The following is a 185702-nucleotide window of genomic DNA, read 5'->3' on the forward strand; positions in this document are numbered from 1 at the left end:
TGACACTCGATACACAAGGTGAACTACTGACTAACCTCAACAGCGGCAAGACCGGAGGCATAATCAGTACAGGCAATGTCAAGCTGACTACTCAAGGCATCAATAACGAAGCTGGCTGGATCCATGCGGATCAAAACCTGACTCTAGATGGGAAACAAGGCAAAATAATCAACCGCAACAGCCAACCTGAACAGGGGATAACAAGCCAGGGAGAGTTGACAATAACCGCAGACACCATCGATAACCAACAGGGAAGAGTTATCGCCGATAAGCAGCTCAAAGTGACATCAACGGGAGCCGTTGATAATACCAGCGGCAAAATAGTCAGCCAGAATCAACAACTCACCATGAATACCGGAGAACTGAATAACACGAGTGGTTTGCTGCAATCCAAAACAGCCCTTTCTCTTAACACCCACGGCCAAAAGCTGACTAATACGCAAAGCGGGGATGACCTCGGCATACGCAGCGACAGTGACCTAACCCTAGAAGCCGGTGAAATTGATAACACTGACGGTAAAATCCTCTCGAAAGGAAAAGCCGATCTGACAACACAAGCAGTCAACAACCAACGCGGACTGATACAATCCTCAGCCAGTCTGAAATTAGATACACAACAGCATGAACTCACTAACACCGATAGCGGTAAAAACGGAATCGTCGCAGAAGATGCCCTGGAACTGACTACCGGCAAACTGATCAATGACCGCGGCGATATTCGTGGTAACGAAACCCGCATTAACACTCATCAGCAAGCACTAAACAACTTGGCTGGCACCATATTCAGTAAGAAAAACCTACAGCTCGACAGTGGAGAACTTAACAGTACTGGCGGACGAATAGAGTCTACCGGCGATATGACGCTGGACACGCACGGAGAAAAACTGACCACCGCCAAAAGTGGTGATACCGGTGGCGTTATTAGCAATGGAACATTGACGCTGACCACTGGTGAAATTGACAACCAAGATGGCGTGATTACCGGTACAGGAGCAACCGCCGTTACTGGTGGTGAACTGAAAAACCAAGGCGGGACCCTCGCCAGTAAAACCAGCTCTCTCACATTGACCGTGAAAAAAACCGATAACAGCGACGGCCTGTTACAATCCGAGGGTGATCTGACACTCGATACACAAGGTGAGCTACTGACTAACCTCAACAGTGGCAAAACCGGGGGCATAATCGGTACAGGCAATGTCAAACTAACCGCTCAAGGCATCAATAATGAAGCGGGCTGGATCCATGCGGATAAAAACCTGACTCTGGATGCACAACAAAGCAAAATAACCAACCGCAACAGCCAACCTAAACAAGGGATCTCAAGCAAGGGAGAGTTGACAATAACCGCGGATACCATCGATAACCAACAGGGAAGAGTTATCGCCGATAAGCAGCTCAAAGTGACATCAACAGGTACCGTTGATAATACCAGCGGTAAAATGGTCAGCCAGCATCAACAACTGGAACTCAATACCGGCGAACTGAATAACGCCGGTGGTCTGTTGCAATCCAACACCACCCTTTCACTCAACACTCACGGCCAGAAGCTGATTAACACTCAAAGCGGAGATAAACACGGCATACTCAGCGGCAGTGACCTGACACTGGAAGCCGGTGAAATTGATAACACCGCCGGCAAGATAGATTCACAAGGCGAAACCACGCTAACCAGCCAAAACCTCAACAACACCGACGGTAAAATCATCTCGCGGAAAAAAACCGAGCTGACAACACAGGCGGTCAACAACCAAAGCGGACTAATACAATCCTCAGCCAGTCTGAAACTGGATACTCAACAGCAGAAACTAACGAATACCAATAGTGGAAAATTTAACGGAATCCTCGCACTGGATGGCTTAAAACTGATTACAGGTGAACTCACCAATGATCTCGGATATATCCGTAGCGATGAAACACATATTGATACGCATAAACAGACATTAAGCAATCTGGCTGGCACTATAGTCAGTAGGAAAAACCTACAACTCGACAGCGGCGCGTTAGACAGTACCGGTGGACTAATAAAGTCTGACGGCAACATGACGATAGATACTCACGGAAAAAAACTGACCAACACCAAAAGCGGTAAGACCAACGGCGTTATCAGTAAAGGAACTATGACCCTTACTACCGGTGAAATCGACAATCAGGATGGTGCAATCATCGGTACAGGAGCAACAACAGTTACCGGCGGTGAATTGAAAAACCAAGGCGGAACACTCATCAGCGAAAAAGATGCGCTGACATTATCGGTGAACCAAACTGACAATAGCGGCGGCTTGTTGCAATCCGCAAGTAAGCTGACTCTTAATACGCACGGCCATTCCCTGACCAATAAAAACAGTGTTGATAAAGGCGGCATTCGCAGCCAAGACGACATATCCATTACCAGCGGTGATTTACATAATCAGGTCGGCATGATTACTAGTCGTAAAATCACAACCCTGAACACTGCTGCCGTGAATAATACTCAGGGCACTATTGCTGGTGCTCAACAGATAAAACTCACTACCCAAGCATTCAATAACCAACAAGGCACCGTTGATTCTGATGGCAACCTGAACCTCAACACCCAAGGCCAACGCCTGAATAACCAAGGTGATAAAGATAAATCAGGCAAATTCTCTGCCCAAGGAGATTTGACACTGGATATCGGTGAGTTAAACAACGACGCCGGTTTTATCGCCGCTGATGGCAAAACTAAGATTACCGGTACAACTCTCACCAATAAAAAAGGACGAATTGCGGGCAACAGTGGACTGGACATTCATAGCCAAACACTTACCAACCACAGTGGCTCATTAAAGTCAGCAAAAACCGTCAATATTGACACGAACGGGCAGCTACTGAACAACCAGCATGGCCAGATTATGGGCGATGGCAACACCACGGTAACCAGCGGCAAACTGGATAACCAGCACGGACACATTCAGGGTAAAAAACTCACCATCGACACCGGGCAAACCGATACGGATAACCAGGACGGTAAGCTATTGTCAACAGACACCATGAGCCTGAAGGCCCTACAGCTCGACAACCGCCGCGGGCAGGTCAACGCCATAGGTGACGCGACGATTGACGCGCAAGAACAAACGAACAACACTGGCGGCTTTATCCACAGTGACCACCAACTGACACTCAAAACAGCAGAACTCATTAACCGAGAGGCTAATCACCCTGACCAGGGTATCGAAGCCCAAGACCTGATAATTGAAGCTCAACAGGTGGATAACACCCAAGGCGCATTACGGGGAACCAACCGCCTACAAGCTATCATTAGCCAGTCACTGAAAAACGAACAAGGACTCGTCTCCGGTGGAAAACAACTCACCATCAAAGATGAAACCCAGGAACTGACAGTGAATAACCAGCAAGGCACACTGATTGGGAGTGAAATGGTCAATATTAAAGCCAACTCCTTGAGCGGTGACGGCCAGACCTTATCACAGGGCGATATGGAGGTAAAATTAAAACAGGACTTCCACAACACTGGCAACATCGCCGCCGACGGTAAGCTGTCTCTGGAAACCGACGGCAACATTATCAATGACAGCACAATTAAAGCCTGGCAAACATTGCATCTGGGAGCCCAAAACCTCACCAATACCCAGACTGCGAAAATCAGTGCCAAACAAACCGAAGTCAATGTCCGCAACACGCTGACCAACACCGGACTCATTGACGGCGAATTGACCCATGTCACCACCAAAATACTGGACAACACCGGAACTGGACGTATTTACGGTGACCAAATAGCCCTCAAGACTGGCACTCTCAATAACACAGCGAAAGATGGCAAAGCCGCTGTCATTGCCGCCCGGGACCAATTAGATATCGGCACCGGGACTCTCAACAACAGTGACCATGCCCTGATTTACAGCGTGAGTGACATGCGCATTGGTGGACAACTGGATGAGAATCTGACTGCTACTAGTCAAGCTGGCCGACTCAGCAACCACGCGGCAACCATTGAGGCCGGAGGTAACCTAAAGATTGATGCCGCTATTATCAAAAATACCAACAACGGTTTGGTCACCCAGATCGTCGAAACAGAAAAATCTCAGCGTCATGAAGCAGTATTGAGCGGCCACACTACTCGCTATGACTGGTCACAGGTGAATACTTCCCGTCGCAACAAATACGGCGTACACACCGCTGTTATGCCGGATGGTAGCAGTGATGATGAGTTTTACGAGTACCGATATACCCGTACCATCAATGAAACCCAGATAAAAGAGAGTGATCCGGGTAAAATCTTGTCCGGAGGTAATATGACCATCAATAGCGCGATGCTGACTAATGACGACAGTCAGATCGTAGCAGGTGGAATACTAGGGGGTGATATTGACGAGCTGCACAATAACGCCACCAAAGGCGAACGTATCATCACGGATGAAGGTAGCGAAATCCGTTGGTATGCCAAAAAGAAAAAACGTCGATTCAGAGGAACCAAAACCTCCCAAGGAAAAGACTGGGACGACTATAACCCAGCACCGATAATCGAAACCATTGACCTGAAAGCCCTGGCCTGGAAGGGCAATACCCGCCCTGACACCACCGGCATAACGATAGGTGACAGGCAGCAAAGCCATGTTCAAAGTGCGCCGGCTGGAATTAACCAGACCTCAAGAATGGCTGAAGCCGGTGAAGTTACGTTCACAAACGCCACTATCAACGCCATCACACTACCGAACAGGGACATACCGATCGATCGTCCATTTCTTTCTCCTACAGGCCAACAAACCGAGCAGATATTATCGTCCAGCACAGTGGCACTACCAAACCGAGACGCACTGCCTGAACACCCCACACTTCCGCCTACCAGTCAACAGACTGAGCAGATATTATCATCCAGCACAGTGGCACTACCAAACCGAGACGCACTGCCTGAACACCCCACACTTCCGCCTACCAGTCAACAGACTGAGCAAATATTATCATCCAGTACAGTGGCACTACCAAACAGAGATGCACTCACTGAGCACCCAACACTTTCGCCTACCAGTCAACAGACTGAGCAGATATTATCGTCCGGCACAGTGGCACTACCAAACCGGGACACACTGCCTGAACACCCCACACTTCCGTCTACCAGTCAACAGACTGAGCAGATATTATCGTCCGGCACAGTGGCACTACCAAACAGAGATGAACTCACTGAACACCCGGTACTTCCACCAGTTCAACAAACTGAACGGGTACTCCCCCCTGCCACTGTCACCCTACCAAACAGTGTTACATTAGATGAGCGCCCGCTGGTGTTACCAACCGGCCAACAATTTGAACTGGCGCTACCGCCTGATACCGTTCAAGGCCAAAGCATCGAACCGCTTATCCGCATCGTTGCCCCAGACACCCGCTTGCCGGACAACAGCCTGTTTGTCGTACAGCCGGGCAGTGACAGCCATTACCTGGTGGAAACCGACCCTAAATTCACCCAGTATAAAAAATGGCTGGGTACGGATTATATGCAACAACAATTAACCCTTGACCCAACACTGGCACATAAACGCCTGGGCGATGGGTTCTACGAACAGCGTCTAGTGCGTGAGCAAATCACCCAACTGACTGGGCAGCGTTATCTGGCCGGACACAACAACGATGAAACCCAGTTCAAAGCGCTAATGGAAGCTGGCGTTGCCTTCAGCAAACGGCAACAACTTACCCCCGGTATTGCACTGAGCCCGTCACAGATGGCACTGCTCACCTCAGACATTATCTGGTTGACCAACCGGACCGTGACTCTGGCAGATGGCACAAAACAGACCGTGACCGTGCCACAAGTCTACGCTCGCGTGAATAAAGGCGACTTGACCGGTGACGGCGCCCTGCTCTCCGGCAAAAACGTGACAATAAATAGCCGAGGAGATATCACCAACAGCGGCGCCATCAGCGGACGTGAAATCACCAAACTGACAGCAAACAATCTGACCAACAGCGGCTTTATCCAAAGCGGCAAAGTGGATTTAACCGCCCGGCAGGACATCACTAACCTCGGCGGACAAATTCGGGGCCGCGACCACGTTTCCGCACGGGCAAACCGGGATATCATCAGTACCTCTACCCTGCGCGGAGAAGGTGCTGACCGCTGGCTGGACCGACAGGCGGGTATTTATGTCCAAAATGATAACGGCGCCGTATCGCTGAAAGCTCTCAACAACATCCGTCTCACGGCCAGTGAAATCGATAACGCCGGCAAAGGCAGCCAGACAGAGATAACCGCGGGACTCGACCTGACTCTAGACACCCTGCGTACTCATCGCACGGAAAACAGTGACTGGGGGAGCGACAACTATCGCCATCTGACACAGCAACATGACGTTGGCAGCCAGATAAGCACTGCCGGCAACCTAGCCCTGCGAGCGGGCAATAACCTCAATGCCACCGCAGCTAACATGAACGCCGGTCAGCGACTGACGGCACGGGCCGGAAACAACCTCACTCTAGGTGCCGGTACCGCTTCATCCGACCTGATAGAACACAGCAAACAGACCAGTAAGGGCTTACTCTCCAAATCCTCCGTCGAAACCCACGACGAAGTGCATGAGCGCCGGGCGCAGAGCACCACGCTCAGCGGCGACAGCGTGACTGTACAGGCCGGGAATGACCTAAACATCATCGGCAGTAACGTGGCAGGCACTCAGGATGTTAATCTGGCCGCCGGCAATCAGCTCACCGTCACTACCGCTGATGAAGCCCGTCATGAAACGCACTTCAAGCAAGAGAAAAAATCGGGACTGATGGGGACCGGCGGTATCGGCTTCACCGTCGGCAAAGCCAGCCAAAAATCCACTACCGACATCGACAGCAACCTCAACAAAGGCAGTACAGTAGGCAGCAGTCAGGGCAGTGTGACATTCAGCGCCGGAAAACAGCTCAACCTTCACGGCAGTGATGTGGTGGCGGGCCGCGATATGCAACTTTCCGGTCAAAACATTAACATCACCAGCGCGGAAAACAGCCACACCGCTGTCACCAAAACCGAACAGAAACAAAGCGGCCTGACCGTGGCTCTGTCCGGCACCGCAGGCGGGGCCCTGAATTCCGCTGTTCAAACAGTTCAAGCGGCCAGAAGTGAAAGTGACAGCCGAATCAAAGCCTTACAAGGCACCAAAGCCGCCCTTAGCGGAGTACAGGCAGTCCAGGCAGCCCGTCTGGCCGACGCTAAAGGCGGTGGCGACAAAGCCAACAACAACCTGGTGGGTGTCAACCTCTCCTACGGCAGCCAGTCCTCCCGGTCAGAACTGAAACAGCACCAGACCACTCAACAGGGCAGCAGCCTGATGACCGGGGATAATCTCACCCTCACCGCTTCCGGCACGCCAGACCAGAACGGCGATATTCGTATTCAGGGCGGCCAGTTGCAGGCGGGCAAAGACCTGCAACTCAATGCCAGCCGGGATATCCAGCTCTCATCCAGCCAGAACACCGAACAGACCACCGGCAAAAACAGTAGTCGCGGCAGCTCACTGGGCGTCGGTTTAACTGCCGGACCGGGGGGCACGGGTATCAATCTCTCCGTCAGTACCAACCGCGGTAAAGGCAGCGAAAGCGGCAACGGCGTCAGCCATAATGAAACTACGCTGGATGCGGGACAAACCGTCACCCTCAACGCCGGTCGGGACGCGACGCTCAAAGGCGCTCAGGTCAGTGGCGAACAAATTGCCGCCGACGTCAAACGCCACCTGACACTCAGCAGCGAGCAGGACAGTAACCGCTACGATATGAAGCAGCAGAATGTCAGTGCCAGCGACAGTACCACTTTCGGCCCACAACCGGGCGGCTCATTCAACCTCAGCGCCAGCCGCGACAAAATCCACAGCAACTTTGACTCCGTACAAGAGCAAACCGGACTATTCGCCGGTAAAGGCGGCTATCAAGTGAAAGTAGGTGAACACACCCAGCTTGACGGCGCAGTCATTGCCAGTACCGCAAACAAAGACAAAAACACCCTCGATACCGGCACTCTCGGCTTTGGCGATATCAAAAACAAAGCGGATTTTAAAACCGAACACCATAGCGTGAGTATCAGCACTGGCGGCTCAGTAGGCGGCATGTTACTCAGTAATATGGCGGCCAATACCCTGGGCGGCGCTAACCGGGAAGGCCATGCCCAAAGCACCACCCATGCCGCCGTCAGCGACGGCGCCCTGATTATCCGGGATAAAGACAGCCAGCAACAGGATGTCACCACCCTGAGCCGGGATACCGACCATGCCAACAATGCTCTCAGTCCTATCTTTGACAAAGAGAAAGAGCAGCAACGGCTGAAACAGGCCCAACTGATTGGCGAAATCAGTGCGCAGGTGATTGACATCGCCAGTACTGAAGGAGCAATTATCGCCACCAAAGCGGCCCACGCCAAACTGGAGAATATCAGTGACCCGGATAGAGAAGCGGCCCGAAAGAAACTGGAAAACGCAGGCAAAACCAACATTACGCCTGAGCAAATTAAAGATCAGATTTACAAAACCGCCTATAACCAGGCATTGAATGAGTCCGGTCTTGGCACCGGAGGGAAATACCACACCGCTTTACAGGCGGCTACCGCAGCTATTCAGGGACTCGCAGGCGGAAATATTGGTCAGGCACTGGCGGGCGGCGCTTCCCCTTACCTGGCCGGGGTGATTAAAGACCTGACTACCGACCCGAAAACCCATCAAGTCGATGTCGTCACCAATACTCTGGCCCATGCCATTCTGGGGGCAGTGGCCGCCGAAGTCAGTGGTAACAATGCACTGGCGGGCGCGGCAGGAGCAGCGGGCGGTGAACTGGCCGCGCGAGAACTGATGAAGCATATTCACGGCGAAAATGCTAAAGTCAGCGACTTAAGTGAAGAGGAAAAACAGACCATCAGCACTCTTTCTAGCCTGGCGGCAGGGCTGGCAGGCGGCATTGCCGGTGACTCGACCGGCAGCGCCGTCACTGGCGCCCAAGCCGGGAAGAATGCGATTGAGAATAACTATCTGAGTGTGAATGAGCTGGACAGTTTTGCGCACCAAGCCCGCACCTGTGAAGGCGAAAGCTGTAAGCAGGTGATCAAGGAGATGGTGGAGACCAATATCCGTAATCAGCAGGAAATGATGGACTTCTGCAACAGCAATCCGAACCAGTGTGCGCAGAAGTATGGTTATCTGGTTGATCAATGGCCTGTGTTTGAGCGTACCCTCAAAAATATGGACCGGGATGGTACATTGCCGGTTGAGTTCAGAAATTACCTGTCTGCGGTGAATACGCTAGGTCAGGCGGCTACAGGCAAGGTGGGCGAACTCGGCTGGACAAAACGCTTTGAGGCGATGGGTATGAGTCAGGAAACTGCCGCTGCGATGGCGATGACATTGCCTATTGTGATAGAGGGAGCCAAAGGGCCGAAGTCGTCACCAAAATCATCGCAAGATAATGCTGGCAAAGGTGCCCAATCTGAGGTAACTGGAAAGACAAATTACCCAGAAGGTATAAACTTTAGTCTGGAACAAAAACATCACTTAGCTAACTTTGATGGATTAACGCAAAAAACGGGGGTTAAAGGAGCACACAATGCTGATGCTTTTTATGCCGCAGTGAAAGAGAAGGGAATAAAAATAGTTAGTGAAACACCGACGGGAATAAATGGTATCACTCAGGTAGTATATCAAATACCATCATATGATCGCACGGGTAAGGTTTCTGGATATAAAGCGACTGAATTCCCTAAAACAATTTATGACCCTAAAGTGCATTCGGACCAAAAAATGCTTGAATTAGGTCAAAAAGCAGCCACAATAGGTTATAAAGATGCAATGTCCAATCCCAAAGGTGTCGCTGATGTTACTGTGGATGGTATAGCTTTTAGAATCTATGTTGAAACATCAACTGGACGAGTACGTAATTTTCACCCTAAGTGAGATTAAGATGAAAGTATTATTTGGTAAGCTAAGCGACAGTTCCACTTTGGAAGAAAACGTCACAGCTTATTTTGACATAATGTATAACGATAATCTTTTTTTAAAGGCAATAGAGAATATCGTACAAAAAAATAGCTTTGTCATTGATGGTGCTTATTGTAATTTTCCTGATATGGATAGTTATTATGGAGAAGAACACTTTGAAGGTGTTGAGTTTGCATGTGGTTATCCACCGGAAGATGATGATATAAGCATAGTTAGTGAAGAAATTTGCAACAAATATGTCCGTTTAGCTTGTGAAAAGTATCTTTATCGACATCCTGAAGATAAAGATAAAATTAACGCCTTGCTTGCAAAAATGCCTTGTTAATACCAAGATCCCAGCCTGAGTGAACTACCCCGAAAGTTGGACACCCAACAAGTAGGGGGAAGTTCTCCATGAAGAAGTACAGGAAGCATTTGTCACATTTAAGTAGACACCGCTTCATCCGACCTGATAGAACACAGCAAACAGACTAGTAAGGGCTTACTCTCCAAATCCTCCGTCGAAACCCACGACGAAGTGCATGAACGCCGGGCGCAGAGCACCACGCTCAGCGGCGACAGCGTGACCGTACAGGCCGGGAATGACCTAAACATCATCGGCAGTAACGTGGCAGGCACTCAGGATGTTAATCTGGCCGCCGGCAATCAGCTCACCGTCACTACCGCTGATGAAGCCCGTCATGAAACGCACTTCAAGCAAGAGAAAAAATCGGGACTGATGGGGACCGGTGGTATCGGCTTCACCATCGGTAAAGCCAAACAAAAATCCACCACCGACATTGACAGCAACCTCAGCAAAGGCAGTACTGTAGGCAGCAGCCAAGGCAGTGTAACACTCAACGCCGGGCAACAGCTCAACATTCACGGCAGTGATGCGGTGGCTGGCCGCGATATGCAACTTTCCGGTCAAAACATTAACATCACCAGCGCAGAAAACAGTCACACCGCCATCACCAAAACCGAACAGAAACAAAGCGGCCTAACCGTGGCCCTGTCCGGCACCGCAGGCGGAGCCCTGAATTCCGCTGTTCAAACGGTTCAAGCGGCCAGAAGTGAAAGTGACAGCCGTATCAAGGCGTTACAAGGCACCAAAGCCGCTCTTAGCGGAGTACAGGCTGTCCAGGCAGCCCGGCTGGCCGACGCTAAAGGCGGTGGCGACAAAGCCAACAACAACTTGGTGGGTGTCAACCTCTCCTACGGCAGCCAGTCCTCCCGGTCAGAACTGAAACAGCACCAGACCACTCAACAGGGCAGCAGCCTGATGACCGGGGATAATCTCACCCTCACCGCTTCCGGCACGCCAGACCAGAACGGCGATATCCGTATTCAGGGCGGCCAGTTGCAGGCAGGTAAAGACCTGCAACTCAATGCCAGCCGGGATATCCAGCTCTCATCCAGCCAGAACACCGAACAGACCACTGGCAAAAACAGCAGTCGCGGCAGCTCACTAGGAGTCGGTTTCACCGCCGGACCGGGGGGCACGGGTATCAATCTCTCCGTCAGTACCAACCGCGGTAAAGGCAGCGAAAGCGGCAACGGCGTCAGCCATAATGAAACTACGCTGGATGCGGGACAAACCGTCACCCTCAACGCCGGTCGGGACGCGACGCTCAAAGGCGCTCAGGTCAGTGGCGAACAGATTGCCGCCGACGTCAAACGCCACCTGACGCTCAGCAGCGAACAGGACAGCAACCGCTACGATATGAAGCAACAAAACGTCAGTGCCGGCATCAGTGCCAGTGTCGGTCCGGGTTCAGGCGGCTCATTGAACCTGAGCGCCAGCCGCGACAAAATCCACAGCAACTTTGACTCCGTACAGGAACAAACCGGACTGTTTGCCGGTAAAGGCGGCTATGAAGTCAAAGTAGGTGAACACACCCAGCTTGACGGCGCAGTCATCGCCAGTACCGCAGACAAAGACAAAAACACCCTCGATACCGGCACTCTGGGCTTTGACGACATCAAAAACAAAGCGGATTTTAAAACCGAACACCATAGCGTGAGTATCAGCACTGGCGGCTCAGTAGGCGGCATGTTACTCAGTAATATGGCGGCCAATACCCTGGGCGGCGCTAACCGGGAAGGCCACGCCCAAAGCACCACCCATGCCTCCGTCAGCGACGGCACCCTGATTATCCGGGATAAAGACAACCAGCAACAGGATATCACCACCCTGAGCCGGGATACCGACCATGCCAACAATGCTCTCAGTCCTATCTTTGACAAAGAGAAAGAGCAGCAACGGCTGAAACAGGCCCAACTGATTGGCGAAATCAGTGCGCAGGTGATTGACATCGCCAGTACTGAAGGAGCAATTATCGCCACCAAAGCGGCCCATGCTAAACTGGAGAATATCAGTGACCCGGATAGAGAAGCGGCCCGAAAGAAACTGGAAAACGCCGGCAAAACTAACATTACGCCTGAGCAAATTAAAGACCAGATTTACAAAACCGCCTATAACCAGGCATTGAATGAGTCTGGCCTTGGCACCGGGGGGAAATACCACACCGCTTTACAGGCAGCTACCGCAGCCATTCAGGGACTCGCGGGCGGAAATATTGGTCAGGCACTGGCAGGCGGCGCTTCCCCTTACCTGGCCGGGGTGATTAAAGACCTGACTACCGACCCGAAAACCCATCAAGTCGATGTCGTCACCAATACTCTGGCCCATGCAATTCTGGGGGCAGTGGCCGCCGAAGTCAGCGGTAACAATGCGCTGGCGGGCGCGGCCGGAGCAGCTTCCGGTGAACTGGCCGCGCGAGAACTGATGAAGCATATTCATGGTGAAAATGTTAAAGTCAGTGACTTAAGTGAAGAGGAAAAACAGACCATCAGCACCCTCTCCACTCTCTCTGCCGGGCTGGCCGGCGGCATTGCCGGTGACTCGACCGGAAGCGCCGTCACCGGGGCCCAGGCTGGGAAAAATGCGATTGAGAATAATGCGCTGGCCTCGCGAAATCTGGGCGATTGCAGAACGATGTCACCGGAAGCCTGTGGTAAGGCCAAAGAATTGAGCCAGCGCATTCTGGATAAAGGTCTGCCGTCGGTTGAAGACATGCGCGGTAAACTGGCATCGTGTCAGGATGACAGCTGCCGTAAAGGGGTCTGGGCAGAATACCGGCAGGCCAGTGATGCGACCATCAACAGCCTGAAACAGATGGCGTTGAGTGGTGAGTTGAGCCGCGAAGAACTGGCATTCATCAACCATGAGTTGGGTAAAGAACTGGCGGTATCGGGATACCGTGCCAATGATAAGATAGGCCGCTCAGAGCAGAGCAGCTGGTTAAATGGCGGTAGTGGACCACTCTCCGGGTTCTTTAATACTGAATTGCGTCAGAAGGAGCTGGAGAACACAGGTTTATCCAAAGCAGATGCGGCGCAATATGTGCAAGAAGAACAGCGCAACATGATGTTGCTGGAGACTGCAACTGGGATTATTGGAGGCGCAGCCAATAATAAGATTCAGGCAAAACCATCACCTGTATCATCAAAAAATAATGTTAATAAGAGTGCCCCAGCGGAAGCAACACCAGTACAGCCTAACCAAACTGCTAATGTGGGAGCAAAAGGAAATAACCCATCTGCAAGTCAGCCAAATAATGCAGCAAAAAGTACAAAACAGCCGTCTGAGACTTATTTCCGAGTTGAGGGCGGAGGCAGTGGTACACAAACGAGTCAGAACAGAATTAGCGTAAATACTGACGGAAGTGTAACTATTAATTCAGGTTGTAGTGGGCAGTTATGTGTTAGTACTAAGGGGGCAAATCATGCCGCTTATTACCTTACAAATAGAAGACAAGATGGAACTGTAGTTGTTTTTGAAGTGGACGCAGCTCTTCACAAAAAAATAATGGATGCCGCTATTCCTCAAAGGCCAATTCCTGGGGTACCAAGAGACAAAAATGCGCCTAAAATAGTGGACCCGACAAAAGGTCAGCCAAGTGTAGCTCTCGAATTACCGAAGGTATGGGATAGGTTAATAGAGCAAAATTCATCAAAAGGTCGCGTGCTAACAAAAGAGGAATTTTTACGTGAATTTGGAAAATGATTATCAGAATCTCCTTGATGCCATTTTTAACGGTGAAAAGGATATAGCTATTTTTGTTTTAGATGGCAATCATTATTATGTTATTGATAGTAAAGATAATTACTGTATTGACATTAGACCTGAATACAAATCTTACATAGATAAAGGATGGATGAAAGAGGCTCTTTATGATGAAGCTGTCAGGTCGTTTAGAAATGGTATTCCCATATTGACTAAGGAGAGTTTTAAAGACTACATAAACAGAAATAACGTTGCTGTTTACTCTGTTGATTGGATGAGATCATTCTTTATATCGGGCAAAGATAGTGTATTGCTTGTTAATTTTTATGATTATGTTGAGCAATATTTATCCACTCTAACAGACGTAGTATCATCTGAATGGGATAGTTGGCGAATGCGGCTACCTAGCTTTTATATTAATTTCGATAAAAAAATATATCGTCATACTGACTGGGATAGAAGCCATGAGTCAACAGTACCATCTGATTGGAATGCTCAAGCTAATAGCGATTTTGGTCTATTAGTACCAGATAAGGAACAGTATTGGCTTGTTGATGGTATGAATTTTTGGAAGTTACAAATGTAGTTCAGAAATACCGCTCGCATAGTAGCGAGCGGTATTAAACGTTTAGCAGGAATTTTCTTTTTAGTTGTTCTCAACGAGCTGGATAATCAGCTGCTCCTGCTCAACGGTGATGTTAACCGCCTGCACAGTGGTAAATCCGGCTTCCTCCAGCCAGCCGCCCTTGAGGTGCAAACTGGGATGTTGGCTGTAATAGCAGATCACGCCCGTGCTGCGATTTTCCTAGCGGGCGCTGGTATACCCCACCTGAATAGCTGCGCCGGACTTTTGAAATCCGCAGACAAAGACAAAAACACCCTCGATACCGGCACTCTGGGCTTTGGCGATATCAAAAACAAAGCGGATTTTAAAACCGAACACCATAGCGTGAGTATCAGCACAGGCGGTTCAGCAGGCGGCATGTTACTCAGTAATATGGCGGCCAATACCCTGGGCGGCGCTAACCGGGAAGGCCACGCCCAAAGCACCACCCATGCCGCGGTCAGTGACGGCGCCCTGATTATCCGGGATAAAGACAGCCAGCAACAGGATATCACCACCCTGAGCCGGGATACCGACCATGCCAATAATGCTCTCAGTCCTATCTTCGACAAAGAGAAAGAGCAGCAACGGCTGAGACAGGCCCAACTGATTGGCGAAATCAGTGCGCAGGTGATTGATATCGCCAGCACCGAAGGAGCAATTATCGCCACCAAAGCGGCCCACGCCAAACTGGAGAATATCAGTGACCCGGATAGAGAAGCGGCCCGAAAGAAACTGGAAAACGCAGGCAAAACTAACATTACGCCTGAGCAAATTAAAGACCAGATTTACAAAACCGCCTATAACCAGGCATTGAATGAGTCCGGTCTTGGCACCGGAGGGAAATACCACACCGCTTTACAGGCGGCTACCGCAGCTATTCAGAGACTCGCAGGCGGAAATATTGGTCAGGCACTGGCCGGCGGCGCTTCCCCTTACCTGGCTGGAGTGATTAAAGACCTGACTACCGACCCGAAAACCCATCAAGTCGATGTCGTCACCAATACTCTGGCCCATGCCATTCTGGGGGCAGTGGCCGCCGAAGTCAGCGGTAACAACGCGCTGGCGGGCGCGGCAGGAGCGGCTTCCGGTGAACTGGCCGCACGAGAACTGATGAAGCATATTCATGGTGAAAATGTTAAAGTCAGTGACTTAAGTGAAGAGGAAAAACAGACCATCAGCACCCTCTCCACCCTGGCGGCAGGGCTGGCAGGCGGCATTGCCGGTGACTCCACCGGCAGCGCCGTCACTGGCGCCCAAGCCGGGAAGAATGCTATTGAGAATAACTATCTGAGTGTGAATGAGCTGGACAGTTTTGCACATAAAGCCCGAAGCTGTGAAGGCGAGAGCTGCAAACAAGTGATCAAGGATATGGTGGAGACCAATATCCACAATCAGCAGGAAATGATGGACTTCTGTAACAGCAACCCGAACCAGTGTGCGCAGAAGTATGGTTATCTGGTTGATCAGTGGCCGGTGTTTGAGCGTACCCTCAAAAATATGGACCGGGATGGCACATTGCCGGTTGAGTTCAGAAATTACCTGTCGGCGGTGAATACGTTAGGTCAGGCGACTACAGGCAAGGTAGGCGAACTCGGCTGGACAAAACGCTTTGAAGCAATGGGAATGAGTCAGGAGACTGCCGCTGCAATGGCGATGACACTGCCTATTGTGATAGAGGGAGCCAAAGGGCCGAAGTCGTCACCAAAATCATCGCAAAATAATACTAGGTTGTGTCCCTCAATTAAATAATGACCTTAAGAAATAAGCGGATACAACCTAATTTCACCATAGTGATATAATTTCTTGCTGTCTTTTCATAACGGGTGGCGATGCGACGATGCTCTTTGAGTCGACCAAAACATCTTTCTACAACATTTCTTCTTCGGTACGTTTTATGGTCGAATTTAACCCGTCCATCTGACCGCGCTTTTTCGTTTGATTTATAGGGAATTATCACTTTTATTCCCTGACTTTTTAACCGGTTACGTAATACGTGGCTGGAGTAACCTTTATCAGCAATCACCGCTTTTGAACGACGTTTCATAAAACCCTTTTTACGCTGAATACCCAGACCATCCAGCAGGCGTACTGCATATTGACTTTCGTGATATTGACCTGCACTGAGTACCACATTCAGTGGATGACCTTTTCCATCGACAGCCAGATGGATTTTGGAACCATAACCACCCTGAGAGCGACCCAGGCCATGGTCTGCGGTGACATCGGGATGTTTTTTTGGGCACCAGCCGCACAATGTGCCGCACGAATGTTACTGCCATCCAGTGATATGGCTGACCAATCAACCAAATCTTGTTCATCCAGTATTGACAATAACTTATTGAAAATGAGATTAATGATCCCCGATTTTGACCACCGATTAAAGCGGTTATAGACGGTTTTCCAGGAACCATAACGTTCGGGTAAATCCCGCCAGGGGGCACCGGAACATAGTACCCAAAACATGCCGTTGATAACCCGGCGGTGTTCAACATAAGGATGTCCCGGCCGTTGAGAATGTTCAGGGGGCAATAAGGGGAGCAGTAACTCCCATGCTTCATCAGGAAGGTCGTAACGAGCCATAACAGGTTTTTTCCGAAAGTCAGAACCAGGGGATTATTCTATCTCAGCCTATTGCGGGACACAGCCTAGCAAAGGTACTCAGTCTGAGGTAGCCGGAAAAACAAATTACCCAGAGGGTATAAACTTTAATCCTGAGCAGAAGATCCATTTAGCTAAGCTTGATGGCTTTACTCAAAAGAAAGGAATGAAAGGTGCACATAATGCTGATGAATTTTATGCAGCTGGCATAGAAAAGCAGATCAAAATTGTGAAAGAAGAATCGACAGGAGTGAAAGGAATCATCCAAGTCAGTTATCTAATTCCAACTAAAGATCGCGAAGGTAATATTACGGGCCTTAAAGGAATGGGACCAGATCTGCAACCATTTGTGAAAACAATATATGATCCTAAGATTCATTCAGATAAAAAAATGTTGGAGTTGGGTCAGCAAGCTGCTGCGAGTGGGTATAAGGAAGCAATATCTAGCGGAAAACAGGCATACGATGCTAAAGCGGGCGGTATTGAATTTAGAGTTTATTTAGATCCGGCAACCGGGCGAGTAAATAACTTCCATCCAAAGTAAGGGAACTTATTATGAATCAAGAACTATTCGGACAGCCATATGATCATTCAGACCCTCACTGGATAGTGAAAAGTTATTTTGATCGAATGTACAATGATGGACATTTTTTAGAGGCTATCGAATTATTATCTAAAAAAGGGGCTTTAAGTACAGATGGTTCTTACTGCCATTTTCCCAATATGAATAGCTATTATGAAGAGGATAGGTTTGAAGGCGTGATGTTTATATATGGTTATTCTCCAGATGATGATGATGATGAAGTGATCGTCAGCGAAGAGATATGCTACAAATATGTTCGTTTAGCCTGTAAAAAGTATCTTTATCGACATCCAGAAGATAAAGATAAAATTAACGCCTTGCTAGCCAAAATGCCTTGTTAACATCAAGATCCCAGCTCAAGTGAACTGCACCCCGAAAGTTGGACACCCAACAAGTAGGGGGAAGTTCTGCATGAAGAAGAAGTACAGGAAGAATTCGCTCAAGTTTAAGAATAAAGCCACCCCGTATTACTACCGGCCTCAATCTCTCCATCAGTACCAACCGCGGCAAAGGCCGAGAAAGCGGCAACGGCGTCAGCCATAATGAAACTACGCTGGATGCGGGGCAAACCGTCACCCTCAACGCCGGTCGGGATGCGACGCTCAAAGGCGCTCAGGTCAGTGGCGAACAGATTACCGCCGACGTCAAACGACACCTGACACTCAGCAGCGAGCAGGACAGCAACCGCTACGATATGAAGCAACAAAACGTCAGTGCCGGCATCAGTGCCAATGTCGGCCCGGGTTCAGGCGGTTCATTGAACCTGAGCGCCAGCCGCGACAAAATCCACAGCAACTTTGACTCCGTACAAGAGCAAACTGGACTGTTTGCCGGTAAAGGCGGCTATGAAGTCAAAGTAGGTGAACACACCCAGCTTGACGGCGCAGTCATTGCCAGTACCGCAGACAAAGACAAAAACACCCTCGACACCGGCACTCTGGGCTTTGGCGATATCAAAAACAAAGCGGATTTTAAAACCGAACACCATAGCGTGAGTATCAGCACTGGCGGCTCAGTAGGCGGCATGTTACTCAGTAATATGGCGGCCAATACCCTGGGCGGCGCTAACCGGGAAGGCCATGCCCAAAGCACCACCCATGCCGCAGTCAGTAACGGTGCCCTGATTATCCGGGATAAAGACAACCAGCAACAGGATATCACCACCCTCAGCCGGGATACCGACCAGGCTAATAACGCTCTCAGTCCTATCTTTGATAAAGAGAAAGAGCAACAACGACTGAGACAGGCCCAGCTGATTGGCGAAATCAGCGCACAGGTAATTGATATCGCCAGTACCGAAGGGGCCATTATCGCCACCAAAGCGGCCAACGCTAAACTGGAGAATATCAGTGACCCGGATAGAGAAGCGGCCCGAAAGAAACTGGAAAACGCAGGCAAAACCAACATTACGCCTGAGCAAATTAAAGACCAGATTTACAAGACCGCCTATAACCAGGCATTGAATGAGTCCGGTCTTGGCACCGGAGGGAAATACCACACCGCTTTACAGGCGGCTACCGCAGCTATTCAGGGACTCGCGGGCGGAAATATTGGTCAGGCGCTGGCAGGCGGCGCTTCCCCTTACCTGGCCGGGGTGATTAAAGACCTGACTACCGACCCGAAAACCCATCAAGTCGATGTCGTCACCAATACTCTGGCCCATGCCATTCTGGGGGCAGTGGCCGCCGAAGTCAGTGGTAACAATGCGCTGGCGGGCGCGGCAGGAGCGGCTTCCGGTGAACTGGCCGCACGAGAACTGATGAAGCATATTCATGGTGAAAATGTTAAAGTCAGTGACTTAAGTGAAGAGGAAAAACAGACCATCAGCACCCTCTCCACCCTGGCGGCAGGGCTAGCGGGTGGAATTGCCGGTGACTCCACCGGCAGCGCCGTTACCGGTGCCCAGGCCGGGAAGAATGCGGTGGAGAATAATTTCCTGACAGCCAAAGATGTCCACGAACTGAAAGAAGAACTGCTGGAAGCGGAGAAGACTGGCGCAAACAAGCAGGTGATTTACGACAAGTTTAAGGAGCGTAGCGAGAAAAACCGTCAGGAAGGTGTCTCGGATGACTGCTCCCATAACCCGGGCTGTGTGGTGTCCGTCTGGGAAATGATGAACTCGGGAACAGACGCCGCCAGTGGCCTGAACCGGACTTCGTTCTTCTCCAGCCTTAGCAATGAGGAGATGACACAGTTAAACCGCTTTGTGCAGGCGGAAAATGCGGAAAGCGCCCAGGCGATTTACCAGTCGCTGCCAGATGTGGTAAAGAAGGTTGTTGAAGGCAAGGAGTTCGCAGAACAGTTTGGTATAATACCAAAAGTGGGCAGCAGCGGGATGATTGGGCTGGGGATAGCCGGGAAAAAGCCTCAGTCACAAGGTACCCCAGAATCTGCTACTAAACCGGTGAATCATTCGGGCACTGAAACCGCGCAAACACCGCATAACCAGATTGGAAATGCAGAGGCAAAAAGGACTAACTCATCTGCAAATCAGCAAGGTAATGCAGGAAATAGCGAGTCAAAAACACCTAATACCCAAAATGTAAAACATGCGAATAAGACTTTTGAAATTAAGTCACTTCCTGATATGCACGGTAAAGAGCATATTACTGCCGTAAAAGGTGACGCCAGCATCCCTGTTAGCAAAATTGAATCATGGCTGCGAGGTAAAGCTGCTGGAGATTTAGAAGCTCTGAAAGCTCGTGAAATGGTCTTGATAAATGAGAAAAGAGATAACCAAAGAGCTTTTGCTAAAGACCCCACTAAGGCAGACGAATTGAAGAAAATTCAAAAGCATATAGAAGGCATTGGTCGTTCTCGTACGATGGCTAAAGATTTAGAGATAATAGGTATTCATGACACGAAAGAAAATAATACATTGATAATGAATAAATTGCTCGATTCAGCGAAAACGGCCACACCAGAAAATCGTTGGACTTCTATCGTATTGAAAAGCAGAAATGGCAATGATGAATCTGTTCGCATAAAAGCAGTATGGACAATTCTACCTGATGGATCAAAACGTCTTTCTACAGTGACAACCGGAAGATTTAAGGAACCAAAGTGATGAAAAAAGATGCAAATAAATTAAAAAAACAATTAGATAGCTATATAGAGAATGGTTATCTTGATATTCATTCTTTTGATAATCCTGAAGATGAGGCGTCTGAGGCACTTATCAATTTATTCGCTGTTGATGAGGCATTATGTGAACAATATTGTAAGCTTATTTTAGAATCTCCAGGGGTAGGTGATGCTTTCCTTGATTCGGGATGTCTTTTACATTTATTTGATTTAAACAAAGAATATAGCCTTAATTATGTTCGAAAAAATGTCTTAATTATGGCTGCCCCTGTATTAGGAGCAGCCATGATTGGACTATTTGAATATAGCAATACACCATTCAGAGATCATTTTTCAGCGGAACTTATTACTAATGTTAAGAAACGCTATGATGAATTGGTATCTGAAGATGATTTTACTAAGGAATTATTGGATAGTCGTTATTCATTGTTTGAAAAGGAATTTTTAATATCGAAAGAACCGATTTGAAATTAATTCTAGTTCAAATATAAATGTTAATTACAGATCCCAGCCTGAATGAACTACCCCCGAAAGTTGGACACCCAACAAGTAGGGGGAAGTTATCCATGAAGAAGTACAGGAAGCATTCGCTCACATTTTAAGTGGGTACTGCTTCATTAAACTTGGTAGAACACAGCAGACAGACCAGTAAAGGCTTACTCTCCAAATCCTCCGTCAAAACCCACGATGAGGTGCATAAACGTCAGGCTCAGAGCACTACGCTCAGTGGCGACACTCAGGATGTTAATCTGGCCGTAGGCAATCAGCTCACCATTACCACTGCTGATAAAGCTCGTCATGAAACACACTTTAACACCCCAGCCAACGGCAATCACGCACAAGGAGGGTTGTCAGGTTAACACCGAGATAATACGGTTAAAAATCAGGGGAATATCATTATGAAGTGACGCACTCCCCAACAGACGATATACACGTTTTACTTTGTTTTTAACCTGAGTCCGCCCCGGCAAAAATCGCCCGATCCTAGCCAATGTCAGTGATGTCCCTCTGGTCAACACGACAGTGGCTTGACGAACAGGCATAGCGGTTATCTCGCTGAAATTATTGGCACTATCAGTAGATCACATCACGTTATGCCTGCCCCATTTTTTTCTGGGTATTCCTCAACGCACGGCGGCGGGGAGATTAAGTTTTATTTGTTTATTCTATGGAATGTATCCGTTCCTGAGTTTATTGATGCCCATTGGTCTTTAATATCATCAGGTCTACTGGTCATCATCCATAAGGTAGTAATTTTTTCTGGAAAACTATTTTTAGCCGTTGTTGGCTGCGTTGTTACAATGAAAGGTGAATTTATATCAATTTGACCTACCCATGAAGTTATCGCAGCATATTCATCCCAATTCACAAGAAAGACAATGAGGTTTCCACATATGTTCCCTGTGATACTTCCTGTCGTTGAACCTCCTCCGGCGCTTACAGCGCTAATATATTTACCTGTAAAAAATACGCTTTTATTTGGTTGTATAATTTCTATTGTAGAACCAAGTTCGTTAGCCCATTTTCCTGATATGTCCACATTGTTATTATCTATGTTATCTAAGCCGATCATTCCCTTTGTCGCGACAGATTTTCTAATTATTTCTTCAAGTAACATAGGTCCTCTCCACTAAGTATGATTGAACTTTTTTTGGTGTCTTAATGACAATGATAAGTATAATTCATATCTTTTATCTTTCGTGTTGTTTTGTTGAAGAAAATTAATTTGCTGATATATATGGTTTTATAATCTAATGACACACTGATAAATATATATTATGTAGAGTAATTTATTATATAAATAATGGCGGAATGGTTTTATTTAATTAGAAAATTATTTTTTCCACAGTCGGAATGAAACATTGATTTTTTTAGCGATTAAATATGTTTCACCACATAAAAAATAATAAAAAATCACTCTTTTTAATCTGAAAATAGTTTTATGAATTTATTACCTTAGTTTATTTTTTTAATATTTTTGAATATAATGTGCGTTAATTGATTTTAATCCTAGATCACATTAAAGACATAAAAAGCAGCATAGTTTAAATCAAATCGTAGGCTAGACTGATTAAAACAATGTAAAGCCGTTTAATCCAGAGTATTTTACAGCTTTACATAATAAATTAAAAATAATAACACCGCAATTAACCAGACTTGTATTCTGTTAAATCATTCATTTGAACTTTTTTATTACCGATTATTTAACTGGTTTATGGCAAAGTTTATACCATTTAAAAACGTTATTAAAATCCATTCCTTTGGGAAAATAGATTGTCTGATTAAATTATTCATATGATTACCTTCCTTTTTTCCATGAATATGAATATTAACAAAACCATTTTTTTCTTGTTTTTCACTGAAAGATTTATGATGGGAAGGTTTTAATACTATTAAAAGTCATTTTTTAATCTCCAGTTTTAATCGATATAAGATTTCAACAGTTTTTTTACCTTTTCCGCATTTTATTTTCACTGACTCTATTTTACTGGTAATCCTGAGTAGTTTTTATAAATCAGCCAGTAAATAGCCTGACGACATTAAAGATACCTCTTGATGTTTTCTCGGATAAACCCTCTTTTTTAAAAAAGCTTAAATCCTGCCAATTTAACCGTTTTATCTCTTTTTTATTGCATTATTTTTATAGCTTAAGTCTTAAAATGACGGTGGAGAAAACATCTAATTTTCAGTTCATTAAAAACTTTCCCTATCGTGCTGATTTCTTTTTAACTTTCCGTTAATGGTTAATGGATTTCGATTAAATGTCATTAACCATTCTGCCAAAAAGTGGAATTTATCACTTTAAATCAATATGTTATATAATACCTCTAATCTATCCGCATTCGTATTTTCAAATGGTTATGGCCGTAATCACTCTATGCCTTTTAAAAATCTGGCATTAATAGAGTACCTGTTTTTTTACCCCTTAGCTGATTAATCACCGATAAAAAGGATTTTACGATCGCTAGAAAAGATTTAATGAATGGTATTTACGTTTTATAGCCCCCATTTACCCTCCCCGTTTTCATTAAATTGTCATTCAGTTTTCTCGTTTTTCCTTTTCCTGTATTTTATTTTTCAGGTTTAAAACCATAGAAGGTAACAGATCAACTGATGGTATTAAGATCAAAACCCATTTTTTAAATCATTTTTAAAATCCGGTTAATCCTGTTAAATGTTTTGAATCAGTTCAGGGATATGTAAACACTAAGGTTTTTCAAAGATTAGCTGATGATGTTAAAAATCCTTTTGAGAATAGTTCATTATGTTTTTTCCTTAATTAAATGAAAATCACAGAAAACAGGAAAAACTTCATAAACTATGTGAATAAAACACGTTTCCGTTTAACTAGAAGGCCCTCTCCCGTTTATCTATGAGGTTGCTTGCCAATCTGTATTCATTTTATTATATTGAATGCATTGTATGCAAATATAGGAGATGAATTATGGCAATGATGACTGTCAGGAACATCCCTGATGAAGTACACCGTGCTTTACGAGTACGTGCTGCTATTCATGGCCGCAGTGCTGAAGCCGAAGTACGCGCCATTCTGGAAGAATCCGTAAAAGCCGAAGGTCGGATCAAGTTAGGATCGATGCTAGCTGAGATTGGCCGCCAATCCAAGTTAACCGATGAGGAGTTTACAGCCATTGAGCAAATACGTGACAAAATTCCTGCTAACCCGATGAATTTTGAATGATTATACTGGATACTAACGTGATTTCGGAACCACTGCGTCAGGCTCCTGAATCACGTGTCATTAAGTGGCTAGACGCACAACCGATTGAAACCCTATATCTGTCGGCAATAACCGTAGCCGAACTGCGCTTTGGTTTGGCTTCACTGCCCATAGGGAAACGCCGCGATAAATTGCAGGAGAACCTGGAAAAGCAGGTATTACCCTTGTTCACCGGACGTGTATTATCATTCGACATGTCAGCGTCACAATCTTATAGTGAACTTATGGCAAAAGCCCGGATCGCCGGTTTGGCAATCAGCGTGGCAGATGGATATATCGCTGCAACTGCCGCCGCAAATGGCATGATAGTTGCCACACGAGATGTTAGCCCGTTCGAGGCAGCTGGTGTGAACGTGATCAATCCCTGGGAGAATTAGCAGGCAACTTTATTTGGCACCGTGACTTTTAGCATAGCCTCGGTGCCGCCGGTGTAATCCTTCCGCTTTTTCGGAGAAAATCTTTTAATTTCCACTTAGTTTTCAATGTATATCTTAGCTATTTTCTCAAATAAAGAGCTTTTACTGACTTCCCTTAACCTTAATATATCATTGGTAAAAGAACGTAGGAAAATAGATGTGATATTTTGTTCCATAGCATTTATCTGTTTACCCTCTTTATCCATAGTCAAAATATTATAAATTAAGTTCTCTTTTGCAATCGTTTGACGAGGTGAATTACAAGGTGATACAAAATATAATAAATCATCTCCCCTCGGTTGAAGATAAATATGTTCATACTGACTATTCTGTTTAGGCGCTAAGTAATAGGGCAAAACTGTTTCAATCGGATTACATCCTCTATTTACTAAATTTTCATCTTCCAAAGCATATTCAATATTATCTATTTTCTGATTACCGATGATCCTGGGAATTCTATCCGAGTGATATCGGCTAAGAATAATTTCTTCAACATTATCAAATAAATAAAAAGAATCATTATAAAGACTTGATATTTTCTTCATAAATTCACATTTTTCCTCAAGGGCCGTCTTACTCTTTACAAGTGAATGTTCATTGATGAAAAGCGTTTTATTATGAATATTAACATCAACTATTGAAGCAAGTATTCCCTTATTTTTCTTATATTCTTCTGGAATCCTAATATATACAAGAGTTATCTTTAAATCTGGAAGGTCAATATTTTCAATTTTTTTCTCTTTGAAAACTCTTTCTTTTAGCCAAAGTTCAATCTTGATTTTTTGGATTTTTGTACGTATTTTATTGCTTAGTTTTTCCAGGCCGGTCTCCCTATCGTTTTCCACAATATTATCATCTAAATTTATGCCCTGAATAACTGTTTCACCTTGCGCTTCAAACCTATGGTGTTTTAATTCCGAATAGTAATCCAATTCAGCATCTTCTATTCCCTTTTCTCCAACATGCTTAAATGCATCCCATGTCGTGTTTTTAATTTCACCTTTGACCAATATACTGGTTTTAGCTCCACCATCCAATGAATTAAGAACCAAATAGTTTTTATTTTTATCCAATGCATTAAAATCTTTAGCAGAGGAATAAGTTAATTTTTTTAGTTCAAATACTTCCTTAATATCTTTTTCCAAAAACATTTTGGATTTACTATCAGCAGAATGCTTTGTAATTCTGGCATCTATTAATACCAGAGGATGTAATAAATTTTTATTAACCGTGATAAAGTCATGAAGGATATAATCAGCCTTAAAGTATCTTTCACTAAAAGAGATCTCAGCATGATTTAGTAGTTCTTTTATTTTTTGTATAATCAAATTTTGAACATAATTTTTACTATTTCGATATCCTTTCATGAATCGCATGAATTTTTTCTCAGAGTGTTCATTGGTATTGATATTATCTGTTACCTGAAAATTATTTTCTTTAGTTCTAAATAATAATTGAATTTCTTCTGTGTTGTATGAATCCACATTGTATGAGTCCATTTTTTTTTCAATTCTAAAAGCCTTTCTATGTAAATTTACAACTAACTCTTTTTGATAAGTGAAATAAAAACGCGGATAAAAAGAATCAATTATATTACCACGTTTTTCTGCTGATAAATAAATTCGTGAATTATAAAATTCAGGCTTTATTTTATAATTCTCTTCAAGCTCTTTTAGAAAAATTCTTTTAATATGCAATCCCACAATCGCAGAAAAAACATTGCATAAAAATTTGCTATTTTCTTCAAATTTATCAATAAACCCTTTTCTGTCATATTCCTGGTCGGAAAGATAAAAAAAGTGAACTGCTTTACTACTCCAAAAACTATCGTAAAACACTTTTTCTGATGGATTTAAATTTAATTTTTTCCTTATGATTTTTTGTATTTCCTTATCTACTTTAGCATAGAAGTCTTTGTCTCTTTCTCCCTTTTCTTTAACAAAGCTCTTTTGACCATGAGTAATATATAATCCACTCCCATCATCTACTTCAAATAGCTTCTCTATATTACCAGAAATACTCCCGTCAATGTCTAAAATATTAGTTTTAGCAACAGGAGAAACGCCAGAGCAATCCTTAGCAATATCAGCTAACTTTATCATTATCAATCACCTTGCAATAAATTTAAAATTTGTTTATTAATACGAACTTCTTTAACTAACTTACTTCCTGGACCTATACGAAAATCTTGGTCATAATCTTGCTTTTTATTTTCATACCCAAAGTACTCTTTAAATAAGTTAAGATAATAAATTTTACTATCCGGAGATATTTCTTGCTCAAGATTTAATGGATTATTTTCCATGCGAGTATTTAAATATACGAACTTAACTGATTCATATTTATTATCAATATAACTTAAAATAGTTTCAGCTTTTCCTTGAGCATTATTATGCGTTTTCAACGATTGATATCTTTTATCTAAAGTAGATGACCAATTCTTTGTATCAACACAAATTAAATGTTTATCCGCCTCAATATAAAAATCAAACAATTCATAAGCTTTTTTTCCTATTTTTTCACTCAATAATTTAGGATCTATTGGCTGACAATTATGTTGCCTATCTAAAAGTAGGGTAAATAAATACTCACCAATATTCCCTTTGAGCAATGGAATGAAAAAAGGATGTGGAATACAATCTTTAAACACATTCTTGCTTATAATTGCAATTTCTTTTAAAAGATGTGTGACATGTTCATCTTTTCTACCATCAATTCGATTACCAATACCTGAAAATATCCACTCTTTAGGATGATATATTGAATAACCATGTTCAATATCAGTTAACGTTACTATCCCATCTTCAAGATTTTTAATACTTAACTTCAACTGTGGAGTAGTAGATATATCAATATATAATGCATCAACCGCCTCCATCATTGCCTGGTATTTTTTGACATGGGGATTTGATTTCAGTCTTTTTACATAACTTGATGGCGATATCAAACTTTCAATAGATCTAAGATGTTCATTGAATATAATCGCTTCGGCATTATCTTTCCTTGCAACGGAGAGCACCTCTGGAACAAAATCTTCAAAAAACTCTTTAAGTAAAGCCGAATTTCTCGCTATTTTTTCCTCAAATAATTCTCTCTCTTCACATGATTTAAAACTACACATCATTCTTTCTTTTTCGCATAGCCGCATAAAATGATGATTTAATAAAGACATACTCTCTAATATCGGACGATTTTTTTTAACTCGAGTAAATTGATTAAACAGAACTATTCCATCCTCTACAGCACTATTTGGAATAAATATCTCTGTATTTATCTTCGTATCTTTACGCTCCACACGTCCAATAGCTTGCATTAAATCTTTTAGTTTAGAAATCATATGCTCACGCATTAAGAACCGGTAATCTTCACCACTTGATAAATTGATATCAAAATCCTTTAGAAATTTTTCCTCATCTGAATCAGAACATCGTTTCATTAACAACAGATAGTTTTGTAATGAGTGGAGTGTCCTATCATTTGTTTTTTCATCCTTAATGATTGCACTCCAGAATGGCGCACTCGTTAATACTAAACGCTCAAAATCTTCTTCAAATAAATCCCCACCTTCTTCTGGATAAGTAAGAAAATAATTTAACCCTGTACCGGCACTTTTATAAGAGGAGAGTAATACAACTTTCGTATTTTTATCCTTTACATGGATGAAGTCTCTAATATTACACTCTTTACGTAATTCCGCATCAAATAAAATCACACAGATCTTAGGTTTATTTGCAAAAGGTAAATACTCAAATATTTTCCATGAATTATGTACTTTTTTGATATTCTTGATTTTTACTTCTGATCTGGAAAAATATTTTTTCAATTTGCGCTGAAAACGATTACTCAATGCTAAACTCATCGTATGCTTACCTTGATAAGCAGCAAGGAGCATAGAACAAAGCTGGCGTTCGAACTCTATTTTTTGGTAGTTATTTAAACTCTTTTTAAAATTTTTATCCAAACCGTAAAGCTCGTTCCTAAGGAAATTAAATTTTATTTTAAAACTCTCATCAAAATCCTGGCAAAAATCAAATAAAGGAAGATCTGAATTAAATATACCAAAGTCGATAGTTCTCAGTTCCGCTCGTTTATCCCGCAGAGAAGCCAATAACGCAATATCAGTACCATTTCGCTCAATGATTTGAATAGCTAAGTTATTTGGTTTACCAGAGCAAAATCGTCGTAAGAAATTACGATTATATTGCCCTGAATAGGTTTCAGCAAAACCTGTCGTCGCACTGAGGCAAATTACGCTATTTCTTGTGTTATAGAGACTACGGAGCAAAGCCACTTCGGGCTGCTCTTTAATAAGATCAAGAGTAAAATTTATATACGTGAGATGACTTAATGTCTCGTCTTGAAACTCTAACTCTTTCATCCGTTCTATGGTAAATACAGTTTTAGACTGAAAATATGTATAAAAGTGAGAAATCAACATTTCTTCCGAAGCAGGATGATCAAACATTTGTTCCAGCTCATTCCTGATTTTTCCTGCTTTCTGTATAAATTTATACATCAAAAAGTTTTGACTACTATCCCCCGCCTGTTTAAGTGATTTCGCAAATTGTGAACGGCTGGAAATCTTCGCGGCAGCAGCCAATACTACCATCGCAAGTTGATAAGTATCGTGAAGAGAAGGATTTTTATCTCGATTATCCGTAGAATAATATAGTTGACAACCACTTCCTCTATGCACAAATTCAATTTTCACTTTCTTTAGTGATTCTTCATTAAAAAAACGTTTAGGAGAAAAACTAAATACATTTCTGGTAATATTAATGACTTGTTCAATATCATCACCCTTAATTTGAACAAAATCGATATTGCCAGAAAAAAGTTTAAGTAAAGACTCCAAGTTTTGTTCAATAGTACCTTCTAAAGATAGCTCGCAATTCTTTTCTAAATACGCCTTGATATCATGAATAAATTCATTTTTCTCAGAGAAAAAAGGTAAATATGACATCTTAGCAACATCAATATCTTTCACTTGTTGTAATAGACGGTAAGTTACCGCAAAAACATGAACAAGTTGTACTTTATTATCAATTAAATTCACACTACGCGAATTTGAAAAAATTCGGTAAGCCTCATGTTCTTCATCAATCACTAATGTAAAACTGATATTGTGTTTTCTAAAATAGTTTTCGTCGTCGATCTTAAAAAAATCTGTCTTTAAATGTTCAATTTGTTCTGCAACAGGGGATTCTAAAAAAGCACTTAATGTATTGTTTGTAAGTTTCTTTTTTCCACCAATTAAGTAATCAAAAGGTATCGATTTTACAATATATTTACCTCCCCTATTTATCCGTGGCATTTTAATCGGCTTGTCAAATTTGCTAGTCGTTGCTAGCAGAATACAGGGCGAAACCATCGCTGCCGCCATTGGTATACAATGAAAGATAATTTCTTTACGCAACAGTTCAATCTTGTTCTCTGCTCCCATAATAGCAGGTAGATTAACGGCCGACTCTTGTCGGTTTAAAGCAGCCTCAGATAACTCATCAATCACCCTCGTTAAGTTAGATTTATACTTTTTAAGCTGATCTTCATAATCCTGAATAAGATCAAAGTCATCACCTTGCTGTTTTTGTATTAGAATTTGCTTTTCAATACTCTCTATCGCTCTAACAATAATAGCTAAATTATTGGCTTTCGATGCTAGCGGTGAGCTTTTCGCTCTTTTTTCCCATGTTAAATAACGTTCTCTATTCTCAATAATCTTTCCATTGCAATCTTCAACCCAGTTTACAAAGTTCAAGTCTCTCAGATCTTCCTGGCTGTAAAGACCAAGAAATTCAATGCCTTTTTTCTTCGCCTTTTTAATCAGTTTCTTGTCAAAATCAATCTGTGCTTTCTGGGGAGTAACAAATAGAAAATTAGTAAAATCACTGTTTTTCGCATTAACAGCAACCGATTCAATGTAACGATTAAGTACTCCATAGCTCTTACCAAAACCCGTTCCGTCATTTGAAAACACCAGTTTCGGACTATTATTTTGATATACGTTATAAAGTTCAGATAATCTAGCTCTTAATGTATTAATGTCATCTTTCAAATGCTGTGGCGCTCTCTTATTTGCTAAGTAATTAGCAAGGCTAGATTGTTGTGACTTATGAACCATGCCATATGGCTGATATTCCCCATCTAAGAGAATAATCAATTTTTGGCGATACAATTCTTGTATAATGTTTCTTTTCGATCGATTTAATTGCTGAGAAAAGTGAGCAACAACGTCATTTACCAACCATCCCGCTCCAAAAAGTTGATTAGCTTCTAAAAACGCCTCTTTATCTCTCTTTGTTAACGTTTTATAAGATACACATAATGTAAAATCGTCTTTAGAAGCTGTTTTGTCCTTCATCGGCAAAGCGACTTTGCGTGCCTTATCTCTACTTCTTTGATATAGGAATCCCATCTTTGCAAGTTCAAACATAATAGCAATAGCTGTCGCTTCATCATGTTTAAGATCTTGTCTGATATCCTCCAAGATCTCAGCATGTTCATCAATAACACCGTCTAATCTCTTAAATAACTCCAATTTCCCATACGCAATATCAAAAAGTTTTTCTTTTAAGGTTTCAGACCACCTCATTCATGAAATCTCTTCTGTTTTATTTTTGCACGATCAAACTCTACACAAAATGCATATAACTTTCCAGAGTAAATACAGAGGACAGAAGAAAACAGGAGGATGTTATTTTAAAATCATAACAGAGTCTAAAAGTAAATAAGATGAAAATAGCTATCATCTTATTCATGGAATATCTTAAAAACCAGAATGCTTCTTAGATTAATAACTAAGTTATCGAAGTATAATTTGCTGATAAAAATCATCGTTTTTATTCTGATTAGCTCCTGATTGTAAATTAAATGGTTTCATTTACCTCACTCTTTAATAAGTCGGGAAATCTAAACGTCTATACTTCTTAACATCTAAAATAAAACTAATATATTACTTTTGGCTATATATGGTTGCTATTCATTCTTTCAAACAAATACATATACAGAGTTATCCTCCATAACTATCTGAATACAACGGATTATCTGGATATGATATGACCACATCACGCTCTGTTCTCGATATGATTGGCAATACCCCATTGCTGGAGTTAACGCATCTGAATACCGGTCCGTGTCAATTATTTATTAAGCTGGAGAATCAAAATCCCGGTGGCTCTATTAAAGATCGCGTCGCTCTTTCCATGATCGAGCAGGCGGAAAGACAAGGGTTACTTCAACCCGGTGGTACGATTATCGAAGCTACTGCCGGCAATACCGGCATTGGATTAGCGCTAGTCGCCGCTCTGAAAGGCTATAAATTGATTCTGGTCGTTCCAGATAAGATGAGCCGGGAGAAGGTGTTTCATCTGCGTGCACTGGGTACCGATGTACGTCTTACCCGTTCTGATGTCAGCAAAGGTCATCCAGAGTATTATCAAGATTACGCCCTACGTCTGGCGCGAGAGATCCCCGGTGCTTTTTATATCGATCAGTTCAACAACCCAGCTAACTCAGCAGCACACACGACCACTACCGGACCGGAAATCTGGCAGCAAATGGACCACAATGTCGATGCAGTGGTGATCGGTGTCGGGTCCGGCGGTACGCTTGGCGGCTTGAGTCACTATTTCGCTCAAGTTTCGCCGGAAACTGAGTTTGTTCTGGCAGACCCAAATGGTTCTATTCTGGTGGACTATATCGAACACGGTAAATATGGTGAAGCCGGAAGCTGGCAGGTAGAAGGCATCGGTGAAGATTTTGTCCCTCCTCTGGGCGATTTTAGTCGCGTGCGCCACGCATACCGTGTCAGCGATGCAGAAGCTTTTTCCAGCGCCCGTGATCTGTTATTAAAGGAAGGTGTGCTGGCAGGCTCTTCCAGCGGTACCTTGCTTGCCGCCGCGCTGCGCTACTGCCGTGCGCAGAGCACTCCCAAACGTGTGGTTACGCTAGCATGTGACAGTGGAAATAAGTATCTGTCAAAAATGTTTAACGATTATTGGATGCTAGAGCAGGGATTCCAATCTCGTGTGCCGCAGCACGATCTCAGCGACTATATTACTTATCGCTATCAGGATGGCGCTACGGTTTTTATATCGCCAGAAGATACGTTAAGAACCGCTCATACCCGCATGCGCTTATATGAAATTTCACAATTGCCGGTGCTGAAAGGAGAGCAAGTGGTCGGTATTATCGACGAGTGGGATTTGATGCATACCGTTCAGGCTGATCCACTCAATTTCAGCCTGCCCGTTAGTCACGCTATGACCCATCAGGTGAAAACTCTAGATAAGAACGCTTCTCTGCAACAATTGATGACAACTTTCGACGCCGGACATGTAGCGTTAATTGTCGATAATGGCCGTTTCCTTGGGCTGGTAACGCGCACAGATGTGCTGAATGCATGGCGTCAGCAACTTAATTGATTTTTAGGAATGATTCTATGACCAAGTTTGATACTAAAACTGTTCACGCTGGCTATACACCGGATCACACTGGCGCAGTAATGCCGGCAATTTATGCCACTTCGACTTACGCCCAATTCGCCCCCGGCCAACACACGGGTTATGAATATTCCCGCAGCGGCAATCCAACACGTGACGCACTAGAAAGCGCGATAGCCGAACTGGAAAACGGTAGCCGAGGCTACGCTTTTAGTTCAGGGCTGGCTGCCAGTTCCACGGTGCTAGAATTGTTGGATAAGGATAGCCATGTGGTGGCCGTCGATGATCTGTACGGCGGCACCTATCGGCTACTCGAAAGAGTACGTAGCCGCACCGCCGGTTTGCGTGTCACTTACGTGGAAGCCCATGATATTACCGGCCTTGAAGCAGCTATTCGTCCCGACACAAAAATGATTTGGGTAGAAACCCCCACCAATCCGTTGCTGAAACTGGCTGATCTGGCGGCTATCGCACAGATAGCGCAACGCCACGGTATTATTAGTGTGGCGGATAACACTTTCGCCTCGCCGTATCTCCAGCGCCCACTTGATCTGGGATTTGATATCGTTGTGCACTCCGCAACTAAATATTTGAACGGTCACTCTGATGTGATCGCAGGGCTGGCTGTCGTCGGAGAAAATGCAGAGCTAGCAGAAAAACTTGGTTTCCTGCAAAACTCTGTCGGCGGCGTGCTCGATCCATTTAGTAGTTTCCTGGTACTGCGCGGCATGCGGACACTCGCGCTGCGTATGCAGCGTCACATCGACAGTGCATCAAAGATCGCACACTGGCTGGAACAGCAGCCTCAGATTGAAACCGTCTTCTATCCCGGCCTAGTTTCCCATCCACAGCATGAACTGGCGAAACGTCAAATGAAGGGTTTTGGCGGTATGATTTCTGTTCACTTAAAAGGTGATGATGATTATGCCCGCCGGTTAATTCAAGAGCTAAAGCTATTTACATTGGCAGAAAGTCTGGGCGGAGTGGAGAGTCTGATCGGCCAACCATTTAGTATGACTCATGCGTCTATTCCATTAGAAAAACGCCTTGCTTCCGGGATTACACCACAGTTGATACGTATTTCTGTAGGTATAGAGGACGCAGAGGATCTCATCGCCGATTTAGCTCAGGCGTTGGAAAAAGCCTCTCAATAAGAGCAATGCCAGCCAATTTTTTTAACTGGCTGGCATTTAAATAAAAAGCGGCTCTTTTTATGCAATCAAAAGCAAATGTAGAACCAGAATTATTTATCACCCAACAGAACAGACTCCAGGGCAATTTCAATCATTTCATTGAAAGTTGTCTGGCGTTCCTCGGCGGTCAGTTTTTCATGAGTACGGATGTGGTCAGAAACGGTACAGATAGTCAGCGCTTTTGCGCCATATTCAGCCGCAACACCGTAAAAACCCGCGGCTTCCATTTCTACGCCCAGAATGCCATATTGTTCCATTACATCAAACAGTTGTGGATCAGGTGTATAGAACAGCTCTACCGAGAAGATGTTACCTACACGCACATTGATGTTTTTTGCTTTAGCAGCATCAACCGCGTTACGGACCAGATCGAAATCAGCAATTGCCGCAAAATCGTGATCTTTAAAACGTATACGGTTAACTTTGGAATCAGTACATGCCCCCATACCAATAATTACGTCACGCAATTGAACATCTTGACGTACTGAACCACAGGAACCGACACGGATGAGGACTTTAGCGCCGAAATCGGTGATCAGTTCTTTCGCATAGATAGAGCAGGATGGGATACCCATACCATGCCCCATCACAGAAATCGGGCGGCCTTTATAAGTACCGGTAAACCCCAACATGCCGCGTACGTCGTTTACCTGCCGTACATTTTCCAGAAAAGTTTCAGCAATATATTTCGCACGTAATGGATCGCCAGGCATCAGAACAACGTCTGCAAAATCACCCATCTCAGCATTAATATGAGGCGTGGCCATAATTAAATTCCTTATTTTTTTATTTAATGGTTATTTTAGTAATATATGGCTGCCCAAAAGCAGCCAGTAAGTAGGTTCAGAGCATTGATTTGCCATATTCCATTGGCGACAGTTCAAAGTATTCAGCGACTGTCTGTCCAATATCAGCAAAAGTTTCACGATGCCCTAATGAACCAGGTTGTACTTTTGGTCCATAAATCAGCACCGGAATGTGCTCACGAGTATGGTCAGTACCAGACCACGTTGGATCACAACCGTGGTCGGCAGTCAGGATTAAAATGTCATCATCTTTCACCAGTTTCAGCATTTCAGGCAGACGACGGTCAAACAGTTCCAATGCCGCCGCATAACCCGGAACATCACGACGATGACCATAAGAAGAGTCGAAATCGACAAAGTTAGTAAATACGATGGTGTTGTCACCCGCTTTTTCCATTTCCACCAGCGTCGCGTCAAATAGTGCATCGATGCCGGTCGCTTTTACTTTTTGCGTAATGCCGACATTCGCATAGATGTCGGCAATTTTACCGATAGAAACAACCTCGCCATTTTTCTCATCGACCAATTTTTTCAGTATGGTAGGAGCAGGCGGCTCTACAGCTAAGTCATGACGATTACCGGTACGCTGGAAGTTGCCCGCCTTGTCTCCAATAAATGGACGCGCAATAACCCGACCAATATTGTAATCACCATCAGTCAACTCTTCACGGGCGATTTCACACAGTTCATACAGGCGATCTAAACCGAAAGTCTCTTCGTGACAAGCAATCTGGAATACCGAGTCAGCAGAGGTATAGAAAATCGGTTTACCCGTTTTCATATGCTCTTCACCCAGTTTATCCAGAATAACCGTACCAGAAGAGTGGCAGTTACCGAGATAACCGGGCAGATTTGCGCGTTCTACCAGTTTATCCAACAATGCCTGCGGAAAGCTGTTCTCTTCATCTTTGAAGTAACCCCAGTCAAACAGCACCGGGACACCGGCAATTTCCCAGTGACCTGACGGTGTATCTTTACCGGAAGAGAGTTCACTGGCGTAAGCGTAAGCGCCAATAATGTCCGCGTCTTTATCCAAACCTACAGGGAAAGTTCCACAGGACTCCTCTGTCGCTTTGCCTAAACCTAAACGGCTTAAGTTCGGCAAATACAGAGGCCCCTTGCGACCGACATCAGCATCACCACGGGCGCACGCTTCCGCGATGTGCCCCAAAGTGTTAGATCCTTTATCACCAAATTTTTCGGCATCTTCACTGGCGCCAATGCCAAAAGAATCCAATACCATGATGAATGTTCGTTTCATAAATTTTCTCCTGCGTCAAATCACGCTAACAATGCGAAAATGCCACCATTTTCTAATAATAAGTATGGTTATTATTCGCCGATTTGGCGATAAACCATCGGTGTGGCTGGTTTGGCTTCTGTACCCAGAATGATAGCTTTACGTACTGCCTCTGCCGCTTCCTGCCATTCACTCTCATTGTTGGCATGAATAATAGCTAAGGGTGTACCTACATTAACTTCTGAACCCAGAGCAACAATATTACTCAGCCCCACGCTGTAATTAATGGGATCTGCGGCTTTACGGCGCCCTCCGCCAAGGGAAACTACTGACATCCCTAAAGCACGAGTATCCATAGACGTAATAAATCCATGCTGTTCAGCCAATACGGGTTTAGTGAAAACAGCGGTTGGCAAGTAGCTGTCGTAACGCGCGACGAAATCGGTCGGGCCTTGTTGTGCCGCGACCATGCGGCCAAAGATTTCGGCTGCTTTACCGTTATCTAAGACAGACTGGAGTTTATTGCGAGCGTCTTCACGGCCTGTTGCCAAATGACCGGATACCAACATTTCAACACCTAGCGCCATTGTCACTTCGAGTAAACGTGGATTGCGATTTTCCCCCGTTAGAAATCGAACAGCTTCACGAACTTCAAGCGCATTACCCGCGCTGGATGCCAGAACCTGATTCATATCCGTCAACAGCGCGGTAGTTTTACAACCCGCGCCGTTAGCCACGCTAACAATTGATTCCGCCAGTTGCTGTGACGCTTCATACGTTGACATAAACGCACCAGAGCCAACTTTGACATCCATTACCAGTGCGTCCAGACCCTCAGCCAGTTTTTTGCCAAGGATAGAGGCGGTGATCAAGGGAATAGAATCCACCGTCGCGGTAATATCGCGAGTTGCATAGAAGCGTTTATCTGCCGGCGCCAATGAATTAGTCTGGCCGATAATCGCCACGCCAATATCCTGAACAATGTTACGAAAACGCCGCTCATCAGGAAAAATATCAAACCCCGGAATCGCTTCCAGCTTGTCCAGCGTTCCCCCGGTATGGCCTAAACCACGGCCGGAAATCATCGGAACATAACCGCCGCAGGCCGCCACCATCGGGCCAAGCATCAGAGAGGTCACATCACCAACACCGCCGGTCGAATGTTTATCTACAATCGGGCCGTTCAGATTCAGACTTTGCCAGTTCAACACGGTACCGGAGTCACGCATAGCCAGCGTCAGGGCGATACGTTCTTCCTTCACCATATCCTGAAAGTGGATAACCATCGCCAACGCGGCAATTTGTCCTTCGGAAACGGTATTGTCACGCACGCCATTGATGAAGAAGCGGATCTCTTCTTCACTCAGTGGATACCCATCACGTTTTTTACGGATAATTTCCTGTGCCAGAAACAAAGCATTCTCCTAATCATTGTCAAAATCGGGAAAAATTCAGCGGTTACACACCAACCGACGCAGTACACGATTCTCAGTAATTACTGCTTTGCTCTTGATTCTGATGCCCCAGAGTGGTTAGCAAACTGCCCAACAAGCTGGAAGCCCCAAACCGGAAATGACGGGCATCAGCCCATTTTTCACCCATAATATGATCAGCTAATGCCAGATATTGTGCAGCCTCTTCCGCAGTACGCACGCCACCAGCCGGTTTGAAACCAACTGTTTCACCCACGCCCATCTCATGAATCACCTTCATCATGATTTCAGCGCTTGCCAGAGTGGCGTTAACCGGCACTTTACCCGTAGACGTTTTGATAAAATCAGCACCCGCGTTGATTGAAATTTCAGACGCCTTACGGATCAGGGATGCTTCTTTCAGCTCACCGGTTTCAATAATAACTTTTAGCAACACACCCGCTTTTGCGCAGGCGGCTTTACACGCTTTTACCATGTCAAAACCGACTTGTTCATTACCGGCCATCAATGCACGGTATGGGAAAACCACATCGACTTCATCAGCGCCATAAGCGATAGCCGCTTGGGTTTCGGCTAAAGCGATATCAATATCGTCATTACCGTGTGGGAAGTTTGTCACTGTTGCAATGCGGATTTCAGGTGTGCCCTGTTCACGTAATACCTTACGCGCCAAAGGAATAAAACGAGGATAAATACAGATAGCCGCGGTATTACCCACCGGGCTTTTCGCCTGATGGCAAAGCGCCGTCACTTTTTCATCGGTATCATTATCATTGAGTGTCGTTAAATCCATCAAACTCAGCGCACGCTGCGCTGCTGCGGTTAAATCGGTCATAAAACTCTCCAACGTTATTATCGCGGCTAGCTTTTGCTAGAGCCACACATGCTGTTAAACGATTGTTTGTTGGCGAGCGGACTTGGTTCCATAAAGATGTCGCGATGGTATGCCTACAGCGACGATTGAACTCCTTTTCACCGCACTATGCTCTCTTCGGCTTATGGTCCTTAATGCGAGCCTCGCCTTGACTCCTTGAAATTTGGCATATCTTATATTTGAACATTTCAACGTTCAAAAAATTGTGCCAAAAATCACACTAATTACATGTAATTTGCAAGATAATAATTTCAAATGTGATTTTTATCACATTAAACTATGTTTATCATGGGATTTACCGGCAAATCCAACTTGCTTATCATCAAATAATACACGACAAAAAATATAACTCACGAATTAAGGATAAACCGGTAGGAAAATAGATTGCAGGCGGGATTATCCCACCTGCCTATTTCAACAACGTTACAGAGCCAGGAAGAAACCTGCAATCGTTGCACTCATTAAGTTGGAGAGTGTACCCGCTATAATGGCTTTCATCCCCAAACGAGCGACATCACCGCGACGGTTCGGCGCCATACCGCCCAGACCACCAAGCAGGATAGCAACGGAAGAAAGGTTAGCGAAACCACACAATGCGAAGGAGATAATCGCTTTGGTGTGATCTGACAGCACCTGCAAGCCAGCAGCCGCAACCACATCATCCGGTTTCAAATATTCACCGAAATTCATAAAGGCAACAAATTCGTTCACAACCAGTTTTTGACCGATGAAAGAACCCGCAACGGTTGCTTCATTCCACGGAACACCAATCAGGTAAGCAATCGGCGCACAAATCCAACCCAACATCAGTTCAAGAGAAAGTTGTGGATATTTAAACAAACCACCGATACCACCGAGAATACCATTTAACAATGCAATCAGGGCCACAAACGCCAACAACATTGCACCGACGTTCAATGCCAATTGCATACCAGAAGCGGCGCCAGAGGCGGCAGCATCGATGATGTTAGCAGGACGTTCCTCTTCCGAAACCAGAGACATTGCATCAACGGTATCAGATGTTTTTTCAGTTTCAGGCACCATCAATTTAGCGAACAACAGGCCGCCTGGCGCCGCCATAAAGGAAGCCGCAATCAGATATTCCAAAGGAACACCCATTGATGCATAACCCGCCAATACCGAGCCTGCAACGGATGCCAGACCACCACACATTACCGCAAACAGTTCAGATTGAGTCATGGTAGCAATATAAGGGCGAACAACCAGCGGCGCCTCAGTTTGGCCCACGAAAATATTGGCTGTCGCAGACAAAGATTCTGTACGTGAAGTGCCGAGAATTTTTTGCAGACCACCGCCCAATATTTTGATAACTAGCTGCATAACGCCAATGTAGTACAACACAGCGATCAATGAAGAGAAGAAAACAATAATAGGCAGTACACGCAGGGCGAAAACAAATCCCCCGCCACCAAACAGTTCAAACATTTTGGGGGAAACTAATCCACCAAAAATAAAATCCATTCCTTTCTGACCATACTGGATAACACTGGAAACTCCCTCAGACATCCCTATTAATATCTTCTTACCTGCGGGAACATAAAGTACGAAAGCACCGATAGCGACCTGAATCAAAAAGGCGCCAAGGACAGTACGAAGTTTAATAGCACGATAATTACTGGAAAAGAGTACTGCGATCAAGATCAGCACTGCCATCCCGACCAGGCTCATAAGGAGTTGCATTGGAAGAATCCCTGTTCACTTAATAATAAATTAAATATGCCAGTTGAACGTAAATCATTCACTGACGATGAGTCGGCGCTGATTATACTCAGTCATCGGAATGAACAAGCTATTGACATCACAAATATCTACTGGAAAAAGCAATAAAAAAATTATAAATGTGATACAAGTCACATAAATTACAAAAATAATCTGCAATAGATAATCTAATCTCGGAATGGCAAAATAATCGACAATTAAGAAATAATTATCAGGTAAGCGCAATTAAAGTATAGTCGTTATGAGCCGCAGACAACAACTCTGCCATATATATTCACATCCATAGATAAGCAGACACAGCAATGTTTCAAGATAAATCTAAGAAAAGAAGCCCATATTTAAATTACGAGTGATTCTTCTATAGAGATAACAATTTATTTTTTTGAATAACAATCAAACGGTTGTATAAAAACAATTAATTCAATATCTTTAGGTAAGTGAAAATAATGAAAGTTACTATTTTAGAAGAGCGCTTGAGAGCGTTTTTAAAACAGCGACTCGCAAACTCTAATGATAATGCTCATGATATTGGGCATCTGATCCGTGTCGCAAATAATGCGAAAAGAATCATGGAGAAAGAGGGCGGTGAGCCTTTAATTATCATTGCCTCAAGTTACTTACATGACATCGTGTCATTACCAAAGAATCATCCAGAGAAAAAACAATCTTCAAAACTGGCAGCACAGGAAGCCGCCAGAATTCTGTCTACTGAATTTCCAGAGTTCCCAAAAGAACTTTATGATGCGGTAAAACATGCCATTCTAACCCATAGCTATAGCGCAGCCTTAACTCCAGAAACAATAGAAGCGAAGATACTCCAAGATGCAGACCGATTAGATGCGCTAGGAGCCATCGGACTCGCCAGAGTATTTTATGTAGCAGGTATGCTCGGCCACGGGCTTTTTCACCATGATGATCCTTTTGCATTTAATCGCCCGTTGGATGATAAATCCTATGCAATCGATCATTTTCAGACAAAACTATTGAAGCTCCCTGAAAAGATGAACACCACCGAAGGCAAGAAGATCGCACAATCGAATGCCCAATATCTGGTTGATTTTTTGAGCAAACTCTCAAGCGAAATTAAAGGCGATTTGATTTAATGGATTAATTTTTTAATCAATATTTCTATCGCCCTTGTGTGAATAAGTTATCTGCCATGAAATCGACAAAAGCTTTGACTTTGGGGAGTACCCAGCGGTTAGATGGCCATAGGACACGGAAAGTACTCGAAGTATCAGACCATTTATCCAACACGGCCAACAATGTACCGTTGGCTAATGCTTGTTTAACGGTAAAATCAGGCAAACAGGCGATGCCGTGACCTTGAAGTGTCATGTAAAGTAGTGTTTCGACATGATTGCAGGTCATCTTTGCTTGAAGATGTATATCTACCCCGGATGCTCCTAAGCATAGCGGCCATTTTTCCAAAAGATTGGTTGTTGGAAACCGGTGCATCAAGCATGCATGATGGAGTAAATCTTTAGGTTGTGATGGCTTACCATATTGTGCAAAGTAACTGGGAGCGCCAACGTATAAAAAACGGCTAGATCCGATACGTTTGTTCATCAGTCGTGAATCATTGAGTTCTCCTGTTCGCACCACGGCATCAAACCCTTCATCAATGACATCCACAAGTCGATCACTAAAGTCCAAATCTAATTCTATTTGTGGATAACGCATAGTAAAGGCTGACAATACAGGTAGCATCAAGCTGCTGACTAGCGGCAGACTCACCCGCAAACGGCCTTGAGGCGCAGAGATAGAACTCAATAATTCGTTTTCCGCCGAGGTGATTTCGTCCAAGATGCGTTTGCAACGTTCAAGGAATAGAGTGCCTTCTGTCGTTAAACTGACGCTACGAGTGCTGCGTTGGAGCAAGCGTACACCTAACTTCTCTTCTAACCGGGAGATGCTTTTACTGATGGACGAAGGGGATAGCCCAAGTTGATTGGCTACGGCGGTGAAGCTACGAGCTTCGGCTACACGAATGAAAATCATGAATCTACTCAAACTATTCATCTGGGTTTCCTGGGCTTTTTTACATCACGATTAATGACAAAATAGTCACTTCAGAAATGATTATAGGCCTATTTATCTGCCATTAGTGAATCTGTAGTATGAAATAAAATACATCTTGCTCTAGCTGCTATACAGCGACAAGCCATACGTACTCAGGGCAGAAAATCGAAATGGTGATGAAATCTCAAATAAATATTGGATCAAGCGCAAATAAAGCGCCGCTGGTCTTGACTGCCTGTCTTACCGCCGCTGTGATTCCTTTGAGCATCGCAGGACCTGCCGTCGTGGTGCCTTCGATCAACAAAGCCCTTGGTGGAAGCGCGGTGGAACTCAGTTGGGTAATTAACGCTTACATTCTTACTTACGGCAGTGCGACAATGGCTGCGGGTAGTTTAGCCGATACTCATGGACGCAAGAAACTCTGGCTATTCGGTTTATTTCTCTTTGCTGTTGTTACTGCGGCGATACCTTATATGCCATCCGTTTTTTGGGTTGATATTTTACGGCTCATACAGGGATTGGGAGCGGCGGCGGCCTTTGCCGGTTCAATGGCAGCGTTGACTCAGGAATTTGAGGGCCATCAACGTACACGCATTTTCAGCCTGATTGGCACAACATTTGGGGCTGGAGCGGCTTTTGGTCCTTTTTTGGCCGGGCTGCTTATTGATTCGTTAGGATGGCCTTGGGTTTTTTGGCTGCCTGCTTTAGTGGCATTAGTCGCCAGTATATTAGTGAGTATTTATGCACGAGAAACACGCGATCCCGACGCAGAAGGGTTAGATTGGCCCGGCGCGATAACATTTACCTCATCTTTAGCGGCCTTCACTTATGGGATCATTCTGGCTCCCGAAAAAGGATGGGGAGACAGTACGGTGCTTGCGACACTGATCTGTTCCGTTATTATTTTCATCATATTTATTATTATTGAACGACAACGTTCAAGGCCCATGTTAGATCTCTCGTTATTTGCCAATGCCCGCTTTGTCGGTGTGCAGCTTCTCGCCATCGCGCCAGCGTATGCTTATGTTGTCTTGCTCGTTATATTGCCGGCACGTTTTATTGGTGTCGAAGGGTACAGCGCATTCGAAGCGGGCCAAATGATGATTACCTTGTCCGCACCCTTGCTAATAGTCCCCTTTATCGCCGGTCAATTAGCTCGCTGGATTAATGTCGGCATCATTTCAGGTATGGGACTTATCATCGCTGCTGGCGGCTTATTCTGGTTAGGTTATGGGATTTCTGGCGATACGACGGCTGAAAGATTATGGCCAATGTTGGTTATCGGCATCGGGATTGGCCTGCCTTGGGGATTGATGGACGGTTTGGCGGTGAGTGTCGTACCTAAAGAACGAGCGGGTATGGCGACTGGGATTTTCAATGCTGTCCGTTTAGCCGGAGATGGTATCGCCTTAGCGGTGGTAGGGGCTGTTCTCTCTGCTCGTATATCTTCGGGGTTAAGTACATTAAGCAATATTCCGGCTGATATTTTATCTGAAATATCCACACGGCTTGCAATGAGCGATTTAAGTAATGCTGTCGCCATTTTCCCTTCATTAGATAAATCATTGCTCCATAAGGTATACGAAGAAGCATTTCGATATCAATTCATTGCACTTGCCGTAGCGGCGGCAATTACCGCAATGTTAGTGTTTATTTTATTGGGTAAAGTAAAATCCCACAGTGAAAGTAAATAGAAAAAAGAGTTGATTCACCGTAAATGGTTTTTCTATTCGCTGAGTATATTAATGAATGATCGCTTTTTTACAGAATGAAAGCGAATAGTGATAAAACCAAAATAATTGATAATAATAAAATTGCTGAATATTCATTATTCTATAACTTGAGAAACTTTCTTTTATCATCAGGAGAAATGCCGACATTATCTATTACCCTTGAAAACAGAGTGAATTTTTCCCACACACTTTCCCACATTGGAAAAATAACAAACAACACATTCAGGAGAATATAATTACACACCTTTATGACATTATTAAATAAAAATTTAAAATTTGGGTGTTTATCGACATGAAAAAAACCGAAGATATGATAACAATTTATTACCATTTATTAAAAAAATTACCAATTGAAGAAATTATATTATATTTTACGAGGGATTTTTAATATGAGCAAAAATATCGTTAGCGTACCAAAGGAGGCAGTGAGTATCGCGTCTGGAAATTTTGAAACGCCTGAAATGATTGCCAAAAGAGCGTCTATAAGATTAAGCAGTCCAGGCAAAGAGTACAATTCTAAGCGTGAAGATTTAAATGGACCGGTCATTTGGTTTGATACTGCAAAATTGTCAGCCCAGAGGCCAGACGATACTATTTTCATCAGGGTCATAAATTCTCTTTATAGTGGTATAGTTTTATATCCAAATAATATTTCAACTTTCATTAATGCAATACCCAAAAGAATGCAAATAGTTCTGAAAGTGAAAACCCATGAAGAGCTAAATAAATTTAAAGAGAGCGAGCATTTCGCTTTATTTAAATCTTCTGATACCAACTCAAATAAATGTATTTGCTCCAATGATATAGCTACTTTGAAGAAACTTAAAGCAGAGTCTATTGCGACTTGCTATGAAAGTTATGTTGATGATCAAGATAGTCTGCTTAAAACAATCAATGAAGGAATGGAATTCAATTTTCTTTGGATTCTTTTCCGTGATCCAACAAATATTCCTCTTGAGCTGGTCATTGCATCATTACAATCTACCGGGACTATTTTATTAAAAGAAATTAGTCATCCTGATGATGTCGATGATGCAATAGTCTCTTATGGTGTTATGGAATATGGCGCTGAAGGCGTTATTTTCTCACCCAATAAACATGATGTTATGAGCGACTTTATCGATCGTTTATCATATAACAAAAAAGAATCACTGCAACTACAAGTCGGAATCATTACAGAAAGTCGCCCTGTCGGTATGGGATATCGAGCTTGTATCGATACATCCACATTATTCAGCGAGAACGAAGGCATGCTGGTAGGCAGTACCTCCCAAGGCGCCCTATTGTGCTGCCCGGAAGTATTCTTTCTGCCCTATATGGAACTGAGACCATTCCGTATTAATGCCGGAGCGATACACTCCTATGTATATAACTTCAATAACCGAACCGATTATATGAGCGAGTTAAAAGCCGGCTCATCGGTAATGGCAGTCAACTCAAAGGGGGAAGTACGGCATATAACGGTTGGCCGCGTAAAAATAGAGCAACGCCCTCTTCGGTTAATTGAAGCAGAGTTTCCAGGGAAAAAACGGGTGAATGTTTTGATGCAAGATGATTGGCATGTGAGAATTTTCTCTAGCGAAGCAAAACCTTTAAACATCTCTGAACTTAAACCTGGAGACAAGGTGCTTGGTTATATTACAGAGCCTGGTCGTCATGTTGGCATTAAAATTAACGAATCTATTATTGAAAAGTAGGTGATGATTATGGGATACGTCGGAAGAAAATTACGAGAAAGCAGATTGTTATTTCCCAAATCAAACCGAGGATTAATAGTGCCGATTGATCATGGGTTAACTATGGGGCCTATCTCTGGTTTACAAAGTGTCTATGCGGTTGAGTCGTGGATCAATAGCAACTATGTGAGCGCTGTTTTGGCCCATAAAGGGATATTGGAAAAGCTCATTCTGCGTGGAATGTTACGCCCTTCAACAGGTATTATTCTTCATATGAGCGGCATGCCAACAATATCAGAATCACCGGACACGAAAATATTAGTGGCGAGTATAGAGGCTGCTCTCCAACTTGGTGTCGATGCCGTTTCTATACAGGTAAATTTCACTGAAACAAATTTCGAACACAATTTATCTGTATTAGGATCTGTCACAGACATCGCGCATGAAGCCGGGCTGCCTGTACTCACAATGCTATATGATAAAGTTGTTTCCGAATCGTCAGAAATAAAGATGGAAAGGCTTCACCATCTGATAAGAATTGTCACAGAACTGGGATCTGACGCAATAAAAATAGGTTTCCCTGACTCGGAGTCCGCTATTACAGAAATCGTGGACCTTCATGGTTCTGATATTAAAATTTTCTTCGCCGGGGGAGAAAAAACGTCTGACGAAATACTGATTAATAGTACCAAAGCGGCTATTTCGGCCGGAGCTTGCGGATTATGTGTTGGCAGAAATATTTTTCAAAATCTCAACCCACAATCCCTGCTTCACCATTTATATGAATGTATATACCCAATGGATTTCAAGATGGATCGCGACGGCAAGGGAGCGAATCCCCGGGAGCATAGATAACTATGTGACCGGGGTGAGCGAGTGCAGCCAACAAAGAGGCAACTTGAAAGATGACGGGTATAAATTCAGAGTCAATATCTTTGGCTTAATAAAAGCCTATATATCATAGATTTCATGCAGTTGAATATGACTAAAAGGGTTTATCATGGAACTCGCTATCAATACTCAAAACGAACCTAAAAAAGAAACAGGTTATTCTTTATCACCATTATGGGAAGACATTTTTTCTAAAGAGCTATTGGAAGAAATTAATACCAATGTATTTTTGGTGACTTGCCGCTCCGGGAAAGCCAGCCAGAATTTACTCAGAAAATTCATGATCCAGCACCAGTACTATTCACAATATTTCACCCGATATCTGTGCTCGCTGATGGGAAACTTAGTTGATCAAAATGATTTTACGCTCCTTTCTCATAATTTGCTGGAAGAGCTAACAGGAACCGATGCTGCAAAGATATCTCACGTAGAGTTATATAAAAAGGCGATGGCGGCGATTAATGCGGTTCCTAAAAGTTATCCAATTCTTAAAAGTACTCAGCAATTGATTAATATTATGTTTGAGCACTGCCGAAGTGATAATTCTTTAAGGGGACTCGCTGCTCTGTGCTTAGGCGCTGAGGCAATCGTACCTTTAATTTATGGTCCAGTTTTAGATGCATTACGAGCAATGAAAGCGCCTGATGACGCATTGCATTTCTTCAAAATCCATGTTGAGGAGGATGAAGAGCATGCCATAGTAATGAGGAAAATTATTGATCGCATGATTGCAGGAAATCCTCACGGCAAGGCAGAAGTTATGGCTTTTGGTGAAGCAGTAATACATTCTCGGATGGCGATGCTAAATGAGATATATCAAAGTAGCGTCGGGGTAAATTCGAACGTAACGACCCTTTTATCTGAACGTGATTTAGTCTGTTTGCGTAATGATAACATGTTAGGTAGCGGTAATTTTCTTGACCGCTGTTTATCGCTAAGTAGTACCCCGACTGTGGATTTTATTTTTACAGATAAACCTATAACCATTGCCAGTCAACGTAATATCCAACAATTCAGCCTGGATACCTTGGCAAGTATTAGACGTGAGCTTGCGGGTTGGTATTTGGCTAATGGGATTAAAACCGGGGATGTCGTTGCTGTTTGTGTGCAAGATGGAATTGGTCCATTTCTGCATTACATTGCAATCACGAGTATCGGCGCTACAATCGCGTTAATTAATCCGGCGATGCCGTCAGATATTGGCATCTCTTATATCAAAGAGAACGGTTTTAATAAACTCGTCACCGATGAATCTTCTCTTAATCATAATTCACTGATAAAGAGTTTACGGAATGCCGGTGATATATGTGAAATTCTCAATGTTTCAAATTTCAATACCGAGGTGGAATATAATTTGCCTTCTTGGTGGCCGTATATTCCCGTGGATACAACATTACTGATGTTGAGCCATACTTCTGGTACGACAGGCGTTCCTAAAGCGGTAAAATTTGAACATCGTCAATTTTTTATGGGAAAACGCGCAAGACTTGGGCGTTTTGTCGAATCACCAGATGAGCGTTTGCTGACCGTTTTGCCGCAGTCGCACTCCTCTGCTATCAGCCATCTTGAAACGGCTATATTGCATGGTCTCCCAACTTATGTCCTCAGTAGCCAGGAAGGGGAATCGGTAAGAAAAGCGATAAAAGATTTTTCGCCTACGACGGTTGTTGCATTTCCCAAAAGCTACGTTTCTTTGCTGGAACGCGAGGTATCGTATGCTGAATTCCCGTCAATACGGCGCTGGTTTAGCATGGGGGATGCCGCCCATCAGAGTCACATTAGCCGTTTACTGGCGGGTTCGCCGGGTGCGCGTTTTATCGATGCGTTTGGCAGTTCGGAGCTTGGTATGGCTCTGTTTCAAAGTGTATCCACGGCTGATCGAATTGCACCGTCTCGTTCAATTGGGCGTCCTGTTGATATCGTTACGGCCAAAATAGTGGACATGGCTTCCGGTGATGAAATGCCGCAGGGAAGTGTCGGAGCGCTCGCGGTGTGTTCACCAACAATTACTTCTGGCTATTGGAAACAGAACCAAAAAACCGCTGATACATGGCGAAATGGATATTTCTTGACCGGAGATATCGGATATTGCAAAGACAATGTTTTTTATCAAATTGATCGTGTGGTTGATGTTGTTCATACCCCTGACGGCTCGCTGTATACCCTTCAACTGGAAGAGACGATACAGACAATCGAAAGTGTATATGATGCAACAATTATAGGATTAAATTTACCTTATGCTGAAAATGGAAAAATAACATTACTTGCCTTGATTCTATTGAGTAAGAAATTAACTGAGGATGTCGATATTGTTGCAGAAAAAATTCTTCAACTCATGCAGGAAAAGAATGGAATAGAGAACTCTATTGGAGAATATATTGTTATTGTTGTTAACAGTTTCGATCAGATTCCCCTTGGCGTAACCGGTAAAGTTTTGAAACGCAGATTAAGGGATCTTCTGCCCAATATTCTTGAGAAATATAAAACAAGTAGAGAAATTCCAAAAGGAATTCTAGCAATCACTCGCTATATACCCACTAATTAACATTAATAATAAAGAAGGTAAATTACAGTGAATGAAGATCTTTATGAAAAACCGGTTATCGCCGCTATAAAACAAAAACTGACTCTTGCTGAATCCTCCGGTATTTCTGAGTTTGAATGTATGGGAAGGCTATTTAATATTCATAAAAATGTGTTTCCACCCACTCATTTTCAGTCCACCGGTATTTTTACCCGGCATATTCCTTATGTGCGAAATAGCTCTTTTTTAGAATTAGGCTGTGGTGCGGGAGTAACCGCTATTACAGCAGCGCTAGAAGGATGTTATCCCGTTGTTGCTTCTGATATTAGTGAGGAAGCAGTGAAAAACACCTTATTTAATGTGACCCGGCATCGGGTAAATAATTTAATTTCTGTCAGGCATGGAGATTTATTTGACATATTAAAAGACGGTGAAAGTTTTGATATTATTTTCTGGAACTCTAATTTTTTGTTTGTTCCTGAAAATTACACTTTTAAAGAAGAAATTTATCACGCATTTTACGATCCGGGATATATAACTCATAAACGTTTCCTTCAGGATGCAAGAAAATATCTTAATCCTCAGGGAAAGATACTCATCGGGTTTAGCAGCCTGGGCAATGAAGCCGCATTTAGTGAGTTACTCTCGGAGCATGGCTACAACTATGTTGTTTTATATGAGGAAAAAGGAAAAGGTGAAAATGCCCAGATATATAAAATCTTCCAGCTAACATCTTTAATCTAAACAGTTTATTACCACGGGTCATGGTTAAGGAGGGTTAATTTTGACTTTAGAAAATGAATCACCAGTAGCCATCGTCGGCGGCGGACCCGTTGGCTTAATGCTGGCTTTATTTCTGGATTTATACGGTATTCGTTCCGTTATTTTTAATTTAGATGAGGAAACTCGATGGCGCCCTAAGGGTAATACCCATAATGCTCGCACGATGGAACATTATCGTCGCTTAGGGATATCTCAGTCTATTCGGGCATTAGGATTGCCAAAAGAGTTTCCTCTGGATATATCATATTTTACCCGGCTTAATCGATGGGAACTCGCCCGTATCAATATGCCGTCGGGAATGCAGAAAATATCCAGACTCAAACATGCTATTTCGACCGATCCGGTTCCAGAACCATTGATGCGAGTCAATCAAATGTATGTCGAAAAGTTTTTACTACAGCATGCCCGTAGTCGTCCAAATATCACCATGAGATATGGCTGGCGCGTTAAAGATTTTATTCAGTTTAAAGATCAAGTAAAACTTTATGCGGAGTGTATTAAGGGAAAACATTCCGATGAAATCTGGCACACCAGTTATATGATTGGCTGTGATGGTGGGCAAAGTTTTGTTCGTTCCAAGCTTGGTATCGCCTATGAAGGAACGGTTGAAGCCAAAATAGGTTTTCTGACTGGCGGCATGATATCCAGCTATATCCGTATCCCTGAGCTTCACCAAGGGATATTAAAAGGCAAAGAATCTTGGATGTATAATATTATCTCCCCCATGTTGAGAATGTTATTTATCAGTCTGGATGGCAAAGATGATTTTTTACTGATGACTCAGAGTGAACATGGAAAGGCTATCAATGAGTCGGAATTAATTCGCATAGCTCAGGCAGGAATAGGCTCAGATATTGAAGTATCCGTTCTGAGTAATTCGGTATGGAAAGGTGGCGTTGCCCTTGTCGCTGAAAGATTTTCTGACGGCAAAATATATTTGGCGGGCGACTCCGCTCATCTATTTTCTCCTACCGGCGGTTTTGGCATGAATACTGGAATCGATGATACGAGTAATTTAGCCTGGAAAATTGCTGCGTCTCTCAAAGGTTGGTCAGGTAATGCGTTAATGGATTCTTATGAAAGCGAGCGCCGTCCAATTGCGCTGAGAAATACCGCTGCCGCACGTTTTTTAACGCAGCGGGTTTCATCATTATCCATACCGGCAAATCTAGAAAATGCAGATTCCGCTGGGAATTTGGCCCGTAAAAAAATGGGGATTGAGCTGAATACATTCCGCAGTCAATTTTCTTCTATCGGTGTTGAACTTGGCGCCCGATATGACCATTCTCCTCATATTATTAATAGCGCGCCAATACCGGATGATGACTTTATTCATTATCAGCCAAGTCATGTGCCAGGAGGCCGATTGCCGCACCTGTGGCTCACACCTGTTCCTGGAACAAGAATATCGCTATTCGATATTTTAGGCACTGGCTTTAGCTTACTTCGGGTAGGGACTTATTTTCCAGCGATATCCGAACTATTAGATCAGGCATATCAACGTAAAATTCCGATCAAAATTATTGATCTTTCCGGTAATGATGCCTGGCAATTATATCAAGCAAGGCTCCTTTTGGTACGTCCTGACCAATATATCGCCTGGAAAGGCGATAAGGTGCCGAACAATATAGGTTCAATACTGGATAAGATTATAGGTAAGTAAGAGATAATTTTCCGGGGATATGGGTATTAACATGAATTAAATACGGAACACAATATTATGATTGAGACAGATGTTCTTATCGTAGGTAGCGGTCCTTCTGGCTCCGCAGCAGCTTTATTTTTGAGTACTTATGGGATTAATACAATGGTCATCACTAAACATCGGTGGTTGGCTAATACACCTCGTGCGCATATAACAAATCAGAGAACAATAGAAATATTATCGGAGTTTGGCGTTGGTGATGAATTAATGGCGAGTTCGGTACTAAATGAGGTGATGGGCAATAGTATATTCTGCGAGACGTTAGCAGGAAACGAAATTGCCAGAATAAAATCATGGGGAGCGCATCCAGAACGTTTGAGTGACTATAAAATAGCAAGCCCATTTAGTATCTGTGATATACCGCAAACTTACCTTGAGCCGATATTGATTGGCCGTGCTATTAAAAATGGAGCACACGTTAAATTTTCATCAGAATATATACAAGCCACACAAGATAAACAGGGGATTACGGTAACGGCTTTTGATCGTTTAGAAAAGCGGGAGTATCAAATACGGGCTAAATATCTTATTGGAGCTGACGGCGCCAGAAGTAAAGTTTGTTCCGATGCACAATTACCGATGAAAGGCGAATTGAACCTCGCTGGCTGTATAAATATTTTCTTTGACGCTGATCTATCTGCTTTAGTTTCTCATCGGCCCGGAGCATTATTTCTCATTTTCAATAACGAGGCTATTTCTGGTGGCATTGGCTTGGGTGCGTTAAGGATGGTGCGTCCGTGGAAAGAGTGGTTAGGGGTGTGGAATTACGACATCGCTAAACCACCGCCCATAATTACAAAGAACGATGCGGTCAATATTCTTAAAAAACTTATCGGTAATTATGATGTGGATATAGATATTAAGTCAATATCGACCTGGACAGTAAATAGTATGTATGCGGAGGAATATGCTAATCAGCGAATATTTTGTGTTGGCGATGCTGTTCACCGGCATCCACCGAATAATGGATTAGGATCGAATACCTCTATTCAAGATTCTTATAATTTATGTTGGAAACTTGCCTATGTTCTCAAACACTATGCAGGACAGGAATTGTTAGAAACTTATAGTCAAGAGAGAGTTCCAGTAGGAAAAGCGGTCGTTGCCCGAGCAATGCAGAGTATAAGTGAAAGCCAAGAACTGAGTCTTTCATTGGGGTTGGATAAACCTACCATTTCTACCGCAGAATTTCTTTCCACTGATGATGATATTGGTATAGCGAGAAGGAATAGATTTTATAAAGCATTAAGGTTAAAGAACTATGAGCTTAATGGACACGGAGCTGAGCTAAACCATTGCTATAGATCGGCAGCTATTTTGAGAGAAAAAGTTTCTAACGAAGAAGAAAAAAGTGACGATCTATTTTTCATGTATCACTCTACATTTACACCTGGGGCACGAATTCCACATGTTTGGTTAAGCCAAAAGGGAAAAATTATATCCTCAATTAATTTGGTTGGTCATGGGAAATTTTCATTGTTCACCGGAATAGCGGGGAAGAAATGGATTTCAGCAGTAGAAAAATATAACCAAGAGCATGCTTGCCAAATAAATGCATATATTATTGGCCCTGGCGAGGAAATTGACGATATTTATGGTGATTTTTATGGTCGCTGTCATTTTGATGAAAACTCCTGTGTTCTTGTCAGACCTGATGGACATATCGCATGGTATTGCCGGGATAATAGAGAGCATGATAAACGCTTGGCGGAAAATATGACTAAGTTACTTTTAAAATAAAGTGATTTTAACGTTATTTCAAAATAGTAAAAAAAATAAAAATTTTGGGATAAGAGATGATATCAGAGGTAATTATGGTGAAAAAGAGTTATTTCTCCTCTGGAGACTTTAATAAAGTTCCCGGTGAATTAGTTGAAGATAAACCAACGCAATTAATTCATGAAAATGTATTGAATTCCGACGTTAGCCAAGATTTGAATTTCTCAAATGAAAGACGTCATAAAGTGGCGATGGTTAATTTGCCCAGTAAAGTTTTGAGTATGACATTAGGAGGATTACAACCTGGAGAATCCACACGTAAACACCGACATAGCTATGAAACGATAATCTATATCGTGAATGGCGAGGGATATTCATTAATTGGCGAACAACGTATTTCATGGAAAGCCGGTGACGCAATATATGTGCCTGTGTGGGCATGGCATCAACATACAAATAGCAGTGTCACTGACGAGGCTCTCTATATTGCATGTGAAAATGCCCCCATGTTGCAAAACTTGGGTCTTGCAGTTCGTGAAGAACTTTGAATTTAGCCGGATATACATTAAGAGCCTATTACAGTAGGCGTTTTCTAAGAGGAATAAAACAATCATGTTTAGATTATCAGGGAAATATACATTAATTACCGGAGGAACAACCGGTATTGGTTTCGAAACGGCAAAAAAATTTCATGCTGAAGGAGCTTACGTTGCAATTACTGGAAACAATCCAGAGACATTAGATTTTGCCCAGAGATTCTTTGGTAAGGATGTTTGGGTTATACCCAGTGACGCCGGGTCTTTGGCATCACAAGTAATCTTAAGGGATACAATTAGAGAGCGTTGGCCGCAGATTGATGCTCTGTTCCTGAATGCCGGAATTGTGACGAGTCATAAATTAGAAGAAGAAAGTGAAGAGGGTTTTGATCGCCTGATGTCGATTAATTTAAAAGGGCCGTTTTTCCTCTTACAATCTATGCTCCCTCTTCTTGCCAGACCATCTTCCGTCATTTTGTCCGGTTCAGTCAGTGGTCATATTGGTAAAAGCGGCACAAGTGCAACTTATTCAGCAAGTAAGGGGGCTTTATTAGCTATGGGACGTGCCTTGGCTGCGGAATTTGTCGATCGTCAGATTCGGGTTAATAGTATTAGCCCCGGACCAATCATGACTCCGGCATTCGACAAACTAGGGATAAACAATACTCAACGTGTATATCAGGAAGTGAGCGCTATGATTCCAACTGGACATCTAGGAACCCCGGCTGATGTCGCAGATGTAGCCGTATTCCTCGCGTCAGATGAATCTAAGTTTTTATTGGGAACTGACATTATTATCGATGGCGGTATGATTAATATTTAAGTAAAAGCAGATTTTACCAATAACTGTATCGTTGATTTGTGCAATACCAAGATAAAATTTCTTAAGATGACTTAGAAAATGAACGGTGCCTCAAATGTTGGGAACTAAATCTCACGGTTGAGGTACCGTTTTTTAATCTCTCAATCATATAACCAACCCAAATAGTTCAACACTGTTATGATAAAGTTGGTTAGCAATTTCATCAGGAGATTCGCGACGAAGCTCACATAACGAAGCAAAAACTCCGGCAACTCTTTCCGGCCGGTTAGGTTCTCCCTGAAAGCCGAAAAGTGGCATATCCGGGGCATCGGTTTCCAACACAAGAGACGCTAACGGGAGTTCAGCCATTACGCGGCGTGTTTTCCGCGCTCTTTCATAAGTAATGGTTCCCCCTACCCCAATGTAATATCCCAAACGGATAAAAGCCTCCGCCTGCGATAAGCTACCAGCAAATCCATGTACTACACCGGTGCGGGGAAGGTTGACTTTTCTTAAGATCGCTGCCAGTTGATCATGGCTTTTTCGGGAATGAAGGATAACCGGTAATTCATACTGTTTTGCTAACCGCAATTGAGCGCATAACAACGCTTTCTGCTTTTCAAATTGGGGTTCAGCCATATAGAGATCAAGCCCTATCTCCCCAACCGCGACCAACTTTTCGTGTTTCTGTTTCAGACATTGTTCCAGATCCGCAAGATGCGCTTCCTGATGTTGATCGATATAAAGAGGATGAAAACCCAATGCGGCATAAATCGCTGGATAAGAATGAGACAGTTCAGATACCCGTTGCAAATTTGCCCTACTTATAGAAGGGACAATAATTTTATCCACACCAACCTGTGCCGCCAATCGCAGGCTTCGCAGCTCATCACCACAAAACGGAGGGAAATCAAAATGGCAGTGGGTATCAATAAACATCAAACTATCCGTTATCAATCTGTTCTGACAATACAGATAAATCAGTCGGCAACGCCAACGGGCTATTTTCTTCGTTCTGGCACAAGATATTATCGCTTAAGCGGTCGTTGTTATCCTTAGCAAGGCTAAACTTATTACCAATAAATAAGTGACCAACTGTCTCCAGGAAATAGCGCCCACAACGACGTCCAAGGTGATAATCCCTATTCAGCGCCGGCAAACGGCTACCTAATGCGCTGGTCGTTAAGGATGCTGGCGGATAGATCTCAAAAATCTGCACATCATCAGGTGGATTTTCAATAAATTTCTGGGTGCGGTAGTAGCTTTTCGCATGTTGTTGCAGCATCCGTACCATCTTTTGCAGACCACTGTCTCCCAACCAACGTTCCATTCGTTGCACCCAATCAGGCGTGTAATAGAGCTGTGAAGGGACTGTGCGGATCACCACTATGGTATCAGCACCTCGCCGATACGCCTCTTCTACCGGAATCGCGTCACTGATGCCGCCATCATAATAAACAACACCATTGATCGTCACACCATTGCGATAAAACCCAGGAATGGCGCTTGATGCCTTAATCACTTCCAGCCAGTTGTGCTCATCAGGCTGGAAATAGGCAGGTTCAAAATTATCCGCACGACATGCACAAGTATAAAACTCACATCCAGCTGCGAATTTACGTAAAGCTGTCGGGATATCCAATGGCAGGTCCTGAAAAGCGGTCTGCACAAACCAATCTAAATCAACTAAATGGCCACCACGTACAAAACGCAAAGGGTTAAAGAAGGCTGGATTAGTTGTATAACGACTGATGGCCCGCCGGGCATATCCACGCTGTCCACAAATATAAGCTGAAAGGTTCTGAGCGCCTGCCGAAGTGCCAAGCAGGAGATCAAACGGGTTAAACTCAACGCGCATAAATTCATCCAGCACACCCGCAGTAAAAATGCCGCGTTGCCCTCCACCTTCACAAACCAGTGCAACCTTTCCAGTTTTAATATGCGACTTATATTTATAGGATAATAGATCGATATTCCCCAAAGTTATCGGTATACGTTTCCCCACACAGCCCCCAAGAAAATAAATGACGGATAGAGAGCATAACTTGGGAAGTTATTATCCGTCATTATATTATGGTGCTACATAGTCAATATTTTGATAAAAGTCCCCTGGTGAGGGCGCATATCCAGTTACTACAAATCCAGTTACTACAAATCTGGTTACTACAAAGCAAAATCATTTGAATGGAAAACAACCACTCAATTAATAAAATATATTATTTTTTTATGGTCAAACCGTTTTGAATAGATTTGACCCCTTCCACTTGAGAGATAATCTCTATAATTTTTCTAGATTGTTCCTCACTGTTCACGAAACCAGAAATATAAACGACCCTCTTCTCTGTTTTGATAGAGATATCACTACTGTTGATACCTTTTGCCGCCAACAGCTCACTTTTAATCTTTGCTGTGGTAGCACTATCACCCATATAACCATCAATGCTTTTCATTGAGCTATCGATTTTCTGACCAGCACTGTCGAGTGCTTGTGTCGCTTTATTTTTAAAAGACTCTTCCGCCAATACACTACTGCTAATCAAGGTGGTCCCCAAGGCAATAGCCATCAACAAGTGAGCCAATTTAACATTCTTCATCCTATACCTTCCTTAATTGCCGGTTAGATTTCTGAATCTATAAAGCCATTCAAACCGTCTTTACACTAATGCTTCTTTACACAAAGAGTCGCAATCCACATTAGAATTAAAAACAGGTTATCGCTCCCAATAGCTGAGAGGCTAAATCGGGAAATAAGCACATCAACACAGTAAAGACCGAGGAAATAGTAACAGGAAAATAAAGCAAAGCGCTATAAAATAAGACCGATCTTACCCGACTAAATTATAAATTATTCTTGTGTTACATATATTTTTGTAAAGAAAAAGGCTAACTTATTGTTAGCCTTAAAAATATTAATGTTCCCGCGTCTTACGGAAATTGACGTCAGGATAACGTTCACCCGTCAGATTTAGGTTAACCATCGTTGGGGCAATATAGGTCAGGTTATCACCGCCATCGAGCGCCAGATTTTGCTCATTCTTACGCTTAAACTCTTCCAGCTTCTTAGCGTCATGACACTCAACCCAACGCGCCGTTGAGACGTTTACCGGTTCATATAAAGCTTCAACGTTGTATTCGCTTTTTAAACGGGCCACAACGACATCAAACTGGAGAATACCAACGGCTCCCACAATCAAATCGTTATTTGTCAGTGGACGGAATACCTGTACAGCGCCTTCCTCAGATAATTGAACCAATCCTTTCAAGAGCTGTTTCTGTTTCAGAGGATCACGCAAGCGAATACGACGGAACAATTCTGGAGCAAAGTTAGGAATACCGGTAAATTTCAGATCTTCCCCTTGTGTAAAGGTGTCACCAATCTGAATTGTCCCGTGGTTATGCAAACCGATAATATCTCCCGGATAGGCATGATCCACATGAGAACGATCACCCGCCATAAATGTCAGCGCATCAGAAATCACCACATCTTTCTTAATTCTTACCTGATGCAGCTTCATGCCTTTTTCATATTTACCCGATACAACACGCAAGAAAGCCACGCGGTCACGATGTTTAGGGTCCATATTGGCCTGGATCTTAAAAATAAACCCGGTGAATTTATCTTCCTGAGCGGAAACTTCACGGACATCTGTCTGACGCGGCATCGGCGCAGGCGCCCATTTCACCAAGCCGTCCAGCATGTGATTAACACCGAAGTTACCTAGCGCAGTACCAAAAAATACCGGTGTCAGTTCACCTTGCAAAAATGCATCATGATCAAACTCATGAGAAGCCCCCTGCACCAGTTCCAATTCCTGACGCAGTTGTTCAGCCAAATCTTCACCAATCGCGGCATCCAGTTCAGGATTATTCAGCCCCTTAATTGCGCGGACTTCCTGAATCGTATGCCCCTTTCCGGTCTGATACAGGTAAGTTTCATCAAGATAAAGGTGATAAACCCCTTTAAAAGACTTACCGCACCCAATCGGCCAGGTAATCGGAGAACAAGCGATCTTCAACTCATTTTCCACTTCATCCATCAGTTCCATTGGATCACGGATATCGCGGTCAAGCTTGTTCATGAATGTTAGAATCGGGGTATCGCGCAGACGGGTCACTTCCATCAATTTACGTGTCCGATCCTCAACCCCTTTAGCGGCGTCAATGACCATCAAGCAACAGTCAACCGCCGTCAATGTACGATAAGTATCTTCGGAGAAATCTTCATGCCCTGGCGTATCCAACAAGTTAACCAGACAATCTTGATAAGGAAACTGCATCACAGAAGTGGTAATGGAAATACCACGCTGTTTCTCCATTTCCATCCAGTCAGATTTCGCATGCTGGTTTGAGCCACGACCTTTCACTGTACCGGCTTTCTGAATCGCCTGTCCAAACAGCAACACTTTTTCAGTAATCGTCGTTTTCCCTGCGTCAGGGTGAGAAATGATAGCAAAAGTTCGCCGTTTAGCGACTTCCTGCTGAAAAGGGGAATTTGACATCAATAACAATCTTCTGCTTTATATACGGGCTTGTATTCAACATCAGACGCTTCCCCGCAAGGAAAACAGTTGCCAAACCCGTGGGTGAATGAAAAATTGGCGCTCATTTTCGCTGAAATTGGTGTTATAAACAATCAATCAATTTTATAGCGCTTACTTAAGCAAACAGCGGCAACGCCATGATGATGGCATCTTCTTTACCTGTCGCGGTAGGATAGTAACGCTTACGAACAGAGACTTGGTTAAACCCTGATTGTTCATACAATCCAATAGCGGAATGATTCGATTGCCTGACTTCAAGCCATAAGGTATTCACCCCTTTACCCGGCAGAATTGATATTAAATACGCTAATAACCCTTTACCATAACCCTTACCTTGGTAGTCAGGATGAATAGCGATATTAAACAGGGTTGCTTCATCCAATACCACTTGGGTTATCGCAAAGCCAATAAGTTGTTCATTAATCACTATTTTATAATTCAAATACCGCTCACCCTGATTACTGAAAAATGTTTTCTCACTCCACGGAAACGCGTGACTGGCTTTCTCAACCAGAAAAGCGGACGGGAGATCAGCGGGAGTTAATAGAGAAATGTTGTTCATGTTGAAAAATTTGTTGCCAGAGAGAACGTTTTGCCTGTCCATCACAATATAAATCATTTAATGCCGGGCTTCTCAAAGAAATTCCCGGCCATGATAGTGTAATATCCACACCTAACAACCAATATGGGCACTTAACCTGTTCCGGTAACATTGCAACATTATTTGCTGTAATGCAGTAAACAGAGGATTTATCCAACCCCATAGCGGTGAAAATATCTATTAATAATGAATTAGTTAAATCAATGTGGTCATTGGTAATAATCAGCAGACGGGTGGTATCAGGTAAGTGAACAGCTAATTCACCTTGTAAAACCGTCGGGTTACGTAAGGTCCATTGGGTAATTCCCAGTTGAGCTAATAACCTATCGCGCCGGGTTACCATATCTATCCACCTGCTGTAAAAAATAATCGGTAATATGTTATCAGAGGCCACGATCTGCGCCAATATTGGGTGTTAGATTTATTATTTCCTGATATTTGGACACAGAACATAAAGGAGCTTATAGACAAATGTCTGCGTTAACCCCCGCCAGTGAAGTTATTTTGCGTCACCGTGAGCAACTTAGCTCTCATCACCTGCTCTTCGCCGGTGATATTCAGGACACACTGGCAACCCAAATTGATGCTGCCAGTGTGCGAGTGCACACTAACCAATATCATCACTGGCAATCACTGATCCACACTCTCGGTGATCATGCCTGGTTTGGACTGGTAGCCGAAAAAGCATTTACCCAGGGTTGTGACACCCTGATCTACTACTGGCCTAAAAGTAAGCAGGAAGCTCGCTTTCAATTACGCAGCCTGTTCTCTATTTTGCCAAAAGGTATCAATATTTTTATTGTCGGAGAGAACCGTAGCGGAGTACGTAGTGTAGACAAACTGATGGAAGGCATGGCAACGTTTCGAAAAATCGACAGCGCCCGTCGTTGCAGCCTGTTCTACGGCCAGTTAGAACATGAAGTACAGTTCGAACAGGATAACTGGTGGAACAGTTATCAGGTGGAAAATGTCATAGTGAATACGTTACCGGGTGTATTTAGCCAGGATGAACTGGATGTCGGCAGCCGTTTATTGCTTTCAACCTTTGACAAACCTCTCTCTGGCAATTTACTGGATATCGCCTGTGGTGCGGGTGTTCTGGCAGCCGTATTGGGTAAGAAAAATCCTGAGTTAGCGCTTACTCTCAGTGATGTTAATGCAGCAGCCATTGCCTCCAGTAAAGCGACCTTAAAAGCTAATAAACTGGAAGGCCACGTTGTTGTCAGTAACGTTTATTCCAATATTGAAGGTAAATTCGACTGGATTATCTCTAATCCTCCTTTCCATGATGGATTAAAAACCAGTTTACTGGCCACTGATGATCTGATCCGCCAAGCTCCCAACCACCTAAAACCCGGAGGAAAATTGCGGATTGTCGCCAATGCCTTCCTGCCTTATCCCGATTTACTGGATAAAACTTTCGGCACTCATGAAGTCATTGCCCAGACCGGGAAATTCAAGGTTTATCAGGCAACAAAAAAATTCTAATTGATTCAGCCTGTCCTTAATTTAAGGGCAGGTTATTTTTGATAACAACATAATAGAAGGGTGACGATTTTTACGGCAACCATGCAACGCTTATAAATAATGATTGACGCCAGCTAAAAAACCTCTAGAATTCGCCTCCGTGCTATCAGTCAACAGATTGATAGTGTCTGAATTTGCGAGGGTGGCGGAATTGGTAGACGCGCTAGCTTCAGGTGTTAGTGTTCTTACGGACGTGGGGGTTCAAGTCCCCCCCTTCGCACCAAATCAGACAACCGCTGATTAAATTCGGCATAAAAAACAAAATGACAGTACCTGCGAGGGTGGCGGAATTGGTAGACGCGCTAGCTTCAGGTGTTAGTGTCCTTACGGACGTGAGGGTTCAAGTCCCTCCTTTCGCACCAATCTGTTCATTTTCTTTATTTCTATAATCGCGCTTCTCATTCATTCTTTCTTCAATAAAACGTCAAAAACAGCCAAATCGGTGCATTCCAGCCAATAAAGCACACAACACAGCAAACCCTGACGGTATCAACAAAAAATGGCGTGACTTCTGGTTTAACAACATAAATAGCGTCAACAACATCGCTAGTACCATCCCAATTTTGAACTGCTCAATTCCAGGATTGACGATGACGAATAGCATGCCAGCCAAGCTAGATAAACCGATTCCCCACAAGCTGGTGATACCCTGCCAGAAAAGCGATCTCTCTCTGTCTTTAATTCTGATCATAACTTTCACCCAGTCAAATGATAATGATTACCAATATCATATACAAAAAAGTGTGAAGTACAAGCCAGTTGCAATTGCTAATCTGGCAGATCAAATCAATATCCTGTGACACCAGTTCAAACTATTCCGATTCAACATACTACAGAGTTGAAAAATCGTGGTTCGAAAATATTACAAAGCACTAACTCAAGCACTTAATAGGAGAGCGTAAAAAAGTGTGGGGCATTTATGTAGCAAAGCAGCTAAAGAAGCCACTTTAACGTATAAGTATTCATGGGCCGATAATGGGTAATAGTCCGGTTGAGTTGCCCACTTTACCGCTAAATAACTCAAGTGCCCCAGACTTTTTTATGCTCTCCTAGTTCGTCATTGCTGAGTTTTTTACTGGTCGGCTGGGTTTTTACCCGCCTGACTGCGTTCTTCATCAAATAAGGCTTCATAGCGGGCAATTTCTGTATTGAGCGTATCGGATTGGCTGCGCAATTCGTCGAACTGTTTGGCTTCCTCGGCAGTCAGTGAGCGCTTTTCGTCTTCGGCTTTGGTAAGCAACGAGCGCATTTGTTGGGTTAAATCGGTTTTATGTTGGTGTAATTCGAGTAGTTTTTTCATGGTGTTTTTGAAATAGTTATTTTCTTTAAAACACTATTTAACACCGTGAAAAATAATAAAAAAGCCTCTGTGATTTAGAGGCTAAACAAGGGGAAACATGAAGACAAAATATTTACAAAATTTTTCATTTACAAAGTAATAAATTTTTTACGTAGGTTGTTGGTGACATCCACGATATTTTATCACATGTCAAATAACCATCATTTTTTAACTTATAATCAACATAAAAAGAGATAGGTAAGCTAATGACAAATGATGCAATCATCAATCTACTCAGGTACTTAACAAGTATCTTGTTGTATTTAGGTAATCTATCAAATATAAAGAAAAAAATAGAACCTGATAAAGAGTAAAATATTATAGGGAAAGATAGAATACTTATAATAACTGCGCTGGAGAATGTTATTTCATCTTTCATTAATACTAATGAAACAGCAGATTTAATAATGAAGCACATCAGAAATGTAAGGAATAATAACAATATTACTCCACCCAAGGCTTTTAAATATTTGCTATTCACCTAATTCTTCCCATCGTATTAAAAAAATATTGTAAGTCTGCTTCCGGTGTTCTTGGCTTTCTCTTCATTTCTTCTTTCAAAAGTGCTATTAATTTTTCGCTTATTCCATATTGCTTATCAACAAGATCTAAACCGATAGCCGCTAGAATTCCAACAGCTAAAACTATTCCCGCAACAACAATAATACTTCCACCTACCAAAGCAGTGGCAGTTAAAAGTGATCCTACAATCCAAGAGGAAGCAGCAATAATAGCAGTTTTAGCCATATCCATTGTTATGTTGCCGATAAAATCGGCTAAAGTATATTCATCCTTAAAAATACTTTCTATCAATCTATAGCCAATCGAAAAGACAATACAGAATCTAACACCTTTGATAATACTAGCATTAAGACCCTGCTGTCCTATCCCCATGGCTAACATTTGAGGGTGGCTAGCACCGTATCGGGTTCCCCTGACAAGGCGCCTAAGACCAGCATGACCTGACAGATGAATATATTTTTTCCCATTTTCTCCCACATAGGTTTTTGCAGTAATACTTAACCTCTTAAATTCCCGGCAAACATCAGAAAACCCATGTGAATCATAAATATTTCCCGCATAGGTGGAAATAGGATCTGTGACAGAAAATACATACGCCATAGGATTTTTTTTCTTGTTATCTACTTCCGTGCCTCTTGCAAATTCGTCTCCGTAACTTAGATTTTCTGCTTCCGTACCTCTTGCAAATGCTTCTCCATGACTTGGGGTTTGTGGATGGGAGGGACTGATATCCTCAATAATGCTTTTGGCTTGCGCTAATGTAAGAACAAAGTGATATTGGGTATTATCATTCAATACTTTTTCTAACCCAATGGCATCAAAAAATTCATGCTGAGGTTTTAGCTGATTAATCCCTACATTGCCCCTTAAAAAATCGCCCATATAACCATCCCAAGTGGGATTATATTTTTTATGTGTCATTCCTCAATTCTCCGTAGCACTCAATATCAAATTAATAATTGATTGACTTGTGTCAAGATTTCCGACGTAGCATCAATTAAGCAGGATATAACAACAATGCTTACCCATTCCAGCATGGAAAAGATCCACCTTTAAATTTGTGATGAATCTCTATTCTTAAGCAAAATCAGACAATTACTTAATTTTAATTTCAGTCTTACCATAATAAAAAAATTATGCACTAAATTTATTATCCCAGACTCATCCGGCTTTTATTTGCCTGCCAGAAATACCCCCTAAAAATCTTTTTCGCCTCCTTCGCTGCGCACCCTCTGCATAATTCACTGAACGCCTTGCTACATCTGGGTTTGCCGCAATTAATATGATATTCATTGACTGTAGGAGAGCATAAAAAAGTCTGGGGCACTTGAGTTATTTAGCGGTAAAGTGGGCAACTCAACCGGACTATTACCCATTATCGGCCCATGAATACTTATACGTTAAAGTGGCTTCTTTAGCTGCTTTGCTACATAAATGCCCCACACTTTTTTACGCTCTCCCTATTATCTTTTGGATTGAAGATAAACTGGAAAAAATTACAAAAAACAATAATTATTGTAATGTTAGGATATTTAATTTCCGTTAGTATCTTAGGTTTCACATTAACATTTATTTATTCATATTTCCCTTGGATTAATGTTTTGCTAAAAATTTTATCTGCAATTTACATTGCCTTTTTATCAATAAAAATTTGGAAATCCTCATTAACCACTGATTGCTCAGATGAAATAACTCTCAAAGACATATTTATAACAACATTACTTAGCCCAAAAGCATTCGTACTGGCTTCTTATATTATTCCCTCTTATGCTTTCGAATTACCAACTATATACTTACCCTCAATGGTAATTTTACTTTTAACTCTATATCCAGTTTCCTGCTTATGGGCACTATTAGGCAAGGCTTTACATTTTGCACACATGCAAAGTAGCTATATACAACCTAATTATTTCTTTAAAATTGCATCGCTGATTTTAATGGCTTTTTCCATATCACTACTTTATTCATCAAATCTAGACTATATCTCTAAATAACGTTGTTGAGTTCGCAGTCGTATTTTTCCACTGGTAGAATGAGAGAAAAATATATATTAAAAATAAAAAAATCAAGGCCGGATAATATCCGGCCTAACTCTTTATTCCTCAACTACTCAAAACATCATCTGACCGAATTACTTTAACTGCATCGCATCACGTATCGTGAAGAATAGATCTGTCTGGTCAGTCAGACCCACAACATTGGTTGCCTGAGGGCCATAAGCGGCCACTCGGAGTTGAGTGCCAGTATGTTCCTGTTCCTTACCCTCGGAAGTACCGTAATTTACCGCCATCACCCCACCATCTTTAGTGATTAGTGCCTGAGTCAACCCCGGAGATTTTATATGCGCTTCAATAATCTGGCTGGAGTGAGCATGATCAGCGGTGACAATCACTAATGTATCACCGTGTTTACGCGCATATTTCAAGCCAACTTGTACCGCCTCATCCAATGCGACAGTTTCACCAATCTGCCCACAAGGATTAGCTTTGTGATCCTGCTTATCAATAGAAGCGCTCTCCACTTGTAAGAAGAAACCTTTCTTATGCTCTTTTAACAGATCAATGGCTTTCTCCGTCATCTGTGCCAACGTCGGCGCATCAGGATTACGTTTCGAATTAACTTTACACGTCACTGGGGGGTTATCAATATTACCGTGATAAACTGCTTTAGGTCCTTCCCAAGAAATGTCCATATTGTCTTCATGGAACAGACCCAACAGCGGTTTTTTCTGATTCGCTCCAGTAACGGACGCCAATGACTTAGCATCCCTAACCAACTGATAACCCTGTTCCTGCGCCTGCTGCTCCAGCGTTTTATCCTTACCAGCGCCGGCAACTGATTTCTGGGCGAAAAATTTGGCGCCTCCACCTAATGTGACATCAGCACGAGCCACTAATAATTGCTCTGTAATGGAACCACGCCCGCCATTTTCTAGCGCATTCGTTGGGCATTTTTCTATCGCCTCTTGCGGGCCATAGCAATCACGGTCAGTGATATGCGCATAAAGTGCCGCCGGCGTCGCATCCTGTATCCTAGCCGTCGTTACGTTACCCGTTGCTTTACCATTCGCTTTTGCCAGCTCAAGCAAAGTTTGATGATCTTTACCAAATACATCGATCCCCAACGCGCCATTATAGGTTTTTACACCAGTAGCCCAAGCTGTGGCAGAAGCAGCTGAATCAGTCGCATAGTTGGGTTTACGACTCTTTTTATCCAGAGAATAGTGAGTGTATTGGCCGGTAAATGGCAAGGCATCAATTCCTTTGAAAAATCCACCCGCGCCTTCCGCATAGTTACGGGCAATAGTGATCTCAGAATCCCCCATACCATCGCCAATAAACAGAATAACGTTCTTAGCTTTATGGTTATTTATCGCTGCTTTTAATGCCTCAGTTTGATTTTGAGTCATACGGCGAGCACCACCAAATTCCGTAATATTACCTTTTACTGCCCGACCTTCCGCCATAATTTGATCGACATTCTGATCACCAGCCGCCAACACCGGTAAGCTGACACCTGAAATTAAAGCTGAGACCATAACCGCAACCAAACTTTTCGTATACTTGTTCGACATTAAGGTTTCCTTATTAAAACGTAATCGGAATAAAAATCATCGTTATCTGATAAAGGGATACTAAATAAGCTATGTGACAATTATGTGAAGAAAATAAATTAATTCACCATTTTGCTACCAACGACCGGGTTCCGCGGTACAAGGTTTCACACCACGAAATATAGTTATGACCACTAGAAACTTCACTGGATTCAACTGGATAACCTTTCTGTAATAACGTCTCTTTCAGGCGACGGTTATTATATAAAATGCCCTCCAATTCCCCCACACGGGTTTCAAACAATCCCGCTTGTAAATAGAAACGCAGTGGTTTTCTCTCCGCTTTGGCAAATTCACGGATCAACCATTCAGGCTTTTCTCCCTGCGGCGCCCACCAATATGACCCAGACATACTGAGAACATTGCCAAACAACTCAGGATGATTAAACGCTACCCATGAAGATGCCAATCCACCATAGCTGGAACCTGAAATAATGGTACGTTCTGCCGGAGCTTTAATACCCTGACCGGCCAGCCACGGCATCAATTCACTCGCCATAAATTCAGCAAAATTAGGATTGGGCGGCAGTTCCTGACCCCGACGTACACTATCTAGGCTATCAATAAACACCACATACATAGGTGGGATCTTGCCCTGTTCAATCAGGGAATCGAAAAATCTATCAATATAGTACTGCTTACGGTAAATCTTCCCATCAAACAGCACCAACATAGCAGGCTGTTTCATCGGAGTAACCGGTTGATAAATCGCAATTTCTCGACTATTACCCAGAATCTTACTCGCAAGCTGATGAAGTTTAGTCGCTCCCTGAAAAGGCGATTGTTTGAATTGTGCGATATCACATAAGGTTGGCCTTAATGCCAGCAATGAATCATGATTAAACACATCTTCTGATAAAGTCGGCACCACATTTTTATTTAATGGATCGGCCTGCGCCGTTACCAAAATCGACCTACGCTGTTCGTCAGCCGTGCCTTCAACCCGCGGCAAATCCGGCGCCAATTTATATTGCATCAAGGTATCTGACGGAACGATATAGCTACGAAACCAAACATCAGTACCCGCCAAATGTGACATTGGATCATGATCACCACTCGGCGCACCAAAAATAAAGACATTCGCTTTTGCTCCACGCCACAAAAAAGTGACTCGCTTATGCTTATCATCATAATCTTCAATCAACGGCGCGCCCTTGCGGGTTATTTCCCGCCAGAAGGCATGGGTGCCTTTTCCTTGTGCGATATCAGCCTGAAGTTGTTTCAGACGCTGGCTCTCTGGTAGCTGTCCATAATCATTATCCTTGGGAATATAAGGTGGAAATGACAACGTAAGCTGCCACGGCTCTCCCGCCTTACCCTTAGCTGCCAACCGATATTTTCCTGCCTGAGGAACAGTAAAGCCAATTGACTGACGAGCATCCACCGGACTATCAGTGAAAAGCGTGCGAATATGTTGTTGATTACCCTTCTGCACCACCAATTTTTGCATACCCAATGCCGATCCCTTTACATAATGTTCAGCCTGAATTTTAAATTCAATACACGATCTCCCCTGAGAATTAAAACTCCCGGTTATTGCTTGCTGATCTTGCTGAAATTTTATTTGGTGACACTGAGAAGCAAAGACATTAAAAGAAGCCATAAGAGCACATATCATTATGTTTATTTTCATTTTTTTCTCTTTTTAGATGGTTGATTACTGATATTCAATTTTTTTGACACGGCAAATCATGCACTAAGTTCTTATTTAAGCATAAGAACAATTACTATTATTAATAGCATAAATTGTGTGTTAACTTTCATTAAAATAATTCTTTAACAAGACGAAATAATTTATGGATGGATACATAAATAATTCAATATCTTGATATGATATTAGTCGAACCATTCTATCTTTCAAAAGATTAAGTAACAAATAATACGGGATATAATCTATCCCGCATCGTCAAATTTGATAAAAATAAAACGAGTTAGCTGCATCTGAATTAAATACAGAATTTAACTCACATCCATAGAATCTAAAATCCCTTGGCTCATACTTTTAGCAAAATCCCAATCATATTTTTCATAAACACGAGACAGAGCAATAAAAGGCGCGCCTGAATAGAACATTTCATATTGAGTATGACGTGATGCAAATTCAGAACCGATCGCATCCCACACTAACTTCAATAATTTCACTCGTTCAATGGGGGCCAGTAAAGTTGAATATTGTGTTTTTTCTATTAAATCACGAATTTCTGGATTTGCTAAATCAATATAATTTGACGGTAACATAATCACACCACCACCTGAGAGTTTTCTGATGCTTTCTATCACCTTTGGATAAGTTGACTGCAATAAAACCTGGCAAGCATACAGTTGTGATCGATTGGGAATATAATATTCATTATGCCGATCAGGATTGTGGATCAAACCACGAAACAGCCCTTCAATATTAGTAGCATAACAAGCAAGCTCGGCTAACGATTCACGAACAGCCGGAAATTCATTAACGCCGGTAGCTTCGGTAAGTTGATGAGCCAAACCCGTTAAGAAATGTAATTTAACGGCATACCGAGCCATACCCTGAACATCCATTAAAACGTCAGCGCCAGTTGCCAGAAATTGCTGGCGACACATCTCCGTATTTTTATAAACAAATACTCTTTCCCACGGAACAAAAACATCGTCGAAATAAATTACCGCATCATTTTCGTCAAATTGATGTGCTAAAGGGGAGTCAAATTTATTACTGCCTATTTCATAGGATTTTCTGGAAAGAATTTTTATTCCTTTAGTATTCAATGGTAATGCAAAAGACACCGCATATTTATCATCAACGCCCTCTTTGAGTGGATTAAACACGCCAACAACCACTTCCTCTGCAAGGATGGCCGCTGTTCCTAACATCTTTGCCCCGCGAACAATGATTCCTTGCGGTTTTTCTTCCAATACTCCAAGAGTATGAAATTCGTTTTTTATATGCTCACTAGGCGTTTTGGAACGATCACCTTGTGGATTGATTAATGTGAAAGCTAAATAAATATCTTTATCACGGGCATATGAATAGTAATTTTTCAATGCCTCAGCCCTATCCTTGGAATATTCCTCAAATACTTCCAGATGAGTCATTATTCCGGTAAAAGCGGCAGAAACATGATCTGGACTTCTACCTAGCCAACCACAACTCTGCATTGCCCAAGCATACGCAGCCTCACCTCTGGCAATTAATTTCTCTCGGGTAGTAGGAAGTTCCCAACATAAACCAACACGCTTACCACCAGGAGTTTCGAACGTCATCCGATCAGCGTGTGCTGCCTGATAATCATAAAGTGAAGCTACAGTTCTAATTGCATTCCGAAAAGCAGGGTGATCCACGTGATTAGTAATCTTTTCTCCATTCAGAAAAATGGTTCTTCCATCACGCAAGCCTTCAATATATTCCTCACCGGTCTTAGACATTAGCAACTTCCTCCGAAATAGAATTAATTTTAGGTAAATCGATCTTCAAAGGCATAGCAATTCCCTACCCTATTGTCGGGCATTGCCATTTAAATTTTTCTATCTAATTATTTTCTACGTATCCAGTATAGATTGAATCACAATGATTCGATAAAATATTTCAGTAAATTTTCTTGAGTATCTGTGATCTCTCTCTTAATTTGATACATAAATACGATTTATCTTCCTACTCTATTTATCTTAACCATCAACTCATTTAAGGATCGGTTGCCAGTTCAGGTATCATAATCCCACGCTGCACTGCGCTGAGGTACCCCCACAAATTTAGCGCTAATAAATCAAAACCCTATTTCGATAGATTTTGGCATGGTGGTTTAATACGCAGCTACTTCGTGGACTTTCCTTACCTGTTCGCTGTGCTTTGATGTGAGTAAGTTTAATAAATATATTAAACAATCAATCACTAAACCAATGTTTAGTATTGCACACAAAACATCTTTATTTTTCATGGCAACTAGTGGCATTGAAAAACGAGTCAATTCACCTCCAACAGTTTCTTTTTTAAAAATATTTTTCAATTCCTGATGAGACTGAAATCGCTCCCTTAGTTCTCTGGCTAATATTTTTCACGTTTTTCTTTTGTATGCTCAGTATGTTTCACGAACTTATTAAACAGCCTGCTTAGTTCCTCTTTGCAATCGCAAGCTAGTAAGACTCTGGGCGGGCTATAGTAAAAAATTGATTCTTTTGGTGACGTGAATGTGTAAAAGAAATCACGTATCTTTTCTGGACTATGCAACTCAGAAATTATGCTAGCGGCTATTTGTAACTCTCTGTCTATAGATGGTTTTACTACATGAAAGATGGTGTCATCTTTAAAGAAATTTTTTACACGAGCATCGTTTGTCTTGGTTAATTTGTAAACCATACAACCAAGTTTTGGCGCACAAATGACCACACCCACATTGGCAAATTCTTCTGTCTCCGCATATGGCGCATATCTAACTATGCTATAGAGTAACGGTGTGTTCATACTATGGTGCTCCGAAAGTTTTGATCTGATCCCCTGTTAAGCAAAGAAGTAACACTATTTAGTACAGCGTCCTTTTCTGGCAAATCATCAAGCAAATCATAGACCCAATCTCTATGTCTTGGCGAGAAGACATGAAGATCAAATTCCGATATATCGCATTGTGGGTCGAAAGCCAGATTATGATCAATAAGATAACAGACCGCTGGGCTTTTAGCCTGATATCCCGCCCGCACTGGGCAAGGGTTTACGGCGGTTTTTGCTAAGTTGAAGCAGCTTATTGAAGGAGCGGCAAAAATGCAGGGGGTTGAATATGAAATACAGTTAATAGGAGCCGCTCAAAGTAACCAACCGAGTCCTGTGTAGGTCGATTTCATTTATCAACAGGCTCAACAATATATCCCAAAACTTTCATCTGTTGCCAAAAGACCAGCAAGCGGCTGGCTAAGAGGACGCAACCTACTTTATGGAGCGCGTCAAATCGAATGGTGGTCGAGCCACCTACCTCAATTTTCGGTACAGAACTCAGTGTGGGTCATCATTATAATGAACTGTTTGACTTTTATGAAAATGTGATGACAACCGCAGTGGAAACATTCGCCACTGTCACCCTAACTTACTGATTTCGGAGTTCATACTATGAATAATTCATTGACTGAATTCATACATGAATATATTAACCAACGCCAAAGTGATTTTACTTACCTTAGCGATAAGATTTGGGAACACCCTGAGACCAATTTTAAAGAAAACTTTTCTGCTGAACTGCTCGCAAATGCGTTAGAGAATGAAGGGTTTGTAGTTCAAAGAGGGGTAGGCAATATTGAGACCGCGTTTATCGCCAGTTATGGTAGTGGGCACCCTGTGATTGCTTTACTTGGTGAGTATGATGCACTGTCTGGTTTAAGCCAAAAAGCAGGCTGTTATGAACCTAGTCCTGTAATTGAAAACGGTAACGGCCACGGGTGTGGACATAATTTACTGGGGACGGCCGCCCTCGCTGCGGCATTTGCAGTGAAAGCCTGGCTGCAAAAAAATCAACTCCTTGGAACTGTGCGGTTTTACGGCTGCCCAGCCGAAGAAGGGGGTTCCGGTAAAACATTTATGGTCCGGGATGGTCTTTTTGATGATGTTGATGCAGCAATTACATGGCATCCTGAATCATTCAGTAGTGTATTTAATGTTCAGTCTCTGGCAAATATCCAAACAGCATTTCATTTCAAAGGGATTGCTTCGCACGCCGCCAATTCTCCCCACCTAGGCAGAAGTGCTTTAGATGCTGCCAGTCTGATGAATGTGGGTGTTCAATTTCTTCGTGAACATATCATTCAGGAAGCACGAATTCATTATGCAGTGATTAATACGGGCGGTATGTCACCTAACGTTGTACAAGCTGATGCCGAAGTTTTATACCTTGTTCGCGCTCCGCAACGGGATCAGGCTCAAGATATTTATCAACGAGTTATTGATATCGCTAAAGGTGCCGCCTTAATGACCGGTACGCAATTGAATATTCGCTTTGACACAGCGTGTTCAAATTATGTTCCTAACCGCACGATGGAAAGAGCGATGTATCAATATGTTCAAGCTTTTGGTATTCCTGAATACACTGATGAAGAACGCCAATTTGCCGAAAAAATCCATCAAACACTGACAAAAGATGATTTACGCAATGTCAAATTCAATGCAACTCAGATAGCGGGTGAAGAGGGTAAACGCTGGAGTGAGCGACAAGGGGAAAAAGCACTGACAGATGAAGTCTTGCCTTATATAGAATCGCAAGAGTTAATATACGCCTCTACCGATGTTGGAGATGTTAGCTGGGTAACACCAACCGCCCAATGTTTAAGCCCCTGCTTTGCCTTTGGCACACCACTGCATACTTGGCAACTAGTCGCACAAGGACGTTCATCCATTGCTCACAAAGGGATGTGCCTTGCAGGGAAAATTATGGCCGCTACCGCGCTTGAATTATTAACAGACCCGGTTCTGCTATCAGAGGCTCAATCAGAGTTCAAACACCAGAGGGATAAAAATCCCTATCAGAGCCCCATTCCACCCGATGTTAAACCATCACCTTTGAAGTAACTTTGCTCCGATAAATACTGGCTTGCCTATAGCAGGCAAACCAGTATTCAGTCATTTACATAATTAAAAAATAATAACGACAGCAAACACAAAGGAAAAAACATGAGTGAAACAACTCCCCCTGTAAATAAGAACCCGGGACGCATTTTCGGTTTGATCGAAAGAGTTGGAAATAAAATTCCAAACCCTTTTATTTTGGTAGAGTTTGCAATATAGCAGGCGAAAATATTAGATCTTTCCCATAAATTGGCTAAACATCAGCAAAGTACTGAGCAACAAATGGCGCTGTTCAACAGTCAAACGTAAATAACGACGACTAGCCGGCAATCGACTGACAACCTCAGAAGCAGCAAAATGTTCCACCTCAAATTGCCATCGTCCCTGATGAATATTCAATATCAGATCCCGGAAATCCAACTCTGCCAACGTTTCACCAATTAATGGATGTTGATTGAGTAAATCAATAATCGGCTGTCCATATTCCGTACCATGACAACAGTAATAAATCACACTCTTTCGCCGAAATATTCCCTTTACCTTAGCTCTAATAATGATTTTTTCCTTAAGTGAAGTATTCCCCTGCAAACGAAAACAACAACTGACAATATAGGCCAAAAACAACGCTTTCGGCTTTTCACAAACTTCAATCCGCAATCCATCAGGCAACGTCACTTGCAAACTTTCTGCTGATAAACGCTCACAACAGTAAGGCGATAAATTCTGTTCCAACCGGTTTAGCGTTATACCTGCCTGATAACCAGTAGGATAGCGGGGTTTATTCAACCGCCGCCAAATACTGTCAATCAAGGGAACGAAGCGGCTCAAGTTGCACCTCCGGCAATTCACCCTTAGTGAAAGTATGCGAAAGTACCTGCTCAACGGGTACGGGCTTAAACGGATTCACCCGTTGTACACATAGCGTCCAAAACAGGGCATAGCTGGCGGTCAGACCCAACATGATGGCGAATGGAATATATACATCACCGGGATTCATTCCCGGAGGCGTGATGTTAATGATCGCCAAAATAATGCCTACACTAGAGACAATTTGAGGCAATGGGAAAAAGGGTGATTTATAAGCACGATGTAAATCAGGTCTGCGGATACGCAGCAATATCACAGAACATGTCACCAGCAAATAAGCAACGCACCAGGCACATACAGCCGCTAATACCAAAGGCATAATCCGGTTCAAATCACCTTGAATAATAAAGGTATGTAAACAGGGGATCATTACCGCAACCAAAATCCCAAAGATTGGCGTTTTAAAACGTGGATGTAGATAAGCAAAAATACGCGGTAATGCGCCATCCAATGCCATACCATAGAGAATACGCGGCACCGCCGCCATCAGGGTATTAATCGTTGCCGCTCCCGCCAGTAATAGCCCAATACCAATCCAATATTTACCAAAATCCCCCATCACCTGACCGGCAAAAGCGGGAATTGCCATTGGCGTTTCTAGCAAGCGAACGTTATTTTCTACATCCACCAGCACATTTTCTACCTGATGGCTGATTGACGCGCCATATAACCCCATGCAAAAAGCCACCCCACACAGGCCGGTTATCATTGCGCGTGGAAGAACTCTGGCGGAATTTTTAATTTCAGGCGCCATTGGCGTCACCAGTTCACAGCCGACAAACATAAACATCGCCATTCCCACCAGACTCAGTACCGCCAAAGGATCGCTCAGATTAAGCCCTTCACCAAACCAACTCTCCAGCGGCACAGAAAACGGCATTAATAATCCACAAATACTGAAAATAACCAAAGTACTCCACATGCAGAATGTCAGCACAATTTCGACTTTACCAAACGCTTCAATACCCAACGCATTAAGTAACCCGAACGTAATCACTAACCCAACACCAACCATCCATGAAGCGTTATAACTTTCCACCATCGTATTAAGGCTGTCAAAATTCACTAATGCCATAACACCGGAGAGAATCGTTTCTGCTGTACCCGCAAAAATATGAACAATCAAATAAGCCGAAAGCGCACCGGTAATCGCCCAGAATCGCCCCATTCCACAAGAGATATAGTCATAGACAGAGCCAGAAGTAGGCAAAATAGCCGCCGCCTCAGCAAACGTCGTCACTTGGGCCTGCATCATGATAAAACTGATCAGCATTGCCAGTACAAAAGTATCACCACCAATCCCAAAACCACTGGTCACAGTCAGAATAACCGGGCTTGCCATAATCACCCCGACAGAACTTGCCAGTGCGGTAGGAAACCCCACCACTCCCTTTTCAATATGCGAAGTCAGTCGTGTTGACATATTCATTTATCTTCCCTCTTAACTTCTAGTCGTAAAAATAATGCTCACGGCGATTCATTTGTGAATTTTTTGTAAACTTTATTGAGGATAAATACACTATAGAAAGTGAAGAGGAATACCGACCATCGTCCTAAAGAACGATACCTAAAGAGGGATTAATAACTGAAAAGATGTAACGAAAAATACCAGAAAACAGAAAAAATCAAAAATAATTACTTAAATATCAATCAATAAAAATAAAATCGCTTAATTAATGCATTAAGAAATTATTTCAGATATATACCAAAAAACCTGTTCTTAGCTGGTGATCATCACGTTAAGAAATTTCATTTATTGCAATCCATATCACGTTATTAATATGTTTGTTTTGTGTTAATTCTGAATTTTAATTAGCATTTGATTAATTTTCAGTATCGATTTATCCAATTAGGTATTATTCTAAAGGGAGAATGTCCTTGTCTACTGTACTACCGAATAGCTGTGAAAATACTTTAATCTACAGTTGTTTAAATACCATTGCACATCTGGTTCCTATCTCGGCCGCAGCATTCTATCTGGTGAATAATGAATTACGCCCCGAAAATTACATCCTGTACGGCATTTCAGACGAAACTCACCAAAATTATCTAGCCCATTTTCAGCATTTAGATCCATTAAAACCGGCTAATTATCAACAAAATAATATTAATATGGTTGGCATGGATCAGAAAACACTTACTAAACATAATAAGTATTACCATGAATTTATGCAGCCAAATAATATACAGGACATCGCCGAAATATTTATCCGTCAACACAGCCGAATTATTGCCGGTGTCTCTTTATTACGAGATATTCCATTTACACCAAAAGACTTTAATCGCCTCAGCGCTATTCTGCCATTAATTGAATTAGCTGTCAGAGACTTGCTTCCTGAAACCCCCACTATTTTAACAACTAAAGAGCAAGAAATTATTAATTTGATAAGAGAAGGATCAAGTAACAAACGTATTGCACAGATACTTAATATTTCCCTATCTACCGTCAAAACCCACCTGCGCAATATCTTTGCCAAAACCAAAGTGACTAACCGCACTGAATTAGTTTCTAACGGGTTTATTACTCGGCATTTGTGATTGGTAGGATTTGATAAATTATACCCGTCATCTTTCAAGTTGCCTCTTTGTTGGCTGCACTCGCTTATCCCAGTCACATAGCTTGTTCCTTGCCGTCGCGATGCATCTTGAAATCCATAGGGTATAAAACAAACTAAATAGTTATATCGTCATTAACCATTAACGGTCATCTTTAATTAAGCAATTCTCACGCTTGACGCTTATTCTGATCGCTAAAGAACAAGCACACAGAGACTTAATTATTTCCCGATATTGGTGATTTCACCCCACGCTAACAAAATACAAGGCGAAAAACCCAGAATGAGTCAAATAAAATCACTATTCGCCTCATTTTGTGAGTAGAATAGACAGTTATTTGACTCACGGGTGACGCAAATGTGGATATGGGAACAACCGAACTGGCCTGCATTTCATTGGAACGCCGATACTATTGCATCATTACTGCGAGATGTGCATTTCAATCAGGGACTGTTATTAGGCAAATCTGATTATGAAGACACCAAGCAGGCAACACTTGATAGCCTTCTATCTAGCATACTCTATTCAAGTGAAATTGAAGGAGAAAGACTGAATGCAGCTTCAATACGTTCATCATTGGCAAACAGATTAGGTATTACGGAAGAAAAACCTTATCCAATCGTAGAGAAGAGTGACGGCATTACAGAGGTCGCCCTTGATGTGATAGAAAATAGCCACTCCGATTTAACCCTTGAACGCATACTCAAGTGGCATCAGTTGATATTCCCCGAAGGCTATACCATGTTCAATCCGATACAAGGAGGAAAATTACGCGAAGGGATGATAGAAGTGGTATCCGGTCGTTTAGATAAGCCAACTGTTCACCTTGAGGCGCCACCACCAGAAAAAATGGTCGATGAAGTACCCCAATTCATAGAGTGGTTCAATCAATCCCGAACAGATACTTGTCTCGATCCCATTATTAGAGCAGCAATTGTCCATTTATGGTTTGTAACAATCCATCCTTTAGAAGACGGAAACGGGCGCATTACCCGATTTTTAACAGACCTTGCACTTGCTCAAGCCGAAAACCGTTCAATTCGCTTCTATGCAATGTCGGTAAGTATTTGTCATCATCGTAAGGCATATTACGAAATCCTTGAAAGTACTCAGCGTGGCGGCTTGGATATTACTGATTGGTTGGTTTGGTTTCTGAAAATATTGAATGAGACCTTAACAAATAAATTGAAAGAAATTAATCAGGTTGTGCAAAAAGCTAAATTTTGGCGCCGGATAGACCAGACTCAACTTACCGCAGAGCAAACCAAGGTGCTAAACCGTATGCTGGACGGCAATTTTGAGCAAGGCATTAGTAGCAGCCAATATCAAAAAGTGGCGAAGGTAAGTCGTGCCACTGCGACCAGACACCTGGCACATTTGGTTGAACTAGGTTGCTTAGAAAGTACTGGGGCTGGTGGTCGTAGCACTCGTTACCTTATTAATCACGAGTATTGAATTATAGTGGTGAACAGTACACAACCAACCTGCTGCCCTGAGAAGCCCTCTCCTGGATAAAATGCCAGTGATGACCTTAGGTTTGACAATGGCCCCTTTCAATCAAGGGGCCTTGCTTATTTTGATCCGAATATCAAATCAATAGCGAACCATAACGGATTTCAATTCAGTATAGTGCTCAATAAAAGCGCTACCGAATTCACGGCCAATACCTGAGGATTTGGTGCCGCCGAATGGTAATGCCGGATCAAGGAATGTATGCATATTGACCCAAACGGTCCCCGCTTCGATACGCGGGATCATGCGCATGGCTTTGCTGAGATCATTGGTCCACAAACTCGCCGCTAAACCAAATGGAGTGCTGTTCATCAAGCCAATCAGCTCTTCCTCATCGTTATAGCTGAGGAACGTCCCAACAGGACCAAATGTCTCTTCCTTCATCAATGAATCTTCTGGGCTGTTAGCACGAATCACCGTCGGCGCCACAAAGAAGCCCGGCCCGGACAGAGCATGACCACCATAAACAATCTCACTGCCTTCTTGACGAGCTTGCTCAAACAGGGACAGGATCTTGTTATAGTGCGCTTTGTTTGCCAACGGCCCCATTTCTGTTGATTCATCCAGAGGAGAGCCAATCTTCATTGCCGCGAGTCTTTCAGACAACAATTTCAGCACGTCATCCATATGGCTTGCAGGAATATAGAAACGTTCCGCCGCCGCACAAATCTGCCCTTGATTGAGATAACCGGCCTCTAAAACACCATCGACAATTTTTTCAACCGACATATCCGCTAAAAACGCCGCACCGTTCTTGCCGCCCAATTCCAGCGTAGCACGAGTCAATCCCTGTTCCATTGCTGATTTACCGACAGCAATACCCGTTGGCACTGAGCCGGTGAAAGTCACCTTGGCACATAACGGATGACCTATCAGCGCAGGACCAAGCACCGAACCTGAACCATTAATCACATTAATGACACCATCAGGAATACCCGCTTCCTTGGCTAATTCAGCCACTCTGAGCATGGTCAGCGGAGTGTATTCACTGGGTTTCAATACAATGGTACAGCCACAAGTCAGTGCAGCCGCTATTTTCCAGATGGCAACCATGATGGAAAAATTCCACGGAATAATCCCCACCACAACACCAATCGGCTCACGACGGGTAAACGCCGTGTATTGCTCACCTTTAAAAGAGGGCAAAGAGACATTCAGGGTTTCACCGCTGATCTTACTTGACCATCCGGCAAAATAACGCAGGAACTGAGCGGAGGAATCAATTTCCAGCATACGGGATAGCTGGATAGTTTTACCGGAGCAGAGAGTTTCTAACTGCGCCAACTCTTCCCGATGCGCCAGTAATAGATCTGCCAGACGATTCAGGCAGTGACCGCGCTCCATCGGCGAAGTCTGTGCCCACACCCCATGAAATGCCGCCTGCGCCGCTTGCATAGCGGCATTGACTTCCACTTCACTACCTTGATTAACCGTTGCAATAACTTCATCAGTCGCAGGGTTTATGACAGAAAGTGTTTCACTCCCCTGACCACTGACCGGCTGACCATTAATATAATGTCCATGATTATGCTGCAAAAAGGCCGTAACTGACTGTAATAAGTTAATATCACTCATTTTTTACCTCTAACAAACAAGTGTTTTTTAACCTTTAATACAAGACAGATAATGCTTCACAAAACGGTCAGCGGTGATTTCCCACAGTACTTCCGTTCCTTTCGGCGCAAACCAGGAATCCCCAGGGTGATATTCAATAGTTTCACCGCTCTTCACATCGGTCAATTTTACTGAACCTTCCGTAACAGTTGCGTGCTCATCAAACGGATACACCATACTGAACTTGCCACGAGTACAAGCGAAAATACCACATGTCAGGTTATCCGTTGGTTCACCAAATATCATTGCCATACTGGCCTGCGGATCGCCTTCCAACACAGTCGCTCCCAGATTGCTTACGCTACCAATGTCCAATAATTCAGGCAGGGATTTGTTCAGTAAAAATGATTTAATCATAATGTCCTCGTTCCAAATAAAATAATTTATGAATTTTCGATGAATACTAATGATATCAATAAATTAACGACGTCCTTTCCAATAGCCAGACGCTTGATGCCAAATCTTGCCCGCAGACACCATTAAATGTCGTAACTTATCTTTACCAATAATATTTACATGAGGAATTGAACTCATCAGGTCATAACGCTCAGATCCTTCGCTCATCCCTTCGGCCAATACTTTACAAACGATATGGCTTGGCGTGACCCCGAAACCGGAATAGCCCTGCACATAGAACACATTATTGTGCTGCGGCAAAGAGCCAATCTGTGGGAACAAGTTCGCACTGCAACACAACGGCCCTCCCCATGCCAGTTCAACTTTCACATCTTTCAGATAAGGGAAAACTTTCAGCATCAAGTGGCGATTCCAGGCTTTCAAATCAGATGGGATATGTTCAATGAAAGGGGTTGCACTACCGAACAAGAGACGGTTTTCTTTCGTCACACGGAAGTAATCAATAACCGGACGAATATCACTGTATGCACCGCGAATCGGGCTGATTTTCTCAATCAAATCATCGGGTAATGCCTCCGTCATTAACTGGAAGGCATAAGTGTTGACCACCTTTTTATAAATATATGGCTCAAGGCCACTATTAAGAAAGGCGTTACAGGCCCACAGCATCTTATTCGCGCGAACCGATCCCATCGCGGTACGAACCGTTACTCTGGAACCATATTCAATGTCCAGCACCTCGCTGTTCTCAAAGATTTTTACGCCCAAATCTGTCGCGGCTTTCGCCTCACCTAGCAATAGGTTTAGGGAGTGAACATGACCGCCTCCCATATGCTTCAACGCACAAGTATAAACATCAGAACCGATCACTTTTTTCACATCAGGACCGGTGTAAAGCTCAATATCTTCATCAGGAGAAACTGCCCGAAAATCTTTCAGCCAGCTATGTAATGTCTTTTCCTGTCTCTTATTCATGCCAAGATAGCTATAACCACGGCAGAGATCAGCATCAATATTATATTTTGCAATACGATCACGAATGATGCCTGCACCCAAATTGCTGATCTGAAAGATTGTCTCCAACCCTCTCTCGCCAATATGGCGTTTGATCACTGCCAGATCATGACCGATACCTGCCATAACCTGACCACCATTACGACCTGTACTGCCATAGCCAAGATAACGACTTTCCAAAATTGCAATCTTGGTGATACCCTTCTCAGCCAATTCAAGGGCAGTATTGATACCGGAAAATCCACCACCGATAATGACGACATCCACATCCAGATCTTCTTGTAATGTGGGAAAACGAAGATCATATTTCTTAGTCGCAGCGTAATAAGTTAATGAATCAAGATGATTGTTCATGCGATAGCCCGATTAGCATCCAACATAATCATCGGATTATCTGTAGCACAGAGTCACATCGCCATGTCCCTTTAGGGATATTTGCAACACAGTTTTAACATTTGTGACTCAGGCAAAATAACGGACGGGAGGTGTCATAAACAGGCTAAAAAGCTCTGCTTGTGATCTGATTTGTAGTTTTTGATAAATATTTTTCCGATGGTTTTTCACCGTCCCCGTACTGATAAAAAGTTTCTCGGCAATCTGTGGTGAGCCTTTACCTTGCAATATTAACTCCACAATCTCACATTCTCTCGGAGTCAAAGCATAACGAGTCTGAGTATCCAGATAAACCATTTCAGCAGCAGGCGCTTGCTGCGTCATTTCATCATGTAATCGCGCCACACTACGGATAATTTCCAATGCAACTTTCAGGTTTTTCCGATGCTGTTTCTGGATGAAAAATGGCTGATTTTCCTTACCGAAAAACAGGCCAAGTTGCTTTTGAGGAGAGAGTTTCAATAAAACCCCCGTTTCATCCCGCCAACCGGTCTTACGATAAAAATTCAGATAATAATCAGTATGATAAAATCCTGAAGGAACAAGTTCCCGTAAGGTAAATAGATCCGTGTCAGCCCCACTTATCAGGGCTTGATAGAAAGGGTCTTGCAGATAAGCGCCTTGTTGATAAATCTGGTTTATTACATCACTGTTTTTCTTCTCGGTTTTACTCAAACAACACGGAGCAGAACCTTGTTCAAAGGCATAAACAATAGCGTTATCAAAAGTAATAAATTGTTCCAGCCAAGTCAGTAAATTAGGATAAAATTCACGGGTTGCCACCGATTCAATCACTGCTGATAATCTATCTACATGAATATCCATTCAAGCCCTCGCAATTATTCATAAATTAATAATAAATCCGAAGCAGATATAGCCCGCCAATTCCATAGCGAAACTATATAAGAATCACACTCAAACTGGATGTACAACTTAATTATCGTTTATGTGTTAATCAAATCACAATTATGAAACATTTTACTAATTATTTATGAGAACACTCCCCCAGATCTAAGATTTTGTCACGGAATAGACGTTTTAACTGGATTATCCTCATTTCTTATATCACTTTCTCTGGCAAGGAGTAAAAATGAGCACCAAAAAAATTATTCTTGATTGCGATCCGGGACATGATGACGCCATTGCGATGTTATTAGCACATGGCAACCCTAATATTGAGCTATTAGCCGTCACGACAGTTGTCGGTAATCAGACGCTAGATAAAGTCACTCACAATGCACTGGCGATAGCGCATATTGCCGGTATTACCGGCGTGCCCTTTGCCGCAGGCTGCCATCGCCCATTAGTTCGCGATATCGAAACGGCATCGGATATTCACGGCGAATCAGGTCTGGGGGGCGTGAAGTTACCTAAACACTCTCGAACGTTAGATCCCCGTCACGCGACTGATCTGATCATTGATACCATCATGTCTCATCCGCCAAAAACGGTGACTTTAGTCCCCGTTGGCAGCTTAACCAATATTGCTCTTGCCGTCCGTAAAGCACCGAAGATCGTTGAACGGGTAAAAGAAGTGGTATTAATGGGCGGTGGATATCACACTGCCAATAGAAGCGCAGTAGCGGAATTCAATATCAAAATCGATCCGGAAGCCGCGCATATCGTTTTCAATGAAAAATGGCCGCTGACGATGGTCGGCCTGGATCTGACACATCAAGCACGCGCCACGCCAGAAATCATCAAAGCAATTTCACGTATTAATACCAACGTGTCTCGATTTGTCGTAGAGCTACTGGAGTACTATGGTGAGAGTTATCAGAAGAGACATGGTTTCAACAGCCCGCCAATACATGATCCTTGCGCCGTCGCCTATGTGATCGACCCTACCGTAATGACAACACAGAAGGTACCCGTCAATATTGAACTGAATGGCGCCTTGACTGTGGGCATGACCGTAGCGGATTTCCGTCATCCAATACCAGAAGATGGCCACACCCAAGTCGCAGTCAAACTCGATCAACAGCGATTCTGGCAATTGGTTATTGATGCGCTGAAAAACATCGGTGATACCTGTGATTCAGAGAGAAATAGCGACAGGTAGGAAGCAATATACCCTATAGATTTCAAGATGCATCGCGACGGCAAGGGAACGAATCCCCGGGAGCATAGATAACTATGTGACCGGGGTGAGTGAGTGCAGCCAACAAAGAGGCAACTTGAAAGATGACGGGTATAAATAATTAAAACCGTTGCTTTCAATATTAAACGGCTTTTAGCACCGCTCTCAGTCGCGGATATCGACGAGCCAGACGCCAACGCAATCTAAACCCACGGGCATTTTTCCAGATCATTGACCAAATACCGCGATCAAACAATTCATGAACGATCTGTTGTTTTATCTCAGAGGATTCTATCCCATTAATGGTATGCAAAATCCCTAGCCCCTCTTTCGCAATCTGCCAATGACATGCCGGCGCCTGCTTGACTTGCTGCGGATAACGCTGATTAATCTTATTCAGCATCTCCAAAATTTTCATATAGTGATGTGCTGTCCTCACCTTAATATGATCATCAGCAGGGGCATGGGACACCGAGGAGGCGTGAATCAGATAATCATAAAAAGATTCATCAATATATTGCACCCGATTTGCCGTTAACAAGAGTTCTGTCGTCCACGGAATATCCTGATGATGCAACCCCGGTTCAAACTGATAATGATGTTTTGTCAGAAAAGCTCGTTTATAGATATTTAGCCAAGTTACATGCAGGAATTTGCGTGAGCTAAGTGCTTGTTGCAACCATTCCGGCCCACTCAGAACCGCGGTAGAAGAGAGACGCTCAGAAGGAAAAATCTTTCGGGCTGGCCGACCATCATCATAAACATAATGACCGTTGCAAGTAGCAATATCCAAATCATTATTCTGAGCAATCTCTAACAACCGGTTATACATACCCGGATAAATGACATCATCAATATCAGGGAAAGCCACATAATCACCTCTGGCTTTCGCTAACCCCGTATTACGGGCAACAGAGACCCCTTGATTCTCCTGAATAATAATTTCTGTCTTCGGGAATTTATCGGCATATTGCTCAATAATCTGGCGACTATTATCCGTTGAACCATCATCAACCAAAATTAATTCAAAATCAGTTAGCTTTTGCCGAGATAGATTGACAAAAAACTGCGGTAAAAACCGCGCCCCATTATAAATAGGTACGACAATGCTGAGTTTTAGTGATATAGACATAAAATCAATATATTCCTTTAGTACAAAAGTGTTATTTTTATATTGACATTAGCTGGATATTTATCAGAAAAATAATTTCCACAGATAAAGATAAATCTAATAAATATTTATTGCCTTTACATTACACTTAAAAATAAAATAATAATGATTTATAGTGATTTTTATCTTAAATCATTATCATTGATATACACCATATAATCAAATACATCCATACCCTATGGATTTCAAGATGCATCGCGACGGCAAGGGAGCGAATCCCCGGGAGCATAGCAAACTATGTGACCGGGGTGAGTGAGCGTAGCCAACAAAGAGGCAACTTGAAAGACGACGGATATAGATAATTTATATTTTAATGCTACATCCATTGCCAATTAATTATTATATAAACATCTCCATTAATAATTTTTACCATCCAAAGTCATCAACAGCCGACATTTTCACCAATATTACTACTGAAACTAATAATAGTTCAACCGCAGTTAAACAATTACTCACTATATTTCACATCAACTAATATAATGATGGTATTGTTTATCTTTGGTTTTAGTAAAAAGCAGATAATAGTATTTGCAATGAAGCTGAGCTGTACTGGTAACGCGCACTATCCTACGTCATACGCAGTATTTTATTGCTTCCAGTGAATTATGTTGGGTTTTACCGGACCCCAGATTTTCATCTTCCACTCCCTAGAAAAGGAATCTAATATTATGAAAAAACAGGAAAAAATAGCCTCGCGGGCAATTATTGCCGCCAGCCTGCTGACACTGATAACGGGCTGTAGCCATATGGAAAAAATCCATATGCCAGAAGAAAATAAACCCGTCCTTTCTACTAAGCTGGACATCCATCAGCCAACATCGATCATTGTTCCTGTCACTATCTCCGGTAAAAAATATCAATTCTTGCTGGATACTGGCGCCAGTTATACCTTCATCGATCATAAGCTGGCAAAAACGCTGACACAAACCACACCAGAATCAAAAATACCGGTTACATTCCACCGTATGCTGTCCGATGGGCTGGTTACAACCAGTGAAAAACGCTTACACAAAGCTGACTTAACATTATGGCAACCCCTGGCGATTACCCTCGGTAATCATACGGTGCCAGGCTCTGATCCCTGGATTGGTATTGACATGAGTCTCTTTAATCAGTCCATTGGTCAGGAGCTGGATGGTATTCTCGGGATTGACACTTTTCGTCAGTTAAACTGGGAAATAAATAACCTGAACCACACATTGACAGTATGGCGCCATGCGCCTTCAATCCTAAATTATCAACAATGTGAACCTTACAGTGATAGCTACGGCAAATCTCCCGCAATCCAGATTTCTAATGTCGTTTTTAATATAGATACCGGGGCCGATTACAGCTATGTTGCTCAGGAATTTATTGAATATCTGAAAAAAGAGCACAAAGATAAAATTTCGGCAGGAACTAGTGTCAAATACGCGTCCGCTGGTGGGCTTGATAGTAGTAAAGAGTATCTAATTGATGGTTTTTATTTACAGCAACTGCCGGTAGGTCGTCTGAGAATTGGCGAAAATAAAAATGATCTCTACAATCTCGGTATGAGTTTCTTCTCGCGTTTTGATGATTATCTGTTTATTCCAAATAAAATGCTGCTCTGTTTTAACGCCAAAAATTTCACCCGTTATGACAATCCATTACTTCGCACGATTGCAATCCGTTATTTTAATAACAAAGTAGAGATATTTTACAACGATCCCAAAGATATTGAAAAATTTGGATTAAAGAACGGTGATATTGTATTGGAAGTTAATGGTCAACCCGCCCTTCCTAAAGATATCACCTATCTCCGCAATCAGTTGTCAGAAACACCATCGGGTAAATTGACAATAAAAATTGAACGAAATAACACCCAGAAAATTATTACCATTTGATAAAACCATTTATTGAGGGAGATATAGGTTCTCCTTCAATAAACTTATTCAAACGGGCAAAAGGGATTTGTGGAATCCTCCCTGCTGAAATCAAACAGATCTGTCAGCTCAATCTGTAAACCATTCGCAATAATATTGATGATTTCAAGGGTAGGATTTCTAACCCCACGTTCAATACCACTGATATACGTCCGATCAATTCCACATTTATCGGCAAAAGCTTCCTGAGACATGCCAGACGACTGCCTGAGATACCTAACTCTTTGTCCAAAAAGGGATTTTACAGCATTTGGCTTTTTCATCCGATAAGTATCGAATTATGTTACTTATCAGACCACGGACTATGAGTCACTTTTTATGGTAAGTTATGTTATCATATGTGACTTATAGTCTACTATGTAACGATTTACCTTTTCATATCAAAGTTATCCGTAACACGGAGGATTAATAATGAAAAATCAGGACTGGCACCCAGCAGACATTATCGCCGAACTGAAAAAACGGGGAACATCATTAGCAGCCGTTTCAAGGGAAGCAGGGTTAGCATCATCCACCCTTGCTAATACCCTGCAACGCCGCTGGCCCAAAGGTCAACGACTTATTGCCGAGGCTTTAGATTGCGATCCCGCTGAAATATGGCCTTCGAGGTACACAAAGTAAGTGGCTGTAGATCAAAAATGGAGTAGTTTATCAATGAGATAAACTGCTCCAACCTACTTTATATCATTCGGTAAGAATAATGATTACTTGTAGCTGCTTATATTTATCTTTTCCTATTCGCAACCCATTTTCTTATGCGAACGTAAAAAATCAGGTTGCCTTTTGCTTTCACGAAATACATACTTTTAATGTGTACTTAAAGTGTGTTTTTGAGGTGTGCCATGAAGCATAGAGTTAACGTAACAGTTGATAAAGAAAATTATCTGACACTGAGTTCAGCCGGTGTAAACATTTCAGGTTTTGTTAATGAAGTCATGACCAGAGAAGCTCAACGAATCAAAGCTGAAAGTTGGAAAGCAGATAATCGCAAAGGAATGGAAGAAGTTGCTCAATTTATTGAACAATATGGCTCATTTGCTGATGAAAACAGGAACTGGTAAATGCAATTTGTTGTTTATCAATACAAACGGAGCGAAAGCAAATACAGTATGTTTGTTGATGTACAAAGCGACATCATTGAAACACCGGGAAGGCGTATGGTTATTCCTTTGATTGAAGCTCATCATTTTTCAAACAAGGTGAATCGTCATCTATTTCCCATAGTGCAAATCAGAGATGAAAATTACCGACTTTTAACAACAGAACTTTCAAGTGTCTCAGAAAGCGTAATTGGAGAGAAAATCACTGATGTGAGCCAATGGTCATCTGATATCAAAGATGCGCTTAATCTCTTGTTTTGGGGAATTTAAATATCGCTGCTTATAATCTTTTGGAAAAAAACTAGCAGACTTTAGAAGTCTGTAATATAAACTCATTTGCCTGTCACCTCTAAAGGGTGATCAGTATCTATAACATAATTGTTTCCTTAACTGAATGCTATTACCGGGCTTAGAACCCCATATCTGGTTTTCAGTTTTTTCCATTTGTGCCAATCTGCTGCGTCTGTATGAATATTTTTCTATAAACAGAAGGGGTCATGCCCGTATTTTTAACAAAGGCCCTACGCATCACATCGCTGCTTCTGTATCCACAAGCTCCCGGTATTGCCTTGAGCGGGAGCCTGCCTTCCTCAAGCAAAATCCGCGCTTTCTCAATACGTGCATTCTCCAGCCATACTCCTGCTTTCATGTTGAGCTCCTGGCGGAACAGGCGTCCCAGATGCCTGATGCTCAGGTTCATATGTGTAGCCATGTCCTGCAAGCCACTTATGTCTTGTAGGTTTGCCTGCGCCCAGCGTTGCAAATCCTGAAAAGCGGCTCTCCCGGATAGGGACAACTGACTCCTGCGGATAAAGTGCCCCTGACAGACCGGTCGCCTGAAAAACATGACGAGACTTGCTGCCACCTCCATCGCGATCTCGCGGCCCAGATCCTCTTCAACCAACCGGAGCGCCAGATCCAGCCCGGATGTCACCCCCGCAGCCGTTCTCAGGGAACCATCAGCCACATAGAGCATGTCCGGTTCAACTGTGATTTCGGGAAAACGCATCGCGAGCAGTTCGGCACATTCCCAGTGGGTTGTCACCCGACGCTGCTTCAACAGTCCAGTCTGCGCCAGCAACAGGGCGCCAGTACAGACGGAGCCGTAACGCTGACTACGATGGCACATTTCGATGATTGCAGCACGCTCCTGTTCTGAAAGGGTATGGTTATGCGCATTCGGCGCGCCAGCCACAAGAAACGTGTCTGCCGAGTGACTGGTTGTATGGCTCAAAATCATATCGGCCACCAGCCTAACGCCTGACGAGGAAGTGATGATGTCTGAATCGGTCGACATCACGCTCAGGGAATAGACCTGCCGGTGCAATATGCGGTTCGCCTCAGCGAACACGTCCAAGGGGCCTGAAACATCGAGCAACTGAACGTCAGGCACAGCCAATATGGTGATGTTGTGAATCATTGCTTTGCAGAAGTCTTATTTAATCTTAGTGTCCTGAATCATCGTTATAAGTTAATTCAGGACAGGTGTCATGTGTTTTATGCTTACCTTCACTTAATCAACCGGAGACAGCATTATGAGTTTTTCAGTTAACGGAGTGAGTATTCCTGATACCCAAATAACCCGTGACGCAACCACATTCATCCGCGATACGGAATCTGATCTACTTTTTCATCATTCGAGTCGGGTTTACTATTGGGGGGCACTCGCCGGCCAGCGTCTTGGGCTTAGTGTGGACCATGAATTGCTCTATGTCGGATGTATGTTCCATGACATTGGCCTGACACATGAGCATTGCAGTTGTGACAAACGATTCGAGGTTGACGGCGCGAATGCGGCGAAACATTTTCTGCAAGGATACGGCATCGCTCAGGCCGATATTGATAAAGTCTGGACGGCGATTGCCTTGCATACCACACCGGGCATTCCAGAGTTTATGGCGCCCGAAATTGCGCTTGTCACCGCTGGCGTAGAAATGGACGTGTTGGGCATCAATTACGAAACGTTCAGCGACAGTGAGCGCACTGCTGTTGTACAGCAACATCCACGCACTGATGGCTTCAAGGAAGAGATCATTCAAGCTTTTTATGACGGCATCAAGGATAGGTCCCAGACAATGTTTGGTAGCTTCAATGTGGATATCATACAGGATAAAAAGCCCGGACTTGTTCCCCTCAATTATTGCAACGTGATCCGCAATTCCCGCTGGAAAGGCTGAGTGTCCTGCTGTGGCAGCCGAAGGATAACCTGCCAAAGTGCAGGTTATCCATTTTGAGTCTAAGAAGCAGGCACAGAGAAGAGCTGTCTAACCCTTTTTCTCCGCGTCAAAATCAAACAGATCTTTCAATTCGATCTGTAAACCACTTGCTATAACATTGATAACTTCAAGCGTGGGATTCCTGACGCCACGCTCGATGCCACTGATATAAGTGCGATCAAGTCCACATTTATCGGCAAAAGCTTCCTGAGACATACCAGATGCCATTCTGATATATCTAACTCTTTGTCCAAAAATGGATTTTATCGTGTCAGGTTTTTTCATTCGATAAGTATCGAACGATGTTACTTATCAAACCACGGACTATAAGTCACGTTTTCCTGTAACTCGTGTTACTAATATGACTTACAGCAAAAACACGATGAATTATGTTTTAATAACCAAGTGATCTGTCATTGGGAGGATTAAAAAGTTCAACATCATGGCACAAAAGGCATATATAGCTTCTCTTATCATTCACTTCCTTGATCCCTATAGACACTACCGCCTTTGTCTGGCTGGAGAGGAGCCGAACAAACATAACGTTACAAACCAAAAACATGAAAAAAACTTTAGATATATTAATCTATCAATAAATTTTAGTCACAGATATTATCTTAATTTTTATTTATTAAGCACGATTTTTGCGCGTATAAGCCGCTAATACCGTACGTTCTGACTGCTCCAGATAGCTTTTTAACTCGGAGGCCGCGCTTTCTGGTTCACCTTGCTCAAGTAACGCCAAAATATGGGCATTCTGATTGATATAGGGAACATAAAAAAGTTCAGGATCGTTCAGATAACCAAAAGCCAGACGCAATTCCGCAGAAATATGCCCATAGAATGTTATCAATCGTTCACTGTCCGTAAGTTCAACAATAGCTGAATGAAATGCCATATTTGCGGTTCCAACACCGCTCCAGTCCTGAGTATCACGGCACCGTTTAGCCATTTCGATTGCACCGCGCATGTGTTCAACCGCAGGATGCATAGGATAAGATTGCGCCAATGCCTGACATTCAATAAGCCGCCGGACGCGATAAATATCGATAATAGAAGCGATACTCGGTGTAGCCACGAAAACACCACGGTTAGGTTCATATCGCAGTAACCCTTCTTGAGTCAGTACACGAAAAACCTCACGTAATGTATTACGCGATATTTCAAGTTGTTCGCTCAAAGCCGCTTCTGATAGTCGTTGACCGGGTGATAACTCTCCAATAATCAGTTTTTGCCGGACAATATCTGTAACTTTTTCACTTAACGTCTTAGGAGAGGAATTATCTTTTTTCATAATAATTAATTGAAAGAGCTGACCAAATGTAGCAAACCTGACCACAAGTTCCCGGTTGCAAAGATAAGAATGGCAGGCATCTTCACACATTCACCAACTACCAGCAAGCATAGAGATTCCTCCCCACAGACTGTTTTCTACGCCAGAATGATTATTGCCTCACAATAGTGCATTAAACGCACCATCATAGAGCATCACTAAGGTAAAAAGTGATCTGGATTTCATTTTTATAATTAAAAAATAATTTTATTTGCCTATTCTTTCGCCTCATTCTATTTATTGCTCAACAATACAAAAACAATTATTTAACAATAAGTACAAATTATCCAACGATGGTACGCATATTGCTTGGATATCAATTTATCTACCGCACAGGAATTCAACCTATGACGACACAGCAAGCAACCGCGATTTTTATCCACCGAGGTGACACCACATGCAACAGATTGTGAATCTATGGCCGTTGATTGGCATCGCGGTCATTGTCGTGGGTTTTTTACTTAGGTTTAACCCGGTATTGGTGGTGATTGTCGCAGGGATCATCACCGGACTGGCAGCACATATGCCGATCACGGCAATTCTGGAAAAGCTAGGTTCCGGCTTCCTTAATACCCGAAATTTGCCACTAATTTTGCTGTTGCCGCTGGCAACTATCGGCCTTTTAGAGCGGCACGGTTTAAAAGAACAAGCTCAAACCTGGATTAGCAATATTAAAACCGCAACCGCCGGACGGTTGTTGATCATCTATCTATTCATTCGTGAAGTAACCGCTGCGCTAGGGCTGACCAGTTTAGGAGGACACCCGCAAATGGTGCGTCCCCTGCTGGCGCCAATGGTAGAAGGGGCTACGGAAAACCGTCATCATGACCTGCCTGACGATGTACGTTATCGCCTGCGGGCCATGTCAGCAGCAACCGACAATGTTGGACTGTTCTTCGGTGAGGATATCTTCGTCGCCTTTGGCGCAATCATCTTTATGCATAACTTTATGCTGGAGTCTGGGGGCATACAAACAGAGCCGCTACATATCGCTATGTGGGGAATCCCTACCGCCATCTGCGCCTTCCTGATCCACGCGTTCCGCTTGTCTCGTCTTGACCATCAAATCGCTACCAGACTGGCAGCACTGAATAGCATGGACAAAAATCGAAGTAAGGTGGAGTAATGTTTCAGCAACAATATCTTTATTGGCTGGCAGGCGTGATCCTGTTGGCTGTAGCAATAATGTCCTGGCGTGATCACACCAACCCTCGCCGCCTGACCACCAGCCTGTTCTGGGCGTTATATGGCATCGTATTTTTGGTAGGCGACTGGACTTACCGCTTAATAGCACTATGGGCAGACAACGAAGCCGAGGCCCAAAAGATGTTGCATATCAGTGTGGGGCTGATCGTTGTATTGATGGCATTGACGGCGGGTTTTGGCGGTGTGCGATTGGGTAGCTACCATCAACGCACACCTCAGCAACGGCAGGAAAGCGCCTCCCGTTTGGGGAATCGTCTATTTCTTCCCGCACTGGCAATCCCTATCGTCACGGTGATCGGCGTATTACTGTTTAACCACATCCCTGAGTTACAACAGGCACTGTTCGGTACCGGCAATCATGCCACGCTGGTGACGCTGTTTTCCATGACAATGGGCTGCTTAGTCGGATATGGCGTTGCACTGAAAATGACGCGTGAAAATGTAACTCAATCAACCCAAGAGGCGCGTCGCTTACTGGATTCCATCGGCTGGGCGTTTATCCTGCCACAGATATTGGCTACGCTGGGGCTATTATTCACCGTAGCTGGCGTCGGTACCGCAATTTCTCACCTGACAGAAAATTATCTGGCGGTGGATAACCGATTTATCGCGGTGGCGACATACATACTCGGCATGGCGCTATTGACGATGATAATGGGCAACGCCTTCGCCGCGTTCCCGATTGTCACCGCCGGGATCGGCATTCCCATTTTGGTGCTGCAACATGGCGGTAATCCGGCGGTCATGGCCGCCATCGGCATGTTCTCGGGCTATTGCGGTACACTGATGACCCCAATGGCTGCAAACTTCAATATCGTTCCTGCCGCACTACTGGAATTACCAAATCGCAACGCGGTCATTAAAGCACAAATTCCCACTGGAATAGCGCTACTGATTGCCAATGTTTTTCTGCTCTATTTTTTGATGTTTTTGTAAGGAGAGATCCCATGAAAACCGTTCTGATTACCGCTTTTGAACCTTTTGGCGGTGAAGCCATCAATCCATCGTGGGAGTCGGTCAGACAATTGCAAAACCAACAGCTATCTGGAGCACATATTGAGACACGCCAGCTCCCATGTGTATTCGGCACTTCTCTCACTTGCCTGTACACAGCGATTGATGAGATACAACCTGAACTCGTCATTGCCGTGGGACAAGCAGGCGGCAGACCAGATATCACAGTGGAACGCATAGCGATTAACATCAACGATGCACGTATTCCCGATAATCAGGGCAATCAACCCATTGATACCCCAATCGTGGCAGCAGGGCCTGCGGCCTATTTCTCCACCCTACCGATTAAAGCGATCGTCAGTGGCCTAAAAGCCGCAGGGGTCCCTGCTTCGATTTCACAGAGTGCCGGTACATATGTCTGCAACCATGTCATGTACGGCCTACTGCATCATCTGGCACTGACTTATCCCACAGTACGTGGTGGATTAGTACGTGGTGGATTTATCCATATTCCCTACCTGCCTGAACAGGCGGTAAAACACCACGGTACGCCAAGTATGGCGCTGGAAACAATCACAATGGCACTGAAAATCGCTATTCATCAAGCACTAGAAAACCGTGAGGACATTGTTATTAGCGGAGGAACGACTCATTAATTCAGCGTCTATCGGCGTAGCGTAAATTGCCTATCTGTAGAACTGAATTTTTTACTACTTTTTTGGCTATCACTTTTATTGGGGTCACGACGATGAACATGATTGATTTAAACAGCGATCTTGGCGAAAGCTTTGGTCAATGGAAAATGGGCGACGATAACGCCATGCTGAGTATTGTCACCAGCGCCAATGTAGCATGTGGATTTCATGCTGGTGATCCTGCCGGGATACTTCAAACCTTAAAATCTGCCCACAAAAATCAGGTAGTGATCGGCGCTCATGTATCTTATCCCGATCTGGTCGGATTTGGTCGCCGTAATATGGATATCTCCAGTCATGAGCTGATCGCGGACGTTATTTACCAGATTGGCGCGTTAAAAGGTTTGGCTGCGGCGGCGGGAACCACTGTAAGTTATGTCAAACCGCACGGCGCACTGTATAACACCATTGCCCATGATGAATACCAAGCCCTTGCCGTTATTACGGCGATTCGAGAAGTGGATGACAATTTAGCGCTGGTTGGATTAGCCGGGTCAAAAATATTGGATTTGGCGAGGGAAAAAGGTTTGCGTACCGTTGCGGAAGCCTTTGCTGACAGAGCTTACACTCCACAAGGCACGCTAGTTTCCCGCCGGGAAAAAGGGTCTGTGCTTCATGACGCGAATATCGTTGCCCGGCGTATGTTGCAATTAGTGACCGAAGGGGGAGTTGAAGCCATTGATGGCAGTTTTACCCGTATTCAAGCGGACTCCATCTGTGTTCATGGTGACAGCCCAGACGCGGTAGAAATGGCACGTCAGGTGAAATTAACCCTGCAACAAGCCGGGATCACCGTGCGCTCCTTTATTTAAATGCCCAGGAGTACCTAGTGCGTTTTTTACCTGTTAATTTGGATGCTATTATTGTCGAGCTTCATGATCTGAATGAAACGCTGGCGCTATTTGATTCACTTAACGCCCGTCCCATTCTAGGCGTAGAAGAAATTATTCCAGCGGCCAAAACACTGTTGATTCGATTCCGCCCCAATGTGGTTTCGACAGCCAAACTTGCCAGAGAAATCAATGGCCGCAACCTGAATACACTGAATAGGACAACAGGGAAACTCGTTGAAATCCCGGTGTATTACAATGGTGATGATCTGGTCGAAGTGGCAGAAATTCTCGGCATCACCACACAGGAAGTTATCCAGCGACATACAGAAAGTGAATACACCGTTGCTTTTACCGGATTTGCCCCCGGATTCGCCTATTTAGTCGCAAATTCAGACTGTTTACATGTTCCTCGCCGGATGACGCCAAGAGCCGGCATCCCCGCAGGATCAGTTGGTCTGGCTGGAGAATTCAGTGGGATATACCCTCAAGCCAGTCCGGGAGGATGGCAAATCATCGGTACCACGCCAGAGCGCATGTGGGATCTCTCACGTTCTCCCTCTTCCCTATTGCAACCCGGTTTCCGGGTACGTTTCAGAGATCAAGGCAAAGGGACAACAATCACTAAACCCGTCCCCCCTATTACGCCTATAGAGGACGTTTTATCTTCGCAGGTTGATAAACACGCCTCACTGAAAATCCTAACCACTGGAATACAAACACTTTTTCAGGATTTAGGGCGTTCAGGACAGGCTAGTTTAGGGATTTCTGCCGCCGGTGCGCTGGATAAAACAGCGCTGAAAAGCGCCAACCGAATCGTCGGTAATCCTTCGGACAATGCATGTCTGGAAATTGTGCAAGGAGGGTTAAGCTTTATCTCTCACGGCAATGTCATCATCGCTGTCACAGGCGCTGACTGCCCGATCACTGTTCAAACAGCATCTGGCCGAAAGTTTCAGGTTGATGGCTATCAGCCTGTTGATCTGGGTGACGGTGATAAAGTGACGCTAGGAACGCCCAAAGCGGGAGTGCGTTCTTATTTAGCAGTGCGTGGCGGCTTTGCCAAACAACCTATTCTCTCCAGCCTCTCTTACGATACGCTGGCACACATTGGCCCCAGTCCAATCGCTATAGGCGATACTTTGGATATTCTGACTCTCACGCAGGGTTCCGCTGTATCAATGGATGAAAGCCCGGCTTTCAATATGCCTACCACTGACGATATCGTTACACTGGACATTATTCTAGGGCCGCGCACTGACTGGTTCACCGCAGAAGCGCTATCCCTGCTAAAAAGCCAGCTTTGGCAGGTTACACCACAATCTAACCGAGTCGGTATTCGTCTGTATAGCGACACACCATTATCGCGCCTTAACCATAAAGAGTTACCGAGTGAGGGAACGACCACCGGCGCAATTCAGGTTCCTGCCAGTGGTCAACCGGTTTTGTTCTTAGCAGATCACCCTTTGACCGGCGGCTACCCAGTCATTGGTTCCGTTGCCAGCTATCATCTCGATCTTGCGGGACAAATTCCTGTCAATGCCCGTATCCGCTTCAACCCAATCACTGAATTTCACGAAATAAAAGAGAGCGATTGCCGCTCATGAGTACCACAATGACCATGAATATTAAAAACCATCCCATGAGAAAAGTTTTGATTGCTAACCGCGGTGAAATCGCCGTCCGTATCATCCGAGCCTGCCGGGATTATGGTTTACAATCTATCGCTGTCTACGCTGATTCGGACATCAATGCACAACATGTACAACTGGCTGATGAGGCTTATAGTTTAGGTGGAAACAGCCCCGCTGATACCTATCTTAATATTCCCCTATTATTGGATATTGCGAAACGTTCAGGCGCCGATATGGTACACCCCGGATACGGATTTCTGGCTGAACGGGCAGAATTTGCCCGTGCTGTTATTAATGCAGGATTGATCTGGGTTGGTCCTGAACCAGAGACCATTGATATTCTGGGTGACAAAGTTAAAGCACGCAAAATTGCCCAACAGGTAGGCGCGCCACAGGTTTCAGGCACAGAAGAACCGGTGAAAAACGCAGAGGAAGCTCTGGTGTTCGCGGAACAATATGGCCTGCCAATTGCGATTAAAGCAGCGTATGGCGGTGGTGGACGAGGCATGAAAGTGGCGTGGCGGCTTGATGAAGTCACCGAACTCTACAATTCGGCTGTTCGTGAAGCAACAGCGGCCTTTGGGCGTGGAGAATGTTTCATTGAACAGTTTCTGGATAAACCTCGCCATATTGAAGCGCAAATTCTGGCTGATAAACATGGCAATGTGGTGGTACTTGGTACACGTGATTGTTCACTGCAACGGCGTAACCAAAAATTGGTGGAAGAAGCGCCGGCCCCATTTTTGACCGAACATCAGCGTCAGCGTATTCATCAAGCGGCACAAGATATTTGCACCGCCGCTTGTTATATCGGAGCCGGAACAGTGGAGTTTCTACTCAGTGCCGACGGCACGATCTCTTTTCTGGAAGTCAATACCCGCTTGCAGGTCGAACATCCGGTCACTGAAGAAACCACCGGGATCGACATTGTGGTAGAACAATTTCGGATTGCAGAAGGTAAACCTTTATCATTGACCTCAACACCGATCCCTTTAGGCCATTCTTTTGAGTTCCGTATTAACGCAGAGGATGCGGGTAAAGGATTTTTACCGACGCCCGGAACGGTGACGGTATTTTCTCCCCCTGCCGGCCCAGGCATAAGGTTGGATTCTGGTGTTGCAGCAGGTTCCACCATCCCTGACACCTTTGATTCTCTGATGGCTAAGCTGATTGTCACCGGAACAACCCGCCAACAAGCTATTGCCCGTGCGCAACGAGCATTAAAGGAGTTCAGCATTGAAGGTGTTGCATCAGTATTGCCTTTTCATCGAGCAGTAATGGAACATCCTGATTTTATTTCCGATGACACATTTAACGTCCACACACGTTGGATCGAAACTGACTTTATCAATGATATAAAAATATCTCCGCGTCAGGAAAACCATTACCCAGAAAAGGTAACGCGTACTTTTATTGAAATTAATGGCCGTCGGCATGAGCTAGGACTACCCGCCGAATTATTAAAAGGACTATCATTACTTGATTCTGGGCAAAATTCCATCACTGAGAGCAAAGGTAGTGAAGCTGAGGAGACAATAACAGCACCAATATCCGGCGTTTTACAATGCTGGTATGTGCAGGAAGGTGATGAAGTTAAACAAGGTGATGTCATTGCTGTCATGGAAGCAATGAAAATGGAAACGCAACTTACCACACATCGTTCTGGGAAAATCGTTATCTACGCAGAAGAAGGCGGTTATCAACAGGCAGGAAATGTACTGGCAAGTATTAACGACGATTAACGCCAAATTATCACAATTAATTGGCTGATTTAACACATAAATTCACATTGCCCAATACAACATCAAATTGTGCGGATAATTTCCGCACAACTTTAATGAAGAGGTTAAATTTAAAATGCAATCAATATCGTGAAAAAGAAGATAATTACCCCCTTTATGAATAGGAAAAAATAACTATTAAGGGCAGTTTTTTAATCATTTCGTTAAGATTGACAATAAGGAAAATAAGTCATCACACAATTTAACAACTGTTTATTTGTCGTACTCCGAAAATTATTAACAAAACTATTTTTTATCAGAAAGAAATATTTACCAAATATTTTCAATATCATGATTTTCAATTTAAAATTGAGATGCGATTAAAACCAATAATAAAAAAACATAAAACAAAATAAAGGATAAAAAATTGTAATTTATCAATAATTATAAATTGATAACAGCAATATATATTTATCTAGTTAATGAAAAACAGCATGATAATTTTCGATTATTTTTATATATATTTAAATAATAAGAAATCATTAACTCATTACAAATTAACGGTTATAAATAGTGTAGAGGTTTATTTTCTACACTTGACAACATCAATAAAAACACAAAACAAAAATACAACAAAAACAAATAGTTATGATTACATGTCATATCAATAAGATATAAATCAAACTCAATAAGAATAAATCAATAAAAATGTCATAGCCCATATACTACACATATTGATATTTTCAAGAAATATATTAAATTCAGACCATTATTTTATTCCAACCATAGAAATATTATTTCATCAAAATATAATGTTACTCATTTAATAATTTTCATATCCATATGATAATTATGCGCATATATGCATCTATCTGAATAGTATATAAACTTACTATTACAACAACATCATAATATTAAATAATTTAATTGTTTTACATTTCCTTTACAATTACCAACGCAATTTAAAACTATAATAAGTCCCATATATATCTTTACAAACATATTTTTATATAGATTAGCATCACAATTTCAACATTACTCAACAAAACAACAACTCAAATAATTGCAATTACCATTAAACAGAATACTATATTAATAGTGGAATAAGATTTTTATTTAAAATATTTCCCTAATGGTCCCAAAGAAGATCAAGATAAAAAGCAAATTCAGCACCATTGATTAAAAAGGAAAAATATTCGTTACTTTAAATTATAATAATAGTGACGGCTAAGTAACCAGGAGAATAATGTGATAACAAACGATTACGAGTTGATGACCGCGCCAAACAGCGCACCAGTGAAAATGTGGACTCATGGTGTACCGGTAGAAACGGAAGCGCGTGAGCAACTGTTGAATATAGCAAAAATGCCTTTCATATTCAGCCATTTAGCCGTTATGCCTGATGTACATCTTGGTAAAGGTTCAACCATCGGCAGTGTCATTCCAACTCGTGGGGCGATTATTCCAGCCGCGGTAGGCGTAGATATCGGCTGTGGCATGATGGCAGTACGTACCTCATTGAATGCCAAAGATTTACCGGACAGCCTATATGCTATCCGCCATGCTATTGAAATTGCCGTACCACATGGACGCACGGCAAACCATAGCGGTAAGGATAAAGGCGCCTGGCAGCAACCGCCAAAAACCGTCGATCACCATTGGAGCGTGTTGCAGACCGGATTTAAACGGCTAACCGATAAATATCCACAATTACTGAAAACCAATAACCATCAGCATTTAGGGACACTAGGCACCGGTAATCATTTCATTGAGCTGTGTCTGGATGAATCTGACCGGGTATGGGTAATGCTGCATAGTGGATCACGCGGTGTAGGAAATGCCATTGGCAATCTATTTATCACTCTCGCCCAACAGGACATGAAACAGCATATCGCTAACCTGCCTGACCGTAACCTGGCCTATTTTGAGGAAGGAAGCCGTCACTTTGCCGACTATATGGAAGCGGTCGGTTGGGCGCAAAACTTCGCCCGCCATAATCGCGAAGTCATGATGCAACATACATTGGCAGCACTGGCGACGGTAATAACAAAACCGTTCACTGCCATAATGGAAGCGGTAAATTGTCACCACAATTATGTGCAACAAGAGCAACACTTCGGCCAAAACGTGTTAGTCACACGTAAAGGCGCGGTCGCGGCACACCAAGGCGTCATGGGCATCATTCCTGGCTCAATGGGTGCGAAAAGCTTTATCGTACGTGGTCTGGGAAATGAACAGAGTTTTTGCTCATGCAGTCACGGCGCCGGCCGAGTATTAAGCCGCACAGCAGCGAAAAAACGCTTCACAATAGAGGATCAGAAGCGTGCCACGGCACACGTGGAATGCCGCAAGGACAGCGACGTCATCGATGAAATTCCGATGGCCTACAAAGACATTGAGGCCGTAATGGCCGCTCAGTCTTCACTAGTAGAAATCGTTCACACCCTGCGTCAAGTGGTTTGCGTAAAAGGATAATCAAGATGAAAGAAAAATTTGGTATCAGTGACATCATGAAGCAACACATATGCCAAAAACTGGCGCAACTTGAGACAGAGCTGCAAATACGAATACTCTACGCCTGTGAATCAGGTAGCCGCGGTTGGGGATTTGCCTCAACAAACAGTGATTACGATGTACGTTTTATTTATGTACATGCGCCATCATGGTACTTACGCGTCGATCCCTCTCGGGATGTCATTGAACTACCGATCAGCGACGAGCTGGATATCTGTGGTTGGGAACTGCGTAAAACTTTAGGGTTGCTGAAACGAGCCAACCCGACACTGATGGAGTGGGCAGACTCACCGGTAATCTACTACGAAGACGTGGAGTTTATGGCAGCGCTACGTGCCCTATTACCAGACTATTTTTCCAACAACAGAGCGCGATATCACTATCTGTCGATGGCAAAGAAAAACTTTCGTGGTTATCTGCAAGGCGAGAAAATTCGGTTGAAAAAATACCTTTATGTACTACGTCCATTGCTGGCGGTACGTTGGATCGAAGCTGGCAAAGGTGTGCCGCCGATGCGCTTCGACACCCTGCTAGCCGGAACTGTTACAGACGCGGCGCTGATGCGAGAGATACAGACTCTACTTGCCATCAAGCGTAACGCTGACGAAACGGAGTATGGTCCACGTTTTAAACGCATTCATAACTTTATCTGCCGCGAGTTAGATGATTCAGTTACCCGCTGCGAACTCAAAGACAAAAAACATCTCCCAGATACCGAATTGGATCTACTTCTGATGCACACAGTACTTCACAATAATCATAAAGAGGAAGGAGAATACCTGTTAAAAAACGGATAAAAATCATACATATATGACATTTCAGCGATAAAGTTGGGTGTTCACAAAAAGTCAGAAAGCAGGGTTCTCCACCCTGCTCCAGAAATAAACAGATCAATTCTCTATTTTAGGCTGGAAAATTTATGTAGAAAAAATAGTTATATAATCATTAACCTAAAATAATATGAGGCACAAATCGTGATGTATCCTTCGTGATCCTGCCAATATCTTCCCTGACCGATAGACCAGCGGGCGTGTCATTAACGAGCCAACTACCGATAAGAACATGGCTATCACCAAACTTTGGCAATGGGGTGTATTGCTGCACAATGTAACCCTCTTCACCGTAAGGACCATCTACCTCTTCAACCACTTCTCCATCTTTATGAACACTAATATTCGCTCCCTCACGGCTGAATATCGGCTTCATAACGTAGTGAGTTAGACGCCTGGCTTGCGGATCATCGGCAAAATAAGCCTCAAGCAGATTTGGGTGTCCTGGAAACATCTCCCAAAGCAATGGCAAAATTGACTTATTCGAGGTGATGCATTTCCACATTGGCTCAAACCAGTTAACACCCGCCGTAACCAAGTGTTGAGCGTATTCCTCACGAAACATGAACTCCCACGGGTACAACTTGAATATAGAATCAATAATCTTGTTATTACTATCCGTAAACTTACCACACTCGCTGAGTCCAATATCTTCAATATAGACAAACTCGGTATGAATACCGGCATCTTTGGCGCAATCCGCCAGGTAATCAACCGAACCTTTGTCTTCTTCGGCACCCTTACAGCAGGCAAAATGAAGTGTGTTGAATGGCAAAAAAGGTCTCAATTCACAGAAGCGATTAACAAGCAACTCCTGTAGTAAGTTGAACTGATCAGCGGCATGAGGCAATTCACCACGGTTAACTTTATCTTCCAGCCACAACCAACTAAAAAAACCATGTTCATAAATAGAGGTCGGCGTATCTGAATTAATTTCCAATAACTTCGCCGGATTTTTACCATCATAAGCAAAATCAAGACGACTATAGAGACTTGGATCTCTGCGCTTCCAGGATGCGCGAACCAGTGACCACATTGCTTCTGGAATTTGGAATCTAGCCATCAACTCATCACTGTTGACCACTTGCTCCACTGCTTGCAGGCTCAACCGGTGGATTTCCGCTGTCGGAACTTCAATATGTTCTTCAATCTGCTTGAGTGTAAACTGATAGTAACGGTCTTCCGTCCAGTACGGTTCATTATCGATTGTATGGAAACCAAACCCAAATTCTTTTGCCCGCGCTTTCCAATCATGACGAGGCGTAGTTGGGATCTGAATCATGACGTTAACCCTTTGATAATGCTTATTTGAATCTTGGAAAAAATCATCGCACAAACGCTTAATTCAACAATCATGCCTCGATGCAAGACACTGATAACAAAAAGCCTGCGAATAAAATGTCAGCGCCGGTTAACCACCCCAACTGTATTTAGCGGAAGATGTTGAACCAAAACCACCAGAAGACTTGGTAGTGACGATTGGCTTACTATCATAACCCGAATAACGGGAATCGCCGCTTTTAAACCTCTGTTCCTTTTCACGTATCAAGCGTTCTCGATACATTCTCTCCCTGTGTTTACGGTCTGAATAATCACCGATTTCATCAACGATCCCAGATGTAATATAAGCAGCTGATCGGGGGTTCAGTACAGGATTTATACCTGTAACTACATTTCCAGAATTTGCATACAAAGCGCCATGTGTATTTGTTCCAACCTGAGAAACTTCTTCCTCAATTGGCAAGCGAACTGTTTCCAGCGGCTGCAAATAACGTCGGTTCATCTCGTACTGGATATTGCTAATATCAGAATAGGCGCCAATGACCTTGCCATCAGCAAAAAAAAGCTTACCGTACAAGTCGCTATAACCTGATGTTGAAGTAAATAGCGGCTGGTAAAACACGTTGCGATACTTTTCAGCCATATCATATCGGCTAAACTGTTCCGGCTTCACCTCCGCCATCATAAAGGCGGCCATCTTCGGTCGATAACCTACAGCCCCCGGCATTGCTTCACACTCACCATACTCAAGCTCACACATGGCTTTCTTACGAAATTTCTGCGACGTACGTTCCGCTTCACGTAATGCCGCTTGATATGTGGTTTCACACTGAGCCGCGATCGTATTCTTTGGATTATTCTGACAAGACGCCAGATCCTTATAGACATTGATTGACAGTTCATCCGCCGATTGACCGCAACCCACGAGTGAACCCATACTGAGCACCAATGACGTGAATGAGAACCCACGCCAATATTTACGTTTACTCTCAATGTTGATGGCAGTGCTGCGCATTCTGCGCTTTTTGTTCCCGTTCGTCATACGATCCCCAAATCAGTAAGTCATGCAGGCTGCGTTTAAAAGACCAACAGAAACTGACACCGACGCCAGCACAACCGCAGCAGGGACCTCATTATTCTCGATGCGAGATACAATCTTTGGCATCATAAATATGCGAACCATGAAGAAGCCAACAATCTGAGCCAACAGCGCGACAACACTCCACATAACGAAATCAATAACCCCCACAGAGTTGCTTGCCGCACTTGCAATGGCGATGCTGTAACCAACCAGCGCGCCGCCAAGCGATATCGCAGCGGCGCTATTCTTCTCTTGCTTGATAAGTTTCCACTCATCATGCGGAGTAATTATTGTGTAGATGAATTTGAAAACGATGAAAAAAACCAGCGCCAACCCAAAACACAAGCCAAAATTGCCTACACCATGCATAAATTGCGTGAAAGCCTGTTCTTCATTTTCCAATGTGATCATTTATGCCACCACTTTAAAATCAGTTTGGTTAAGTTGAATACCGGTGCTCAGTACCATCAATCTATCCAGGTTACTCCCTACCACTTTTTCTTCTCCCACAACTTGAAGCTCTTCTGTTCTGTTATGAGCAACCTGACGCGAATACACCATCACAAACTGATCAGTTTCAGTTATACGCCCCTCTTTAGTGTAAGTTTTCTCGGTAACAGCCACTGGCTTAACATTGTCCCACAACTGAGAGAACTGAGTGCCGTCGAGATCATATTCCCCATTTGGCGTGACGATACCGTTTTTAATGAGAGCATCCCATTGAACTTGCGAATCTATCGGTTTAGTTTCGTAAAAATACCACAGACTCACTTCCTTCACGCCGTCATCCCCCTCCCCTTCTTGAAGCACTTGAAGGTAACCTTCATCATCCGTGTAATAACGAACCAAACGCACGTTATCATCTAAGTCGACAACACCAACGGAACATATAAACTGAGTTGAAGCCGCATTTTCGATCGTGAGGTCAGATTCAATCAGTTTTAGCATCAACGGGTCTATCTCAAATACACCACCGATACGCAAACCTAATACTTCCGGCACCTTTGGAACAACGGGCGCAACCGTCTTGCCCCCGAATGCGCTCTTAAACGCATCTGCGATTTTGGAAAGCATAGAAATATCTCTTGATAAGAAGATCCCACTTTAAAAAGCAGGATCTTGATTTAACAACTTGGGGTTTACTTGCCAAGGATACGAGCAAGTTCATCTTCCGCGGACATAGCGCTTGAAGTTATGCCTGCCTCTTTAAGCTTTTTATCCAGATCGCTAGAAGTCATACTATCGTGAAGCTCTTGCTGAGCTTCGAACTGAGCCGCTTTCTCAGCCTGACGTGACTTGATGCGCTCAAGGGAATCAAGGGCGGTAGATGTTTTTGAAGAAGCGCCAACGACAGAGTTATGAGTCGCAGCCTGGGCTTTCTGCACCTGTTCAGTTGCTTTAACCAAATCAACTTGATTCTCAAGCTGAGACACTTTCTTTTTCGCTTCTTGCACATTGTGTCGGTGCGTCGCTTCAGTCTTCTGGAACGATTCAAACAACGCTTGCTCTCTTTCCAGTTCATCACGCAGGGTCGCAACTTTCTGAGCACACTCCAGAGCAAGCCCATTGTCGCCTTTACCCGCGGCAGAGCGAGCATAACCCTCGTACTCGGTGATACTGTTTTTGATATCCGAGACCTTTTTCTCCGCCATTTTTCGTTTAGCAATCATGCTAACCAGGCTTTCATCCGCACGGCGGATTTCTGCTTTTACTTCTCGGATTTCCTGATCAAGAATCGTCAGTGCGTTGCCATCAGCGACAGATTCTGCCGCATTATTTACCGTTCCTTTAATTGCCTTAAAAAGCTTTTTCCATACATTCATTGATATTTCCCCTACACTGTTATTTTAGGAACTCAGAATACGCATCAAGAAGTTCAGTGATGTTGGTAAACAGCATTGAGACTTCGATGACAACGCTTTCTTGTTTTGATTCTGATGACAATGAACCAAAAGCGGTATAGTAAGATTGACCATCGACTTTAGTTATTCCAACGGAAGTCAAAGGCATCATTTTGTGCGTTTCTAAAATAAACTGATTTAAAGAAGCGGGATCTAAAACATTCTCTTCCGAAAACAGTAATGCTTCCACTGTAATTTGCCTGCCGCAAATCGCCAGATGTGCTTTAATTCCGTCTTCGTTAGTAATTGCAAGACATTCACCTATTTGCTCTACAGTCCAGTCGTTACCAGATTCATTAAGAGCTTTAATCACTTGATTTAATTCCAAACTATCTACTCCACTGGTTTGTTTTATCATTAAAATCAGCATATTAAGTTTAAATTATCATCAGATTATACATTTTTCAATAAGTATTACGTTAAAATAGCCCAGTATTAAACCTAAGATATTCATAAGCATGGTAAATACTAAAAACGCATAAAACCTTAAATACAGCATTACTGAACATTATTAAAACCTTATACCCTTCGCTAAGTGGCCTTGTGCTATCTCAAGACCTCCCGCACAAAACACCATGAGAGTATTCGCATGAAAAAACTTATCCTGATGGATGATTAAAATCACGCTTAACTAAGGTTGCTTTATAGCTTTGGCGTATCACCGTAAATAAAACAGAAAATTGCAGGCTAAAATAAAAACTTCCAGTAAAACCAATCGATATTGATAAAAGAATCCCTTTTGGTTATCAACTCATTTAACCTTCTAATATCGAAACTAAAATTTTCTTCAAACTCCCATTTATCTCCGACATAAAAAAGCTTTTCTACTTAGCGCTTCTTACATTCAACAGAGATTAACCTTATGCATTAACTATCAGATTTAACCTTTATTTACCGTCATAATCTTTTCATCACCATTTAAACTATCTGTTTTCACTTCATTTGAAAACTAAGAGAGCTGCTTTATTCAATAAACAGAAAAGCGATGATTATAGATATTAAAAGGGTGATAAAACATTTATATTTTTACTATTTTACATTGAGATATCTTTTAACGACAAATAGTTAGGTTCACGGACAGTAAAAGCTTGTCGGAAAAACTTTACCTACAATCTGCGGCTCCCTTCATCTTTAAGGGAGCCAGCTTTAATCATTCTTTAATATGAACAGATTTACCATTAAAGGTAACAACCTGCCCGGCTATCGCTTTATAACGTTTACGGGTTTCTATCTGACTATTAACTTCAACCAAACCTTCCGCAATAACCGCTTTAGCGCTAGCGCCGCTTTCACTCCACCCTTGAAACTTCAACAGATCACACAACGCCACATAAGGGTGGCCTTCTAAATAAAAAATTTCCATCAACAACCTTCAATTGTTTCCACATCATGGTATTCCTCGCAGGCTTGCAAGGTATTCTGAATAAGTGTCGCGACTGTCATCGGGCCAACCCCTCCTGGAACCGGAGAGATCCAACTTGCCCGCTCTGATGCAGTTTCAAAATCAACATCACCAATCACTTTGCCATCGTCCAGTCGGTTAATGCCTACATCAATAACAATAGCGCCGGGTTTAATCCACTCACCGGGGATAAAGTTTGGTTTACCAACCGCCACAATGAGTAAATCCGCATGTTCCACATGATGACGTAAATCTTTAGTAAAGCGATGAGTCACCGTAGTGGTACAACCAGCTAATAACAACTCCAGGCTCATTGGACGACCAACAATATTTGAAGCGCCGATAACGACAGCATTCAACCCATAAGTGTTAATTCCACAACGCTCAAGCAACGTTGCGATACCGCGCGGCGTACAGGGACGCAACTTTGGCGCGCGTTGACACAAACGGCCAATATTATAGGGATGGAAGCCATCAACATCCTTATCAGGCTGGATACGTTCCAGAACTTTGACATTATCAATACCGGCAGGTAAAGGGAGCTGAACCAAAATTCCATCAATTTCTGAATCATTATTAAGCTGATCGATAAGATTCAACAACTCTGCTTCGCTGGTGGTATCTGGCAGGTCATAGGAACGGGAAACAAACCCGACTTCCTCACAGGCACGGCGTTTACTTGCGACATAAATCTGAGAAGCAGGATTTTCGCCGACTAAAACAACGGCAAGACCAGGAGCGCGTCTTCCCGCAGCAACACGTTGTTGAACACGCACTGCGACTTCACTTCTGATTGTCTGCGCAATCGTTTTCCCGTCAATAATTTTTGCTGGCATGTACGAATAAATCCATAAATCAAACATTGGGATACTGCCTATTTTGTCAGAACATGAACGTGCTGTCAGTTTTATTGATAATCAGAAAATAGCCAGATGAAGACTTATAAGCAGAAAAGCCATTGACTCAATGGGTTGTCACCGTATAATCTCTTCCCGCATCAAAGCATTACTGATGCAGCTCATCTCTCAAGATGCGCCCTTAGCTCAGCTGGATAGAGCAACGGCCTTCTAAGCCGTAGGTCACAGGTTCGAATCCTGTAGGGCGTGCCATATCAACCTCTCTCATCGTCTAGTAAAGCTCATAAAACCCCAGTAAACACAAAAAGTTAAGCTCTCCTTGTTCTCCAGAAGTCTGGTAAGGTTCTCTGAAATCTACATTGTGGGGGTATATTTGGGGGTACGTTCAGGTTCAATGAAGTGAGATACCCCCTGATGAAGCTAATATTATAGGATGTGCGGAATTCAACCCTGTTCACTTTTTTTGGTTTGAGGTGAACGGTTGGATGAAGAGTAGTGATGAGCCTATTTTCAAGTCATCATCATTTAACAAAATGAATTTAAATAAAAATATTTAAAGGTGAATAGGTGAACAGTTTTACTCCTAATTCTTTAATAGGGTGAGGTAAGCGAAAAAGTTTTCTCTGGCAGGTGTTTTTCAGCTCTCCGATTTACCGAGTTAATTTATTAGCCCGGTAAATCGAGAAGACAAGCGCAGCGCATCAGTTTCTCGCCTTAAGCAAACCAAAATTAGTCTGCCATATCAAGTTGCTATGAGCAAAATATAGGACAGTATTGCCTATCAGTGTTGGAAGCAGTCCAAAATGCCCCAGAGATAACGACTAAACTTGTCGCGATTCAAAATGATGAGAACACCTTTACTCGTTATAATACTGGGATGATTATGGGCCGATGGCCATTCAAAAACGCATTAAAAGTGGAGTTTCACAATGACAAGTACCCAACAACGCGCCGAACTACAGCGTCAAATCTGGCAAATCGCCAACGATGTGAGAGGTTCAGTTGATGGCTGGGATTTCAAACAGTATGTACTAGGTACGCTGTTTTATCGCTTTATAAGTGAAAACTTTGCAAACTACATTGAAGGCGGTGATGAGAGTATCAACTATGCTGAGCTTTCAGATGATATTATCACTGACGATATTAAAGATGATGCTATTAAAACCAAAGGCTATTTTATTTACCCAAGCCAGCTGTTTGCTAATATTGCCGCAAGTGCTAATGAAAATGACAATTTAAACAAAGATTTAAATTCCATTTTCGTCGCTATTGAAAGATCAGCCAACGGCTACCCATCTGAAGCCGAGATTAAGGGTCTTTTTGCCGATTTTGACACCACCAGTAACCGTTTAGGTAATACAGTTAAAGATAAAAACACCCGCTTAGCCGCAGTCTTGAAAGGCGTGGCAGGGCTTCAATTTGGTCAGTTTGAAAATAACAAGATTGATCTATTTGGTGATGCTTATGAGTTTTTAATCTCTAACTACGCTGCTAATGCAGGTAAATCAGGCGGTGAATTTTTTACACCACAACACGTTTCCAAGCTAATCGCTCAGCTCGCTATGCATGGGCAAACCAGCGTGAATAAAATCTATGATCCCGCCGCAGGTTCTGGCTCACTGCTATTACAAGCCAAAAAACACTTCGATGCCCACATTATTGAAGACGGTTTCTTTGGTCAGGAGATTAACCATACCACCTATAACCTTGCGCGTATGAATATGTTTTTACACAACATTAACTACGACAAGTTTAATATTATGTTGGGCAACACCTTAACCGAACCACATTTCGGTGATGACAAGCCGTTCGATGCCATCGTCTCTAATCCACCGTATTCGGTGAAATGGATTGGCAGTGATGATCCAACACTGATCAACGATGACCGCTTTGCTCCCGCTGGCGTATTAGCGCCGAAGTCCAAAGCCGATTTTGCCTTTGTACTGCACGCATTGAGTTACTTATCCAGCAAAGGCCGCGCGGCAATTGTTTGCTTCCCGGGTATTTTTTACCGTGGTGGAGCTGAGCAAAAGATCCGCAAGTATCTGGTAGATAACAACTATGTTGAAACCGTGATCTCATTAGCGCCTAACCTATTTTTTGGCACGACCATTGCTGTAAATATTCTGGTGCTGTCTAAACACAAAACCGACACCACTACTCAGTTTATTGATGCAAGCACTCTGTTTAAAAAAGAAACCAATAACAACATACTTACCGACAATCATATCGAACAAATTATGCAGGTGTTTGATAGCAAAGCTGATATTGAACATTTGGCAAAATCAGTCAGTTTTGAAGCCATCGCCGCTAACGATTACAACCTGTCGGTGAGTAGTTATGTAGAAGCCAAAAACAATCGTGAAGAGATTGATATTACAAAACTCAATGCCGAACTAAAGACTACCGTTAAAAAAATCGACCAGCTGCGGGCAGATATTGATGCCATTGTTGCTGAGATTGAAGGAACGGAGAATAAGGCATGAGCAATATGAGTTTTATGGAAAAACTGCTTGATGGCGTTGAGGTGGAATGGAAGTCTTTGGGGGAAGTTGGAGAGTTTATACGTGGCAATGGAATGCAAAAAAAGGATTTCATTGAAACGGGATTCCCTGCTATTCATTATGGACAAATCTATACCAGATACGGCCTATCAGCCGACAAAACTTTTACTTATATTTCTGAAGATTTAGCTAATAAGTTGAGGAAAGCTAACAAGAATGATCTTTTGCTTGCGACAACTTCAGAAAATGATGAAGATGTTGTGAAACCGCTGGCATGGCTGGGTGGTGAGGCTGTTATTTCTGGCGATATGATGTTGTTCAGGCATGACCAAGACGTTAAGTATCTAGCCTATTATTTTCAAACAGAAGCATTTCAAACGCAGAAAAGAAAGTATATTAACGGAGCAAAGGTTCGTAGGGTCTCAAAGGACGATCTAGCTAAAATTGTTGTTCCTATTCCTAAAAAGCTCGATATCCAAACTGAAATCGTCCGCATTTTGGATGCATTTACCGAGCTTACCGCTAAGCTTACCGCTGAGCTTACCGCCCGCAAAAAACAGTACAACTACTATCGCGACCAGTTGTTAAGTTTTGAAGAAGGTGAGGTGGAGTGGAAGACTTTGGGGGAAATTGGTGAGGTTCGCATGTGCAAACGAATTTTAAAAAACCAAACCCTCGAAACAGGCGATATTCCATTTTATAAAATTGGAACATTTGGCAAAGAGCCTAATGCTTTTATTACACGAGAATTATTTGATGAATATAAAGCAAAATATAGCTACCCAAAAGCTGGAGAGGTTCTAATTTCTGCAAGTGGTACGATCGGAAGATCAGTCATATTTGATGGAAAAGATGCCTATTTTCAGGATAGTAATATCGTATGGATTGAAAATGATGAAAGTCAGGTATTAAATAAATATTTGTTTTATTTTTATCAAATTGCCAACTGGAATATTTCCGATGGTGGAGTAATCAAGCGTTTATATAATGATAATATCAAAAAAACAACGATCCCTGTTCCGTATCCGAGAGATTCTGAAAAATCACTTGCCGAACAAGAACGCATCGTCTCTATCCTAGACAAATTCGACGATTTAACCAGCTCCATCAGTGAAGGTCTACCGCGAGAAATTGAACTACGTCAAAAGCAATACGAATATTATCGCGATCTGCTATTGAGTTTCCCCAAACCAGAGGTAGAGGCATGATATGAGTAAAACGCTAACGGAAATAGCACAGCAATTAAAAGAGGCCAATAAGAAAGTACAACTGATCTATGCCTTTAATGGTACGGGTAAAACCCGGCTTTCGCGGGAATTTAAACAGCTTGTTGCTCCTAAAAATGATAATGATGAAAGTGGCAACAATGAAGAACTATCATTGACGCGTACTAATTTTTTGTATTACAACGCCTTTACCGAGGACTTGTTTTACTGGGATAACGACTTATCTGAGAATACCGAACCTAAACTCAAAATCCAGCCGAATTCATTTACAAATTGGGTGCTGAAAGATCAGGGGCAAGACCGAAATATCATTGCTAACTTTCAACACTATACGGATGAAAAATTAACTCCACATTTTAGCGAAAATAGTTCGGAGGTCACATTTTCTTTCGAACGCGGCAATGAAGCACCAACTGAAAATGTAAAAATATCAAAAGGTGAAGAAAGCAACTTTATCTGGAGCATATTTTATACACTGATTGAGCAAGTCATCAGCGTGCTGAATGTTGCTGAACCCGGTGAGCGAGAAACAGATCAGTTTAATCAATTGCAATACGTTTTTATTGATGATCCTGTGAGTTCGTTAGATGAAAACCATTTGATTGAGTTGGCAGTACATCTTGCTCAACTTATTAAATCTAACGAGTCTACCGTTAAATTCATCATCACGACGCATAACCCTCTTTTCTATAACGTGCTACACAATGAGCTAAACAGTGATGATAAAAGCTATAAAAAGAAATGGTTTGAGAAATACAGGCTGGCAAAGCATGAAGATGGCACATATCAGTTAGCAATCCAACCGAATGATTCACCATTCTCATATCATCTTTATCTGAAGTCAGAACTTGAAAAAGCCATCGAAAGCGGTCAAGTAAGCAAGTATCACTTCAACTTTTTAAGAAATATATTAGAAAAAACCTCTACTTTTCTTGGCTATAAAAAGTGGGGTGATTTATTGCCAAAAACCGATGATGGCAGACCTAACCCTTATGAAGCCAGGATTATTAATATCTCTAGTCATTCAAAACATGCAGGTGAAGAGGTCGCTGAGCTTACGGAAGATGACAAGCGTGTTTTGCGCTATCTGGTTAATGAAATTAACACTATGTACCGCTTCCAACAGGCAGAAAATTAGAGTGAATCGAATTTATAGGTGAAGTATGAACGAATACAAAACTATTGCTGAATCAAATAACTTTATCGTACTGGATAAATACACCAAGGAATTGCAGCTAAATGAAACCTACCAAAGCGAAGGTGATTTAGAACGGGAATTGATCGACGATTTAGTCAACCAAGGCTATGAATATGTCACTGGCTTAAACACACCCCAAAACATGCTGGCTAATGTGCGTGAGCAATTGCAGATACTGAATAATGTTAATTTTTCAGAAAGTGAGTGGCAACGCTTTGTTGAGCAATATTTAGATAAGCCCAGCGATAACAGCATAGACAAAACTCGTAAGATTCATAACGATTATATCTACGACTTTGTTTTTGATGATGGGCATATTGAGAACATCTATCTAGTCGATAAGAAAAATATTACCCGTAATAAAGTACAAATCATTAAGCAATTCAAGCAAACAGGGGCGCAAGCGAATCGATACGATGTAACCATTTTGGTTAATGGCCTGCCATTGGTACAAGTTGAGCTTAAAAAGCGCGGAGTTGCTATCCGTGAAGCCTTTAACCAAGTGCATCGTTATAGTAAAGAAAGCTTTAATACAGAAAACTCACTGTTTAAATACTTACAGCTTTTTGTGATTTCAAACGGTACAGACACGCGCTATTTTGCCAATACTACCAAGCGTGATAAAAACAGTTTTGATTTCACCATGAATTGGGCCAAATCTGATAATACGCTGATTAAAGACCTAAAAGATTTCACAGCTACATTTTTTCAGAAAAATACCTTGCTAAATGTGTTAATTCATTATTCTGTATTTGATGTTAGCAATACTTTATTAGTGATGCGCCCCTATCAAATAGCGGCTACTGAACGTATTTTGTGGAAAATTAAAAGTGCGTATCAGGCTAAAAATTGGAGTAATACTGAAAGTGGAGGCTACATTTGGCATACCACGGGGTCAGGCAAAACCCTAACTAGTTTTAAAGCGGCGCGTTTGGCTACTGAGTTGGATTTTATCGATAAAGTGTTTTTTGTGGTCGATCGTAAAGATCTGGATTACCAAACCATGAAAGAATATCAACGTTTTTCGCCTGACAGTGTTAATGGTTCGGAGAGTACCGCAGGGCTAAAACGGAATATTGAAAAAGATGACAATAAAATTATTGTTACTACCATTCAAAAACTTAATAATTTAATAAAAAGTGAAAGCGATTTACTAATATACAATAAGCAAGTAGTGTTTATTTTTGACGAAGCACACCGCAGCCAGTTTGGTGAAGCACAAAAAAACCTAAAGAAGAAATTTAAAAAGTATTATCAATTTGGTTTTACGGGCACGCCAATTTTCCCGCAAAATGCTTTAGGAGCAGATACCACCAGTAGTGTATTTGGCCGAGAATTACATTCGTATGTGATTACCGATGCCATTCGTGATGAAAAAGTATTGAAGTTTAAAGTTGATTATAACGATGTAAGACCACAGTTTAAGTCCATTGAAACCGAACAAGACGAGAAAAAGTTAACAGCGGCAGAAAACAAGCAAGCTTTTTTACATCCTGTTCGTATTCGTGCAATTTCCCAGTATATTTTAAATAACTTCAGGCAAAAAACACATCGTCTCCAAGCCAGCGGCAAGGGGTTTAATGCCATGTTTGCTGTCAGTAGCGTGGATGCCGCCAAAGCTTATTATGAAGCGTTCAAGCATTTACAAAAAGAGACTGAAGAAAATAAAGCAAATAAAAAACCGCTTAATGTCGCCACTATCTTCTCTTTCGCCGCTAATGAAGAGCAAGATGCTATTGGTGAGCTTATTGATGAAAGTTTTGAGCTCACCGCAATGGACAGCAGTGCCAAAGAATTTTTAAGCGCGGCCATTGATGATTATAATGCAGCGTTCAAAATGAATTTTGGTGTAGATAGTAAAGGTTTCCAAAACTACTATAAAGACCTTGCTCTACGGGTGAAAAATCAAGAAGTAGATTTACTGATTGTTGTTGGCATGTTCTTAACAGGATTTGATGCGCCGACATTGAATACTTTATTTGTCGATAAAAATCTGCGTTACCACGGCCTAATGCAAGCTTTTTCACGCACTAACCGTATTTATGACGCCACGAAGACCTTTGGCAATATCGTCACCTTCCGTGATTTAGAACAAGCCACAGTTGACGCTATCACTTTGTTTGGTGATAAAAACACCAAAAACGTGGTGCTGGAAAAAAGCTATAAAGAATACATGGAAGGCTTTACTGATTTAGTCACCGGCGAAGCACGTCGCGGATTTTTAGAGGTAGTGACAGAGCTACAAAGACGCTTTCCTAATCCTGATGATATTGTTAAAGAGCAAGATAAAAAGGATTTTGCCAAACTATTTGGTGAATATTTGCGTGCGGAGAATGTACTGCAAAACTATGATGAATTTGCAGGATTAAAGGCTCTACAACATGTAGATATTAGTAATCCGGAGGCTGTTGAGGCATTTAAGGCTAAATACTACCTGAGTGATGAAGATATCGCCACGATGCAAGCGATTGAGATGCCAACTGAGCGTACTATTCAAGATTACCGCTCTACCTATAATGATACGCGTGATTGGTTACGCCGTGAAAAGTCGTCTAACGAGAAAGATAAATCTACTATTGACTGGGATGATATCGTCTTTGAAGTGGACTTGCTCAAATCGCAGGAAATTAATTTAGATTACATTCTTGAGTTGATTTTTGAAAACAATAAAAAGAATAAAAATAAGGCAGAGTTAATTGATGAAGTTCGCCGTTTAATTCGTTCCAGCCTTGGCAATCGAGCAAAAGAAAGTTTAATTGTTGATTTCATTAATCAAACTAACTTAGACGAAATTATCGACAAGGCCAGTATTATTGATGAATTTTTCAAATTTGCTCAAGCTGAACAAAAACGTGAAGCAGAAGAGTTAATTAGCTCGGAGAAATTAAATGAAGACGCGGCTAAACGCTATATTACAGCATCATTAAAACGAGAATATGCAAGTGAAAACGGCACAGAACTCAATTCCACTCTACCTAAGTTAAGTCCACTTAACCCGGAATACAGAACGAAAAAACAGGCTGTTTTCCAGAAAATTGCTGCATTTGTTGAGAAGTTTAAGGGAGTAGGTGGGCAAATATAGGTGTGAGCTAATATACAGAATTATTTACAGGGTCCAGTCGATCTACTACTCGCTATTATAAGCCACTTACCAACCATCTAAACACCTTGACGTTTAGATGGTTAATACGCTATTTTTCCCTCTTCATCTGTATCATTATCTCACCTTTCCTCGGCTCACAAATTGATGAGTCTCAATCCCATCTCTTGCAAGGATTACCCACCGGGTGGCGAAATAAAACTCCCGTAGCCTGAAAGGGAGAGCAAGATTGCAGTACATTTGCGCACCTTTGGAAGCAAATATCGTCAGTAGAACAATCTTAAAAAGTTCGGCGATGAAGGTTTATTAAACTAAAAATTACCCCAGAAGGATGTTTTGATATTACCACTAGGGTGCATTGAATATTAAGTCATGCACTTACTTTGTATATCAGCATCAGATCGTAATTTCATTTGTCTTTTACCTAATGGAATTGAGCTACGTCTTGATCTCATTTCACTTTATACGTGCGGGGTGGCTTTCACTCATACAGCTTACACCTCTAACTATCTCTGGTTGAAATATTCAGTGGATGGTTTCTCTACACCCAAACAATTAACTTATTGCAGCTACCTGACATTTAGCCTTGCAGCGTTTTACTGTGCCTGTTGGCATTTTAACGCTCGCACTACCTTTGCTAACCGTTCGCAGAACTTAAAGCGTCACATTTGTAGGTTTACCGCTGAAAGTGACGCGGCAGCAAAAGGACAACATGGCTCTTACAGGCTCACGACTACATCAAGCGGATATAATTGCTGTATTACGTAAACGTGGAACAACCTTAGCGGCTGTTTCTCGTGAAGCGGGAGTCAGTTCATCTACTTATTAGCCAATACGCTCAGTCGGCCTTGGCTTAAAGGTGAATGGATTATTGCTAACTATCTCGAAATTCATCCCTCTGGAATTTGGCCTAGTTGGTATTTTGATATGTACGGTCAGCTTATTGAACGGACAGTTTTAAAATATTACACCTAATAGTTTAATATCAACAAAACAATACAAGAATCAAAATTAAATTATTAGCTATTTATTTTACGATCATGGTTATATGTTTTTTATCATTTCTCTTTTTCTTTTCTTGCTTCATATTTATATATCATGTGAGAGAATATAATTCATGGTATAACTTCATATTAAATAATGATAATTTGAATTATTAGCATTATTTTTTATTTCATTTTAAATATGAGCATGTAATCTAGTGATAATAAATGGGAAGTTCCGAGTTTAATCTTATTAGGTAGGGACAGATAGGTGTGTTTTTATATAAAGTGCGATATAAATCCTTATGATTAGATTGCGTTAGATACAGAAAAATATTAAAACACAGGGTTATGATTGTTAGTAACTGGAGTGTTTGATGAATACAAATGGAGTGATGTCATATCCATCTCCTTTTTTGAAGGCAAGGGTTCGCTGTTTGGATGTAGAACCTTGGATTTTAGGAATGTGTGTTGGATATGAAAGCGGAAAATGGAGAGATACCCAACTTGCTGAACATGCAATGGAGTGGTTACCTGAATTCGCTTTAAAATATAATGAATTAATAAGCTTAGGGCATAACAATTCAGTTAAATTAACCAGAAAAGCGGCAAGGTCAATTTATAAAACAGAAAAATTTGAAAAACGGGGAGAATTTGGAGAATTATTTTTGCATATTATATTAAGGCAAGAATATAAAACTATACCTGCAATATGCAAAATTCATTATAAAGACTCCAGAAATGATACAGTAAAAGGTTTTGATTGTGTTCATGTAGTTGCCACAAATGATTCTCTTGAGTTATGGATAGGAGAGGTTAAGTTTTATAATGATATTGATCGAGCAATTAGGGATGTTATAAAAGAACTTAAAATACATACTGAAAATGATTATCTTCGTGATGAGTTCACGGCTATTACTAATAAAATTGATGATTCTTGGCCGTATTCTGAAAGGCTAAAACTCTTGTTAAATGAAAATGTATCTCTTGATGAAATTTTTGATAACGTTTGTATCCCTGTATTTCTTACCTACGATAGTAATGTTATAGCATCGCATGAAAAAGTTAATGATGACTTTAAATTGGCATTTCAAAAAGAAATACAGAATAATTGGGATAAATTTAAATTAAAAGAGTTGCCAGATAAAATCAAGATTAATTTAATATTAATGCCTTTATTGTCTAAACGAACATTGCAAGAAAAATTACATGAGGAACTGCAAAGATGGAATTAATTGAACTTGAGAAAGTGTTAAAAAATAAAAATTCAATATCGAATAATTCATTTTTGATAGCTAAGTCTCTTGTCAATGCGTATAACAATGCAGATGATGATTCATTATCTTTTGTTCAGACTTTAATTATTCGAGCTTTAGATTGTTATGAGCATTTTGGTTCTTCAAAAGAAATAATTGACTCACTTATTAGAGCAGTTGGTCTTTTTCCATATTTAAAAGAACATGAGTTAAATTTAAAAGACTTTATAGCGCGTGAAGCTCACAAAATTGATATAGGTAGAAAACAGGTATATTTCCATGCACCACAAGCAGAAGTTTATTATAAAATTAAAAGTGGGAAAAGTGTAGTACTTAGTGCGCCGACAAGTTTTGGAAAAAGCCTTATTATTGATGCTTTAATAAAAAATGGAGATTTTGGAAATATAGTAATCGTTGTTCCAACTATTGCTTTAATAGATGAGACACGGAGAAGATTAGTGAAGTTTAAGGGGAAATATAAAATTTTAACCCATTCCTTACAAAGTCGTGCAGAAAATAATATTTATATTTTAACTCAAGAGCGTGTACTTGAGGAAGGCTTTATTGATAAAGTTGATTTTTTTATTATAGATGAGTTTTATAAATTAAGCCTTTGGGCAGAGGATAAAAATAGATGTGCTTTACTGAATGAGGTTTTTTACAAACTATATAAAATGTGTAAACATTTTTATATGTTAGGACCTAATATTCAGGATATTACAGGGGATTTCCCTGGAAAAGTATCTTACGAATTTGTTCAATATAATTATAATACAGTTGTCACTGAATATCATGATCTGACTTTAGAAGAAAAGAGTTCTGTGCTTCTAGATTTATGTTCATCAATAGATGGACAAACTATTATTTTCTGTAGTTCTCCTGCTAGTGCAAACTCTGTTGCAAAGCAAATATCCAGTCATATAGATTCAGAGGAGCATAATAAATTAATTGCTCTTTCAGAGTGGTTATCTAAAGAGTACCATTCTGATTGGGTGTTAACTAATGCTATTAGATGTGGTGTAGGTGTACATCATGCAAGAATACCACGAAGTATATCTCAATATATAGTTCATTTGTTTAATCTAAAATTGTTAAAGTTTCTCATTTGCACATCTACTTTGATTGAAGGTGTAAATACCACGACAAAAAATATCATTTATTATGATAATAAAATTGATAAGAAGAAAATAGAATTCTTTACGTTTAATAATATTTCAGGCCGAAGTGGGAGAATGTTAGAGCATTTTATTGGACATGTATATCTTCTTTCTCCACCACCAATTGAAAAATATTCTTTTGTTGATATTCCTGCGTATACTCAAGGAGATGATACACCAGAATCATTATTAATTAATATAGATGAAGAAGATTTATCTCCATTATCCAAAGAAAGGATTAAAAATATAACGCAGCAAGAATATTTATCTTTAGATGTTATTAGAAAAAATAAGGGAATAGATCCATACCTGCAAATTAGCTTTGCACGGCTATTTATTGAAAACTATTCCCACTGGGCTGACTCATTATTGTGGAGAGGTTATCCAACATACGAACAACTAAGTTTTATATGTGAAATAATTTGGAATTATTTTAATGGCTCATCTTTGGGTAATCGTTCTGTTGTCTCTGCATCTCAGCTTGCTTATAAAATATATCAATTAAGAAATAAAAAAAGTATAAATGATGATGTAAATTTGGCGTTGTCATATAAATCCTCAAAGAATATAGATGATACAATTTCTGATATTCTTAATTTTAGAAGGTTATGGGCTAATTTTCATTTCCCAAGACTTATTAGAGCAATTGGGAATATTGTGAATGATGTTCAATATAATATGAATAGGACGGTTTTTTGTGATTTCTCAGCATATTCTATTAAGGTAGAGAACTATTTTTATGATCCAGCTTTAGTCGCAATGGAAGAATATGGGCTTCCCTTAGAAATCTCTAAAAAATTTAAAATTGGAAATATTGAAGGTGATTTGGATACAGTGATAGATTATTTTTCAAATTTAAATAATTTTGGTGGTTTTACACGGATAGAAACAGATTTCCTAAGAAGAGTAAAAGGCAGTATTTGATTACAATTCAAACATCTTTTATATGATAAATGGCAATCGTAGTTACCCTTACACTATTCTCTTGAAGATAGAGAAATCAAAGAAATTCATCTGGGGGCATTACAGGGGACATACAAGATAATTGAACAAAATAAAATCATTTAAAAATAATGTAATAAACAATATTATCGAATCCTGTAGACCAAAACCAATAAATATAGTAAATACAACGAATTAGACTATCCTTATTCTCCAAAAGTCGAGTAAGGTCGAGGCTGAAATCTATATTGTGTAGCAAACTAACAGGCTACAGCTTTCGCCATATCATGAACACCATTATCCATAAGCAGGGTTACAATACAGCTTGGATTGAAAGCCAACTTACCCCATTGACAAGAACTCTATCCGTGGTGCCACAACCATGAATCATGAGTAATATCTGGATAACACAGCAAGCCAGATATTTTTCCTTTTTTCGATTTGACAACCTCTTTTATATGGTGGACACATATATGAGTTTATCCAAGGATAACCGAAACGCTAATAAAGAGTGGGTAATGAACTACTCTCAATAAGAAAGAATCAAATGCAAGATGTAGTTCAATGATTATTTTTATACAAATTACTGCTGTTTCCCTTTCTCATCGATTTAAATAATGAGAAAGCTCCCATTCTTTATATTGCTGATTAATTTCTTTCACTGACATGAGTTTTATCTTGGGAATTGACAAACTTTCGTATATTTCAGTATGACGTTTTTTGTTTTTGGGTACGGCGAAAATAATGTGATCTATCATCTCCCATTTTATGCGTTCTTTAGCTCCGGAAAGACCACCATATCGGTAACTTTGGAGTAAAGTCCTATTCATATATCGAGACAAGCTTAGCAAGGTAGGGACATCTAATAAAATTAATCCGGTAGCCCGGGAAAGACGCTGAGGAAGCGCTTTTTTATAGTTTCCATCTATAACCCATTTGTCTTCATTTATTACTTTATCATGTAATGTAATAAATTCATCATAAGGACGAGGTTGCCAATCTGAATCAGCCAAATAAAAAAGTTGGTCCAAATGCGTAGCTTTCAGATTGAGTTTTTCCGAAATTGCATTAGCCAGTGTGGATTTCCCGCTATTTGATGGTCCTATGATACATATTCTGCTACCAAGATCTGAGAGTTTCATTGCGGCTCCATTTATAAATACACCCTCTTGTCAGCTACATGAGAATGACCAGAGCTAGTAATTCGAAAGGGTGGAGATTTTATCAGCTATTTCTGCCGAAAGGAAATCTCGGTGGCCTCAATTTTTGGAGCAGATTTCTTATCTAGAGGCGAATAAAGTCATTAGGACATCACCAAATCGATAAGCGAAGCAAGTATAAATCAGATATTCAAATACATTAGCTACCTTTGTAAAACTACGACCCTCTATTTCCGCCACATGATAAGTATCATTTCTATATGAGCAGGGATTTAATACGGTTTGGATTGATGTTGCAGTGGTATGGAGCTATTCAAATGGGGTGGAAAAGGGCTGGAGAAATAATGTGAGGGATTTGGAGAATAGCGCATGATATAACCATCTAAATATCAAAATGTCTACATGGTTTATATCTAAAACACAAATCGACTTCATTTATGCCTTAAACACCTGAGTCTGGTGCCATTCAATAAATTTATCCGCTGGATAATACTGACGATTACGCGGCAGATAAAGACTTTCGCCATCCCTAGCCCAGAACAATTGCTCAACAACCGGGCTACGATTGACTCCATCAGAGATCTTAATTTTCAGATTCTCGTCTATGCCAATTGCACCTCTATCAAAAGCGGAATGATGAAGTGTGCAAAGTGCCAAACCATTCTCCACAAGGCAAGGGCCACCGAACTGTTTCCATTTGATGTGGGCGGCTTCCAGACCGACCAGTGAGCCATCCAGACGTAAATCATAGCCACAAACGGCGCAGCGGTAGTGATAAGCGCGTAAAACCATACCACGAAAACGTGGATCACGGCTATTTAGCCCCTTGTTAATATCAAAACCTAATCGCTCAGCCAGGCTTACCTGAACGCTTTCAGGGAAATGCTCATTAAGGATCTGTTGTGCCAGTTCATCAACTAGTGCAGGCTGACAGCGCAATAACTGAAAATTGGCTGAATCAAAACCTCCGGCAACCTGATGCTCAATAAGTTCTTGTTTTGGTGGCTCTTTGCTTCTCGGACGTGGTGTGCAATGTTCTGCATTTTCCAGTTCCCAGAAGCCATCTCCTCGTAAACGCCAGAAAGGCATTGAAGGATAGTGTTTTTTGCGATTGGGACCAAAATCAGTGAGTAATTGTAATAGTGGTTGATGGATTTCATCACCGTAATTAAACAGTTGCCCATGCCCTTTTTTGTACTCAGACAACACATACAACAGTAGTAATGGCTTATGTGGTGCGCGTTGATCGCCTTTACGCCAGACGGTGAGTTTTGATATTGCTGTTTGCAGTGCTGCGGGTGAAGTCATGACTATTAGCTAAATTGGTGAATGAATTGCGATCATGCTCGCAAAAGTGAATGAGTTCAATACTTAGTTGATGCTGAGTATTGAACAGCCCCTCGAAGTCAGAAAGCTCACAGTTGACGCTGGTCATCACCAGTTGCGTATCGCAACAACCTGTAATCAAAACAAAGCCGGTTTCTCCGTCCACTTGAATGATACAGCTACCACCAGACTGATTGACGTGTTGTCAGAAATTACTAGCTACTCAGAAAATGAACTGCAACCACAGAGCAAATGATTCTGGGATTGCAGCAATACATAAGGGAATTGAGTGTGGATTAACAAATTTATTTGTTTCTAAATTTACAGCCTGATAAATCGGTACATATGGTATTGGGTAGGTATACTTCTTCTCTTGTTGCAGATGGTAATGAGGCACATATTTTTGTTAGTTTCAGTCTAGCTAGAGATAAAGGTGTGATTGGTTTATCTTTAGGAATATAAAATCTGACATCGATATCTCCTTCATGCTTTCCAAAGATTCCATAGGTTCCGTTAATTTGAACAATTTCGTCACCCTTTTCTTCAAATACATAGAAGGAACCGTAACCACTCCTATTTTCGTGGATGATTATGTTGCTTGCTGTTTTTCCATATTTTAAAGCATGATCAGTCCAAAGATTGTGAGTACAATAAGCTTGGCTCATTGTACCATTTGTAGCGGGGAATTCTTCATATAACTGTGTAGTACTACAAGCAGTGAGCAACATAGATAATGGAATAGTAAAATATTTTATTTTTTTCATCATTAAATGATCCTTATTTGATACGAATGTAGGAGAGTATACATAAAGATATTAAAATTTCATTAAGATAATTTTAAAATACTAAATGTACAAAACTATAAAGGCTCAAAGTTGACATATTATATTAGGAGACTGTTATAGCATTACAAGAAGTTGGAAAGATGAGTCTTAAAAACTCAGGTGGATTTATTACTAGAATCCAATTTAGTTATATGGATGGCGACGGTGAAAAGCATTTAAGTAATAAAGTAAATGATATTAATATTGGAGCAACAAAAACTGCTGACCCAGGAGATTTTGGTGTTCCTGATGGAGCAATGATTTTTATGCATGTGTCTGTAGTATGGGGAAATGATAATGAAGCTCGTCAGACTTTTTTATATAAAAAAGGAAGTCAATCGACTGCGAGTTATGTTATCAGTGGCACGACATTAATTAATGATCTCGGCTTGATCGATGTTTCGTAATACATATAGTCCCTTCACCTATAAGGGCCTTTTTTATAAATTAATTACATTTCACATATTATACTTCAATCACAGCATACCTGATAAAACTAGAAATTTGACCCTGAGGAAGCATTGAACTCTCTCTTAGTCCAGAAAATACTTCTGGCTTATTAGTGAGTAATTCCCAAGAATTTCATTATCTAGCCGATACTTTGCCAACCAGTAGAACTATGTTGGATATTATGGAACTCGCAATGACTGGTGCAAAGTTAGGTTATTTCCCCGCAACACTCCTTTTCCTGAAAGAACATCTATGCCCATCACGAATCACTGTTTTCCACTTATCTCTAGTAAGTTATCTTAAAAACACGTATTAATGTTAAAATTTTTGTACCATTTCTACAGATGCGAAATCATATTCTTAACAAACTATTACAAAGATATCTTCGCTGATAACCCGATTGACTTTATTAATCTGTATTCGTAAACACATAGCACTGTCTATTCCAAAAGGAGAGATTATGAAATCACGAGCCGCTGTTGCATTCGGACCGGGCCGCCCCCTTGAAATCGTCGAAGTCGATGTAGCCCCACCCCAAGCCGGTGAAGTGCTGGTCAAAATCAGCCATACCGGCGTATGTCATACGGATGCCTTCACCCTGTCAGGGGATGATCCGGAGGGCGTTTTTCCTGTCATACTCGGGCATGAAGGCGCCGGCGTAGTCGTTGAGGTTGGTGAAGGCGTCACCAGCGTCAAACCCGGTGACCACGTTATCCCTCTTTATACCGCAGAATGCGGAGAGTGCCTGTTCTGCAAATCAGGAAAAACCAACCTGTGTGTCGCCGTGCGGGCAACTCAAGGAAAAGGCGTAATGCCAGACGGCACAACCCGTTTTTCCTACAAAGGGCAACCTATTTATCATTATATGGGATGCTCCACATTCAGCGAATACACAGTCGTAGCCGAAGTATCACTCGCAAAAATCAACCCGGAAGCAAATCACGAAGAGGTGTGCCTGCTGGGCTGCGGTGTCACTACCGGCATCGGTGCAGTGCATAATACCGCTAAAGTACAGTCCGGTGATTCCGTTGCCGTCTTTGGACTCGGAGGCATTGGCCTTGCCGTGATCCAAGGCGCTCGTCAGGCAAAGGCTGGCAGGATCATTGCCATCGATACAAATCCAGCAAAGTTTGAGCTAGCTAAACAGTTCGGCGCGACCGACTGCCTGAATCCAAATGATTACGACAAACCTATCCAACAAGTAATCATTGAGATGACGGAATGGGGAGTGGATCATACTTTCGAGTGTATTGGTAATGTCAATGTGATGCGCGCCGCGCTCGAAAGCGCACACCGTGGCTGGGGGCAATCAGTAATTATTGGGGTGGCTGGTGCGGGGCAGGAAATATCAACCCGACCATTCCAACTGGTCACTGGTCGTTCGTGGCGAGGTACCGCCTTCGGTGGTGTTAAAGGTCGCAGTCAGTTGCCTAAAATGGTGGAAGAGGCAATGAAAGGTGAAATTGAGTTAAAGCCTTTTGTGACTCACACCTTGCCGCTTGAACACATTAATGAAGCATTCGATCTGATGCATGAGGGCAAATCCATTCGCACAGTCATCCATTACTAAGCTGTTCTAAGGGAGTTAAAACCATGCTGTGACAGGCGGTTTTTAATCAAACAGGAAACGATAACCCCAGGTTCACCGTGAGATGAGTGAACCTGTATGTTTTACAGAGAGGAAAAAGAATGGAGAGGATTGAACGCCACGCTTGTTTTGGGGGATGGCAGGATGTTTATCAGCATGAATCGGCCATGCTTGGCTGTACCATGAATTTTGCAGTCTACCTTCCTCCTCAGGCTGAACATCAGAAATTACCGGTGTTGTACTGGCTCTCGGGCTTAACATGTAATGAACAAAATTTCATCACTAAAGCGGGAGCTCAACGCTATGCTGCTGAACAAGGTATTATCCTTGTCGCCCCAGATACCAGCCCTCGCGGTGAGAAAGTTGCAGATGATAGCGCTTATGATTTGGGTCAAGGAGCCGGTTTTTACCTCAACGCAACACAGGAACCTTGGGCGCCGCATTATCGCATGTATGATTATGTGGTGTCAGAACTACCGGCACTGATCGAAACACACTTCCCGGCAACAACCGCTCGAGCCATTAGTGGTCATTCTATGGGCGGTCATGGCGCACTGATGATCGCGCTACGCAATCCAGATCGTTACCACAGCGTATCGGCTTTTTCACCAATTGTTGCTCCTTCTCAAGTTCCTTGGGGAGAAAAAGCTTTTCGCGCTTATCTGGGAGAAGATCGTGACACATGGAAAACCTATGATACAGTCGAGTTGCTAGCCAATAGCGCCAAGCCATTGCATATGTTAATTGACATCGGGACCGACGACCCGTTTCTTGAAGAGCAATTACGTCCTGAGCTGTTGAAGGATGTATGCGAAAACACCGGGCATCCCTACACGTTGACTCTGCGCACTGGTTATGATCATAGCTATTATTTCGTCGCCAGCTTTCTCAGCGAGCATATCGCGTATCATGCCAAGGCATTGAAGGGCATTTGTTCTGATAATCAATAAATTAGATACGAGTTCAGACAAAAAGTCCCACACTAGAGGCATTAAGAAATTTTTTACCCTATTTACCTTGAGTCAATTCTGTAGAGCAGGCCGCTGGTTTGAAGTGAGTTATCCAGCGGCATTCCATCAACCTCCTGCAACAACTTTATGAAGAATTACTTGAACAACTTAAAATGGCAGAAGAATTAGGAAACAGACTTTTCATCGGTGGCAAAATGGAAAATAAGATTCGTTATGAATAAACTGAATAATCGCTCACGTCAGACATTGGGATACAAAACACCTAATAAATTATTTTCAAATCAAAAAATTATCTTATAGTATTAAATAAAATAATTTATACTTATTATGCAAATGTACAGACTTTAATTAATTATTAAGAGATAAATTATGGTCATAAACCAACTAGATAATCTACTGTGGAAAAATCAGGATGGTAAAACATCCAATAAATTATTAAATAAATACGAAATTATTTACTCACGATGTAATTATTTCGCAATTACCATGATAAACAACCAAACATTATAAATTGAAATTACCACCAATTAAAACAATAAAGCTGTTATTATACAAAAAAATATCTCGTTGTATTATAAAGAAAAAACACGAGCCAAATTAAATGTCTAACGAAAATAAATTATTTATTCTTCGTGATCATCAAGATAATTTTTATTTTTTCGTAGAATACATATGATAATTATTTGTTATAGTGGCTTTAATGTGTTATTTATTTCACTCGTAAGATTTATTTTTATTTAACACATCTTAGACTACTTATATAGTTGGATAGCTAAGGAGACTGTAATGACATTGCAAGAAATTGGCAAGATGAGTCTTAAAAATTCAGGTGGATTTGTTGCCAGAGTCCAATTTAGTTATATGGATGGAGATGGTGAAAAGCATTTAAGTCAGCAAGGTAATAATATTACTCTTGGATTAACAGATACTGTTGACCCTGGCGATCTTGGAGTTCCTGATGGCTCAATAGTTTTTATGCATGTATTTGTGGTATGGGGAAATGATAATGAAGCCCGTAAAGCTTTTTTATACAAAAAAGGAAGCCAAGCGCTTGCCAGCTACAATATCAGTGGTACGACATTAAGCAATGATCTTGGTTTGATCGATGTCTCGTAATACATATAAGCCCACCATTTTTAAACTTCCCCCCCTATGTACGGATTGGAGTCCAACATTTGGGGGACAGTTTATGCTTGTACTCTCTCGCTCCGGGCCTGAGAACAATTTATCTGGAGTTGCTCCTAATGTTTCAGTCACCCTTCTACATGTATACCATCACACCAAAGGCGTGTTAGTTAGTAACAAAATTCTTTTTTGTGATTTCAGTTATAAAAATCCATTTGAAAAAAAATAGTACTGTTCATCTTCAGCGCAGTACTGTTACTTTAGTATCGTTGTATCTTTTTATAGAGCTCCAGTATTAAATCATTACCTATTATTCGGTTGTAAATATAGAGGTGAAGGCTTGAGCGATTTTGTAGTCTCGAAAAACCATATGAATCCCTTTCAATCTCAGTTGGAGGAACTTGATTCAAAATTAATTCCTATTGAGGGAAAGGTTCCTTCAGAGTTAAAAGGTACTTTCTTTAGAATTGGTCCCGGTCGCCTGCATAGAGGAGACGAATATTATAATCATCCATTTGATGGGGATGGGATGATATTTAAAGTAACGTTCAGTGATAATGGGATATTCTATAGAAACAGACATGTGTTAACAAAGGAATACTTAAGAGAGGAAGAAGCTCAAAGGTTACTGTATCGCTCTGTTGGAACCGTCCCCAGAAAATTAAAATTCAGGATGAGATTTTTTATTATTAAAAATCCGGCAAATACAAATATTGTGTATCATTCTCATAAACTTCTGGCGTTATGGGAAGGAGGAATGCCACATTTAATTAATCCGGTAACTCTTGAGACAATTTCAAAATATGACTTTTCTGGAAAGCTAAAAGCACGATTTTCTTTCCTTCCCAAACTTAACCTTCGTGAAGTGCCATTTACAGCACACCCTAAAAAAATACCAAATGATGATAATTTATATGGATTTGGTGTGACATATGGTATTGGATCTAAGTTGACGCTATACAAAATAGACAGTGCCGGCGACATGACGGTTATACGCAACATTACGCTTAAGAAAAGGTATTTAATTCACGATTTCATAGTGACAAAAAATTACTTTTTATTTTTTTTAGGTGGGCCGCATATAAATCTTAAGTTGAGGAACGTAATTGGCAATGAAAGCATCCTTGCATCCATGAATTCACATGAAAGTGAAGATGGCCGGGTTCTTTTAGTTTCAAGAGAATGCCATGATGCGAAATTCTATGATGCAGCTCCTGGATTTATTTTTCATTTCGCAAATGGCTATGAAGATGCCGATGGGAATGTGATTTTCGACGCCTCATTTTGGCGGTCATTCCCAGTATTTACGCAGAATATATTTGAAAATAATAGTTCAGAACTTTGTCGTTTTACTTTATGCACTGCATCCGGGAATGTTGATAAAGAAATTTTATTCAAGGGGAATACTGATTTTCCAGCCATAAACCCTACAGTCTGTGGTAGACAACACAGATATGCCTGGTTCGTTTGTTGGGGGGATTCTGAAAGTGAAGAGAGATCAATAATTAAATTTGATTGTTTTAATAAGAGTGTATTAAGCCACAGTTTTGATAATGATTTGCCGGAAGAACCTGTTTTTGTAGCCAAACAGGGTTCTGTTAAAGAAGATGATGGTTGGCTTATTTTTAAGGTTTATGTCGAAAAATTGCACTGTACAGATATTGTAGTTTTAAATGCTGATGATCTCTCAATGGTGTGCAGATTACGTTTGCCGCATCATATTCCAATGGGAATGCATCACTGCTGGATAAATGAAGTTATGCTATAAGCCTATTGTCATAATAAGCTTATCGTTGTTTTTCAAATGGCTTAGTGAAATTATTTACGTGATTCGGGAAATATTTATGAACGTCAGTACCGCACGAGCTATGAATTACGAAGAGACATTACTGGAGCTACAGAGTGCGCTACAACAGCACCTAGAACGGGTACTTCCTTCAGGAGCACCAGATGATAAAGTCTGCGCGGCCATGCGAGAAAGTACACTGGCGCCTGGAAAACGTATCCGCCCCTCTTATTGCTACTCATAGTTCTGGATCTTGGAGAAAACCCTTGGAAGACTGACTTTCTACAGTTGGCATCTGCAATTGAAATAGTGCATGCAGCCTCATTAATTTTAGACGATCTTCCCTGTATGGATAATGCTGAGTATCGGCGCGGACGCCCGGCTATTCATCGGCAGTATGGTGAAAGTGTAGCGATCCTAGCGGCTGTAGCCTTGTTGAGCCGGGCTTTTGGCCTCATTGTAGAAACAAACCTTTCTGAACACGATAAATCCGCTGCTGTCGCCATACTTTCCCATGCAGTTGGTTTAAACGGTCTTGTCCAAGGGCAGTTTCGCGATCTGAACAATACATTATGTGCTGGTAATTATCATGCCATTGCTACCACCAACGATTTAAAAACGGGTTTGCTTTTCGACACAACATTTCAGTTAGCGGCAATTGCTGTGAATGCGCCTGATATAACTCGTCAGGCATTGCGTCATGTATCACAACATCTGGGACAGGCGTTTCAATTACTGGATGACTTGAGCGATGACCTGAATAATACAGGGAAAGATATGTATCAGGATAAGGAAAAGTTAACAATGGTTACGCTGCTCGGAAAATCTAAAGTGCATAAACACTTACGCAGGCACATCAGATACATTGATAAATATTTGGCGATAGTGTATCGCAGAAATTTAGCTTCACAATATTTTATACGACACTGGTTTGATAAAAATATTGCGATGTTTAATTAATTTCAACCTTGGCCCGAAAAAAATGAAAAAGATCGATCACACTCAGCGTAAGAATGAGCATCTGGATATTATATTCCGTCCTCCTCAAACTGAGCTCCAAGTAAGAACGGGGTTTGCTGAGTGGCGATTTCAGCATTGCGCTCTGCCAGAATTGGATCTGGACAGTATAGATCTTAAGTATTCCCTCTTTGGGAAAATTTTGCAGGCGCCACTGCTCATAAGCTCTATGACTGGAGGGGTTCATCGTGCTCATGCGATTAATCATCATCTTGCAGAGGCAGCTCAAGTATTGGGAATTTCAATGGGGGTCGGATCGCAACGTGTTGCTCTTGAAAATGAAGCAAACGATGGGCTTAATCGCTCACTACGCCAGATAGCTCCTGATATTCTCCTTTTCGCTAATCTCGGGGCGGCCCAAATTCGTGGCGAACGCGGGTTTAATTATGCTCTGCGAGCAGTACAGATGATTGAAGCCGATGCTCTAATTATCCATCTGAATCCGCTACAGGAGGCGCTGCAACAGGAAGGAGACCGTAACTGGCGCCATATTCTATATGCTATTGAACAACTCGTAACAAAACTTGGGGTTCCTATAATTGTTAAAGAAGTAGGTTCAGGTTTATCGCCTCCTGTCGCACGCCAATTGGCAGAAGCTGGAGTCAGCATGCTGGATATAGCCGGGGCTGGGGGAACCAGTTGGGCAGCGATTGAAGCAGAACGAGCATCTACACCGTATCACCGCGCATTAGCTATGGCATTTGCTGACTGGGGAATTCCGACCGCGACAGCACTGCGTGAAATACGCGAGGCACTGCCAAATATGCCACTGATCGCCTCTGGCGGTATCAGAAATGGTGTTGATGCCGCCAAAGCTTATTGCATGGGAGCACAATTGGTCGGCCAAGCCGCTGCCGTCATACATAGCGCCGCCCTCTCCACAGATGCAGTTATAGAACATTTCCAATTAATTATTGAGCAGATAAAAGTCGCCTGCTTTTGCACAGGGAGCGCCGATATTGCCGCGCTGCGTACAGCTGTTTTGCTACCAACATGAGTTTTCCGCTATGACTGAATACCTTTAATCTCTTTCAACAAACACGAATTTCCGTGATGTATATGACTCTTGATGAGGTTAATAACTTTGTGATTGTCGGAGGATCAACAAAATGATGTACGACTGGGATCTGATTTTGGTGGGAGGAGGATTGGCCAACGGACTGATCGCAATGCGTTTCCAGCAGTGTAAACCACATCTGCGAGTGTTGCTTATTGAAAACACAGAAACAATAGGAGGCAATCACACGTGGTCATTTCATCAACATGATCTTACTGAGGCGGAACATGGGTGGATAGCACCGCTGATCACCTATCATTGGTCAGGTTACGACGTCATTTTTCCAGCATTTCAACGCACATTGCCACATTCATATTTCAGTATCACATCCCAACACTTTGCAAACATACTCCATGCGTATTTGGGCGAGCGTATACAGACTCGTGTATTGGTACAGGAGCTAACTCCACAGAAAGTCTACTTACAGGACGGCACGTCTCTAAGCGCCGGCGCAGTCATTGATGGGAGAGGCTGGCGACCAGGACCATTTATGGGAAGTGGCGCCCAGGCATTTTTTGGTCAGGAATGGGAACTGGAAGAGGCGCACTCTTTAACCCACCCGATTTTAATGGATACCAGTGTGGGGCAGGATACAGGTTATCGATTTATCTATGTCCTGCCATTCTCCTCAACTCGTCTGCTAATAGAGGACACCCATTACGTTGATCGGGGGCCGCCTGATAAGGTCTTGTCGCAAGCAACTATCGCAGAGTACGCGAAGAAGCATGGCTGGAAACTGGGTAAACTCATTCGAGAAGAGAGCGGTTGTCTTCCAATTACACTTACGGGAGATTTTACCTCTTTCTGGGCACAACTAGCAGGACAACCCACCTGTGGGTTGCGTGCAGCTTTGTTTCACCCCACAACAGGCTACTCTCTGCCACACGCCATTCGGTTGGCAGATCGTATTGTCGCTCTACCGGAGCTTACCGATACCTCCTTATTTATTACCCTCAAGGATTACGCACGACAGCAGTGGCGACATCAGCGCTTTTTCCGTCTTCTAAATCGCATGCTCTTCCTGGCAGGAGATCCACAACAACGTTGGCAAGTAATGCAACGTTTCTATCAACTTTCCCCAGATCTGATTGCGCGTTTCTATGCGGAGCAACTTAATTCCGTCGATAAGGCCCGGATTCTCATAGGTAAACCACCAGTGCCGATAAAGGGCGCCCTAAAGGCAATGTTTAAACAACACAAGAAGCTTCAGGATTTTTATCATGATTAAAGCGCTGGTAATTGGTGCGGGTTTTGGTGGGCTGGCACTGGCGATAAGGCTCCAGTCCGCGGGGATTCCGACATGTATTTTGGAGCAACGGGATAAACCAGGTGGGCGCGCTTATGTTTATAAGGAACAAGGGTTCACCTTTGATGCCGGTCCCACCGTAATCACCGCTCCCAATGTCATTGAAGAATTGTTTACACAGGCTGGTAAACGTATGGCTGATTACGTCGATTTACTTCCCGTACGCCCTTTTTATCGGCTCTGTTGGGAGTCGGGTAAGATGTTTGATTACGACAACGATCAGCAACATCTGGAAGCACAAATCCATACGTTCAATCCAAGAGATGTTAACGGGTATAAACGCTTTCTGGACTATTCCCGGGAAGCCTTTAATGAAGGCTACCTGAAACTTGGAACGGCGCCCTTCCTCTCTTTTCGCGACATGTTGAGCGCGGCTCCACAGTTGATACGTCTACACGCATGGCGTAGTGTTTATAGTCAGGTGGCACGCTTTATCAAAGATGAGAGCCTGCGCCAGGCATTTTCATTTCACTCGCTACTGATAGGAGGCAACCCCTTTGCTGCATCTTCTATCTATACTTTGATCCACGCGCTGGAACGAGAATGGGGAGTCTGGTTTCCGCGTGGAGGAACCAGCGCCCTGGTTGAGGCAATGGTGAAATTGTTTACTGACCTTGGTGGAGAAATTGAGCTTAATGCAAAGGTAAAACGCTTCACCACCCATGACAATCGGGTCACAGGTGTACAATTAATTGATGGACAAAATATAACATGTGACGTTGTGGCCTCAAATGCCGATGTTATTCATACCTATAAGCACCTGTTGGGTCATCATCCGGTCGGAATAGCCCGCGCCCGAACACTGGTGCGTAAACGAATGAGCAACTCACTGTTCGTACTTTATTTCGGTCTGAACCATCACCACGCTCAATTAGCTCATCATACAGTTTGCTTTGGTCCACGCTATAAGGAACTCATCGAAGATATTTTTTATCATGATCGACTGGCGGAGGATTTTTCACTCTATCTCCATGCCCCCTCTGTTACTGACCCATCCCTTGCTCCCCGAGGATGCGCAAGTTACTACGTTCTGGCCCCTGTACCACACCTGGGGACAGCTAATTTAAACTGGGATATAGAGGGGCCACGCTTACGCGACCGTATTTTCGCGTATTTGGAAAAGTACTATATGCCCGGTCTGCTCAAGCAGTTAGTCGTTCATCGTATTTTTACCCCATTTGATTTTCGTGACCAACTAAATGCCCATCTAGGTTCGGCCTTCTCCTTTGAACCGTTGCTGACACAAAGCGCTTGGTTCCGACCACACAATCGGGACAGCTGCATTGATAATCTGTACCTCGTCGGCGCAGGCACGCATCCTGGAGCAGGTATTCCCGGCGTGATTGGATCAGCAAAAGCCACAGCCACATTGATGTTAGAGGATATCGCTAGATGAATCCCGCGCTACTCAAACACGTTACTCAGATAATGGAGCAAGGCTCAAAAAGTTTTGCCAGTGTCACCCGACTTTTCGATACAGCAACACGACACAACACAATGATGCTGTACGCCTGGTGCCGTTATTGTGATGATATAATAGACGGGCAAGAGCTGGGGAAACAAATAAGCAGTGTTGATAAGCATAGCGCCCGCGAGAAACTTCAAACGCTGCAATACCTGACGAAGCAGGCTTATGACGGTTTGCCGATGACCGAACCTGCTTTTGCAGCCTTTCAGATAGTAGCTCTGAGTAATGAAATCCCTCAACAACAAGCCTTCGAACATCTGGAAGGATTCGCAATGGATGTACTCTGTGAGCCTTACAGAACATTGGATGATACTCTGAGATATTGCTACCATGTCGCAGGAGTGGTTGGGCTGATGATGGCAAGGGTTATGGGGATTCGCGAGGCGAGTGTGCTGGATCGGGCCTGCGATCTAGGAATTGCTTTTCAATTAACTAACATTGCTCGGGATATTATTGAAGATGCGAAGGCCGGTCGTTGCTATCTTCCGCTAGAATGGCTTTACCAAGAAGGGCTAATGCCAGACACACTTATTTATACCGAAAATCGTCCTGCGCTAGCTCGGGTGGCATCCCGATTGATTGTAGAAGCGGAGTCTTATTATACCTCCGCTTTGACAGGGCTTGTTGGTTTACCTTTGCGTTCAGCCTGGGTCATAGCTTCTGCTCATGGTATCTATCGTGAAATCGGCATTAAGGTGCAACAAGCAGGAGTACGGGCCTGGGAACGCAGACAAAGAACTAACCGTGGAGAGAAAGTTACCTTATTAATGGCCGGCGCAATGCAGGCGCTTATGTCTCGAGTGGCGATAACAACGCCTCGCGATCCCAAATTGTGGCAGCGACCTCATTAAAAATTAACTCCACTTATGGTAAAAGAATCTGTTTATGTAAAACAAGAGTGGCTGGCGCAAAGTAGGTTATTTCCCCGCAACCAGCCTTTTCCTGACATGCTGCACTCCCCTCCCTCTTTCGAAGTGCAAACCCATTACTGAGTAAGAATTTTAGTCAGGCTCTCAATAGGCACTCCAACAGCCTATGATTATCACAGAAAAACATAATAACCATTTGTTTTATAAAGAAAAATATCGAACTCAGAACGGAATGTCGTCATCAAAATCCATTGGCGGCTCACTGCTTTGTGGAGCAGAGGATTGAGCTGGGCGCGAAGGAGCGCCGCCACCGCTGAACTGCTGAGATTGTTGCTGTGGTTGTGGCTGCTGTGGCTGTCCCCAACCGCCGCCTTGTGGTTGGCTATCCTGGAAATTACCACCACCAGCACGACCACCCAACATCTGCATGGTACCGCCCATGTTTACCACCACTTCTGTGGTGTAACGCTCCTGACCGTTCTGATCCTGCCATTTGCGGGTTTGCAGAGAACCTTCAATATAAACCTGTGAACCTTTACGCAGGTACTCACCCGCGACTTCCGCCAGTTTGCCAAACAAAACAACCCGGTGCCATTCAGTCTTCTCTTTCATCTCGCCGGTCTGTTTATCGCGCCAGCTTTCAGAAGTCGCCAGAGTAATGTTAGTCACTGCACCGCCGTTTGGCATATAGCGGACTTCCGGGTCTTGCCCCAGGTTACCGATTAAAATAACTTTGTTTATGCCTCTGCTGGCCATTGGGAATACTCCTGATGAAATGAATTTCTACAATTATTAAGCAACACAGTTTAACATGCGATACTAAAAATGAAACGCAGCCGCTTTAGAACGAACTTTGCGAAGCTCACCGTAATTTAATTCCGTACTTATTACATTATTTCACTTAAATACTGTATATCTAATCAGTCAACTCTGTGTAATAATAACCCACTTATTATTATTTATGCACGTATGAATAACCCGGGAAATGGTTCATGGATAACATCGAAGTTCGGGGCGCACGTACCCACAATCTCAAAAATATCAATCTGATAATCCCCCGAGACAAGCTGATAGTTATCACCGGTTTGTCCGGTTCAGGTAAGTCTTCTCTAGCATTTGATACGCTTTATGCCGAGGGGCAGCGTCGTTATGTGGAATCGCTTTCAGCTTATGCGCGTCAGTTTCTGTCACTGATGGAGAAACCTGATGTTGACCATATTGAAGGGTTATCCCCAGCCATTTCCATTGAACAGAAATCTACTTCCCATAACCCACGTTCAACCGTGGGGACAATTACCGAAATTCATGATTATCTGCGTTTGCTGTTTGCCCGCGTAGGTGAACCACGTTGCCCAGATCACGATATTCCATTGGCAGCACAGACTGTTAGTCAGATGGTAGATAATGTGCTAACACTGCCAGAAGGTCATCGTTTGATGTTGCTGGCGCCGATCGTTAAAGAGCGTAAAGGCGAACACACTAAGTTACTGGATAATCTGGCAGCACAAGGTTATATCCGCGCCCGTATTGATGGTGAGGTCTGTGATCTATCCGATCCGCCAAAGCTAGAATTACAGAAAAAACATACTATTGAAGTGGTCATTGATCGCTTTAAAGTTCGTGCCGATCTGGCACAACGCCTGGCCGAATCTTTTGAAACAGCGCTGGAACTTTCAGGTGGTACCGCTATTGTCGCCAATATCGATGATAATACAGCCGAGGAGCTGATTTTCTCTGCTAACTTTGCCTGTCCTGCATGTGGCTATAGCATGAGTGAGCTGGAACCTCGCCTATTCTCTTTTAACAACCCTGCCGGGGCTTGCCCGACTTGTGATGGTTTAGGCATTCAGCAATTTTTTGATCCCGATAGAGTCATTCAGAATGGTGATATCTCCCTGGCCGGCGGTGCAATTCGTGGTTGGGATCGCCGTAATTTCTACTATTTCCAGATGCTACGTTCATTGGCAGAACATTATAAATTCGATATCGAAGCGCCCTTCAATTCCCTCAGCGCCAATATTCAGAAAGTAGTGTTGTACGGCTCCGGTAAACAATCCATCGAATTTAAATACACCAATGACCGCGGCGATACCACAGTGCGTAACCATCCGTTCGAAGGTGTACTGCATAATATGGAGCGCCGTTATAAAGAGACGGAATCTACTGCCGTTCGGGAGGAGCTGGCGAAATATATTAGTAACCGCTCGTGTATTTCCTGCCACGGAACCCGCCTACGTAAAGAAGCCCGCTACGTATTTATTGAGAATACCACTCTCCCGGAGATCTCAGATTTCAGTATCGGCCATGCGATGGATTTTTTTCAAAACATGAAACTCAGTGGTCAACGTGCGCAAATTGCTGAAAAAGTACTGAAAGAGATCCGCGACCGTCTGAAATTCTTGGTTAATGTTGGTTTGAATTATCTGACTCTCTCTCGTTCCGCCGAAACCCTGTCCGGTGGCGAAGCTCAACGTATCCGCCTTGCCAGCCAGATTGGCGCCGGTTTAGTGGGAGTGATGTATGTACTTGATGAACCTTCTATCGGGTTGCATCAGCGGGATAATGAACGCTTGCTGGAAACGCTAATCCACTTACGCAATCTGGGAAATACCGTGATTGTGGTTGAACACGATGAGGATGCCATCCGGGCTGCCGACCATATCATTGATATCGGTCCCGGCGCCGGCGTGCACGGTGGTGAAATCGTCGCGGAGGGCACAGTTAAAGATATTATGGTGAGCAAAGATTCACTAACAGGTCAATTCCTGAGTGGAAAGCGTGAAATTGCCATCCCAGAGAAGCGTATCCCGGCTGATCCGAAAAAGGTGCTGAAACTGCTCGGAGCGAAAGGTAATAACCTGAAAAATGTGACGTTCAATCTGCCAGTTGGGTTATTTACTTGTATTACCGGGGTTTCTGGTTCCGGTAAATCAACGCTAATTAATGATACTCTGTTCCCCATCGCCCAACGCCAGTTAAATGGCGCGACCAATATCACTCCTGCCCCTTATATCGATATTCAAGGGCTAGAGCATTTCGATAAAGTGATTGATATTGACCAGAGTCCGATTGGCCGAACTCCCCGCTCTAACCCGGCAACTTATACCGGCGTATTCACACCAGTCCGTGAATTGTTCGCTGGCGTACCTGAATCACGCGCCCGTGGTTATACACCTGGACGATTCAGTTTTAACGTTAAAGGTGGGCGCTGTGAAGCTTGCCAAGGTGATGGCGTTATTAAGGTAGAAATGCACTTCTTGCCTGATATTTATGTCCCTTGTGATCAGTGCAAAGGTAAGCGTTATAACCGTGAAACACTGGAAGTCAAATATAAGGGCAAGAATATCAATGAAGTATTGAATATGACGATCGAAGAAGCTCGTGAATTCTTTGATGCAGTTCCTGCTCTGGCCCGTAAACTGCAAACCCTCATGGACGTTGGTCTTTCTTACATCCGTCTGGGTCAATCAGCAACAACGCTATCAGGTGGTGAAGCGCAGCGAGTAAAGCTGGCGCGTGAACTATCCAAGCGCGGAACCGGGCAGACGTTATATATTCTTGATGAGCCAACAACAGGTTTGCATTTTGCTGACATTCAGCAGCTATTAGCGGTTCTGCATCAGTTACGCGATCAAGGGAATACCATTGTGGTTATTGAACATAACCTTGATGTGATTAAAACCGCCGACTGGATCGTGGATCTGGGTCCGGAAGGAGGTAGCGGCGGCGGCGAGATTTTGATTTCTGGCACACCAGAAGAGGTCGCCGAATGTGAGAAATCACATACTGCACGTTTTCTGAAACCTATATTGAAGAAAGAAGCATAATCGGCAAACAGGGGCGATTTAAGCCCCTTTTTCCTGTGTTCTGTTTCCTGTTCTCTGTTCTCTGTAACGACTGCTTTGCCAATAACAACAAGCAATTTTCGCTGCCAGTTCAGCGTTATTAAGTACCAACTGAATATTAGCAGACAAGCTATCCCCCCCAGTTAACTCAGCCACTCTGGATAACAAAAACGGCGTACACGCCTTGCCATTTACTCTCTGCTCTATGGATTCGCGTATTGCCTGTTCGATAGCAGCATTGATCTCCGCTTCCGGCATAGCGTATGACTCAGGGATAGGATTGGCGATCACTAAACCGCCCTGTAATCCAGCATCCCATTTTACTGCTATCGCCTGAGCTATCTGTTCTGGGGAGTCCAGACGAATATTGACGGGAAATGGGCTGGTACGACAGAAAAACGCCGGTAAAGAGTGAGTCTGATAGCCAACTAATGGTACCCCATGAGTCTCGAGATATTCTGTTGTCAGGCCAAGATCCAGAATAGATTTAGCGCCAGCACAGACTACTGCGACACTGGTTTTCGCTAATTCCTGCAAATCGGCTGAAATATCAAAAGTCTGTTCCGCTCCGCGGTGCACACCGCCAATACCGCCGGTAGCGAAGATTCTAATCCCGGCCATTGCCGCGATAATCATGGTAGAAGCAACCGTCGTCGCGCCATTTCTTCCAGCCGCGATAACAAAGGGTAAATCACGACGACTGACTTTAGTTATCTTGTCACCTTCTCTACCCAAAAATTCGATCTCTTCATGAGAGAGTCCTGCTTTCATCATCCCATTGATAACAGCAATTGTTGCAGGAATAGCGCCATTTTCCCTGATTTTCCGCTCAACTTGTAGCGCAGTCTTTACATTTTGCGGGTAAGGCATTCCATGAGCAATAATGGTAGATTCCAACGCCACAACCGGTCGGTTATTTTCTAAAGCCTCTGTAACTTCCGGGGAAATATCCAAATATTTATTGCTAATAGCATGATTTTTCATGATTATAATTCCAGCAGTTTTTGGACGCTGCCATTTGACAGATTTGGATTATTGGTAAATTCGCAAGAGAGCGTGAGCGCGGAGCACCCTTGAGCAAAGCGAACACTTTCTGCCAGCGTCATATTTTCTAGCCAACAGTTCACCAGCCCAGCCATCATGGCATCTCCGGCCCCTGTTACATTAACAATCTTGATACTGATGGGGAGTGACCAGCCTGCCACACCATCGCTTTCGCTAAAGTAGACACCCTCTACGCCCATGCTGAGTACTAACCGCTGCACACCTTGATCGTGAAACCACCGCGCCACTGCCGGAACATCGGTAGGTTGGGTGATTTTCATTCCACTCAGTGCTTCCGCCTCCAGACAATTAGGTTTTAAGGTGTGAATATAGGAAAGCCAGTTTTTAATCTTAGGCGCTTTAAATGCGGATACTGTATCCACAAATATCGGCACCGTTCCGGCGTTAGTCAACAACCAAACCAAAGCTTCTTCAGATAAATTGCAATCAATAACCAGTACACCGGCATGCCGAATAAGATCATAATGATTCGTTAGCAACGATGGCGTCAATTTTTCCAAAATATGCATATCATTGATGGCAACCAACATCTCACCGCCGTCATCTAATAAGGAGACATATGTCGAAGTATTTTCACCATAAAGTTTATAGCAGTAGTCGACATTAACCCCTGCGCATCTGGCCTGATCCAGTAAAGTGCCACCATAAAAATCATCGCCAACAACAGAAATAAGATGACACTCTTTACCTAATAAAGCGATATTTTGGGCAATATTTCTTCCTACACCACCCGGGGTACATTTTATTTTTCCAGGGTTAGAATCTTGATAAATGAGTTTATCCGATGCATAACCGCAAACATCCATATTAATAGAACCAACCGTCACCACATAATTATGATCAGATAAAATATAACCTTTCCCTTTTATATATCCCTTATTCATTAAATTCATAATATGGCCAGCAACACCAGAGCGACTTATACCTAAAATATCGGCAATTTCCTGCTGTGGGATCAACGGATCTCGTCTCAGAAGTTGCAATATTTGTTTTTCCCGATTCGTCATTTTTGGACACTTGTTTGTTCTTAAACACACGTTTGTTTTATGTGGTAAAGAAAAAATAGTAAAGTGGGATTTTTTACTTTACAACGAAGTTGGGAGAATGATCGTAAGAGTATATGACTGGATTATCAGCCCTATTTTATGTGATAACCATCAAGTAAAATCCTGCTAAACAATCCTTTTTGCTGCATATTAATAATCAACCGGTATTTTGTTCCAGAAATAAATTCAATAAAACAAAGCATTAAGTAAAGCCTTATCGAAAGCTAACAAATGTTTGGATATACCTTGAAATGGTGAAGATTACTTTTCACCATCTGAAACATGTTTCATGAAAAATTGATCTGTTTCACATTAAAAAACATACTTCATAACCGTAAATATCCACGAATAAATTATATACGCTGCAATTAGAATAATTCTCACATTAGATTCCATCTTATAAAGAACAAATATAAATATTTATAACGCTATTATTCTTATAAACAAAAATGTTTATATTTATTTTCAAGTTAAACAAACAGGAGGAGGCAGTGAAGCAAAGCGAGTTTCGCCGGTGGCTTAAAGCTTAAGGAGCAGAATTTAAAGATGGGACTAACCACTTGAAAGTTTTCTTGAACGGTAAGCAAACCACGATGCCAAGGCACCCTAGTAAAGAAATCCCAGAACCGCTGAGGAAATTAGGTCACAGCACTAAAATTGACACCATCGCGAATGCGTTAAATGCCTTGGGCAAACATCTGGAACTTGTTGCCATTTAAACATCACCATCAAATAGTATTAAACCTTGCCACAGCAAGGTTTAAGTAAATGACTAAATTTAAATTACGGCCTCATTACCATTTATCTCGATAGTAAAATGATATTTGATACCAATATTTATCTATTTCAATTTTTTTATTAAAATACGTTCAAGGACTGGTACATATTATTTTTTACATTGAACCTACTATTATTAATATTATCTTCAATAGGAAGCCCTAATTTTTCTATTACTGAACCATCATCTCCCAAATCTCTAGAATATTCCTCACCAATAAACTCTTCCGTTTTTTTATCAAACCACGCAATATTTAACTTTAATCCCATAACTTACCTCATAAAAATTTTTAATGCTACGTTCTGATCAGCCGTTGCTAATTACGCGCCACATTAAATTAATATTAGGAAGGAAAATAAGCGCACCATAAATAGCGCGCTTCAAGGAGGTGTTTACTGCTATTTTACAAATTTATCGATCATTATCATCGATAGCAGATTATTTACATCAGAATTTATTACTTATTTACCGCCGCAAATGTCTCAGCAACACGTGCAACATTACGGTGATTAACACCCGGTATACAGACTCGGCCATTACCGACCAGATAAACAGCAAATTCTTTGCGTAAGCGATCCACCTGCTGCTGGCTAAAACCGGTATAGCTGAACATCCCGCGCTGTTTCAGAAAATAATCAAAATTTTTCTCTGGTAGTGCGGTTTTCAAAGCATCCACCAGCACCGTACGCATTTCCAAAATACGCAAGCGCATATGTTCAACTTCTGTCAACCATTGTGCCTTCAAAGCAGGATCAGTCAGTACTTTCGCCACAACCTGCGCGCCAAAATTCGGTGGGCTAGAGTAGACGCGACGCACACCCGCTTTCAACTGCCCTAATACCCGCTCTTTGGTCTGTTCATCATCGCAAATGACAGACAAGCCACCCACACGCTCACCATACATAGAAAATATCTTGGAGAAAGAGTTGCTCACCAGACAAGGCAAACCAGCGTTCGCCATTGCGCGAATGGCATAAGCATCTTTTTCCATACCACCCGCAAGTCCCTGATAAGCAATATCAAGGAATGGCAGTAATTCTCTCTCTTTAACAATCTGAACAACTTGATCCCATTGATCATCGGTCAGATCCGATCCGGTTGGGTTATGGCAACAAGGGTGCATCACAATAATGCTTTTTGCCGGCAATTTCCTGAATGTTTCCAGCATTTCATCGAATTTTACCCCTTTAGTCTGTGTATCAAAATAAGGGTAATAGTTCACCTTAATACCAGCCCCCGCAAAAATAGCCGCATGGTTTTCCCAAGTTGGATCACTGCACCACACTTCTGAATCAGGGAAATAGCGACGCAAAAAGTCAGCCCCAATTTTAAGGGCGCCAGAACCGCCTAATGATTGAATCGTTGCCACTATCCGTTGTTTCAACACCGGATGATCTTTACCAAATAACAATTCCTGAACCGCAAGACGATACGATTCCAATCCCTCCATCGGCAGATAAAGAGAAGCAGTCTGTGACAACGCTCTAAGTTGTTCTTCCGCGGTAGCCACCGCCTGCAATTGCGGAGTCACACCCTGCTCATCGTAATACAGCCCGATGCTCAGATTAACTTTTTCCGCACGAGGATCTTTTTGAAATTCTTCAGCTAGCGAAAGAATCGGATCACCAGCATAAGCATCAACATTCTGGAACATCAGGCTCTACTCCTTATCAGTCAGTTATTTAATAAACCATATAATCTACAACATCATTCGTCCAGATATTCCATCACCACTCTGGAAGTAAGCTTAGTCACCAGCTCGTAAGTAATGATACCGGTGCGTTCAGCAATCCGTTCCACCGGCAGTACATCTCCCCAGAGCACCACTTCATCACCCACTTTATCTGTCGCATCTGGCCCCAAATCAACCGAGATCATATCCATCGAGACTCGGCCAGCAATCGGCACTTCACGGCCATTAATATATATTGGCGTTCCCGAAGGCGCACTGCGCGGATAACCATCACCATAACCGATAGCCACAACCCCAAGACAAGTATCACGTTCACTGACCCAGGTCCCACCATAGCCAACCGACTCTCCAGCTTTATGCTTACGAATAGCAATTAAGCTCGACTTTAAGGTCATCGCGGGGATCAAATTAAAATCCACGGCCGTTTTATCTGACAATGGCGATACACCATACATAATCAGCCCAGGACGCACCCAATCTTGATGGACTTCCGGCCACAACAGGATACCTCCTGACGCGTCAATAGATTTTTCTCCCGGTTTGTCCGCACAGAAAGCCTGAAAACAAGCTATCTGCTGGCTAGTTGTATCTACCGTTGGCTCATCAGCCCTGCCGAAATGGCTGACAATATTGACGGGCTGCTGTACATTTTTACAACGACTTAGCCGTTGATAAAATTCTTCGGCATCTTCCGGCCGTACACCTAAGCGATGCATCCCGCTATCCAGTTTCATCCATACTTTTACCGGATGAGATAACTTAGCCTGTTCCAGTGCTTCCAACTGTTCAATGCTGTGAACCACAGTTTCAATATAGTTAGCAACCAGTACTGGCAGGTCAGCCGCATCAAAGCATCCTTCCAGTAACAGAATCGGTTTGACGATACCACCATGACGCAACGTCAATGCTTCACCAATTCGCGCTACACCGAAACAATCGGCGTCGTCCAGCGTATGTGCTGTCTCCAGTAAACCGTGGCCATAAGCGTTTGCTTTCACAACTGCAATCAGGTTGCTTTTAGGAGCAAGCTCCCTTACCCGTTGCAAGTTATGTCGCAGAGCGCGGCGGTCAATAATTGCGGTTGCCGCTTTCATTCTATTCCTTAAATTTATTAATTCTTTGGTGGTTAATACTTATTCGTCGTCATAACTTGGTCCGGCATAGTTATCAAACCGCGACCATTGACCATTAAACGTTAGGCGAACTGTACCGATTGGACCGTTACGCTGCTTACCAAGAATGATTTCAGCCACACCTTTCATGTCGCTATTCTCATGGTAAACCTCGTCACGATAGATAAACATAATGAGGTCGGCATCCTGCTCAATAGAGCCGGATTCACGTAAATCAGAGTTAACCGGGCGCTTATCTGCCCTCTGTTCAAGGCTACGGTTGAGCTGAGAAAGTGCAACCACCGGCACTTGAAGCTCTTTAGCCAAGGCTTTTAGTGAACGGGAAATCTCCGCAATTTCCAAAGTACGATTATCGGATAAGGCCGGAACCCGCATTAATTGCAGATAGTCGATCATGATCAGACTTAATCCACCATTTTCGCGGAAGACGCGCCGAGCCCGGGAACGGACTTCGGTAGGCGTCAGGCCAGACGAATCATCAATATACATATTGCGTTTTTCCAGCAATATGCCCATCGTACTGGAGATCCGCGCCCAATCTTCATCATCAAGCTGACCGGTACGGATACGGGTTTGATCCACCCGTGAAAGGGACGCCAGCATACGCATCATGATCTGGTTGCCGGGCATCTCAAGACTAAAGATCAAAACAGGCTTATCCTGCATCATGGCTGCGTTTTCACACAGGTTCATGGCAAAAGTGGTTTTACCCATAGAAGGACGCGCAGCCACAATGATCAAGTCTGATTTTTGTAAGCCTGCGGTTTTCTTATCCAAATCCTGATAACCGGTTGAAACACCGGTTACACCATCATGAGGGCGTTGATAGAGCTGCTCGATACGCTCGACGGTTTCTTCAAGGATCTGTTCTATTCCTTTCGGCCCTTCATCTTTACTGGCACGATTTTCAGCGATCTGGAACACCCGTGATTCGGCCAGATCCAATAATTCTTCGCTACTCCTGCCTTGAGGATCATAACCCGCATCTGCAATTTCATTTGCAACAGTGATCATCTCGCGGACAACAGCACGTTCGCGGACAATATCCGCATAAGCATTAATGTTCGCTGCACTTGGCGTATTTTTAGATAATTCAGCCAGATAAGCAAAACCCCCTACATTATTCAGCTCCCCGCTCTGCTCAAGGGATTCCGATAATGTAATCAGGTCGATAGGATTGCCCATCTCCAGCAACCGCTGCATTTCAGCAAAAATGCGCCGATGTGGACGGCTGAAAAAATCATTGCTAGTAACACGTTCGGAAACATTATCCCAACGTTCGTTATCTAGCATTAAGCCACCTAACACAGACTGCTCTGCTTCCAAAGAGTGCGGCGGAAGTTTCAGCCCTTCCATTTGGCGATCTTTTGGTTCAGCCATTTTGTTGTGAGTTGATTTTTTTCCCGCCATGAATCCTGCAATAATCCACTGATAAATTTACAACAGCACAGAGTATACGCTATGAAGTGCCTTGAGTAATTACATATAGTTTGTAATTATTTCTGGCACATTAAAGCCTGTTTACAATGAATTCAACTACCACGTGCACACACATTCCCCCTTATATTGATGAGGTTGAGTCATGGCAAAACATATCGAATTTTCCTCTATTGGCGGCCCCGAGGTCCTGCAATATTGTGAATTCACCCCCAAAGCTCCTGCTGACGATGAAGTACAAGTAGAAAATAGAGCGATTGGAATCAATTACATCGACACTTATATTCGTAGCGGGCTATATCCGCCGGCACAATTACCAAGCGGCTTGGGTACTGAGGCCGCAGGCGTAGTGACCAAAGTGGGTTCTGCTGTGACTACCATAAAAGTGGGTGACCGTGTAGTTTACGCGCAATCAACTTTAGGCGCTTACAGTGAAGTGCATAATGTCGCGGAAAACAGAGTCGCGGTTCTGCCGGATACCATCTCCTTCGAACAAGCTGCCGCTTCTTTTCTAAAAGGGCTGACAGTCTACTATCTTCTACGCCGTACCTACAAAATCCAGTCAGGCGAACCCTTTTTATTTCATGCCGCCGCCGGTGGAGTTGGGCTAATTGCCTGCCAATGGGCAAAAGCTTTGGGTGCGAAACTGATCGGAACAGTCGGCTCTGAAGAAAAAGTACAACGCGCTAAAGAGGCCGGCGCATGGCAGGTTATTAACTATAACCGTGAAAATATTGTCGAACGAATTTATGAAATCACCAACGGTGAAAAAGTCGGTGTAGTTTATGATTCTGTTGGTAAATCGACTTGGCTGAACTCGCTGGATTGTCTGAAACGACACGGATTAATGGTTAGCTTTGGCAATGCATCCGGGCCAGTTACCGGTGTCGATTTGGGGATTTTAAATCAGAAAGGCTCACTATTTGTTACCCGACCTTCTATCGCCGGCTATATTTCAACGCGCGGAGAGTTGGATGAGGCGAGCAAAGAACTATTTGATCTGATCGCCAGCGGAAAAATTAATGTGGATGTACCAGAAAATCAGAAATTCTCGCTAAGTGAAGCGACAAGGGCACATCAGATTCTAGAAAGCCGGGCAACGCAAGGATCAAGTTTACTGATCCCTTTAACGGTAAGATGAGCGGGTTATTAACTAAGCCTGCAAGTCTAATACCTCATTATGCCGCTATTGCCTGCACGAATAACCTTAGACCGGAGGGCAATGCTGGCTGAATATATGAAAGATAAAACAATACCCCTCTTGGTAGGGGTATCACACCTCAGGCAGATAAATAACGATAAGATTGAGGCGCTGTTATCCCTTGACCAAACACATTTAAAGGCAGAGGTTTATCGTATTTTTTAACATTACCAATACTAATTGCGACAGCCTTCTCTCTTCCTTCAAAATAACTATCAAAAAAATCCTTTGTTGTACCTGCAAATTGATGAGTCATTTCCCATACAACGGAAGGAGCGTCAGAAATAATATCTTCAATTTCAAACTCGCCAACAACCATACCTATCGGCATAGTTGCATATATAACAACGGATTGAACCTGATTATTTTTAAAGGCAACTTTCCTAAATTCAAATTTCTTTGAACCATCAAGTATTCTATCAACATACTCTGGTTTAATTGATAATAAAACTTTCATTGGCTTCGCTCAGTTTGATAATATTATTAAATTGATCATCAGTCAATCTCATGATTCCCCAATAATCACTTTTATTTAAACCGACTTCGTTAATGAGTCTATCACGAATAATCCTTTTAGGTAAAGCCACATTATAAGTAAATCTTACTATGTATGGATACTGCCGTCTTCTATATATTTCAGTTAATTCATTTACACTAAAGACACTAAATTTACCACAATAATCAATATAGCTTTCTAGCGTTGGGAACTCATTAATAACCCTGACTTCTTCAACAACGCAAAGTGAACTAATCACAGATCTATATCGTGCTAGACCTTGTTTATCAGCCGTTCTATATATAACAATAATATCCCCTCTCTTCATATGAAGGACATCTTTCATTGCACATATATATATTTTATGAATGCTATTGTTGCTATATACTTACTATCAGCAAGAATCACGTAAACTGGGATATTATTACCCGGAACAGTTTTCCAGATTTCAATATGACAAAATTAATTTATTCGAACAGCATCACAATATTTCGCAAAGATATATGGATATCTATTTTTGTCCGATAATGAAAAACTAACTCGAAAAAACAGATTAAAGCACAGTACAAAATCACGCAATATCCATAAATATTTTAGTGCTCAATTCTCATATATGACTGTGCCTTTAACAGTAAAATGAGCGGATATTACATCCGCTCAGTCACCATAGCTAACGCCTGTTCCACAACAGAAACATCCGCGCCCGGTTTATGTGCATTTTCACTAAGATGACGACGCCATTGACGTGCCCCCGGAATCCCCTGGAAAATACCTAAAATATGGCGGGTAATATGCCCCAGATATGTTCCTTTTGATAGTTCTTGCTCTATATAAGGATAAAGTGCTTTAACCACCGCAACAGTATCAACTACCGGCATTGAAGCATCAAATAATTCATGATCAACCTGTGCCAGAATAGACGGGTTCTGATAAGCCTCACGCCCAATCATAATTCCATCCACATGTTGTAGATGCTGTTTCGCTTCTTCCAGCGATTTAATACCGCCATTGATAGCAATCGTTAATTGAGGAAAATCCTTTTTCAATTGATAAACTCGTGGGTAATCCAGCGGTGGAATCTCACGGTTCTCCTTTGGGCTTAAACCAGAAAGCCAAGCTTTACGGGCATGAATGGTAAATATATTGCAGCCACTGCGTTGCACAACAACATCAATAAAATCACATAGGAATTGGTAACTGTCCTGTTCATCAATACCGATACGGGTTTTAACTGTCACCGGCACATTAACCACATCCTGCATGGCTTTGACGCAATCAGCGACCAGTTTAGCTTCCCCCATCAGGCAAGCGCCAAAACGGCCATTTTGCACCCGGTCAGAAGGACAACCGACGTTTAGGTTAATTTCATCATAGCCACGCTCCTGTGCAATCTTCGCACAATGCGCCAACGCCTGCGGATCACTGCCACCTAGTTGTAATGCTATCGGATGTTCTTCTTCGCTGTATGCCAGATAATCGCCTTTACCATGAATAATCGCCCCAGTTGTCACCATTTCGGTATATAACAGCGTTTGCTGACTTAATAAACGATGGAAATAACGGCAGTGACGATCTGTCCAGTCGAGCATGGGAGCTACGGAGAAACGGTTAAGGCTATATTTAACCGTTTCTTTATCTTTCTCGCTGAATTTAAACGTTTTTTCAATTTCTTTACTTTGGTGCATTGCTATACTTTTTAGATTATTTTGATATTCTCAGTACCCATAAATAAGGGAATATACTGCGGAGAATAATATTAAATTATGGCCTACTATAGCATAGTGAAACGCCCCCGTACTGATGACACTATTAGGTATCATTGACAATTGACGTTAAGAAGTATCACAGGTGATTTAATGTAGAGCCGTACAATTTGCTCTCAGGAATATTTTGGGGAAACGCAGAGTACGTTGACTTTAGCGTAATTATTTCAGCTAAAGGGATAAACGGGACCAAAGTCCCATTCCTTTTACTGATATTGAACGTTGAAGTTAATAACCGCGCCACACGCTGCCGCATAACGTTCCAAGGTCTTCATACTTGCGCCAAGAGGATTTTTTTCAAGCCGATTGATACCTGATGGTTTGATACCGATTTTATCTGCCAGCTCAGTCTTTGACATGCCAGAACGTTCACGCATCTCAAACAATATCTGTATCAGTTCCAATTCCTTGTCGGCCTCCTTATACGCAGCGATAGACTCCGCGTCATTCAACATCAACTCCTTCAATTCGTTCAGTGATATTGGTTTCATTTGAACTCCTTAAGCCTCGTATGGGCTGTCTTGATGGCTGCTGCCGGGGTTTTGTCGGTCTTCTTCACGAATGCATGTAGCAGATAGATATTCTGACCTCTTGCAAACGCATACAGTGACCGGGCAATGTCTTTATCTCCTACCCTTTCGAAGGAAAAGATGGATAAAATTCGTGAACGATTGAAAATCGCAGAAGACCATGCCAGAGGAACATAATATGAACCACAATATCGAAGTCAGTAGCGGTAACATTTATGCCGATCTCGGTACGGCAGATGCCGAAGAAATGCAAGTCAAAGCACAACTTGCTACCACCATCGGCAACATCATTAAAAGCCGCCGCCTAACACAGGAAAAAGCCGCACAATTGTTAGGCATGACTCAACCCCGCTGATCTAACATGCTACGTGGGCAGTTCCGGGGGATCAGCGAGGCAAAAATGCTAGATTGCCTGAATCGACTAGGGCGGGACGTTCAGATTGTGATCGGGAAACCACGCCGAACACCCGGTAGCCTTAAAGTCGTTTTTTCTTAATACAACTTTCACAATAGCCCAATCTTCTGGGCTATTTTTATCTGTCGTGCATATACTCAAGCTCAGTTCTTGTCAACAGATCTGACTGGTACCGAACCTTTGCACTACAGCCCTTTTTCGTACAGTTCCTAATCCTGCTGTCGCTCAATTAAATCATTTTAAGCTGGTTGATAATAAAAGGATTCGCCTGAAGCAACAACAACAGTTTTCTTGATGCGCCAGTGGGATAACGGCGTTGGCTTTCCCAACTTTTCACCAAGTCATAACTTACCCCGACCGCCACAGCAAAATCTTGCTGCTTCAAGCCGGTAGCTTCGCGTATTGCTTTAACATCAATTTCGGTGAAAGTATGAACATGTTCTGGTTTAGGTGTCAGCTCACCCTTCTCAATTTTCACCATTTCTTCTGCACTGGCCAGCAGATCGGCAAATAATTATTCAGCACTACTTAATCCGTGCCAATATCATCATGCCCTTGTTCAAATTCCCATTGAATATTATATTTGTCGATAAAATAAAAATATCTTATCTTGCCCATAATCTCGCAAGTTTTTTGTTTTAAAACAGAGTTTTTTTCATCCTCCTCGTTAAAGAACATAAATTCATCACTGGTAATTTCATCTATTTTGTATGGCTTATATAATGGTGATGAGTTTATCAATCTGACATCAGGAAAGTTTTTTATATATTCAAATACACTATCTATATTTTGTATTCTAAGACAAATATGCCCAATACCACCAATATCATTAGCTTCCTTTATTTCAACCCTTTTTGCTCCCGTCGGATGATGATATTCCATTAACTCAATAAAAACCCTAGCTCCAGGAATTTCTAAAAATGCCATTGATACATCAGTCTGTTCAGGGTTATCAATAAAACCCGCTGACTTTGCAAAACCCTTATTTTTAAAATGAGGAAAGAATTGTCTTGGTATTGCCCCAAATAGATTTTTATAAAAGTCTATTGCTGCCATCATGTCATCTACAACAATATTAATATGACCCAATCCTTTAAAGTCTATCATTATTTTCTCCATTAATTTATATAGAGTATAATCTCATCTAAAATAAAGAATAATAAAATTAGCCTACAGAAGATAATCAACAATTAAGATTTAAATTGGAAGCCAGATATACCCCCAAAAAATCAAACAGGTCAATTTTGGGGGTAGATTAAAAACTTGCGTCTATTTATCTCTCGAGTTTTTCCGGCCAATCAATATCCATTGCCTGTGAAACATCTATCCGATTAAGTATTACTCTGTATTCTTTCCATGCCAATAAAGCTATTTTCTCTTCCTCAGTTGCAATACCTAAATCAACAGCGTCTTGCAGTGGCGCAATTTGATTGGTTGCCTCAGCAATAAGTTGTTGTTTTTGGAATTCAGCATGTTGCCGTAATTCATCTTTCGTTGGCGGGGGAATATCCGCCCACTCCGGCAAACCGTTTTTATTTGCCACACGGTGCTTTCCTTCTGGCGCATGATTAGCAGCATATTCCTGATAAATATCATGACTGACTTCTATAATATCATCAGGCAATGAACCAGCGGAAATATAATTTTGTTCCAATTCTACCGGGTAGAAAGCATTTGTTTTTGCACTGTAATAATACATAATTAATATCCTATCGCTATCCAAAAGAATGGGCTATCCCATTTGGCATTTACCCAAGAATTTAATAAATCGAAAGATGAATTATCAATTACATTTACATAGCCAACAGATGCCCCCATAAAACCCATTTTACTTTGAATAGAATTAATATTGACGGCATAATGCGTATTGGAAAAACTAATTGGCAATTGAATACGTTCTATACGGCCAGCATCAATGACCTTAGTACGCCCCCATTGGTAAATAACGCCTGTATCTCCACATTTCCACCAACCATTAACCGCTTTACTGGCAGTATTCCTATTACCTTTGGCATTAACTTGGTTATCTACTTCTTCTTTTGTGTACACCCCAATATCCACAGCATCCAGATCAATATTCTCAGATAATTCCTTACCATTCACTTGCCGAATGTTGGGCACTCTGCTATTAATATTTTCACTAAGCGAATTTACTATTTCCTGAGCAAGCTTTTGCGTAACAGCCAATATGTCACTATCGCCAAGTACATCTGTAAGTTGAATAACACCTTTTTGTGTTAATGAAGCACTTGGAATTTCTATTAAAGCTTTTTTCTCTAAAGCTGTATTTAATTGGGCAGTGAGCTTATCTATATCACCGTCATCCAAAACATCATCACCACATTGTGTAGCGATAAAATTAGCCACCACCGATGATATGGTTGACGATTGACGCAAGACCTTATTTAATAAATCAATGGAAATAACATTGGGAAGAATTCCCATATTCAATTCCTGACTCTCTTCATATTCTTCCTGAGAAACAATATTCGCATCTGGACTAATAGAAAAGGCTTTAAAGTCATTCTTATTACTCATGAGTTCTCCTTAAGGAAAAAACTTATTCTTTCATTAAATAAGACTTTGAGATAATGAAAATTAAAATATCCACCTGTTCATCACATATAATTTTAGATAGCATTTCAATAATAGCCTTTTTCTGATAAGTAATGATGAAATATTTTTATAACTTAGTGAAATTAACTATTTTATTATAATTAATAAAGATAACAATTAAATATTCTAAGCCAAATTTATACCCAAGCCGCTCTTTACATTCAGCATCCACGCCCCCTCTGTTTGAACTATTCCCCAAAAATCAGGTAAGCAAATAAAATAAGCCATTTTACTTTAATCTGAATTTTGTGATGTTCCTCTCATACTAAAAATCGCCAGTTCCAATAGGCTTTGTCAGCTTATAAAAATATTCTTCAGGATTTATTAGCTTGAATTATCCAGAATAGGTCTATTCTTAATATGTGGACAAATTCTATTGTCAATACTTATTAAACCTACTAAGTAAGGGAAATTTATATGCCATCAAGAAGAGACGTTATAGTTGGAGGATTAAGTCTTGCTGCTGCCGGTACGCTATCCGCTGTATCCTCAGCCCACGCTGCAACTGCTAACATAAAACTGACAGGAGCCTACAAAACAAATAGTGCAGAAAAATCCCTTGATATTATTAACCTTTATGATTTGGAAGATGAAGCGCGTAAATTGATTCCTGCGCCCCAATTTGGCTATATCAGCGGCGGCTCAGGTGATGAATGGACTCTACGTGAAAACACCAGAGCCTTTGACGATTTCCAAATTATTCCCCGCTATCTCGCCGGAGTAAAAGAGCCTGACACCACAACCGAGTTGCTCGGTAGTAAAGTGGATATGCCTATTTTCATTCCCCCAATGGCAGCACATGGGCTAACTCATACTACTGCTGAATTGGGCACAGCAAGAGGCGCCGCTGATGCCGGCACACTATTTACCGCACAAACTCTAGCCAATTCACCTCTTGAAGAGATAGCAAAAGTGAGTAATGGCCCTAAATGGTTCCAAATTTATTTTACCAAAGATATGGGCATTAACCGCGAAATGATACGCCGAGCCAAAGCTATGGGAGCAACCGCAATCGTCTTTACGGTCGATTTAGAGTGGAGTGGTAATAGAGAAACTGATAAACGTAATAAATTTGTTTTCCCACATTCATTACCATTTCCGAATATTCCAGGCGTTCCCGCAGGAGCAACCTTAGCAGAGATTACAGCGCTCTTTAAACGGGATCTTGATTTTAATGACCTGGAGTTCCTTGCCAAAGAATCAAGTCTGCCAATCATCGTAAAAGGTATTCAATCTGCCGAAAATGCTAAAGAATGTGTTGACCACGGCGCCGCAGCAATTCAAGTTTCTAATCACGGTGGCCGGCAGTTGGATACTGTCCCGGCAGCAATCGCTTCATTACCGCACATTATTGAAGCTGTCGGATCTAAAATCCCAGTCTATTTAGATGGCGGCATCCGCCGTGGTACCCATGTGTTTAAGGCTCTCGCATTAGGCGCCAAAGCTGTCGCTATCGGTAGGCCCATTTTATATGCGCTGGCATTAGGTGGAGCACCAGGAGTCACTTCCGTTTTAAACCTACTTAAAGATGAGCTAAAACTCTGCATGAAGTTGGCAGGATGTGCGGCCATTAAAGATATAGAGAGAAAATTTATTAATTTGATTTAACCCATTAACTAATAAAGCAAATATTGGCCCCGTTTCATTTGAAACAGGTGATTTCAGGAAACGGGGTAAATTATGTTGCCTTTAGAAATAATGGATACCATAACGAAAAAATCCGGTCTCTCACTTATTACACTATATTTCCTATATTAATTATTTATTTCCCTTTGAAATGTTCTTCAAAGGGAAACATTTCATGTAAATATTAATGGAGTACACGAGATGCTGACAGCTCAGTAATATCAAATTCATAACTTTGTTGTTGTTCCATGTTACTGCGTAAAACATCTTCTACTAATGCAGAAAAACCTGTCATCATCTGCTTTTCCATCATGACGCCTTTTGGTTCAGGCCACGGCAAACTAGCAATTGGCCAGTCACAATGTGACTTATAATAATTAAATTGTTCCAGCCGCTCTTTAGACCGGTCAAAATCATTACTCCAGTAAGCATTGCCCAGCCGAAAATTTGTATAAAACTCATCAAAACTACCGAAGATTTCATAAACATAATCAGCGGTTTTTAGCATATTTTTCCATGCCATTTCTTCACTGATATAACCGGCGCAAAAACAGTTACGACTTAAAACAATTGCAAGCCACAAATCAAACCCCCACACTAATGCAGGAGGGCGTTGATTAATAGGTTTGGCGCATTTATGAATATAGTCAGGTGTTACTTCAACTAATTTGGCAAGCACTTTAAACATTTTCCCATCACTAAGAGCGGCATCAATCGCAAAATGTTTTGAATGCACCCCCTCCCACAAACCCGTTAGCATTTTCATATACCCTTCTTCATCAATAATTCCCCAATCGCTATATAATTGGGATTGATGTTCTTGAGTCAAAGATAATGGAAGCAGGCAGTAACGATAGTTATCATGGGCAACCCGTGATTGTAGAGGATAATGCTCTAGAGTTTCACTCCAAAAACCTAGCCAATAGTCACTAACAATATTTAACCGTAATGCCTGGCGCTTCTCTTCTGGTAAAAGAGATAAACCTGCTTGTCGATAATAACGCCGTTGTTCCCATTCAGGCCGCTTAACAATACGATAAATAATAACAGAGAGTAACATTACACCTAATAATGCTACACCTACTACTTGTGCCAGAAGTAAATAGTCGGCATCAGGGACAGATACATTACCTATTATAAATAAAACAATTGCTACAGATAATACAATACCCATACATACTGCAATTACAAATAAAATATTAATCAATGCATATAATGCTCTTAGAAAAGGTAACTTTCTTCTTTCACAGATAATATGCTTCATTACCTGATAGCCTTTAACTGGGAACTGTCTATAATGAGGCTGATTTTGTAAAAGCTCTTTCATCACAAATGCTTCCTTTCCGAAAATTATCTGTCATATACGATAATTCTTGTCTGTATTATCATAAACTTCAAGAAAACATTATTTTTGCTACTGAATACCAATTTAGTCAAATTAACTCCATCAGGGGACAATCACAATGAACTTTGCTGGATAATATTTTCTATTGAAGAAACATGATAACATCACAATATTATTATCGTACTGGTTGTAAGGGGCGCCATGAAATTGATTAATCAAAAAAAGTTACTGGAACAGGCCGAAGTTATTTGCCAGGCTCGTGGAGTCCGCTTTACTCCGCAGCGTCTTGAGGTTTTGCGTCTCATTTCAGAGCAGCCAGGGGCAATCAGTGCTTATGATTTACTGGATTTGCTACGGGAAGCAGAACCGCAAGCCAAACCGCCTACCGTATACCGAGCACTGGAATTTCTGTTGGAACAGGGATTTATTCATAAAATAGAATCCACCAACAGTTATGTCCTATGCCACCATATTGAACAACCAAGTCACACCTCAGCAATGTTCATTTGTGACCGTTGTGGTTCTGTTACAGAACGAGATGGTGGAACCGTCGAATCCGCCATCCAACAACTAGCAAAAACCGCCGGGTTCAGTTTACGCCATACCGTCATTGAAGCGCATGGCTTATGCTCATCCTGTGAAGAGATCGAATCCTGCACTAAACGAGATGAATGCCAGCATGACCACCGCATTGAAGTAAAAAGAAATAGATAGTAAATACTTACTTTTGATACAGAGCCAGACTGAAATAAACAACCGCAGAATCACGTTTAAGATAATCACAACGATAAATTCAACAACATGATTCTGCCGGAATATTGCAATTCTTTAACAATCTCAAAAACAACAATTTGATATTTTATTATCAAGACCAGTTGCCGTTACGAATCACCCCAACCGCCAATCCTTCAATTGTCAGGCTCTGCTCACGCAAATCCACCACAATTGGCTTAAATTCAGGGTTTTCCGCCAGCAATTCAACTCTATTTCCAGTCTGTTTAAAACGTTTTACCGTCACTTCATCTTCAATGCGAGCAACAATAATCTGCCCATTACGAACATCTTGTGTTTTATGTACGGCCAACAGATCACCATCCATAATCCCAACATCTTTCATAGACATGCCGCTAACCCGCAACAGGAAATCCGCACTTGGCTTAAACAGTGCCGGATCAACCTGATAATGACTTTCAATATGCTCCTGTGCCAACAGTGGTTCACCTGCGGCGACACGGCCAATTAACGGTAAACCAGATTCTTCAAGCAGCAAACGGATACCTCTAGATGCCCCAGCGACAATCTCTATCACCCCTTTACGAGCCAATGCCTTCAAATGCTCTTCAGCCGCGTTAGGTGAACGAAAGCCAAGACGTGCTGCAATTTCAGCACGCGTCGGCGGCATCCCCGTTTGCGAAATATGGTCACGCACCAAGTCATAAACTTGCTGCTGCCTTGCGGTAAGTGCTTTCATTTCGTCCCCTGTTTGTTTATACAGTCAATATGTGAGTATATACAGCTAAATAACGATTGGGAACCTACCAGGGTAGAAAATTAGCCAATTATAATATAATACCTAACTATTAAACTAAATCAGGCCATAAAATAGCGCCAAAGGATGGTCCCCCAGACAATTAACGACATAATCATTGTTAGAAAGACAGCCGCCGACCCCATATCTTTCGCGCGACCGGACAGTTCATGGAACTCACTGCCAATACGATCAACCACAGCTTCAATAGCGCTATTCAGGATCTCCATAATCAACACCAGCATCACTGAACCAATCAGTAAAATGCGTTCAATTGCGCCGATATCCAGATAAAATGCAACCATCATAGCCAATATCGCTAAAACTATTTCCTGACGGAAAGCCGCCTCATTTTTCCATGTCGCCCGAATACCCTTCACCGAATATACGATTGCTTTAATGATACGGGTCAAGCCCTTGGATTGATTCGCCATAAATTATTCACACCAAATATAAGGTTATTTGACACTTTCCCCTTCTATTATTGTCTTAACACAACAGATCTCAACACCTGTTTCTGGTATGCTGGCAACGTGTTGCTAACAAGAGGCTTCAAGATATTTATGTCAAGTTGGCGTAAAATATATTATAAATTATTGAATTTACCACTAAAAATACTGGTAAAGAGCAAACTTATCCCCACAGATCCTATTACTGAATTGCGGCTCGATACGACACGCCCGATTCTGTACGTGCTGCCGTATCATTCCAAAGCAGACTTACTGGCATTACGTCAGCAATGTCTTGAGCAGGATCTGCCGGACCCATTAAATTCACTGGAGATTGGTGACACTGAACTTCCTAGCTATGTATTTATCGATAATGGCCCACGTGTATTCCGCTATTGTGCGCCAAAGCAGGAATCCGTAAAAATTTTCCATGATTACCTAGATCTTCATCGCAATAATCCAAATCTGGATATCCAACTGCTGCCAGTTTCTGTCATGTTTGGCCGTTCCCCGGGACGCGAAGGGCAGAGCGCTCCACATTTGCGGCTACTCAATGGTATCCAAAAATTCTTTGCCATTCTCTGGCTAGGCCGAGATAGTTTTGTGCGCTTTTCAAACACAGTATCGCTACGCTATATGGCGACTGAGCATGGCACTGACAAGACGATTGCCCATAAGCTGGCTCGCGTGGCGCGAATGCACTATTCACGTCAACGCCTGGCAGCCGTTGGGCCACGCCTGCCGGTTCGTCAAGAGTTGTTTAACAAGTTACTGGCATCGAAAGCAATAGAAAAGGCGGTCTCCGATGAGGCCCGCAGCAAGAAAATCTCACATGAGAAAGCCCGACAAAATGCCGTTAATATGATGGAAGAGATTGCGGCGAATTTCTCTTATGAAGCGGTACGGCTGTCAGGCCGTGTACTGGGTTGGACCTGGAACCGTCTGTACCAAGGGATCAATGTTCACAATGCTGAACGCATCCGCCGTCTGGCACAGGATGGCCACGAGCTGGTTTATGCGCCCTGCCACCGTAGCCACATGGATTATTTGCTGCTCTCCTATGTGCTCTATCATCAGGGCTTGGTGCCGCCCCATATCGCCGCTGGCATCAACCTGAATTTTTGGCCGGCAGGGCCAATATTCCGCCGCCTTGGCGCATTTTTCATCCGCCGCACGTTCAAGGGTAATAAACTCTACGCCACGATATTCCGGGAATATCTAGGTGAGTTATTCGCCCGGGGTTATTCTGTTGAATACTTTATGGAAGGCGGTCGCTCCAGGACAGGCCGTTTACTCGATCCTAAAACGGGTACGCTGTCCATGACGTTACAGGCGCTGTTGAGAGGCGAATCACGCCCAATTACCATTATTCCGATCTATATCGGCTACGAACATGTGATGGAAGTTGCCACCTATGCCAAAGAGCTGCGTGGCGCAACCAAAGAGAAAGAGGGCTTTTTCCAGATGATACGCGGTTTGCGCAAACTTCGTAATCTGGGGCAAGGCTACGTCAACTTTGGCGAACCCATCCCGTTGATCCAATACCTTAACAACCATGTTCCTAGCTGGCGCGATTCTATTAATCCAATAGAGTTCCAGCGCCCCGAATGGTTCAATCCGACAGTCAGTCAACTGTCTGAGAAGATTATGGTAAACATCAACAACACTGCGGCGGCTAACGCGATCAACTTGTGTTCAACCGCCCTGCTTTCGTCACGTCAGCGAGCGCTAACTCGCGAGCAACTGCTTGAGCAACTGGATTGTTATATACAGCTCATGAGCAATGCGCCCTACGCTGCCGATGTCACTGTACCAAAGAAAACCGCGGAGGAGTTGTTAGAACACGCTCTGCAAATGGATAAGTTCGAGGTAGACAAAGACAGTATGGGCGACATTATCATTCTGCCGCGTGATCGGGCAGTTTTGATGACCTACTACCGCAACAATATTCAACATCTCTTAGTACTGCCATCGCTGATTGCCTGCATCGTTATTCATCATCGCCGTATCAGCCGCGAAGCGTTGTTAAACCAGGTCGCGATCATTTATCCACTCCTTAAAGCCGAGCTGTTTATGCGTTATAGCAAAGCGGAGCTGCCAGAAGTGGTTAATACGCTGATCAACGAACTGACCCGCCAATGCCTTATCTGCAACAAGGAGCATGGCATGTTGGTGCTTAATCCAGCACGTATCCGCCCCCTGCAATTACTGGCAGCCGGTGTCCGTGAAACACTGCAACGTTATGCCATCACCCTCTCTTTACTGAACGCCAACCCAATAATCAGCCGGGGAGCGCTGGAAAAAGAGAGTCGGATGTTAGCGCAACGTCTGTCGGTATTGCATGGCATCAACGCACCTGAATTCTTTGATAAGGCGGTATTTACTACGTCGGTAAATACACTACGTGAAGAAGGTTATATCAGTGACAGTGGCAATGCGATTACAGCAAATACCCACGATCTGTATCAGGTATTGGGTGAACTGATGTCACCTGAGATTCGTCTTACGATCGAGAGTGTTAGTTTGCCGCCAGAGCATAACGATACCGAAGAGAGCGCCAAGGAAGGATAATCTTCTTAAATACTGGTGATAATGGTTATTCACATTATCACCAGATATTTCAGACATAGCTGAAGAAAATGCCAAGGAATAACACCAGACCAACATAGTTATTATTGAGGAATGCCTGGAAACACAGTGTTCTTTCCCGGCCGGCGATCAGTTTCTGCTGATAAATAAATAGCGTACCCGCAAGCAACAGTGACCAATAGTAGATACCGCCCAGATTCATCATATAACCCACCAGCGCCAGCACCAGTAACATAGCGAGTTGCAATAACCCTATAATCAATTTATCGAAACGACCAAACAGGATAGCGGTGGACTTAACGCCTATTTTCAAATCATCGTTTCGATCGACCATCGCATATTGTGTATCATAAATAACCGACCAGAAGATATTAACTAGGAATAATAACCAACACTCTAGTGGTAAAGACTCACTAACCGCAGCAAATCCCATAGGAATAGCCCAACCGTAAGCTGCCCCTAGCACAAACTGAGGAAGATGACTAAATCGTTTAACAAAGGGGTAAAACCAAGCCAGAGCCAACCCAACGACTGACAACCCGATCGCCATTTTATTCAAGGCCAGCACCAGCCCAAAAGAGATCAGCGCCAGCACGACAAACAGGAGCTTACTCTCTTTCTCACTGATGGACCCACTCGGCAGAGGACGTGCTTTTGTACGTTCTACGTAACCATCAAATTTTCTGTCAGCAAAATCATTGATCACACATCCCGCTGCACGCATCAGAAACACACCGGCAGTAAAGACCAATAATATGTGCATATCCGGAATCCCTTTCCCTGCTACCCACAAGGCCCAGAAAGTCGGCCACAACAACAATAATGCACCGATAGGCTTATCAATACGCATTAAACGGCAATAGGCCAGCCATTTACTTTGCGCCATACTTCCCTTCCCCCTTTTAAATTTTACCTTTATATACAGGTGATTCAGGTAAAAAGACTTCGGTTAATAATAATGGCTTGCCTGATAACCTTAGCAATGATCGTCTTGCCCAACGGTTTACCTGCCGCCCCACATGAATATAGTCCCGCGTCAATTTATTACCACTAAAAAGATACCGCCCCAGTGGGACTGTTCCTAAATCAACCAAACTTTCATCAGGACCGGTCAATGTCGCTTCCGGGATTAACGTCCGCCCCAATAGCCAAGGGATATTATCGCCACACAGCACGATCTCACGCAGCCAATATCTTTGACTCGCTGGCAAACACTCACTTTCATCAGAAAGTTGTTCGGCGGTAATAAAACATTCTCTGAACGGTATGATACACACACGATTACAATATTGCTCAAAACGGCGAGTCATTGAGCCTAATTCCATCAACCAATCTAAAATCTCATCAGACAAAATGGGCGAATCCACCGAAAGCCATTGAATAGGCGCCGTTGTTAATATTGAGTCAGTTGACATACGATTTTCCATTAGGACAAATTTCTTTTATCCGGAAGTACAATTGATAACCGCTGAGAATACCACGTTGTAGGTATACAGAATAAAAAGTTATAACAAATTATATAAATATTATTGAGTAAAAATAAGCGAATTATGATGAACATAATTCGCTCATATCAATTAACTTTCTGATTCAGAGTAAGTGATTAACGCCATGCTTTAAAACGATTAATCAATCCATTGGTTGAACTATCGTGGCTGATAACCTCTTCACTATCCTCAAGCTCCGGTAAAATACGGTTAGCCAATTGCTTACCCAATTCAACCCCCCACTGGTCAAAAGTAAAGATGTTGAGAATCGCCCCTTGTACAAATATCTTATGTTCATACATGGCAATCAACGCCCCCAAACTAAATGGGGTAATTTCACGTAACAGAATAGAATTAGTCGGGCGATTTCCTTCAAACACTTTAAATGGCGCAACATGTTCAACTTCAATCGCGAGTTTGCCACTGGCGACAAATTCAGCATCCACCTGCTCACGAGATTTACCAAAGGCTAATGCTTCCGTCTGAGCAAAAAAGTTTGATAACAATTTGCTGTGATGGTCGCTCAATGGGTTATGGCTGTTCGCCGGTGCAATAAAATCGCAGGGGATCAATTTAGTTCCCTGATGAATAAGCTGATAGAACGCGTGCTGACCATTTGTTCCAGGTTCTCCCCAGATGATTGGGCCAGTTTGGTAATCTACTGGATGACCATTGCGATCAATATATTTACCATTGGATTCCATATTGCCTTGCTGAAAATAGGCAGCAAAGCGATGCATGTACTGATCGTATGGCAGAATCGCTTCAGTTTCCGAACCAAAGAAATTGTTGTACCAAATACCAATTAACGCCAGCAATACAGGAATATTTTGCTCAAATGGGGTATTGGCAAAGTGCTGATCCATTGCATGCGCCCCACTAAGCAATTGTTCAAAATTTTCAAACCCGACAGAAAGTGCAATAGACAAACCAATCGCTGACCACAATGAATAGCGGCCGCCAACCCAATCCCAAAACTCAAACATATTTTTGGTATCAATACCAAATCGCTTAATTTCCTGCTCATTTGTAGAAAGCGCCGCGAAATGCTTTGCAATATGCCCTTCATCACCGGCACTTCTTAGGAACCAGTCACGGGCAGAGTGAGCATTGGTCATCGTTTCCTGAGTAGTGAACGTCTTGGAAGCAATGAGAAACAATGTCGTTTCCGGGTTAAGCGCTTTCAAGGTCTCCGCAATATGGGTTCCATCAACATTAGAAACAAAATGCATATTCAAGTGATTCTTATAAGGTTTCAGCGCTTCCGTCACCATATAAGGGCCAAGATCTGAACCACCGATACCGATATTCACCACATCAGTAATCACCTTACCGGTATAACCTTTCCACTCGCCATTAATCACTCGCTCACTGAAATCTTTCATTTTTGCCAACACCGCGTTGACCTGCCGCGTAACATCTTCCCCGTCAACCACAATCGGGGTATTACTGCGATTACGTAGTGCAATATGCAATACAGCGCGATCCTCAGTACGATTAATTTTCTCACCAGAAAACATACTGCGGATAGCCTCGGCAACATCCGTCTCTTTAGCAAGCGCCTGTAATTTTTCCAATGTCTCCGTTGTGATGCGATTTTTTGAAAAATCTACCAGAATCTGGTCATCGAATGTCGTTGAGAACTTAGCAAAACGATTTGGGTCCTGTTCAAACAATTCACGTATGTGAATATCCTTTATCTGCGCAAAATGCTGTTCTAACGCTTTCCAAGCTGAGGTTTGACTAGGATTGATATTTTTCATAGCTATGCTCTCTATCAACTGACTGTAAGTAATTGGAAGTAAAGAAAGATTGTAACCTGTAATTCTATGATTCGAGCCTCTTTTCCTTTAATCACTGATATTGGTCAAAACGATTAGGTTTTTCTAGTTCTATTTGCTGAGGTGTATACCTTATAGATTTCAAGATGCATCGCGACGGCAAGGGAGTGAATCCCCGGGAGCATAGCAAACTATGTGACCGGGGTGAGTGAGTGCAGCCAACAAAGAGGCAACTTGAAAGATGACGGGTATATAAAAAATAATTACCTCTCTCTACTATCCTCAATTTATTTTATGATTCTTATCGCGTCATGAAAGATATTGATGTCACTCTTCACCCCGTTGACTCAAACCCGTTAACCCGATATTTCTAAAAGACTATCCAGTTAACAGAAGGTTATCGCAATGAGTGCTGTTTCATCCCAATGCCCTGAAATTGGCGGGCATGTAGTCGCAAAATTTGGTGGTACCAGCGTGGCAAATTTCGATGCCATGAATAACAGTGCAGATATCGTACTGGCAAATAAAGCAGTACGTGTGGTTGTGCTGTCTGCTTCCGCCGGTGTAACCAACTTATTAGTTGCATTAGCGGCAGGCTGCGATGCAGATAAGCGGGTTGACTATTTGAAACAGATCCACGCCATTCAATACGCAATTATTGATCGCTTGCATGAATCCGATACTATTCGTCAAGAGATTAATCGTCTACTGGAAAGTATTAAAACCCTTGCTAAGGCCGCATCTCTGGCAACCTCTGCGGCTCTGACAGATGAATTAGTCAGCCACGGTGAACTGATGTCCACACGATTATTTACCGAATTGCTTCGCCAGCGTGGTAAAGATGTCGAATGGTTTGATATACGCAAGGTAATGTATACCAATGATTATTTTGGCCGTGCAGAACCAAACCATGAACAACTTCAGTCGTTGGCAACAGAACATCTCTTACCACAACTGAAAAATACCCTGGTTGTCACCCAAGGCTTTATTGGTCGTGAAGAGAACGGTCGTACCACTACACTGGGGCGCGGTGGCAGCGATTATACTGCGGCGCTCTTGGGAGAAGCCCTTGGCCTGAAACGCGTTGATATCTGGACAGATGTTCCGGGCATTTACACCACTGATCCACGAGTTGTTCCAACCGCCCAACGAATTGATCAGATTGCCTTTGATGAAGCGGCGGAGATGGCAACATTTGGTGCCAAAATTCTACATCCGGCAACGCTGTTTCCTGCTATTCGCTGTGGTATTCCAGTATTTGTCGGCTCTAGTAAAAACCCACAGGCCGGCGGTACGCTGGTCTGTGATACCACAGAAGCCCCCCCACAGTTCCGTGCTATTACCCTGCGCCAGAAACAGACGTTACTGACATTACACAGCCTGAAAATGCTACACGCACAGGGATTTTTGGCCGAAATATTTACTATTCTGTCACGTCATAATATCTCGGTGGATTTGATCACCACCTCGGAAGTCAATGTGGCATTAACACTCGACACCACTGGCTCCACCAGCACGAATGGCAGCCTGCTGACCAATGCGCTGATGACGGAGCTTTCGACACTGTGTCGGGTTGAAGTGGAAGAAGATCTGGCGCTAGTGGCAATTATTGGTAATCAGCTTTCTCAAACCAACGGATTAGGAAAAAAGGTTTTTAGTGTGTTGGAAAGATTCAATCTCCGCATGATCAGTCATGGCGCCAGCAACCATAACCTGTGCTTGCTTGTTCAAGGCAAAGATGCAGAACAAATTGTTCAAACCCTTCATCAGCGTTTGTTTGAATAAGTATAGTTTTTCAGGTAGTTAATATCCCATTCAGTCTTCTGACTGAGCGGGATATTACAATAAATCCATCATTTTACTCCCTGATAATTTATTATGTGGGAATACCAGTACTGACTTCCATGTTAAAAGAACAATTAACATCCTCTTAAGTAAATAAGAAGAAAAATAAGTTAACAATAACCTATGAAGGAAGAAATAATTTCAAATATAGACGCTCAGTAAAAATAGATTTACCATAGAAAATATATCAACAAGCAAGCAATTATTCACTATGGCAGGTGATCAAGCCAGTATTTTTACCTCCGACTGATCACCTGTCACTAACATTAAAAGAAGACTTTTTATAACTTAGATACTATTAGTCGTTCGTAATGTTGACCATAATGCTTTCATAGCTTTTCCTCGGGGGAAAGCAATATATTCCGGTTCAATTAACGACGGCCGCCAGCTCATTTTATATTGACGTTGCGAAGCCGCAGGATAAACAATGCCGCCTTTTGATGACAACCATTTAGCAATTTTATAAAAGATCGCCGAGTCATTAATGTATCCCTCCTCGCCGAACTCCACCAAAGGGGTGAAGCCCAAATGCAGGTAGGAAACTACCCCCTCTTTCAGGAAGTCATTAATCGCAGTTTCATTAATAAATTGCATCGTGCCGTCGGGTATACCCGGTTTTTTTCGAGATAGGTTATGAAACCATCCCGATGTTTCACCCCAAGTGTAACTATAAACAATATATGCCTGAATTTGTTCTCCCTGTGTTGCAATATAGACTCTGTGCTCGCCTGAATTCACTTCTACAGTGTTGAAATCAATCACCAATTTTTTCAGGACCTTCGCATGTTTTTCTTTCAACCAAAGCTGATTAATATGTTCTAGTTGTGGTTTAAATCGATAATATTCCTCTTGCGAGCAGATCTCTCGAACGGAAATCCCCGCTCTTCTGGATTTACTGATTTTATTTCTAAGCTGCTGAAACCGTTTGCCTTGCATATTATATCCATCAAGACTCAATGAATAACTCGCGCCAAGCTGGTTCACAGAAAAGCCATTATTTTTCAACAATACAAAATCGCTCTCATCACCGTGCAGAAAAACCGGGAAAGCCCGCTTTTCTTTGGTGAAGTTGAGAAAAGAGTGCAAAAGTGCAGCTCGTTCTTCTCCAGGAGCCAAAATACCACCTACACACATATGCAGATTTTTGTCCTGAAAGAAACCAATAGCCCCCTTTTGATTAGTAAACCAATACGTTTCACTATTGAACAACAGGCTACTCAACGGGTGCTTTGCATAGCAAAGCATTTTTCTGAGATGACTGTTGCCAAGAACATCCTGAGCGTTCCCGGTGGCAATTATCTGAGGAGCATCAAGCAACATGCTCATAACGCTCACCTTGATTATTTCGGGAATACTGGACAGGAATGAACCCATGCTTCCTGGCGATATCCCGAATCGCCAATGCATCATTATAATCAATAGATTTACCGATGCTTTGATGAACACTCACCCCTTCAAGCGCCACAGCGATAGTTTCTGATAAGCAGGCAAGATTTACCCCCGCAGGTACATCGATCACGTTGCTATCGCTATAGGTCACTTTCTCAGGCTGATAGACCAATCCCCCCTCGTAAATTTGATGATTGCCATCCCGAATGAAATCGAAAGGTCTGGCCGCATCAAAAACGATAGCGGAATCTTTTAAGTAATGCGTATTCAAGAAAGGCTTACCTTCACTCGTTGCCGAAACGATAAAATCCGCCTGACTCAAGGAGCGCTCATAACTCTCTATCGCCTCCAAACCAAAGGTATCAACGACCTCAAGAACTTGCTGATGTAATACTTGTGCATCTGTCACCCCCGGATTTTGTTTAAACAGCCATTTTCTCATCTTATCCATGACCGAATCTGGCTGGATAACATCATGTGTTCTTAACACTGCGGAAAGAAGCGCTTTGGTCAGTTCAGAGAGCAAGATGCGTGCTTTATTAGGACGGCTAACCAAAATAATCCGACCAAAGTTATGGGCTAAACCCGTGACTGAAAGCCTGCCTACGGAGCCTCTGGCGCCCACTACCGCCAATGTTTGCCGGGATGCGCTTTCCATCAACATTGAGCGTATCCCCTCAATTACCGCCATCGCAGTCAAAGAGTTGCCATTAGTCAATATCCGGCCCTGCCGATTATTCACCAAGCTATTGCCACCGTTAGTAATAACCGAGGTGTAAGCCCCTAAACCGACGATTTCAGCGCCATTTCTCTCCGCCACATCAAGATATTCCTTCATCAATACCGCCCGTTCTTTCGCCGATAATGCCATCATATCTTCGGGACTGATAGGTGAGAAAAGGAGCATACCATTCGCATATGCCGCTGAACTTTCGACACCAAACTCAATAGCGACATCAGGATTAAAATCAATCGAGGAAACCTGCATGATCCAGTCACTGAGCTGTTTCTGCTGCTCCAGAGTGTAATTCTCCTTTATTGACAGACAATAAGTGTGAGCAAGCTCATTGACCGAAGTAGTATGCATCAAGAAAGCGAATTTCTTACCCTCCGCCAATCCAGAGACAGGCGCTTTAATCTGAGCAATATTATTGTTTCTTGAAATTGGATAACTCACCGAAGGCGGCGGGAGATTCGCAACAGGTATGTCTATCAAGTGTGAAAAAAGAATGTCATATCGTCCATTCTGAACCAGTTGACATACCTCATCAAAAGCCGTGAAAAACGTCTTGATATCCTCTTTGGAAACGTTAAGCGGTGGTTCAAAACGTACAGAGCAAGGGCGAGACATTAACGGCATGGTGAAAAGGCCATAATATTTCAATAAGAAACTACAAATGATATAAGCCAGACCACCGCTTCTTTGACTGAAATTGATAAAGATATTGGAAGCCGCTTTGCTGTCCTGTATTTCAAGACCACGCATCAACCCAGCCCCTTGCCAGTAAAAATGCTCCGGGTATTTAGCAGACAATTGTTCAAGACATTCATCAACATAACGGCTGACTTCTTGAATATAGGTTAACGCTTTACCATCATCTTTAGTCAGATGCTCGATAACAGCAATCCCCATCGTCGCTGCCAGAACGTTATTGGCAAAAGTAGAGCTATGTTTCCTGTCAAACTCGGATAAATAAAGCTCATGTGAATACAACATCGCGCCAATCGGCGAGATACCAGCCCCTAATGCTTTGGAAAACAGGATCACATCCGGTTTCAAAGCATAGAGCGTGGCTGCACAGAATGACCCAAGCCTACCGATACCCGTCTGAACTTCATCAAATACCGACAATGTGCCATTCCCTTTACACAGTGCCAAAATCTTGGACAAGGTATCTGGTGGAATGACTTTCATTCCGCCTTCTCCTTGCACCGGTTCAATGATAAATGCGGCAAATTCCCGGCTCTCCAGCTTTCTTTTTATTTCATCCAAATCTTCACTATCAACCTGCTCATATAATTTATCATCGTAAATGAAATCGGCTTTAAACCGATGTGATCCTGTGGCGGATAATGCCGAATAAGTTTTACCATGAAAACTGCGATGCAAACTCAGAATACGCTTTCTGCCAGTAAACAGACGGGTAAATTTAATCGCAGCTTCTACTGTTTCAGCGCCGCTGTTAGTAAAAGTACAGTGGGTATATTTTTCCTTATCTATTTGCTCTGCAAGCATTTCAGCTAATAGCCGTACCTTTTTGTGAATATTGGGCTGAAAGAAGATAGGTTCTTTATTTTCAGTGAATCTATTAATTTCAGCGATAGCGAAATCAGGATTATGCCCAAATGGCAGCGCGCCATATTGAGCCAAAAAATCCTTAACAACCCGGCCATCCGATAATGTAAGCCGGTTATCTTCGGCAGACTTAATATCCAGCTCAAGGCCCACAGAGTTTAATAAATTCTCACGATATTGATTAACAAACATAGTTCTCTCTCTTTTTTTAAGTGTACAAAATCATGCTGTAGACAGCATGGAAAAATCCTTGAGTTATAAATAGGTGATTCTAAAAGTAATTAAGTTTGTTGTATGATCTGGTTAATCATTTGGAATTCTCCTATCGGATGAAATTTGAATAACTGTACTGCCAAATAGAAATTCATAATTTCTGGTGTTGTCATTACCTTAATTCCACCACAACATCGAAATATGAAACCGGCAGTTTCCTCAAGGATCTTTTCCAAGGTATAACGTAACGCGAGAATCTTGTGAACGGCATTTTCATCCTGGCTAGCATAAAAGGCAATAATCAACATCTGACCGAGAATAACATTAATCTTATAATCAGCTTGAGTCAGGGTATATTTAATTGGCTGCTGTTCTACTACCTTCTCAGGAATGAAGCGAGTAAGTCCATCAAGAATTCCAGAATAAGTATTAGCGGCAAAATAATTAAATAGTGATAAACCGCAGGAAAGCACCATCTGTTGTTCAATCCCCTTATAATGGGAAAGTCGTTTAGGTGATACTTCGGCATCCAAGAATTTGATTTCTTGATTATCACTTTCAGTCAAAATTCCCAATTTCCAAAAAGGAATAACCTTAGAGTTCTGCGTCGATTTAGAAATCAGCACAACTCTCATCTCATCGTCATTATCGGTATCGCAGACTGATAAAACATAATAGTCAGCAATCGAAGATAGAGAACAAGGTTTCTTCGAACCATTAACAAACAGCTTTCCCTCTTTTGAATGCATTTTAAGTGATGGTGTAAAAATATTCGTTCCAGGTAATCCTTCTGCAAAAGCAGAAGCAACCAACGCTTTTGATGCCATAACTTCATTCAATAATACGTTGCTGTCTTCGAATATGTCAGGAAACTTACTGCAAGCCAGTACAATATGATTATGCATTGTTAAGGCAATCCCAACAGCGGGAAGCCACGCAGAAGCTTCACGGATAGTATTACCCACTTGATGAAGCCCATCCATACTGGATTGAGCCATCAAACGCAGGCATTGTGAGGCGGCCTCAGAACCCAATAACAATCTTTTCAATCTATCTGGTGTCAAATGTTGGTATTTCCCGCTATTCTTCCTGAGTTCTTCAACAATATTTGTCATTTTTAATTCTCCTTTGCCTATTCAAACAACCTGCTGAATAAGGCCAATATCTACGCTAAGCCCATGTATTTAAGGCGTGACCGCTGCATCTGTTCAACCAAAGAATGAGATAGTTCAAGGCGAGATTCCACCGTAGAATCGGACAACAACATCCCAGGCGCTAATTCATAACCTTCAATCAAGCGCAAATGGTTCTGCATACCCCGTTGATAGAACATTTCACGCTCTATAAACAAGTCATCAACAGATACCTGGTTCCATAACGCCAATCCTTCTTCTATACACTCAAGAGCCGATTGCTTTAGAGAACTATCATTTTCGAGCGCCATCTTGACGATATTTGCACACACCGTTAGATGTCTTAATTCATCAGCATTAGCTCTGGCCTGTGTCTCAGCCGCCGCAATATCAAAAGGACGCCACTTGATCTCACTGAGTTCCGAAGTTGGCGCAAGTACGCCTTCCAAAACGACAGTAATAATCAACACACCTGCAATATAATCATTTTTCAACACTACCCATTTGTCGAAATAAGTTCTCAATGTCTCCAACATATTGGTCATTTTTCCTCGTAAGAGGCTTTCCATCTTTCCGGCCACATTGTCGATGTCCGCAAAGCCTATTCTGACCAGATGTTCTCTGAATAATTTAGCATGCCTGCCTTCATCGAATATCTGAGTCAGCATATAATCGAAGTTGATATTGTCAGGTGCCTTATCTGCAAGTAACAATAACGCTTTCGTTGCTTCATATTCCGAAATCGATTTAAAAGAAAGCTCCCGGATCAGAGACTCCCGTAAATCACCCGGCAAATAGGTTAATTTAGGATCATTGGCATAATGGCTTCTTTTTCTTTGTTCAACACTTATCTGTTCAGTGAACCACTCATCCAAGCCCCAATCTTTTGCCTGCATTTCTATTTCCGATGCCTGTTTAATTAGACTCATAAATAAATGCCCTTCCAAGTAAGTTATCTCTCTACAGTGATTTATTTCAATGAACAGTGGGTTGTTTAAATATATTAATAGATAACTTAGGGAAATTTCCCAAAACACCACGATCCAGGCAAATATGGACAAATAATGCAATAATGCTGTAATTGTCCTTAAAGAACCAGATCCAAAGCAAACTAATCACACTGAGTGTGAATAAATTGTGGCAGATATTATAAATGGTATAAAAAGCTGAAGGCGGAGTTTCTTTTTTATTCAGCAAACTCCAGATCCGCCCTGGGTAATAACCAATAATATCAATCAGAAAAAACAACAAAATAAATTGCCACCAATTTATATAACTTTCAAGCTGCCAGGTCAGAAATAAACTGATAAAAAACAATCCTAGAAATTCCCAACGCAGAATTTTCAATGTATTAATCATCTCTATTCTCCATTATTTCTCTTTTCATGATTGCAATAAGATCTCCTGGCTGTTTAATCCAGGCGCTGTGAGGATTACCTTTGAAAGATAAAGTTATTTCCCTAACTTCTGCGTTAGGTATAAGACTTGCTAGTACTTGAGTGGACTTTAACGGAGCCCAATTATCTCCTTTAAAACAGATATAAACAGCCTTGGATAAATTTTTATTCTCCTTACCCTTATAAGCACGGACATGATAATAATTTCCCGTACAAGCGGTTCTGGCCCAATCCCGCATTAATCCCTTAGCTTCTCTTATGCCAAAACCAATCTTTTTCCCAGGGAGATAACCATATAACGCAGTCAGAACATTAAAAATAATGGCTGCTGTTATTATCTGTACCCTCCCCATTCCCTGCCAATTCTTATACCATACGTTCCCGGTTGCCACACAAAACAGAGAAAATGGCCTGTCAGTCGAGCAGGCAAAGAGCGTCGCAATATGCCCCCCGAGACTGTGACCAAAGACAATAGGAATTTTATTGCTATTTAATTCAATAGCCTTGTCTAACATTGCCGGCAGATAATCTCGCAACAGATCGGAATAATCATAGTCATTTTCTCGACTTGGTTTAGGTTGACTGTCTCCATAGCCTGGCATATCAGCAGTGACAACCTGAAAACCCTCTTTTACCAGTTGTTGTATTAAAGTTTCATATTTCCTGATTTCCACACCAATAGCAGGTAACAATATAATAACTCTGCCATCACTATCTCCCCGATAAACTTTATAATTACAGAGAAAATTACCAGCCACTTTAAAGTAATTACCGTTAATATTATTTTTCATATCTATATGCTCTCAACAACTACATCACACTCCAGTGACTGACATTGGCGATAGATTCGCCAAAAAAATTTATATTTCAAATGCGATAGGTGTCAAATAGTTGTCCATCTCGCCAAACTACTAGTGATTTTCTAATTTGTTATTAACCAATACGAAATCCCCTTATACTTTCTTAGTAATAGGCTATAGATAAATCAAGGAACATATATTATTTTATAAATTATTTGTTGGAAAAATTATTTTACACATCAAAAAAATTTAGTTTCAAATGTAAACCATACCATTTAAACATTAATAAATAAGTTATTAATCAATAATAAAATATCAATTTTAAATGTATTGAATCTATATGAAACAATATTAACAGAAAGCTATAACCACATAAAATCACAAACAGTTAATAGTAAGAAGAGATAATCTTAGTTTAAAGAATACATAAGAACAATGAAATTTATTGATGAATCAATTCAAAAATATATTCGAAAAATTATTTCCTAACATTACTTTAATAAGTTAATTTATATTATTTTTATCTATATTTTACATGATGATATAATTAATGTTAATTAATTATATCATTACTACTATTTAATTAACGAAATTAACCAGCCATTCTATTCTTTTACTCAATGACTGGTTTTATATTAGTTTTAATTATAACGAATAATTTTATATATTTAAGTTATTCGTTTACAAAGACTGACTATACCAGCCCCTAAAATAAGTATTGGCAGAAGAGCAAGAATACCGCCCACTATAGGAGCCTGCAATCCGATAGAAACAAGGTATATAATCGGAACATAGAGAATAGATATAATGTAGGTACAGATAATTAATAAAATCAACGCAACGTTAAATTTATTGAACTCTCGTAACATCAAGTCCATTAATAAAAATAACAAAACAGGTAACGTAACAAGATAAGATGCAGTAGGTAAAATTAATGCGACGATAAGGCTAAGTAATCCAGCAACTATCCTTAACATGCTCCGAATATTTGATACCGTTCGGGGTGAAGATGAAAACCATATATTTCTTATCGCTAATGAGATAGAGAATAAAAATGTTAAAATACCTGTAACGAAAGCGGTAAATACAGACATGATAATCAGCCCAATATAGGGTACAGGAAAGTAAACTGCATCTACACTTTCTTTAAATATGTTAATCTCATCTTTTACCGCGAAATGCACTCCCAAATCCCGAACCGTTCGCTGATATCGCCACAAAGTTCCAAGGTTAAGATTCTCAACAGTATCACTCATACGGTGGTAATGCTCGTAACCCAAGATGGTAGCAAAATTCATCCCAGTAAACCCTCTATCCAGAAAGACGCTAAAATCTGTGTTATTCTGCAACATTTGGTACACGATGGGGCTAAATGAAAAAGCTACCGGCTTATAAGCATTCCGATTCCATTCTGAAACAAGCGCAAGATTTTTTGCCGATGTCTCAAATAAGAGCGGCACGCCATTATTTCCTCGAGCATCAAAATTAAAAACAACATCTATTGGTTGAGTAGTAATTTCATTAATATTCTTAACAAAGTGATACGCACCGAGTAATCCCAACTCTTCAGCATCAGAGAATAAGAATATAACGTTGTTTTTTATATCTGTTCTTTCAGCAAGATCCCGCATTAACTGGAGTACCGAAGCGACGGCCATACCATTATCGTTTGCTCCTGGCGCAGTCCTTACACTGTCATAATGCGAAACAAATAATAAGGTTCCTTTTGGCGAAGGAACCTCCAACTTTGCAATAAGATTTGTTCCAGTTAATTCTGATTTATCTTCCACTTGTTTTGCAAAGTTGCCTGTATTTATCCTGGCAAACTCTTTATCAAAAGCTTGTCGTTGTTGACTATTGAAGCCTGAATATATTCTCTTCTGCCGAGAGGCCAAATCATCCGCCGAGTAATGAAATGTCTGTTCAGTAACGTTATATCCCATATTATTCATTTCGTTAATCAGGTAAGCCCGAATTAACGCTTGCCGTGTTGAAGCCGCAGGATGAGGTTCCGCAGCAATAACACCAAGTGTTCTCATCACATTCTTAAACCCACTCTCTTTGAAATATTCAACAGGAACTTTATCAGGAAGTACCAAACCGATACCCTGAATAATCGCTACAATTAAAGTTGTTAGAAAACAGATAATCAAAAAAATGCGCTTCATTAAATTCTCCCATTCCGAAAAAATAGTAACAAAATATTATCCTTGATATAATTAATAATATTTTCTCATGTTTTTACAATTCAAATGAAAATATAAAAAATTAATTAAAATAATTACGACTAATTTAAAACAATATAAAACATTATTTTTAACAATAACAGACGCTCTTTTATAATTATATAATCAAAAAATAGTTAGATAAAAACCATATTACCTATAAATTCCCCAAGGTATTATTTACACATTCTTCCTACTGAAATACGACTAATATCATTAGCTAATTCCTAAAAAGATCGCTTATTCCATTCTACAAAGATTACCTGGATAACAGGAATTACAGTTTATATATAGAAAGTATCAGCAAACTTTAGCAGTTTATATCGTGCCGAACCAACAATGTCAGCTATTTATATTTATAGATAGTAAACCATTACCATATTAATAATATTGTATATTTACAGTGAATTAACTATCATAACCCCCGAAGCAATAAGAAATGCAAACCCGGAAAAGCAGCAATCAGCAAGTGGCCAAAATATGCGATTACTGACCATTCGCCAATTTGTTTCGCTACTCCTGTACATCCGGCTCATATTTGCTAAAAGTTCCAAGCCAGCGCTATCAATCATAACGATTCTAGGCAAAATTTTGAGATTTCTTCAAATCTCAATGATAGGTAGCATTTTCCACACATCGGATGAGTGTTTTTCAGGTTTATCGTCCATAATGAGAAATGAAAATGAATTCCATCTTATTATTCAGAGGGTATTTCGATGAGCACTGCCGTTACCAGTAAAAAAACAAAAAAAACTAAGATTACGGCGAATAATGCTGTTGCTAACGGACAAGTACAGTCATTAAGTCGCGGCCTGACACTTTTGGAATATATTTCCGAGTCACCCGGTGGTATCGCCTTGACTGATTTAGCCCAACAAGCCGGATTACCAAATTCCACCACTCACCGCCTTTTGACCACTTTGCAACAGCACGGTTTTGTCCGTCAGATTGGCGATTTAGGGTTATGGGTTATCGGTTCACACACTTTTATTGTCGGCAGCAGTTTCTTACAGAGCCGAAATTTATTGGCACTCATTCACCCGATTCTCCGCCGCTTGATGGAAGATTCCGGTGAAACGGTTAATTTAGCGATTCTTGATCACAGTGAATATGAAGCGGTTATTGTCGATCAGGTACAGTGTAATGCATTGATGAGAATGTCCGCCCCTATCGGAGGTAAATTGCCGATGCATGCTTCCGGAGCTGGCAAAGCATTTCTTTCAACATTGTCAGATAACCAACTGGTTCAATTACTACATAAGAAAGGACTTCATTCTTACACACAACATACCAAGACAACCCCTTCGAGTTTAAAAGAAAATCTGGAACAAGCACGTAAACAAGGATATTCGTTCGATGATGAAGAACATGCTTTAGGTCTGCGCTGTATTGCTGCCTGTATTTATGATGAGCATCACCAAGCCTTTGCGGCTATTTCCATTTCCGGCCCAGTCTCACGGATCACTGATGATCGAATCACTGAACTTGGTGCTTTGGTGATCCGGGCAGCAAAAGAGATCAGTAAAGAATATGGCGGGATTCGTTAATTCTTTTTCTTAAATTATCATATGATTCTCAGGGCATTGATTTTTTCGTGCCCTGTCTTTTCAGACCAATAAATTCAACTTAATTTATCATCCCTCTGAAAATATTATCGGCAACATAATAGAATAATAACAAAACTATTTAATCAGTTTAAAAATAATATCAACAACAAATGAGAAAAAGAATCCAAAAATAATTATATTTCCGGATTCTTACATATATATAAGAATTAGTTAATGGAACACTAATCGATGAGTATCATCCTGATTAAATCGCTTTTGATAAATTCCAAGTACCTGTTCCATTGCCCCGGTTAGAAAGACGTGAAGTATATACATTATATACCGCGCCAGCAGCAGTAGCATTGAAACAAGTATCGAGAAATCCTCCACGTACGTTATTATAACCATTCAGAAAACGGATAACATCACCTTCACGAACTTTGCCATCATATCCACTGGTTGTATCTGAAAAAATATACCATGTCAGAGTATCAACTGGACGCGCAGCTTTATCCGCCGTATAAACATTATAAAGTTCAGGTGACGGCGCATGACCATTAGTGCCGAGATATCCCCCATTATTCTGGTAAAGATTGAAAAGAAACACAGTATCACCACTGTAAACCTCTGTCCCTATGGCTTTTCCGCTCGTAGACAAAATTTGCCATGTTCCCGTACCTGTACCCGGAGCGCGGTTCGGCGAAGCCGCCGTGTATACGTTATATTTTGCGCCTTGCGCGGTTGCATGACCATTAGTGTCCAGATAACCACCATTTCCATTATTATAGTTGTTTTTAATATGAATTAAATCACCGTATAAAATTACACTAGCCATTATTATATCCTTAAATACTTTCGCGAAGTTATATGTATGTTATATGAGAATTTTCATGTATTTAATTTAGAGTCAAAAATATCAATTCTTTTTATAACCGCTAGCCGTGGCTAAAAATCCTTGATTCCCAAACTCTATAAAATTATAGAACTTCCACAAATAAGTGGATCTATTTTTATTTCTTAAAGAAATCATTAAATATATGTTTTTAATTCACATTCCAATTATGCCTTCATAATAAGAAATATATTTCATATTGAATCCCAAGTTTATTTTTATTAGGAATATTCATACCCCGCACAAGAACAAATAGGGATTAATTTATATTTAATTTAGAGAAATAATTTAATGAGGATAATAATATTAGCTATTGGTGAAAATGGCGATCGCTAACAGCAATCGCCAATTCCCAATAAAATCAGGCTGAAACTTTAGCAATAGAGTAAGTTTCTATCTCAGTACGTTGACTAAACCGCTGTTTGCGACGATACGCAAACACATCTTCCACATGACCATTTCTAATCCGTTCCTGTAACGCCCGCCAGTAGTCTGCTTTAAATAAATCACTATGCATCTCTTCAAAATAGAGACGAATATGATTGTCAGTGCAAAGAAAATGTCGGAATTCCTCAGGAAAAACATCATTTGCCGCCACGCTGTACCACGGTTCACCAGCAAGTTCATCTTCTGGATAACGCGGTGGCGGTATATCCCGGAAATTAACCTCTGTCATATAACAGATTTCATCATAGTCGTAGAACACCACTCGTCCATGTCGCGTTACACCAAAGTTTTTAAACAGCATATCTCCAGGGAAAATATTCGCCGCTGCAAGTTGTTTAATTGCATTGCCGTACTCTTCGATAGCATCTTTCAGCTTCTGCTCTTCTACCTGTTCCATATAGATATTTAACGGTGTCATCCGCCGTTCCATATACAGATGTTTAATCAGGATTTTATCACCCAAATCTTCCAGCTTTTCCGGCACTTCTTTCTGCAACTCTTCCATTAGTTCAGGACTAATGCGGGCTTTATCAATAACAAAATTTTCAAATTCCTGCGTGTCGGCCATTCTCCCCACCCGATCATGTTCCTTGACCAGACGGTAACACTCCTGTACCCGCTCCTGCGTCACCTCTTTCTGCGGCGCAAATCTATCTTTAATCACCTTAAAGACGCGATCAAATGAAGGCGAAGTGAATACCAACATCACCATCCCTTTAACACCGGGAGCAATCATAAATTTCTCTTTGCAGAAGGTAATAAACGCCAGATATTCCCGGTAATATTCGGTTTTACCATGCTTCTGGCAGCCAATTGCCATATAAAGTTCAGACGTTGACTTAGCGGGCAGAATTTCTCTCAACCACTCAACTAAAGCCGCAGGCAAAGGCGCATAAACCATAAAATAGGAACGGGCGAAACCAAATACAATGCTGGCATCAGCATAATCAGTCAGGCAGGTATCGATAAATATCCCGCCAGATTCATTATGATGGATCGGCAACAAGAAAGGGTAAACTTGACTTCCCATGCGGATCTTACCTACCAACCAAGCCGCTTTGTTACGATAAAACAGTTCATTAGCTATCTGGAAAGTTGCCTGTAATAATTCTTCGACTGGAAATGTTTGTTGTAGATAGTCCGTAATATAATGAACATCTCTCGCTAAATTTTCCCAAGGCAAACGTAGCGGCAGATCATTAAGGATTGTCCGTAACATTGAGGCAAGATCTCCATTAGGGAAAAAATCACGCGACAACGGACGGGGAATGTCCCGGAATCTCCGGGCAGGCTGAGAAGTAAAAATAAATAATTTATCCGGTGTCAGATTACGATGCTCAAACAGACGGCAATAAACAGAATTAAAAAAACTCTCGGCAATTTCAAACCGGGGATAATCCGGCAATAAACTGGTATAAACAACTTTTACTTTGCCAATGTACTCTTCATCATATCCGAAAGCGCCATGTATGCATTTAAGCTGCTCAACCACCAACCCAACATGATGATCATAAAGATTGATGCGCTTTTTCATCGCTTGCTGAACAGCGAGCCAGTCCGCCTGTTCAAAGCGTTGTTGCGCACCGGAAGTCACTTCCAGAAAGCGACCATATTGTGCATCGAATCCCTGTAAAATAGTCTGCGCTATCAGATGTGCCGAATCTATCCCCATCGCAACTCCTCAATATATTCAGCCTGCAATAGGCAGGCTGAAATTCATAGGGTATAGAACAATCAGAACTGTTGCTCTTCTGTGGAACCTGTCAATGCGGTTACTGACGATGTTCCCCCTTGAATAATCGTTGTGACTTTATCGAAATAACCTGTGCCAACTTCCTGCTGATGAGAAGAGAAGGTATAACCACGGTTAATTGATCCAAACTCTCTTTCCTGTACTTTCTCCACATAATGTTTCATGCCTTCACCCTGCGCGTAAGCATGCGCCAAGTCGAACATGTTGAACCACATACTGTGGATACCCGCCAGAGTAATAAATTGGAATTTATATCCCATTGCTGACAGTTCATCCTGGAAACGGGCAATCGTCTTATCATCCAGATTCTTTTTCCAATTGAACGATGGAGAACAGTTGTAAGCTAGCAATTTACCGGGATATTTAGCATGAATCGCCTCAGCAAAACGACGGGCCATTTCAATATCAGGTGTTGATGTTTCACACCATATCAAGTCAGCATACGGCGCATAAGCCAAACCACGACTAATCGCTTGATCGATCCCCGCACTGGTGCGGAAGAACCCTTCAACAGTCCGTTCGCCAGTAATGAACTCACTGTCATAAGCGTCACTGTCAGAGGTTAACAAATCGGCTGCATCAGCATCCGTACGAGCAATCAACAGGGTAGGCACGCCAGAAACATCCGCCGCCAAACGCGCAGCGACCAATTTTTGAATAGCCTCTTGTGTCGGAACCAGAACTTTACCGCCCATGTGACCACATTTTTTCACCGCAGCAAGTTGATCTTCAAAGTGAACAGCCGCAGCACCCGCTTCAATCATGGCTTTCATCAATTCAAAAGCATTCAGAACACCACCAAATCCTGCTTCCGCATCCGCCACAATTGGCAGAAAATAATCGATATATTCCTGATTATCAGCATCAATACCATTTGCCCACTGAATTTGATCTGCCCGACGGAAACTGTTGTTAATACGTTTTACCACCGCCGGGACTGAATCCACCGGATACAAGGACTGATCAGGATACATACTGGATGCCGTGTTAGCATCAGCCGCAACCTGCCACCCAGAAAGATAAATCGCCTCAATACCCGCTTTTGCCTGCTGTAATGCTTGCCCGCCAGTCAATGCCCCCAATGAGTTGACATAGCCTTTCTTAGCTTTGCCATGTAGCAGTTCCCACAGCTTTTTAGCGCCAAACTGTGCCAGTGTATGTTCTGGATTAACCGAACCACGCAATTTAACTACATCTTCCGCACTGTACGGGCGAATAATCCCATTCCAACGGTCACTTTTCCATTCTTGTTCCAGTTGAGCGATTTGTTGAGTTCTGGAGATTGTCATAACTTCTACTTCCTACCTTTAGTTAAATTAATCGGATAATGGTGTTTTGTTATTATTCGTTTCTTAAATTTTTCTAATGTTATTGGCTCTAATCAAGCAATTGATATCCCGGCAACGTCAGGAAATCTATCAACTCGTCCTGAGTGGTAATGCGCTCCATCAACTTGGCCGCATCGCTAAATCGCCCTTGGCTGAAACGTGTTTCTCCAACCTCTTGCTTAATAACCTCCATTTCCTCTGCCAACATTTGACTAAACAAACTTTTTGTCACTTTTTTACCGTTGGATAATGATTTTTCGTGGTGAATCCACTGCCAAATGGATGTCCGGGAAATTTCGGCTGTCGCAGCATCTTCCATCAAACCATAGATAGGCACGCATCCATTTCCTGAAATCCACGCTTCAATGTACTGAACGGCTACACGAATATTGGCTCGCATACCTTCTTCAGTACGATCGCCTGGGCAAGGTTCCAGCAATTGAACCGCGGTAATCGGTGCATCTTCTTCACGGAAGATATCTAACTGGTTTTGCCGCTCCGCCAAGACCTTATCGAAAACCTCCACCACCGTGTCGGCAAGACCGGGATGGGCAATCCATGTACCATCATGACCATTACGTGCTTCTAACTCTTTATCCGCCCGGACTTTATCTAGTACCCAGTTGTTGCGTTCAATATCTTTACTCGGGATAAAAGCAGCCATCCCCCCCATCGCAAATGCTCCGCGCTTATGGCAGGTTTTGATCAACAGACGGGAATAAGCGTTGAGGAAAGGTTGATCCATCGTGACAGATTGACGATCAGGCAGAACCCGATCACTATGATTTTTCAGTGTTTTAATGTAGCTGAAAATGTAATCCCAACGGCCACAATTAAGGCCAACGATATGGTGCCGAAGATGATAAAGAATCTCATCCATCTGGAATACAGCAGGCAGAGTTTCAATCAATACCGTTGCTTTGATTGTGCCCCTCGGTAATTCAAAACGATCTTCGGCAAAACTGAATACATCACTCCACCACTGAGCTTCATGGTAGGACTGAATTTTTGGTAAATAGAAATAGGGGCCGCTTCCCTTTGCCAACAATTGTTTATGGTTGTGGTAAAAATAGAGCGCAAAATCAAACAATCCACCGGCGATTGGCTCATGCTGATAAAGAACATGTTTTTCCGGTAAATGAAGTCCTCTTACCCGTGCGATCAAAACAGCCGGGTCAAGTTGCAATTGATACTGCTTACCTTGCTCATTAACATAAGAAATTGTGCCATTAACCGCATCACGCAGGTTGATTTGCCCTTCAATCACCTTATCCCAAGCCGGTGCTAAGGAATCTTCGAAATCCGCCATGAAAACTTTTACGTTAGCATTCAAGGCGTTGATAACCATTTTCCGTTCTACTGGTCCAGTGATTTCTACTCTGCGATCACGGAGATCCGCCGGAATATTTTGAATTTCCCACTCACTCTCGCGAATGGAACTGGTTTCCGAAATAAAATCAGGCAATTCACCATCATCAATTTTCTTTTGCCAAATATCCCGATCGACTAACAATTTTTTCCGTGCATCAGTAAACCGAACAACCAGATCTTTCAGAAAATCTACCGCCTCAGGTATCAAAATCTCCTGCTCTGCCGCTCCAAATCGTTTAATAAACGATAATTCAGTCGCTAAAGTTTGCTGCGTCATTCATCTATCCTCATTTTAAAGCCACCTGAATAAGAGTAATAGATATTTAAAATAAATCAAAAACGATTTCCATTTTTTTAAAAATTTATTTTTATCCAATAAAAAACAATTAGTTATAAAGGAAATCACTTATTTTAAATTAGAGAAATTGATTCCATAAATCATAAGATCATTTGGTTAAGTTTTTGTTATATAAGATAAACTACAAAAAGTGCGATATTTTGATAGGTACTAATGACAGGAGATCAGAAAAAATCAGAAGGGTTAAATGGCTGAATTTCAGCCATTTATAAAGATATTAATCCAGTGTTGGATTCATGTAGGTAAGATCATATGGCGTGATCTGGTACACATAATAATTTAGCCAGTTGGAAAATAATAAATGCCCGTGACTACGCCATGATGCCAGTGGTTTTCTTTCTGGATTATTATCTGGAAAATAATTTATTGGGATCTTTGGCTCCAAACCTGCTGCTAAATCGCGTAAATATTCACTCGCCAGCGTTCCGGCATCATATTCAGGATGCCCAGTGACAAATACCATACGCTTATCTTTACTCGCCAGTAAATACACCCCCGCATCCTCAGAATTGCAAAGAATATCCAGATCAGTATGTTCACGAATAACCTGCTCAGGAAAATCTGCATAGCGAGAATGAGGCGCAAAAAAAGATTCATCAAAGCCGCGAGTCAATAATGCTAAAGGCTCCAAAGTAGAATGATAATAAACACCGGATAGTTTTACTTCTCTGGTAAGCTTCGGTAAGTCATACAAAATATTCAAAGCTGCTTGCACAGCCCAACAAATAAATAGAGTAGAAGTGACATGCTCCTTCGCCCAACGAATTATTCTCTCTATCTGCTCCCAATATGCCACATCTTCGAATTCAACTAATCCTAATGGCGCACCAGTAACAATTAAGCCATCAAAATTTTGATGTTTTATCCGTTCGAAATCACAATAAAAGTTATTCAAGTGCTCAGCGGGCGTATTCCTGCACTTCCGGTTATCTACTCTCAGTAGCTGGATATCTACCTGTAAAGGCGTGTTGGATAATAATCTTAGAAATTGATTTTCAGTCTCAATTTTCTTTGGCATCAGGTTAAGCAGCAATACCTTTAGTGGACGTATATTTTGAATATTCGCACGGGTAGATGTCATTACGAACACATTCTCATTTCGTAAAAAATTCACTGCGGGTAATTCATCCGGTATACAAATTGGCATGCTATGACCTCGATTTTTTATCCATTTACACGTTTAGACTTCTAGACAGCTAAATCTAACTAAGTATTAACAAAATGTCGAGGCTTTACAAGTAAGCTGAAATTATTTCATTTTTGGTCATATTTCGATATTCAATATATAAATAATTAATAGTTTTTAATATTATAAAAATGAAATAATTTCAATTTTATTTTTGTAATAAAAGACATAAAACTGACATTACTTAAATATTTGAAATAAATCACCTAAAATTTAATAATATTATTTTTAAATATCGAATAATTTAATATAAAATGACGCAATATATAAATAATTCAATTTCAAAACTATAAATATAAAAACAATATATTCTAATAAAGAAACAAAATTATTTTATAAATCGGCCATGTATTAAAGTAATTTTGGGATGCAAAGTATCGAGGACAACATAGCCACAGAGCAACCGCAGGAATGGCTCACAAGGGAATCTACCAGCCGCAGATGGTAAAAAGGTCGCGGTAGGAATAGCCGTTACCGGCTACCCCCCGCACAGATCCGGACGTGCGCTACTAACGCATCCGGCTCCTACCTCGGGTGTTTGGCGTAAAAGCGCTGCAAAGGATAAGGATGTACAATTC

General features: G+C 42.2%; 145 protein-coding genes, 3 tRNA genes and 8 pseudogenes. 73 read left to right on the plus strand and 83 right to left on the minus strand.

Annotated features, from left to right (window positions below; genetic code table 11):
• Positions 1-197: 197 nt before the first annotated feature.
• From EAE92_RS02685 to EAE92_RS02700, 4 genes and pseudogenes are all read left to right on the plus strand, one after another.
• Positions 198-9884 carry a hemagglutinin repeat-containing protein gene (locus EAE92_RS02685; protein ID WP_339959346.1) on the plus strand — a complete coding sequence of 3229 codons (9687 nt, stop codon included), beginning with the start codon at positions 198-200 and terminating at the stop codon, positions 9882-9884.
• 7 nt (positions 9885-9891) lie between these two features.
• Positions 9892-10254: a ribonuclease toxin immunity protein CdiI gene (cdiI, locus tag EAE92_RS02690; protein WP_214066953.1), complete on the plus strand. Its 363-nt coding sequence runs from the start codon at positions 9892-9894 to the stop codon at positions 10252-10254.
• A gap of 108 nt (positions 10255-10362) precedes the next feature.
• Positions 10363-12882, plus strand: a pseudogene (locus EAE92_RS02695) (hemagglutinin repeat-containing protein); the annotation flags it as partial.
• 1078 nt (positions 12883-13960) lie between these two features.
• A complete protein-coding gene (locus EAE92_RS02700) occupies positions 13961-14563 on the plus strand; it encodes a hypothetical protein (RefSeq protein ID WP_214066954.1) in 603 nt (200 codons plus the stop codon).
• 60 nt (positions 14564-14623) lie between these two features.
• Here EAE92_RS02700 and EAE92_RS25170 read toward each other — a convergent pair whose 3' ends face one another.
• Positions 14624-14764 (minus strand): SymE family type I addiction module toxin, encoded by a 141-nt coding sequence (locus EAE92_RS25170; protein WP_339959342.1) that lies wholly within the window; start codon positions 14762-14764, stop codon positions 14624-14626.
• Between EAE92_RS25170 and EAE92_RS02710 the strand changes: the two genes are divergently transcribed.
• On the plus strand, positions 14741-16333 hold the full coding sequence (locus tag EAE92_RS02710) for a VENN motif pre-toxin domain-containing protein (protein ID WP_281422743.1): 1593 nt from the start codon (positions 14741-14743) through the stop codon (positions 16331-16333). The two genes, EAE92_RS25170 and EAE92_RS02710, sit on opposite strands and share 24 nt — an antisense overlap.
• On the opposite strand, the gene EAE92_RS02715 is transcribed toward EAE92_RS02710, so the two are convergent.
• Positions 16326-17164 (minus strand): IS5 family transposase gene (locus EAE92_RS02715; protein WP_281422744.1). Its coding sequence is split into 2 segments (ribosomal slippage): positions 16326-16822 and positions 16822-17164, totalling 840 coding nucleotides; the frame shifts between segments, so codons are not numbered across the junction. The genes EAE92_RS02710 and EAE92_RS02715 overlap by 8 nt on opposite strands.
• Before the next feature lie 184 nt (positions 17165-17348).
• Here EAE92_RS02715 and EAE92_RS02720 point away from each other — a divergent pair.
• From EAE92_RS02720 to EAE92_RS02740, 5 genes and pseudogenes are all read left to right on the plus strand, one after another.
• Positions 17349-17726: a CdiA family toxin C-terminal domain-containing protein gene (locus tag EAE92_RS02720; RefSeq protein WP_214066955.1), complete on the plus strand. Its 378-nt coding sequence runs from the start codon at positions 17349-17351 to the stop codon at positions 17724-17726.
• Between the two features lie 11 nt (positions 17727-17737).
• A complete protein-coding gene (cdiI, locus tag EAE92_RS02725) occupies positions 17738-18106 on the plus strand; it encodes a ribonuclease toxin immunity protein CdiI (protein ID WP_214066956.1) in 369 nt (122 codons plus the stop codon).
• Between the two features lie 131 nt (positions 18107-18237).
• Positions 18238-20832, plus strand: a pseudogene (locus EAE92_RS25175) (VENN motif pre-toxin domain-containing protein); the annotation flags it as partial.
• Positions 20832-21317: a hypothetical protein gene (locus EAE92_RS02735; RefSeq protein ID WP_214066957.1), complete on the plus strand. Its 486-nt coding sequence runs from the start codon at positions 20832-20834 to the stop codon at positions 21315-21317. The pseudogene EAE92_RS25175 and the gene EAE92_RS02735, both read left to right, overlap by 1 nt.
• Before the next feature lie 155 nt (positions 21318-21472).
• Positions 21473-21709 (plus strand): hypothetical protein, encoded by a 237-nt coding sequence (locus tag EAE92_RS02740; RefSeq protein ID WP_214066958.1) that lies wholly within the window; start codon positions 21473-21475, stop codon positions 21707-21709.
• On the opposite strand, the gene EAE92_RS02745 is transcribed toward EAE92_RS02740, so the two are convergent.
• Positions 21701-21892, minus strand: a complete 192-nt coding sequence (locus EAE92_RS02745) for a hypothetical protein (protein WP_214066959.1) — start codon at positions 21890-21892, stop codon at positions 21701-21703. The genes EAE92_RS02740 and EAE92_RS02745 overlap by 9 nt on opposite strands.
• Before the next feature lie 110 nt (positions 21893-22002).
• Positions 22003-22467, minus strand: coding sequence for an avidin/streptavidin family protein (locus EAE92_RS02750; protein ID WP_052105826.1), 465 nt, complete (start codon positions 22465-22467; stop codon positions 22003-22005).
• 1827 nt (positions 22468-24294) lie between these two features.
• Between EAE92_RS02750 and EAE92_RS02755 the strand changes: the two genes are divergently transcribed.
• Together EAE92_RS02755 and EAE92_RS02760 are read left to right on the plus strand one after the other, a co-directional pair.
• On the plus strand, positions 24295-24549 hold the full coding sequence (locus EAE92_RS02755; RefSeq protein WP_040150445.1) for a FitA-like ribbon-helix-helix domain-containing protein: 255 nt from the start codon (positions 24295-24297) through the stop codon (positions 24547-24549).
• Positions 24546-24965, plus strand: coding sequence for a type II toxin-antitoxin system VapC family toxin (locus EAE92_RS02760; protein ID WP_040150443.1), 420 nt, complete (start codon positions 24546-24548; stop codon positions 24963-24965). Before EAE92_RS02755 ends, EAE92_RS02760 begins: the two co-directional genes overlap by 4 nt.
• 95 nt (positions 24966-25060) lie before the next feature.
• Here the strand turns inward: EAE92_RS02760 and EAE92_RS02765 are convergent, their stop codons facing one another.
• Both EAE92_RS02765 and EAE92_RS02770 read right to left on the minus strand, forming a co-directional pair.
• Complete coding sequence (locus tag EAE92_RS02765) at positions 25061-27106, minus strand: hypothetical protein (protein WP_214066960.1); 2046 nt, start codon at positions 27104-27106, stop codon at positions 25061-25063.
• Between the two features lie 2 nt (positions 27107-27108).
• Complete coding sequence (locus EAE92_RS02770; RefSeq protein WP_214066961.1) at positions 27109-31596, minus strand: hypothetical protein; 4488 nt, start codon at positions 31594-31596, stop codon at positions 27109-27111.
• A gap of 463 nt (positions 31597-32059) precedes the next feature.
• Here EAE92_RS02770 and EAE92_RS02775 point away from each other — a divergent pair, with 463 nt between their 5' ends.
• Together EAE92_RS02775 and EAE92_RS02780 are read left to right on the plus strand one after the other, a co-directional pair.
• Entirely contained in the window at positions 32060-33427 is a 1368-nt protein-coding gene (locus EAE92_RS02775) for a pyridoxal-phosphate dependent enzyme (protein WP_214066962.1), read from the plus strand.
• A gap of 17 nt (positions 33428-33444) precedes the next feature.
• Positions 33445-34599 carry a trans-sulfuration enzyme family protein gene (locus EAE92_RS02780; protein WP_214066963.1) on the plus strand — a complete coding sequence of 385 codons (1155 nt, stop codon included), beginning with the start codon at positions 33445-33447 and terminating at the stop codon, positions 34597-34599.
• 89 nt (positions 34600-34688) lie between these two features.
• On the opposite strand, the gene deoD is transcribed toward EAE92_RS02780, so the two are convergent.
• From deoD to EAE92_RS02805, 5 genes are all read right to left on the minus strand, one after another.
• A complete protein-coding gene (deoD, locus tag EAE92_RS02785) occupies positions 34689-35405 on the minus strand; it encodes a purine-nucleoside phosphorylase (protein WP_036811781.1) in 717 nt (238 codons plus the stop codon).
• Positions 35406-35481: 76 nt separating this feature from the next.
• A complete protein-coding gene (gene deoB / locus EAE92_RS02790; RefSeq protein WP_214066964.1) occupies positions 35482-36705 on the minus strand; it encodes a phosphopentomutase in 1224 nt (407 codons plus the stop codon).
• Between the two features lie 71 nt (positions 36706-36776).
• Positions 36777-38099, minus strand: coding sequence for a thymidine phosphorylase (deoA, locus tag EAE92_RS02795; RefSeq protein WP_214066965.1), 1323 nt, complete (start codon positions 38097-38099; stop codon positions 36777-36779).
• 73 nt (positions 38100-38172) lie between these two features.
• Positions 38173-38952 carry a deoxyribose-phosphate aldolase gene (gene deoC, locus EAE92_RS02800; protein WP_214066966.1) on the minus strand — a complete coding sequence of 260 codons (780 nt, stop codon included), beginning with the start codon at positions 38950-38952 and terminating at the stop codon, positions 38173-38175.
• 462 nt (positions 38953-39414) lie between these two features.
• Complete coding sequence (locus EAE92_RS02805; RefSeq protein WP_181150245.1) at positions 39415-40680, minus strand: NupC/NupG family nucleoside CNT transporter; 1266 nt, start codon at positions 40678-40680, stop codon at positions 39415-39417.
• Positions 40681-41177: 497 nt separating this feature from the next.
• Between EAE92_RS02805 and EAE92_RS02810 the strand changes: the two genes are divergently transcribed.
• A complete protein-coding gene (locus EAE92_RS02810) occupies positions 41178-41834 on the plus strand; it encodes a phosphohydrolase (protein WP_214066967.1) in 657 nt (218 codons plus the stop codon).
• Between the two features lie 25 nt (positions 41835-41859).
• On the opposite strand, the gene EAE92_RS02815 is transcribed toward EAE92_RS02810, so the two are convergent.
• Positions 41860-42753, minus strand: a complete 894-nt coding sequence (locus tag EAE92_RS02815; protein ID WP_214066968.1) for a LysR family transcriptional regulator — start codon at positions 42751-42753, stop codon at positions 41860-41862.
• 176 nt (positions 42754-42929) lie between these two features.
• Here EAE92_RS02815 and EAE92_RS02820 point away from each other — a divergent pair, with 176 nt between their 5' ends.
• The 9 genes from EAE92_RS02820 to EAE92_RS02860 all read left to right on the plus strand — a co-directional run bounded on the left by EAE92_RS02820 (position 42930) and on the right by EAE92_RS02860 (position 55143).
• The gene (locus EAE92_RS02820) at positions 42930-44447 is read left to right on the plus strand and encodes an MFS transporter (protein ID WP_246544981.1); all 1518 of its coding nucleotides are present in this window, start codon (positions 42930-42932) and stop codon (positions 44445-44447) included.
• A 428-nt stretch (positions 44448-44875) separates the two neighbouring features.
• Positions 44876-46183: a 3-dehydroquinate synthase II domain-containing protein gene (locus EAE92_RS02825; RefSeq protein ID WP_214066970.1), complete on the plus strand. Its 1308-nt coding sequence runs from the start codon at positions 44876-44878 to the stop codon at positions 46181-46183.
• A gap of 9 nt (positions 46184-46192) precedes the next feature.
• A complete protein-coding gene (locus tag EAE92_RS02830) occupies positions 46193-47017 on the plus strand; it encodes a class I fructose-bisphosphate aldolase (protein WP_214066971.1) in 825 nt (274 codons plus the stop codon).
• Between the two features lie 145 nt (positions 47018-47162).
• Positions 47163-49598, plus strand: coding sequence for an AMP-binding protein (locus tag EAE92_RS02835; RefSeq protein ID WP_052739646.1), 2436 nt, complete (start codon positions 47163-47165; stop codon positions 49596-49598).
• Between the two features lie 27 nt (positions 49599-49625).
• Positions 49626-50321, plus strand: coding sequence for a methyltransferase domain-containing protein (locus EAE92_RS02840; protein WP_214066972.1), 696 nt, complete (start codon positions 49626-49628; stop codon positions 50319-50321).
• 40 nt (positions 50322-50361) lie between these two features.
• Positions 50362-52023, plus strand: coding sequence for an FAD-dependent oxidoreductase (locus tag EAE92_RS02845; RefSeq protein WP_040150430.1), 1662 nt, complete (start codon positions 50362-50364; stop codon positions 52021-52023).
• 57 nt (positions 52024-52080) lie between these two features.
• On the plus strand, positions 52081-53805 hold the full coding sequence (locus EAE92_RS02850) for an FAD-dependent oxidoreductase (RefSeq protein ID WP_040150428.1): 1725 nt from the start codon (positions 52081-52083) through the stop codon (positions 53803-53805).
• Between the two features lie 56 nt (positions 53806-53861).
• Entirely contained in the window at positions 53862-54332 is a 471-nt protein-coding gene (locus EAE92_RS02855; protein WP_036811753.1) for a cupin domain-containing protein, read from the plus strand.
• 64 nt (positions 54333-54396) lie between these two features.
• Positions 54397-55143: an SDR family oxidoreductase gene (locus tag EAE92_RS02860; protein ID WP_214066973.1), complete on the plus strand. Its 747-nt coding sequence runs from the start codon at positions 54397-54399 to the stop codon at positions 55141-55143.
• Between the two features lie 144 nt (positions 55144-55287).
• Here EAE92_RS02860 and EAE92_RS02865 read toward each other — a convergent pair whose 3' ends face one another.
• The 6 genes from EAE92_RS02865 to EAE92_RS02890 form a co-directional block, all read right to left on the minus strand.
• Positions 55288-56061: a TatD family hydrolase gene (locus EAE92_RS02865; RefSeq protein WP_214066974.1), complete on the minus strand. Its 774-nt coding sequence runs from the start codon at positions 56059-56061 to the stop codon at positions 55288-55290.
• Between the two features lie 4 nt (positions 56062-56065).
• On the minus strand, positions 56066-57127 hold the full coding sequence (locus tag EAE92_RS02870; protein ID WP_214066975.1) for a patatin-like phospholipase family protein: 1062 nt from the start codon (positions 57125-57127) through the stop codon (positions 56066-56068).
• 211 nt (positions 57128-57338) lie between these two features.
• Positions 57339-57716 (minus strand): BON domain-containing protein, encoded by a 378-nt coding sequence (locus tag EAE92_RS02875; protein ID WP_036811743.1) that lies wholly within the window; start codon positions 57714-57716, stop codon positions 57339-57341.
• Positions 57717-58031: 315 nt separating this feature from the next.
• Positions 58032-59621, minus strand: coding sequence for a peptide chain release factor 3 (gene prfC, locus EAE92_RS02880; RefSeq protein ID WP_214066976.1), 1590 nt, complete (start codon positions 59619-59621; stop codon positions 58032-58034).
• A gap of 157 nt (positions 59622-59778) precedes the next feature.
• A complete protein-coding gene (rimI, locus tag EAE92_RS02885; RefSeq protein ID WP_214066977.1) occupies positions 59779-60225 on the minus strand; it encodes a ribosomal protein S18-alanine N-acetyltransferase in 447 nt (148 codons plus the stop codon).
• A complete protein-coding gene (locus EAE92_RS02890; RefSeq protein ID WP_065390063.1) occupies positions 60194-60607 on the minus strand; it encodes a DNA polymerase III subunit psi in 414 nt (137 codons plus the stop codon). Before EAE92_RS02890 ends, rimI begins: the two co-directional genes overlap by 32 nt.
• Positions 60608-60735: 128 nt before the next feature.
• On the opposite strand from EAE92_RS02890, the gene rsmC reads away from it, so the two are divergent.
• The 3 genes from rsmC (at position 60736) to EAE92_RS02905 (ending at position 62153) form a co-directional block, all read left to right on the plus strand.
• The gene (gene rsmC, locus EAE92_RS02895; protein ID WP_214066978.1) at positions 60736-61752 is read left to right on the plus strand and encodes a 16S rRNA (guanine(1207)-N(2))-methyltransferase RsmC; all 1017 of its coding nucleotides are present in this window, start codon (positions 60736-60738) and stop codon (positions 61750-61752) included.
• Positions 61753-61927: 175 nt separating this feature from the next.
• Positions 61928-62014 (plus strand) — tRNA-Leu (locus tag EAE92_RS02900).
• 52 nt (positions 62015-62066) lie between these two features.
• Positions 62067-62153: transfer RNA gene (locus EAE92_RS02905), tRNA-Leu, on the plus strand.
• A gap of 62 nt (positions 62154-62215) precedes the next feature.
• On the opposite strand, the gene EAE92_RS02910 is transcribed toward EAE92_RS02905, so the two are convergent.
• The 9 genes from EAE92_RS02910 to EAE92_RS25180 all read right to left on the minus strand — a co-directional run bounded on the left by EAE92_RS02910 (position 62216) and on the right by EAE92_RS25180 (position 71936).
• Positions 62216-62482, minus strand: coding sequence for a DUF1435 family protein (locus EAE92_RS02910; RefSeq protein WP_036811729.1), 267 nt, complete (start codon positions 62480-62482; stop codon positions 62216-62218).
• 381 nt (positions 62483-62863) lie between these two features.
• Positions 62864-63091 carry a phage major capsid protein gene (locus tag EAE92_RS02915; RefSeq protein WP_040150420.1) on the minus strand — a complete coding sequence of 76 codons (228 nt, stop codon included), beginning with the start codon at positions 63089-63091 and terminating at the stop codon, positions 62864-62866.
• Between the two features lie 124 nt (positions 63092-63215).
• Entirely contained in the window at positions 63216-63611 is a 396-nt protein-coding gene (locus tag EAE92_RS02920; protein WP_036811720.1) for a DUF1240 domain-containing protein, read from the minus strand.
• A complete protein-coding gene (locus EAE92_RS02925) occupies positions 63608-64573 on the minus strand; it encodes a hypothetical protein (protein ID WP_110087555.1) in 966 nt (321 codons plus the stop codon). Before EAE92_RS02925 ends, EAE92_RS02920 begins: the two co-directional genes overlap by 4 nt.
• A 1210-nt stretch (positions 64574-65783) precedes the next feature.
• Positions 65784-67226, minus strand: a complete 1443-nt coding sequence (gene phoA, locus EAE92_RS02930; protein WP_214066979.1) for an alkaline phosphatase — start codon at positions 67224-67226, stop codon at positions 65784-65786.
• A 103-nt stretch (positions 67227-67329) separates the two neighbouring features.
• Positions 67330-68898 (minus strand): esterase family protein, encoded by a 1569-nt coding sequence (locus EAE92_RS02935; protein WP_246544982.1) that lies wholly within the window; start codon positions 68896-68898, stop codon positions 67330-67332.
• Between the two features lie 326 nt (positions 68899-69224).
• Positions 69225-70670: a 4-hydroxyphenylacetate 3-hydroxylase family protein gene (locus tag EAE92_RS02940; protein WP_214066980.1), complete on the minus strand. Its 1446-nt coding sequence runs from the start codon at positions 70668-70670 to the stop codon at positions 69225-69227.
• Positions 70671-71286: 616 nt separating this feature from the next.
• Entirely contained in the window at positions 71287-71703 is a 417-nt protein-coding gene (locus EAE92_RS02945; RefSeq protein WP_214066981.1) for a DUF3037 domain-containing protein, read from the minus strand.
• A complete protein-coding gene (locus EAE92_RS25180; RefSeq protein WP_321208831.1) occupies positions 71700-71936 on the minus strand; it encodes a HipA family kinase in 237 nt (78 codons plus the stop codon). The genes EAE92_RS02945 and EAE92_RS25180 overlap by 4 nt, the downstream gene beginning before the upstream one ends.
• 403 nt (positions 71937-72339) lie before the next feature.
• On the opposite strand from EAE92_RS25180, the gene EAE92_RS02950 reads away from it, so the two are divergent.
• Complete coding sequence (locus EAE92_RS02950; protein WP_214066982.1) at positions 72340-73788, plus strand: M20 family metallopeptidase; 1449 nt, start codon at positions 72340-72342, stop codon at positions 73786-73788.
• 228 nt (positions 73789-74016) lie between these two features.
• Here EAE92_RS02950 and EAE92_RS02955 read toward each other — a convergent pair whose 3' ends face one another.
• Together EAE92_RS02955 and EAE92_RS02960 are read right to left on the minus strand one after the other, a co-directional pair.
• A complete protein-coding gene (locus EAE92_RS02955) occupies positions 74017-74613 on the minus strand; it encodes a DUF3156 family protein (RefSeq protein WP_246544983.1) in 597 nt (198 codons plus the stop codon).
• Positions 74588-76081: an APC family permease gene (locus EAE92_RS02960; RefSeq protein WP_214066983.1), complete on the minus strand. Its 1494-nt coding sequence runs from the start codon at positions 76079-76081 to the stop codon at positions 74588-74590. The genes EAE92_RS02955 and EAE92_RS02960 overlap by 26 nt, the downstream gene beginning before the upstream one ends.
• A 443-nt stretch (positions 76082-76524) precedes the next feature.
• Between EAE92_RS02960 and EAE92_RS02965 the strand changes: the two genes are divergently transcribed.
• Positions 76525-77190: a response regulator transcription factor gene (locus EAE92_RS02965; protein ID WP_214066984.1), complete on the plus strand. Its 666-nt coding sequence runs from the start codon at positions 76525-76527 to the stop codon at positions 77188-77190.
• A 375-nt stretch (positions 77191-77565) separates the two neighbouring features.
• Positions 77566-78663 carry a Fic family protein gene (locus EAE92_RS02970; protein ID WP_214066985.1) on the plus strand — a complete coding sequence of 366 codons (1098 nt, stop codon included), beginning with the start codon at positions 77566-77568 and terminating at the stop codon, positions 78661-78663.
• A gap of 138 nt (positions 78664-78801) precedes the next feature.
• Here EAE92_RS02970 and EAE92_RS02975 read toward each other — a convergent pair whose 3' ends face one another.
• The 4 genes from EAE92_RS02975 to EAE92_RS02990 form a co-directional block, all read right to left on the minus strand.
• Positions 78802-80295 (minus strand): aldehyde dehydrogenase family protein, encoded by a 1494-nt coding sequence (locus EAE92_RS02975; protein ID WP_214066986.1) that lies wholly within the window; start codon positions 80293-80295, stop codon positions 78802-78804.
• Between the two features lie 27 nt (positions 80296-80322).
• On the minus strand, positions 80323-80691 hold the full coding sequence (locus EAE92_RS02980; RefSeq protein ID WP_105397566.1) for a cupin domain-containing protein: 369 nt from the start codon (positions 80689-80691) through the stop codon (positions 80323-80325).
• 63 nt (positions 80692-80754) lie between these two features.
• A complete protein-coding gene (locus tag EAE92_RS02985) occupies positions 80755-82059 on the minus strand; it encodes an NAD(P)/FAD-dependent oxidoreductase (RefSeq protein ID WP_040148924.1) in 1305 nt (434 codons plus the stop codon).
• A gap of 108 nt (positions 82060-82167) precedes the next feature.
• The gene (locus EAE92_RS02990; RefSeq protein WP_036811698.1) at positions 82168-82923 is read right to left on the minus strand and encodes a response regulator transcription factor; all 756 of its coding nucleotides are present in this window, start codon (positions 82921-82923) and stop codon (positions 82168-82170) included.
• 265 nt (positions 82924-83188) lie between these two features.
• Here EAE92_RS02990 and uriH point away from each other — a divergent pair, with 265 nt between their 5' ends.
• Positions 83189-84160: a uridine-preferring nucleoside hydrolase UriH gene (uriH, locus tag EAE92_RS02995; RefSeq protein WP_214066987.1), complete on the plus strand. Its 972-nt coding sequence runs from the start codon at positions 83189-83191 to the stop codon at positions 84158-84160.
• A 160-nt stretch (positions 84161-84320) separates the two neighbouring features.
• On the opposite strand, the gene EAE92_RS03000 is transcribed toward uriH, so the two are convergent.
• A complete protein-coding gene (locus tag EAE92_RS03000; RefSeq protein WP_214066988.1) occupies positions 84321-85310 on the minus strand; it encodes a glycosyltransferase in 990 nt (329 codons plus the stop codon).
• Between the two features lie 707 nt (positions 85311-86017).
• Here EAE92_RS03000 and EAE92_RS03005 point away from each other — a divergent pair.
• On the plus strand, positions 86018-87214 hold the full coding sequence (locus EAE92_RS03005; protein WP_214066989.1) for an aspartyl protease family protein: 1197 nt from the start codon (positions 86018-86020) through the stop codon (positions 87212-87214).
• A 44-nt stretch (positions 87215-87258) separates the two neighbouring features.
• Here the strand turns inward: EAE92_RS03005 and EAE92_RS03010 are convergent, their stop codons facing one another.
• Entirely contained in the window at positions 87259-87516 is a 258-nt protein-coding gene (locus EAE92_RS03010) for a helix-turn-helix domain-containing protein (RefSeq protein ID WP_071647114.1), read from the minus strand.
• A 148-nt stretch (positions 87517-87664) separates the two neighbouring features.
• Between EAE92_RS03010 and xreR2 the strand changes: the two genes are divergently transcribed.
• The 3 genes from xreR2 (at position 87665) to ccdB (ending at position 88623) form a co-directional block, all read left to right on the plus strand.
• Complete coding sequence (gene xreR2 / locus EAE92_RS03015; protein WP_036811682.1) at positions 87665-87874, plus strand: cell morphology transcriptional regulator XreR2; 210 nt, start codon at positions 87665-87667, stop codon at positions 87872-87874.
• Between the two features lie 221 nt (positions 87875-88095).
• Positions 88096-88314 (plus strand): type II toxin-antitoxin system antitoxin CcdA, encoded by a 219-nt coding sequence (gene ccdA / locus EAE92_RS03020; protein ID WP_214066990.1) that lies wholly within the window; start codon positions 88096-88098, stop codon positions 88312-88314.
• Positions 88315-88623: a type II toxin-antitoxin system toxin CcdB gene (gene ccdB, locus EAE92_RS03025; RefSeq protein ID WP_214066991.1), complete on the plus strand. Its 309-nt coding sequence runs from the start codon at positions 88315-88317 to the stop codon at positions 88621-88623.
• A 160-nt stretch (positions 88624-88783) separates the two neighbouring features.
• Here the strand turns inward: ccdB and EAE92_RS03030 are convergent, their stop codons facing one another.
• Positions 88784-89773 (minus strand): GlxA family transcriptional regulator, encoded by a 990-nt coding sequence (locus tag EAE92_RS03030; protein ID WP_214066992.1) that lies wholly within the window; start codon positions 89771-89773, stop codon positions 88784-88786.
• 115 nt (positions 89774-89888) lie between these two features.
• Here EAE92_RS03030 and EAE92_RS03035 point away from each other — a divergent pair, with 115 nt between their 5' ends.
• Positions 89889-90530, plus strand: coding sequence for an HD domain-containing protein (locus EAE92_RS03035; RefSeq protein ID WP_214066993.1), 642 nt, complete (start codon positions 89889-89891; stop codon positions 90528-90530).
• 87 nt (positions 90531-90617) lie between these two features.
• Here EAE92_RS03035 and xreR1 read toward each other — a convergent pair whose 3' ends face one another.
• Positions 90618-90854, minus strand: a complete 237-nt coding sequence (xreR1, locus tag EAE92_RS03040) for a cell morphology transcriptional regulator XreR1 (RefSeq protein ID WP_071647112.1) — start codon at positions 90852-90854, stop codon at positions 90618-90620.
• Positions 90855-91200: 346 nt separating this feature from the next.
• Positions 91201-91863 (minus strand): GntR family transcriptional regulator, encoded by a 663-nt coding sequence (locus EAE92_RS03045; RefSeq protein WP_214067058.1) that lies wholly within the window; start codon positions 91861-91863, stop codon positions 91201-91203.
• Between the two features lie 436 nt (positions 91864-92299).
• On the opposite strand from EAE92_RS03045, the gene EAE92_RS03050 reads away from it, so the two are divergent.
• From EAE92_RS03050 to EAE92_RS03085, 8 genes are all read left to right on the plus strand, one after another.
• Complete coding sequence (locus EAE92_RS03050) at positions 92300-93028, plus strand: DUF969 domain-containing protein (RefSeq protein WP_214066994.1); 729 nt, start codon at positions 92300-92302, stop codon at positions 93026-93028.
• The gene (locus EAE92_RS03055; protein WP_214066995.1) at positions 93028-94044 is read left to right on the plus strand and encodes a DUF979 domain-containing protein; all 1017 of its coding nucleotides are present in this window, start codon (positions 93028-93030) and stop codon (positions 94042-94044) included. Before EAE92_RS03050 ends, EAE92_RS03055 begins: the two co-directional genes overlap by 1 nt.
• Positions 94045-94055: 11 nt before the next feature.
• Complete coding sequence (pcp, locus tag EAE92_RS03060; RefSeq protein WP_214066996.1) at positions 94056-94718, plus strand: pyroglutamyl-peptidase I; 663 nt, start codon at positions 94056-94058, stop codon at positions 94716-94718.
• 92 nt (positions 94719-94810) lie between these two features.
• Positions 94811-95569 (plus strand): LamB/YcsF family protein, encoded by a 759-nt coding sequence (locus EAE92_RS03065; RefSeq protein WP_214066997.1) that lies wholly within the window; start codon positions 94811-94813, stop codon positions 95567-95569.
• Between the two features lie 17 nt (positions 95570-95586).
• Complete coding sequence (locus EAE92_RS03070; RefSeq protein WP_214066998.1) at positions 95587-97194, plus strand: 5-oxoprolinase subunit B/C family protein; 1608 nt, start codon at positions 95587-95589, stop codon at positions 97192-97194.
• Between the two features lie 14 nt (positions 97195-97208).
• Positions 97209-98963, plus strand: coding sequence for an acetyl/propionyl/methylcrotonyl-CoA carboxylase subunit alpha (locus tag EAE92_RS03075; protein WP_422616046.1), 1755 nt, complete (start codon positions 97209-97211; stop codon positions 98961-98963).
• 1227 nt (positions 98964-100190) lie between these two features.
• On the plus strand, positions 100191-101417 hold the full coding sequence (locus EAE92_RS03080; RefSeq protein WP_339959345.1) for an RtcB family protein: 1227 nt from the start codon (positions 100191-100193) through the stop codon (positions 101415-101417).
• Positions 101418-101422: 5 nt separating this feature from the next.
• Complete coding sequence (locus EAE92_RS03085) at positions 101423-102253, plus strand: nucleotidyltransferase domain-containing protein (RefSeq protein WP_214067000.1); 831 nt, start codon at positions 101423-101425, stop codon at positions 102251-102253.
• Between the two features lie 148 nt (positions 102254-102401).
• On the opposite strand, the gene EAE92_RS03090 is transcribed toward EAE92_RS03085, so the two are convergent.
• The 8 genes from EAE92_RS03090 to folD form a co-directional block, all read right to left on the minus strand.
• The gene (locus EAE92_RS03090) at positions 102402-103568 is read right to left on the minus strand and encodes a glutathionylspermidine synthase family protein (protein ID WP_214067001.1); all 1167 of its coding nucleotides are present in this window, start codon (positions 103566-103568) and stop codon (positions 102402-102404) included.
• 129 nt (positions 103569-103697) lie between these two features.
• Positions 103698-104609, minus strand: a complete 912-nt coding sequence (locus tag EAE92_RS03095) for a DUF1190 domain-containing protein (RefSeq protein ID WP_214067002.1) — start codon at positions 104607-104609, stop codon at positions 103698-103700.
• A 12-nt stretch (positions 104610-104621) separates the two neighbouring features.
• Positions 104622-105059, minus strand: coding sequence for a DUF350 domain-containing protein (locus tag EAE92_RS03100; RefSeq protein ID WP_214067003.1), 438 nt, complete (start codon positions 105057-105059; stop codon positions 104622-104624).
• Positions 105060-105722, minus strand: coding sequence for a YjfK family protein (locus EAE92_RS03105; protein WP_214067004.1), 663 nt, complete (start codon positions 105720-105722; stop codon positions 105060-105062).
• A gap of 65 nt (positions 105723-105787) precedes the next feature.
• Positions 105788-106471 carry a PspA/IM30 family protein gene (locus EAE92_RS03110; RefSeq protein ID WP_214067005.1) on the minus strand — a complete coding sequence of 228 codons (684 nt, stop codon included), beginning with the start codon at positions 106469-106471 and terminating at the stop codon, positions 105788-105790.
• 19 nt (positions 106472-106490) lie between these two features.
• Entirely contained in the window at positions 106491-106907 is a 417-nt protein-coding gene (locus tag EAE92_RS03115; RefSeq protein WP_214067006.1) for a DUF2170 family protein, read from the minus strand.
• A 792-nt stretch (positions 106908-107699) separates the two neighbouring features.
• Entirely contained in the window at positions 107700-107912 is a 213-nt protein-coding gene (gene ybcJ / locus EAE92_RS03120) for a ribosome-associated protein YbcJ (RefSeq protein WP_036811637.1), read from the minus strand.
• Complete coding sequence (gene folD, locus EAE92_RS03125; protein ID WP_214067007.1) at positions 107912-108787, minus strand: bifunctional methylenetetrahydrofolate dehydrogenase/methenyltetrahydrofolate cyclohydrolase FolD; 876 nt, start codon at positions 108785-108787, stop codon at positions 107912-107914. The genes ybcJ and folD overlap by 1 nt, the downstream gene beginning before the upstream one ends.
• A gap of 196 nt (positions 108788-108983) precedes the next feature.
• On the opposite strand from folD, the gene EAE92_RS03130 reads away from it, so the two are divergent.
• The 9 genes and pseudogenes from EAE92_RS03130 to EAE92_RS24405 form a co-directional block, all read left to right on the plus strand.
• Positions 108984-109060: transfer RNA gene (locus EAE92_RS03130), tRNA-Arg, on the plus strand.
• 677 nt (positions 109061-109737) lie between these two features.
• On the plus strand, positions 109738-111294 hold the full coding sequence (locus EAE92_RS03135) for a type I restriction-modification system subunit M (RefSeq protein WP_214067008.1): 1557 nt from the start codon (positions 109738-109740) through the stop codon (positions 111292-111294).
• Positions 111291-112520, plus strand: a complete 1230-nt coding sequence (locus tag EAE92_RS03140; protein ID WP_214067009.1) for a restriction endonuclease subunit S — start codon at positions 111291-111293, stop codon at positions 112518-112520. The genes EAE92_RS03135 and EAE92_RS03140 overlap by 4 nt, the downstream gene beginning before the upstream one ends.
• Position 112521: 1 nt before the next feature.
• Positions 112522-113676, plus strand: coding sequence for an AAA family ATPase (locus EAE92_RS03145; protein ID WP_214067010.1), 1155 nt, complete (start codon positions 112522-112524; stop codon positions 113674-113676).
• 25 nt (positions 113677-113701) lie between these two features.
• A complete protein-coding gene (locus tag EAE92_RS03150) occupies positions 113702-116818 on the plus strand; it encodes a type I restriction endonuclease subunit R (protein ID WP_214067011.1) in 3117 nt (1038 codons plus the stop codon).
• Positions 116819-117548: 730 nt separating this feature from the next.
• Positions 117549-117811 (plus strand): annotated as a pseudogene (locus tag EAE92_RS03155) (helix-turn-helix domain-containing protein).
• Positions 117812-118196: 385 nt separating this feature from the next.
• Positions 118197-119054: a HamA C-terminal domain-containing protein gene (locus EAE92_RS03160; RefSeq protein ID WP_214067012.1), complete on the plus strand. Its 858-nt coding sequence runs from the start codon at positions 118197-118199 to the stop codon at positions 119052-119054.
• The gene (locus EAE92_RS03165; RefSeq protein ID WP_214067013.1) at positions 119045-121156 is read left to right on the plus strand and encodes a DEAD/DEAH box helicase; all 2112 of its coding nucleotides are present in this window, start codon (positions 119045-119047) and stop codon (positions 121154-121156) included. Before EAE92_RS03160 ends, EAE92_RS03165 begins: the two co-directional genes overlap by 10 nt.
• Positions 121157-121431: 275 nt before the next feature.
• A pseudogene (locus EAE92_RS24405) lies at positions 121432-121565 on the plus strand (integrase); the annotation flags it as partial.
• Between the two features lie 211 nt (positions 121566-121776).
• Here EAE92_RS24405 and EAE92_RS03170 read toward each other — a convergent pair.
• Together EAE92_RS03170 and EAE92_RS03175 are read right to left on the minus strand one after the other, a co-directional pair.
• Entirely contained in the window at positions 121777-122316 is a 540-nt protein-coding gene (locus EAE92_RS03170; protein ID WP_214067014.1) for a GTPase, read from the minus strand.
• Positions 122317-122769: 453 nt separating this feature from the next.
• Positions 122770-123642, minus strand: a complete 873-nt coding sequence (locus EAE92_RS03175) for a phosphorothioated DNA-binding restriction endonuclease (protein WP_214067015.1) — start codon at positions 123640-123642, stop codon at positions 122770-122772.
• Between the two features lie 70 nt (positions 123643-123712).
• Between EAE92_RS03175 and EAE92_RS03180 the strand changes: the two genes are divergently transcribed.
• Entirely contained in the window at positions 123713-123916 is a 204-nt protein-coding gene (locus EAE92_RS03180) for a lysis system spanin subunit (RefSeq protein WP_214067016.1), read from the plus strand.
• A gap of 49 nt (positions 123917-123965) precedes the next feature.
• Here the strand turns inward: EAE92_RS03180 and EAE92_RS03185 are convergent, their stop codons facing one another.
• Complete coding sequence (locus EAE92_RS03185) at positions 123966-124427, minus strand: hypothetical protein (protein WP_214067017.1); 462 nt, start codon at positions 124425-124427, stop codon at positions 123966-123968.
• A gap of 158 nt (positions 124428-124585) precedes the next feature.
• On the opposite strand from EAE92_RS03185, the gene EAE92_RS03190 reads away from it, so the two are divergent.
• The 10 genes and pseudogenes from EAE92_RS03190 (at position 124586) to crtB (ending at position 136103) form a co-directional block, all read left to right on the plus strand.
• Positions 124586-124891, plus strand: coding sequence for a hypothetical protein (locus EAE92_RS03190; protein ID WP_246544984.1), 306 nt, complete (start codon positions 124586-124588; stop codon positions 124889-124891).
• A 503-nt stretch (positions 124892-125394) separates the two neighbouring features.
• Positions 125395-126504 carry an S-(hydroxymethyl)glutathione dehydrogenase/class III alcohol dehydrogenase gene (locus EAE92_RS03195; RefSeq protein ID WP_214067018.1) on the plus strand — a complete coding sequence of 370 codons (1110 nt, stop codon included), beginning with the start codon at positions 125395-125397 and terminating at the stop codon, positions 126502-126504.
• Between the two features lie 119 nt (positions 126505-126623).
• Entirely contained in the window at positions 126624-127472 is an 849-nt protein-coding gene (gene fghA, locus EAE92_RS03200; RefSeq protein WP_214067019.1) for an S-formylglutathione hydrolase, read from the plus strand.
• Between the two features lie 807 nt (positions 127473-128279).
• Entirely contained in the window at positions 128280-128609 is a 330-nt protein-coding gene (locus tag EAE92_RS03205) for a hypothetical protein (RefSeq protein WP_214067020.1), read from the plus strand.
• Positions 128610-128958: 349 nt separating this feature from the next.
• Positions 128959-130386, plus strand: coding sequence for a carotenoid oxygenase family protein (locus EAE92_RS03210; RefSeq protein ID WP_214067021.1), 1428 nt, complete (start codon positions 128959-128961; stop codon positions 130384-130386).
• Between the two features lie 76 nt (positions 130387-130462).
• Positions 130463-131364: pseudogene (locus EAE92_RS03215) on the plus strand (polyprenyl synthetase family protein).
• Positions 131365-131386: 22 nt separating this feature from the next.
• A complete protein-coding gene (gene fni / locus EAE92_RS03220) occupies positions 131387-132418 on the plus strand; it encodes a type 2 isopentenyl-diphosphate Delta-isomerase (RefSeq protein WP_214067022.1) in 1032 nt (343 codons plus the stop codon).
• 112 nt (positions 132419-132530) lie between these two features.
• Entirely contained in the window at positions 132531-133706 is a 1176-nt protein-coding gene (crtY, locus tag EAE92_RS03225; protein ID WP_214067023.1) for a lycopene beta-cyclase CrtY, read from the plus strand.
• Positions 133699-135180 (plus strand): phytoene desaturase, encoded by a 1482-nt coding sequence (locus EAE92_RS03230; protein ID WP_214067024.1) that lies wholly within the window; start codon positions 133699-133701, stop codon positions 135178-135180. The genes crtY and EAE92_RS03230 overlap by 8 nt, the downstream gene beginning before the upstream one ends.
• Entirely contained in the window at positions 135177-136103 is a 927-nt protein-coding gene (gene crtB / locus EAE92_RS03235; protein WP_214067025.1) for a 15-cis-phytoene synthase CrtB, read from the plus strand. The genes EAE92_RS03230 and crtB overlap by 4 nt, the downstream gene beginning before the upstream one ends.
• 240 nt (positions 136104-136343) lie before the next feature.
• Here the strand turns inward: crtB and EAE92_RS03240 are convergent, their stop codons facing one another.
• Positions 136344-136877, minus strand: coding sequence for a single-stranded DNA-binding protein (locus tag EAE92_RS03240; protein ID WP_036811562.1), 534 nt, complete (start codon positions 136875-136877; stop codon positions 136344-136346).
• Positions 136878-137113: 236 nt separating this feature from the next.
• Between EAE92_RS03240 and uvrA the strand changes: the two genes are divergently transcribed.
• Entirely contained in the window at positions 137114-139948 is a 2835-nt protein-coding gene (uvrA, locus tag EAE92_RS03245; RefSeq protein WP_214067026.1) for an excinuclease ABC subunit UvrA, read from the plus strand.
• Between the two features lie 18 nt (positions 139949-139966).
• Here the strand turns inward: uvrA and EAE92_RS03250 are convergent, their stop codons facing one another.
• Entirely contained in the window at positions 139967-140950 is a 984-nt protein-coding gene (locus tag EAE92_RS03250) for a pseudouridine-5'-phosphate glycosidase (protein WP_214067027.1), read from the minus strand.
• A 2-nt stretch (positions 140951-140952) separates the two neighbouring features.
• Positions 140953-142038 carry a PfkB family carbohydrate kinase gene (locus tag EAE92_RS03255; protein ID WP_214067028.1) on the minus strand — a complete coding sequence of 362 codons (1086 nt, stop codon included), beginning with the start codon at positions 142036-142038 and terminating at the stop codon, positions 140953-140955.
• A gap of 530 nt (positions 142039-142568) precedes the next feature.
• Here EAE92_RS03255 and EAE92_RS03260 point away from each other — a divergent pair.
• Positions 142569-142715: pseudogene (locus EAE92_RS03260) on the plus strand (type II toxin-antitoxin system HicA family toxin); the annotation flags it as partial.
• Positions 142716-142871: 156 nt separating this feature from the next.
• Here EAE92_RS03260 and EAE92_RS03265 read toward each other — a convergent pair.
• The 4 genes and pseudogenes from EAE92_RS03265 to dnaB all read right to left on the minus strand — a co-directional run bounded on the left by EAE92_RS03265 (position 142872) and on the right by dnaB (position 147091).
• A pseudogene (locus EAE92_RS03265) lies at positions 142872-143124 on the minus strand (colicin E3-like toxin immunity protein).
• 188 nt (positions 143125-143312) lie between these two features.
• On the minus strand, positions 143313-144509 hold the full coding sequence (locus tag EAE92_RS03270) for an amino acid aminotransferase (RefSeq protein ID WP_214067029.1): 1197 nt from the start codon (positions 144507-144509) through the stop codon (positions 143313-143315).
• Between the two features lie 53 nt (positions 144510-144562).
• Positions 144563-145642: an alanine racemase gene (gene alr, locus EAE92_RS03275; RefSeq protein WP_214067030.1), complete on the minus strand. Its 1080-nt coding sequence runs from the start codon at positions 145640-145642 to the stop codon at positions 144563-144565.
• Positions 145643-145681: 39 nt separating this feature from the next.
• Positions 145682-147091 (minus strand): replicative DNA helicase, encoded by a 1410-nt coding sequence (gene dnaB / locus EAE92_RS03280; RefSeq protein WP_036778097.1) that lies wholly within the window; start codon positions 147089-147091, stop codon positions 145682-145684.
• Positions 147092-147263: 172 nt separating this feature from the next.
• On the opposite strand from dnaB, the gene EAE92_RS03285 reads away from it, so the two are divergent.
• On the plus strand, positions 147264-148259 hold the full coding sequence (locus EAE92_RS03285) for a quinone oxidoreductase (protein ID WP_214067031.1): 996 nt from the start codon (positions 147264-147266) through the stop codon (positions 148257-148259).
• 139 nt (positions 148260-148398) lie between these two features.
• On the opposite strand, the gene EAE92_RS03290 is transcribed toward EAE92_RS03285, so the two are convergent.
• The 5 genes from EAE92_RS03290 to EAE92_RS24935 all read right to left on the minus strand — a co-directional run bounded on the left by EAE92_RS03290 (position 148399) and on the right by EAE92_RS24935 (position 151275).
• Positions 148399-148776 carry an ASCH domain-containing protein gene (locus EAE92_RS03290; RefSeq protein WP_214067032.1) on the minus strand — a complete coding sequence of 126 codons (378 nt, stop codon included), beginning with the start codon at positions 148774-148776 and terminating at the stop codon, positions 148399-148401.
• Entirely contained in the window at positions 148754-149143 is a 390-nt protein-coding gene (locus EAE92_RS03295) for a hypothetical protein (protein ID WP_214067033.1), read from the minus strand. The genes EAE92_RS03290 and EAE92_RS03295 overlap by 23 nt, the downstream gene beginning before the upstream one ends.
• Before the next feature lie 319 nt (positions 149144-149462).
• Positions 149463-150500 carry a tRNA dihydrouridine(20/20a) synthase DusA gene (gene dusA / locus EAE92_RS03300; RefSeq protein WP_214067034.1) on the minus strand — a complete coding sequence of 346 codons (1038 nt, stop codon included), beginning with the start codon at positions 150498-150500 and terminating at the stop codon, positions 149463-149465.
• Positions 150501-150784: 284 nt separating this feature from the next.
• Positions 150785-151069: a helix-turn-helix domain-containing protein gene (locus EAE92_RS03305; RefSeq protein ID WP_065389959.1), complete on the minus strand. Its 285-nt coding sequence runs from the start codon at positions 151067-151069 to the stop codon at positions 150785-150787.
• Positions 151066-151275: a type II toxin-antitoxin system RelE/ParE family toxin gene (locus tag EAE92_RS24935; RefSeq protein ID WP_082300848.1), complete on the minus strand. Its 210-nt coding sequence runs from the start codon at positions 151273-151275 to the stop codon at positions 151066-151068. Before EAE92_RS24935 ends, EAE92_RS03305 begins: the two co-directional genes overlap by 4 nt.
• A gap of 11 nt (positions 151276-151286) precedes the next feature.
• Here EAE92_RS24935 and EAE92_RS03315 point away from each other — a divergent pair.
• A pseudogene (locus tag EAE92_RS03315) lies at positions 151287-151604 on the plus strand (helix-turn-helix domain-containing protein).
• 148 nt (positions 151605-151752) lie between these two features.
• On the opposite strand, the gene nadS reads toward EAE92_RS03315, so the two are convergent.
• From nadS to EAE92_RS03335, 4 genes are all read right to left on the minus strand, one after another.
• Positions 151753-152004: a NadS family protein gene (nadS, locus tag EAE92_RS03320; RefSeq protein ID WP_065389958.1), complete on the minus strand. Its 252-nt coding sequence runs from the start codon at positions 152002-152004 to the stop codon at positions 151753-151755.
• Between the two features lie 47 nt (positions 152005-152051).
• A complete protein-coding gene (locus tag EAE92_RS03325; RefSeq protein WP_214067035.1) occupies positions 152052-152630 on the minus strand; it encodes a VOC family protein in 579 nt (192 codons plus the stop codon).
• Between the two features lie 166 nt (positions 152631-152796).
• Positions 152797-153222: a tail fiber assembly protein gene (locus tag EAE92_RS03330; RefSeq protein WP_214067036.1), complete on the minus strand. Its 426-nt coding sequence runs from the start codon at positions 153220-153222 to the stop codon at positions 152797-152799.
• Between the two features lie 2 nt (positions 153223-153224).
• Complete coding sequence (locus EAE92_RS03335) at positions 153225-154061, minus strand: gp53-like domain-containing protein (protein ID WP_110091513.1); 837 nt, start codon at positions 154059-154061, stop codon at positions 153225-153227.
• A gap of 495 nt (positions 154062-154556) precedes the next feature.
• Here EAE92_RS03335 and EAE92_RS03340 point away from each other — a divergent pair, with 495 nt between their 5' ends.
• Positions 154557-155747, plus strand: coding sequence for a lactate oxidase (locus EAE92_RS03340; RefSeq protein WP_246544985.1), 1191 nt, complete (start codon positions 154557-154559; stop codon positions 155745-155747).
• A gap of 202 nt (positions 155748-155949) precedes the next feature.
• On the opposite strand, the gene EAE92_RS03345 is transcribed toward EAE92_RS03340, so the two are convergent.
• Positions 155950-157092, minus strand: a complete 1143-nt coding sequence (locus EAE92_RS03345; RefSeq protein WP_214067037.1) for a DUF1266 domain-containing protein — start codon at positions 157090-157092, stop codon at positions 155950-155952.
• A gap of 219 nt (positions 157093-157311) precedes the next feature.
• On the opposite strand from EAE92_RS03345, the gene zur reads away from it, so the two are divergent.
• Positions 157312-157824 (plus strand): zinc uptake transcriptional repressor Zur, encoded by a 513-nt coding sequence (gene zur / locus EAE92_RS03350; protein ID WP_046396143.1) that lies wholly within the window; start codon positions 157312-157314, stop codon positions 157822-157824.
• A 151-nt stretch (positions 157825-157975) separates the two neighbouring features.
• Here zur and lexA read toward each other — a convergent pair whose 3' ends face one another.
• Both lexA and EAE92_RS03360 read right to left on the minus strand, forming a co-directional pair.
• Positions 157976-158581 carry a transcriptional repressor LexA gene (lexA, locus tag EAE92_RS03355; RefSeq protein ID WP_214067038.1) on the minus strand — a complete coding sequence of 202 codons (606 nt, stop codon included), beginning with the start codon at positions 158579-158581 and terminating at the stop codon, positions 157976-157978.
• Between the two features lie 119 nt (positions 158582-158700).
• The gene (locus EAE92_RS03360; RefSeq protein ID WP_214067039.1) at positions 158701-159072 is read right to left on the minus strand and encodes a diacylglycerol kinase; all 372 of its coding nucleotides are present in this window, start codon (positions 159070-159072) and stop codon (positions 158701-158703) included.
• A gap of 129 nt (positions 159073-159201) precedes the next feature.
• On the opposite strand from EAE92_RS03360, the gene plsB reads away from it, so the two are divergent.
• Positions 159202-161658: a glycerol-3-phosphate 1-O-acyltransferase PlsB gene (plsB, locus tag EAE92_RS03365; RefSeq protein ID WP_214067040.1), complete on the plus strand. Its 2457-nt coding sequence runs from the start codon at positions 159202-159204 to the stop codon at positions 161656-161658.
• A gap of 49 nt (positions 161659-161707) precedes the next feature.
• Here the strand turns inward: plsB and ubiA are convergent, their stop codons facing one another.
• From ubiA to pgi, 3 genes are all read right to left on the minus strand, one after another.
• Positions 161708-162562, minus strand: a complete 855-nt coding sequence (gene ubiA / locus EAE92_RS03370) for a 4-hydroxybenzoate octaprenyltransferase (protein ID WP_214067041.1) — start codon at positions 162560-162562, stop codon at positions 161708-161710.
• Between the two features lie 16 nt (positions 162563-162578).
• Positions 162579-163091: a chorismate lyase gene (gene ubiC / locus EAE92_RS03375; RefSeq protein ID WP_214067042.1), complete on the minus strand. Its 513-nt coding sequence runs from the start codon at positions 163089-163091 to the stop codon at positions 162579-162581.
• Positions 163092-163279: 188 nt separating this feature from the next.
• Positions 163280-164926: a glucose-6-phosphate isomerase gene (gene pgi / locus EAE92_RS03380; protein WP_214067043.1), complete on the minus strand. Its 1647-nt coding sequence runs from the start codon at positions 164924-164926 to the stop codon at positions 163280-163282.
• Positions 164927-165349: 423 nt separating this feature from the next.
• Between pgi and lysC the strand changes: the two genes are divergently transcribed.
• The gene (gene lysC, locus EAE92_RS03385) at positions 165350-166729 is read left to right on the plus strand and encodes a lysine-sensitive aspartokinase 3 (protein ID WP_214067044.1); all 1380 of its coding nucleotides are present in this window, start codon (positions 165350-165352) and stop codon (positions 166727-166729) included.
• Between the two features lie 348 nt (positions 166730-167077).
• On the opposite strand, the gene EAE92_RS03390 is transcribed toward lysC, so the two are convergent.
• The 7 genes from EAE92_RS03390 to EAE92_RS03420 all read right to left on the minus strand — a co-directional run bounded on the left by EAE92_RS03390 (position 167078) and on the right by EAE92_RS03420 (position 176185).
• On the minus strand, positions 167078-168115 hold the full coding sequence (locus EAE92_RS03390) for a DUF2156 domain-containing protein (protein ID WP_214067045.1): 1038 nt from the start codon (positions 168113-168115) through the stop codon (positions 167078-167080).
• Positions 168099-170666 (minus strand): aminotransferase class III-fold pyridoxal phosphate-dependent enzyme, encoded by a 2568-nt coding sequence (locus tag EAE92_RS03395; protein WP_214067046.1) that lies wholly within the window; start codon positions 170664-170666, stop codon positions 168099-168101. The genes EAE92_RS03390 and EAE92_RS03395 overlap by 17 nt, the downstream gene beginning before the upstream one ends.
• Before the next feature lie 89 nt (positions 170667-170755).
• Positions 170756-171802, minus strand: a complete 1047-nt coding sequence (locus EAE92_RS03400; RefSeq protein WP_214067047.1) for an acyl-CoA dehydrogenase — start codon at positions 171800-171802, stop codon at positions 170756-170758.
• A gap of 50 nt (positions 171803-171852) precedes the next feature.
• Complete coding sequence (locus tag EAE92_RS03405) at positions 171853-172749, minus strand: hypothetical protein (protein WP_214067048.1); 897 nt, start codon at positions 172747-172749, stop codon at positions 171853-171855.
• Between the two features lie 46 nt (positions 172750-172795).
• Positions 172796-173179 (minus strand): hypothetical protein, encoded by a 384-nt coding sequence (locus EAE92_RS03410; RefSeq protein ID WP_040154052.1) that lies wholly within the window; start codon positions 173177-173179, stop codon positions 172796-172798.
• Entirely contained in the window at positions 173172-174008 is an 837-nt protein-coding gene (locus EAE92_RS03415; protein WP_214067049.1) for an alpha/beta fold hydrolase, read from the minus strand. The genes EAE92_RS03410 and EAE92_RS03415 overlap by 8 nt, the downstream gene beginning before the upstream one ends.
• Before the next feature lie 677 nt (positions 174009-174685).
• Positions 174686-176185, minus strand: a complete 1500-nt coding sequence (locus EAE92_RS03420) for a M28 family metallopeptidase (RefSeq protein WP_214067050.1) — start codon at positions 176183-176185, stop codon at positions 174686-174688.
• A 773-nt stretch (positions 176186-176958) separates the two neighbouring features.
• Between EAE92_RS03420 and iclR the strand changes: the two genes are divergently transcribed.
• Positions 176959-177789 (plus strand): glyoxylate bypass operon transcriptional repressor IclR, encoded by an 831-nt coding sequence (iclR, locus tag EAE92_RS03425; RefSeq protein ID WP_036811496.1) that lies wholly within the window; start codon positions 176959-176961, stop codon positions 177787-177789.
• Positions 177790-178054: 265 nt separating this feature from the next.
• On the opposite strand, the gene EAE92_RS03430 is transcribed toward iclR, so the two are convergent.
• The 5 genes from EAE92_RS03430 to metA all read right to left on the minus strand — a co-directional run bounded on the left by EAE92_RS03430 (position 178055) and on the right by metA (position 185085).
• On the minus strand, positions 178055-178624 hold the full coding sequence (locus EAE92_RS03430; protein ID WP_214067051.1) for a hypothetical protein: 570 nt from the start codon (positions 178622-178624) through the stop codon (positions 178055-178057).
• A gap of 418 nt (positions 178625-179042) precedes the next feature.
• Complete coding sequence (aceK, locus tag EAE92_RS03435; RefSeq protein WP_214067052.1) at positions 179043-180800, minus strand: bifunctional isocitrate dehydrogenase kinase/phosphatase; 1758 nt, start codon at positions 180798-180800, stop codon at positions 179043-179045.
• 62 nt (positions 180801-180862) lie between these two features.
• A complete protein-coding gene (gene aceA / locus EAE92_RS03440; RefSeq protein ID WP_214067053.1) occupies positions 180863-182170 on the minus strand; it encodes an isocitrate lyase in 1308 nt (435 codons plus the stop codon).
• A gap of 88 nt (positions 182171-182258) precedes the next feature.
• On the minus strand, positions 182259-183857 hold the full coding sequence (gene aceB, locus EAE92_RS03445; RefSeq protein WP_214067054.1) for a malate synthase A: 1599 nt from the start codon (positions 183855-183857) through the stop codon (positions 182259-182261).
• A gap of 298 nt (positions 183858-184155) precedes the next feature.
• Entirely contained in the window at positions 184156-185085 is a 930-nt protein-coding gene (gene metA, locus EAE92_RS03450; RefSeq protein ID WP_036811487.1) for a homoserine O-acetyltransferase MetA, read from the minus strand.
• Positions 185086-185702 lie beyond the last annotated feature (617 nt).

This window comes from Photorhabdus hainanensis, assembly GCF_018448965.1.
In the GTDB taxonomy this organism is placed as follows: Bacteria; Pseudomonadota; Gammaproteobacteria; order Enterobacterales; family Enterobacteriaceae; genus Photorhabdus; species Photorhabdus akhurstii.

Excerpts from the sequence above, each read along its gene's own strand:
- EAE92_RS03400 (WP_214067047.1), bottom strand. The coding sequence starts at position 171,802 with ATGACAAATATTGTTGAAGAACTCAGGAAGAATAGCGGGAAATACCAA.
- EAE92_RS02855 (WP_036811753.1), top strand. The coding sequence starts at position 53,862 with ATGATATCAGAGGTAATTATGGTGAAAAAGAGTTATTTCTCCTCTGGA.
- EAE92_RS02755 (WP_040150445.1), top strand. The coding sequence starts at position 24,295 with ATGGCAATGATGACTGTCAGGAACATCCCTGATGAAGTACACCGTGCT.
- EAE92_RS02710 (WP_281422743.1), top strand. The coding sequence starts at position 14,741 with ATGTTGGCTGTAATAGCAGATCACGCCCGTGCTGCGATTTTCCTAGCG.
- dusA (WP_214067034.1), bottom strand. The coding sequence starts at position 150,500 with ATGCACCAAAGTAAAGAAATTGAAAAAACGTTTAAATTCAGCGAGAAA.
- EAE92_RS02810 (WP_214066967.1), top strand. The coding sequence starts at position 41,178 with ATGAAAGTTACTATTTTAGAAGAGCGCTTGAGAGCGTTTTTAAAACAG.
- EAE92_RS02825 (WP_214066970.1), top strand. The coding sequence starts at position 44,876 with ATGAGCAAAAATATCGTTAGCGTACCAAAGGAGGCAGTGAGTATCGCG.
- EAE92_RS03190 (WP_246544984.1), top strand. The coding sequence starts at position 124,586 with ATGAGTCTTAAAAACTCAGGTGGATTTATTACTAGAATCCAATTTAGT.
- EAE92_RS02735 (WP_214066957.1), top strand. The coding sequence starts at position 20,832 with ATGAAAAAAGATGCAAATAAATTAAAAAAACAATTAGATAGCTATATA.
- EAE92_RS02965 (WP_214066984.1), top strand. The coding sequence starts at position 76,525 with ATGTCCTTGTCTACTGTACTACCGAATAGCTGTGAAAATACTTTAATC.
- aceA (WP_214067053.1), bottom strand. The coding sequence starts at position 182,170 with ATGACAATCTCCAGAACTCAACAAATCGCTCAACTGGAACAAGAATGG.
- EAE92_RS02945 (WP_214066981.1), bottom strand. The coding sequence starts at position 71,703 with ATGAACACACCGTTACTCTATAGCATAGTTAGATATGCGCCATATGCG.
- EAE92_RS03420 (WP_214067050.1), bottom strand. The coding sequence starts at position 176,185 with ATGAAGCGCATTTTTTTGATTATCTGTTTTCTAACAACTTTAATTGTA.
- cdiI (WP_214066956.1), top strand. The coding sequence starts at position 17,738 with ATGAATCAAGAACTATTCGGACAGCCATATGATCATTCAGACCCTCAC.
- aceB (WP_214067054.1), bottom strand. The coding sequence starts at position 183,857 with ATGACGCAGCAAACTTTAGCGACTGAATTATCGTTTATTAAACGATTT.
- EAE92_RS03405 (WP_214067048.1), bottom strand. The coding sequence starts at position 172,749 with ATGAGTCTAATTAAACAGGCATCGGAAATAGAAATGCAGGCAAAAGAT.
- EAE92_RS02835 (WP_052739646.1), top strand. The coding sequence starts at position 47,163 with ATGGAACTCGCTATCAATACTCAAAACGAACCTAAAAAAGAAACAGGT.
- EAE92_RS03205 (WP_214067020.1), top strand. The coding sequence starts at position 128,280 with ATGACATTGCAAGAAATTGGCAAGATGAGTCTTAAAAATTCAGGTGGA.
- EAE92_RS02770 (WP_214066961.1), bottom strand. The coding sequence starts at position 31,596 with ATGAGGTGGTCTGAAACCTTAAAAGAAAAACTTTTTGATATTGCGTAT.
- ubiA (WP_214067041.1), bottom strand. The coding sequence starts at position 162,562 with ATGGCGCAAAGTAAATGGCTGGCCTATTGCCGTTTAATGCGTATTGAT.
- EAE92_RS03005 (WP_214066989.1), top strand. The coding sequence starts at position 86,018 with ATGAAAAAACAGGAAAAAATAGCCTCGCGGGCAATTATTGCCGCCAGC.
- EAE92_RS03030 (WP_214066992.1), bottom strand. The coding sequence starts at position 89,773 with ATGATTCACAACATCACCATATTGGCTGTGCCTGACGTTCAGTTGCTC.
- EAE92_RS03010 (WP_071647114.1), bottom strand. The coding sequence starts at position 87,516 with ATGAAAAAGCCAAATGCTGTAAAATCCCTTTTTGGACAAAGAGTTAGG.
- EAE92_RS03390 (WP_214067045.1), bottom strand. The coding sequence starts at position 168,115 with ATGAGCATGTTGCTTGATGCTCCTCAGATAATTGCCACCGGGAACGCT.
- EAE92_RS02720 (WP_214066955.1), top strand. The coding sequence starts at position 17,349 with ATGAAAGGTGCACATAATGCTGATGAATTTTATGCAGCTGGCATAGAA.
- cdiI (WP_214066953.1), top strand. The coding sequence starts at position 9,892 with ATGAAAGTATTATTTGGTAAGCTAAGCGACAGTTCCACTTTGGAAGAA.
- EAE92_RS03110 (WP_214067005.1), bottom strand. The coding sequence starts at position 106,471 with ATGAATGTATGGAAAAAGCTTTTTAAGGCAATTAAAGGAACGGTAAAT.
- deoD (WP_036811781.1), bottom strand. The coding sequence starts at position 35,405 with ATGGCCACGCCTCATATTAATGCTGAGATGGGTGATTTTGCAGACGTT.
- EAE92_RS03330 (WP_214067036.1), bottom strand. The coding sequence starts at position 153,222 with ATGTATTATTACAGTGCAAAAACAAATGCTTTCTACCCGGTAGAATTG.
- EAE92_RS03090 (WP_214067001.1), bottom strand. The coding sequence starts at position 103,568 with ATGATTCAGATCCCAACTACGCCTCGTCATGATTGGAAAGCGCGGGCA.
- EAE92_RS03085 (WP_214067000.1), top strand. The coding sequence starts at position 101,423 with ATGAAAGAAAAATTTGGTATCAGTGACATCATGAAGCAACACATATGC.
- lexA (WP_214067038.1), bottom strand. The coding sequence starts at position 158,581 with ATGAAAGCACTTACCGCAAGGCAGCAGCAAGTTTATGACTTGGTGCGT.
- uvrA (WP_214067026.1), top strand. The coding sequence starts at position 137,114 with ATGGATAACATCGAAGTTCGGGGCGCACGTACCCACAATCTCAAAAAT.
- EAE92_RS02830 (WP_214066971.1), top strand. The coding sequence starts at position 46,193 with ATGGGATACGTCGGAAGAAAATTACGAGAAAGCAGATTGTTATTTCCC.
- EAE92_RS03105 (WP_214067004.1), bottom strand. The coding sequence starts at position 105,722 with ATGCTTTCCAAAATCGCAGATGCGTTTAAGAGCGCATTCGGGGGCAAG.
- plsB (WP_214067040.1), top strand. The coding sequence starts at position 159,202 with ATGTCAAGTTGGCGTAAAATATATTATAAATTATTGAATTTACCACTA.
- iclR (WP_036811496.1), top strand. The coding sequence starts at position 176,959 with ATGAGCACTGCCGTTACCAGTAAAAAAACAAAAAAAACTAAGATTACG.
- EAE92_RS02960 (WP_214066983.1), bottom strand. The coding sequence starts at position 76,081 with ATGAATATGTCAACACGACTGACTTCGCATATTGAAAAGGGAGTGGTG.
- EAE92_RS03415 (WP_214067049.1), bottom strand. The coding sequence starts at position 174,008 with ATGAAAAATAATATTAACGGTAATTACTTTAAAGTGGCTGGTAATTTT.
- EAE92_RS03360 (WP_214067039.1), bottom strand. The coding sequence starts at position 159,072 with ATGGCGAATCAATCCAAGGGCTTGACCCGTATCATTAAAGCAATCGTA.
- EAE92_RS02925 (WP_110087555.1), bottom strand. The coding sequence starts at position 64,573 with ATGACACATAAAAAATATAATCCCACTTGGGATGGTTATATGGGCGAT.
- EAE92_RS03175 (WP_214067015.1), bottom strand. The coding sequence starts at position 123,642 with ATGACTTCACCCGCAGCACTGCAAACAGCAATATCAAAACTCACCGTC.
- EAE92_RS03305 (WP_065389959.1), bottom strand. The coding sequence starts at position 151,069 with ATGAAACCAATATCACTGAACGAATTGAAGGAGTTGATGTTGAATGAC.
- EAE92_RS02950 (WP_214066982.1), top strand. The coding sequence starts at position 72,340 with ATGAATAATTCATTGACTGAATTCATACATGAATATATTAACCAACGC.
- EAE92_RS02760 (WP_040150443.1), top strand. The coding sequence starts at position 24,546 with ATGATTATACTGGATACTAACGTGATTTCGGAACCACTGCGTCAGGCT.
- EAE92_RS03295 (WP_214067033.1), bottom strand. The coding sequence starts at position 149,143 with ATGAAGAGAGGGGATATTATTGTTATATATAGAACGGCTGATAAACAA.
- ybcJ (WP_036811637.1), bottom strand. The coding sequence starts at position 107,912 with ATGGAAATTTTTTATTTAGAAGGCCACCCTTATGTGGCGTTGTGTGAT.
- deoB (WP_214066964.1), bottom strand. The coding sequence starts at position 36,705 with ATGAAACGAACATTCATCATGGTATTGGATTCTTTTGGCATTGGCGCC.
- EAE92_RS03095 (WP_214067002.1), bottom strand. The coding sequence starts at position 104,609 with ATGACGAACGGGAACAAAAAGCGCAGAATGCGCAGCACTGCCATCAAC.
- EAE92_RS02865 (WP_214066974.1), bottom strand. The coding sequence starts at position 56,061 with ATGTTTATTGATACCCACTGCCATTTTGATTTCCCTCCGTTTTGTGGT.
- nadS (WP_065389958.1), bottom strand. The coding sequence starts at position 152,004 with ATGGTGAAAATTGAGAAGGGTGAGCTGACACCTAAACCAGAACATGTT.
- lysC (WP_214067044.1), top strand. The coding sequence starts at position 165,350 with ATGAGTGCTGTTTCATCCCAATGCCCTGAAATTGGCGGGCATGTAGTC.
- EAE92_RS02815 (WP_214066968.1), bottom strand. The coding sequence starts at position 42,753 with ATGAATAGTTTGAGTAGATTCATGATTTTCATTCGTGTAGCCGAAGCT.
- EAE92_RS02805 (WP_181150245.1), bottom strand. The coding sequence starts at position 40,680 with ATGAGCCTGGTCGGGATGGCAGTGCTGATCTTGATCGCAGTACTCTTT.
- EAE92_RS03165 (WP_214067013.1), top strand. The coding sequence starts at position 119,045 with ATGGAATTAATTGAACTTGAGAAAGTGTTAAAAAATAAAAATTCAATA.
- EAE92_RS03050 (WP_214066994.1), top strand. The coding sequence starts at position 92,300 with ATGCAACAGATTGTGAATCTATGGCCGTTGATTGGCATCGCGGTCATT.
- EAE92_RS03345 (WP_214067037.1), bottom strand. The coding sequence starts at position 157,092 with ATGAAAGAGCTTTTACAAAATCAGCCTCATTATAGACAGTTCCCAGTT.
- EAE92_RS03325 (WP_214067035.1), bottom strand. The coding sequence starts at position 152,630 with ATGATAGACTTTAAAGGATTGGGTCATATTAATATTGTTGTAGATGAC.
- EAE92_RS03230 (WP_214067024.1), top strand. The coding sequence starts at position 133,699 with ATGATTAAAGCGCTGGTAATTGGTGCGGGTTTTGGTGGGCTGGCACTG.
- EAE92_RS02935 (WP_246544982.1), bottom strand. The coding sequence starts at position 68,898 with ATGAAAATAAACATAATGATATGTGCTCTTATGGCTTCTTTTAATGTC.
- EAE92_RS03335 (WP_110091513.1), bottom strand. The coding sequence starts at position 154,061 with ATGAGTAATAAGAATGACTTTAAAGCCTTTTCTATTAGTCCAGATGCG.
- EAE92_RS03160 (WP_214067012.1), top strand. The coding sequence starts at position 118,197 with ATGAATACAAATGGAGTGATGTCATATCCATCTCCTTTTTTGAAGGCA.
- EAE92_RS02990 (WP_036811698.1), bottom strand. The coding sequence starts at position 82,923 with ATGGATATTCATGTAGATAGATTATCAGCAGTGATTGAATCGGTGGCA.
- xreR1 (WP_071647112.1), bottom strand. The coding sequence starts at position 90,854 with ATGAAAAAACCTGACACGATAAAATCCATTTTTGGACAAAGAGTTAGA.
- EAE92_RS03185 (WP_214067017.1), bottom strand. The coding sequence starts at position 124,427 with ATGATGAAAAAAATAAAATATTTTACTATTCCATTATCTATGTTGCTC.
- EAE92_RS03395 (WP_214067046.1), bottom strand. The coding sequence starts at position 170,666 with ATGTTTGTTAATCAATATCGTGAGAATTTATTAAACTCTGTGGGCCTT.
- EAE92_RS03145 (WP_214067010.1), top strand. The coding sequence starts at position 112,522 with ATGAGTAAAACGCTAACGGAAATAGCACAGCAATTAAAAGAGGCCAAT.
- EAE92_RS03340 (WP_246544985.1), top strand. The coding sequence starts at position 154,557 with ATGCCATCAAGAAGAGACGTTATAGTTGGAGGATTAAGTCTTGCTGCT.
- ccdA (WP_214066990.1), top strand. The coding sequence starts at position 88,096 with ATGAAGCATAGAGTTAACGTAACAGTTGATAAAGAAAATTATCTGACA.
- EAE92_RS02765 (WP_214066960.1), bottom strand. The coding sequence starts at position 27,106 with ATGATAAAGTTAGCTGATATTGCTAAGGATTGCTCTGGCGTTTCTCCT.
- EAE92_RS03100 (WP_214067003.1), bottom strand. The coding sequence starts at position 105,059 with ATGATCACATTGGAAAATGAAGAACAGGCTTTCACGCAATTTATGCAT.
- EAE92_RS03195 (WP_214067018.1), top strand. The coding sequence starts at position 125,395 with ATGAAATCACGAGCCGCTGTTGCATTCGGACCGGGCCGCCCCCTTGAA.
- alr (WP_214067030.1), bottom strand. The coding sequence starts at position 145,642 with ATGAAAGCGGCAACCGCAATTATTGACCGCCGCGCTCTGCGACATAAC.
- crtY (WP_214067023.1), top strand. The coding sequence starts at position 132,531 with ATGATGTACGACTGGGATCTGATTTTGGTGGGAGGAGGATTGGCCAAC.
- ccdB (WP_214066991.1), top strand. The coding sequence starts at position 88,315 with ATGCAATTTGTTGTTTATCAATACAAACGGAGCGAAAGCAAATACAGT.
- EAE92_RS03115 (WP_214067006.1), bottom strand. The coding sequence starts at position 106,907 with ATGATAAAACAAACCAGTGGAGTAGATAGTTTGGAATTAAATCAAGTG.
- metA (WP_036811487.1), bottom strand. The coding sequence starts at position 185,085 with ATGCCAATTTGTATACCGGATGAATTACCCGCAGTGAATTTTTTACGA.
- crtB (WP_214067025.1), top strand. The coding sequence starts at position 135,177 with ATGAATCCCGCGCTACTCAAACACGTTACTCAGATAATGGAGCAAGGC.
- EAE92_RS03075 (WP_422616046.1), top strand. The coding sequence starts at position 97,209 with ATGAATATTAAAAACCATCCCATGAGAAAAGTTTTGATTGCTAACCGC.
- EAE92_RS02775 (WP_214066962.1), top strand. The coding sequence starts at position 32,060 with ATGACCACATCACGCTCTGTTCTCGATATGATTGGCAATACCCCATTG.
- EAE92_RS02890 (WP_065390063.1), bottom strand. The coding sequence starts at position 60,607 with ATGGTAACCCGGCGCGATAGGTTATTAGCTCAACTGGGAATTACCCAA.
- EAE92_RS03135 (WP_214067008.1), top strand. The coding sequence starts at position 109,738 with ATGACAAGTACCCAACAACGCGCCGAACTACAGCGTCAAATCTGGCAA.
- rsmC (WP_214066978.1), top strand. The coding sequence starts at position 60,736 with ATGTCTGCGTTAACCCCCGCCAGTGAAGTTATTTTGCGTCACCGTGAG.
- folD (WP_214067007.1), bottom strand. The coding sequence starts at position 108,787 with ATGCCAGCAAAAATTATTGACGGGAAAACGATTGCGCAGACAATCAGA.
- dnaB (WP_036778097.1), bottom strand. The coding sequence starts at position 147,091 with ATGGCGGGAAAAAAATCAACTCACAACAAAATGGCTGAACCAAAAGAT.
- xreR2 (WP_036811682.1), top strand. The coding sequence starts at position 87,665 with ATGAAAAATCAGGACTGGCACCCAGCAGACATTATCGCCGAACTGAAA.
- EAE92_RS03270 (WP_214067029.1), bottom strand. The coding sequence starts at position 144,509 with ATGTTCCAGAATGTTGATGCTTATGCTGGTGATCCGATTCTTTCGCTA.
- fni (WP_214067022.1), top strand. The coding sequence starts at position 131,387 with ATGAAAAAGATCGATCACACTCAGCGTAAGAATGAGCATCTGGATATT.
- EAE92_RS03045 (WP_214067058.1), bottom strand. The coding sequence starts at position 91,863 with ATGAAAAAAGATAATTCCTCTCCTAAGACGTTAAGTGAAAAAGTTACA.
- EAE92_RS03250 (WP_214067027.1), bottom strand. The coding sequence starts at position 140,950 with ATGAAAAATCATGCTATTAGCAATAAATATTTGGATATTTCCCCGGAA.
- uriH (WP_214066987.1), top strand. The coding sequence starts at position 83,189 with ATGAGCACCAAAAAAATTATTCTTGATTGCGATCCGGGACATGATGAC.
- EAE92_RS03430 (WP_214067051.1), bottom strand. The coding sequence starts at position 178,624 with ATGGCTAGTGTAATTTTATACGGTGATTTAATTCATATTAAAAACAAC.
- EAE92_RS03290 (WP_214067032.1), bottom strand. The coding sequence starts at position 148,776 with ATGAAAGTTTTATTATCAATTAAACCAGAGTATGTTGATAGAATACTT.
- rimI (WP_214066977.1), bottom strand. The coding sequence starts at position 60,225 with ATGAACAACATTTCTCTATTAACTCCCGCTGATCTCCCGTCCGCTTTT.
- EAE92_RS03150 (WP_214067011.1), top strand. The coding sequence starts at position 113,702 with ATGAACGAATACAAAACTATTGCTGAATCAAATAACTTTATCGTACTG.
- EAE92_RS03035 (WP_214066993.1), top strand. The coding sequence starts at position 89,889 with ATGAGTTTTTCAGTTAACGGAGTGAGTATTCCTGATACCCAAATAACC.
- EAE92_RS03285 (WP_214067031.1), top strand. The coding sequence starts at position 147,264 with ATGGCAAAACATATCGAATTTTCCTCTATTGGCGGCCCCGAGGTCCTG.
- EAE92_RS03140 (WP_214067009.1), top strand. The coding sequence starts at position 111,291 with ATGAGCAATATGAGTTTTATGGAAAAACTGCTTGATGGCGTTGAGGTG.
- fghA (WP_214067019.1), top strand. The coding sequence starts at position 126,624 with ATGGAGAGGATTGAACGCCACGCTTGTTTTGGGGGATGGCAGGATGTT.
- EAE92_RS02850 (WP_040150428.1), top strand. The coding sequence starts at position 52,081 with ATGATTGAGACAGATGTTCTTATCGTAGGTAGCGGTCCTTCTGGCTCC.
- EAE92_RS03000 (WP_214066988.1), bottom strand. The coding sequence starts at position 85,310 with ATGTCTATATCACTAAAACTCAGCATTGTCGTACCTATTTATAATGGG.
- EAE92_RS03170 (WP_214067014.1), bottom strand. The coding sequence starts at position 122,316 with ATGAAACTCTCAGATCTTGGTAGCAGAATATGTATCATAGGACCATCA.
- EAE92_RS02975 (WP_214066986.1), bottom strand. The coding sequence starts at position 80,295 with ATGAGTGATATTAACTTATTACAGTCAGTTACGGCCTTTTTGCAGCAT.
- EAE92_RS02940 (WP_214066980.1), bottom strand. The coding sequence starts at position 70,670 with ATGTCTAAGACCGGTGAGGAATATATTGAAGGCTTGCGTGATGGAAGA.
- EAE92_RS03055 (WP_214066995.1), top strand. The coding sequence starts at position 93,028 with ATGTTTCAGCAACAATATCTTTATTGGCTGGCAGGCGTGATCCTGTTG.
- EAE92_RS03240 (WP_036811562.1), bottom strand. The coding sequence starts at position 136,877 with ATGGCCAGCAGAGGCATAAACAAAGTTATTTTAATCGGTAACCTGGGG.
- EAE92_RS03255 (WP_214067028.1), bottom strand. The coding sequence starts at position 142,038 with ATGACGAATCGGGAAAAACAAATATTGCAACTTCTGAGACGAGATCCG.
- EAE92_RS02820 (WP_246544981.1), top strand. The coding sequence starts at position 42,930 with ATGAAATCTCAAATAAATATTGGATCAAGCGCAAATAAAGCGCCGCTG.
- EAE92_RS02970 (WP_214066985.1), top strand. The coding sequence starts at position 77,566 with ATGTGGATATGGGAACAACCGAACTGGCCTGCATTTCATTGGAACGCC.
- EAE92_RS02910 (WP_036811729.1), bottom strand. The coding sequence starts at position 62,482 with ATGATCAGAATTAAAGACAGAGAGAGATCGCTTTTCTGGCAGGGTATC.
- prfC (WP_214066976.1), bottom strand. The coding sequence starts at position 59,621 with ATGTCAAATTCCCCTTTTCAGCAGGAAGTCGCTAAACGGCGAACTTTT.
- aceK (WP_214067052.1), bottom strand. The coding sequence starts at position 180,800 with ATGGGGATAGATTCGGCACATCTGATAGCGCAGACTATTTTACAGGGA.
- EAE92_RS03065 (WP_214066997.1), top strand. The coding sequence starts at position 94,811 with ATGAACATGATTGATTTAAACAGCGATCTTGGCGAAAGCTTTGGTCAA.
- phoA (WP_214066979.1), bottom strand. The coding sequence starts at position 67,226 with ATGTCGAACAAGTATACGAAAAGTTTGGTTGCGGTTATGGTCTCAGCT.
- zur (WP_046396143.1), top strand. The coding sequence starts at position 157,312 with ATGAAATTGATTAATCAAAAAAAGTTACTGGAACAGGCCGAAGTTATT.
- ubiC (WP_214067042.1), bottom strand. The coding sequence starts at position 163,091 with ATGTCAACTGACTCAATATTAACAACGGCGCCTATTCAATGGCTTTCG.
- EAE92_RS02980 (WP_105397566.1), bottom strand. The coding sequence starts at position 80,691 with ATGATTAAATCATTTTTACTGAACAAATCCCTGCCTGAATTATTGGAC.
- pgi (WP_214067043.1), bottom strand. The coding sequence starts at position 164,926 with ATGAAAAATATCAATCCTAGTCAAACCTCAGCTTGGAAAGCGTTAGAA.
- EAE92_RS02875 (WP_036811743.1), bottom strand. The coding sequence starts at position 57,716 with ATGAAGAATGTTAAATTGGCTCACTTGTTGATGGCTATTGCCTTGGGG.
- pcp (WP_214066996.1), top strand. The coding sequence starts at position 94,056 with ATGAAAACCGTTCTGATTACCGCTTTTGAACCTTTTGGCGGTGAAGCC.
- EAE92_RS02915 (WP_040150420.1), bottom strand. The coding sequence starts at position 63,091 with ATGAAAAAACTACTCGAATTACACCAACATAAAACCGATTTAACCCAA.
- EAE92_RS03180 (WP_214067016.1), top strand. The coding sequence starts at position 123,713 with ATGCTGAGTATTGAACAGCCCCTCGAAGTCAGAAAGCTCACAGTTGAC.
- EAE92_RS02860 (WP_214066973.1), top strand. The coding sequence starts at position 54,397 with ATGTTTAGATTATCAGGGAAATATACATTAATTACCGGAGGAACAACC.
- EAE92_RS02780 (WP_214066963.1), top strand. The coding sequence starts at position 33,445 with ATGACCAAGTTTGATACTAAAACTGTTCACGCTGGCTATACACCGGAT.
- EAE92_RS03410 (WP_040154052.1), bottom strand. The coding sequence starts at position 173,179 with ATGATTAATACATTGAAAATTCTGCGTTGGGAATTTCTAGGATTGTTT.
- EAE92_RS02985 (WP_040148924.1), bottom strand. The coding sequence starts at position 82,059 with ATGAACAATCATCTTGATTCATTAACTTATTACGCTGCGACTAAGAAA.
- EAE92_RS02745 (WP_214066959.1), bottom strand. The coding sequence starts at position 21,892 with ATGCCTGTTCGTCAAGCCACTGTCGTGTTGACCAGAGGGACATCACTG.
- deoC (WP_214066966.1), bottom strand. The coding sequence starts at position 38,952 with ATGACCGATTTAACCGCAGCAGCGCAGCGTGCGCTGAGTTTGATGGAT.
- EAE92_RS02750 (WP_052105826.1), bottom strand. The coding sequence starts at position 22,467 with ATGTTACTTGAAGAAATAATTAGAAAATCTGTCGCGACAAAGGGAATG.